The organism is Bradyrhizobium sp. S3.7.6 (assembly GCF_054061875.1).
The window spans coordinates 2,927,999-3,158,684 of the sequence record NZ_JBSSEQ010000001.1 but is presented as its reverse complement, the minus strand read 5'-3'; the positions used below and the strand labels follow the sequence as shown (position 1 = coordinate 3,158,684).

Below are 230,686 nucleotides of genomic sequence, written 5' to 3'. Positions count from 1 at the left end.
ATCGCCGTCGCCAAGATCCGTGAGGACGCGCCGTTCGACAAGAGCTGCTACATCGGCTGCGGCGTCACCACCGGCGTCGGCGCCGTCGTCAACACCGCGAAGGTCACGCCGGGCTCCAACGTGGTCGTGTTCGGCCTCGGCGGCATCGGCCTCAACGTGATCCAGGGCGCCAAGATGGCCGGCGCCGACAAGATCATCGGCGTCGACATCAACGACTCCAAGGAGGATTGGGGCCGCCGGTTCGGCATGACCGAGTTCGTCAACCCCAAGAAGATCACCGGCGACATCGTCGCGCATCTGGTCAACCTGACCGACGGTGGCGCCGACTACACCTTCGATTGCACCGGCAACACCACCGTGATGCGCCAGGCGCTGGAAGCCTGCCATCGCGGCTGGGGCACCTCGATCATCATCGGCGTTGCCGAGTCCGGCAAGGAGATCGCCACCCGCCCGTTCCAGCTCGTCACCGGGCGCAACTGGCGCGGCACGGCCTTCGGCGGCGCGCGCGGCCGCACCGACGTGCCCAAGATCGTCGACTGGTACATGAACGGAAAGATCCAGATCGATCCGATGATCACCCACGTGCTCAAGCTCGAGGAGATCAACAAGGGTTTTGACCTCATGCACGAGGGCAAATCCATCCGTTCAGTCGTCGTGTTCTAGCTCGAAAGCGTCACACCCAAGGAGGATCGACCCATGACTGTTGCACTCCATCCCTCGATCGATAACGGCGTCAAACAGGGCAGCGGCAGCTTTGCCGGCGGCACACTGGTCTGCAAATGCACGGACCACCCGGTCAAGGTCGCCGTGAAGGGCGACGTCGCCCACAACCACGCCTGCGGCTGCACCAAGTGCTGGAAGCCGCAAGGCGCGAACTTCTCGGTGGTCGCCGTGGTGCCACGCCAGAACGTCAGCGTGACCGAGAACGGCGACAAGCTCCAGATCGTCGATCCCTCGGCGGTGATCCAGCGCCACGCCTGCAAGGCCTGCGGCACGCACATGTACGGCCGCATCGAGAACAAGGGCCATCCGTTCTACGGCCTCGACTTCATCCATCCCGAGCTGTTCCAGGAGCAGGGCTCGCAGGCGCCGCAATTCGCCGCCTTCGTCTCCTCCGTGATCGAATCCGGCGTGAAGCCGGAACAGATGGCAGGCATCCGCTCGCGGCTGAAGGAAATCGGGCTCGAGCCCTATGACTGCCTATCGCCGGCGCTGATGGACGCGATCGCGACCCACGTGGCGAAAGCCAAGGCCGCCTAAACAAGGCTGCCTGACAAGGCCGCCTGAACAAGGCCGTCAGACCTTCGCCGTGCCCGTCCGCTCGCTGGCCCCGACCATCGCCAGCGAGCCGGACGGTCCGGCCCTCGACCAAATCGCTGCGATGCCGCCGCATCGCACGAGGCAGACGCGAGCGCCATGAGCTCCTCAGATGAGCTCCTCAGTCCTGGTCTCTGAATGACTGCGCAGTGCCGCCCACTTCCCCCTCGAAGTCCGCGCCGCTGCGTTCTCCCTCCCTCGACTGAGGCATCCTGCTTCGTCCGCGCAGTCTCTGCCGGACGAAGCTTTTTTCGTCGTGCACATTTCGCAGGCGCAGGGGTGTGATGCCGCGCCCTGCTTTTGACAAACCTTCGTTGCAACTTTTCCCTTCAACAACACCCGGCTGTGAACGCCGGGCCGGCGCGGTCTCTGCTACGATCGCGTCGTCACGATGCCGCGCGAATTCAATCAATCAAGAATAAGACGGGAGGTATCGAGCACATCCGGACATCACGATTCGCATTCCTGCTTGCTGCCGGGATCTGCCCGCGCAGGAGAACAGGCCGGGATGCGACGACACGACGAAACGGGCAGTGCGCCGACCTGTGTCGGCAATGTTCAATCGACAAGCTTATGAAGAGCGAGGGACCATCATGATCAAGGTGAAGATCAACGGCCAGGAACAGAGCTGGGACGGCGACCCGGATCTCCCGCTACTCTGGTTCCTGCGTGACGAGGCCGGCCTGACCGGCACCAAGTTCGGCTGCGGCCAGGCCCTGTGCGGCGCCTGCACCGTCATCGTCGACAAGGAGGCCGTGCGCGCCTGCATTACGTCGATCAACGACGTCGCCGGGCGCGAGGTGACCACCATCGAAGGGCTGCATCCGAACGGCGACCACCCCGTCCAGAAGGCCTGGCGCCAGGTCAACGTGCCCCAATGCGGCTTCTGCCAGGCTGGCCAGATCATGCAGGCCGCAGCGCTGCTGATGGAGAATCCCAAGCCGTCACACGACCAGATCCGCGAAGCGATGGCCGGCAACATCTGCCGCTGCGGCTGCTACCAGCGCATCGAGAACGCAGTCCATCTCGCATCGACGGGAGTGTGACATGAATTTCATCGACAAACCCGGGAAGCTTCGTGGCTTCGAGAAGAACATTCGGGTCGAGAAGGTCTCGCGCCGAAGCATCCTGAAGGGGCTCGGCGTCACCGGCGGCTTCGTGCTCGCCGCCCCCGTGATGTCGCGCCAGGCGTTTGCCTATGAGACCGGCGCCGGCAAGATGCCGCACGGCGTCGTGGTCGATCCGCGCGTCTTCGTTGCCGTTGCTCCCGACGGCACCGTCACCATCCTCGCCCATCGTGCCGAAATGGGCACCGGCGTGCGCACCAGCCTTCCGCTGATCGTCGCCGAGGAGATGGAGGCTGACTGGTCCAGGGTCAAAGTGCAGCAGGCCCATGGCGACGAGGTCAAGTTCGGCAACCAGGACACCGATGGCTCCCGCAGCACGCGGCATTATCTGATCCCGATGCGCCAGATCGGTGCCTCCGCCCGCACCATGCTGGAGCAGGCCGCGGCCAAGCGCTGGGGCGTGCCGGCGACCGAGGTCAAGGCCGTCAACCACGAGGTCGTCCACAGCGCCAGCGGCCGCAAGCTCGGCTTCGGCGAACTCGCCGCGGACGCAGCCAAAGAATCGGTGCCGAGCATCGAAGGCCTCAAGCTGAAGGACCCCAAGGACTTCCGTTATCTCGGCAAGGGCCAGATCAGCATCGTCGATCTCCACGACATCACCACCGGCAAGGCGCGCTACGGCGCCGACGTACGCCTGCCAGGCATGAAATATGCGGTCATCGCACGCCCGCCGGTGACCGGCGGCAAGCTGGTCTCGTTCGATCCGGACGCGGCGCTGAAGGTCCCCGGCGTCGAGAAGGTGATGCAGGTGCGCGGCTGGCCGTGGCCGTCGAAATTCCAGCCGCTCGGCGGCGTCGCGGTGATCGCGCGCAACACCGGCGCGGCGATCAAGGGCCGCGACGCGCTGAAGCTGACCTGGGACGACGGCGCCAACGGCAAATACGACTCGGTCGCCTATCGCAAGGAGCTCGAGGAAGCCTCGCGCAAACCGGGCCTCGTCGTACGCCAGGAGGGTGACGCAGACGCTGCGCTGAAGAGCGCCGACAAGGTCGTCGTCGGCGAATACTATCTGCCGCACCTCGCCCATGTCAGCATGGAGCCGCCGGTGGCGGTCGCCGACGTCAAGGGTGACAAAGCGGAGATCTGGGCGCCGGTGCAGAGTCCCGGCGGCACCCGCGAGGACGTCGCCAAGACTCTCGGCATTCCCGAGGACAACGTCACGGTGAATGTCACGCTGCTCGGCGGCGGTTTCGGCCGCAAGTCGAAATGCGACTTCGCGCTCGAGGCCGCGCTGCTGTCGAAGGAGCTCGGCGCGCCGGTGAAGGTGCAATGGACGCGCGAGGACGACGTCCGTCACGACTTCCTGCACACCGTCTCGGTCGAGCGGATCGAGGCAGGGCTCGACAAGAACGGCAAGGTGATCGCCTGGCGCCACCGCAGCGTGGCCCCGAGCATCGCCTCGACCTTCGCCGCGGGTGCAAACCACCAGGCACCCTTCGAGCTCGGCATGGGCCTCGTCGACATGCCGTTCGAGATCGCCAACATCTCCTGCGAGAACCCGGAAGCCGCGGCGTTCACCCGCATCGGCTGGTTCCGTTCGGTCTCGAACATCCCGCGGGCCTTTGCGGTGCAGTCGATGGTCGGCGAGATCGCGCAGGCGACCGGGCGCGACCAGAAGGAGACGTTGCTCGCGCTGATCGGCAGTCCCCGCATCGTCAAGCCGGCGGTGAAGGACATGTGGAACTACGGCGAGCCCTATGACAGCTACCCGATCGACACCGCGCGTCTCCGCAAGGTGGTCGAGCTGGTCGCCGAGAAGGGCGAATGGGGCCGTCAGGTGCCGAAAGGCCACGGCCTCGGCATTGCCGTGCACCGCAGCTTCGTCAGCTACATCGCGACCATCGTCGAGGTGGCCGTCGACGAGAAGGGCACGCTGACGGTGCCGCGGGTCGACACCGCGATCGACTGCGGCACCTATGTCAACCCCGAGCGCATCGCCTCGCAGATGGAGGGCGCGGCGATCATGGGGCTGAGCGTCGCCAAATACGGCGCGATCACCTTCAAGGACGGCAAGGTGGAGCAGAAGAACTTCGACGACTTCCAGGTCCTCAGGATGGATGAATCTCCTCTTGTCACCAACGTCTACATCGTCCCGCCCGGACCCGACACGCCGCCGAGCGGCGTCGGCGAGCCCGGTGTTCCGCCGTTCGCGCCCGCGCTGATGAACGCGATCTTCGCCGCGACCGGAAAGCGTATCCGCAGCCTTCCGCTCGGCAAGCAATTGGAGGCTTAAGACGGAACATTGAGCGGCCTCGCGCTGTTTCCATCGATCTGACAGGAGCAGATCGATGACCAACATCTCAAAGGCGCTCGCAGTCTCGTTGCTGTCGGGCGCCTTTTTCATGACGACCACGGCTGCGTTCGCTCAAAGCAACACCACCCCGCCGACCACCGCCACGCGCCCCACCGCGCCGGAGCAGAACTCGCTTCCCAACGTCGGCGCCCCGCCGCCTTCGACCACGCAGACCACCGGGCAGACCAGCTCCGATCCGAAGGTTCAGGAGATGAACCAGAAGGAAAAGGACAAGGTTGATCGGCAGGGGAAGTAACTTGGCGCTCGCAGACGTTTTCCCATCGTCATGGCGGGGCTTGCTCCGGCCATGACGAGTTTGTGGCGCGGGTAACCATCCCATCTCATGGCAAAATGCGGCGGATGTTGGCATCCGCCGCATTGCCCCCTCACCGCTCCGCTTCTTGCGATCCGCCCGCGGAGCTTATTTCTTCAGCGCGAACACCCAGATGACGCCGCCCTGCGGCACATTGGCTTCGATGCCGATATTGTTGGTCGCGAGCGCATCCTGGATGCGTTGCGCGTCCACGCCCCACCCCGACTGGATCGAGATGTATTGCGTGCCGTCGATCTCATAGGACACCGGCATGCCCATGATGCCGGAGTTGGTCTTCTGCTCCCACAAGAGTTCGCCGGTCTTGGCGTGGAAGGCGCGGAAGTTGCGGTCGTTGGTGCCGCCGACGAAGACGAGATCGCCTGCCGTCGCCGTCACCGAGCCGAACAACTGCGACTTCGGGAAATTGTGCTGCCACACCTTCTTGCCAGTGACGGGATCCCAGGCCTGGAGCTCGCCGAAATGATCGGCGCCGGGCTTCGTCGTCAGGCCGATGTCCTCCGGCTTGGTGCCGAGCCAGAGTTCGCCCGCCTTGAGCGGAACCTTCTCTCCGGTGAAGCCGCCGCAGAAATTCTCGTTGGCGGGCACGTAGACGAGGCCGGTCCTCTGGCTGTAGGCCGCCGACGGCCAGTCCTTGCCACCCCACAGCGACGGACAGAACTCGACCCGCTTGCCGATGACCGGCTTGTGCGCAGGATCGACGATCGGCTTGCCGCTCTCGGCATCGATGCCCTTCCAGACATCGGTCGCGACGAAGGGCCAGCCTGCGACGTAGTTGATCTTGGTCGGGGTGCGCTCGAGCACCCAGAAGATCGCGTCGCGGCCCGGATGGATCAGGCTCTTGATGGTGCGACCGTCGCGTTGCAGGTCGACCAGGATCGGTGCTTCGACCTCGTCCCAATCCCAGGAATCGTTCTGGTGGTACTGGTGGTAGGTCTTGATCTTCCCATTGCTGGGATCGAGCGCGAGCACCGAGGAGGTGTAGAGATTGTCGCCGGGATGCGTCTCGCCAGGCCATGGCGCGGCGTTACCGACGCCCCAGTAGATCGTCTTGGTGTCCTTGTCGTAATTGCCGGTCATCCAGGCGGAGCCACCGCCGGTCTTCCAGTCGTCGCCCTGCCAGGTATCGTGACCGGGCTCGCCCTCGCCGGGGATGGTGAAGGTGCGCCACAACTCCTTGCCGTCCTTGGCATCGTATGCGGCGACGTAACCGCGCACGCCGAGTTCACCGCCGGAGCCTCCGACGATGACCTTGCCCTCGACGACCAGCGGCATCAGGGTCATGTACTGGCCCTTCTTGTAGTCCTGCACCTTGGTGTCCCACACCACCTTGCCGGTCTTGGCGTCGAGCGCGACAACATGGTCGTCGGTGGTGGCGAGATAAAGCTTGTCCTCCCAGAGACCGACGCCGCGGTTGGTCGGATGCAGCTGAAAGAGGTCGTCGGGAAGCTGCCGCTTGTAGCGCCAATATTCGTCGCCGGTCTTCGCGTTCAGCGCGATCACCTGCCCCATCGGGGTCGTTACGAACATCACGCCATTGTTGACGATCGGCGGCGCCTCGTGGCCTTCGACCACGCCGGTGGCAAAGGTCCAGACCGGTGTGAGATTCTTGACGTTCGAGGTGTTGATCTGGTCGAGCGGGCTGTAGCCCTGTCCGTCATAGGTGCGCCGATAGAGCATCCAGTTGCCGGGTTCCGGATTTTCCAGCCGCTGCTGGGTGACCGGCGCGTAGTTCTCGATCGGACCGGCGACGGCGACGGTCGAGACAAGGCACGTGAAGGCGACGAAGCCGGACAGTAACCATTGCTTCCTGGTCATGAACGTTCCCCTTTTTCATCCGTTTGAATTCTTGTTTTGAATTCTTGTCGTTCGTCCCGTCGTCCGCCCATCGGCGGATGCGGCCTCTCGTGACGCGGGCACAACCCGCACCGTCCGTCATCCTGGCTGCACGCCACCTACCTTTCCGATGAAGTTGCCGGCAACGCTGAGCGAACCGTCAGCGAGCGCGAGCGGCAGCGCGGCAAGCCGCCGCGGCGCCGGTCCGAACACGACCTGCGCGCCCTCGCGGGGATCGTATTCGGAGTTGTGACACATGCACTTGAACACGTCCTTGTCGCCGACATCGCTCTTGACCCAGGCGGTGACGGGACAGCCGACATGCGAGCAGATCGCCGAATAGGCCAGGATGCCGTCGACGGCACGTGCGCGGGTCTTCTCGTCAAGCTCGGCGGGATCGAGCCGGATGATCAGGATTTCGTTGAGGCGCGAGGCGCTGCGCACCACCGATGTGTTGGGATCCTTCGGCCAAGCGTGAACCGGCGGTCCACCGGCCGGGAGATCGGCCGCGGTGATGAGCTTTCCCTCCTGTTCGCCTTCGGAGAAGACGAGCAGATCACCCTTCTGCGGACGTTCGTCGGAGCCTGGCGGATCCTCGCCCGCGCGCGCCTGCGTGGAACAACCAAGGCAGGCGGTCGTGGCGAGCGCGCCAAGCAGCAGCGTTCGCCGCGTCTGTTCTGTACCCGCGTCGACTTCAGACTCCGCGGTGCTCTCGTACGATGAGGGAGTGGTGTTGAATGATGCGCGCGACATGCACGCTAGCAGGCGCTGGAACTCTGCCGAAAAAAAGGCGGAGAGTTGGCGCCGCAGCGCATCAATATGTCTTTGCTCGCTTTGGTTGAACGCAAATGAATGCGTTCCAGCGCATATTTGCAATTGCAACGTCGCGTCGCGCGATCGGCATGATGATTTTGCAGATCAGACCGATGATGCGGGAATTGGTGCAACGCGTTATTGGCCGCGCAGCACAACCTCAGAGCGACACAACTGCACGTTTTGCAGGCAGATTTGCTGTCGTCAGGACCGGAGCACGTGACGCGGCGCAGCGATCCGGCCGGCGATGGTCGCCGACGCCATCTCAAAACTGTCGGCGATACGTCGCGCCTTGTCGATGAAGAGCGCGGCCGCCGGCGGCGGACAGACCTCGCGCGCGGTCTGCTCGAACAGATCGAGCCAGCGGTCGAAATGATTGCCGACCAGGCTGAGTGGCACATGCGCCCGCATCGGCGAACCATGATAGCGGCCGCTCATCAGCACGACCGACGACCAGAAATCCTTGAGTTTGGCGAGATGCTCGTCCCAATTCTGCACGATCGCAAAGACCGGCCCCAGCAGCGCATCCTCGCGCACGCGTCCGTAGAAGCGGGTGACGAGCTCCCCGATCATCTCCTCGGTGATCCCGGTGCGCTCGATCGCATCCTGGGTCAGCAGGTTCCGCCGCGCGGCCGCCGCCTCGCGCTCGGCCTTCAGTCGATCCGACATGTCCTTCGTTATCCGTTCATTTGTTCCCGCAGGCCGCCCGTTCGACATTGTCGGGCCAATTGCACGCGGCGTCTTTGTCGCAGCGCAAATTGCGGGGATCGGGCGGCGGATGCAGAGCACCCGCCGCCCGCGCCATCAGGCGCTATAGGTGTAGAAGCCTTGCCCGGTCTTGCGGCCGAGATGGCCGGCATCGACCATTTCCTTGAGCAAGGGGGCCGGACGGTATTTGGGGTCGTTGAAGCCCTTATAGAAGACCTCCATCACCGAGAGCATGGTGTCGAGCCCGACGAGATCGGCGAGCGCCAGCGGCCCGATCGGATGGTTGCAGCCGAGCTTCATGCCGGCGTCGATCTCCTCGGCGGTCGCGATCCCTTCCTGGAGCGCAAAGATCGCCTCGTTGATCATCGGGCACAGGATGCGATTGACGGCGAAGCCGGGGCTGTTCTTGGCCGTGATCGCCACCTTGCCGACCCGCTTGGCGAAATCCAGCGCCTTGGCGTGGGTGTCGTCGGAGGTCTGCAGGCCGCGGATGAGTTCCAGCAGCGCCATCACCGGCACCGGGTTGAAGAAGTGCATGCCGATGAAGCGATCGGGGCGATCGGTTGCGGCGGCAAGCTTCGTGATCGAGATCGAGGAGGTGTTGGTCGCGAGCAGCGTGCGCGGCGACAGCGTGGCGCAGAGGTCCTTCAGGATCTTGACCTTGAGCTCCTCGTTCTCGGTCGCGGCCTCGATGACGAGGTCGCAATCGGCGAGCTTCGCGCGGTCGGTGGTGCCGGTGATGCGCTTGAGAGCCGCCTCGCGATCGGCCGCCGACATCTTCTCCTTCTTGACCAGGCGCTCGAGGCTGCCGCCGACGGTCGACAGCCCGCGGTTCACCGCCGCATCGGAGATGTCGACCATCACGACCGAGAGCCCGGCCGCGGCACAAATCTGCGCGATGCCGTTCCCCATGGTCCCTGCCCCGATGATGCCAACCGTGTTGATCATTGCCTCTTATCCTTCATCCTTGCGAGTGTGCCAGTAGCGGCCCGGCCCCATTGTTCCTGCATCAGGGTCTAGCACCGCCAACAGGCGGGTGCGACCCGATCCTGCCCCTTCCTTAAAGCATCCCAGGCGGGAATAAAGCCGCCATTCGGTCGCGAAATGGCATGATTTGGCGGTCTGACAGGCGATTTTCCCGAAATTTGCGCGTGCTCTACCCCCGGCGCTTTTCCGCGGGACGGCTGAGCCCGGCCCGCTTGGACCACCTTGATCTACATCAATCGGACGATGCGGTGGTCGCTAACGGTGTGGTGTAATTGATGCGCAATGGCCAGCGCGAATGCCTCGCGACGCTATTGTGACATAGCCCACATCAGCCTCGTGCCCTACCTGTTAGCGTCGCGCACATGAAAAAACATATTGCACTTCCCGTCATCCTCGCCGCTCTGCTCGTCGCCACGCAAAGCCTGGCGGCCGAGACCAAGGGCGCCGGCTCAACCTTCGTTTCGCCCGTGATGGCGAAATGGATCGACGCATACAAGACGAAGACCGGCAACACTGTCAGCTATCAGGCGGTCGGCTCGAGCATCGGCGTCGGCCTGATCAAGAAAGAGGCCGTCGACTTCGGCGCAAGCGACATGCCGCTTGATCCCAAGGAGCTGGACAGGCTCGGCATGATGCAATTCCCGATCGTGATCGGGGGCGTCGTGCCGGTGGTCAATATCGATGGAGTCAAACCCGGCCAGATCCGCTTCACCGGCCAGATGCTCGCCGACATCTATCTCGGCAAGCTGAAATCATGGAACGATCCGGCCATTCGCGCGATCAACCCCGACATCAGGCTGCCGAACACCGCGATCACGGTGGTTCATCGCATCGACGGATCCGGCACGACGTTCAACTGGTCGAACTACCTCTCGAAGGTCAGCACGCAGTGGAAGGCGAGCGTGGGCGAAGGCACCTCGGTCGAGTGGCCACTTGGTCTCGGCGGCAAGGGCAATGACGGCGTCGCCTCGCTCGTCAGCCTCGTGCCCGGTTCGATCGGCTATCTCGAATACACTTACGCGCTGCAACGGCTAGACAGAATCTCATTTGGCGTCGTGCAGAACAGCGCCGGCAATTTCGTCGTCCCGGACGCCGCATCGTTCCAGGCAGCGGCCTCGAGTGCGGACTGGAAGGCGGAGAAGGATTTCCACCTCGTGCTCACCAACGCGCCCGGCGAAGACGCCTACCCGATCACGGCCACGACGTTCGTGCTGATGCCGAAGGCGCCGAAATCCGAGGAACGATCGGCAGCGGCCATCGACTTCATCCGCTGGTCGCTGGAGAACGGAAAGGCGCAGGCCGAGACGCTCAATTACGTGCCGCTTCCGCCTGCCCTGGTCGACCAGATCGAACGCTATTGGCAGCAGAGCATCGAGACAAACCCCACGGTCTCGGCCTCGGCTAACGTCAAGCGCTGAAGCCTGGAAACGAGCGGCCGTCATGCCCGGGCTTGCCCCGGGCATCCACGTTCCCAGTGCCAGCCACGCGACCGCGATCCTTCTGGAAATCTCGCCGTGAATCGTGATTTAGTCCTGCGAAAGGCCTGTTGCCGGCTCGCAGCGGCGAGAACGCGCGAAGGTCCAGGCCCGGGGGCTTTCGAATGGACGTGATCATCTACCACAATCCCGATTGCGGCACGTCGCGCAGCGCGCTCGCCACAATCAGGAGTGCCGGCATCGAGCCGCACGCGGTCGAATATTTGAAGACGCCATCTTCGCGAACCTTGTTGCAGCAGCTCATCGCGCGCATGGGGATTTCGGTGCGCGAGGCGGTCCGCGAAAAGGCGGCGCCCGATACGGAGCTCGGGCTCGACAACCCCGCACTGACGGATGACCAGCGGCTCGAAGCGATGATGGTACATCCGATCCTGATCAACTGGCCGATCGTGGTGACCCCGAACGGCGTCAGGCTTTGCCGCCCTTCGGATCTGGTGCTTGATCTCCTGCCGGCGCAACAGCGTCCGGCCGGATGAACGACTTCGCGCGATCCATCGGCGCCGCGCTCACGCTGATCGGCGAGGCCGACGCCGAGCTGCTCGGCATCGTCGCGCTGTCGGTTCGTGTCAGCCTGACCGCCGGCATCGTCGCGCTGCTGATCGGCGCGCCCTTCGGGGCCCTGCTCGCGATCACCCGATTCCGTGGGCGGCAGGTCGTCATCGTGCTGACCAATGCGCTGCTCGGCCTGCCGCCGGTTGTGGTCGGGCTTGCGCTCTATCTTCTGCTGTCGCGGTCCGGCCCGCTCGGGGCAGCCGGACTGTTGTTCACGCCGACCGCCATGGTGATCGCGCAGACCCTGCTCGCGACCCCTATCGTGGTCGCGCTGGTGCACCGGCCGGCGAGCCTGCTTTGGGCCGAGTATGGCGACCTCGCGCGGATCGACGGACTATCGACGCTGCGCAGCATCGGCTTGCTGTTCGCGCTCGGCCGAACGTCGCTGCTGACGGCCTTTCTCGCGGCGTTCGGACGCGCGATCGCCGAGGTCGGCGCCATCATCATCGTCGGTGGCAACATCCGCGGCTTCACGCGCACGATGACGACGGCGATCGCACTGGAGACCAGCAAGGGCGACCTGCCGCTGGCACTCGGGCTCGGGCTGATCCTGCTCGCGCTCAGCGTGGCGGTGTCGACCGTCGCCTTCCTGCTAGTGGGACGCGTTGGGGAAAAATAGCTGCTCGCCGCCGACCTTGTAGCCGGCGATCGCATCCTGCCCCTTCGGCGAAACCAGCCAGTCGATGAAGGCCTGTCCGTCCTTCGCCTTCACATTCGCATGCGTCGCCGGATTCACCAGCATGACGCCATACTGGTTGAACAGCCGCTTGTCGCCCTCGGTCAGGACGGCAAGCTCGCCCCGGTTCTTGAACGACAGCCAGGTGCCGCGGTCCGACAGAAGATAGGCGTTCGACGACGAGGCCATGTTCAGCGCCGGACCCATGCCCTGCCCGATCTCGCGATACCAGCTGTCCTTGCCGGCGCCGATATCGACGCCCGCCTCCTTCCACAATCTCAGCTCGGCCGCATGCGTGCCGGATTTGTCGCCGCGCGAGATGAAGGTTGCCTTCGCCGCCGCGATCTTGCGGAGCGCATCAGTGACGTCCTTGCCGCCGGCGATCTTTGCGGGATCGCTCTTCGGACCGACAATGATGAAGTCATTGTACATCACATCGAAGCGCTTCACGCCCTGCCCCTCGGACATGAACTTGTCCTCGGCCGGCCTGTCATGCACGAACACCACGTCGGCGTCGCCGCGCCGCCCGATGTCGAGCGCCTGGCCGGTGCCGACGGCAACGACCTTCACCTCGATGCCCTCCGCCTTCGAGAACAGCGGCAGCAGGTAACCAAACAGGCCCGACTGTTCCGTCGACGTCGTCGAGGCCACGGTGATGGTGCGATCCTGCGCGTAAGCGCATGTCGACCAGACCAGAACCGCTGCGATGGCGGCAAGCTTTCTCATTGCGCTGTCCTCACTCCCCAGACGTCTGAACTTAGGCGGGAAGGATGACGCAGGGAAGTCCGACGTTCGGCGCAGGATCAGCGGCCGGGTATGTCTTGCGGATCACGTCTTTTCTCCTTCGCTGTCGAAGGAAGCGTATCGGGGATCGGCGCGGCAACTCCGTGGACGCGGTCACATTGGCCGCCTGCCGCGCCGGAGCTTCAGGACGACCGCAGCTTTTCGATGATGGCCGTCACCTCGTTCAGCTGGGCTTTGGCCGTGGCCAGCAGATCGAGCAGATCGCGCGCGGACTGGGCTGATCCGCCAGCGGCGGCCTGATCGATCACGCTCAAGCCGTCGGTGAGACGCGAGATGATTTGCACGAGTTCATCGCGGCGCGCCTCGAGGTCGGCAAGCGTTGCGTCAAAGCGCGCGTCGAGCCGGGCGCCTTGCAACGAGCGGATCGGAACGATCCTGTCGTCGGGAGGATCGGACATGCGCGTGCTTTGCGTTGCTGTCCCGCCCATCCTAGGCGCGACCGCTCGCAACCCGGCGGTGGTGCATTGTCGCATCCGACACGGCGGTCGCGTTGCCCTTTCCCGCGCGGTGGACGCTCGGATGTTCTGCAATTGGTCCCACCTACATTGACATCGATGTGACGGCCGGGGCAGTTTTTTGCATTGCTGGCGAATCAGCGATTGCTTCACGCCGAGTACCTCTTGGACAACTCCCTGTGCTTTCGAGACTGATATCGTTGCTGCGCCGCATTCCCGCGGTGAAATGGGCGTTCACCCGGCTTAGGCCCTTGCCTCACGGCGGCAGCATCGATGTCGCGCCGATCGCAGCAAGCGATTCGCCCGCAACCGTTGCCGACATCGCAGAAGCTGTTGCGGCTCCCGACAGCATCAGCACCAACCCGCTGCCCAGTGACACCGAGATCGCCGTTGCGGCTCCGGTCGCCGAAGATGGCGCCGCTATCTCTGTCATCCCGGAGAGCTCGTCCGCGGCGCCAACTGATGTCGGCGTCGCCGATGATTCATCCTTGGAAGCGCCGACAGAGGTCGAGGCGGTCGTCGTCGAAGAGGTTTCGGTCTCATCAGTCGAGGTGGAGAGCGAGGCCGTTGAGCTCGTCAGCAGCGATCCGCCCGCGGAGCTTGAGACCAGCGTCGCACCCGTTGTCGTAGAAGAGACACCGGTCCCGGTTGTCGAGATCGAGAGTGAGCCGGTCGGTGCACCCGAGCTCGTCATCAGCGACCCACCTGTGGAACTTCCGGAGATCGTTGAACCCGTCATCGTTGAAGAGGCGCGGCTGTCGCCTGTCGAGGCCGAGAGCCAGCAAGCCAACGTTTCCGAGCCCGTCATCGGCAGCGATCCATCTCCCGACCTCTCGGCCGAGGTGGAGCTCGTCGTCGTCGAGGAGGCGCTGGTCTCGTCTATCGACATCGAGATCGCTCCGGTTGATGCCCCCGTTCTCGCCGTCAACGACGATACCTCCTCTGACGTCGCTGATGTGGAGCCGCCTGTCGTAGAGGACACGTGCGTCGCGCTTGCGGACAGCGACGTCTCGGCGGGAGAGGTCTCCGGGAACAGCATCGACAGCGTTGCCATCTCTGTCGTCGCAATGGAGATCGAGCCGGTCCCGGCCAACGATCCCGCCCCGATCGCAACGGAGGGTCCCTCCGCCGACACAGCGAGCGCCGTCACGCATGTCGCGCCGGAGCCGGTCCTCGAGTCTCCCGATCCGGTGATCCCCAGCGCTCCGAAGACGCGCGCAAAGGTCGTGGAACCCGTCGACCGCGCCACGTTGATCCGGCAGCGCTGGACGGAGACCGGGATCAGGATGTGGAATCCGCGGCTTCACGGCGCCGGCGACGCCACGCTGAACATCCAGGGCCGCGTCGAGCTGCTGCCGCCCGCGCCCGGCGAGACCATGCCACGCTACGACAAGCTCGAATTCAGGATGCTGGACGGGCAGATCGTCTGCGAGGGCGTCGTCGTCGAGGCGCCCGCGTCGGCGGGTCAGCGCAGCTTTACCCGGCTCGCCGAGCCGCGTAACCCCGACCGGCCCCGCGAACCGGTACGGGAGCGCCGGGCCGCTCTCGCCTGACCCTTGTCCTCTGCGACCATGCCCGCCATATGCTAGGCTGACGGCTTGGACATGGGAGGCCGCATGCCCGCAAGATCATTGCGCCTGGTCGTAATCGCCGCCCTCTGCATCTCGCAAGGGGCCTTTGCGGCGTCCGGCAAACGCCCGCACCATGCGCCCGCCACCGATCGGGCCGCGCCCTACAAGGCCGACCGGCTCTCGACCTCGCGCGGCGATACGATCCTCAACACGCCCGGCCAGACCACCGTGCTGACACGTCAGATCCTTGACGACATGAACGCGACGACCCTCCGGGACGCCATGCGCTCGACCGCCGGCGTGACGATAGGGATTGGCCGCTAGATTTCGCGCGACTTCGCGTTCAGGGGATCGGATAGCCCTTCCAGACCCACTCCAGCGCCGACGGCAGCGTTTGCGCAATCGTCGGCCGGTCGACGTGCTTGGCGTTGCGCACGAACAGGAACTGGTAGTGGTAGCCCTTCTCCGCCAGCACCTTCGCCATCAGCGCGTTCGACAGGGTCCAGTCGTGCATGCCGTCGGGAATGGTGGGGTTCGGATAGAACAGGTCCTGGTCGCCGCCGAAGAACCAGAAGCGGATCGGCTTCGCCGGCGCGGCGACGATCAGCGGCACGCCGGGCGGCTCGGCCGGCGTCAGCACGCCCGCCTTGGAGATGAGGTTGGGCGTGGCCGGCCCGGTCCAAGCGCTGTGATATTCCCACGCACCACCACGCAGCGACGGATCGTGCGGCCATTGCTGGTTGACCATCGTCGGCGAGAAGGCCAGCACGCGGTGATAGAGATCGGGATAGAACCACGCCATGGTGAAGGCCGCAACACCGCTCGAGCTCAGGCCCATGGTCGCGCGCCCGTCGGGGTTTTTGGTCAACTTGACGTCGGCGTTCTTCTCGACCAGCGGCAACACCTCGCGCTCGACGAACTGCGCATAGTCGCCTGACACCGCATCGTATTCGCGGCCGCGCTGGCTGCCCTGCGCGTCCTGCCCGCCATTGCCGATCTGGATCGCGATCATCGGCGGAACGCGGCGCTGCGCGATCAGATTATCGAGCGTCGTGGCGAGGTCCTTGTAGGCGTTGGAGCCGCCGTCGCCGACCACGATGAACGGCGCCTCGGTGCCGCGTACATATTGCGCCGGCACGTAGACGTCGATCGTGCGCGACCAGCTTCCAGGATGGCTGGTGGTGACGATCATGTGCGACTTGTCGTCCGGCGCGGTGACGGTCGTCATGATCGAGGAATTGGTGCAGCCGGCGACATCGTCGCGGATCAGGCCGGGATTGTAGATCGTGCTCTCCTTCGACGTCAGCGTGAAGGATTTTGTCGTGCCGCGTGGTACGCCTTCCTTCGCAATCGTCTCCGGCGCGGGATTGTGGGTGGGCCCGATGATGAAATTGCCCTCGGCGCCGGACGGCGGCAGCGTTCCGTCGGGTAGCTCGGTCGCGCGCGGATAGTTGGGGTTCGAGGGATCGCGCGTCGGCGGCGCCGTCTTGAAATCGAGGCCCGCCGTGTCAATGAAGAACGGTGCCGCCTTGTCGGTGGTGTTGGCCCCGGGCGGCACAGCCATGTTCTGGGTGACGCAGGCCGGCTGCGACAGTGCAATTGAAGTGAAGGAGACGAAGGAAATCAGCGTCCCTGCGAGGACGGAGAATGATTTGGTCATTTCAGCTCCCGGTGCCGACAAGTCTTTCTGGCTCGCCTTGACGCGAAGTATGGCGGGCCGCGTGCGCGCGGTCAAACAGCAAGCGGCCGCATTCCAGCGATAGCCGCCATGCTCAAACCGAACGGCGACCGTTATTCCGTGCATGCTCATGAACTATCGCGGACACGAGGCCGTTGCTGCTGCACCTCGCACGACGTAGCTTGCGCAAGCACGTGCGTCGGCTGACCGCGCGGCCATGCGCCGTCGCCGATTTGAAAGCCAAGGTCTCGCATGGTTAGCGGATCGTAGCTGCGGGTGGCTGCGGGCAAGGTGTGCCTGAGACACGCGCCTCGGCCGCCGGATATCCTTAACACGGCCTCACCAATACACGCGGCTGGAAAATCCCGCGGCCGCGCGCAACCTGCGCTGGCTTTTCGTGCAGCCCCACCTAACGCGACCTTTACCCCCGTCGTGCAAGATCGCCGCCGTTTTGAAGGGATCCGGGGCGCGTATTGCAATGCCTGTCGTCAATTTGAAGTCTCAGCTCGCCGCCGCGATGCGGCTGTTTCGCGTGCCGGCCGACAACCCGGACCTGACGCGCGCGCAGTTCGACGCCTTCTCGAAGCAGATCCCGCTGCTCTATTTCATCCTGATGAGCAACACGATCGCCGTCGCCTATACCTATGTCAACGTGGCGCCGGACTGGCTGACGTTGATCGTGCCGAGCGTGCTCACCGTGCTCGCCGCGCTGCGGACCTTCTGGTGGCTGCGCCAGCGTCATCTCGTGCGCAGCGATGCCGATATCCTGCGCAATCTGCGCGCCACCAACTGGATGACATTACCGATCGGCGCCGGCTTCACCGCATGGTCCTTTGCGCTGTACCCTTACGGCGACGCCTTCGCCAAGAGCCAGGTCGCCTTCTACATGGCGGTAACCGTGATCGGCTGCATCTTTTCGCTGATGCATCTGCGTTCCGCGGCGCTGATCGTGACGCTCGTCGTCGACGTTCCCTATGTGCTGTTCTTCTGGGCGACCGGCGAACCGACGCTGAAGGCGATCGCGGTCAACAACCTTCTCGTCTCCGGCGCGATGGTGACGGTGCTGTTCATCTACTACCGCGACTTCGCCGATCTCGTCTCCAGCCGCAAATCGCTGCTGGCGCAGCAGGCGGCAACGCAAGCGCTCTCGGACGAGAATTTCCGCCTCGCCAATCTCGATTCCCTCACCGAGCTGCCGAACCGCCGCCGCTTCTTCGCCGAGCTGTCGAGCGCCTTCAGCGACGCCGAGCGCAGGCGCGTTCGCGTCGCGGTGGGGATCATCGACCTCGACGGCTTCAAGCCGATCAACGACAATTACGGCCACTCGGTCGGCGATCGCGTCCTGATCGAAGCCGGGCGCCGCATCCGCGAAGTTTGCGAGGGCTTCGGCCCGCAGCGGGTGGAATTTGCCCGGCTCGGCGGCGACGAGTTCGGCCTCGTGGTGTGCGGCGATCCCGAAGATGACGATTTGATGCGGCTCGGCCAGCGCATCGGCGAACAGGTCAAGTTGCCCTACCAGCTCGACACCGCCCATACCGGGCTGTCCTGCTCGATCGGCTTCGCGCTTTTCCCAAGCTCGGCGACCAGCGCCGAAGCGCTCTATGAATGCGCCGACTACTCGCTCTATCACGCCAAGCGCCATCTGCGCGGCCGCACCGTGATCTTCTCGAGCGAGCTCGAGGCCGAGATCCGCAGCCGCGGCGTCATCGAGAACTTGCTCCGCACCGCCGATTTCAGCACCGAGATGGACCTGGTGTTCCAGCCGATCGTGGACGCCATGAGCGAGCACACCGCCGGCTTCGAAGTCCTGGCGCGCTGGCACAGCTCCCGCCTGGGCCTGGTCTCACCGGCCGACTTCATTCCGGCCGCAGAGCGCATCGGCCTGATCCGGCCGCTGACGCAGGCGCTGCTGGTCCGCGCGCTCGCGACGGCAAGGACCTGGCCCGACCACATCCGCCTGTCGTTCAACCTGTCCGCTCACGATGTCTGCGCAGCCGAGGGCATTTTGCCGCTGATCTCGATCATCGAGAGAAGCGGGTTGCCGCCGAACCGGATCGACTTCGAGATCACCGAGACCGCCGTCACCTTCGACTTCGTGCGCGCGCAGCAATCGATCGCGACGCTCAAGGCCATGGGCTGTGGCATTTCACTGGACGATTTCGGCACCGGCTATTCCTCGCTGAGCCACGTGCATCGGCTGCCGCTCGACAAGATCAAGATCGACCGCAGCTTCGTCGCCGACATCAACGAAAATCCGGTGAGTCACAAGATCATCAAGTCTCTCGCCGGCCTGTGCGACGACATGGAGATCGCTTGCGTCGCCGAGGGCGTCGAGACCCGCGCCCAGCTCGACAGCCTGCGCCGCCTGGGATGCGACTTCATCCAGGGCTACTACTTCGCAAAGCCGATGTCGGGCGATGCGATTGGCGATCATCTCGCAAAGGAACACCAGCGTCTCGGCGACGCCGGTGCCAAGGTCGTAGCCTGAGAGGCCAGATCTCAATCCGCACGCGCAGCGCTGATAAATTAAATTGCTGCCTGTCAATCGTCCGCTTCACATGCGTCGAAACGCCCCCGACATGTCGGGATGCCGTGTCGGTGCTTGTCAGCGACGTCAAAACGCGCGATACTCAATTTCAAGGGGAAAGATATTAAATATACAACTTTTTGATCTTGGTGGCCTTCAACTGGGCGCGGCGGCAAACACGGTTGTGAGTTGGCAATCGGGAGGCAGGCATGTCGTCCAATGCGTCATTTTCGGCAGGGCGCCACGCCCCGCCGCATTCCCACCTCACCGCTTCGCATGCATCACCGCCGCCCGCCGAGCCGGACGCCGGCGGCCTCATACCCATCAGGCTCTTCATCCTCAGCGACGTGCGCCTGCTCTGCGAAGGCCTCAGTTCCTGCCTGGCCCGGCAGGAATGCTTACGCATCGCCGGGCACGGCGATCTTGCGACCCCGCCTGAGCAAGTCGTCGACAGCGGCGCGCAGGTGCTGCTGGTCGACATAGCGACGCCGCAAGGCTTGCAACAATCGGCGGCCTGCCGCGCGCTGGCGCCGGCGTTGAAGGTCGTCGCCATCGCTGTCGCCGAAGCCGAGCAGGACATCCTGGCCTGCGCAGAGGCCGGCGTGTCCGGCTTCGTGCTGCGCGAGGGTTCGATCAGCGACGTCGTCGCCGCCGTCCATAATGCGATGCGCGACGAGCTCGTGTGCTCGCCCAAGGTCGCCGCCGCCCTGTTCGGCCGCCTCGCGCTACTCTCCGCGCGGACCGTCACGCGAGCGCCGGCCGCCGGCGTCGACACGCTGACACCACGCGAGCACGAGATCATTCGCTTCGTCGGCGAAGGGCTGTCGAACAAAGAGATCGCACGAGCCTTGCGGATCCGCAATTCGACGGTGAAGAACCACATGCACAACGTGCTCAGCAAATTGCAGATTCGCCGGCGCGGCGAGATCAGCAAGCATCTGCACGCGAACGGCGCGGCCGCGTCTGCATCATCGCGGATCCAGACCCGCTAGACCTTTCGGCCTAGATCCTTCAGGCCGGCATCGCGCGCGAAGCCGCCATGTCGCGGTGAATTACGCGCCGTTTGCATCATCGCGGTCTCACCGCCGCGGGCATGGTCCGGACCATCAACTCCATCCTCGCTAGACCTTTTGGCTCAATCGCGCCGTCGCGCCTTGTGCAAGGCTCACCGCAAAGGTGGCCATTGCGACAGAGACGCATCCTCATTGCGGGATTTCCGAGACTGATGACCGATCTTCTCGAGCATGTCGTCGCGAAAGATCCGGCGTTGTCCGTAGTCGGGACGAGTGACGACGCCAATCTGGCAACGGAGGCACGCCGCACCCGGGCCGACGTCCTCGTGGTGGCACAGAAGGCCCCGGACGAGCGCGACAGCCTCGCGAGCCTTCTGCACAGCCGGCCGCGGATGAAGGTCGTCACCATCGTCGCAAGCGGCGAAAGCGGCGCGCTCTACGAGCTGCGGCCGCACCGCACGGCCATCACCGAGATCACGACGCAATCCCTGTCGGAAGCCATTCGGGATCCGCCCGGCCCGAGGCGCCGGCCGCGCCAGCGGCGCGCCCGCCGGCCAGGCAAGACCATCGCCGCGGTCTGACCAAGCGAGACGGACCGCCAAATCACAGGAGCCGACATGCCCTCAGCCCTTCTGCAACCCGGCGTCTATATCGAGGAAATCTCCAGCGGCGTGCGCTCGATCTCGGGCGTGGCGACGTCGATCGCGCTGTTCATCGGCTGGGCGCCGCGCGGTCCCGTTGACCGTGCCGTGCGCATCTCCAGCTTTGCCGACTATGAGCGCGCCTATGGCGGGCTCGACCGCCGCGCCAATCTCGGCTACGCCGTGCGCCAATTCTTCGACAACGGCGGCAGCGACGCCTACGTCGTGCGGATCGCGCTGTTCAATTCGGGAACGCCCGCCAGCGACGCGAAGACCGCGACCTGCGCCATCAACGATCTCGGTATCGAGGCGAGTTCGCCGGGCCTGTGGGCCAACTCCTTCAGCGTCCGGCTGACGCTGCGTGCGGACGACAGCACCCGCTTCCGGCTCGATGTCATCGGCCCGTCGCCGAGCACTGACATCGTGGAGACGTTCCAGGACCTGTCGATGAACAAGGCGGATCCGCGCTACGCGCCGAGCGTCGTCAACGGCCGCTCCGCCTTCATGGACAAGCTGACCACGGCGTCAACGACGGTCCCGACCCCGGCCACGAAGCCATTTGCGGGCGGCGCCGATGGCACGGTCCTCTCCGCCAATGACGGCCCGTTCGTCAGCGCGATCGATCCGCTGTTCGCGACCGGCGGGATCGTCGATCGTATCGACATCTTCAACCTGGTCTGCGTGCCCGGCCTCACCAATGTCAATTCAACGACCCAGGGCGCACTCGCCAAGCTACAGCAACGCTGCCACGTCCGCCGTGCGTTCCTGATCATCGACAGCCTCCAGAACGAGACGGTCGCCAACATGAGCGGCGCCAACGGCGAGGCCGGCCTGACCGGCTCGGACGGCAATTTCTCCGCGCTGTACTACCCGTGGGTGATGCAGGCAGATCCGCTGCAATCCGGCGTCGTGCGCGACTTTCCACCTTGCGGCTTCGTCGCCGGCGTCTACGCCCGGACCGACGCCACGCGCGGGGTCTGGAAGGCGCCGGCCGGCACCGATGCCAGCGTCAACGGCGGCGTCGGCTTCGCGTTGAGCTTGAGCGACGCCGAGAACGGCCAGCTCAATCCGATCGGCGTCAATTGCCTTCGCACGCTGCCGGTCTACGGCAACGTGGTCTGGGGCGCGCGCACGCTGCACGGCCAGAACGACCGCGGCTCGGAATGGAAATACGTTCCGGTACGGCGCATGGCGCTGTTCCTGGAGGAGAGCCTCTACCGCGGCACGCAATGGGTGGTGTTCGAGCCCAATGACGAACCGCTGTGGGCGCAGATCAGGCTCAACATCGGCGCCTTCTTGCAGGGCCTGTTCCGGCAGGGCGCGTTCCAGGGCCGCTCGCCGCGCGAGGCCTATTTCGTCAAATGCGACCGCGAGAGCACGACGCAGGCCGACATCAATCTCGGCATCGTCAACATCATCGTCGGCTTCGCGCCGCTGAAGCCCGCCGAGTTCGTCGTCATCAAGATCCAGCAGATCGCCGGCGACATCCCAACCTGAGGCAAAGACACCTGAGGCAAGCAAATGGCACAGTTCTCGGTCAATCCGCAGCGCTTCGATCCCTACAAGAACTTCAAGTTCCGCGTGAAATGGGACGGCCGCTACGTCGCCGGCATCAGCAAGGTGTCGGCGCTGAAACGCACCACCGAAGTGGTCGAACACCGCGAGGGCGGCGATCCCTCGACGGGACGCAAGTCGCCCGGCCGCAGCAAGTTCGAGGCGATCACGCTCGATCGCGGTGTCACCCACGACACCGAGTTCGAGAAATGGGCCAACAAGGTCTGGCATTTCGGCGCAGGACTTGGCGCCGAGGTCTCGCTGAAGGATTTCCGCAAGGACATCATCCTCGAGGTCTACAACGAGGCCGGGCAGCTCGCGCTGGCCTACAAGCTATTCCGCTGCTGGGTCTCCGAATACCAGTCGCTGCCAGATCTCGACGCCAACGCCAATGCGGTGGCGATCCAGCACATCAAGCTGGAGAACGAGGGATGGGAGCGCGATCAGGCGGTCGCCGAGCCGTCCGAGCCCACTTTCACCGATCCAGCCTGAGACCGCTCATGCTCTCCGCCACCGCACAACGCGAGCAGGACATCCTGGCGCTGTGGGACCGGGCCGCCGGCCGCGCGCAGCGCCAGCGCGACGATGCCTTGTTCGCGGCGGCGGGCGCAGCGCCGACGGACTCGATCGGCACAGGCAATGCCGCGCTGCTGGCCTTGCGCGCGCGATTGTTCGGCGCGCCGTGGCGGCTGCGCGCCGCCTGCCCCACCTGTCACACCGACTGCGAGTTCACGGCGGACAGCGCAGTGCTCGCGGTCGGACTTGCACCACCGGCTGACGCCGTGCCGCGCATCACGAACGGGGGCAGCGAGCTGCCGCTGCGGCTGCCGACGCTGTCCGATCTTGCAAGCCTCGCCGCGACCGGCGATTCCGCCGCCGCGGCAAACCTGCTGCTCGCGCGCTGCCTCGGTGAGGCGCCACCGGCTGCGCAGGACATCCTGCACAGGGTCGAGGCCGAGCTCGAACGTTGCGATCCCGGAGCGGTGCTCAGTTTCGCGCTCGACTGCCCCGATTGCGGCCACGCCTGGCAGGCCCTGATCGACATCGCGCCGGCGTTCTGGATCGAGGTGCAGGCGGCGGCCGAGCGTACCCTGCTCGAAGTCGACGCGCTCGCGCGCGAATATGGCTGGAGCGAGGCCGAGGTGCTGGCATTGCCGCACACCCGCCGCGCCGCCTACCTGCAACTTGCGGGCGCGTCATGACGGGCCTCCTGCAAAATCTCGCGCGCATCGGCCGCGGCGAACCGATTCCCGGCGCAGCACGCGTTGCCCTGCCGCCACGTTTTGCCGCCCCGCCCCGGAACGACGATGCTCCGATGCACGAGACGACACAGGATGAAAGGCAGACACCGGCATCCTCGCTGGCGGCGTTGCCGAACATGACCGGCGCAGACGATCCTGCCGTTGGCGTGCAGGCGCCGCAGCGCGGACAGATGGAGCCGGACAACGAAGGCGCACCGTTGCGTCTCGAAGCCAAGGTCGCAGCTACCACGCAGTCGCTTCAATCGACCGACGCGCCGTCAAGATCGCCTGTCGATGCCCCTCTGCCTGCCGCCCCGCGCGATCCGCTACGCGGCACACAGCCTCGTGACACGGTCTTGCGCGACACGCCCCGCCCCCGAAACGAGGCTGCAACACCGCCGGCGCTTCCGCTCGGCCAGACCGTGCTCGCCGGCCAGGCGCAGCGCCGGCGCGAGACACCGCCGGTGATCAAGGTGACGATCGACCGCATCGACATCCGCTCGCCGGAGCCCCCACGCACGGCACGCGCCGTCAAGCCCGCACCAAAGCCGTCGGTGTCGCTGTCCGACTATCTGCGCCGCCCTGGACCCGGAGGCCGCGCATGAGCTCGCCGCTCGCAATCGGCGCGGTCAGCGCAGTCCTGCGCAACCTGCTCGACAACGGGCTGATCGAGGCCGGGCCCGCGGTCGGCGGCACGGTCAATGTCAGTGCGGTTGCGCCCGACACGATCGACCTCAGCAGCGCAGAAGAGCAGCCGCGACTCAACCTGTTCCTGCATCAGGTGACGCCGAACCCCGGCTGGCGCAACCGCTCCCTGCCGTCGCGGTCCTCGAGCAGCGGTGAGCGCCTGACCAATGCGCCGCTTGCCCTCGACCTGCACTATCTGCTGACGGCCTACGCGCGGGTCGACTGCCAGGCCGAAATCCTGCTCGGCTATGGCATGCATCTGTTGCACGAGCGCCCGGTGCTTGATCGCGCCGCCGTGCAGCGCGCGCTCAATCCCAATCCGCTCGACGTCGCGATGCTGCCGCCGGCGTTCCAGGCGCTCGCTGCCGCCGACCTCGCCGATCAGGCCGAGTTGATCAAGATCACGCCGGCCGTGATGGGGCCGGAGGAGATGTCACGACTATGGGCGGCCATCCAGTCGCATTATCGGCCGACGGCCGCCTATGTGGTGTCGGTGGTGCTGATCGAAGCCACGAAGCCCGCAGTCTCGCCGCTGCCGGTGCTGTCGCGCGGGATCATCGATCCCGCCACCAAGCGCGACCGCGGCGTCGTCGTCAATCCCGACACGTTGCCTCCGCTGCCGACGCTGTTTGCGGCGACGCCGCAGAACAAGCAGGCCGGCGCGCGGCTCGGCGAGCCCGTGGTGCTCTCCGGCATTCGCCTCAGCGGCAGCAATTTTCATGTGCGATTGGCGCACCCGCTATTTCCAGCTCCTTTTGAACTGGTGCCGGGCGCACCCAACGACGACGGCACCGAGCTCACCGTGACGCTGCCGAACGATGCCGCCGCGCAGGCCGCGCTCGCGCCGGGGCAATGGAGCCTCACGCTGCGCCTGCTGCCGGCCGGCGAAGCCAATGAGCGCGAGACCAACGCGGTGGCCCTGGTCATCGCCCCAGCACTGGTCATTGCAGCGGATGCCGGACTTTCGCTGCCCGCGGCGACCGTGCTGCGCAAGACTGCGCCGCTGCGCGTCACAGCCACCCTGTTCTCGCGGCCGCAGGTGCAGCCGCGGCAGCGCGCGAGCCTCGTCCTCGGCACGGCGGAAGCCACCGCCAAACCGCGCAGCGCGTCTACCGATCCGCTGGTGTTCGACTTCCCCGCGACGCTTCCCGCTGGAGCCTATCCGGCGCGGTTGCGCATCGACGGCGTCGACAGCCTCCTGCTCGATCTCAGCGGCGATGCGCCCGCTTTCGATGCCTCGCAAACCCTGAGCGTGCCGCCATGAACATGCACGACAGACCGCAAGCGCAGCCGGGGCTCGATTGGGCCAGCCGCAACCAGCAATGGCTGGCGGCGCAGTTCGCTGCGCTGCGCGGGCGCCTCGCACGGCAGTTGCGCGATACATCGGCCGACGCCGAGCCGCCTCCGCCAGAATGCGGCGATGATTTCGAGCCCGCGCTCGACGCGCTGACAAAGCTGTTCGGCCTGTCAGCGTTCGAGCGCGACGTCGTGCTGCTCGCGGCCGGCGTCGAGCTCGACAGCGCGCTACGTCGCCTCGTCGGCGTGGCGATGACGCAAGCGCCCGAAGCCATCGCGAGCACGCAGCCGACGTTCAATTTCGCCATGCAGATGCTCACTGAGCCACATTGGGATGCGCTCTCGCCGCTCCGGCCCTTGCGGCGCTGGTGCCTGATCGCGTGCGAGGGCCACGAGGCGCCGCCGCGCCGTCCGATCCAGATCGACGAGCGCGTGCTGCACTACCTGACCGGCGTGGCCGCGATGGATGCCCGCCTGATAGGGCTCGTTCGCTGCGAGCCGGTCGGCTCTATCCAGCCCGATACACCACAGGCGAACACGATCGCGCACGCGCTCGGCACGGGGGCGGCCGCCCTCGCCGCCCTGGGTCACGCTCGCAGCGAGATCGAGCCGCAGCGAGACCTCGCGCGCGCGGCGCTCGCCTGCCTCGGTGCGAACGGCCTTTGGTTGCACGCCCGCGACCTGCCGCACGATCCGCGCGAGCTTGCCGAGATCGCCCGCCTGCTCGACCGCGAGGCCGCCCTCTCGGATGCTATCATCGCGCTCGAGCTCGACCGCCCGATCGAGGCGGCGGATGCCGAGGCGCATGCGATCGCGCTGCTCGCCCATCTGATGGGACCCGCGATCGTGCTCAACGCGCCGGAACCGACCCGCTTGTCGCGACTGCGGCAGCGCCGTATCCTGCGGCTCGAGGCCGCCGATGCCCCGGCCGCCGCGCGGCAGGTCGCAGCCTTGCGCGGGCTTTCGCGCGAGCAGGCCGCCGCGCTCGCAGCCGCGCTGCGTCCGGCGCTGCGGCAGTTCAACGTCCCCGCCGCCGACCTGCGCCTCGTGGTCACCGAAGCCCTCGCCGAGACACAGGCCGATCCCGCTCTGCTCGGGCCGGCGGTATGGCGGCTTTGCCGCGCCGCGGTGCGCGGCGGGCTTGACGCGTTGGCGCAGCGGATCGACAGCCGCGTTGTCTTCGACGACCTGGTCGCGCCCCCGGTGGTAACCGCGCAGCTCCGCGCCATCGCGAATGAATTGCAGCACCGGCCGCGCGTCCATGGCGACTGGGGCTTTGCCGCGCATAACGGCCGCGGGCTCGGAACCGCCGCGCTGTTCGTCGGCGAATCCGGCACCGGCAAGACCTACGCGGCCGAAGCGATCGCGAGCGCGGCCGCACTTGATCTCTACCGCATCGATCTTGCCGGCGTGGTCAGCAAATATATCGGCGAGACCGAGAAGAATCTGAGCCGGCTGTTCGAGGCCGCGGAGACCAGCGGCGCCATCCTGCTGTTCGACGAGGCCGATGCGCTGTTCGGCAAGCGCAGCGAGGTGCGCGACAGCCATGACCGCTTCGCTAATATCGAGATCGCCTACCTCTTGCAGCGGATCGAGACCTATCGCGGGCTCGTGATCCTCACCACCAACATGAAGAGCGCGCTCGATCGCGCCTTCCTGCGCCGCATCCGCTACGTGGTCCAGTTCCCCTACCCTGACGCCGCCGCGCGCGAAACACTGTGGCGCATGCAGTTCCCCGCCGATGCACCGCTCGGCGAGGTCGATTTCGCAGGCCTCGCCAGGCTGCAACTGACCGGCGGCAACATCCGCGCCATCGCGCTTAACGCCGCCTTCCTGGCCGCTGCCGCCAGCGGCGGACGGATCGAGCAGGACGCGATCAACGCCGCGGTGCGTGCGGAGTTCTCCAAGCTCGAGCGGCCTTGGCCGGGAGTCGGACCATGAAACATTCCGGCATCGATATCCGGATTAGACATCTCGTCGTCGATGCGTCGCGACACTCCGAAGCTGCGGGACTTGCCGACGCAATCGGACAGGCCTTGCAACAGCGGCTCACGGGGTCCGCCAACGAGGCGAGCGCCGCCCATGCCGAGGCGCCGCGCGCGGTCGCCGATCGGATCGCGGCACGATTGACCACCACATCCGGCGCCGACGCTCCGCGAGGCAAGCCATGACCGTGCACGCCGCACCAAAGGCAGTGCCGAAGCCATCCTCGCCGGCCCATGCGCCTTCGCTCGAGCTTCGTCCGGCCCGCGACCGCTTCGAGAGCGAAGCCGAGCATGCGGCCAAAAACGCCCTGCGGCCATCGCAGCCGGCTGGCCCGGCGCCGGCGCTATCGCCGCTTCCACGCTCCACTGGCACGACGGGACCGGCCGCGCCGGCCGCGGTATCAGAGGTGGTCGGATCGACAGGCTCGCCACTCGGCGCTCCGACGCGCGAGACGATGGAACGTCAATTCCGGTCCGACTTCAGCCATGTGCGGATCCACACCGACGCGCAGGCCGCAGCCTCGGCCCGTGCGATCCGCGCAACCGCCTACACCGCGGGCGCCCACATCGTGTTCGGCGACGGCGCATACAATCCGCAAAGCCCACGTGGCCGGCACATTCTGGCGCACGAGCTCGCCCATGTCGTGCAGCAGCGCGGCGCGACCGTGCCGCCGGCGGCGGTGCAGCGGCTCGCCTGGTACGAATCGATCGCCGTGTTTTTCGGCGCCGAGGGCAATTTCGGCGACAAGGAGCTGCTCGCCTATCTCGACAAGATCACCAAGTCCGCAGCGATCGAAGGTAGCTTCGACAGCGACAACAAGGCGCGTGCGATCGTCCGTCGGTGGAAAGCCGGCCAGGCCGAGTTCAAGCTCGATCCACGGCAAAAGGCGCTGTTGATCCTGGAGATGCAGGACGGCCCCACACTCGATGACGACGAGAACGCCATCCTCGACCTGCTCGAGCTGAGCGATATCGCCGCACTGAGGATCATGTTCGGTTCAGGCAAACTCAGCGTCACCGAGCTCGAATCCGACATCGACGGCGCCGAGTACAAGAGGTTGAAGCGCTTCTTCGCAACCCGCTTTCGCGGCGGACGCGACGCGCTCGCCAAGGGCGACGTCGAACCGCAGGGCGAACCGGGCAAGGGCGCGCCGACCTTCGCCTACGATGCCATGGCCATCAAGATCCGGATTGCGACGGCAGCGGGCCACGACGAGGTCGCCACCATCGCCGCGGAGGTGTTCGCGCTCGCGCCGGCCGAGCGGACGAAGGCTACGGAGGAACTCGGTCGCGAGCGCGCCGACATCGCCCGCCGGTTCGATCTCCTCAGCGACCAGGCCGAGGACGAAAGCGATCCGGCGAAAAAAGCAACGCTCAAACAGCAGGCTGACGCGACGGAAAGGATCCTCGATAAATACGACGTCATGCTTCAGGGCGTGTTCCGCGACGTCACGCTGACCACCAGCGCCGGCGATCTGTCGACGACGGTCGAACCCGATGCCGCGAAGAAGGCAGACATCGCGGTGGCGCTGAGGCCCGACCCCAGCAGCCCGCTGCCATTCGACAACTCCCCGGCGGGCAAGAAGAAGTACGACGACGCCTTGCGCCTGCTGATGCCCGGCATGATCCAGGACTACTGGGATGAAATGGTCAAGGACAAGGGGACCGCGGAGCACGGCGATCCGAACAAGGTGCACCAGCTTGCGGAGTTCGAGCGGATCGGCAAGGCCAGCAAGGACGAAACCGACAAGGTGTTCGGCGAGTACTACGACCAGTCGAAGCATCCCGAGCTGAAAGCCGATACGCTCGGCGCGCGCGGCAACATCCACGACCTGTTCGCCGAGACCGAGGCTGAGCTCGCGGGCATGGACAGCACCGAGAAGCGCGACAAGGCGAAGGCGCTGATGCGGTATTTCTTTCAGGCCAACGACCGCGTGCGCGCCATCAATCGCAAGCTCAATGCCTCACCGCATTTCGATGCCAGCAACAATCCCGTGGGCGACGAGGCGATCATCCTCGACCAGATCGCCGACGACTTCACCAGCACGGCCGCGCAGGTCGACAAGCTGAACGAAATCGACCGCGGCTGGGATGCCTCCGCCAATCTCGGCGACATCAACATCCAGATCTTCAAGAAGGCCGACTCGGACAAAGATCGCGATTTCCTGTGGGACATGTTCCAGACGCTGATCCACGAATATATCCACACGCTGCGGACCACGGAATACGACAATTTCGCCAATACTTTCGGCGATGGCTCCAACGAGAACAATACGCTGATCGAAGGCGTCGATTCGCTCTTCGACGAGATCGCCTGGGAGAATGTCGCACCGCGGGTCAACGATCCCAAGCTGCGCGAGGCGGTTGAGGGCCCCGCATATGCAAAGCTCAAACCGATCACCGTGCAGCCGGCATCACGCCGACGCTATTCCTCGTATGCGGAGGCGGTGAAGCTCGTCAACGTCGTCGGCATCCGCAACCTCTACGCCGCCTATTTCCAGGGCGACGTCAAGAAGATCGGAGGCTGAGCGATGCAAGCCGCGCGCCCGTCGGATCTCGCTCTGTCACCACTGCGGCTGCTCGCCGGCCGCGACCTGCGTTCGTTCGCAGGCCTCGCGCACCCGACCTCCCTCGACGACGTCGCAGCCGTATTCGATCTCGACCGCTCCTGGCATGGTCAGGGCGCGCTCGGCAGCGCCAGGCACCGGACCGACTGGTTCAACGCCGCGGCCGCAGGCTTCGCGCGCGGCGCACGGGTATGGGCAAACGACGGCACGGTGGTGCTGATCGATGCGACCGACGTCGTCCTCGTCGAGCCGCTGCCGTCGTTGCTCGACGCACTCGGCGAGCCGGAAACAAGGCTCAATTCGTTCCAGGGGACGTTCGAGGTCGAGGCCAATGAATACGTCTACGCGCGGCGGGGCCTGACGCTGTACGTCAATCGCGCCGTCGATACGACGCTCCGGATCGCCGCGTTCGCACCGAGCAGTCTTGAACGCTATCAGCGCGACTTGCGGCTCGACCTTCAGATGAAACGACTGCCACCGTCGCGCGGCCCATCGGGGGATCGCCTGCCATGACCGGCCTCACCTCGTCCCCAAAACTGATCAAGGGCGGCCTCGTGGTGTTGGCGCCGGGCGGCGGCACGGTGCGACGGCAGATCGCGCTCCAGTACAATCCGGACACGCTGAGCCGCAGCTACCAGGTGCAGGGTACCGGCGGCGACGGCGCGGCCGGCGGGCGGGCGCAACCGTTCCGGCTGAAAGGGCCCGCGATCGAGACCATCAAGCTCGACGCCGAGATCGACGCGACCGACCAGCTCGCCGATCCCGACGCGCATGCCAATGCGATCGCCTTCGGCATCGCGCCGCAGCTCGCGGTGCTCGAGGCCCTCGTCAATCCGAGCGTCGACGATCTGCTCGGCATCGCAAGCCAGGCCGATCGCGGCACGCTCGAGATCCTGCCGCCGGAGGCGCCGCTCACCTTGTTCGTCTGGAGCAAGAACCGGGTCGCGCCGGTGCGCGTCGCCGAGTTCTCGATCGTCGAGGAAGCGTTCGATCCCGCGCTCAATCCGATCCGCGCAAAGGTCTCGCTCGGGCTGCATGTGATGAGCACCGACGATCTCGGCTTCTCGCATCGTGGCGGCACCATCTTCCTCAATTACCTGCGCAATCGCGAGACGCTTGCCGGCCTGACCGGCGGCGCCTCACTGGCCTCGCTTGGTCTTTCCAGTCTGCCCTGACGGAGCACATGATGTCCTCGGATCCCGTCCAGATGCTGATCGATGCCGGAGCGTTCCCGGACAACAGTTTTCCGCCGAACAGCCGCTATCACGGCGCCGCGATCGGGCGGCTCAAGCGCAGCGCGGACGATCCCGGTGTCGCCTATGTGCTGCGCCGCTTCATCCCCCAGGCGCGCGACATCGGCATCGCCGGCGAACACATCGTCAATGCCGGCGAACGGCCCGACACGCTCGCCTCCGCGACGCTCGGCGACCCCGAACTGTATTGGCGGATCGCCGACGCCAATGTCGTGACCGATCCGCTCGAACTCACCGACACGCCCGGTGAGCGCGTGCAGATCCCGCGCCCGAACGGGCTTTAGGGAGACGATTTCCGATGATGCAAGGCGGCGTCCAGCTATCTCTCCAGATCGGTCCGGCGCCGGTGCCGGCGCCGCGCGAGGTGCTGGAGACGCTGACCCATGCCAAGATCGAGATCGGATCGGGCGATGCACAGAGCGGATTCGAGCTCACGTTCGACCTGCCGGTGCGCTCGCCGCTGCGCACCATCTTCCTGCTTGCCGGCGGCGGCGCGCTGCCGCCGCTGCTGCGCGTGGTGCTGATCGTCACCATCAACGGTACGGCCGAGTCCGTCATCGACGGCATGGTCACCAATGTCGAGACCCAGCCCGGCAGCGGCGGCGTCGGCAAGCTGGTGATCAAGGGCAAGGACATGTCGGCGCTGATGGACATCATCGAGCTGCCCGGCCTGCCCTTCCCGGCGATGCCGCCGTCGGTGCGGGTGCTCGCGATCCTCGCCAAATACGCAGCCCTCGGCGTAATCCCGATGGTGATCCCGAGCGTGCTCGACATCCCGCCGATCCCGGTTCAGCAGATCCCGCAGCAGAAGGGCAGCGACTACGCCTACGTCAAGAAGCTCGCGGGCGAAGCCGGCTACGTCTTCTATCTCGAGGCCGGTCCCGCGCCCGGCGCCTCGAAGGCCTATTGGGGCCCGGAAATCCGCTTCGGCGCGCCGCAGCCGGCACTCACCACCAACATGGATGCGCTCACCAATGTCGAGGACATCTCGTTCAACTTCGACAAGGAACGCAAGGTCATGCCGATCGTGTTCTTCCAGGAGGCCAACAGCAAGGCACCGATCCCGGTGCCGATCCCTGACATCACCCCGATGAGCCCGCCGCTCGGCGCGGTGCCGCCGCTGCCGCCGAAGATCGAGAAGCTCTCCAACACCGCGCATCTATCCGCGCCGCAGGCGCTGATGGCAGGCCTTGCCTATGCCAGCCAGCACAGCGACAGCGTGTTCGGCTGCGGCAAGCTCGACGTCGCCAGATATGGCCGCGTCCTGAAGTCGCGGCAACTGGTTGGCGTGCGCGGCGCAGGCCTGCCGTTCGACGGGCTCTATTACGTCAAAAACGTCACCCACGAGATCGAGCGCGGCTCCTACAAGCAATCGTTCTCGCTCGCACGCAACGCGCTGATCTCGACCGTCCCGCAGGTGCCGACATGAGCGATGCGCCACTTTTCGGAAAGTATCGCGCGGTGGTGATCAACAATATCGATCCGCTGCAGATCGGCCGGATCCAGGTGATGGTGCCCGACGTCGGCGCCGCGATACCGACGAGCTGGGCGATGCCTTGCCTGCCGACCGCAGGCATCAATGCCGGCTTCTTCACGGTGCCGATCATCGGCGCCGGGGTCTGGGTCGAGTTCGAGCGCGGCGACCCCGACTATCCGATCTGGGTCGGGTGCTACTGGGGCAGTGCCGCGGAGGTGCCGGTACTGGCGCACGCAGTGCCACCCGGCGTCCCCGGCATCACCCTGCAAACCCCCTTGAAGAACGGTCTCACCATCAGCGACGTGCCGGGCCCGACCGGCGGCATCCTGATGCAGACCACGACGGGCGCGATGATCTCGGTCAGCGACGTCGGCATCACCATTTCCAACGGCAAAGGCGCGGTCATCACCATGACCGGACCGACCGTCGACGTGAATCTCGGCGCGCTCACCGTGATCTAGGAGACGCACATGCCCGCTCCCGTCTTGCATCTCGGCGCCACGGTATTGTGCAGCCATGCCGGACAGGCAACGCCGGTCGCGCCGTTCCCGCGTGTGATGCTGTCGGGCCAGCCCGCGGTCAATCTCACCAGCCCCTATGCGATCGTGGCCTGCTCGCTCACCGGCTCGGCACCGCCTTGCGTCACGGCGCAGATGGTGATGGGCGCGGCGCGGGTGATGATCGGCGGCGCACCGGCCGCGACCATGATGGGGCAATCCGTCTGCACGCCGACGGGCACGCCGATGCTGCCCGTCGTGGCGCAGACGCGCGTACTGGCAACCTGAGGGGAGGACGGCGTGAGCAGCGAACTCGACTTCCCCTATCATTTCGACGACCAGGGCCGCACGGCCACGACCGGCCGCCCCGATCACATCCGCGACCTAATCGAGCAGGTGCTGTTCACGATGCAGGGCGAGCGGGTGATGCGGCCGGATTTCGGCGCAGGACTCCTGGCGCTGGTGTTCGAGCCCAACTCGGTGACGCTCGCCGCGACGACGCAGATGCTGGCCCAGGCCGCGCTGCATCAGCACCTGTCGCATCTGATCGCCGTCACCTCGGTCGAGGTGATCAATGACGACGCCGTGCTGCGGGTCGAGATCCGCTACGTGGTGCTGGCCGACCGCACCAGCCACGTCGCGAGCTTTGCGGTTCCAGGAGGCGCGGCATGAAGCAACATTGCTGCGATCCGCGCCGGCTCGAGGTGCTCGAGGCCAAGGGCAGCGCCAACGCCATCGCATTCATCGAGGTGCTCGACCTCGCTTCTCCGCCCGGCGCGCCGCGGCAACAGACCCTGCTGGTGCGGCTGCTGCATTCCGGCTTCACGCTCTCGCCGGACAATCTGCGCATCACCGGTGGCGAGCGGATCGCGACCGTCGGCGTGGTCTGGTGCGCACCGGCCGACGCGCTGCCGGTGCAGGCTGAGCCCGGTCTGGTCGACACTGTCGACGATCTCGCCCGCACGCTGGTCGTCCGGACCGACAGCAGCGGGGATTATTCGATCTACAATTTCGGCATCTTCGCCAATTCCGGCTCGGCCCTGCCGCCGGCCGGGTTCGATCCGAAGCTGTCGGCGATCGACTTCACCTGCAAGGTCGAATGCCCCTCGGACTATGACTGCGCGGACACCGCGCCGTGCCCGCCCGCGCCGCGTTTGAGGCCGGAGATCGACTATCTCGCGCGCGACTATCAGGGTTTTCGCCGGCTGATGCTTGACAGGCTGAGCCTGCTCGTGCCCGGCTGGCAGGAGCGTTCGGCGGCCGATCTCGGCGTGACCCTGGTCGAGCTGCTCGCCTATGCCGCCGACAACCTCGCCTATCGCCAGGATGCAGTCGCCAACGAAGCCTATCTCGCCACCGCGCGGCAGCGCATCTCGGTGCGGCGCCATGCGAGGCTGGTCGACTATCACCTGCACGAGGGCTGCAACGCCCGCGCCTTCGTCCATTTCGACGTGAATGGGCAGAAGATCGCACTGCCCAAGGGGACGCAGCTGCTCACCCGCGTGCCCGGGTTGGACGTGGTGCTGACGCCGGGCTCGCGCGCGCTCGGTGATGCGATAGAAGGCGGCGCCGAGATGTTCGAGACGGTCGCGCCCGCCGAGCTGGATCAGCAGCAAAATAGCCTCGCGTTCTATGCCTGGGGCAACAACGGATGCTGCCTGCCGCGCGGCACCACACGCGCGACGCTGCGCGGCCACATTGATACGCTCGCCATCGGCGACATCCTGATCTTCGAGGAGGTCATCAGCCCAACGACGTTGTCTACCGCCGATGCCGATCCCGGCCATCGCTGCGCGGTGCGGCTGACCGAGAGGACGCTTGCGAGCGATCCGTCCGGCGGGCTGTTCGACGAGCCCCCGGTCGACGGCCCGGTCGACGTCACCGAGATCGCCTGGAGCGAGGCCGACGCACTGCCCTTCCCGCTTTGCCTGACGGTGGAGGATCGCCCCGAGCTCGCGATCAGTGTTGCGCGCGGCAACATCGTGCTCGTCGATCACGGCCGCACGCTGCCGCCCGAACAGCTCGGCGTGATGCCGCGCGCGACATTGAAGCAGGCATCATCTGCGCCGGGGGATTGCTGCACGTCGGCCCCGGACGTCATGCTGCCGCCGCGCTTCCGCCCGGTGCTGGCAAACAGCCCGTTGACGCAATCCTTCGATCTCGGCGCGCTGCTCGCCGTTCCCGTCAGCAAGGACAAGCCGTGGTGGGCGGCGAGTGCGTTCAGCCTCTTGTCGCCGCGCGACGCCACGCCTGCGATCGTCGATCTCACCGGACAAGTTGCCGGCATCACCGAACACTGGCTGCCGCGGCGCGATCTCATCGACAGCGCCGGAAATGCACCCCATGTCGTCGTCGAGATCGACCATCACAGCCGCGCCTTGCTGCGTTTCGGCGACGGCCTACTCGGGAAGCGTCCGGCCGAGGATACCGCGTTCATGGCGACCTACCGGATCGGCAACGGCACGGCAGGCAATGTCGGTGCGGATGCCATAGCGCACATCGTCAGCGCGACGAATGGCGTGTTCACCGCCGTGCGCAATCCGCTTCCCGCATCCGGCGGCGTCGAGCCCGAGGACATCGAAGCCGCGCGCCGCGATGCCCCACAGGCGTTCCGCACCCAGGAGCGCGCGGTGACGGCGGCCGACTACGCCGCCGCCAGTGAGCGACGCGCCGACGTGCAGCGCGCGGCCGCAACATTCCGCTGGACCGGAAGCTGGCACACCGTGTTCGTGACGCCCGACCGCTTCGGCGGCGGCGCGGTCGACGCGCCCTTCGCCACCCAGCTGCGCAACCATCTCGAGCGGTTCAGGATGGCCGGCTACGACCTCGACGTACGACCGCCGCGCTATGTGCCGCTCGACGTCACACTGCATGTCTGCGTCAAGCCGGACTATTTCCGCGCCGATGTCGCGCAGGCCGTGCGGACGGTGCTGTCGAGCGCGGTGCTGCCCGACGGCACGCTCGGCCTGTTCCATCCCGACAATTTCACCTTCGGCGATCCCGTCTATCTCAGCCGCATCATCGCGGCCGCACAAGCGGTCGAGGGCGTCGAGGCGGTGCAGGCGGAAAAATTCCAGCGGCTGATCTCGCCGCTCGCGACCTCGCTGGATGACGAGGTGATCCCGATCGGAAGCCTCGAGATCGCGCAGCTCGCTAATAATCCGAGTTTCCGCGAGCGCGGCCGGCTCATCATCGAGGCGGGAGGCGGCAAATGACGCTACCGGTTCCAACCATCAAGCCTCATGCCCTGCCTGCCGGCAGCGAGAGCTGCGGCTGCTGCGCCGGTGTCGAAGCCGAGACGCCGCAAGGCATCTCGAACCGCTACGGCCTCTCCGCCATCGCCTACCGCGTCGGTGACTACGCCCAGTTCCGCGACAGCCTGCACGCCGCGCTGTCCTCTGCCGCGTTCGCACCGCTCGGCAAGCTGCAAAGCCGCGCCGATGACGATTTCACCATCGGCCTGATCGATGCGTTCGCCTGCGCTGCCGACGTGCTCACTTTCTACCAGGAGCGCATCGCCAACGAATCCTATCTCCGCACTGCGCTGGAGCGCGTCTCGCTCCAGGAGATGGGCCGGCTGATCGGCTACCGCCTGCGGCCCGGCGTCGCCGCCGAGACATGGCTCGCCTTCACGCTGGAAACGCCGCCCGCGCCGCCACCAAAACTGTCGCCCGAGCCGGGCAGCTTCGTCACCGGCGTGCCCGCGCAAGTGTCGATCGAGATCGGCACGAAGGTGCAGAGCGTGCCGGGACCGGACGAGAAGCCGCAGACCTTCGAAACGGTCGAGCGACTGGACGCCGCACGGCCGGCCTGGAATGCGATCCGGCCGTGGCTGGCGGAGACACGCCGGCCGGACAAAGGCGACACGGTCATGTACCTTGCCGGCCAGCGCAACAATCTGAAGCCGGGTGATGCGTTGTTGATCGTCGGTGACGCCTTCAATCCCGGTACGAATGACAGCAACTGCGATTTCCGCTTCATCGACAGTGTCGAGCTGCAATCGGATTTCGATCGTACCAAGATCACCTGGCAAGCCGGTCTTTCCGGGGTCACGGCCGCCCAGAACTCGAAGGTCTATGCGCTGCGCAAGCGGGCAGCACCCTTCGGCCACAACGCGCCGATGTGGAAGTCGATGTCGACGGACTTTCGCAACAACTATCCGAGCGGGAGTGACGCGCCGGAGTGGCCCGACTACACGATCTCGCCGATGGGCTCGGCCCAGGGCGGCGGTTTCATTGATCTCGATACGGTCTATTCCGAGGTCCGCGCCGGCGGTTACGTCGTGCTTTCGATGGCAGCCAGGGGCTCCATCCAGGTCATCATCAAGGCCTTCGGCAAGTCGGATGTCATCCTCGATCTCGGCCCGCATCTCGACGTCTACCAGATCGCCGATGCGGAAGAGACGTCGCGCGCGGAGTTCGCGCTGGCCGGCAAGGTCACCCGGCTGCAACTGCGCGGCTCCCATTACGACCGCTATCAGGACCAAGTTCGTCGCATCACGGCCTTCGTGCAGTCCGAGCAGCTCGCGCTTGCGCCCTACGCCGTCGATGATGCCGCGACCGGCAGCAGCATCCCTGCAGCCGTCAGTGCCGATGGCCTCATTGCAGGGCGACGACTGATCGTACGTGGCAATCGCGTCTCCGACGGCAAGGCTGTTGTCGTGCAGGCCAATCTCGTATCCGCCCAGGCTGTCGATGCCGGCCGCTGCATGCTTCAGATAGATCCGCCGCTCGCCGGCAGCCTCGAGCGCGGCAGCGTCGTCGTTCATGGCAATGTGGTGCCGGCCTCGCATGGCGAGACGGTGACTCAGATCCTCGGCTCGGGCGATGCGGCCCAGCCGTTCCAGCAATTCGAGCTGAAGCAGGTACCGCTGACCTATCGCGCCGCCGCCAATGAGAGCGGTGCCGCGAGCGAATTGACGCTGCGGGTCGGCGAGATCGCATGGCACGAGCGCGCGACGCTGTTCGGCACAGTCGCCACCGATCGCGTCTTTGCGCTCGATATTGACGAGCAAGGGCGCAATCTCGTGAAGTTCGGCGATGGCGTCAGCGGCGCGCGGCTGCCGAGCGGGCTCAACAACATCCGCGCCACCTACCGCAAGGGCATCGGTGTCGCCGGCAATGTTCGCGCCGAGACGCTGGGCCAACTGCTGTCGCGCCCGCTCGGCCTCAAGGGCGTGAGCAACCCGTTCGCGGCCGAAGGCGGCAACGATCCGGAGCCGGCGGATGCGGCGCGACGCAGCATGCCGCTCGGCGCACGCACGCTCGGCCGCGTCGTGTCCGTCCTTGACTATGAGGATTTTGCCCGCGCCTTCACCGGCATTGCCAAGGCGCAGGCGCAGGTGTTGCAACTGCCGCGCGGAAAGACCATCGCCATCACGATCGCGGGGCCGCTCGGCGCTCCCGTCAATTCGACAAGCCCGGTGTGGACCAATTTGCTCGCTGCGCTGAAGGCCGGCGGCGATCCGCATGTCGCCGTCGTGCTGCTGCCCTACCGGCCCGGCACCTTCCGGATCGGATTGAAGGTCAAGCGCGATCCCGATTTCGACGCCAAGGCCGTGCTCACCGCGGTCGAGGCGGCGCTACGCGCGCACTTCGCCTTCGACGCGCGTGAGCTCGGCCAACCGGTGCAGCAATCCGACGTGATCGCGGCGGCACAATCGGTGCCCGGCGTCGTCGCTGTCGATCTCGTCCAGCTCTATGGCGGCACGGCGCCCTTCGCGCAGACCATTCCCTCGCGCCAGGTCCGCCTGCTCGCCTCGCGGATGCATGTCGACCAGGGCGTGGCGAAGCCGAGCGAGCTACTGACATTGAACCCGGCGCCGTTCGACCTCCTGGAGGAGATGGCATGAACAGCCTCACCCCCGAACGGCTCTACAGCCTGCTGCCGACGCTGCACCGATTGCGCGACGCCGCGCTTGCGGGCGATCCGGCAAAGGCCGGTCCGCTCCAGGCTCTGTTGGCGGCAATTGCGCGCGAGTTCGCCACGCTGGAAGAGTCCGTCGACCAGCTCTACGACGACCAGTTCATCGAAACCTGCGCCGAGTGGGTGACGCCCTATATCGGCGATCTCATCGGCTACCGGCCGCTGCGCGGGCTCGGCACCGAGCTGACCTCGCCGCGTGCCGAAGTCGCCGACACCATCGCCTTCCGCCGCCGCAAGGGCACCGCGCTGATGCTGGAAGAGCTCGCGCAGGACGTCACCGGCTGGCCGGCACATGCGGTCGAATTTTTCGAGCAGCTCGCCACCACGCAATACATGAAGCACATCCGACTGCATGCGCCCGCGACCTGCAATCTGCGCGACACGGCGGCGCTGTTCCGGCGTGACGGCGCCTTCAACAGCATCGCGCACACCGCCGAGATGCGGCGGCCGGAAACCGGCGCCGGCCGCTACAACATTCCCAACATCGGCATCTTCCTGTGGCGGCTGTTGTCGCTGTCGCTCACGGCGGTGCCGCTGACGCCTGACGCCGGCGACGCGACCGGCCGGAAATTCCGTCTCAACCCGCTCGGCGCGGACATGCGGCTGTTTCGATTCGCGCAGGCCGAGTCCGACATCTCCCATCTCGCCGAGCCGGTCAACGCGCCGGAGCCGCTGTCGGTGCGGCTGATGGCTATGGGGGTGCGCGCCGCACAGGCAACCGCACAGCCGGACGCACAGCGCGAGGGCGATTATGGCGACGGCGAGAGCCTGGTGTTTTTCACGCCGGGCACCCCGCCCATCCCGATGCCGACGGCCAAGGTGCGGGTCTGCGATCTCCGCGACATTCTCGATGGCGGCGGCAATGTCATCGGCTGGGCCCATGAGGCGCAGGTGACGGCGGGCACGATCGGCTTCGATCCCGAGCGTGGCCGTGTGCTGCTCGGCAATCCCGCCGACGGACCGCTGCTTGCGACATTCCACTACGGCACTGCGCGGCAGATCGGCGGCGGCGAGTATCCGCGCGTGCCCGCCGCGGGCGATATCGGCAACGAGCAGGCAGTCGATGCCGGAGGCGCGTGGCAGGCCAAGCTCAATCTGATCAGGACCGGTGGCCGCCTCATCATCGGCGACAGCCTGACCTACAAGGAGACGCCGACCTTTGTCGTCGACGACGTGACCGGCGATGCCACGCCGCACCATGTTGTGGTCGCCGCCCATGACCAGACCCGCCCGCTGCTGGCGGCGGGCGGCGAGATCACGCTCGACATCGGCGCGCGTGGTCGCCTCACGCTCGACGGGCTCGTGATATCGGGCGGCGCGTTGCGGCTGGCGGCTTTTGCCGATGTCGAGCCGCGGGAGCTGCTGCTGCGCGATTGCACGCTGGTGCCCGGACTGACCCTGAATGGGGACGGCAGTCCGACCTCGCCGGGCGAGCCGAGCCTGATCATCGAGCATCCCTTCGCCAAAGTGACATTGGAGCACTGCGTCGTCGGCCCTATCCGCGCCGTCACTGATGCCGAGGTAACGCTGACCGACTGCATGATCGATGCCGGCGCGCCGGCGAACGTCGCCTTTGCCGCCGATGCCGCGGGCAGCCCCGGCGCCGAACTGACGGTCGCCCAATGCACCGTCATCGGCAAGGTTCACACGAAACTGTTGAAGCTCGCCTCCAACACCATCTTGTTCGCAGAGCTTGGTCCAAAGCCCGCGGAAACGTGGATCGCGCCGCTCTTGGTCCAGCGTCGCCAGGAAGGTTGCGTCCGCTTCTGTTACGTGCCCGCGGGTTCGATCACGCCGCGGCGCTTCCATTGCGTGCCGAATGACACGGCGCCCACGGCGCTGCCGCTGTTCACCTCGCTGCGTTATGGCGATCCCGGTTACGGGCAGCTGCGCCGCGCCACGAGCCTCACGATCCGCGCCGGCGGCGACAATGACAGCGAGATCGGCGTTCTCAACGCATTATTCCAGCCGCAGCGCGAGGCCAATCTCAGGCTGCGGCTCGATGAATATCTACGTTTCGGGCTGCACGCGGGCCTGTTCTTCGCGAGTTGACCGAGTGCATCGGAGGCTATCATGGGTGCCGACTTCTCACGCGTTCGTCTCGACCCGCTGCTCGACTTCGCCGGCGTGGAGCTGAAACAGGGCGCGGTGCTGCTGGACGGCGATGCCAACGAGTTGATGGCGATCCTCGATCGCAGGCTGCGGGCGCTCGCCAGCGACATTCTCGGCCGCGATACGGTGTCCTCGACGACCCCGGATGCATTCAAGCTCGGCGTTGCCGGCAATACGCTCGAAATCGGCAAGGGGCGGCTCTATGTCGACGGTTTGCTCGCGGAGAACCACGGCCTTGCCGATCCCGACAAGCGCCTGTTCGACGATCTCATGGCCGAGACTGTTTTCACCGACAAGCTGACCTATGAGACCCAGCCCTATCTGCCGGATGCGGTGCGGCCGCCGCTGCCGACGGCCGGTCGCCATCTCGTCTATCTCGACGTCTGGGAGCGCGAGCTGACCTGGCTCGAGCGGCCGGAACTGGTCGAGATCGCCGTCGGCGTCGAGACCAGCTCGCGGCTCCAGACGGCGTGGCAGGTGCGTGTGCTCGACACCGATGCCGGCGCCAACACGAGCTGCGCGACGCCCGATGAGGACATGCCGGGTTGGAGCACAGTGATCGCGCCATCGACCGGCGTGCTCACGACAGGCACGTTTGATGCAGCTCCGGTGACCGACCCCTGCGAGCTGCCGCCGACCGGCGGCTTCCGCGGCCTCGAGAACCAGCTCTACCGGATCGAGATCCACGACCCCGGCCAGCCCGGCGGCACTGCGACCTTCAAATGGTCGCGCGAAAATGCCAGCGTCGGCTCGCGCGTCGCCAGCATGATCTCAGCCACCGAACTCGAGCTCGACAGCCTCGGGCGCGACGACGTGCTGCGTTTCAACACCGGCGACTGGGTCGAGATCATCGACGACCCCAGGGAGTTCTCGCAGAAGGCCGGCGAGATGCGCCGCATCACCGTCACCGAGGCGACCCGCCGCATCAGCTTCACGCCGGCACTGCCGGCCCTGATGCTGCCGCCGGGATTCCCCAACAGCGATTGGCCGAAGCAGACCAATTTGCGAGTGCGCCGCTGGGATCAGAAGGGAAAGGTGTTCCGGACCGATGCCAGCGGCACGCCGGTGCAGATCGGCGATCTCGATGCCGCCGGATCGACCGGCGTGATCAAGGTGCCGGCCGCGGGCACGACCGTCCTGCTCGAGGACGGCGTCACCGTGAGCTTCGATTCGACCGGGGCTGCGGGCTGTCGTGCCGGCGACTGGTGGGCCTTCGCCGCGCGCACGGGGGATGCCAGCGTCGAGTTGCTCGACCGCACCCCGCCGCGCGGGATCCATCACCATTATGCACGGCTCGGCATCTGGGATGTCGATGCCAAGAGCGTCACCGACTGCCGCCACCCTTGGCCGCCGAAAGGCGAAGGCCACGACTGTGCCTGCACGGCCTGTGTCACCGTCGAGCAGCACGAGAGCGGCAGCTTCACCATCCAGGACGCCGTCAACAAGGTGCGCGAGACCGGCGGCACCATCTGCCTCGGCCCAGGCCGCTACGTGCTCAAAGAGGCCGTGGCGATCAACCAGGCGAAATCGGTCCGCATCACCGGCAAGGGCCCGGCGACGCTGCTGGTGGCGCCGACCGGCGCCTTCGTCATCCAGGACTCTTTTGCGATCGCAATCGAGGACCTCGCGATCCTTTCGCTCGCACGCGATCCCACCATCGACGTCTCGACCTGCATCGGCCTCGGCCTGACCCGTCTCGCCATCGCGGCACTCGGCACCGAGAATGCACAGCTCCCGGCGGTGGTGCTGCGCGGCGTGGTTGGCGCTGTAAAGCTCGCCGAGAACGCAATCTTCGCGCCGGTTGGGATTGCGGGCGGCGCGCTCAAGGGCGTGGAGAACGGTGCCGGCTTCCTGCTGACGGCCGCGGTGACCATCGAGGAGAACGTCCTGCTGTGCCAGCGCGGCGCGATCGCCTTCGCCGACGAGGTGCTGCATCTGCTCGCCACGCGAATCGCGCATAACGAGATCATCGGCTGCACCGACACCGCCATCGCCGCGCAGGGCCTTGCGCTTCCCGGCGCCTCGCTGGCGATCGACGGCAACAGTTGCAACGTCACGGCCAACGGTATCGCATGCGCCGCGGCGGGGCTGTGGATCGACCGCAACCAGCTGCGCAACTGGTCGCCCGGCGATCACGTCGGCATCGGGCTGATCCCCGGGCTCGACCGCCGCAGCACCGCCACCGCGCATATCCTCGCCAACCAGATCCACGGCTTCGGCACGGCCGGAATCAAGGTGATTGCCGGAGCACAGGACCTGATCATCAAGCTCAACGCGATCGACGCCTGCGGCGCCGGGATCATGCTCGGCGGCGCGACCGACGCCGCAGCCGTCTCGATCGAGAACAACCACATCCGCAACATCGAGCCGGTCACCGAGAGCGAGAACGGCACCGTGGTCGGCATCGAGGTGATCCGCGCCGACAGCGCGACGATTGCGGGCAATCTGGTTCGCGCGATCGGCCTGACGGCGGTCAAGTCGGCACTGCGCGCCGGCGTCGTCACCTTCGGCGTCAACCGCCCGCGCGTGAGCGGCAACGAGATCGTCGAGGTCGCGCCCGCCAAGGGGTTTGTCGGCACCAGCGCCGGCATCATGCTGCGCGCGCCGCAGACCCAGATCGAGGTCAATCACAACAGCGTGCAGCGCGACCTCACGCCGGGCGTGGACAATTCGGACGGCAACTGGTTCGCGCTCACCACGGCGGAGGTCAATCCGAAGGTGCCGTTCGGACAGGCCGGCGACAAGGTCGCGATCCGGCTCGGCGACGGGCGGATCCTCGCGCTTGGCGCCGACTGTGCGTTCGTCAGGGCAAGCCTTGCCGCCAACGACACCGAGGGCGCGCGCGCCGGCATCATCGGCAACATGCTGTCCGCGCGCGGGCCAGCCCCCGCCGTTCTGGTCGTGGCCGGCCAGGAATGCCTGTTCAACGACAACCGGGTGGAATCCGGCAGCAAAAGCGTCGCCGTTTCGCTGGAGAGCGCGGTCGCCATCATAAGCACGAACCGGGTGCGCGGCGGCGAAAGCTCGATCCGCCTCACCGGCGCGCGGGCAGTGACCGTGATCGGCAACATTACAACCAGCACCATCATCATCCCAGGCGGCATTGCCAACACGCCGTGGGCGCCACTCAACGTGATCGGCTAATTCGCGGAGATTTCGATGCGCACCTTCATCGTTGGAGACGAGACGAAACTCAAGGCTGTCAGCGAGAAGCTGCTGCATGCCAATCTGAGCCAGGTTCGCGGCGAGGCTGCGCTGAAAGCCTTGCAGGAGGCCAATCCGCATGCCGATCTGAACAGGCTCGCGCGCGGCACCGTGCTGTTCGTGCCGGATACGCCGGGCTTCAAGGTCAGCACCACAAGCTCCGCCACCGAGGGTCCGCTCGCAGCCTTGCACGAACTCCTGGATGAGGCGCTCGGCCTCGCGCTCAAGGAGACCGAGGCCGGCAGCAACGCGCGGCTCGAGGATCAGGAGCAGACCGTCAAGGCCTTCGACGACGGTGCGGTGAAGAAAGCGATCGGCGACCCCAATGTGGGCGGCCAGATCCGCGAAAGCGTCAATGCCGCCAGGAAAGGCTTCGAGGCCGATCGCGAGCTCGCCGCGCGCGCGGAAAAGAACATCACCGAGGTCGGCAAGGCCGCGATCGCAAAGCTCAACGAGCTCGGCAAGCTGCTCGGATGACCTGCTGGCGTGCGGCCCTCCGCGGCCGTCACACCGCGCAATAACGCTCCTGGATGTCCTTGTCCGCCAGCAGCGCCGCGGCGCTGCTTTGATGCACGACCTCGCCCTGGTCGATGATCACCGCGCGGTCGGCCAGCCGCAGGGCCCATTCGACGTTCTGCTCGACCAGCAGCAGTGTCTTGCCCTCGTCGCGCAGGCGGCGGAACAGCACGCCCATCTCCTCGACCAGGACGGGCATGATGCCTTCCGAGGGCTCGTCGAGCAGGATCATCTTGGGCTTTGCGATCAGCGCGCGGGCGATCGCGAGCATCTGCTGCTCGCCGCCCGAAAGCGTGACGCCCTCCTGATCGAGGCGTTCCTTCAGGCGCGGAAAGGTTTCGGCGATCTCGTCGATCGCGGCGCGCTCCTCGATCTCGCTTCCGGCCGCGACCAGGCCGAGGCGGAGATTTTCGCGCACGGAGAGCCCGGGAACGATGCGGCGCTCCTCCGGCACATAGGCCAAACCGAGATGGAAGCGCTGATGAGCGCGGAGCGGCAGCAGCTCCCTGCCCGCAAAGCGCACGCGGCCGGTCGCCTTCGGCATCAGACCCATCATCGCCCGCAGCGTCGTGGTCTTGCCGGCGCCGTTGCGGCCGACGAGAGCTACCACCTCGCCCTCCTTCACGTGCAGGGAGATGCCGTGCAGGATATGGCTTGCGCCATACCAGGCGTGGAGGTCATCGATTTCGAGCAGCGCGGTCTCAGCCATAGCCTTCACTCTGTCCGAGGTAAACCCGCCGGACTTCCGGGTTGCTCCTGATCTCGTCGGGCGCGCCGTCCGCCAGCAGACGGCCGTGATGCAGCACCACGACACGCTTGGACAGGCCGAGCACCATCTTCATCTTGTGCTCGACCAGCAGCACCGTGCGCTTCTCCGCGAGCCGTTCGAGCAGCGCGACCATGTCCTTGGTCTCTTCCGGCCCCATGCCGGCGGTGGGCTCGTCGAGCAGGAGCAGCTCGGGCTCGGAGACCAGCGCGATCGCGATCTCCAGCGCGCGCTGCTGGCCGTGCGAGAGGAATTTTGCTAAGTCGGCGCGCTTGCCGAGCAGTCCCGACCGCCTCAAGCGCCGCGTCGGCGCGCGCGTTCAGCTCCGTCAGCCGGGCGCGGTTGCGCCAGATGTCGTAGCTCACGGTCAGCGCCTGGGCCGCTACGCGCACATTCTCGTGCACGGACAAGTCCGGAAAGATGTTCGTGATCTGGTAGGAGCGCGAGATGCCCTGATGCACGAAGCGGTGCTGCGGCAGGCCGTTCAGTTCGCGTCCCCTGAAGTGCAGCGTGCCCGACGTCGGGGCCAGCGCGCCGGAGAGGATGTTGAAGAAGGTGCTCTTGCCAGCGCCGTTCGGCCCGATGATCGAGGTGAGCTGTCCCGCCGCAAAGGACACGGTAATGTCTTCGAGCGCGACGAAGCCGCCAAAACGCTTGCCGACCCCCTCGACGCGAAGCAGTTCGCCGCTCATGGCCGCGCCTTTCCGATGCCGAGCGTGTCGAGCAGCGTTCCCCAGATCCCCTTGGGCAGGAACAGCACGAACAGCACGAAGATCGCGCCGACAAAAATCTGCCAATGCGGCGTCCAAAGCGAGATGACATCCTCCAGGATCAGGAAGCTCGCAGCCCCGACGAAGGGCCCGAAGAAGCTGCGCGCGCCGCCGAGCAGCACCATCATCACGATCATGCCCGATGTCTGGTAGTGCAAAAGGTCGAGCGGTACGATCGACAGGTGCAGCGCCAGCATGCAGCCGCCAAGCGAGGAGATCGCACCCGACAGCATGAACACGATCAGCTTGCTCCGCTCGACGTCATAGCCGCACGCCCGCGCCCGCTGCTCGTTTTCGCGGATGGCCTCGATGACGGCGCCGAACGGTGAGTTCAGGATCCGCGACTGGAACCACATCGCGAGCGCCGCGAAGGCCATCAGCACGTAATATTTGTTGACGGGGTCGAGGAAATTGACGGGGAAGCCGAACAGGCTGATGCGGTCGACGGTGAAGCCGCGCAGGCCGTTCTCGCCGCCCGTGAAGGACGAGGCTTGCAGCGCGACGTAGTAGACGAGCTGGGCCAGCGCCAGCGTCACCATGGAAAAATAGATGCCGCGGGTGCGCGTCGAGACGATGCCGATTGCGGCGGCAAGGCCGGTGCTGAGAAGCACAGCGATCGGCACCGCGGCGAACCAGGGCACGCCGTAGCGGCCGATCGCAATACCCGTGAAGTAGGCGCCCGCGCCGAAGAACGCCGCCTGCCCGAACGACAGCAGCCCGGTGTAGCCGAACAGCAGATTGTAGCCCATCACCACGACGCCGTAGATCAGGACGTTGACGGCCAGCGCCTGCGACGGCAGCAGCCATGGCAGCACGGCCAGCACCGCGATGGAGAGCAGGACGCGCTGCTCGAGAATCCAGCCGAGCCCGCGGGACGAGGGCTTGGCGACCGCTTCGCCGTTCGATGGTGACCTCACGCGGTCCTCCCTCTCACGCCGAACAGGCCTTGCGGGCGGATCAGCAGCACAATCGCCATCAGCGCGAACATCACGATGGTCGCCATTTCAGGTGCGAACAGCGCCACCAGGCTGATGGAGATGCCAACCATGAGGCCGGCGACGACTGCGCCGACGATCGAGCCGAGCCCGCCGATCACGGTCACGACGAAGGCCTCCGCCAGTACCAGCGAGCCCATCTCCGGATTGACGCTGCGCATGGGACCCGCGAGCACACCACCGAGCGCGGCAAGTCCGACGCCAAGGCCAAAAATCGCGAGCCAGACCCGGCCGATATCGACGCCGAGCACCTGCATGATGGTGGGATCGCGGGCGCCCGCGCGCACAATGAGGCCGATGCGGGTCTTCTCCAGCGTCAGCCAGAGCACCAGCAGCACCACCGCCACCAGCGCGATGACGAACAGGCGATAGCGCGGGAAGAAGCCGATGCCGAGATCGAGCACGCCGACGAGCTGCGGCGGGGTCGGAAACGGAATGCCGTCGCTGCCGAACACGATCCGCACGCCCTCGACCAGGATGTAGCTGAGGCCGAAAGTGAGCAGCAGTGGATCGTCGATCGAGCGTCCATAAAGTCTTCGGATCAGGACGAACTCGATCAGCATGCCGAACGCGCCGATCAGGATGGGAGCGAGCAGCAATCCCCACCAGAAACTGCCGGTGAGCGACGCCAGATACAGCCCCGCATAGGCTCCGATCATAAACAGCGCGCCATGGGCGAAATTGACCACCCCGAGCATGCCGAACACGATGGTCAGTCCAAGCGCAGTGATCACCAGGACCGCCCCAAGGGCGATCCCGGAAAGAAGCTGCATGATGATCAGCGACAGGTCCATCGGTTGAGGCTTCAGGTCGCGTGGCCGAGCTCGCTGCAGCTGCGCAGCATATCATCGGAGCCGGTGTCGTTGGCGAGAATCGCAAACAGGTCGTTGTCGTTCGCCATCGCGGACTTCTTCTTGGACTCCAGCACCAGCACCGACTGCACCGACTGGTGGTCGCATTTGCGGTAATGCTGCGGGCCCTTGGTCAAGTCATATTGCAGCTTCTCGAGGGCATCGACGACCTTGTCGGTGTCGGTGCCGCCGGCGGCCTGCATGGCTGCCAGCAGCGATCCGACGCCGGAATAGCCGTAGGCGCCGTAATCGGTCGGGATCGCACCGCCATTGGCGGCCTTGAACGCCGCGTTGAAAGCGGCCGCCGATTTGCTCTGCGGCTCCAGGCCCCAATAGTAATTGGCACCGCCGACCACGCCCTCGAACACGTCAGGGCCGACCGCGAGCCGCTGGTTGTGCAGGATGACGGGCACGACGATCTTCATCTGCTGCTTGACGCCGAAATCCACCGCCTGCTTGATCGCGTTAGCCTGGTCGCGGCCGAAATTGGAAATGCAGAGCACGTCCGGCCGCATCGACATCAGGCGCGGCATGAAGGTGGAATAGTCGGCCGCGCCGAACGGATGAAGAATTTCGCCGACGGTATCGGCGCCGATCGCCGTCTGCGCGCGCTTGAAGCCACGCAGCATCTCGTGACCATAGGCGTAGTCCGCAACGAGATGGGCGACCTTCATGCCCTTCTTCAGCGTCTGCCGCGCCACCGCAGCGGTCGTCATGTGCGGGTTCAGCGCCTCGTGGAACGTATACTTACTGAAATCCTTGGCCTCGTTGATGGTGTCGGACTGGCTGATCGACACGTAGATCACGCCGCGGGCACGGGTGACTTCATTGACGGCGAGCTGCACCGCGCTGGAAAGCGCGCCCACCACGGCGTGGACCTTGTCCTTCTCGATCAGCTCCAGCGTCCGGGTCGCGGCCTCGCCGGCATTGAGCTTGTCGTCACGCACCAAGAGCTCGACCTTGCGGCCGCCGATGCCGCCCTTGTCGTTGACGAGCTTGACGGCGAGCTCGGCGCATTTGACCTGATCGCGCGCCTCAGCGGCGAACGGTCCGGTCAGCGGCGTCGGGAAGCCAATGCGAATCGTCTCGTCCGCGGCGCGGCCGAGCCGCGGCATGGCGAGCAGGGCGGCGCCGGCGGAGAGGCCGGCGAGCGCAGTGCGGCGGGATATTGTCGAGGTCGAACCGGATTTGGGCATGATTTCCTCCAACTGACTTTTTTTAGAAGCGTTTCAGGGCTTTCAGGACTTTTATGGGCGTGATCGGGATCGAATTGATCGTCGCGCCGAACGGCGTGAGCGCGTCGTTGACGGCGTTGAGAACGCAGGCGGATGCCGCCGCCGTGCCGGCCTCGCCAACCCCCTTGGCGCCGAGTTCGGTGTCGGCGGTCGGCGTCTCGACATGGCCGATGACGATGTCGGGCATTTCCATCGGCATCGGAACGAGGTAGTCGGCGAGCGAGCCGTTCATGAGCTGACCTGTCTCGCTGTAGCGGCATTCCTCAAACAGCGCCGCGCCGAGCCCCTGCACGATGCCGCCGCGAAGCTGCTCGTCCACCAGCATCGGATTGATGACGCGGCCGCAATCCTCGACGATGAAGTGCTTCAGCACCTTGATGAAGCCGGTCTCGACATCGACCTCCAGCGAACAGCCCTGGATGCCGTTGGTGAAGGCGAAGGGATAGCCCTGCGGAGCGAAATGATGACTGACGGTGAGCTGCGCCTGTGTGCCGGGCGGCAAGGTGTCGGAGCGGAAATAGGCGATCCGCGCGATCTCGGAGATCGGCAACCGCTGGTTCCGGGTCACGGCGTCGACGACCTCGCCATCGATGATGTCGAGTGCCGACGGCTGCTCCTGAAGAATGAGCGCGGCAATCTCCAGAATATTGCGCTTGAGCACGCGCGTGGCCTGCAGCGCGGTCTCACCGCCGATGCCGGCGCCACGGCAGGCCCAGGTCGCGCCGCCATGCGGCGTCACCTCGGTATCTCCCGTGATGACCTTGACGTGTTCCTGCGCAAGGCCGAGCTGATCGGCCACGATCTGGCTGATGATCGCCTCGGTACCCTGCCCCTGCTCGGTGACCGAGATCAGGCAGCGGACCTCGCCCGACGGCGTCAGGCTGAGGATCGCGCCGTCCTGCGACGAGATGCGCGCGCCGCCGACGCCGTAGAAGGCCGGGCTGGGATTGGTGATCTCGACGAAGGCCGCAATGCCGATGCCGCGATAGATGCCGCGCTTGCGCAAATCGGCCTGCTCGGCGCGCAACGCCTCATAACCCATCATCTCGTGCAGGCGCTTCAGGCAGGCCTGATGCGACAGCGCCTCGAAGCGATAGCCGGTCGGCGAGGTCTGCGGATAGGCATCGTCAGCGATAACGTTCTGCGCGCGGATGACGAAGGGATCGAGGCCGACCTTGGCCGCCGCCATGTCCACCAGCCGCTCGGTGACGGCGCAGGCGATGGGATGGCCGACGGCGCGGTACTGGCTGGTCTGCACCTTGTTCTGGAAGATCACCTCCAGTGTGGCGCGATAGTTCTTGAAACGATAGGGCGCGCCGATCAGGCGGATCACCTGGTTGCCCTCGACCACGCTGGTGCGCGGATAGGTCGAGAACGCCCCGATCGCGGTCAGGTCCAGCACGTCCATCGCCAGAATCTCGCCCTTGGCATCGAGCGCCATGCGGGCGCGGACGCGATGGTCGCGGGCGTGGATGTCGGAGACGAAGGACTCGATGCGGTCGGCGACGTATTTGACGGGACGGCCGAGCAGGATCGACAGGCCGACCACCGCCATGTCCTCGTGATAGACATGCAGCTTCATCCCGAAGGAGCCGCCGATGTCGGTCGCGATCACGCGAACGCGGGCCTCGGGGATACCGTAGTGGCGCGAATAGAGATCCTGGAACTGGTAGGGCGTTTGCGTCGCGTGATGCACGGTCAGCGCACCGGCGGCGGGATCGTAGTCGGCGACGATGGCGCGAGGCTCCAGCGTCACCGCAGTGTGGCGGCCGAAGGAGAACTCCTCTTCCACCACATGCGCGGCCTGCGCAAACGCGTCGTCAACGGCGCCATTGTCGAGCTGGGCCCGGAAACAGGTGTTATTGACACTGCCCGGATTGATCAGCGGGCCACCAACCTCTCGTGCACTGTCGATATCGACCACGACAGGGAGGTCCTCATAGTCGATCTCGATCAGCTCCAGCGCATCTTCCGCAAGCGCCCGGCTCTCGGCCACGACGGCCACCACAGCCTGCCCGGCCCAGACCACGCGGTCGAGCGGCAATGGCAATTGCGGAGCCGACGTCATGCCCTTGAAGTGGTCGAGCGTGCCGGTCCAGGGCGTGCAGATCTTTGCGAGGTCCTCGCCGGTGGCAATGAGATGCACGCCTTCGAGTGCGCGCGCTTGCTCGGTATTGATGGCGACGATCTTCGCGTGCGCATGCGGACTGCGCAGGAAGGCGGCATGGAGCATACGCGGCAAGCGAAGGTCGCTGACATAGCGTCCGCGGCCGGCGAGCAGCCGCTTGGCGTTCGGGCGCGGCACGGAACGGCCGATATAGGAATTAGGGCGGTCGAGCGAGGTCAGTGGCGCGCTCATGTCGCGCCTCCATTTTCATTGCGCGCTTTGGCCACCGCGTCGATGGCGTCGACGATCGCCTCATAGCCGGTGCAGCGGCAATAATTGCCCGACAGCGCGTCGCGGATCTCGTCGCGGCTGGGCAGAGCGATCTGCGAGAGCAACTCGTGCGCATTGACCAGCATGCCCGGCGTGCAGAAGCCACATTGCAGCGCGTTGCGGCGATGGAATTCGGCCTGGAGATCGGCGATCACGCCGCTCTCGGTAAGACCTTCGATGGTATTGATCTTGGCGCCATCGGCCTGCACTGCAAAGATCAGGCAGGAGTGCACAGCGCGGCCGTCGAGCTGCACCAGGCAGGCGCCGCAGGCCCCCATCTCGCAGCCCGCATGCGTGCCGGTCAGTTCGAGCGCGTTGCGCAGGCAATCGACCAGCGTCTCGCGCGGCGCCACCTCGCAGGCGACCTTGCGGCCATTGACGACGAAGCGGACCCGCACGGTCTCGTCGGGGTCGTCCAAAAGGGTTTCGTCAAAACCGCTCATGCGCCCTCACCCAGACGTCCGAGCAGGCGGCCGAGCAGCACGCGGGCAAGATGCAGCCGCATCGCCGGCGGCACCTCGTCGCTGTCCGGCGGGGCGAGATCGCCTTCGAGCGCAGCTTGTGCGGCGGCGATACGCTCAGGATCCAGGTTCGAGCCGATCAGGGTTGCCTCAGCGCCCTTCACCCGCGTCGGTGTATTGCCGACCGAGAAGAAGGAAATGCGGATGTCGTCGATGCGTTCGGCTGTGAAAGTCGCAAGCATGCCGCACCCGACCAGAGCATAGTCCCCGCGCCGGCGCGCCAGCTCGTCGAACGCAAAACGCTGATCAGCTTTGAACAGCGGAACATAGATCGCGGTGATCAGCTCACCGGGCTGCAATGCGGTCTCGAACAGCTCGACGAAGAAGTCGTCGGCTTTCACACGCCGGCTGCCGGAAGGGCCGGCGATTTCGATCTCGGCATCGAGCGCCAGGGTCATCGCCGGGAATTCGGAGGCAGGATCGGCGAGCGCGACGCTGCCGCCAATGGTGCCGCGGTTGCGGATCGCGGGATGGGCGACAAAAGGCGCAGCAGCATGCAGCAGCGGCGCGAATTCGGCGATCAGCGGCTCGCTCAGCATCTCGCAGTGCCGCGTCAGCGCGCCGATACGCAAGTAACCGCCTTCACGCCTGACGCCGCGCAGCTCGTCAATATAGGTGATGTCGATCAGCAAGCGCGGTGCTTGCAGCCGCAGCGACAGTGCCGGTACGAGGCTCTGGCCGCCGGCGATGAAACGCGCGTCGTCGCCGGCGCGGGCATGAGCATCCAGCGCCTGGTCGATCGTCGCAGCACGAAAATAGCTGAAAGCCCTCGCCTTCACCGCCGTTTCCTCGAGATCCGTCGGCTCATCAGCCGGGATGCCAGATTTGTAACCATCTGGTCTCAAAATCCTGACACGCCGCCGGGAGGCGGTCAACAGGAAATGACCATTTGGTCACAAATGCACCTTTAGGCTAAGAAGGCAGCCTGAGATTGCTAAACAGCGACGAAATGGCCCGAAAAGCGCAGAAACCAGCGAAGCGACCGGTCCGGAAGCGGACGGACACAGGCAGCAAGTCCGCGCCAAAGCGCCGCAACATGCGTGCGGCCGACCGCGAGCGCGCGATCGTGGACGAGGCGATCCGCTTCTTCGCCGAGCATGGCTTCGAGGGCCAAACCCGCGAACTCGCCAAACGCATGGGCATCACGCATTCGGCGATCTATCGCCACTTCCCGAGCAAGGAGGCGCTGATCGAGCGGGTCTACCAGGAGGTCTATCTCAGCCGCTGGTCGCCCGACTGGGGGCCGATGATCCGCGACCGAACCTTGCCGCTCGAGGCACGGTTGACGCGCTTCTATCTCGACTATGTCGAACGCGTGTTCGAGTACAATTGGGTGCGGATCTTCGTCTTCTCCGGCATGAAGTCGTTCGGCATCACCGGCCGTTATCTCGACATTGTCCGCCGCGAGATCATCGAGCCCGCGGCGGCCGAGCTGCGCCACGATTTGAAGCTGCCCGATGCAAAAGCCCATCCGCTCAGCGAACGCGAGACCGAGCTGTTCTGGGGCCTGCACGGCCGCATCTTCTATCTCGCCATCCGCAAGTTCATCTACGAGACGCCGATCCCGCCCGATCTCGACGCGATCGTCCGCGACGCCGTCCAGACCTTCATGGACGGCGCGAAGATGACGATGCCGAAGCTGCTGGTGAGCGACTGAAGCGTAGCTATTTCGCCAAGCTCGGCAGATCGAGCCCCTTGTCGCGGGCGCAGTCGATCGCGGTCTCATAGCCTGCATCGGCGTGGCGCATGACGCCGGTCGCGGGATCGTTCCAGAGCACGCGCTCGATCCGCTTGGCCGCTTCCGGCGTACCGTCGGCGACGATCACCATGCCGGCATGCTGCGAGTAGCCGATGCCGACGCCGCCGCCATGGTGCAGCGAGACCCAGGTCGCGCCGCTGGCGCAATTGAGCAGCGCGTTGAGCAAAGGCCAGTCGGACACCGCATCCGATCCGTCCTTCATCGCCTCGGTCTCGCGGTTGGGGCTCGCCACCGAGCCGCTGTCGAGATGATCGCGGCCGATCACGATCGGCGCCTTCAATTCGCCACGTGCCACCATCTCGTTGAAGGCAAGGCCCAGGCGATCTCGGTCGCCAAGGCCGACCCAGCAGATCCGCGCCGGCAGGCCCTGGAACTTGATGCGTTCCTTGGCCATATCGAGCCAGTTGTGCAGATGCTTGTCGTCAGGCATCAGCTCCTTGACCTTGGCGTCGGTCTTGAAGATGTCCTCGGGATCGCCCGACAGCGCAGCCCAGCGGAATGGCCCGACGCCGCGGCAGAACAGAGGGCGGATATAGGCGGGCACGAAGCCCGGGAAATCGAAGGCGTTCTTCAGGCCCATGTCCTGCGCCATCTGGCGAATGTTGTTGCCGTAGTCAAGCGTCGGAATGCCCTGCGCATGGAAATCCAGCATGGCCTGGACGTGCTCAACCATCGACGTCTTCGACGCACGCTCGACGGCTTTCGGATCGGAAGCGCGCTTGGCTTCCCAATCGGCGAGCGTCCAGCCCTTTGGCAAGTAGCCGTTGATCGGATCATGCGCGCTGGTCTGGTCGGTGACGATGTCGGGCTTGACGCCGCGGCGCACCAGTTCGGGGAAAATCTCCGCGGCATTGCCGAGCAGGCCGACCGAAACCGCCTTCTTCGTTTTCGCGGCCTCTTCCATGATCGCCAGCGCCTCGCCGAGCGTTGTAGCCTGTCGATCGAGATAGCCGGTACGCAGTCGCATCTCGATGCGGCTCGGCTGGCATTCGACCGCGAGCATCGAGGCGCCCGCCATGGTCGCGGCCAGCGGTTGCGCGCCGCCCATGCCGCCGAGACCGGCGGTGAGAATCCATCTTCCCGCGAGGCTGCCGCCATAGTGGCGCCGGCCGACCTCGACGAAGGTCTCGTAGGTGCCCTGCACGATGCCCTGGCTGCCGATATAGATCCAGGAACCTGCGGTCATCTGGCCGTACATCATCAGGCCCTTGCGATCGAGCTCGTTGAAATGATCGAGCGTCGCCCAATGCGGCACGATGTTGGAGTTCGCAATCAGGACGCGCGGGGCATCGGCATGGGTACGGAACACGCCGACCGGCTTGCCGGACTGGACCAGCAGCGTCTCGTCATTCTCGAGCTTGCGCAAGGCCGCCGTGATGCGGTCAAAGCTCTCCCAGTCGCGCGCGGCGCGGCCAATGCCGCCATAGACGACGAGCTCGCTCGGACGCTCCGCGACATCAGGATCGAGATTGTTCATCAGCATGCGCAGGGGCGCTTCCGTCAACCAGCTCTTGGCGCTGATGTCGCTGCCGCGGGGGGCGCGGATGGTGCGGTCATTGTCCAGTCGGCGGTTCATGCGGAGCACCTCTTTAGTCAAGTCTCGGGAACGGATCGGTTGGAAGCGCCGCGATCGCCACGGCCGGTAGCGCATCGGCTTCGATCAGCGCAGCCGCCTTGGCGAGATCGCCGGCCATGTAGCGGTCGGCGCCGAGCGCGGGCACATGCTCGCGAAGCGCAGCGATGACGGCTGCGAGTGGCGCGCTGGTCGCGTGCGGCGCGCGCAGCGTGATGCCTTGTGCGGCCACCAGAAGCTCGATGCCGAGGATGGCGGCGAGGTTATCGGCCATATCCGAGAGGCGACGCGCGGCGTGCGCGGCCATCGAGACATGGTCTTCCTGGTTGGCGCTGGTCGGAGTGGAGTCGATCGAGCAGGCCGCCGCACGCTGCTTGTTCTCGGCGTAGAGCGCGGCGGCCGTGACCTCGGCGATCATGAAGCCGGAATTGATGCCGGGATCGGGCGTCAGGAACGGCGGCAGACCAAAATTGAGCGCGGGATCGACCAGCGTCGCGATGCGCCGCTCGCTGATCGCGCCGATCTCCGACAGCGCGAGCGCGATGGCGTCCGCCGCAAAGGCCACCGGTTCGGCGTGGAAATTACCGCCGGAGACGATCTCGCCGGTCTCGACCAGGACGAGCGGATTGTCGGTGACGGCATTGGCTTCGACGATCAGCGTGCGGGCGGCCTGCGTGATCAGGTCGAGCGCAGCGCCCGCGACCTGCGGCTGGCACCGCAGGCAATAGGGATCCTGCACGCGCTCGTCACCTTCGAGATGCGACAACCTGATATCGCTGCCGTCGAGCAACGTGGTCAGCGTCGCGGCGGCAGCGATCTGTCCGGCGTGACCGCGCAACGCCTGAATCTCGGGGCGGAACGGCGCCGTCGAGGCCATTGCGGCATCGACTGACAGCGCGCCGGTGACAAGCGCGGCGCGAGCCAGGCGAAACGCGCGCAGCACGCCGGAGATAGCGTAGGCGGTCGAGAACTGCGTGCCGTTGATCAGCGCGAGTCCCTCCTTGGGACCCAGCGTCAGCGGCGCGAGACCGGCGACGGCGAGTGCCTCACGGCCGGAGACAGTCTTGCCATCGACGATCGCCTGCCCCTCGCCGATCATCACCGCCGTCATGTGTGCGAGCGGCGCAAGATCGCCGGAGGCGCCGACCGAGCCTTGCTGCGGCACCAGCGGATAGACGTCCTGCGCCAGCATGGCCTGCAACTGCTCGATCACCTCGCGACGCACGCCGGAGGCACCGCGGCCGAGCGAGACGATCTTCAGCGCCATCATCAACCGTACGATCGGCTCCGGCGTGGCCGGGCCGACGCCGCAGCAATGCGAGACGATGAGATTGCGCTGGAGCAGCGCGGTCTGGTCGGGCGGAATGCGCTTCGAGGCCAGTTTTCCAAAACCGGTATTGATGCCGTAGACCGGCGCGGCGGCGTGTGCTGCCTTTGCGACGATCTCCGCCGCCGCCTCGACGCGCGGCCAGAATGACGGGTCGAGTACGACGGATTGTCCCTTGAGCACGCGCGCGAGATCGTCGAGGCTGACCGTTCCCGGCTTGACGACGATCGCTGCGCCCTGTTCCGTCACTGTCCCCTCCACACCCGGCGATGCAGCGGATTGAAGCCGATGCGGTAGACGAGCTCGGCGGGCCGCTCGATGTCCCAGATCGCGAGATCGCACCACTTCCCTGCTTCCAGCGTGCCGGTCTCATTGAGCACGCCGAGCGCACGCGCGCCTTCACGGGTGACACCAGCGAGGCATTCGGCCACCGTCATCCGGAACAGCGTCGCGCCCATGTTCATCGTGAGCAGCAGCGATGTCAGCGGCGAGCTGCCGGGATTGCAGTCGGTCGCGAGCGCCATGTGGACGCCGTGCCTGCGGAACGCTTCGATCGGCGGTTTCTGCGTCTCGCGGATGAAATAGAAGGCGCCGGGCAGCAGCACGGCGACAGTTCCGGCCTTCGCCATTGCGGCGGCGCCGGCCTCGTCGGTGTGCTCGAGATGATCGGCGGAGAGCGCCGAGAATTTTGCGGCAAGTGCTGCGCCGCCGAGGTTCGACAGCTGGTCGGCATGGAGCTTGACCGGCAGCCCAAGCCCCCTCGCCGTCTCGAACACCCGCGCGGTCTGCTCGGCCGAGAACGCGATACCTTCCATGAAGGCATCGACGGCATCGGCAAGACCGGCCTTTGCGACCGCCGGCAGCATCTCATGACACACGAGATCGATATAGCGATCCTTGTCACCGCCGGCCTCCACGGGCAGCGCATGCGCCCCGAGCAAGGATGTGCGGATCGCAACCGGCCGCTGACGGCCGAGGATGCGCGCCGCTGAGAGCTGTCGCATCTCGGTATCGATATCGAGGCCGTAACCGGACTTGATCTCGATGGTGGTGACGCCCTCGCCGATCAGCGCATCGAGCCGCGGCATCGCGCTCGCAACGAGCTCGGCCTCGCTCGCCTTGCGTGTCGCGGCGACTGTCGAGACAATGCCGCCGCCGGCGCGCGCGATTTCCTCGTAGCTTGCGCCTTTCAGGCGCAGCTCGAATTCATGCGCGCGGTTGCCGCCGTAGACGAGATGGGTATGGCAGTCGACGAGGCCGGGCGTGATCCAACGCCCCTCGCAATCGATCCGCTTGATCGCGTCGGCGTCAACAGGAAAATCCGCCGCTGCACCCGCATAGACGATATGGCCGCCGCGCGCGGCGATCACGCCATGCTCGATCTCGCCGAGATCGGGACGGTCGGCCCGCATCGTGGCGAGCCGGGCGTTGTGCCAGATCCGGTCGAAGCGCTCTGCCATGCAATGGTCCCTTCGTGGGATGCTTGACTTATATGTCTAGACATATAATCGTGGGGCGGTTCTGTCCAGCCGGCGTGTAATCATGACCCGACTGCATTTCGCCTCCGCGCTCCTGCCTTCGGGCTGGGCCAATGACGTGCAGATGGTGATCACCGCCGGCGCGATCGCCGAGGTGACGCCGGGCGTGGCGCCGGCCGCCGGCGACGAGCGTCATGGAATTGCGCTTCCGGGGTTGGCGAGCCTGCACAGCCACGCATTCCAGCGCGGCATGGCGGGGCTGGCCGAGCTGCGCGGCGATAGAACCGATACGTTCTGGACCTGGCGCGACACGATGTATCGCTTCGCGCTGGCGATGACGCCGGAAGATGTCGCCGCCGTTGCGACGCTGTTGTATGTCGAGATGCTCGAACAGGGCTTTACCCGCGTCGGCGAATTCCACTACCTCCACCACGATCGCGACGGCTCTCCTTATGCCGACCTCGCGGAAATGGCTGCCCGCATTGCACAGGCCGCCGAAGCTTCCGGCATTGCGCTGACGCTGCTGCCGAGTTTTTATGCGCATGGCTCATTCGGCGGCGCCGCACCGCATGCCGGACAACGCCGCTTCATCTGCTCGGTCGATCAGTTCGCCGCGCTGATGGCAGGATCGCGCAAGGCGATCAGCAGATTGCCGGACGCCGATATCGGCATCGCGCCGCACAGCCTGCGCGCGGTGACGCCGGACGAACTCGCGGCGATCATTCCGCTCGCGGATGGCGGGCCGGTGCATATCCATGCCGCCGAGCAGGTGAAGGAAGTCGACGATTGCCTGGCCTGGTCGGGACGACGGCCGGTGCAATGGCTGCTGGAGCACGCGCCGGTCGATCAACGCTGGTGTCTCATCCACGCGACCCACACGACGGATGCGGAAGTGACCGCATTCGCCAGGACTGGCGCGGTGGCGGGTCTCTGCCCCATCACCGAGGCCAGTCTCGGCGACGGCATCTTTCCGGCGCGCGAATTCGTCGATGCCGGCGGTGCGTTCGGTGTGGGCACCGACTCCAACGTGCTGGTCGGCGCAGCCGACGAACTGCGCCAGCTCGAATATGGCCAGCGTCTCAAGCATCGCGAGCGCAACGTGCTCTCCGGCGGTGCAGGCCGCTCGACGGGACGTACGCTGTTCGATCATGCGCTCGCGGGCGGTGCGCGCGCGCTGGCACAAGCGACGGTTGGCCTCGGGCCCGGCGCACGCGCCGACATCGTCACGCTCGACACCGCACATCCATCGCTCGCGGGACGTTTGCGCGACGCCGCCATCGACGGTTGGATTTTTGCCGGAGGGACCGGCGCGATCGATTGCGTCTGGGCCGGCGGCCACAAGGTCGTCGAAGGCGGACGACACAGACTGCGACAGACCGCGCGCGAACGCTTCAACGCGGCAGTGCGGAGGCTCGTCGCATGAGCCTGGCCACCGATGCCGCCGACCAGCCGACGCTCTACAAGCGCATCCGCGCCGATATCGAGAAGCGCATCCTGACCGGCGAGTGGCCGCCCGGGCATCGTATCCCGTTCGAGCACGAATTGGTCGCACGTTACGGCTGCTCGCGCATGACGGTGAACAAGGCGCTGTCGGAGCTCGCGCAAGCAGATCTGATCGAACGGCGGCGGCGCGCCGGCTCCTTCGTACGCCGGCCACAGCATCTGTCCGCGGTGCTGAAAATCGCAGACATTCGCGCCGAGATCACCGCGCTTGGCCGCGGCTACGGCTACGAGCTGATCGGGCGCAAGCTGCGCGCGGCGACCGCCGCCGACCGCGAGCGTCTTGGCGTCAAGAAGGCCGGAAAAGTGGTTGCGATCACCTGCCGGCACAGCGCCGACAAGGTGCCGTTTGCCGTCGAGGACCGACTGATCGATCTGTCCTCCGTACCGGATGCAGCGACCGCGGATTTCTCGCGCGAGCCGCCCGGCTCGTGGCTGCTTCATCATGTCCCATGGACGGAAGCCGAGCATACGATCAGCGCCATCGTTGCGGACGATCGCACGGCGGAGGCGCTCGACATCGCCGTCGGCGCGCCTTGCCTCGTGATCGACCGCTATACCTGGCGCAGCGCGCGCACCATCACCGCAGTGCGCCTGCTCTATCCCGGTGACTCTCACCGCCTTGTCGCCCGATTCAAGGGAGGCTGAGAGAACGATGTCGGCACAAATCGTGCAACGCTTCGGGCAACGGTCCATCAGGACCGAATGATCAACAGGGACGTCAATCCATCGATCGGCAAGAGGACGACAATCATGCGTAGTTCGACAATTTTTGCGACAATCATTGCCCTCGCGGCCACCACTCCCGTGCTCGCCGACGACGTCAAGGTCGGCATTGGCATCTCCGGATGGACCGGCTTCGCGCCGCTCACGCTGGCGAAGGAGGCTGGGATCTTCAAGAAAAATGGTCTTGACGTGACGATCAAGAAGATCCCGCAGAAGGACCGCCACCTCGCGATCGCCTCCGGCGACGTCCAGTGCGCGGCCACGACCGTCGAGACCTGGATCTCGTGGAACGCCAATGGCGTTGCGACCAAGCAGATCTTCCAGCTCGACAAGAGCTACGGCGCCGACGGCATGGCCGTGCGCAACGATCTCGCATCGATCAAGGACCTCAAGGGCAAGACCGTCGCGGCTTCCGCGCCCGGCACCTCGCCCTATTTCGCGCTGGCCTGGATGCTGAAGAAGAACGGGCTCTCGGTGAAGGACGTCACCGTCGTGAACCTCGAGCCGGCTGCGGCCGCGCAGGCCTTCGTCGCCGGCCAGAACGACGCCGCAATGACCTACGAGCCGTATCTGTCGACGGTTCGGGCCGCGCCCGACAAGGGCAAGATCATCGCGACCACGCTCGACTATCCGATGGTCATGGACACCTTTGGCTGCACGCCGAAGTTCCTCACCGAGAACCCGAAGGCTGCCAAGGCGCTCGCCGACAGCTATTTCGAGGCGCTCGACATGATCGCCAAGGACCAGGCCAAGGCCTATGAGATCATGGGTGCCGACGTGAAGCAGACCGGCGAGGCGTTCGGCAATTCGGCAAAATATCTGCGCTGGCAGGACAAGGCCGCGAACCAGAAGTTCTTTGCCGGCGATTTCCTGACCTTCAACAAGGACGCCGCCGACCTCCTGCTCGAGATCGGCATCATCAAGGCCGCGCCGAAGGTCGAGGACCTCTTCGACGCGAGCTACATCAAGTAAACCCTTGAGGAGCTGCCGGCCCCGTCTCGCGGCGGGGCCGGAAACTCGTTCACCGCCCGGATAGATCGTTGATGCGTCCCCTGGATCCCGTGACATCGAAGCAGCGCGTGGCTTACGGCCTCGCGTTCTTCGTGCTGTTCGTCGCCCTCTGGTCGTGGGCAACGCTCGGCGGCCATGTGTCGAAGACCTTTCTCGCCAACCCGCTGACCATGATGCAGGAAGGCTATGACCTGCTCGCCAAGCAAGGCTTCCTGTTCGACATCGGCATGACGATCTGGCGCGTCGTCGGCGGCTTCGCGCTCGCTGCGATCATCGCGGTTCCGCTCGGCGTGCTGATGGGCGCCTACAAGCCGGTTGAAGCGTTCCTCGAACCGTTCGTCTCCTTTGCTCGCTATTTGCCTGCCTCGGCCTTTATCCCGCTGTTGATCCTGTGGGCCGGCATCGGCGAATTGCAAAAGCTGCTCGTCATCTTCATCGGCTCGGTGTTCCAGATCATCCTGATGATCGCCGTAACCGTGGGCACCACGCGGCGCGATCTGGTCGAGGCGGCCTATACGCTGGGGGCCAGCGACCGCGGCATCATCCGGCGCGTGCTGCTGCCCTCCTCCGCGCCCGAGATCGCGGAAATCCTGCGGCTGGTGCTGGGCTGGGCCTGGACCTACGTCATCGTCGCCGAGCTGATCGGTTCGTCCTCGGGCATCGGCCACATGATCACCGACAGCCAGGCGCTGCTCAACACCGGCCAGATCATCTTCGGCATCATCGTGATCGGACTGATCGGTCTCCTCTCGGACTTCATGTTCAAGGCGTTCAACGCCTGGCTGTTTCCGTGGAGGCTCGCATGACCACGCTGAAGATCGAACAGGTCTCCCGAACCTTCCCCGCGCGCCACGGCAATGCGCCGACCAGGGCGCTGGAGCCGACTGACCTCACGATCGGCAACAACGACTTCGTCACCATCCTCGGCCCCTCCGGCTGCGGCAAGTCCACGCTGCTTCGCATCGTCGCCGGTCTCGACCGGCCGACCAGCGGGCGCGTCACGCTCGACGGGCGCGAGGTGACCGGCCCCGGCGCCGATCGCGGCATGGTGTTCCAGTCCTACACGCTGTTTCCCTGGCTGAGCGTGCGCGAGAACATCGCCTTCGGCCTGCGCGAGCGCGGCGTGCCCGAGGCGGAGCGCAACAAGATCGCCGATGCCTTCATCCGCCAGGTCGGGCTGTCCGGCTTCGAGAACCACTGGCCGAAGCAGCTCTCCGGCGGCATGCAGCAGCGCACCGCGATCGCCCGCGCGCTCGCCAACGATCCAAAGATCCTGCTGCTCGACGAGCCCTTCGGCGCGCTCGACAACCAGACCCGCGCCTTGATGCAGGAAATGCTGCTCGGGATCTGGGAGCGCGACCAGAAGACCGTGCTGTTCGTCACCCACGACATCGAGGAAGCCATCTTCCTCGGCAGCCGCGTCATCGTGATGAGCGCGCGCCCCGGCCGCATCAAGGCCGAGATCAATGTGGACCTGCCGCATCCGCGCTCCTACAAGATCAAGACCACGCCCGAATTCGTCCAGCTGAAGGAACGGCTGGTCGAGGAGATCCGCACCGAGGCGCTGAAGGTTGCCGAACATGCCTGACACCAAGCCGCGTGCCGATGGGCAACGCGTTCTCGCCGATCTCAATGCGCTCCGTGCCATCGGCGTCTACAAGACCGGCGTGCACAAGCCGACCTTCTCCGAGCCGCACAAGAAGTCGCTCGACTGGCTGGTGCAGAAGCTGCCCGACGCCGGCCTTACCGCCGCGATCGACGGCATCGGCAATGTGTTCGGCAGCAGCGCGAAGCAGGGGCCGAAGCTGCTGGCGGGCTCGCACCTGGAGAGCCAGAACTACGCCGGCTGGCTCGATGGCCCTCTCGGCGTCGTCTATGCGCTCGAAGCGGCCCGCGTGCTCAATGCCGACCCGTCCGTGAAGGGTGCGGTCGAAGTTGCCGCCTGGTGCGACGAGGAAGGACACTTTGGGCATTTCCTCGGCTCCCGCTCCTATGTCGGACAGGTGACCGAGGCCGACATCGATGCCGCCCGCGACCGCACCAGCGGCCGCACCATGCGCGACGCACTCGCCGACATGGGGCTCTCGGGCCGCGCACGCGTCGCTGCCGAGCCGGGACGCCACGTCGGATATCTGGAGGCGCATATCGAGCAGGGCGACACGCTCGAAAGCGGCAAGCTTTCGATCGGCGTGGTGACCTCCATCGTCGGCATCTGGCAGTACCAGATCAATTTCGTCGGCGAGCAGAACCATGCCGGCACCACCCGCATGGCGGCGCGGAAAGACGCCGGCCTCGCGCTGGCCAAGTTCTGCGTCGCGATCGACGAGCGGTTCCCGGGCGCCTGTGGCCCGCGCACGGTCTGGACCACCGGCCGCATGACGCTCGATCCCGGCGCGCCGAGCATCATTCCGGGCAAGGCCGAATTGCTGTTCCAGATCCGCGACGACGATCCGGCTGTGATCTCGCGGCTGGAGCAATTGCTGCGGACCATGGCTGACGAGGCCAGCGCGAAGGGCCCTTGCGCCGTCACCGTGGAGAAGCTGCGCACCGGTGCTCCCGCCATGATGAATCCCGGCATTCAGGACGCAATCGAGGCCGCGAGCAAGGCCCTGGCCGGTGGACGGTCCGTCCGCATGCCCAGCGGCGCCGGCCACGACGCGCAGTTGCTTGCGACCGTCATGCCCGCAGGCATGCTGTTCGTGCCGTCGATCGGCGGCATCAGCCACCACTGGACCGAGAACACCGCCGACGCCGACATCGTCACGGGCGCGCAGGTCTTCGTCGACGCCTGCCGGCGGCTCCTCGGTGGTTAGAACGACGTGCCGCCGCATCTGAACTCCTGGACGATGTCGTACTTGCCCTTCGTGATCGGCACGGCATAGCCGAAGCGCAGCGTTCAACCACACCCGCCTCTGGAATGCTGGGGTCGTCCGCCTTCGCGGGCGATGACAGCGCGTGTTGCAGACACACCTTCGCGCTCTCGCGGCGCATCTCGCCCGAGCTTTGCTTGATCTCTCCACCCTCGAAGCCAAGAGGGCGCAGGGAAGGCCGGGTGCTGACCTCGCACCCGCGGTCCGCTGCGCGAAAGGTAGCGCAAGGAAACCGCACAGCAGCATACAGGTGGTGCCAATCACTCGGCCTTCCCTGCGCAGTGGTTGGACGGCTTATGCCGTGCTCTCCCGGGAGCCGAATTCCTTCTGGCCTCCCTCGTCCTCGCGAAAGTCACCAGCACCGCGCCGGTTGACGCGACTGCCGCATCCGCAAAGGCTTGACCGTAGCGACGACGGCCAGGACCACACGTCTATACTTTGGCATTCGGTGAAACACGCCGAAACTAACCCTTTAAAATTAGGCTTTTTCAACTAGCCTGATGCGGGCTGTTTCAGCGGGCTTCACCAAAATAAGGGCCCGGCCCTAAGCCTTTCAGCGTCCGCACGACAAACTGAAAGCCCCAATGCCGAGCCCTTTGGTCTCAAGCCTTAGGAGCCGAAACCACATGGATAGTAGCATTGCCCCCTCCCCCGCCGGCAAGCGGGGCCGCAACAGCAGCGTCATTCTGACCGACCGCATGTGCGAGAAACGCGTTGCCAAACGGACCAAGCTCTACGACCGTAAGTGCCCTGGTCTGTACGTAAGCATCACCACGACCGGGGTGGCAACCTTCTCGTTCAAGTTCACCGACCGGGAGACCGGCAAGCAACGCACCGGCTGGCTTGGCGTCTACAATGCTGAGACCTTCACGGTCGAGGACGCCCGTAGCAAGGTCTACGGCCTCAGGGCCAGGGGTGGCGAGGCGCTTGCCGAGACCTTCCGCGACCAGAAAGCTGCGAAGGCGAAGCGCGGCAAGACCGTCGCCGAGATCATCGACGAGCGCATCGCGTGGATGAAGACGTTGGTCAAGAAGCCCGATGGCGAGATGCGCCCCCGGCTCGAAAGCTGGCAAAACACCGCGAGCCACCTCGACCGCCTCATCCGCCCACGCCTCGGCAAGAAGCTGGCCATGGAGGTCACCAAGCACGACATCGCCACACTCTCGAACGACATCGTCGCGGCAAGTTCGGCAAGCCCTCGGTCAGCAACGCGCGCCATATGCGCAAGGCGGCCTCGGGCCTGTTCACCTGGGCGGCGGAGGCAGGCCGCGACTATGTGACCGCCAGCCCCTGCGTCAACCTGCCAAAACTCGATCCCGAACATCCCCGCACCCGGGTCCTCTCCGAAGACGAGATCAAGACGTTCTGGCACGGACTGGACCGCAACGACCTTCCCTATGACCGCCGGACCCGGCTCGCACTCAAGTTCGAACTGGTCACCATGCTGCGCTCGCGCGAACTGCTCGGCGCGCATCGGGATGAGCTGTTTGACCTCGACGGCGAGCATCCGCGCTTCGACGTGCCGCTCAAGCGGGTCAAGAAGCGGCGGGTGATCCAGCAGCCGTTATCCGATCTGGCGGTCGAGATCATCAAGGAGGCGCTCGCCTCGGATGGTCAGCAGTTTGTCTTCGAGAGTCCCATGTACAAGGGCCAGCCGATCCACCGGAAAGTGATGGCCGACGCCCTGCGCGGCACCAAGCACGAGACGAACAAGGACAAAACCAAAACCGCTGGCCTCTGCGAGCTGCTCGGTCTCAAGCCGTTCACGCCCCATGACCTGCGCCGGACGGCAGCGACCCTGGCCGGCGACCTCGGCTTCGACGACGCATGGATTGCGAAGTGCCTCGACCACGCCGCGAGCAAGAAGGCCGAGCAGATCGTGCCGACGGTCACCGGCAAAGTGTACAATCACTCCAAGCGGATGAAGGAAAAGCGCGCGGTGCTGGACGGCGTCGCGGCCGAGCTGCGGCGGATCGTCGGCGGGCGGACATCGAGAAAGGACGCCAATATCGACGTTGCGGCCTGATCTATCGCCCCGCCTGAGCTTCGATCAGGCGGGCTTCAATCAGTAGTTCTGCGGGAGTGCGTTCAAGCAGCATTCATCACAGTCCATCTAAGTCCCGCGCCGGGAGCGGCGCGACTGATGATGGAACCTCCATGCCTATTTCGAGGGATGACTTTGACCCCGTTGCCACAGTTGTAGACTGGCTCGACGCCTGCCGGCGTGGAGACGTCAACGCGCTGCTCGATCTGTATGATGAGCGAGCGGTGCTTGAATGCGCCTGCGAAGGCGTCAGCCTGACTGGGCGAGAAGCAATCGCTGCCTACCGGTCACCTAAGCTCGAAACGAAGCGAGTACTCTCATTTTCGCTGGACGACGTGAGCCTGACGGGCCACGGCGTTCAAATCGACTATCAAAATTACGAAGGCAAGCCGGCTCGCGTTTATTTTCGGTTCGGTGTCTCAAACAAGATCATCTACACAAGCTGCGCACCCATGGCTCGGGCGGCCGCCCGAAGCTCCGTCAACTGAGATAACGGTCCGCGCGGCCGCAGAGTTGCGGCGATTGTAGCTCTATCGAGCAGTCATCAGCCCTTCGGCAGACACTCCGCTGCTTCACTTCACCTTCGCTGCTTCATCGAGACACTTGTAACCTGAGCCGCCGCGCGCCATGCACTGGTCGAAGTGTTTTGTCTGCCGCGCTGCCGTTGGTCCAGCAGGCTGCAGCTTTCCGTTCTTATCGACGCATTCGTACAGCAAGCCGGGTGTGCGCAGCGAGCAGGGCATGCACGACTGCTGGGCTTGCACCGCGCCCACTCCGACCAGCAGCAGCATCATCACAAAACAGCTTTGCTATCACATCAAAGGAGGCCGAATCGATTCGCACGGAGTCAAGACGCTGTGAATAGGTCGAATAACTGCGGGGTGTTTCCCCCGGACTCCGCGTGGCGCGCGAATCTCTTGTAGGGTGAGTAGGTCAGGCGAACTTGATTCGTCTGATGTCCGAGGCAGCTGGCGGCCGACCGGCGTGCGATGAAACGGTTCACGTCATGGCCGCCCGGCTGACGATGCGGTCGGATGCCCTTCCTTTGGATCAGACGGTTGCCCCGCGTTGCCCTCTCCGAGCACGCTGTCGAGCGATCGGACGGCGCGTTCATAAACGGGCCTCGTTGAGGTCGGCTTCGCGGCCAGGCAGCAGGGTTAAGGGAGCGATCACAGCGATACCAAGCTCCGTCCATGCAGACCAAGCCGGTAGACCCAAAGCAGAACACGACTGGTACCCGATCGTCGCGGTGCGCCGACGAAGCAGTGACGATGTCCATCGTGCTCATGTCCGAGACGTCGACTGTCCCGAATCCTGCACGGCTCAAAAGGCGAAGGCGTGCCGTCGGCGAGGATTGATCTAGATCAAGCGTCGCCGGGTTTCACGATTCAGATTCGGCGCAAATGGCTGGAGGGCATGCGCCATGGATACCGTCAGGTGGATGATCTCCACCGCTCCGGAAATCTTCCTGCTGCTTTCCATCGCCATCGGCACGGTGCTGGGCCGAGCCAAGATTCGTGGTTTCTCAATCGGAACGACAGCCTGCATACTGGTGGTGGCCGTTCTTATCGGTCAGCTCGGAACCTTTACATTCCCGTCGCTGCTGCGCGTGCTTCTGTTCAGCCTGTTCGTGTTCACGATCGGCTACCGGTCCGGCCCCGAATTCTTCGCCTCCTTGAGCATCCGCACCCTGGCGCAGGTCGCCATGGCGCTCGTGCTCGGCGGCACGGGTCTCATCCTCGTTTTGATATTTGCATTCGCGTTCAAGCTCGATCCGGGCACGGCCTCGGGACTTGCCGCCGGTGGGCTGACGCAATCTTCCATCATCGGCACGGCGTCCGGAGCGCTCGCGCAAGTCGGCTTGTCCGGTGATGCTTTGAAGCAGCAAGAAGCAAACATCGCAGCTGGATACGCCGTCACCTATGTCCTCGGCTATATTCTCACGCTCCTTTACGTGCCGTTTGTCGCACCGAAACTGATGCGGATCGATTTGAAGGCGGAGGCGGCGAAGCTGGAGGCGGAGCTTGCCGGCGGCAACCCGCCACAGAGTGAAAATCTGCACTATCGCAAATTCCAGGCGCGCGCCTACCGGGTATCGGCCGCCGCGGGACGCACGGTCAAGGACGTCGAAGAGGAAATCGGCAGCCGCACTGTCGTCGAGCGAATCGTGCGGCAGGGAGCCGATATCGAGCCGCGCCTCGACAGCATCCTCGAACCCGGCGACGACATCGTCGTCGCCGGGCGAACCGCTGCCCTCGTCGCGGCAAAGCCGATCATCGGCAAGGAAATCGATGCCGACGAAATCCTGAAGGCAATTCCGGGCAATGTGATCGACGTCCTCGTCGACAGCCGCCATCTCCATGGCCGATCGATCAAGGAGATCGCTGAACGCGTCGGCAACGACGCACGCGGCGTCTATCTCCGCACGCTGACCCGGATGGGCCGCGAGGTCCCGTTGGGCCCGGACACCCGCGTCTATGTCGGGGACGTCATGACGCTCGTCGGCAGCACTCGCAACATCGAGCGTGCCGCCACGAAGGTCGGGCAGATCCTGCGCTCCGGCGACCGCGCCGACATCGCCTTTCTCGCAACCGGCATCGCCGCGGGCCTCCTCGCGGGTCTCGTCAGCCTCAGGGTCGGCGGCATCCCGCTGACCTTGGGCGGCGGCGGCGGCGCGCTGATCGCTGGCCTCGTCTGCGGCTGGATGCGGTCGCGCCGGCCGACCATCGGAGCGTTACCACGCGCGGCACAGCAGACACTGAGCGATCTCGGGCTCGGTGGCTTCATCGCAGCCATCGGGCTCGGCAACGGAGCCGCGGCCTGGGCTGCGATACAGGCGCACGGGGCGTTGCTGGTGGGCATGGGCCTGGTCGTCACGCTGGTGCCGCTGATCGTCGCGACACTGTTTGCGCGCTATGTGTTGCACATGAATCCGGTCATCACCTGCGGGGCGCTGGCCGGCGCCATGACCGTCGTGCTGCGGTGACCGGAGCCTGCGAAGTCGCCGAGAGTCAGACCCCAGTACTCGGCGTCGCAGTGCCCTACGCCATCGGCAACGTCGTCCTGACTGTGCTCGGCCCGATCATCGTGGCGCTCACTTATACCGGCTGACGGAGGCGACGATGCGTACGCAGTTGGCCGCAATCTTCCGACCGCTCTTGACGGCTTTGGTTCTCCTTGCCGCCTTCGGCTTGCCGGCCCTCGCCGAAGACAATGTCCGTCTCCAGCGATCATCACCTTTGCAGCAGGTCGCGGCGGTCGCGTCGACGGCAAGCCCAACAACAACTGCGCGCCGGACAGACTGGTCGAAGCGACCGCGGATTTCGGCCCTACCTCGCGGGTGCCATGCTGTGGTTCTATATCGAGACGTTCTTTGGCCCGGCGTTGTTGAAGCGCATGCATGAGGCTTTCACTGCGGCCGGCGGCAGGGCCGATATCATCTGATGCCGCCCTTCGGCAATGAGGGGCATTTCTTCGTCGGCTCGACCGACACAATTCCGATGTGGTCACCGCTCGTCGAAAAATCCCTCAACGCGCATAAATAGTTACGGAGGGTGGCGCCTGGAGACGCAACCATGATCAACGCCCCTTCAACGCCATGGCCCGGGCACGCTCGCACCTTCCTGTTGATTTTGTTCGCAGCGGCCATTGCCGGACCAGCTTCGGTCCAGAACGCCGCGGCGCAAAAGCAGGCCTCTGAGGCGAAGCCCGCCGAGATCGCCCCTCGCGGGCAGCGCGGAGCCAAAGACATCACCTTCGGAGACTGGCAGAAGCTCTATGTTGATCACTGTTGATCACGCTGATGACGGTGCCGAGGAACTGGACTGCCATCGCGTGCTCCCATGGCGGACTCGGCCATGCTCCTGGTTTCGTCGGTCAGCGATTGTTATCCGGCGAAGGGGATGATGAGACGCCTTGATGCAGATCAAGAGAGCGCGGCGGCCCATAGCCAACATCTCCCCGCTGCGGAGCGCGTTCGGTACGGATCCAGGCAACCGTCAGCTCCCAAGCCACCGACAGAATGATCGGTCCGATGAAGAGGCCGATGATGCCGTGGACGAGGGTTCCCCCGATCACCCCGATCAGGATGACGAGCGCGGGTGTGGTCAGGCCTCGCCCCATGACGAGCGGCTTTAGGATGTTGTCGAGCACAGATACGATCGCGAGAAACACCGTCAGCAGAAGCGCGATCGGGAATTCCTTGTCAGTCCAGATCCAGATAATGACCGGCAGGATGACGATCGTTCCGCCGATCTGCACGATCGACAGCAATAGCACCACGAACGCCAGTAGTCCCGCGCTGGCGATACCGGCCAGCTTGAACCCAATGCCGGCGAGCAAGGATTGGACGATCGCGACGCCGATCACACCCTGCGCGACCGCACGGATGGTGGTACCCGCGAGGTCCAGAAAGTGCTCGCTCTGGTCGGGCACGATCTGTGACAGAAAGTCACGACCCGCGGCCACGAGTTGCGGGCCATATGGAAACACGACGCCAGCCACGACCACGGACAGCAGGAACTTCACGGTCCCCACACCGGCATTGCCGGCAAATCCGAGCAAGGTCGTCGCGAAGGGCTTGAGATACGGCACCACTTCGCGCAGAAGCGAACGCAGATTGGTCGAGGCCTGATCCCAGAGATCGAAGAGCCGAGGCCCGACGAGTGGCCAATCCTTGATCGATTGAGGTGGCGACGGAACCAACACCTCGCCGGCGGTCATTTGGCCGGCAAGATCCCTGATCCCGTCGACTGCGCCCATGCCGAGCCACGTCGCGGGCCCAATAACAACGGCGAGACTGATAAGGGTTAGGATCGCTGCCGCAAGTTTCGGCCGGTCGCCGAGGATTTTGGCAAGGCGCTGAAACACCGGATTAAGCGCGACGGCGAGCACGACACTCCAGGCCAGGATTGGCACGAACGGACGGATCAGGAGCAGTGTCCAGACGATCAGGACCGCGAGCAACCCCAGCCGGATCACAAGCTGGATGACCTCGTCTCCGAAGATGATCTGGCGGAGTGTTCTCACGGACGCGCCTTCAGCCTTGGCCACGCATGTTGCGGGTGAGTGAGCTAGTTCCCCCTCTCGCGCGGAGGTCTTGATCCAGATCAAGCGACCACGACCGGCCGGGAGGCCCTTGGGCGGGATCGGGCAAGTGCGTCGCCCGGCCTCTCGACACCGGAGTCCGCATGTCGGTCACCAGTGCACGAGAGCACTTGCGCGACGGCAGTCCGGTCGAAGTTCGCGCGCTTCGGCCGGAGGACGAGGCCGACATGCTCGCCGCACTAGACCAAGCGAGCCCGCAGTCGTTGCAGCGCCGATTTTTTGCGATGAAGCGCCATTTCTCCGACAAGGAGCGCGCCTTCTTCATGGACGTCGATTTTAAGAATCAAATCGCCTTGGTTGCGCGCGCGGAGGAAGCAGGCCGGAAGGCTGTGGTTGGCGGCCGCCGATATATTGTCTCCGAGCCCGGCCGGGCCGAGATGGCTTTCATGGTGGTCGATGCATGGCAGGGGCGCGGCGTTGGCTCGATGCTAATGCGGCACCTCGTCGACATCGCGAGGGAAACGGGACTGAAGGAATTGACGGCGGAAGTCCTGCCCGAGAACACATCAATGTTGAAGTTCTTCGGCAGGTTCGGGTTCAGGTCGGCTGCGCGGCGAGATCCACAGACCGTCCTGGTAGCATGCTTTCCATGGGATTTTGCCCTCCCCCGAGGCCGCACCAAGTTTCCGTTGCAGGGACGCGCGCGCAACCGATCACTCCGCAAGCGCGCGATAAACTGACGCGTGGCCTATCTTGAGGGCCTTTGCAATGGCAGACGGGCCAGCGCCGCTGGCCTTCATTTGCCACTGTGTTCGCCGTATTGGTTGGCGGCTGGATGTTCCGCTACGAGCCAATCGGGCAAGGCTTCGAACACAGAAACCGCTTCACGGGCGCGACCAGTAGAGTTTCCTTGGAATGCTGGACAGATAAAGATTAGGCCGCCACTTGGACATTGCTCCTCCGCGGCCGCCTCAGTTGGCGGCCTTTTCGGTTAGGCGAGACTGGCCGAGCAGTGCGGCCCCGTGTGTATGCCGCCATCGCGATACACGTTACGCGACGCGCTCATCCCGTCCGGCTCGTTGATACGCCATCACGCAAGCTCGGATGGCACCTCGAGTTTGGCCCGCCATTTCCCGGGGTCTACCGGTCGGCAACCAATTGCACCGTTTGACGTCCACCGTTTAGCGCTCTGAGTTTGTTTATGTATTCTTCAGGCTTCAACAAATGGAATGGAGCCTTCAAACCCATAAAACTCGCTATGCGACCGATGAAATTGGTGCAGTTGGTTGTTCCCGCGTTCCACACCGGCGAGGTCGCCTGAAGACGTTTGATGTAAGCAAATACCTTTTTGGCGTCAGCCTCATTCAAGTAGACTCGATAGCTGGCTGTCAAATATTGCTCATCGAGGTCGCCGTAGCTCGCGCCCGTTTCAGAAGGCACAAACATGAGATGTCCCAATACGTACGGCAGTGTGTCGCCTGCTGGATGCAGGCCGGCAACTTCGACCGCCCTTTGGCTCGTCTTGCCGTACCAGACAAATGCGTGTCCGTAGGATGCAGCAGTGCGGGCACGAAAATCAACGTAGTAGGGTCCTTTAACTGAAGATACCCGGGCCGGCTTTGCATCCGACGTGGCTGGCGGGCTGCCTGGCGCAGCTGCGGCCGTTTTCGTAGCGGAGTTGATTGAGGTCTTGGGGGAAGTGTCCGGTCGCTGCTGAACATCAGCACGCGCCGCGAGTTGCTGTGCACTAGCGCTTCCCACGGAAGCCGCAAAGATTGCGACTCCGACAATAAATCGCAGATCGCGGTATTCCCAGATCACCCTTGCCACGTTCAACCCTTCTTGGGCCCAACACAGCCCAAGCTAAACATTACTGGAGGTGAACGCCTCCGGCCCCGACGGGCCGAAGGCGCTTCAATCTTCGGGATTAGCCCTTGGTGACTAACGGAGCTGGCGCCGGAGCCTTGCCGATCGGGTATTTGCCGACTGGAGTTTTGCCGACGGGATATTTACCAACCGGCGCGGTCTGGACGACGGGCTGCGGACGAGGCAGATCCGCGGCAACTGCCGCTCCCACCAAAGCCAAAGACGCAGCACCCGCAATTACGAATTTCAGCATCAATCTCCCCTGAAGTTGCCCACTACCCCTTACCGAATCTGACCCTAGCCGGACGCTCTACCCACACAACAAATAGATGCCGGTGCGGACAGTCGCGCGATCCCTTTTTTGGCGAATGTTGCAGAAGGGGCACTCTACGTGAAGGGCGGCGCCGCCGTGACGCGCAAATCGATTCGATATATTCAACAACATCACCGGGGTCGGCCTGGCATCGGCAGGCCACACACGCTGGGGCGGCGCCCTCGGTGTCGGCTGGGAGTACGGCTTCACGCCCAACTGGTCGCTCGGTATCGAATACGACCATCTCTGGATGGGGCGTCATAATGCCAGCTTCGCAGGCGTGGTTACTCCCGGAGGGTTCATCCTCACCGGCAGCGGGGTCAGCCAAGATGTTGACATGGTCACGCTTCGGTTGAATTATCGCTTCGGTTGAATTATCGCTTCGGTGGATACGGCGCACCGGTCGCGGCCAGATACTGATCTCACCCACCTTCGCAAACCAAAGCCCAGGCTCGCCGGGGCTTTTTTGTAGTTATGAATTTTCTGGCCTTTGCTACCTTGCGGTGGCCGCGTGCCGTTCTCTTCCAGTCTACCCCTGTGAACGGACATAGTCAGACCGCCCCGGCATGTCTCACACGGGTTTCTTGGAGTGTTCTTGCCACGCAACTCCGCGGATGAGAGAAAGCAGGCCGAAGCCGCTATGGTCTGGAGTTGGCCCCGACCGTTCACGACTAAGCCAGTGGCTGGAAAACTGGTGCGGCTTGCCGGTGTCCGGTAGCCCGGCGCTGGCGGCGCGCTGTAGGGCCTTCTAATGGCCTCACCCTTGACGCCTGTTCTGTGTCGTCGTGGCGACGGATGCCTAGCACAGCGAAATGACGCGACGTGCCAACTCTACGAACCCACAGACCAAGAAAAAGGACGTGGTGTGGCTCGCGCTCAACAGTCGCGCGCCATCCGCTTCAACGAACACCTGACCGGCGGCGGCCCGACGATCTTCAAGCACTTCTGCCAGATGGGGCTGGAAGGGATCGTGTCGAAGCGGACGGCGGACTATCGAAGACGTGGCTCAAGTCGAAGAACTCGGCGAGCGAGGCGGTGCGCCGGGAGCGCGTGGAGGATGGCGTTAGTCTCGGCGCACCCCGGCCTTCATAATTCTGCCCAAATGGAAAACCCGACGAAGGCGAGTACAGCCACGCTGAGAACGATAATCGCAATCGCCCCCACTTCGATAATGGAAAGCCGTCTTGCCATGCGCCAATTTTTTCGGCAGTCGAGCGACAGCGTTGATCTGGATCATGTGCGGCGACCATCACACCCAGCAGCCGCTCCATCAGCGGCTTCGGGCAACCTTGATTGCAGAATGCCGCTAGTGACAGTTTCGGGTCGTCTCAGCCTTCGTGGTTGCACCGCTTAAGCCATCGGCGCGCTAGCAAGTCATTCCGGTCGCACATCTGCGGACGGCTCGACGGGTATGGCGGACGGTGGTTCTTGCGACGCACACACCGTTAACTCGTGTCCTACCCGCGCCGCAGGCAGCAGCGACTTCAGTGATCATGCCGTTGGGCGGAGGAGTAATCGGCGCAGGTGTCATGGCTTGCGCCGATACTGCGACCGATAAGGCGAAGCCGGCAATAGCAATCAACCTGATCATTCTGCACCTCCCTTAACCGTCCAAACATCCCGACCTCTCACGGCAGGGGATGGGTCCGGCTCTCGTGTGAAAGCATGCGAGCTTCCGGCGCTGGCCGTTGGAAGGCTTGAGATAGATCAAGGTCTTTCTCCGTTTAAAATGGCGCATATTACCGCGGTGATAGGTAAACTCCGGGTAGGCGTATGGGGCGCTATATCGACGAAATCCTACAGCCTGGCGAAAGGGTGCTGTATTCGACCAACGAACACTGGGTGTACTTTCTGCCTGCAATCGGGGCGTGGATCGCGGCGGTCGCATTTCTGGTGCTGTGGCGCTTGGTCGCCGTCGACGCGCTGACGTTGGTTTACTTGGTATTGGCGGCGGTCGCTGGGCTTGCGGCCTTGTACTGGACGGCGACGGCTTGGTTCCACCGCTGGACCACCGAGACCGACGTTACCAACATGCGGGTCGTCCACAAGGCCGGTTTCATTAAGAGGCGGACCTTTGAGATGCGCCTCGACAAGGTTGAGAGCGTCGATGTCAATCAAAGCGTTCTTGGCCGCCTTTTGAACTATGGCGACCTCACCATTCAGGGCGTCGGCGAGGGTACGCAAACCATTTCCACCGTTAGTTCGCCTCTCGCGTTTCGCAGCGCCATCACGACAAGACCGGTTGGCACGTAAATCGCGGCATGGTTTGACAGCCGCCGCCCCAACAACGCCCCCGGAGCCCCCCCGCGCTGGCGATTTTGCGGCGGCGCTCGCGGGGGATCCGGTGGCGCTGCGGCTCTGGCTTGACCGGATTACCCTGCCCCAAAGATCAACTCGTGGCGTTCGCGCTGCCGCCCATCAATCATCGTCAGCTTTCCGCGCGGAAACCCATCTTCGCCCCTCATTTGGCGAGCAAGCCCGAGGTGGCGCCCGCTGCAGCGTTGAACCACCACAGCCGTAGCCCCAGCCACTCGCGCGAATGTGAATTGATCTGAAGCAATGGGCTTTGTCTGGCTTCGATACGCTGATGCGATGGAGTCGATCCGTAAGGAAATTCTGATGCGCATTCCAACTTTGGCGATTTGGGCAACGATCTCGGTTTTGGCGGCCGCGCCAACTCAGGCCCAAACATATGGCGGGAATGCTCCGATCTGCCTACAACGTTGGTACTGGGGCGGAGGCGAAACTTTCTACTGCGGCTATAGCTCGATGGCGCAGTGCCACGCCAATGCATCGGGCCTCTCCGCCATGTGCGTTACCAATCCATATTTTGCAAACGCACAAGTGCCACGGGAACCAGCCTATCGGCAGCCTCGTCGCGCCTACTAGATCGGACAGGGGCGCGACGACTCGGGTTGAGATGGCTGACGCCTCTGGAGAGCCCGCCCCTCGATCCGATCTCGCACGAGCCGCATACGCTGGCGCTGAAGCGAAAATCCGCTGATTGGAGGCCTGCGGCGCTGTAGGTGCATCGATCTGCGACAACCAAACGACTGCACGGGTATGAAATCCGGACAATTCTTGATCTTCAGTGTGACCGCGGCCGTAAAGAGGCCAAACGGACCCAGCGTCCTTTGGCAGTCATCTCACTGTTGTCAGCGTCGGCTACACGACCGACATGAGCTACGATCCATCCACGATAGCCACATTGCGCCGCGCGTTGGACGAGGTGCTGCTTGACGCCCGTTTCCATCAGCGGAAGTCGGCTTCGGCGCTTGAAATTGCTGAACATCTTCTGGCGCGTGCGGCGGACGGAGAACGGGACCTAGAGCGCCTGAAATGCTCGGCTTTCAAGAAATTAATCGGCGATGCCGCGCGCTTGCCGAGCTGGACTGCGTAGCGATCTCAAGACTCTTGCGGGCAGCTCTTGGGGATCGGTAAGGTCGATCGACGGCAACTTTCACTTGACGGCCTTAGTTCTCCTTCGGCGCCACGCGCCACGATCCTCAGCGCGTCATCCGGCAGCGGACGTTGCTCGGAGAAGCTGTTAGCCGGGACAAGGCGGCGGTTCTCCGGCTTCAGGCAGCCTGGCCAGTGCGGTGACGGCATTGCGGATGTTGGTGACCGGTGGCCCGCCGAACTTTGGTGGCGGCGGCATGCCCCAGCGCATCATGGCCAGCTCGCGGCCGGTGTCAGTGTTGCCGGGTAACCCGGAAACACGACCGGCATCGGTGCGAGGTTGCCGGCATAGCGGTTGACGACGCGAAACAGCGCGATGATCGCGGCTTGGTTGGTTGTGATGCTGTAGAGGTTTCACGTGCGCTTTGCGGACTACCGCTTCTTAAAGTCCGTTAGCTTGCGCATGTAGTAACCCTGTCTCTGAACGGCGAGCTTAATGTCCTCGCTGACGCTCGCTACTTCTAGCGCAATGCCCACCCGGCGGTGAGGCAGAATTCTTTCAGCATGGGGCAAGCCAGTAATGGAGCAAATTCATGAAAAAGATGCATCTAACAAAACTTGCAATTGCGGGCTCAACTGTCGCATGCGCGGCACTGTTCTCGTTTAGCTGGTCTGAACAACGCGGTGTCTCTATGTCAGTCGAGAGTGCCCAAGCACGGGTCGGTCGACCACTGACCCCAATGAGCGTTGCAGGTGTTGCTCGCCTGCAAGACCGACGGGCTGCGTACCGGTATGGAGCCGAGGTAGTCGGCGCTGGCGTCGCCGGCGCGGCCGCCGTCGGCGGCGCTGCTGCTGTGGCGGCTACATCGCCCAACTGGGGATGGGGAGGCGGCCCTTACTACACAGGCGGAGCTCGGGCAGCCAACGCCTACTATGCGGCGTCCACGGCCAGCTCCAGCAATGGCTGGTACATAACTCCTACCGGCATGGCCTGCACATCGGGGACTTTGGTCGCAGGCACCAACGGTTTGCCGTTCCGCTGCCCGTAAAACACACGCGAAAGCCGGTGAAGCGGGCATCGACTTCGGCGCGTCAGCATACCAGCGACGTTATGGCACCCTGATCTGCTGCAGACTAGCGGAATTGATCGCACGCCCGGCACACCGAGTCAGCAAGGAGACGACTAGGAGGCGGTCCAAACGGCTGCCTCCTGATCAAACTCTTTCTGATTCTGCACGCGGATTGATCTTTCCTTTCAAAGGGCACCAACGGAGGGTGACGGTGATCAGGTTATTGGCTGTCCATCGCGATATCGATGCAGGTGATGCCACGTGCGGCGATTCAACCAGACGGCTTCATCACGCATTGGAAAATAGATGACAGCAATTTGGTGGCCTGCTCCTGAAGCCGAGAAGTCCCTCGAAACGAAGACGCTCCATGGCCGAAAAGTTGTGTTGAATGCTACCGCGGGCCACGATGTTGGTTTATGCACCAAGGCTAGGGGCCCGCCGGCAAATCCTCTATCGACGCACTCCGACGCGATTAACGCCGCCATTGGCATTACCGCCGACGTTATGACGGACTGCAGCGCGCGCAACGGGCCGTGGCCGGAGGGCAACGCCAGCCCGGGCAACGCAACCCACCGGATAGTCGACGTACTGGCAATACACGATCGCGCGGGCCGGTGATGGAGCAAGCGTGGCCCCTGCAAGTCCCAGAAGTGCGCTGGCAGCGATTCCTGTAACCGTCACTGACTTGATCGAAAGTCGCATCTTAGCCTTCATGATGTCCTCCTAAGGGTAGCAGAAGCCGCATTCCTACGGCTTACGATAGCGTGTGCCCGGACACATGAGCGACATTGACGTACATCAAGGGTGAACTGGGCTGTGCGTTAACTCCGTCGAACATCCTCCTTGTTCCCTACCGCCCGTCGCCTGGTTTACTGACAGCACCAACCGCGATCTTGATTCAGATCAACCAGCTTCATGATACCCGCACCAAAACAAGAGACCGACTGGGCTAGGGCAGTTAGTTGGTGCGTGCGATGACGCCGACTTGGTATGTCACCTTCGAGGTTCGTAAACGCGGCACGCTGCCGAAGCAGCGGAGCCCTCGGGAAACAAGGACCTTCGCTACGGAAGCAGAGGCCAAGGCATTCGTTCGTGCAAAGCTCGACGAAGGTCTCGTTGTATTTGCGGGCACGATCAATCCGCACGTCCCCAGGCAACTCATTCCGTCGCCCCGCATCCAAGCTTGGCTTGTCGATGAACAATGGAACGCTGAGCGAGATCCAGGTCCCGACGCGGAATAAGCACGTTCCCGTGCACATACACCGCTCTCAAGTGTTGCCATTTTATTACGGGCTTAGGTCTCATCGCTTTAGACTTGTGGACGTCGGGCACTTCATAAGAGCTCGCGTTCTCTGAACGAAAGAGCTCTGAGCATGGGGATATGGACGATGAAAAGGCTTTCGATGACTCCGCTCAGTCTCGCAGCGCTGAGCATGACGGCGCCTGCCATGGCCGCCGATATGGCCGTCAAGGCGGCGCCGCTGGCACCGGTGGTGGCGATCTACAACTGGAGCGGATTCTACATTGGCGCCAACGGAGGCTGGGGGCAGAGCCATGGTTGCGTGGATTTCCTGACGCCCGCCGGGACAGTCGCAGGTGGTTGCGCTGATCGTTCGGGCGGCCTTGTTGGCGGGCAGATCGGGTACCGCTGGCAAACGAACCAGTCTGTGCTCGGCTTGGAGGCGCAGGGCGACTGGGCCGAGATCAAGAACACACGCGTCAGCTTGATCGATCCATTGATCTCAACCACAGGCAAGATTGATGGCATTGGGCTGTTCACGGCTCAATTCGGATGGGCATGGAAAGCGTCGCTGTTCTATGTGAAGGGTGGCGCTGCGGTGACGCGCAATCGCTTTGATGTCTTCAACAACCTCACCGGAGTCGGCCTGACTCCGCAGGTCACACGCGCTGGGGCGGTGCCCTCGGTGTCGGCTGGGAATACGGTTTCTCGCCGAATTGGTCGTTCGGCATCGAATACGACCATCTCTGGATGGGGCGTGACAACACGTCCTTCGCGGGCGTGGTCACGCCAGGGGGCATCACCCTTCTCGGCAACGGGGTCAGTCAGGATGTGGACATGGTCACACTTCGGTTGAACTATCGTTTCGGCGGTTATTCGGCACCGGTCACCGCTCGCTATTGAACCGTACTTCCGCGCAGATTAGAGGTCCCGGCATGGCACCGGGGCCGCTCAATTAGGAACGGCAAAGGGTCTTCGCTTCGACCCGGCTGTCAATTCTGACGATCGAAGCCGGCGAGTTGCTGCCGGTCCAACAGTACGATCTGGCGGTGGGTGGCACCGATGAAGCCGAGGATGCCAAGCTTGCGCAGATGCGATAACGCCCGCGAAACGGTTTCCAGCTTGAGTCCAAGGTAGTCCGCGATATCACGCCGTGACATTGGCAGTGCCAAAATGCCGGCGTCGGTGAGCCGCTCGTCCATCTCAAGGATGATGGCCGCGACGCGCTCGATCGAAGTTTTGCGTCCAAGGAGCAGCATATGGTCTTCCGCATGCTTCAGATTGCTGGTGGTCATGCGGAGCAGATGCTTGGCCAGCGCGCCATCACTGCCGGAAATTACATCGAGATTCTGTCGCCGAATGAGGCGAACCGTCGTGTCCACGACGGCTTCTGCCGTAGAACGGTGCAGGCTTCCATTCTCCAGTCCGAAGATATCGCCGGAAACGTAAAAGGCGCCGATTTGCCGGCGGCCATCACGAAGCAGCTTGTAGCTTCGTACCGCGCCTGACTTGACCTGATAGACATAATCGGCGGGTTCCTTTTCGCCGTAGATCTTGTTGCACTTCCGATAGGTAAGTTGGCTCAGGCTGACGATCGGATTGGTTTCGGTCGGTATCCCCAGTTCGCAAAGGGAGTGCGGATGAGGCACCGACACTGAGGTGATATGCATCAGCATTGGACCCATTCCTTAATCTTGTGATGATGGGCCTGGTAACCGTGCAATTCCGGTGCCGGGTTAGGGGCGTGCATGGTGACAAGATTTTCAGGGATAGTGCATTCTCGGTATTGTCCTAAAGTTCATTGCACCAAAGAACAACAATGCCCGAATTTGGATCTGTTTGGTTGCGGCGCTGCGGCGCAGAAATCTGCCATCGGTCTGCAGCTTAAGACCGGCGCTACGGTGATTGTTGGTGGACGTGTTCAATTTGCTCCCCGACGCTTCCCCAATCCGAGAGCCTGAACACGCCGGTCGCGGCCGCCTGCGGAGTGGGCAGAACGCGGATCAACGGCGTCTGCGTTGCAAGGACGACGATCCGCCAAACCCGGCGTGCAGTGCGCAGGTGTCTCCGTTGGCAGGGAAATGTCTGTGCGATGTACGAATAGGAGCCGCGAGACTCGGCGTTTGGATCTTATCCGGACGCCGATCACCAGGTTCTGAAGCCGAACCAGCCGAACTGTCCTTGTCGTGCCGCCAGAAGCATCTGCGGCTGGACGTTTCGCCTCGGTCGAGCCGCAACATGCAACATCTTGCGTTGTCGCTTGCGATCGACGGTTTCAGGCGGGCGTGTATCCTGTTTCGGCAGCATCGCGAAAGAATTCGCCACCGCCGGGCTCAGTGGGACGGTAACGGGCGGTTCGGCCACATCCGATGAAGTTGCGACCTCGGTCGCCTCGGCCACGGGCGCAGCGGCGACGATCACCGGCGACTGGGTATCGAAGACAATACGCTCGGGCCATTTGCGATCTGAGTGGATAAGTATGGCCGGCCGGTCCGTAGCCGCCTGATCGACGGTCGGGGCCCTCGGCAGCCAATAATCTGCAACAAAGAGCAGTGCGAGCAACACTGCTCCGACCTTCCAGAAATATGCCGCCAGTGGCATGCCGGTCGCTCCGGTGCGCCCCGAAACATTGACCTGGGCTCTACGTCGTCTGTTACCTGCAGCAAGATGGCCACGAGCTGCTTGATATAGATCAAGCGCGTTCGATCGCTCGCGAACGCGCTCTAACTGCAGCCGGTAATGCGCGCAACTGCCTTCATGTACTTGAGATCAAGTGCGGCGTCACCTCCGTCTGACCGATAGTTGCGAGCGGTCAGGCGATCCGAATTCAAGCAGGTCTCAAGATCGAACCTGATATGCGAGCACCATCCCAGGGCGCTCTTCTCTGCCTCTTCCTTGGAGGGGCCAAACCCCACAAAGGTCTGAACGTGCCCGGCCTCGCCGTCGGCCCTCGATACGAGATTGATTTCTGAGATGTAAAAGGACGAACACTGGGCGGCGCTGGTTCCCTGATTTAGATCAACGTAACCGCGCAGTGCGTCACCATTGTGGAGTGGGGCAACTCGCCTAGGAGATGGCCGATGTTGAAAATAGTAGTTGCCGGAACAACCGCACTCTTCCTTGCTGCATCCCCGATTGCCAACGCGCAAACCTCGCAAACCTCTTCTGCGACTCCGGAACGGTTAAATGCAGCCGACCGGAATACGCTGACGGACATGAGGATTGATCTGGTAAAGGCCGCGTTGCAGCTGACACCTGACCAGGAGAAATACTGGCCCGCTGTAGAGAGCGCCATTCGTGCCAGGGCGGAGGACCGGAAAGCCCGCCTTGCAAAAATCGGAGAAACAGTGGGTAGACGGGCCGACGAAAACCGTGTCGAAGCCCTGCGCAATCGTGACCCTATCACCTTCTTGCAGCGGCGCTCGGAAGCATTGGCTCAACGATCAGCCGATTTGGATAAACTCGCCGAGGCGTGGCAGCCACTCTACAAAACGCTTAATCCCGAACAGAGGCAGCGCATGGCGGCCATCGCGATTCTGGTACTCCACGATATGAGTGATGCCGTAGACCGGCGCCGTGCGCTGTCCGAGGACGAGGACTGAGCCAAAGCAGTTCAATTCGAACCTAATGCATAATGGTCGGAGCATACGCAGCTAACTGACTGTATGCCTAGACGATGTTTGCTAAGGGTCTTGGCTGTAGAAGCACACTTTTGTAGATTAGCCGATAGCAAGCCAAGACCGGCTCGGCCTCAGGCCGCGATCACATAGATCAGCGGCTTGATCCCGACGATGTTGATGACCCGTGTCAGGCCAGAACCGAGAGTGCCATCTCGGCGGCTACTTTTGGGAGCGTTCTAGTGAGGAAGTGGGTCCCTCCCATGCGTGCATTCATCGTGCCGAACGGATGCTCGACTGTCTCGCGACGTTGGCGCATAGCGAGCGGGTTCAGGCATTCAGGCAATAGTGTCCATTGCCCACGATCCGCCTGCTCAACGAAGCGCCTCTCTGCTTCCCCCGCAGAATCACGAGAGAATCATGGCAAAGCAGCAGCGTTTCCACACAGCCAGGGTCACGAGCCGCAATACTTGCGGTGAGCAAAATCAAGTCGGCTCTGCCGCCAACAGCAGACCTCAGCAAGACCTCCCACACTTGTCGCGATGACCCAGGAAAAGACCTCGCTCCGGCAAAGAAAACCGAATATCTCCAGCGCAAGCAACTCTTGGTCGAGCCGAGACTGCGTCATCGCCGTAATACAAATATCCCCCGCTGTTACCATTCTGTCACGGATTTCGACGCTGCTTGTGCCCTAGTATTGAATGCCGTCTAACTTGGGGCCCCGCGGTTCGCGGAGCGCTTTGCAGTAGCCGCCACTGGTTGCAAATGCCGCCCAGAGGTTTGCAATGAGATCAAACAAACCGGGAAGCCGCGTCATCAACTATGCGGCAGCGGTTGCTGCTCTCGTGCTTTGCGCTGATGTTTCGCATGCCGACCAGGGCGGTAGCTCGTTCTGGTTTCCGGGTCAGTTTGCGAGCCTCGTGGCCATGCAGCAGACACCGGGCTGGGCGCTCAGTGTCATCGATTACCATTCCGGCGTCGCCGCAACCGGGGGCGCTGCTGCGGCCAAAGAGATCCTGGCCGGCAAAATCCCCGCGAACGTCAACGTTAATCTAAATCTGAGTCTGAGCGGGCGGGCCGACCTGATCGCCCTTGCGCCATCGTATACTTTCACGACGGCGGTGCTTGGCGGGCAGTTGGTCGTAGGCATGTCCGGCCAGTACGGCAGAGCCGCCACCAGTATCGCCGGAACACTGACAGCGATAGCCGGACCGATTGTGATGACGCGCACCGGAATGCTCGAAGGCTCACTTACCTCCTACGGCGACCTCGCGCCATTCGCGCAACTGCTATGGAGCCATGGCGTCGACAATTACATGGCTTACGTCACGGGCAATATTCCCGTCGGCGACTATGATCCGACGCGGATTCCCAACATCGGGCTCGGGCACGGCGCGATCGACATTGGAGGCGCCTATACCTATTTCGACCCGGCGGCAGGAAACGAAATCTCGGGCGTCGCCGGCCTTACCTACAATTTCAGGAATCCTGATACCCTGTACCGGAGCGGCATCGATTTCCACTTCGACTGGGGCGCATCGCACTACCTCACCAAGCAGCTTTTCCTCGGCATTGTCGGATATGCCTACCAGCAAATCACCGACGATTCCGGCCAGAACCCGATCCTCGGTGGCTTCAGGTCACGCGTTTTCGGTGTCGGTCCGCAAATCGGGTACGGCTTCCCGGTCGCAGACATGCAGGGCTCCCTTAGCCTGAGGGGATACGGCGAATTCGGTGCAGCCAACCGTCCGTCAGGATGGAATACCTGGCTGACGTTCACCATTTCCCCGTCCGCGCCTGCCGCCATAGCGCGCACGAAGCATCTGGTTGTGAAATAAACCTCGTGCCAACCGGACGTCGGCTGCGATCGGCCGATGTCTCAAATGGGTCAAAATGCGAAGGACTCAACGTAAGCACGTCGGCCTCGTTGAACGGACCTCAATGAGGCGTGTCACCACTTCGCTGATGGGCCAGACCTGGACTCATCGCCGCAGCAAACGACATGCACGAACCGCAGTGATTTACTCAATCAATCGTCGGCGCGGGCGAGTGATCGAGCACTTTGATCACCGTCTCGTACCTTGTCGGCGCGCATCGCGCTCCGTTAGTAGACACCACGCCGCACGGCACGACGCGTATGGCGGTAATCGCGACGGTCGACACGACGCGCAGTCACGCGGGCGCGCCGATACGTGTAGGCCTGCGCTTGATCAACGCTTAACTCCACGACGCCACGCGATGTAACCTGCGGCGAGACTGGAATCGTCGCCAACACCACTGCCGCAAACAGCAGCCCGACAATTGAGTAAGCCCTCATTGCACCTACTCCTATTATCTACCATGGCCGTCAATGTCGGCCACTGTCACCAGATGTCAATGAATATGTGCAGCGCATCGAGCGACATAGTTTTCGCCAAAGCTTTGCACATGACTGCTCCAGATACTCAGGCCAGCAGGAAAAGGCGTCGAGGGGAATGGTGCACTGCGTTCATGCGCGCTGCACAAATCATGGAATGCTCATGTCTCAATTGGGTCAAAAGCAGCGGTGGACGCCAAGTTGGATCGGCGTCCGGTTTGCCCCTGACAGCCGACATGACACGCGCTCAATCGACCTTCGGCTAAGGGGCCAACAAACCGCCGCTGCCGCAAATTCTAAGACGCAAATTCCTTCGTTGATTGGTCAATAGCGCTTACTCAACTAGAGCGCGCGCACATTTCCAAATTTTCCCGACTGTTGCCGCTTAGGCACATCGAATGCTAGTCGGCTCAGCTAGGTTCGAGCTGGAACGCCGGACATCCAAAAAAGAACCGGCATCGTTCGGGTGAAACGTGGATGGAGCGAGAATAATGAGGAAGATTTTGTTAAGTGGCGTGGCCTTGCTGGCAGTGAGCATGGCGGCCCCCGCGTCGGCGGCTGATATGGCGGCACGCCCCTACACCAAGGCGCCGCCGCCGGTGGTCGCTCCGATCTATGACTGGACCGGTTTCTACATCGGCGCCAACGGCGGATGGGGCCAAAGCCACAATTGCGTGGATTTCGTCACGCTCGCAGGCACAGTTGCAAGCGGTTGCCGGGATCGGTCGGGTGGCGTTGTCGGCGGGCAGGTCGGGTATCGCTGGCAATCCAATCAATTTGTGTTCGGATTGGAAGCGCAGGGCGATTGGGCCGACCTCAGCAACACACGCGTCAGCCTGTTCAACCCGACGCTTTCAACCACAGTTAAGACCGACGCCATCGGTCTCTTCACGGGCCAACTCGGTTGGGCGTGGAACGCGTCACTGCTCTACGTGAAGGGCGGCGCGGCCGTAACCAGCAATCGCCTGACAATATTCGACAACACCACCGGGATCGGTCTGGTCTCGGCAGATAACACGCGCTGGGGCGGCGCGCTGGGTGTCGGCTGGGAGTATGGCTTCGCACAAAACTGGTCGGTCGGTGTTGAATACGATCATCTGTGGATGGGACATGCGAACAACTCCTTCTCCGTGGCCGATCCGCGGCTTGCGGCCGTACTCAACGACCGGATCAGCCAAGACGTGGATATGGTCACTGTGCGCTTCAACTATCGCTTCGGCGGGTATGGAAAAGCTCCTGTCGCGGCGAGATACTGATCGCTCCAGTCTGCGCAAACCAAAGCCCCGGCTCGCCGGGGCTTTTTTGCGGGCTATGTATGGCTAGCGGTTGCTGCATCTTTGCAATGTCTGAGGTGGGTGAGAGCGCCGGTTTACAGATGTTGCGGCTGCTTTCGGTCAGCCCAATAAGCCGACGATAGTTGAGCGGCCTCGAACTTCTCAGGCCGGAGTTGCTGCGAGACCGACGCATCCTCACTCTCTCGCCGGTAGGGGCGCTCGCGAGAAAGCTAACTTTGAGCGGCTCGCCCAGGAAATCGATCCCTTTGTCGCGGCGAATGGAGAGCTGGCCGGCCTAATGATATTCGCAAAGGCCTTTCCGGGCTGGGACAGCTCAAGCTCGTCGGAGGCTATCATCGACAGGTGAAGCGCGTGGTCGTCGTGACTGACAGCGAGCTCTTCAAGGCCATACCGCGGATGGCGAAGCACTTTGTCTCGGCGCAAGTTCGTCGATTTTCGTCCGATCAAAAAGCGGAGACGCTGGCGTGGCTGGAAGCGCAATGATCCATATCGGCGTGATCCGCCCATAGTGCGCCCGCCAGGACAAGCCCCGGCTCATAGGATGGAAGTATCGGGCTTCTGTTTGATCCAGATCAACCTCCCTTTGTTAAGCAGCGCTGCACTAACACGGCCTGTGGCAAGCACCGACGCAGGCGAGACGTGCCCCTCTTATCGACGATGGCCTTGAGGGCGCAGGCTTTCACTGCCGTCGCGTCACAGATGGAGCCTTCCGATGTGGGTCCTGATGTACGTCTTCTCGTATTCAGTTAGTCCGGCCGCCACAAATGACAGAGCGGAATGGAGGGTCCTTCCGACCGTGGTATTCCAGGAATTTTCCAGTGAAGAGCGCTGCCTGGCAGCGAAGTCCAAACTGGAGGAGCGCTTGAAGGAGGCGGGAGCCAGGATGAGAAGCGGTTTGGAAGACTTGAAGAGCCTGGGTCAGGCTGACCCAGCGCAGATCATCATTGCCTTCAACGTCGAATGCGTACCGAAGTAGAGGCAGTGAACCACGACCGCGCCGCGCGCCAGACGGGAAGTCCTTGTCGAAAGCAACAATCGTTCGCAGGCTAGTTCTTCGACAAGTTTGGACGGGGGAAGGGAATCGAACCCTCGTATTCAGCTTGGAAGTCAGACGCGGCCGCCGGGTACGGCAAACTGTCAGAAACCATTCGGCGGTCGCAAGAAATGTAAGCGCATAGCCGTCCGATAACTGCGGGTGTCCCACGATCGCCTCAGATTGCCGCTCCAAACCTACGAAGGGTTCATTCCGGAGGCAGGCTGCCGAGTCCTGCTACCCGCTACCCGAACGCCCAGTGACGTCGTTCCTGCCGCAACACATTCGAACGTAGTACCGGGGTAAATGCAATGTTGAGAGGCACAAACATGAAATTCCTGACGGCATTGCTCGCTACAGCATTTTCACTGGGATACGCGGGCCCAAGCGATGCCGTGGTGAGGATTACCAACGATCGGGGTGGGTTGATCCAACGTTACTTCGATCGGTACGAAAACTTGAAGAACACGGGCCAGACTGTGATCATCGATGGCCTCTGCGCCTCGGCCTGTACGATCGTCCTAGCTAAGATCCCTTCGGAAAGAATCTGCGTAACTGAAAGGGCAAATCTTGCCTTCCACGCAGCCTGGGACCTGGGGGCTGGCGGACGCCAAATTACAAATCCAGAAGCCACACGAATAATGTATTCAATGTACCCGGCTCCGGTTCGGAATTGGATCGCAACGCGTGGTGGTTTGTCTCGTCACACAATCTTCCTGCGCGGCGCGAGGCTTAAGGCGATATTTCCTCCTTGCTATCTAGACGCTGCGGTTTTCCTGCGCTCGTAGTTTATCAGATGCTGGTCTAACCCAGCCGTTCCGCGCGAGGCGTTAACATATTGGCGACGAACCACTGTGCACCCTGAATGGGTATTGTGCCGCCGGCAGCGAACTTCATTCGATCATGCAATGAGGAGGACAAGGATTCAGGCGAGGGTCTGCGGGGCAGAGACTTCCTCAATTCGAGCGACCTCGTAACTTCCCAACGTCGGCATATTGCTGCGCGAACCGCCGGGCCTCCTCTGCGCATGGCTTAGGCTCAGGTACGTTTTTGCCTGGGTCGTCGTGAGAGTTGTCCGTAAATCTCACGGTATAAGGTGGTAATGGTTCAAGCCTATCCGGCCCACTGCGGATTCAACTAGGCCCTTGAGGTCAAAAACCGCCCAGTAGCCCTGAAAGGCGTGAATGAAACGCCAGCGATGAGTCCGTCGACCAGGCTACCGCAAACGCCCACACGAGCACTCCGAGCAAGTACGATACTCTGATCGCAGCGCCCGCTCGATCGATCCCGTTCAGACCGTCGTGGTGCACCCCTGCGACGAGACCTCCCTGCGCTGCGGCGTCCTCGACAGCGCCAGCGCGGGCATCATCCGACCGATCCTGGTGGGTCCGGAGGGAAAGATCAGAGACACGGCCGACACTCACGGGCTCGACATCGCGAGAATCGAAATCGTCGATGCGCCGCACAGCGAGGCGGCCGCCGCTAAGGCCGTCGAACTGATCCACGCTGCCCACGGCGAGATGCTGATGAAAGGCAGTCTGCACACCGACGAGCTGATGTGTAGCATCACGGCCAAGGCCGGCGGTCTACGCATGGACCGGGCCACAACCAGACATCGGCATCTGATCGATCACCTCGTTAGCGCGCAGTAGGAATGTAAGCGCTGTTTCGGTCCCACCTTCCATTGAAGGCGTCGAGCGAGGAATGATCGATCTCTGATTGGAGATCGGCTTGTGTCTAAGCTTGAACATATGCTTGAGCCCAGGACCTCGGTTCGTCTGGTCGAGGTCATCACGGAGAGCGGCCGACGCCGGCAGTTCTCGGCCGACGACAAGGCGCGGTTCGTCGAGGAGACGCTGGCCCCGGGAGCCGTGGTATCGGAGGTCGCGCGGCGGCACGGATTGTCGCCGCAACAGCTGTTTACGTGGCGCCGGCAAATGCGACAGCCGGTTGCGATCCCTGTGGCTCCCGAGCCGCAGACGTTCGTGCCCGCTGTCGTTACCCCATCGTCCACGCCGCCGGAGCGCTCACCGCGGCAGCGCCGACGCCTCCGGAAGGCGCTCGAGGGCGCCGAGAACAGCAGCATCATCGAGCTCGAGATCAACGGCGTCGCGGTCCGGGTCGGCCGCGGCGCGGATGCCGCGACGATTGCGGCCGTGATCCATGCGCTGAAGACCTGCACGTGATCGGTCCGACGGGCGCGGTGCGGGTGATGGTGGCGACCAGGCCGGTCGACTTCCGCAAGGGTGCCGAAGGGCTCGCGGCCCTGGTGCGTGAGAGCATCCAGGCCGATCCGTTCTCCGGCGCCGTGTATGTGTTCCGCGCCAAGCGCGCCGACCGGGTAAAGCTGATCTATTGGGACGGCACGGGTGTGTGCCTGTTCGCCAAGCGGCTTGAGACCGGTTCGTTCTGCTGGCCCAACGTGCAGGACGGCGTCATTCGCCTGACCGCGGCGCAGCTGTCAGCCTTGCTCGAAGGACTAGACTGGAAGCGCGTCCACGCCGCGCGCGAGACACCGTCGCCGATCCAAGCGAGTTGAACTGCGGCACAGTGAATCAGTATGCATGTCGCGCTCGCGGGATGCCGCGACGCATGGTGTAATCGCATCATGGCGACGACGGCCGACACGCTTCCGGACGATCCCGGCACGCTCAAGGCGATGCTGCTGGCCGAACGGGCGCGCGCCGCGCGGCTCGAGCAGATCATCAAGGAGTTGCAGCGTCATCGCTTCGGCCGCCGGGCCGAGACGCTGCCGGAGGACCAGTTGCTGCTCGGCCTGGAGGAGGTCGAGCAGGTCGAGGCGAGCAGTGATGCGGCGACCGATGCAGCCAATGCTGCCGAGCGATCGAGCCGAGCCGCACGGCGCCGCAGGAACAGAGGAGCGTTGCCGGCGCATCTGCCGCGGGTCGAGATGCTGGTCGACCTCGACGATCACGCCTGCCCGTGCTGTCAGCAGGCGCTGCACCGGATCGGCGAGGATGTGAGCGAACGACTGGATATCGTCCCGGCCCAGTTCCGGGTCCTAGTCGTAAGGCGGCCGAAGTATGCCTGCCGGGCCTGCGAGACCATGGTACAGGCACCGGCGCCAGCGCGGCTGATCGAGGGCGGGCTACCGACCGAAGCCACCGTGGCGCAGGTACTCGTCGCCAAATATGCCGACCATCTGCCGCTGTATCGGCAGGCTCAAATTTACGCCCGCCAGGGCCTCGAGCTGGATCGCTCGACCCTGGCCGATTGGGTCGGGCGGGCAGCCTTCCTGTTGCGGCCGGTGCATGAGCGACTGCTCGCGAGGCTGAAGCAGTCGCCAAAACTGTTTGCCGACGAGACCACCGCCCCGGTGCTCGATCCCGGACGCGGCCGCACCAAGACCGGCCAGCTCTGGGCCTATGCCCGCGACGACCGGCCCTGGGGCGGCACGGACCCGCCCGCCGTCGCCTATGTCTACGCTCCCGATCGCAAGGCCGAACGGCCGATCGTCCACCTCGCGGGTTTTGCCGGCATCCTCCAGGTCGACGGCTATGCCGGCTATCGGGTCCTGGCCGAGCGCGGTGACGTAGAACTGGCGTTCTGCTGGTCCCATGTGCGCCGGCGCTTCTACGAACTCGCCGCGGCCGGTCCCGCACCGATCGCCAGCGAGGCACTCGAACGTATCGCCGGGCTCTACGTCATCGAAGCCGAGATCCGCGGCCGCACCGCCGACGAGCGTCGCGCCGTCCGCCAAGAGAAGAGCCGGCCGATCGCCGACGAGTTCGAACCCTGGCTGCGCGCCAAGCTTGGTCTGATTAGCCAGAAGACCAAACTCGCGGAGGCCGTCCGATATGCGCTGTCGCGTTGGGACGGGCTGACGCGCTTCATTGCCGACGGCCGCGTCGAGATCGATTCCAACGTCGTCGAGCGCGCTATCCGCCCAATCGCGCTCAACCGCAAGAACGCCCTGTTCGCTGGCTCGGACGGCGGCGGCGAACACTGGGCCGTCATCGCCTCACTGATCGAAACCTGCAAGCTCATCGGCGTCGAACCCCACGCCTATCTCGCCGACGTCATCACCCGCATCGTCAACGACCACCCGAACAGCCAGATCGACGAACTGCTACCCTGGGCCTATCTCGCTACCCAAGAACGCTGGCGCGTGGCCTGAGAACATCGCTTACGTAGGAATGGTCCGAGCGAGTCGTTGAAAACGTAAAGCGCGTCCTGCGCGACCACTGAGCGACACCACGTCTCGCGGCGGCGGTGAGGCCCCCGCTCGGCCCGCGCGTGCGGCAACTCCTACCAACCACTCAACGGAAATCTACTGGTTCGCCCGTTCGGCGTCGGCGGTAGCCATGTATTTCGATTGGAAATGCGCAACCCGCTCGCGCCACATTCCGACGAACGCCCCCGATGTCAGCTTATCCACCGATTTCCACTCGGCTTTGACGGCCGGAAGGGTATTCCGCCAGATCGCGCGTTTGCACCATTTTTCGCGTTTCTCCCTCCCTTCGCTGGTGGCACACATGGATTTCCAAGCGATGCGATCGGGTTGGCTGATGTGCTCGGCGGCGCCTTCCCAGCCTTGTTGATGGATCAAGTAAAGATCACTCAAGGTCGGCTTCTTCTGCGTCACCCACTCGAACAGAATGCCTTCGGTAATGACCTTGTAGGCTGCCGCAATGGCATTGTCGCGGGGATCAAGAATCTGCCCGGAGCCGAATTTGTTGAACTCGTACTTGCTCAGTTGAAACAGGCCGATATACGACCCCGTGCGCTGCTTGGGGTCGAAACCGGACTCGATCTTGGCAACCGCTTTCATGAAATGGAAGTCCAGACCGAAAGCGTCGGAAGCGCGCTTGATCTCCTCGACCGGCGTTCCGACCGGGATGTCCTTGAGTGACTTTAAGACGATCTCCGCCGGTTTCTCGGCAGGAGGCAGTTCGGACCAGACGTAATAGATGAGATAGCGAAAATCCTGCGTCACCGGCGCCGAGTTGGAGGCATTGCGCGTTGTCGGCCCCGGTTGGGCGACATCATGGTGGCCCAAGTCCACCGATTCCTGCACGGGCGGTAAATCGGCCGACAGCATCTGCGACGGATCGGGCAACGCAGCCACGACGATCGATTCCGGCTTATCCGAAGCCGCCGTCGTGTCGGTGGCCGTCCCCGCCGCGGGTTCGGCGGCCGTCGCCACTTCGGCGCCAGCCACAGCAGCGTTCGCGACAACGGTGTTAGCGACAACGGCGTTGTCCATTGCGATTGCCTGCGGTTCATCCGCGAGCCTGGCGTTGGCGGCGAGCGATGCTGCGCGATCCTCGATTGGCACTGCGCCGATGTTCTCGGTGCCGGCCGAACCGAAGCCAGCCAGCCAGCCAACGATCCCCCCCGCGAGAACGACCGTTCCGCAAAACGTCGGCACCACTGCCGTAAATCGCCGCGGGTTCATCATCCCGTCGCTTCCAAAGGCCCCACCCGAGCAATGCTGCACAGCCAAGCACGCGACGGGTGAATTTTCGGGTCGAGACATGGCCGCGCAATGGCGCAAACCGCGGTTCATCATCTTTTCCACGAAGTGTTGCCCGCATGCAACGCGCCGGCGGCAAGCAATTGTTCTGCGACGTAAGCGTGTTGGGAAGTTTCGGACCCATGCGACGCATGCGGCTAGTTCGCGGCGAGCCGGTCATGGTGAATGTCGGACCAACAGGTGCGCTTGAGTGGCCGTAGTCGGGGATGCCGTCCCTTCGAGCGGTCTGTCGTTGACGATTTATGGGATCATCTGAGCGAACCGAACCCATTGCCCAAGATCAAAGCGTCCGTCGCAACGGCCCTCACACCGTACATTGATCGGCCCGGCGATCAGCGCGACGGCTATTGCCGATTGTCTTCTTCCGGCAGATTGGCCTCGTCATTGGAATTGGTCCAATTTTCGACCCACTGCGACCAGATTTGAAGACGAGGCTATGGTCGGTAACGCCACGCTTCTTGCGTTGGACCTCGCATGCAACTTCACTGCATGAGGCACTGAATGAGGAGGCAGACTCCAATAATAGCTTTCGCCGCTTTCATGCTCTCTACAGGGATCGCACACGCTCAGTTTCCGTTTTGGCCGCAGGACAGGTTCTGGCCAGGCCACTACGCTCCGTTCAAACACAAGCACTATCACCGGCAGACAAACTCTGGATCTGCGAAGAACGCTCGGCCTGAGGCCCCTCCGAAGGGCCCGCTCCAGATCATCATCTCGATCGCTGACCAACGGGTCTCGCTTTTTGACAACGGGGCACTGATCGCACGCTCGACGGTGTCCACGGGAACTCAGGGGCATCCTACACCCCTGGGCGTATTCAGCGTGATCAGCAAACAACGATGGCACCGCTCAAATATTTATAGCTCTGCCCCCATGCCCTACATGCAGCGCATCACCTGGTCAGGGATTGCGTTGCATGCCGGTGTCGTGCCTGGGCATCCGGCGTCACACGGCTGCATCCGTTTGAAAAATGACTTTGCCATTCGACTCTGGCATCTCACGAAGCGCGGCACGCGCGTGATCATTGCGCACCACGATGTCCAGCCGGTCGAGATAACCAGTCCGCACCTCTTTAAGCCGAAAGCAGTGTCCGGTTCGCCGGAATTTCAGGCTGCCACAGTCGTGGGTAAGAGCGTTAGCACAGCCGCGGCAACGCATGGATCACCGGTGTCCAAGACCGAGACTCCAGAAGCCACTAGTCTCCAGGTTCCAAACTCGGCTGCCGCTGAAGGCACACCCAGAAAGATGGCCCCGATCTCCGTCTTCGTGAGTCGTAAGTTGAGCAAGCTCTTCGTGCGTCAGGGCTTCTCGCCGTTGTTTGATGTTGCGGTCAAGATCGAAAATCCGGAGGAGCCCCTTGGAACGCACGTGTTTACTGCAATGGAATTCCAGAGCGAGGGAGCGGCTATTCGCTGGACCGTCGTGTCGATTCCGGACGAATTTCCTCGCATCGAGGATGCCACAAAAGAACGCGAAGCGCCCGTGAAGCAAACCGCCCTATCGGTACCGTCTCCCGATAAAGCCAACGCTGTCCTCAACCGCATCGAAATACCGCGGGATACCGTTGAGAGGATCTCTAAACTTCTGACGCCGGCCTCTTCATTGATTATTTCCGACGACGGATTTAGCCACGAGACGGGAAAAGACACGGATTTCATCGTTGTAACGCATTGATGCGGCGGCGCAACCCACCGACATACGATGCCGCTGCGCAACCCGCTGGAATTGTTCGACCGCAAATCTGGTGCAAGATTCTTGACCTCCGCTGTCATTCGGCCTGCAATATTTACAGGCCGATTGACAACCATTGCCCGCGCCGCACGTCGCCCCCTTCGTCGCGACGGCATTGGCGCAAGTCGAGGGAGCGCTATCGATCGGCGAAGCCCGCCTGATGGTGGGGCATCGCGATCCGCATGATGGCGTGCGCGCCGAAGTCCCGCGCGGGCTACCACTTCGCTGCCGCCATCGGCTTCGATCCTTGCTTGAGGACTACGCGCCGACGATCCCGACCGGGCCAACGATCAACACACACTCGCCGGGAGAAGCTGGGCCGCGGTCTCGAACACTTCCGCAAGGAAGGCGCGAGGTTGATCCCGCCACCGACCGCGACGATCCTTACGAGGACGAAGCCTACCGGCTGTGGGCGATCAAGCAGCAGAGCAAGTGTCCGAGAGGCCCGCGTCATTTTCGTCTGCGCCGTATCCGTTTGCTGCTGAGCCGTTTGGCGTTTGCCGCCACCTTTCTTCGATACTGCTCAACAATCTTGTTTCCAGATGCGCCAGCCATCAGGCTTGTACCGGCCTTCGCCGCCGCCAAGACCTTTTCACTCACCATGCGCTGGGCTTCTCGTTGAGCCGCTTTGCCGCCGCGCATCAGCTTCGCGATCCGAAGTCCGATCACGCGATTGCTTTCTAGCCCTAGCATCATCCAGTTCCACATGGTGCGATATTCCCAGTCGTTCGAACGGCGTACCATCAGGGATGCCATCAACGGCCACGGTGTGCGCGATGTTCAATCAAACCTGCGTGGCTGGTCAACGGGCGCAATCTGCTCGCTCATTCCCTCCTGAGCCCGCCTCGGCAACACACGTCACCAACGGACTAGCAAGAGTTCCTTCACCTTCACTCACGGATACATCCGAATGGGCGATAGCCGAAGATCACTTGATGCTGAAGAGTGAGACCGCTGCTGCTGGGGGCCAAACGGGGATGTCCGATGGGTGCGGCAGGCTCGCGCTTTGCGCACATGAAGAGAAGTCTCCGCGTTCGGGCGGTCGTTGTCGGCGTTCTGGAGGAGTTGCCGTTTATCTGCCCGGTGGCGGTCGCGATCGGCTCGCTGATCATGATCGGCATCACGCTCTATATGGATTGGTCCCAGTGAGCGGGAAGTGACGAGCGATCTTACCATGGCGGCTTCTGCAACTGACCGATCTCGAATTGCGTCGGTATTCAAATGCAGGTCAGCATTGGTGGCTTGAGCCTCAGTCCGGAAGCTGGGGATATGTCCCCTTGGGTTCTACCAGAACGAGCGAGTAGCTCATTCGAGAGACGACCAGAACACTCACGCCACCACCGCGCCCCTCAAGGAGGCCCCCGACACAAGGCAGCTCAAACTCTTCAAGTAGCAGACGATCAGAGCCAGACTGTGCCACGGGCGGAGCGGCCATCCCGCTTTCGCTTTTGTGACGCTTTAGCCACGCTTACCGGTGAGGACCTGATCTTGAAACGTAGGAGAGTACGTCATGCCGCCGACCGATCAGTCGCGAAATCATGTTGGCGAACTGAACGAGAGAAAGAATTGCGAGAAATTCCAAAATCATTTCGAAAAGCCTCCGGGTTCGAAAATTCGCTGTTGTAAAACACGCCCCAGCCCGGAGACCGCAAATCTAGAACTGTTTGTTGCGGCGTAAACGCAAAATGGAACAGTTCAACGAAGAACAATAAATCAGTTGCCTTTCGGCAACAGCATGAGGAGATTGCAGCGTTCTCGAAAACACGCTTTCATTGCCGCGACGTGCGCAGCATCGGCTTCACTGCGCGACGATTGCCGCCGCTCCCGCCGCAGGTATCGCAAGTAAGCCACGCGGCTCTGATCTAGCGGGAAGCCGTCACCTTGCCGCCTTGCCGATGTAGGCCCGGCTGCAATCGAGGTGCAGCGTCATTGGCCCGACGCGCTGACGGTCGTAGCCCTTTGGCGATGAGGGCAATCAACGGTGACGGTCTCGGACATCAGCCATTCCTGTTGCGCCGCGCCGCTTTTGAAGGATCGTCGATCTTAGCGTCGCCCTCATTGTGCCGTCTATCGCTTGAGGAAATGACGGCGTCTCAAGACCAGAATTGGTCCTCCCGCTGCTCATCGCCTTGATACTCGCGGAAGTCGGTCGCCTTTCCGTTCTTCATCTGCCAGACGTGGATCTCCGGAAACGACGCGGACAGCCCGTTTCGTTCTGCGTTCACGGTAACCAAGGCGACAACGAGATCGTCTTCAGCCAGCACATTGTGCACATCCATGCTGAACGCGCCTCCCGAAAGCTCCATCGTGCGTTGAAAGAAGCCTCCGACCTGATCGTGACCGGTATAGTCGCCTGATAGGGGACTATGACCGGGAACGTGCCATGTGATGCCGGCGTCGAAAACCGCGAAAACCGAGGGGATGCTTCCTATCGCAAAGTCTTCGTAGGCCTTGCGGATAATCACCGAATTCAAATCGCCCATTGTTGTCTCCCCTAAAAGGGTTAGCACTCCTACGGGACTAATCGTAGTCACGGTGAAGTACAAAGCCCGAATATAGCAACCAATCGGTCGCCTCGAAATGTCTCCTCTTGGGCCCAGCGTCATTTTCATACGGAGCGAAAGTTCGTCGCTGTCAGACCAAGGCGGACGTTCGCCTTCGCCTGCAACTGCAACAACGGTTTTTCTCGCAGCAAATATCCAGACCTCCCGGCGTCGCGCGGTCCCCGCGTTTTCTACACGCCTCACAGGACCCGGACGACCTCGCGCAACTCCGTTCAATCCGAACGTGGCAGGCGCAAAGAGCGGCGACGGCGGAGCGGCGATGAGGCACACGATGGGCTGTAAGCTTGGCGCGCGCGCCGAGATCTTCGCAAGGCGCTCGGGCGCGGCCTCGATCACTTCCGCAGCGAAGGCGCGAAGCTGATCCCGCCGCCGACAGAGCGGGACGCCTACGAGGCCGAAGCCTATCGGCTGTGGGCGATCAAGCAGCAGGGCAAGTGACCGCGACCTAGTGCAACGATATGTCCGGTGTTGGATGGAAACCGGAAGTAGTCAGCGCAGGGTCAAAACGACGCGAATGACCCCAAGCGGACTTCTGTTGATTTAGATCAACATGAGCGGCGCGAGACTTCGTTTTCTTGCGTCCTTGTAGTGGCAGCCCTCTCCAGATCCCTGTAGATCAGCATCAAGGACAACCTCGATGAGATGTAGATTGATCAGTCTGACGTTTGCTGTCTCTTTAATTCCAATCGTTGCGAATGCGCAGGTAACCATTGATATGGGCAAGATCATATGTAGCCAATATCTTGCTATGCCGCAGTCACAGTCAGATAAGTTTTCTGCCTGGATGAGCGGTTGGTTCAGTTATCAGAACAACAGGACCTTTGTGGACCTTGCTTTGCATCAACAAAATATCGCCAACGTAAAGGCATGGTGCCAATACCATCCGGCGGAAAGCGTTATGTATGGCTTGCAACAATCGGTAGGCAAAAATTGACGGCTCGGGACTTTGGAGGATCGCTATGAAATGCAGGGCTCTTGTCGTTTCTGTGATTTTGATAGGCGCGGCATCAGCGCCAGCCGCGGCTCAGATCAAGCTGGACATGAACAAGATCACTTGCGGAAATTGGCTAGGATACGGTTCAGCAGACCGAGATTTCGTAAGGTATTTCATGAGCGGCTACTATAACGCGGCTGCAAATAATAATGTTTTGGACTACGACCGCCTGCAAAAGAATTCCGAAAAAGTTGTCGCCTATTGCAAAAAGCACAAATCCGAAACGCTGCCAACCGCCATTCAAAAAAGCGCCAGCTAGGTTGTGGGCCCCGACGGCGGCGTCGCGGCCGGAGTCTTGGCCGGCCACATTGCCACTCCTCGACCGAGAGTTGAACGGGCCACTGGAACTGCGCAACCGCCTCATTGTTGCGCGCATAACCGCGCGTGCTTCAGTACGTCTCCTTTTGTTGGCCCCTTTCGGACTCGACAGACTTGGCTGATAATGTCCGCTCACGCGGCTGAAGCGGGCATTAAACATTCGCAGTTTGCGGCCTGCTTATGGCCAATCGGCGCACACGGAATTTGTGTACCAATTCGCACAAATAAAGCCGGGATTGCGCGATTGCAAATACGCTTGCGCGGGGCCGTCGCGCGGTCCCCGCAGGAACTCGCGCCCTCCACAGGACCCTGACGACCGATTGGTCATGGCCCCGGTCCTCTTTGACTGAGCGGGCCCGGAACAGACTTGCTCGAAGAGTGTTGGTCCTGCATCACCGCCCGGTCATAGGCTCTTATCGGTGATGTGAACGCCGGTTGCGCTTCCCGCCTTCCTCTTGAAGAAAGGAGCGCGCCATGAAACGGCGTCGTTTCAAGCAACAAGTGCCGCTGCAAGATCGTCTTGCGTCATTCGCCAAGACGGCGCGCGAAGTTGCGGCGCTTCTTCCCCCCGGGGCAGAAAAAGACAAACTGCTCCGCAAGGCGTCCGGGGCCGATACGGCGGACTGGCTGAACGAAAGCTTAGGGTCAACCGCCCAGCGGCCGCCCAAAGCAACTCCATGAGGGATTATCAAGCGGCTCTTGAAAAGCTTCGGAAGGATGCTGCTGAGGCCGCGCTACTCCGCGATCTTGCCACTGTCCCGACCAAGCGGGAAATGTTCGATATGTTGGCCCTGCATCTGACCAGCCTTGCCGATCATGTTGAGCTTGCGATGATCGAAGCTTCCAAGACGGCGAAGCGGGCGTAACGCCCTCAGTGCCTTGGTTCACACGGGCAGCGGCTCGCACCGGCAGCGCCACCGCGTCACCATCGCCAGCCGCCGCGCAACGCAAGCGCAGTTCTGTTCTTGGGACAAAAGCGCAAAATCTGCAACTTGATCGAAGCCGCGCGCTCGACCGCGCCAGCATCACGGCGCGGACAGGCGACCGACAGCGGACGGCAACCAACGGAGCATGGATGATGATGGATAAAATCCAACGCGCCATTTTAGAAAATCAAGTCATCCTTGCCGAAGCCCTGTGGATGCTCCTGCATTCGCAAGGTATCAGTTCGGACGCAACGCTTCAGAACGTCTCCGCCCGCATCAGGGCTACCCGGAAGCTGCTCGAAGAACACAGCGAGGAGAACCCTTAGCGCGGCGTCGCCTCATCACCCGTCGAGCGCGGCAGCACGTCACCGCAACGGCGACAGGCGGCCTACGGCACCGCCAAGGCCCGGCAGAAGGCCGTACAGCGCGCCGCCAGCGCCGGGCCATAGGGCGGACACCGGGAGGGGCAACAGCGCACAGACCCTCCGTTGATCTAGGTCAACGTCAGCGATCCTTTAGCGCTCATGCCATGTTCAGCCGCACCTGAGGCGGCTCCCGTCACCTTTCAGTGACGCAAGCGCGAAGAGGGAGGTCCAACATGCATCCGGAGAAGCGTCTTTCGATCAAGTCAGCGACTGTTGCCGGGATTGCTGCTAGCGCCCTGTTGGGGCTTGCAGGTGTCACGCTCAATCCAGCGCCAGCCCAGGCGGTCGTGTACTGCCAGTACGTTGAATATCCAGTGGGTTGCGTTGCCCGGGCAGGCGTCGTGCTGAGGCCTCGTCCGGTGGCGCGCGCTGCGGTCCGTCATAACGCCGGTGGCAATGCAAATGGCGGCGTCAATCGCGTTGGGGCGGGGCGGTAAAGACTTGTTTCGCGGTCACGAGCGAGAAAGAAGCCGTCACCGCTTCGTCCCGGTGGCGGCTTTTTTATCGCCCCCGGCGCGGGCGCAGGCGACCGATGCGGCATCACGGCATGAAACACACTTGGTACGTCACTTTTGAAGTGCCGCCGGATGGCACGCTGTTAAGACGGCGACATCCGCGCTTAACCAAGACGTTTGAAACCGAAGCAGAAGCGAAGGATTTTGCGCGAACCAAATTCAACGAGGGATTGGTCGTCACCGCGGGGACCATGATCCCCCACCTGCCGAGAACGTCAATCCCGTCGCCGGAAATTCCAGCGTGGCTTGAAGCTGACCAAGTAAATGAGAGCAGCGGGCCGACCAAAAAGTAATCTTAGACGACGTTGGCACGCTGCCGGGTGCAACTGCGCCTATTTGATCTAGATCAAGCGCCGGCTCTCGACCTCAGGTGCCATGCTCTGGGGCAACAGCAACCGGGAGCCTGACGATGAGTGAACGTTCGGAGCCGAAACAGGTCTGTCGTCGCAACGCACTCACTTTCCTTGGATACGCGGCCGTGTTTGGGCTTATGGCCTCGCCCGCAATTTTGGCGGTGTCAGAGGCGGAAGCTCAGACCACCACGGCGCCCGCCACGCCCACGACGCCGCCCGCAGACGCGCCGATGTCTGGGACAGAGCGCCGTCAGGAGCGGCGAAGCGGGCGAACAGAAAGGCGCCAGGAACGCCGGACCGGACGCACAGAACGGCGTCAAGACCGGCGCACAGGACGCGACGAGCGACGGGACGCGCGCGACGGCACCCCGACCACTACAACCACCACCGAGCAGAAAAAGTAGTCCGTTCATTAGGGCCAACCACGGCAACCGGGCCGCAGCGCAGGCCCGGGAAGGCCGTACAGCGCGCGCGGATCGCAGGGCCACCGCATGGGGCGCGCCGCGATCCTCAGGCCGTTCGAGCGGCTTAAGCTTCCCGAACTCCAACTCGCGCCCAACGGCAGGATGTGAAACTAGGGCCTAATAGGGCCCGGCAGGTTCGGGCGGGCCTTTCGTTAGTGCGACTAAAACCGAAATATACCTTTAGTTTCAGGTACTTTCACCGCTTTTAACCGGCCGAAAACAGCGCTTGCGGAAAGGACCACACGGTTTTGCCGTACGCACGGCCCGCCATGTCGCCGCAGTTTTTCCAGCCCTGTCGACGGAGCCGGAAACTTACAGACGAGACGAACCTGACAGCGCCGCTCATCCAGCACGAAGTTTTGGGCTCACGGAGAGCAATCCGCCCCGCCCTTAACCTCTCGCGCCCGACGCTGTCGCGTCCACCGCAAGCCCGGCTCGCGACAGTGACGACACAAGATCGCCCCTCTTGGTGAGCCGGGATGGACGACACATACGCCATTTCCGAATTTCGGTAAAGTGGAATATTCTTGCAAGCGCGGCTTGACACCGGCGCAGCTCGGAATGACCCGGTGTTTTGCCCTACGGCCGCGGCCGGCGGCGTGATTACGAATATCGTCCCGAACGCAACACGCTTCGGAACCCAGGTTGACGTCGCGCCGTTCTTGAGCACTATCTGCGACAATTCGAGCACGCCTCGGACATAAAGGCGCGGCAATCTCAGGGCTTGTCGATCCGCCCCGCCCTGCTTCCCCGGAGTTCCCATGCATTCTGCCGACCGGCCGGCAACGCGCCTCGCGACGCGGCTCGCCTTTCTCGTCGCGGGCTTCGGCATCGCGTGCTGGGCGCCGCTGGTGCCGTTCGCAAAGACGCGGCTCGGCGTCGATGACGGCGTTCTTGGATTGCTCCTGCTCAGCCTCGGCATCGGCTCGGTCGTCGCGATGCTTCTGACCGGAGTCATGAGCGCGCGCTACGGCAGCAAGCCGATCATCATTGCGGGCGGGCTCGGTCTGGCGCTGGTGCTGCCCCTGCTGGCGATCGCAAGCTCGCCGGCAACGCTGGCGCTGGCCCTGTTCGCCTTCGGCGCCGCGCTCGGCTCCATCGACGTCGCCATGAACATTCATGCGGTCGAGGTGGAGCGCGACGCGGGCCGCCCGCTGATGTCCGGCTTCCACGCGCTGTTCAGCATCGGCGGCTTCGCGGGATCCGCCTTGATGACTGCGCTGCTCTCGTTGCAACTCGGCGCGCTCGCCTGCACGCTGATCTGCTCCGTGCTGATGCTGGTCGCGATGCTGGCGGCCTGGCCGCGCCTGCTTCGTTCGGTGCAGGTGCAGGACGGACCGCTCTTCGTGCTGCCGCATGGCTCCGTGCTCCTGCTGGCGCTGCTCGCCGCCATCACTTTCCTCGTCGAGGGCGCGATGCTCGATTGGGGCGCGCTGCTCGTCATCGGCGCCGGCCTCGTCTCGGAGACGCAAGGCGGGATCGGCTACATCGTGTTCTCGATCGCGATGACCGCGGGGCGGCTCGGCGGCGACGCCGTCGTCGCACGCATCGGGGATCGCGCGACATTGTTCTGGGGCAGCATCATTTCGATCGCGGGCTTCGTAGTCCTGCTCAGGGCGCCCGTAGCGGCGGTCGCCATCGGCGGCTTCCTGCTGATCGGCCTCGGTGCATCGAACCTCGTGCCGGTGCTGTTCCGCCGGGCGGCCAGGCAGACCGTGATGCCCACGGGGCTCGCCGTCGCCGCCATCACGACCGCAGGCTACGCGGGCATCCTCATCGGTCCCGCCGGTGTCGGCTTCGTCGCACGGCTTGGCGGATTGCCGACAGCGTTCTGGCTGCTGGCCGCGCTGATGTGTCTCGTCGCGCTGTCGGCGCGCATGGTCACGGCGGAGGGCCGGCAGACGTCGCGCGTGGAGGCCTGAGCGGCCTCACAAATTGCTCAGCCCGATCGACTTGATCACGGGCGCCAGGCTTGCCGTTGTCACGTCGATGATGCGCTGGAATTTGTCGGGACTCGAATCGATGTCGGGCTCGATGCCCTGGGCACGGTAGTTTGCCTGCATCGCCGGATCGGCCATCGCGACCAGCGTCGCCTGTGCGATCCGGTCGATGATCGCATCGTCGGTGTGCCTGGGTGCGAAGATGCCGAACCAGCCCTCATAGCGGAGATCCGGCATGCCGGATTCGACCGCGGTCGGAATCTCCGGCGCGCCGCTCAACCGCTTTTCGCTGCTGACCGCCAGCAGCCTGACCTTCCCGGCCTCGCCCAGTTGCTTCAACTGGTCGGACATGACGCCGATGACGAGCGATATCTGGCCACCGGCGAGGTCGTTGGTCGCCTGCGAAATGCCCCGATACGGCACGTGGACGATGTCCAGCGCGCCGGCCTGCTGCTTGAAGGATTCGCCGACCAGATGGTTGCCAGTGCCGATGCCTGGTGTCCCGTAGGACAGTTTTCCCGGATTATCCCTAGCGTAGGCAATCAGCTCACGCAGATCCGCGGCAGGCACCGACGGATGGACCGCGAAAACCAGCGCGGTGCTGATCAAGCGATAGATGGCGCGAAAATCGTCGACCGAATAGCCGGGATTTTTCGAGGTCAGGGGAATGATGACCTGCGTGCTGCCATTGCCGAGCAGCAGCGAATAGCCGTCGGGCTCCTCGCGCGCGACCGTCGCAGCCCCGATCGCGCCGCCCGCACCGCCGATATATTCCACGAAGGTCGGCCCAAGCAGCGATGACATCTTGTCCACCCAGGGACGCCCGATCTGGTCCCCCGCTCCGCCGGCTCCATACGGAAGCACGAGGCGAATGGGACGAGACGGATAATCAGCGGTTTGTCCGCTGCGCGGGATCGCCGCCAGCGCCGCTGCGCCCGATAGCGCATGGACGAATCGTCGCCGCGAGAAGGAAGCCATGTTCGAATTCCGGAAGTCGGTGGTCACTGTCGAGGCGGGACCGGCTCCCGAACCATCCAGTCTCAGCAATCTGCTACCGCCGTCAATTCGCCATCCGGGTGAGAGCACCGGTGTCATCGCCCTGTCATGTCACCATAACCCTTTACTTCTTAAGGGTTATTTCGGCGGACCGACCGATCGAAGCCATGCGCGCAGGGCTACCAGCTCTGCCCACTGCTTTCGGCCAGTTTACTGTACGCCTCGTTCTGATAGACCAAAAAGTAATACATTTTGACTCCCGTTGCGGGGGCAATGGCGCGTGCCAGATCGTACCGAAGACTCGGCCATTTCTTTTGGGCCATTTCGACTATTTCCGAAGTCGCGGCTCTTGGAGAAGGAGGGCTCGCCGCTTCACGTCGGCGGCCGCGCGCTCGATATTCTGATCTTCCTCGCCGAGCGCCCCGGCGAAGTCATCGACAAGAGAGAGCTGGTCAAGCGCATCTGGGCCGACGTCAATGTCGACGAGGGCAGCCTGCGCTTCCACGTCGCGGCACTGCGCAAGGCGCTGGGCGATACCGGCAAGTCGGCCCGTTATGTCGTCAATGTGCCCGGCCGCGGCTACTGCTTTGTCGCCTCGCTCGCTCACGCGGCCCCGCCGGCCGCTCAGCCCGCCGTGAATATCGCACCTCCCCGTTCCCTTCCCTCGCCGCTCTCGAAAATGGTCGGACGGGAGGAGATCGTCGAGAAGATATCGAACGGGCTTTCGTTGCATCGCTTCATGACGGTGGTCGGCCCCGGCGGCATCGGCAAGACCGCCGTCGCCGTCACCGTCGGGCATCGCAGATCGGCGGATTTCGGCGGGCGCGTATTCTTCGTCGACTTCGGTCCACTGAGGGATGCCAGCCACATCGCGACCACCATCGCCTCCGCACTGGGACTGACCATCAGCGCGGAGGATCCGACGCCGGCCCTGCTGACATTCCTGAAGACCGGCCCAGCCCTGCTGATCTTCGACAGCTGCGAGCATGTGCTGGATGCGTTGGCGCCGCTCGTCGAGCGCATCGTTCGCGACGCACCGCAGCTTCGCGTTCTCGCAACCAGCCGCGAGTCGTTCCGGAGCGACGGCGAAAGGATTTTCCGCCTGTTCCCGCTGGATTGCCCGCCGGAGCGCGAGGACCTGGGTGTCGCCGAGGTCCTCGCTTACCCCGCGGCCCAGCTCTTCGTCGAGCGCATTGCGCAGAGCTCGGGTCCGTTCCAGCTCAGTGCGGAAGAAGCGCCGCTCGTCGCGAGCATTTGCCGGCGCCTCGATGGCATTGCGCTCGCAATCGAGCTCGCGGCCGGCCGTGTCAATGCGTACGGCATTGCCGGCACGGCGTCGCTGCTCGACAGCCGCTTCTCGTTGCAGTGGCGGGGTCGGCGCACCGCCGTGCCACGACACCAGACGCTCGCCGCGGCGCTCGACTGGAGCTACGATCTGCTACCTCCCGCCGAGAGTGCCACGCTGCGACGCCTGTCGGTCTTTGCCGGGGCCTTCGCGCCGGAGGCGGCTGCCGCTGTGGCCGCCGGCGACGGCCTCGGCGCGTCCGAAACGCTGGAGGCGATCGACAGCCTCGTCACCAAATCGCTGATCTCGCCATCCGGCTCGCGAACGCTGCGCTATCGCCTGCTCGACACCACACGCACCTATGCGCATGGAAAGCTGAACGAGCTCGGCGAGACCAGTCAGTTCGCGCGCCGTCATGGAGAGCATTTTCGCGACTTCTTCGAGCGCGCGGAGGCCGATACATCGACGCCGCTGCCGGAATGGCTGAGCATCTATGGCGCGGAGCTGGACAATGTGCGCGCCGCATTGAACTGGGCCTTCGGGCCCGACGGCGACGCCGCACTCGGGATCGCGCTGACGGCGGCTGCCGTCACGCTGTGGGTCCGCCTGTCCCTGTTCGCCGAATGCCGCGAGCGCGCCAAGACGGCGCTCACCGCGCTCGGCGACAGCGGCGGCGATGATCGCATTCGCATGCAACTCCTGTCGGCGCTCGGCTGGTCGCTGATGTATGGCGAGGGCCGCGCCCGCGAGGCGCGTCCGATCCTCGAGACGACCCTGGAGCTGGCTGACAGGCTCGACGACAAAGACTTCCGGCTGCGCGCGCTCTGGGGCTTGTGCATCGACCAGTTCAACAACGGACAGTTCGGCAAGGCCCGTGCGCTCGCCGACCGGTTTGCGAATGCAGCGGCGAACTCGTCGGACAGGACCGATCTCATGCTGGGCGACCGGCTAATGGCGGTGGCGCTGCACTATCTCGGCGATCAGAACGACGCACGGCTCCGCATCGAGCGCGTGAACGCGTCGCTGCACGTGCTGGCGGAGAAGCCGAAGATCTTCCCGCTCGACCTCAGGATATCGACGCAATATTTCCGGGCCCGCATCCTGTGGCTTCAGGGCCTCGCCGATCAGGCCCAGGCGCTCGCCGCCCGAAACATCGAGGAAGGTCGCGCCAACGGCCACGCGCTGACTTTCTGCAGCGTGCTGGGGCAAGCCGCCTGCCCGATCGCCTTCTGGTCCGGCGATTTCGAGGCCGCGGAGCGCCACGGCGCCGAGCTGCTCGAACACACCGAGCGCCACGCCATCCGGCTGTGGGGCCTGTGGGCACGGGCCTTCAACGCGGCGGTCGTCGTAAGGCGTGGCGACGTCGCGACCGGCCTGCCGCTGCTGCGCGAAGAGCTCAATCGCGCCGGCGATGCGCGTTTCCTGCCGCGCTTTCTTCCGCTGCTCGGCGAACTCGCCGCATGTTCCGGCGAGGCCCACCAGGTCGACCGTGGCCTCGACGTGATCGAGGACGTCCTGACCCGCTGCAACGACCGGCAGGAGCTGTGGTATCTGCCGGAACTGATCCGCATCAAGGGCGAGTTGTTGCTCAAGAGCCCGCGGCATGCGGGGGACGCCGAGGCGCGCTTTCGCGAGGCCATGGACATTGCCAACCAGCAGGGCGCGCGATTCTGGGAGCTGCGCGGCGCGATCAGCCTTGCGCGGTTCATGATCGGAGCCGGCCAGAGTGCAGAGGCCCTGGCAATTCTCGAACGTGCATGCGGGGCGTTCAGCGAGGGCGCCGGCATCGCCGATATCCGCAGCGCACGCGATTTGATCGCGCAACTCCGGATTTGACGAGGCCGGCCGAAGGCCTTCGGTCTTCGTACCACACCGCTCGCTTCATCCTGCCCGCGGAATGAATCCGGGCACGCCGGTCTCGACCACTGTGTTGAAGCGGACATTCGTCGTGATGTGGTCCCGCATCTCCCGCATGGCGTCTTCAGGCAGCGTCGAAATATCGAAGTTTTCCTCGATCCGCCGAGGATTGGTTGAGGTCATCAGGAAAGCCGTGCCGCGCTGGACGGCCCAGGCCAGGGCGACTTGAGCCGGCGTCTTGTGCAGGCGCTCCGCGATGGCGGTGATCACGGGGTCAGCGAGGAGGTTCGGCTTCATGGCGTGTCCCAGCGCGGCAAACGCCTGCAGCACAATTCCATGCTCCCGACAGAAGTCGAGCAGGTCCCATTCGGGCAGGTACGGATGCGATTCGACCTGCACCATGGCAGGCCTGATCCGCGCGACCTCGACGATCTCGCGCAGCTTCTCCAAGGTGATGTCCGACAGCCCGATCGACTTGCAGTGCCCCTCGTCGACGAGGCGCTCTAGCGCCCCCCATGTCTCCGCCAACGTCACGCCTGAATCATAGATCACATGGCCACTCGCGTCCCTCGGGTCCTGCTCGTCACCGGGTTGAAAGGCGAAGGGGGTATGGATGATGTAGCAATCGATCTCGTCGAGTTGCAGCCGCCGGCGACTGGCGTCGAAGGCGGGCCTGACCCGCTCCGGCCGATGATTGGTGTTCCACAGCTTCGTCGTAACGAACAGGTCCTGGCGCTGAAGCGCGCCCGCCCTGAACGCATCCTGTAGCGCATCGCCGACGGCCGCTTCGTTGCGATAGCGCTCGGCACAATCGAGATGTCGAAATCCGGCCTCCAATGCAGCCCTGGTGGCCTGCCTCGTCACGAGCGGATCCGGAATGAGCGTGCCAAATCCGACTGCGGGAATCGTCACGGCCTCATGCGTGGGAATTCTCGTGTAACGAAGTGAATCCGAGGTCGTCATGGTGATACTCCTTGTTGACTGCTGGCCGCGCGATGCGGAGGAAGCGATCGAGATTGCCGACACATTTCACGACTCTCCGGCGTTAGCCGGCGGGACGCGGCTTACGAAGAAAGAACACCAGCGGGATCACGACGAGCATGGCGAACATCAGGATCTCAAACTGATCGATGACCGCAACCGTGGCCGCCTGGCGCGTGACCATGCCGTTGAGGGCGGCGAGACCTGACTTCCCGATCGGGCCCGTGACATTCGCCGCGACACGATAAGGCATGAGATGCTTGGCGAGCGCGATATGCACGGCCTGGGTGTTGGCATAGAAGAAGAGCTGGACCACCGCGATGCCGATGGTGCTGCCATAAAGGCGCGACAGGTTGATCAGCGCACTGCCTTCAGGGCGAAGCTTCGGATCGAGCGTTCCGAAAGCGGCCCTCACCAGCGCCGGCAACAACATGCCGAGACCTGCGCCCTGGAGGAAACCTGCTTCGACGACCGGCCGCCAATCCATCGCCGGCGAATAGCCGAGCATCAGCCAGTTGGCATAGACCACCAGCGCCATGCCCCCCATGAGGAACGGCCGGTAGTCGACCTGTCCCGGAACCAGGCTCGTCAGCACCAGCGCTCCCACCAGCGCCACGCCGCGTGGAATGCTCATGTAGCCGGTGGTGTCGACAGGGTAGTTGAGCAACTCCTCCAGCATCGGGGACGTCAACGCCAATGTCGGCAGCAGGACGAAGCCGAGCGCAAAGGAGATCACCGTCGAGAGGACGAGATTGCGATCCCTGAACAGCGCCGTGCGGAGAAAATGTTCCTTCTTCGTCAGAACGTGCACGATGAAGAGATAGAACCCCAGGACCGAGGCGATCGCTTCGACCCAGATCTCCGTCGAGGCGAACCATTCGAGGCGCTCGCCGCGATCCAGCAGCATCTGCAGCCCGATCATGCCGGCGGAGAAGGTCGTCAGGCCGAAGACGTCGAAGGGCTGGCTCCGCTCTGCCCGCTTCTCGCCCAGGAACAGGGCCATCGTCAGGGCGATGAAGGCCGTCATGGGCAGGCTGACATAGAAGATCGACGGCCAGCCGTAATATTCGCTGAGCCAGCCACCAAGAGCGGGACCGGTGCTGATGCCGAGCAGCGAGCAGACCGTCAATGCCAGGCCCATGCGCGCTTGCCGCGCCGCCGGCGTCGCCTCGAGCAGAATCGCCAATGAGAGCGGCGCAAGTGGTCCGCTCGCCGCGCCCTGGAGAATCCGCGCCAGCACGAACTGGATCGACGTCGTCGCCAGCGTGTCGAGGACAAGACCAAGCGTGAAGACGGCAAGGGCTGCCTGATAGACCGCCTTGCGGCCGTAGCGTCCCGCGAGCCATTGCGCGATCGACATGGTCACGGCGCTTGCAGCGATATACGAGGAGAACACCCAGCCGACCTCGTCATTGGCCATCGAGAGCGTGGCCTGGATGTGCGGCAGCGCGGCGTTCGGTATTGAAATGTTGACGGCCTGCATATAGGTCGCCATCAGGGCGGCCGCCGAGATTGCATGATGACCGCCGGTCGCGGTCGATGGGAGGGGCGTACTCATTTGACCTCCGTCGCAAGCGCAGGCTGGAGCAGATGCAACCAGTTGCGACGATGGCCGGTGTCGACCCGCGCCGTCACGCTGATGCCGGAGAACAGTGGCCGGGTCGGATCGGGATCGTCGAGCTCGAGGCGCACCGGCAGCCGCTGCACGACCTTGACCCAGTTCCCGGTCGCATTCTCCGGTGGCAGGATCGAGAAGTCCGACCCGGTTCCGGGGCTCATGCTGACGATACGCGCCTTGAATTTTCGATCCGGATAGGCGTCGACGTCGATCGTCGCCTCCTGGCCCGGCCGCATGTGGGTCAGGCCCGTCTCACGAAAATTCGCCTCGATCCAGACGTCCCGGCTCGACATCAGTGAGAACGTGGGCGCGCCTGCGTTGACGAAACCGCCGATTTGCAGATCGTCGACCTTGGTCACGATACCGTCGTCGGGCGCCTTCACCGTGGCGTAGGAGAGATCGAGCCGCGCGCGATCGAGCTGCGCCCTGGCCGCGCGGACTGTCGGATGGCGGTCGACATCGATGTCGGGGTCACCGTTGAGCGCGACGACCGTATTGGCGATCTGCTGTTCGATCGATGCCATCCGATGGCGCGCGACCTTGAGATCGGTCTCGGCCCGCTCGTAGACCGCACGCGGCGTGAAGTCGGAGGCGACCAGCATCCTTTTGCGGTCGAACTCGCGCTCGTCGAAAGAGGCCGAGTCCTTCGCCGATTGCAGCTCCGCCTGCTGCTGGCGGTAGGTCGCCTTGAGGGAGTCGATCTGGAGCCGCGCGCTGCCGAGCCGGGCCTCGGCCTGATCGACGGCGATCTGGTAGGGCTCCGGGTCAATTCGAAACAGGACCTGGCCCTGCCGGACACGCTCATTGTCGCGCACGGCGATCTCGACCGCCTGGCCCGGCACCCGCGCGTTGATGGTGACTTTCGCGGCGCGCACGAACGCATCGTCGGTCGAGACATATTGTTCCTGCGCCAGATACATGAAGGCGCCGAACACGGCAGCCGCGGCGGGCACCACGAGCATCAGGGGCCGGCGCAGCCGCCTGGCAAGATCCGCTCCGAACAACGGCGCCGCCGCCTCGCTCCCGCGGAAGCTGCGATCGCCCAGCCAGCCGGCGATTGGCGCAAAGTTCAAACCCATCGTCCTCGTCCTTATCTCATTTACTAACGTTCGTTACAAATATTGTACCCCGATGCGGCGATCAAGCCGCGCGGCCATTGATTTTTATAACGATCCATACAAATATACGTGTGGAGCATGGCAACCAGGTTCGGACGACATGGCACGGAAAAAGAGCGAGACGGGACCGGCGCGCCGGGGACGGCCACCCGCCTACGACACTGAGACGGCCCTCAAGCGGGCAACGGAAACGTTCTGGAGGACGGGCTATTCCGGCACGTCCCTGGACAAGGTCGCGGCCGCGACCGGCATGAGTCCACCGAGCCTCTACGCGGTGTTCGGCAACAAGCACGCGCTCTATCTCGAGGCGTTGGCGCGCTATTGGGAGATCAGCCTCGCGGCAACGCGCGAGGCTCTCGCAGGGGACCATCCCTTGGACGAAGCGCTGATGCTGGCCTATGACGCGGCGCTGTCGATCTACTTTTCCGGCAAGGGATCAGCGCGTGGCTGCTTCGTGGTCGGTACCGCGGTGACCGAAGTCGCCGAGGATGCGGCGATCCGGAGCAGCGTTGCGACGGGACTGCGGGCGATCGATGCCGATTTCGAGGCCCGCTTCCGCCTGGCGCAGGACAAGGGCGAGCTGGATCGCGAGGCCGATCCGGCTGCACTCGCGATCCTTGCCGCCGCCACGATGCAGACCATCGCCATCCGCGCCCGCGCCGGCGCACGCCGCGCCGATCTGAGGGAGATTGCCCGCAAGGCGGTGGCTGTGATCTGCCGACGCCGACCGGAGACGCGTTGAGCCGCGAGGCATTCTCGTGATCGTACGATGAGGGGAGTTCGCACATTTGCACTCCTCGTCAAAAGGCCCTCGGCGGCCGTGCGCGACAATCCGGCTAGCCTCCCACGGCGGCCGCGCGCCTTGGCAGCTTCCAGTCGGGCCGGATGAAGTGGCAGGTGTAGCCATCGGGATAGCGCTCGAGATAATCCTGATGCTCGGGCTCGGCTTCCCAGAACTCCGCTGCGGGCGCAACCTCGGTCACCACCTTGCCGGGCCAAAGACCTGACGCCTCGACATCGGCGATGGTGTCTTCCGCGACTCTCTTCTGCTCGTCACTCGTATAGAAGATTGCCGAGCGGTAGCTCGTGCCCAGATCATTGCCCTGGCGGTTGAGCGTGGTGGGATCGTGGATCTGGAAGAAGAACTCCAGCATGGTCCGGAAGCTCGTCTTGGCGGGATTGAAGATGATCTCGATCGCCTCGGCGTGGCCCTCGTGATTGCGGTAGGTGGCGTTCTTCACATGCCCGCCAGTGTAACCAACACGGGTGGAGATCACCCCCGGTTGCCTGCGGACCAGATCCTGCATGCCCCAGAAACAGCCTCCGGCCAAAACTGCGCGCTCTGTCGTCATCTGATGCTCCATTGATTTCGTCGAGATAGTCAGCACTTGTCCGCTGCCGGATGCAAGCGCGGGTCATCGTGGTCATCGTGATATTCGAGGCCCAGCGGCCCGATGGCGGAGACCTGTGTGACGTATTCGCCGGACTTCGCCCAGTGAAAATGCCAGGTCTCGCCGGGCAGCACGATGACGCTGCCCGGCGGATAGGCTTTCACCTGGTTGCCATCAAAACGTTCGCCGAGGCCGATGTAGAACACACCCGACATGACCGTGTAGATGCGATCTTCCGGATGCTTGTGCGGCATCAGTTTCGTGCCCCCGGGCACCTTCACCCGGACCACGTAAGGTCCGGGTTCATTGGGATGGCCGACCATCACCGCCAGCCGCGCGCCCGGCGGGAACGCAGGGAACGGTTGCCAAGCGATGTCCTCGGGCAAGATCGCCCGGAACCTGTCTTCATCCGGCTGATGCTGGCGAGGCAGATCTTGACGAGGCATGGCACCGCTCCCTGTGTTGGATCAGGTCAATTTGGCGTCGAGCGTGATCGCGGCGTTGAGCACCTTCGACACCGGACAGTTTTTCTCGGCCTCGCCGGCGATCTTGGCGAAACCTGCGTCGTCAAGGTTCGGCACCTTGGCGCGGAGGGTCAGTGCCGACTTGCTGATCTTGAAGCCTTTGCCTTCCGGCTCGAGCGTGATGGCGGCTTCCGTCGACAGCTCGTCCGGCGTGAAGCCGGCGAGTTGAAGGCCGAAGGCCAGTGCCATGGTAAAGCAACCGGCATGGGCTGCGGCGATCAACTCCTCGGGATTGGTGCCCTTCTCGTTCTCGAAGCGGGTCTTGAACGAATAGGGTGTGCCGGCGAGCACGCCGGATTCGCTCGAGAGATTGCCGGTGCCGTCGCGACCGGTGCCCTTCCAGACTGCTGTTGCCTTGCGGATCATCTCAATTCTCCTTGCTGGTTTTTAGGTTGGTTTTAGCACCGGCGCTCGGTAGCGGAGGAAAGCGACATTGGCACGACCGCCTGTCACCCCTCCAACCGGCCGAACGCCACAGCGGTTCCGTTAGCCGCTGATTTGACCCACATGGAAGCCCAGCCGGTTCTCGACGTCGCCGGTGCGGTGGAAACCGCGCGCCATCAGCGCCTTGATGCGGGTCTGGCTGGCGGGACGGCCGAGCGCGGCCAGGAACGCGTCCCACTCCGGCTTGATCTCGTCATCCGGCGGCAGGCTCGCAACATCGACGAGACGCTTGGTCTCTGCGATCGCCTCCTTGTCGAACGACGCAATGCGCATGGCGAGCGCCTCGACGAAGCCGTCGAGCTCGGCATCCGGCAGCGAACGGTTCACGTAGCCGTAACGCTCGGCGAGATCGCCGTGGATGTCATCGGCGCCGAGCAACACTTCGAGCGCACGGCCTCGGCCCATCAGCCGCGGCAACCGGGCCATCGGCCCGCCGCCGGGCACGAGTCCCGCGCCGACCTCCCATTGCGACAGGATCGCCTTCTCGCGGCTGGCAAAGCGCATGTCGCTCGCCAGCGCGAGCTCGCTGCCGACCCCGGTCGCACGGCCCCGGATCGAGGCAATGGAGACGACCGGCGCGCGGCTGAGGCGCACCAGCATGTCGGGCAGCGCCTGCAGGCCGGTCGGACCCGGAGGAACACCGAGAGAGTCCTCCAGCGGCGCCAGGAAGTCGTAATGCGTGATGAAGAAGCGTTCGACGGCGCTGTCGAATACGACGACCTTCACGTCCGGATCGGTCTCAATCGCGGTGATGATGTCGTTGAGCAGCGGAAGGTGCTTTGGGCCGAAGATGTTCACCGGCGGCATGTCGAAGGTGACGCGCCAGTATGTCGGCAGGCGGCGCTCCAGGCGAATGTCTTCGGTGGTGAAGATCTGTACGGGGCGGTTCATTGTTGGCACTCCTGATATGTGTGTTCGGAAAAGGGACGCACGGCAGCGCGCGTCCGCTGCTCGGTTCAGATCGACTGGCGCAGCGGACGGAAGGCGGTGCGCATTTCCGCAGAGAACAGCGCGGGCTGCTCCCAGGCTGCGAAGTGGCCGCCCTTGTCGAGGCGGTTGTAGTGCATCAGCTTCGGATAGGCCTTATCGGCCCAGCTGCGCGGCGCGGCATAGATCTCGTCAGGGAACACGCTGACGGCGACCGGGATCTTGATGTGCTTGGGCGCGAAGAACACCAGCTTGTTCTCCCAGTAGAGCCGCGCCGACGAGACCGCGGTGTTGGTGAGCCAGTAGAGCGTGATGTTGTCGATCACGTCGTCCCGCGACAGGCCTTCGGTCTTGCCGTCGAACACCCGCGCGATCATCGCAGCACTGCGTCCGTCGTGATCGAGCATCCAGGATGCAAGACCGGCCGGCGAGTCGACGAGGCCATAGAGCGTCTGCGGCCGGTTCGACATCTCGATGGCGTAGCCGAGGCCATGCTTGTAGAAATCATCGAGCTGGTCGTAGGCAATGCGCTCGTCGGCCGAGAGGTTCGGTGGCCGCGTCCCGCCGGGCTGAAGCGCCTTGGCGATGTCGTCGGGAACGGTGGCGGGCATGTTGGTGTGAATGCCGAGCAGCTCCGGCGGCGCGATCACCGCCATCTGCTCCGTGACGGCATTGCCCCAATCGCCGCCCTGCGCCACGTAGCGGTTGTAGCCGAGGCGCTTCATCAGCACGATCCAGGCGCGCGCGATGCGCTGGGGATCCCAGCCGAGCTCCGTCGGCTTGCCGGAGAAACCGTGGCCCGGAAGCGAGGGGATCACCAGGTCGAATGCATCCGCGGCCTTCGCGCCATGCGCGGTGGGGTCGGTGAGCGGGCCGACGATCTTCATCTGCTCGATGATCGAGCCCGGCCAGCCATGCGTGACGACCATCGGCAGCGCGTTCTCGTGGCGGGAGCGGATGTGAATGAAGTGGATGTCGACGCCGTCGATCTCGGTGACGAATTGCGGCAAGGCGTTCAGCCGCGCTTCCATCTTCCGCCAGTCGTAGTCGTTCTGCCAGTACCGCACGAGCTGCTGAAGCGTCGTGAGCTGCACGCCCTGCGATTGGTCGGCGACGATCTCGCGATCGGGCCAGCGTGTCGCTGCGAGGCGGCGGCGGAGGTCAAGCAGATCTTCCTCGGGCACGCTGACGCGGAACGGGCGGATCGCGCCGCTTGCAGCGGCCTTTGCCGGATGCAGCGGCAGCAGGCTCGCCACGCTGGCGGCGACCGCGGTCATTGCGGCCTGGCTCAGCAACTGACGACGGTCGGGATTGAGAATGTCGGCTCGTGCTTGCGTTGTCATGGCAGATCTCCCTTGCTTTGGTCGGTGACGCCAACCGAATTTCGAAATCGACGCGTCGGTTCGTCCTGAAGAGAGATTGGCGCAGGTCCTGGCAATTAGCTCGTTATCGGTTGTTAGGCCGCGTTAGCCGTTGCGAGTCCGCGGGATGCAGGAGAGCGAGCGACGATGACGATGCGCGCGATGCAGAAGCGGCACGGCGCGCGACGAGTTCAATCGGCGCGCGCCCTGTCTGTGAATTCAGGCGATATGTTCATTACAACTCAGGAGGGCAGCGGTTGACCGGCCTGCTCGCGGACGATGTAGTCGGCGTACCAATCCGCCCAGTTCTCGTCGTGTCCGCCGATGCGCTTCTCGTGCTCACCATGCGCGACAGCGGCACGTCGCAGGGTTGCGGCCAGATCGGCCGTTGAGGCAAATGTCGTGCCGTCACCCGCGATGCGTCCAGGCAGTCGCGTCGTGACCTCCTGGAACAGCCAGCCATTACCGTCGGGATCGCTGAACGAGGCAAACGAGCTGTAGCTGCCGCGCTTCGGGTCAGCACCGCTGACCCGGACGCTGCCGAACAGATACGGCTCGTCCGGACCGGCGTGAACGTCGCCCGCACCATGGAATGGTGCGCTCACCGCGATGCCACGGTCGAGCAGATCCTGTCGCGCCGCCGCCAGATCGGAGACGATCAGGTACAGCCCGCGCGCCGAACCGGGCGCTGCCGGTGTGACGTTCTTGCCGAAGATCACCGAACAGGCCGAACCCGGCGGCGTGAACTGGATCACGCGCCATTCGTCACCTGAGGCAAAATCGGCGTCCAATCGCCAGCCGAGGCGCGTGTAGAACGCCTTGGCGCGGTCGACATCCGACACGGGAATGACGACGATCTCGAGCTTCAGATCAACGCCACGCGGTGTCGAAGATGTGTTCGGAGACCCGGCCGCGGCGTCGCGGTCGATTTCGGTGCCGGCCATGTCGAACTCCCTGAGTTGAAATTGAAGCGAGCTTCAAGCGGCAGTGGGCATCACGATCGTCACGCGTGTGCCGCCCTGGCTCGCCTCGCCCTGCAACCGCGCGTCGATACTGCGTGCGAGCCCTTCAAGGATGCGGCTGCCGGTGCCCTGAAGCGGACCGGTCGCGCCGATGCCGTTGTCAGCCACCGTGCAGAGCCAGGCGCCGTCGCGGTTGGCCATTTCGATCCGGATCAGCGCATCGTTCCTGTTCGGGAAGGCATGTTTGGCGGCATTCGTGACCAGCTCCGTCAGCATCAACGCCAGCCGATGACACTGCGATGCCGGCAGCGCCCCGCTCTCGATCGCGGCCTCGCAGCGGATGCTGGCCGGTTCCAGCACTGCCTCGGAGAGCGCCTCGCACAGGTTTTCGAAGAAGGTCTCGACGGAGACGGCGGACAGACTGTCGATGTCGGACAAGAGCTGATAGAGCCTGCCGAACGCGACGATGCGCTGCTCGAACCGGTCCACCGCGCCCGACATGTCCCTGGTGCCCGGCCGCGAGAAGTCGCGGCGGACTGACGCACCCAGCAGCGTCAGCGTGTTCTTCATCCGATGGTGGGATTCCCGCAGCACGAGTTCCCAATCACGCGACTGATCATCAAGGCTGGCAATGTGCTGAGATCGAGCGAAATGGTCGCTCGTCTCCAAGCCGATAGCGGACATGATAGCCTCCCCATTGGACCTAGGACCTAACTCGAAGCCTATACTGGATGCACCGCGCGCGTTTTGCTCGTTAGACGTTGCAAGATTTTGTTATGATCGGCGGCACAAGTTGGCGGCCAGACCGTCCTCTCGACGGTCAAGCACGCTGACGGGTCGTCCCGATCGCTTCCCAAGCCGCTCGCGTTTAAGCGAAATTTGTCACGCATCATCCCGGTGCGGCCGAATGACTTGCCGCGCGATTTCGCCACTTTCGACCAGTTTACTCATAACCTCGTTCTGCTAGATCAGGATGCGGACAACAGCCCCTTCACTGGATTCATTGGCGCGTGGTGGACACTAACGACCAGGATGCGGCGATTTCCTTCGGGCCATTCCGGCTGTACGCAAGGTCGCGCCTGCTCGAGAAGGACGGCGCTCCGCTTCACCTCGGCGGCCGCGCACTCGACATCCTCATTTTTCTCGTCGAGCGCGCCGGCGAGGTCATCGACAAGCGTGAGTTGATCAAGCGCGTCTGGGCCGACGTGACGGTCGATGAAGGCAGCCTGCGCTTCCACATCACGACGCTACGCAAGGCCTTGGGGGATGCCGGCGAAGGCTCCCGCTATGTCGTCAACGTGCCCGGCCGTGGCTATTGCTTCGCGAGCCCGCTGGTCCGGTCCGAATCGTCGGAGACGCGGACAGGCCCGGCCGTCCCGTCGCCTCACATACTCCCGCCGCCGCTTGCCAGGATGATCGGACGAGACGACGCGGTCGAGCGGATTTCCACCGAGCTTGCGCAGCATCGCTTCGTGACAATTGTCGGTCCCGGCGGGATTGGCAAGACTTCCGTCGCGCTCGCCGTCGCGCATCGCGAGCTCGAGGCCTTCGACGGTCAGGTCAACTTCGTTGATTTCGGCGCGCTGACGGATGCCAGGCTCGTTCCAAGCACCATCGCCGCCACGCTCGGCCTGACCGTCAATTCCGAGGACCCGATGCCGGGCCTGCTGACGGTGCTGCGCAACCGTCGGATGCTGCTGATCTTCGACAGCTGTGAGCACATCATCGACGAACTCGCGCCCCTGGCCGAGCACATCGTCCAGGAAGCGCCCGAGCTGCATATTCTCGCCACCAGCCGCGAATCCTTTCGTACCGAAGGCGAACGCGTCCACCGGTTGTTTCCGCTGGACTGCCCGCCCCAGCGCGACGGGCTCGGCATCTCCGACATCCTTGCCTATCCCGCAAGCCAGCTCTTCGTGGAACGCATTGCCGAGAGCCTGGGCGAATTCGAACTGAGCGAGGAGGATGCACCGCTTGTCGCCGAGATCTGCCGGCGACTGGACGGCATCGCGCTCGCGATCGAGCTCGCCGCCGGACGCGTGAACGCCTATGGCATTGCCGGAACCGCCTCGCTGCTCGACAGCCGCTTCGCGCTGCTGTGGCGGGGACGCCGTACCGCGATCCCGCGGCACCAGACCCTGAGCGCGGCGCTCGCCTGGAGCTATGATCTGTTGCCGGCAGCCGAAAGCGCGACGCTGCGCGGTTTGTCGGTGTTCGTCGGGCCATTCACGATGGAGGCCGCGCTCGCCGTTGCCTTCAGCCAAGGCATCAGCGAGCCCGAGGCGGTCGAGGCGATCTCGAACCTGCTCTCCAAATCGCTGATCGCAACCTCACCCGCGGAGCGGCGGCTGCGCTATCGTCTGCTCGACACCACCCGCGCCTTCGTCGGCGCGAAGCTCGTCGAGAACGGCGAAGCGCCCCGTGTCGCGCGCGCTCACGCCGAATATTTCCGCGACTTCCTGCGCGACATCGCGCTCAAATCCACGGGCATGCAGACCGCGGGCGGCTTCCTTCCCTATGCCGACCATTTGCCCAATGTCAGGGCCGCGCTGACCTGGAGCTTTTCGGATAGCGCCAACCGAACGATCGGCGTGGATCTGGCGGCTTCGGCGGCCCAGTTTTTCCTCGAACTGACATTGCTGACAGAGTGCTATCGCTGGACGAAGCAGGCGCTGGTCTCTCTCGATACGAATTCGGTCGACCACCGCCAGGAGATGACGTTGCAGGCCGCGCTCGGCGTCTCCGTGATGTTCACGCAGGGCAATACCGAAGCGGTCCGGTCGGCGTTCACGCGCAGTCTTCAGCTTGCGCGGGATCTCGAGGATCTGCACTGGCAGCTCTGGCTGCTGCGCGGATTGCACATCTACCTGACCAGGGTCGGGGATTTTCACGGCGCGCTCGGCACCGGCGAGCAGGGCGAGAGCGTTGCGCGCAAGCTGAATGATCCTGCCGCCGCGCTGAATGTGGAATGGATGCTGGGCGTCGCGCACCATCTGATCGGCAATCAGGACAAGGCCGTGCAGTTCTGCGAGAGCGCGATGGTGCACAATCCCGGCTCGCAGCGGCTGAACATCGGGCATCTCGGTTATGATGACCGCATCGTCGCGCTGGTCGCGCTGGCGCGCGGGCTCTGGCTCACCGGCCGGCCCGATCGCGCGATCGAGGCGGCGAGATACACCGTTCGCGAGGCCGAACTGCTCGAACAACCCCTCACCCTCGGCATCTCCCTGATCTGGACGATCTACGTGTTCCTCTGGGTCGGCGACTGGGCCAATGCCGAAATCCTGATCGAGCGGCTGATCGACCATTCGGCGCGGCACTTCCTCGGTCCCTATCACGCCGTCGGCATCGGCCAGAAGGGCGAGCTCATGCTTCGCCGCGGCGACACCGCCGGCGGGATCGAGCATCTTCGCCGCAGCCAGGCCACGCTGTACGCGACGCGGCACCGGATCATGACGACGGTGTTTGCGACGGCGCTGGCGGAGGGCCTCGTGGCGGAGAACCAGCCGGACGAGGCCCTGCGCACGATCAATGAGGCCATTGCGCAGATTCCAGATCATGGCGAATCCTTCGACATGCCGGAGATGCTCCGGGTCAAGGGCGACATCCTTGTCCGGTCGGGAAACACCGCGGAGGCCGAGCGCTGCTTCCGAAAATCGCTCGATCTGTCGCGCCGGCAGTGCGCGCTCGGCTGGGAGCTGCGGGGGGCGATCAGCCTCGGCCGGATCTGGCGCCAGACCGGACAAGCGGGCGAAGCACGCGCTCTGCTCGCCCCGCTCGTCGCGCGATACCAAGAAGGCCTCCAGACCCGCGATCTCGTGGCCGCCAGGGAGCTCCTGAGCGCGCTGAATTGACAGTATCTTCAACGGGATACCGTCCAAGCACCTGCTCGCAAGTCCTAACAACTTCTAACACGCCAAGCCGCATCCGCCCCGCCATGGTGGTGGCACTTCACGGTGGATATGGCGGGATATGGCGCTTCTTGACGATGTAATTGATGCCAGCGGCGGTATGGCCCGCTGGAATAGCTTGACCCGATTCACGCTCCACCTTTCCGTCGGCGGCTCGTTGTTCTCCAGCGCCGGACATGCCAGCGAATTCAAGGACGTGACGGCGGAGGGCTCGACCCGCGCCCAGTCGGTCCGCTTCACCGGCATCACCGGGGGTGAACACTCCGGCTGCTTTCAACCCGACGCGATCACGATCGAGAGCCTCGAGGGTGAGGTCCTGCGCACCTGGGATAACCCGAGCCCTACATTTCCCGAGACCGGCTCTCCTGCGCTCGCGGACGAATTGCACCTCGTCTTCTTCTGCGGCGTTGCGATCTGGAATTATCTGACCACCCCATTTCTGCTCGCCCATCCCGACGTCGTCACGGAGGAGCTTCCGCCGTGGCGCGAAAACGCTGACACGTGGCGTCGGCTGCGCGCGCAGTTCCCGCCGAACCTGATCACGCTCGCGCCCGAGCAGATCTTCTACTTCGACGAGAACGCGCTGCAACGGCGGACGGATCACGATCTGTTCGGAAACAAGGTCGCACATTATTCCTGGGCCCATGACAGCTTCGGCGGCATCGTCGTGCCGACATTGCGGCGTGTGCAGACGCTGCGGCCTGATGGAAGCGTGGTCGCCAAGCCCGTGCTGATGGACGTCGAGATCTTCGACGCCGTGTTCGAGTAGCGGTGGCGACGCGCGAGAGCTGGAACCGTTCACTGCTCTCAACGCCTAACAATACATAACGAGCTAACACGCGGCCTTGGGTGCAACATTGGGCTCACGAGCAACGAACAAGTGTCGTGCTCGACGAGACCGAGGCCGGCGCACCTCCACCACGAGGGAATGCGTCATTGCAGCGAACGCATTCAAGGAGATCGTCATGAAGATTCTTATGGTTATCACCTCCCACGACCAGCTCGGCAACACCGGACGCAAGACCGGGTTCTGGCTCGAGGAGCTCGCCGCCCCCTACTACGTGTTCAAGGATTCCGGCGCGGAGATCACGCTGGCTTCGCCCAAGGGCGGCCGGCCGCCACTCGATCCCAAGAGCAACGAGCCCGAGTTCCGCACCGACCTGACGCTGCGCTTCGAGGCGGACGCCGCCGCTGAAGCCCAGCTCGACAAGACCGTGCGCCTCGACAGCGTCAAGCAAGAAGACTTCGACACGCTGTTCTATCCCGGCGGTCACGGCCCGATGTGGGACCTCGCCGAAGACAAGGACTCGGTCAAGCTGATCGAATCGTTCCTCGCCGCAGGCAAGACCATCGCGGTGGTGTGTCACTCGACCGGTGCGCTGCGCCACGTCAAGACGCCCGATGGCAAGCCTTTGGTCGAGGGCAAGGAAGTGACCGGCTTCACCAACGGCGAGGAAGAGGACGTGGGCCTGACCCATGTCGTTCCGTTCCTCGTCGAGGACGAGATGTTGAAGCTCGGCGCGGTCTTCTCGAAAACGGCGAACTGGGGCGTACACGTCGTCAGCGCGGGCCAGCTCATCACGGGACAGAATCCGCACTCCTCCGGCCCGGCCGCGCAGACGCTGCTCGCCGCCCTGGCCAAGAAGGCGAAGTCGGCCGCGTAAGTCAGGCTCGCATCGGAGCGGTGCTCATCAATGAGCACCGCCCTGGCACTGACCGGACACATCGAGGACGATGACGAAAGCTTTACGCCGGAGCTTACGAATGTGATCCGGCGAGCGGAAGCTGCTGCGCACAACAGCGATCACGGTGGCAGCGTGCCGGTCAATCCCGTCAGAGCGGTTGCCGGCGCATGACGCGCCGGCACCTCTCGACGCGACACGCCCACATCGGAGCGATGACATGAACATTCCAGCCACCCTCGCCCTCTCGGCCGCCCTCGCCTGCACCACCGTGCAGGCCTCGGCACAGGATCTGCGGTCGAGCCGACGCTCGATCAGCTATCACACCATCGATATCGGGGGTCTCAATATCTTCTACCGCGAGGCCGGGCCCGCCGACGCGCCGACCGTGCTGCTGCTGCACGGCTTTCCCTCCTCGTCGCGGATGTGGGAACCCCTGCTGCCGCTGCTCGCCGACAAATATCACCTGATCGCGCCTGATTATCCCGGCTTCGGCAACAGCAGCGCGCCGTCGCCGTCCGACTTCACCTACACTTTTGACAACATCGCCGGCGTGATGGGCGAGCTGACGAACAAGCTCGGCCTGACCAACTACGTGCTGTTCATGCAGGACTATGGCGGTCCGGTCGGTTTCCGCATGGCGCTGGCGCATCCCGAGCGCGTCCGCGCCATCATGATCCAGAATGCCGTTTCGCATGAGCAAGGCTTGAGCCCGCTCTGGGAAGCTCGTCGCAGATATTGGGCCGATCCGGCGCATGAGCTCGAGGCGCTCAAGGCCAACTTCACATCCTTGGCCGCGACGCGCCAGCGGCACCTCGGCTCCAGCCCGCACCCCGAGCGTTACGACCCCGATAGCTGGACCGACGAATACGCGTTCCTGACGCGTCCCGGCGAGGCCGAGATCCAGACCACGCTGTTCCTGGATTACCGGACCAACGTCGCCTCCTATCCGAAGTGGCAGGCGTGGCTGCGCAAGACGCGGCCGCCGACGCTGGTGGTCTGGGGCAAGTACGATCCGTCCTTCGCCGTCGCCGGCGCTTCGGCCTATCGCGACGATGTGCCGGATGCGGAGGTCCACATCCTCGAAGCCGGCCATTTCGCGCTCGACGAGGCGACCGACGAGATCGCCACGCTGGTCCGCGACTTCCTTGCGCGTCTGGACGGGCACAAGGGCTGACGGCGACTTGCACAATGCACTGACCACAGGAGGCACGCATGACCGACAACATCAGCCACGAACGACGTCGTTTCGTCGGCAGGGCTGCCATGGCGCTCGCCGCGACCCAGCTTGCGCTGAGCACGACGGCTACGGCGAAGCCGGCGAAGTCCGCCACCGTCGTCAAGCCCGGCGCCAACACCGCGTTCGCGTCCCTGAAACAGATCGACGCCGGCCTCCTCAATGTCGGCTATGCCGAGGCGGGTCCCGCGGATGGCCCGCCCGTGATCCTGCTGCATGGCTGGCCCTATGACATCTACGCCTTCGTCGACGTCGCACCGCTGCTCGCTGCAGCCGGGCGTCGCGTGATCGTGCCTTACCTGCGCGGCTACGGCAGCACGCGCTTCCTCTCCGACGCGACGATGCGGAACGGGCAGCCGGCGGCGATCGCGGCCGACATCGTCGCCCTGATGGACGCGCTCGGAATCGACAAGGCGACGATTGCTGGCTTCGACTGGGGTGCGCGCACCGCCAACATCATCGCTGCGCTCTGGCCGGAGCGGGTCAAGGCGATGGCCTCGGTGAGCGGTTACCTGATCGGCAGCCAGCAGGCCGGCAAGATGCCGCTGCCGCCGAAGGCCGAGCTGCAATGGTGGTACCAGTTCTATTTCGCCACCGAGCGCGGCCGCGAGGGCTACGACAAGTACCGCCACGATTTCTCGAAACTGATCTGGCAGCTCGCTTCGCCCCAATGGCATTTCGACGATTCCACCTTCGATCGCAGCGCGAAGGCGTTCGACAATCCGGACCATGTGGCGATCGTGATCCACAATTATCGCTGGCGGCTGGGCCTCGCCGAAGGCGAAGCGAAATACGCCGACGACGAGGCGAAATTGGCGCAGGCGCCCGTGATCGCAGTGCCTACGATCACCATGGAGGGTGACGCCAACGGGGCACCGCATCCGGAACCGTCCGCTTACGCGAAGAAATTCTCCGGGCGCTATTCGCACCGGGACCATCAAGGGCGGTATCGGCCACAATCTGCCGCAAGAAGCGCCGAAGGCCTTTGCTGACGCGGTGCTGGGCGTCATGGCCGAAGCCTAGGCGCCGGACCTGCCAACGGCACTTAACAACGCTTAACGGGCGATCGTCTACGCACGGGGGTATCTCTATTGGGGCGACACCACCGATGCGAGAGGAAACGGCCGGATGATTCCGCTGCTGGCGAATGCGATCGAGGCCCATGGCGGGCTCGATCGATGGAATGCCCACGAGCGACTCACCGCCACGATCGTGACGGGCGGCGACCTCTGGATATTGAAGGGCGTCGATCAGGACCAGGCGCCGCGCACGATGCGGATCGAGCTGCATCGTGAGCGGGCTTCCGTGGAGCCGTTCGGCAAGCCCGGCCAGCGCACCGACTTCAGCCCGGAGCGGATTGCCATCGTGGCCGCGGACGGCCGCATCGTCGCGGAGCGCAACAATCCGCGCGGCTCGTTCGCGCGGCACGATATGCGCACGCATTGGGATCCGCTGCATCGCGCCTATTTCAACGGCTATGCGCTCTGGACCTACATGACTGCGCCGTTCCTGCTGGCGGCGGACGGGTTCGACGTCCGGGAGATCGCACCCTGGCGCGAGGGCGCAGAGGTCTGGCGCGGATTGCGGGCGACGTTCCCAACCGTGATCGCAAGCCACAGCGCCGAGCAGGATTTCTATTTTGGCCCCGACATGCTGATCCGCCGGCATGATTACCGGGTCGAGATCGCCGGCAACTTTCCGGCAGCTCAGTACGTATCCGATCCCGTCACCGTTGACGGCTTCAAGCTCCCGACCCGCCGGCGCATCTATCTGCGCGGCGACGATCTGATGCCGCTGCGTGAGGAGCTGATGGTGTCGATCGATCTCGCGGATTTCCGGTTCGACTGAGCCTTGTCAGGCTGATGCCTCGTCCAGCACGAGCCGTGCGGCCTTCAAATCGGCCGTCTCGAATCCTTCCGAGAACCGGGCATAGGTCGCGGCGAGATCGTCGAGCGGATTCTTGATGCCCTGCCGAAGCCGAAGCGCCGCAAGCGACATCTCCGTCCGCAATAGCCAGGACAGCGCGCCCTGCTGCTCGGCCAGCGCGAGCGATGCGGCGAAGCTCGCTTCGGCGGCACCGAGATCACCGGTGCGCGCCTCGAGGTCGCCACGCCGGCGCAGGAGCTCGGGCATGTCGAAACCTCCGCCGCCCAGCTCGACGCGAGCGATCGTCTCATGCAGGACTTGCAGCCCTTCCGTCAACCGTCCCAGCGCAGCCAGTCCTTGCGACAGATCCGCGGCGAACGCGGATGCGTAGAGCTCGTAGCGATCCGCATGCAGGCGCGGCAGCGCGCTCCGCAGCAGATCGACACCGCCGGCCAGCTCGCCGCGGGCGATCATGGTCTGCGCGCGAAAGCCGGTCGCGACGGCTTCGTACGGCGCGAGTCCGTGCAAATTCGCATGGGTCGCGAGGCGCCCCGTCATCGTCTCGACGGCGGCCCAGTCGCCGACCCAGCCGAACACCGAGGATGACCAGCACAGCGCAATGCAATGCATCACCACGTCGCGCGGCGCGGCGGCGCCGACGAGCGGGCGGACGCAATCGAGTGCGCGGTCGGGGAAGCCGCGCAACCACAGCACCCGCGCGAGCGGAATCTGCGGCGTGCGCGAATAGGCGAAATGCCCGGGCTCCGTCCCGCGCAGCGCGGCGTCGTCGCGCACGCCTTCGTCGAGATGGGCCAGCGCCTCAGCCTGGTCGCCGGCGAGATGATAGGACACGCCGAGAAGCGCCTTGCTGCCTGCGATCCCCGCGGTATCGCCGATCTGGCGGGCGATGCGCTCGGCCTGGCGTGCGGTCGGCACGAGGTGCCTGTAGTCGCCGGTGCGGCGATAGAACATGTTCAACCGCGACAGCAGCCTGAACGCATTGGCGTGATCGTCGAGCGCTTCGGCGATCTCCAGCCCGCGCCGGAGTGCGGCCTCGGCCTGCTCGCTGTTGCGCTCCGTGAACATGAAGGCGTGGCCAAGCGTCGACTGCAGCTCGAGCTCCCATTTGCCGCCCTGGTTGGCATCGTCGAGCATCGCGAGCGCGCGGCCCGACCAGATGCGCGCCTCGTTCAGCAGGTTGAGCTCGACGAACAGCCTTGCGGCGCTGCCGGCGAGCGGCACGCGCAGGGCGGCACCGTCGTGGTTGGCAAAACTCCATTCCAACGCCGCACGGGCATCTGCGAGCAGGCTCGCGCGCGCCTGCAGGCGCGAAGCCGGGTCGTCGCCGCCCTGCTCCGCCATGCCGGCTTCGAGCGTGCGCTGAACATAGGCCGTGTGACGGCGCGCGATCGCTGCCGCTTCGCCTGCGTCGACCAGCTTCTGCATGGCATAGGCGCGCGTGGCATCCAGCAGGCGATAGCGTCGCGATGCACCATCGGGCTGCGCCGACACCAGCGACTTGGCCACGAGCTGCTCCAGCGCATCGACGACACGATCACCCGGCGTTCCCTCCTCCGCGGCGACTGCGATCGCCCCCTTGAGCGTGAAGGGGCCTGCGAAGATGGCGAGCCGCTGAAGCACGGTCCGCTCGCTCTCGCCGATCAGGCCAAAACTCCAGTCGAGCGTCGCGCCGAGCGTCTGCTGCCGTGGCGGCGCCGTTCGCCGTCCGCGCCATTCGAGCTTGAGCCTGGAGTCGAGCAGCGCGGCCATCTCCCGCAATCCGTAGACGCCGACGCGCACGGCGGCGAGCTCGATCGCGAGCGCGATGCCGTCGAGCTTGCCGCAGATCTCGGCCAGGACGTCGGCATCCTCGTCCGTGATATCGCCGCGATGGCCTGCGGCCGCGGCACGATCGATGAACAGCTGCGCGGCCGGATAATCCAGCACTTCGCCGGCGCTGAGGCGCGCCCCTTGCGGCGGGCCGGCCAGCGGAACGAGCTCGAAGATCTGCTCGCCTTCCACCAGCAGCGACTCGCGGCTGGTGGCGAGAATCGCGATGTCCGGCGCCTCGCGATAGATGTTTTCGGCCAAACGAGCGACCTCGTCGATGACGTGCTCGCAGCTGTCGAGGATGAGAAGCAGCCGCCGTCCGCGCAGAAAATTGACGATGCTGCCTGAGGGATCATCGTGATGCACGACGAGGCCCAGAGCGGCGGCTACCGTGCTCGCGACCAGCGTGGCGTCCTTCAGTGGGCCGAATTCGAGGAAATGAACGTGGCCCTCGAATGCCTGCCACATGTCATGCGCGAGCGCGGTCGCAACCGTGGTCTTGCCGATGCCGCCCGGTCCTCGCAGCGTGACGAAGCGGTCGCTCAGCAGACGCGCCGACAACTCGGGCAGCACGTCGTCCCGACCGATCATCCGGTCCAGCCGGTGTGGCAAGGCCGCCGGCGCCGCCGTTCTTTCAGGTGCACGCGGCGCGAGTGCCGGAGCGGCGTTGCGCTCGCCACGTTGCACAGGCGCGACGAAGCAATAGCCGCGGCTCGGGACGTTGGTGATGTAGCGGGCCCCGTCCTTGCCGTCGCCAAGCACCTTGCGCAGCTCCGCGACATGGACGCGCAGGCTGATCTCCTCGACCGCGAGGCCGGACCACGCGTAGCTCAGAATCTCGTTCTTCGGCACCACTTCGCCGGCACGGCTGAGGAGCAGGCGCAGAATGTCCATCGCGCGGCTGCCGAGCTTGACCGGCGCTCCGTCCCTCTCGAGCAACCGCGACCGCAGCGAAAACGGTCCGAACGAGACTGCGTCGAAATCAAGGCTCGCCCCGGCGCCATTGCCGGGCGAGCCATGTCCTGCCGGGGGTTCGGTCACTTCTGACTCATCTTGACGGCCATTTCATTCAAATGCGCGGCGACTATACTCGCCGTCGATGCGCGGTCCAGCAAGGCACCGTGCCGGCCTCATACCGGCACATCGATCGCCACGCGATGTTCTGCAATGTCCTCACACCGCACCGATCTGCGCAAATAATTGAAATGCTGGACAAAATCAAACGTCCTGCGGCGGGCTGTCACACTTCATGCGCTCGCACAAAATCTAACACCTCCTAATCATCACTAACGGGCTTCTTGCCTGGCTCACGCCTATCCTCTGATCGTGGAAAGCACTGAGAGTTGGCCGATCGCTGCAAGCGGCGACGAGGCCAGGAGAGGACGAGCGATGTTCAATGACTTGCAAGCAGCGCATGCCTGGATCGAATTTCCCGCCAGCCGGTGTGATCGCGAGGCTTCGCACGGGATGCGAGCAATCGCGCAGGAAAACGGATGGCGCAACATCGACCGCGGCCTGAACGCGGATATCACGATTTCGCGATGGGAGGATTCTCGGGCCATCTCGTCGCACGAAGCGACGACGCCGGCGGACCGCTATTTCGTCGCCATCGCGCTGAAGACCGCTCGGGTAAAGCTGACGCGGGACCGTCAGATCATCTTCGACGGCACCATGCCCGCGGGCACGCTGTACGTCAGTGCGCCATCGAAGCTTCTCGGCGTGCAATTCCAGTCGCCCTGCGCTTTCCTGCACTTCCACATCTCCACCGATCATTTTTCGGCGGCGCGGCCGGCGACCGAGGGCCTCAACGACCTCGTCCTGCTGCGCGACCCGCTCGCAGCCGAGCTCGCCAAGGCACTGACCGAGCATGGCGATACCGCGGACCAGCAGTTCGCGCGCTGCATCGGCGAGACCCTTGCGATGCATCTGACCCGGCTCGAGCTGCCACGCTCAAAAGTCAATGCCTTGCCGAAATGGCGGCTACGCCGCGTCGAGCAATATATCGCCGATCACTTTGATCGCTGCATCAGCCTGTCAGAGCTCGCCAATGTCGCAGGCCTCTCGAGGATGCATTTCGCGGCACAGTTCCGCGCCGCGACCGGCTACCGTCCGCGCGAATATCTGCTCAATCATCGCGTCGAGCATGCGAAGACCTTGCTCACGACGACCGAGCGGCCGCTGGCGGAGATCGCGCTTGCCGTCGGCTTCAGCACCCAGGCGCATTTTTCGACCGTGTTCAAGCGCATCAGCGGCGAGTCACCGGCACGCTGGCGTCTGGCCAGCAGGGCCGTGCTGCCTGCTACGGAGGCGCTTTCGCGGCGGCGCCCTGCCGCGGACATGGACTGGATGGTCGGCGCAGCCGCGTAGTTCGTGCGGCGGCAGGCGAATTGGGATCGAGGGAACTGGAATCGAGGGACTTGGAATCAAGCGACTTGAGATCAAGGCACTTGGCATCACGCCATCTGCACTTCGACCGGTTTGCGATTTCTTTGGCGTGAGTGCCCTGCCACTCGCGCCGGCTCGAGCCCTTTTCCTCCCGGGTCTGCGAGCCACTCGGGGCCGTCCCTGCGCCCACACAGGGCGGCCCCCTTTCTTTTGTGTCTCTCGTGTCCTGGACGCGCTACGGCACGGGCACGAGAGCGCAGTATGACTCACACTCCCTCCACGTCGTCGTTGCGAGTGCATTTCGCGTAGACCGGATGGAGCGCAGCGTAATCCGGCGCCTTCGCACTACGGCGCAGCAGTCCCGGCGACGCGCCTACACCGGATCGAACGCGCGGATCGGCGGCAGATTGCCGGTGAACTTCTCCACCTCGACCGTCGTGAGCTGGCCGGTGCAGCCCTGCGCGAAGGACGAGGTGCCGATGTCGCGGGTGAGCACGTTGGGATTGCCGTGAACGCAGAGCGGCGCTTCGTCCTCGGGGTCCATCGGGTCGTACCACGCGCCGGTCGGCAATTGCACCACGCCGGCTGCGATGCCGTCGGTGACATGGACGGCGGCAAGACACGCGCCGCGCTCGTTGAACAGGCGGATGATGTCGCCGTCCTTGATTCCGCGTGCATCGGCATCGCGTGGATTCATGCGCGCGACCTCGCGGCCGCGATGCTTCGCGCCCAGCGAATGGCCGCCGAAGTCGAGCTGGCTGTGCAGGCGCGTCACCGGCTGGTTGGCGACGAGGAAGCACGGCGCGCCGGGTTTCGGCATGTCGGTCTTGTCGAGCCAGACCGGATGGCCGGGGCAATCGGCATCGCCGTGCGCAGCGATCTTGGCTGAATAGATCTCGATGCGCCCGCTCGGCGTCGGCAGCGGATGATTGGCCGGATCCTCGCGAAAGCTGCGCAGCCGGCCGCCGTCGTCGGGCTGTTGCGGCACGACCAGGCTGCCGCGCCGCCAGAATTTGTCGAAATCAGGCGCCTCGAGGCCACGCGCTTGAAGCGAGGCGCGAGTCGGCTCGTACAGATGTTCGAGCCACTGCCGCGACGTGCGCCCTTCGGTGAAAGGTTCGCGCGCACCCAGGCGCTCGGCGAGATCGGCAAAGATGTCGTAATCGTCACGCGCAAGGCCGAAGGGCTCGGCGATCTGGTGCATCGCGACCATCAGGGGATCGTTGGTCGAATAGCCGATGTCCTCGCGCTCCAGCGTCATGGTCGAGGGCAGCACGATGTCCGCGTGCCGCGCCGTCGCGGTCCAGGCGAGCTCGTGCACGACGAACGTATCGAGCTGCGCAAAAGCCTTGCGCAAGCGGTTGATGTCCTGATGGTGATGGAAGGGATTGCCGCCGGCCCAGTAGACGAGGCGGATGTCCGGATAGGTACGCGTCTCGCCATTGTAGCGATAGGTCGTGCCGGGATTGAGCAACATGTCGGCGATGCGCGCGACCGGAATGAAATCGCGCACGCCGTTGCGGCCCTGCCCCAGCGTCGGTCCCGGCACGTCGTTGACGCGGCGGCCGTAATAGCCGATCGCGCCGAGCGAATAAGCATAGCCGCCACCAGGCAGGCCGATCTGGCCGAGTGCTGCTGCGAGCACCATGCCCATCCATACCGGCTGCTCGCCATGCTCGGCGCGCTGGAGCGAATGCGAAACGGTGATCAGCGCACGCTTTCCGGCGGCGCGGCGCGCGAGCTCTCGGATCGCGTCCGCATCGACGCCGCAAATTGCGGCGGCCCATTCGGCATGCTTGGCCTGCCCGTCGCTCTCGCCATTGAGATAGCGCAGGAACACGGGCCAGCCTTCGGTGTAGCGATCGAGGAAGGCCTGGTCGTGCAGGCCTTCGCTCACAAGTGTGTGGACGATGCCGAGCATCAGGGCGGTGTCGGTGCCGGGCAGGCACGTCATCCATTCGGCGCCGGCCTCGACGGGAAGATCGTCGCGCAGCGGGCTGACTAGGATGAACGCGCAGCCGCGCCGGCGCGCGGCTTCCATGGCGCCGCGCTCGACATGCTTGCTGATCGAGCCGCCGGCCACCATGGAGTTCTTCAGCGCCATGCCGCCGAACGCCAGCACGATGTCGGTGTTCTCAGCAATCTGCTCCCAGGTGACGTTGCGCTTGGTGATGTCCTCGTAGCCCGCAAGGATCTGCGGCAGCAGCACCGAGGACGCGCCCGAGGAATAGGTATTCACCGAGCGCACATAGCCGCCCATCGCGATGTTGAGGAAGCGATGCACCTGGCTCTGGGCATGATGGAAGCGGCCCGCGCTCGACCAGCCGTAGGAGCCGCCGAACACAGCGCCCGGCCCGCGCGTGTCGCGGATGCGGCCGAGCTCGTCGCCGAGCAGATCGAGCGCCATCTCCCAGCTGACGGAGACGAACTCATCGCGGCCGCGGCGATCGTCCGGGCCGGGTCCGCGCTCGAGCCAGCCGCGGCGGATCGCCGGCTGGGCGATGCGCGCCTGATGACGCAGCGCACCGGGAAAATTGCCGATGATGCCGTTCGGATCGGGGTCGCCCGCATAGGCCCTGACCTCGAGTCCGGCTTCGCTTTGACGCGCGGAAAACACGCCCCAATGCGAGGTGTGGGGCTTGAAGCCGTCAGACAGGTCGAGGCCAGGGTCGGGAAAGCCAATCGTATCGTCCATCGTCTGATCCTTGTTCCGCGCGGCACGGGCCCAGCCGCTGCCGCGTCGATTCCGGTGGCAGTATACCGATCCGCATCCCGATGTCGTCGGGATCAGGGCCGTCGGAAACGCCGGGCTCCCGCGCGCAAGTACAGCTTGATGACCGTCCGACCGCGCGGCCAGCGGCGATTCTTCAGACAATTTATTCTTTATTTTCAATATCTTGTTGGATGACCTTCGGGACACCCCGGTCGCGAAATCTCTTCAAACGACATCGACATGGAAATGTGCGATATGCCGCCCATCCCCACAGCAGCATCGGTCTCATCATGATCCAGCGCGTCTTGCCCTACGAAGGACTCCTCCACGAGGTGGTCGAGCATAATGGCGTGCTCTACATCGGCGGGATCGTCCCCGAGGACACCAGCCTCGATATGTCGGGCCAGGCCAACGACGTCCTCGGGCAACTGGCGCGCCTGTTGAAGACGCTCGGCTCCGATCTCGCCAACGTCTTGCAGGTGACCATCTTCATGACCAACCTGAAGGAGAAGGCGGAGTTCAATGCGGCCTGGAAGGCGCACTTTGCGGAAGCTCACCTGCCGGCGCGCGCTGCGATCGGCGTGGCCGATCTCGGTCCAGGCGTCAAACTCGAGATGACGGCCATCGCGGCCCGGTAACCCCAGGCTCGAGGCGCTCACTTCCAGGCGATCGTGATCGCGCTGATGTTGGAGGCGAGCTCAAGTCCGGCCTTCGGGCCTTGCAATACGATCGTCACGCCCTTTTCGTTGCGCAGATGGGCGCCGTTGACGCCGCCGACGAGTGCGAAGCCGCCGCCGACGGAGCTATAGGTGCCGACGAAGTCGCCGACATCGCGGATGCCTGATGCCCGGCCATCAAATCTGCCGACGGTCGCACCGGCCGTGATGCCGACGCTCAAGCCGGAGACCTTGAAGGGATAGTTCCGACCGCGGTAGTTCAGCACGCCACTGCCGGTGCCGCCTCCGACCAGCAGGCCAGCCTTGACGAACCTCACCTGGACATGGCCGCTCGCTTGCGCGAACGACGGCGTGGCCGGCATCGCGAGCAGGAGGAGCGCGAGCGCGGCAAGGCCGATTGCGGTCGCGCGCCGCATGCGTTCCGGTTTATGGCTTCGCGGCATCGACCTTCTTCCAGGTCTGGTCGGGATCGAACAGCGTGGTGCGCTCGGCGATGACCGCCGTGCGGTTGCCGAGATCCTTCTGGTAGACGGTGCCGGCATGATTGACGAGAAACGTCATCACGCCGGAATTGCCGTATTCGGCGGGCCAAGCGATCAGTCCGAAGCCCCCGATCATCTTGCCCTTGACGACGTAGTTGAGCGCGCCACCGGCCGCGTCGGAACCCTGGCCTTTCAGTATTCGGAAGTAGTAGCCGTGATAAGGCGCCGGTCCCTCGCCTGTGCCTTGCTTGTAGCCTTCGGCCGAGGCCTCCGCGACCAGCGCGCCGAGCGGGCTCGGATCACTGTCGTCACGCCAGAACAGGCCGTCCTTCTTGCCGGGCGTGGAAAGGAAGCGTTGCGCGTAGACACCCGCGCCCTCGCCGCGATCCTTGTCGGCATATTCATTCTGGGCATCGACATAGGCGAGCGCGGTCTGGATCGCGTCGAGCTCGTTGCGGCCGATGCGGCGACGAAGCACCTCGATCCGCCCCTCGTCGGTGTCGAACGCCCAGCCTGTCTTGGTGTTGACCAGCGGAATCGGGAACGGGAAATCGTCCGGCCCCAGTATCAAGGTCGCGGTCTTGTTGCCCTCCGCCTTGATGCCGTGCTTGGCGTCGTACATCGACGTGAAGCGTTGACGGATGTCGTTGTCGGCGACCTCGTCACCGGACGAGACGATATCCTCGGCGGCCCTGCCGAGCACCTTCAGAATGTCGCCCGGCGCGCTTTTGACTGCGGCCGCGAGTGCGGCGGCCGCATCCTCCGGTGTCTTGTAGGATTGCTGTGCCTGTGCCGCCGAGCCAAGCATGGCGAGCGCCACCACGCCCGCCAGGATCGCCCGATGGAGCGATTTCAGGCCGATCATGGCGTCACCTCCGCAGGGATCTTCGCGCCGTCGGCTAGCCAATCGCGGTAGGTGCGGAATGTCAGGCCAAGCTTGTCATAATAGACGCGCAGATAACCATCGCTGCCGCGCGTCACGGCGTCAGGCATCACCTGCTCCACCTCCTGCGCCATCACGCCGACATAGGCCTTGTCGCTGCCGATGTAGCTGAAGCGATAATAGCCGAGGCCGTTAGAGAGATGGCCGAGCAGCGTGATGTCGTGCTTCAGCGCGATGTCGGAGCGCCGGCCACCGCCGCCACCGCCGCGGCCTCCTCCTCCGCCTCCACCACGGAAGCCGCCACCACCACCACCATGCATGGCCATTCCGCCACCGCCGCCGCGCCCGGCATAGCCCCCGCCGCCACCACCGCGCGGCATGCTCGCCATGCTGGAGCGTCCGCGCGCCGATGCTGCGGCCGCCGCCCGACCGGAGGAGACGTTCATCGCGCCGCCGCGATTGCCGTCACCGCCACGATTGGCGGCAGCGCCGCCGCCGGCACGGTTGGCAGCCTTTGCACGATCGCCGCCGCCCTTACCCGCATTCTTGCCTGCATTCTTGGCGCGATCTCCACCACCCTTGGCACGATCTCCCGCGCCAGCGCGATCGCCGCCGCCGGGCCGGTCGCCGCGATTGCCGGCACGATCGCCGCGATCACCGGCACGATCTCCTGCACGGTCACCCGGACCGCCACGATCACCGGCACGGTCGCCGGCGCGATCTCCCGCTCGATCTCCCGCACCCTGGCTCGGACGCAGCACCTGGTTGCCGTCACGGCCGCGGAAATCCATCCGATCCGACGCGCCCGCCCTCACATTGTTGTTGCCGAAGCGTTGCTGGGCGTTGGTGTTGTTGTAGCGCACGCCGCCGCGATGCGCCGGATTGTGCTGCCAGCCGTTGGCGATGTTGGTGGTGCGATGATTGACGTAGACGTTGCGGTTGCCCCAGTTGCAGCCGCCGCCCCAGTAATTGCCCCAGCGCCCGATCGCCCAGGCCGTGCCGAAGGCGATACCGGCTGCGACCACGCCGGCGCCGATATAGGACGGATAGCCCCAATAATAGGGCGGATACTCCGCGTAGGGCCAGGCGCCGTAGACCGTCGCCGGATCGTAATAGGGTACGTACATCTCGGCGGGATCGGCCTGCTGGATGACGACCACCTGCTTGCCTTCCTGGCTCTGAACGCTGACCTTCTGCTGTTTGGTCGTGACCAGCTTCTTGTTGTCATAGGCCTTGTTGCGCAGGCGCTGGATCGCATCCATCACATCGGGCTGCTGGGCGAGAAAAGCGTCGCCCAGCTTCTGGGTCCATTCGAGCTTGTCGCTCATCATCGACAACACATCGGCGGTGCTCGCCAGCGCCTTGACGCTGTCGTCCCAGGCCTGCTTGTCGACCTCGGCCTTCAGCGCATCGCCCTTCAGCGTCTTGCGCTCCTTCAGCCAGCGATCGGCTTGCACGACTTCCAGCGGATAGGTCGATGCCGCCAGCACATTGGCCAGCAGCTCGTCGGGATAGAGCGCGATTGGCGCCACCAGCGCCTCGAGCTGCTCGGGTTTCAGGAGTTCGGCGCTCGGCGGAGGCGGACTTGCGGGCTGTGCCTGCGTGCTTGGCGCCGCCGGCTTGTCAGCTGTCTGCGCGGTTGCGGTGATCGGCATCGTCAGCATCAACGCAAGCGCCATCAGAATCTTGCCGCAACGAAACATACCTTCCTCCATCGAACTTTCCGGCCATCAAGATCGGGCCGCGGCATGGGCGTTTATTGATCAAGATCAACGAAGGGCTGCTTCGCCGCCGTGTTGCGGCGCGAGAGCAATGCCGCGCTGCCCGAGCACAAAACGTCTGCGCTAGTGGATGATCGGGAGCCTGATCGTGAACAGCGCGCCGCCCGACGGCTGGTTCTCGGCGGCTATGGTGCCGTGATGGGCCTCGACGATGGTCTTGACGATTGCAAGCCCCATACCCATGCCCTGAGGCTTCGTCGTGAAGAATGGAGTGAAGATGTTCGCGAGGTCGCCGACCGCAATGCCCGAACCGGTATCGGCGATCCGGATCTCGGCGTAGCTTCCGGCGCGCCCGGTCGATACGCTGACCTCGCGCTTCTTCATGTCCGCCTCGGAGACCGCATCCAACGCATTGATGATCAGGTTGAGAACGACCTGCTGCAGCTGTACGGGATCGCCCTTGACGTGCAGCTCCGCGGCGGCTGGCGCGTAAGCCAGCGTGATCCGGCGCCCGTCGGCGAGCGCCGTCACCAGGCCAATTGCTTCCCGTACCGTGTCGTTCAGTTCGGTGTCCTTGATTTCAAACGGCCGCTTCTTCAGGACGCTGCGAAGCCTGCGGATGACCTCGGACGCCCGCTGATCGTCGCGCCTGATGTCAGCTAGAATCTGGCGGATCTCGTTGATGTCGGGTGAAGTGGCTTTGAGCATGAGCTCCGCCGTCTCGGCATTGGTCAGAATGGAGCCGAGCGGCTGGTTCAGCTCGTGGGCAATCGACGTCGTCAACTCGCCGACGGCCGAGTACCGGTTGGCGTGGGCGAGTTCGGCCAGGCGCTGTCGCGACTCGATCTCGGCCAATTGACGGCGATGGCGCTCGTTCAGAAGCCCGCCGATGAAGCCGGCCTGTATCAAAATCACGGCCGTGATCAGCAGCATCTGCCAGCGATAGCGATCCCAGACGGTCGACTCACGAAACAGGATTTCGCTCCCCGGCGGCAGACTGGTCTCGCTGATCCCCCAGCGCTGCAACTCCCGCCAATCATATTTCGGCGGCCCGAATCCGATCGGCTCGTATTTGATGCGGGTCGGCTTCTCGCCACCGAGGACGAGGATCGCGGCACTGACGGTCTTCGAACTGGTTTCGGCGACGGAGTGCATGGGACCGCCGACGCTGGCGTCGCCGAAGAAAGGCTCCTGATACGAGAAGATCGGCGCGTTCGCGACAGCATGCAGCCTGTGCAGGGCGATATCACCCTCGTGGACATTGCCGGCGGCATCGACCAACATCAGCCCCCAGAACAGCGCGGAATGAGGCGGAAGCGCCGATGCGCGCTTCAGGATCTCCTCAAACGGCAGGTCGGAGTACCAGACGAGGTCGAGCCGGCCTTCCAGCGGTTTCAACTCCCGCTTCACCTCGTCCATCCAGAATTTCTCGAGGGGCGAGGCACCGACCACAATGGCAACCGTTTTGGTATCGGGCAAGAGCTTGAGAATGTTCTCGAAGGCCGCCACGAAATCATTGCGGACGGACACGACCACGTCATTCTCGGTGAGATCCGGGCGGTTCACCAGCCGTTGTTCGACCACGGTCAGCACCGTCGGCGCTTCCGGAAAGAGCTTCGCACGGTATCTCTGCACGAACCGCGCCGCGGGTGCGCCGATGCTCAGCACGATGTCGGGCGGCTTGCCCTGGTAGAGCGAACTGAGATATTCGACGAAGGGCGCTTCCGGGCCCGGATTGTTGAAGCGCGCGCTGAGCAGCGTGTGCTCCTGGACGTCGAGCGGCCAGGGCGATTGCCGCCCGAGTTCGGCCTTGATGCTCCGCGCATATTCACTCCAGGGGCGAAACTCGCGCCCGAAGGAATGCAGGATCAGCACGCGCTTTGGCTCGCTGCGCGCAGCCGAGCCGGGCTCAGCGGCTCGCGCGGGCCCAGACAGCATGCACGCGGCGAGCAACAGGCCGAGACCCAACAGCGTGGTCGCAACCAGCCACTGCTTGACCGACGCCCTGGTCATGCGCCCGCTCCCCTCCGCCTCGGCCGCGCTCCGGCGCCTCCGGACCACAATTCTAGCGAGAACTGGGCCGCTTCGACAGTGCCGAGGACGCGGTCAAGCTGCACGCAGGACGGTCCGTTCGCGAAACAATTCGACCTGGGACCTCAGTGCCCGCTCAGCACCAGCGTCTTGATCGGCAGCAGCAGCGCCTGGATGCGCAGCAGCATCGCATGCACCAGCCCGACGCCGTCGACGACATGCAAGGCAATGGCGCGGCCGGTGCTGGTCTCCTTCGCCGAGATCTCCTCGTGATTGCTGGTATAGGCGTTGACGATGCAGCTGCTGCCCGGCGTCACGCCTTCAAGTCCACCTTTATAGAGTGGCTCCATGAAAGCCAGGATCGTGCCAGGTTGCGCGACATTCTGCGCCTCGATGAGCAGCTCTCCGCTTCGGAACTGTCCGGCCGCGATGTAGTCCTGCACACTGGTGATAACCATCGGAATGATGACCCACGGCTTCGATATGCAGGTCGCTTCCGCCACCATGCCGACTTGCAAAACCTGAGCCTCGATCTGACCAAAGCCCGCCTGTAGACCCCGCCGGCCGGCGCCCTCCGGCACGAGCACGCCCGCCGGTCGCATCAACTGATTGACCACGTCGCCGACGCGGACCAGGAATTGCTCCACGCGACCGTCAACACCGGCTCGGACAAAAGTCTTGTCCAGATCCACCTGCGCCTCGGCTAGCGCCGCTTCGGCACTGGCCTTCTCGGCCGGCAGGAGCGTCGACACGCGCAAGGCCGCCGACTGCCTGGAAGCCGTGGCCGCGTCGACCCCCGCCTGCCGCTGATTGACGAGCACCTGCAGCTTTTCGATGTCGCGCTGCGGCACGATGCCGGGATTGCGACGCTGCAACTCGGACTTGACGTCGAGTTCATCCTTGGCCTGCTGAAGGTTGGCCTTGGCTTCCTCGATCTGCGCGTCGGCCTTGACCACGTCGGATTCCGCGGTCGTCAGGGACGCATCAACCTCGGCGACCTTCCGCCTGGCGGTTTCCAGAGCCGCGCGTTGCTTCAAGCCGTCCAGCCTGAACAGCACGTCGCCCTTCTTCACCGCCTCGCTGTAGCCGATATTGACTTCCGCGACCCGGCCAGAGCCCTCGGGCAGGATCGGCACGGTACGGTAATAGAGCGTCGCCGAGGTCGTTGACGGGTGAAAGTAGAAGATCATGGTGATGAGCGACACCGTGAGCATCAGGCAGCCGGTGATGCCCCATCGCAGCTCGTACCAGATGGAAAAGAACGTGATCTCCTTGCCGAAGCGCTTGCCCTGCGCATAGCGGCGGTAGAGATAGTCGGGCAGGATGGTCAGAAGGGAGCAGAACATGAGCTCAAACATGGCTGCGCTCCTTCTCCTTGGGGACTGACTTCTCTGCCGGTGGGGGGCTCGGTTGCTCGGGTTCGCGCCCGTCGCCCGGAGCGGCGTCAGCGATCCTCTCGACGGAGCCGGCAATGCTGCGCAGCGGCGTGCCGAAATCGGGCAGGTCGATCATCGCGAGCAGCAGGCCTGCCACCCAGAAAATGTGCAAGTGCGTAAAGAGCGAGATGATGCCCAGCACCGCCACGATCTCGAATTGCAGCTTCTGCGACTTGTGCGCCATGCGCTCGGGCAGGCTGTGCAGCTTCCAATAGAGCGTGCCCACCCAGAGCACGGTGCCGATCAGGAAGATCCCCATCACCACCATCAGCGGGTCCACCCCGCTTCCCGGCGCGAGATAGAACGGCAGATGATGCGGGGCCATCGGATGAAGTTGCTCGCTCAACGTTCTCTCCTCGACAGGCGCGTTTCCACTTGAATGCGTCGAATGCAGTGTCGGTATCGGGTGGCGCAATTGCTTGATTTGGATCAACGGGCCTGGAACGGCCCCACCTAGCCTCGCCTGAAAGTTGACGTGCAACAACAGGAGCCGCCTGCCATGCCCGGCATCGATGATCTCATCCCCAGCGCCACGCAGATCCGCAAGGAAGCAGCCCTCAAGGAGGCAGCGAAGGCCGACGAATATGCGCGCCTTGCCGCCGCCGCCGAAGCCGAGAAACACGCCCTCATTGAACGCCTCAGCAAGCCTTCTGGCAAGACCGAGGACGAGAAGATCAAGCTCGCCTCGACGATCATCCAGCGTGCGGTGCGGAACGGCTTGACCGAGGTTCAGGTCTATCGCTTCCCCAACACGCTGTGCACCGACAAGGGCCGCGCTATCAATCAGATGGAAGCGGGCTGGGAGAACACCCTGACCGGAATTCCGAAGGAAATCTTCCAGCTCTGGAGCGATTACCTGAAACCGCGCGGCTATCGCATCGCGTATCAGATCATCGATTTTCCAGGCGGTGTTCCCGGCGACATCGGCGTGACCATTTCCTGGGGTGATTGAGCATGGCCAAGGACGCGCCCGTGGAGCGGATGAAGCGGAAGGACTATGAGAAGGAGCTCGAAAAACTCCAGGTCGAGTTGTGTCACCTTCAGGAATGGGTCAGAGCCCAGAAACTGAAGGTGATCATCATCTTCGAGGGGCGCGACGCGGCCGGCAAGGGCGGGACCATCAAGGCGCTGACCGAAAAGGTGAGTCCGCGCGTGTTCCGTGTCTGCGCCCTGCCCGCGCCCTCCGACCGGCAGAAATCCCAGCTGTTCCTGCAGCGCTATATCGAGCAATTCCCGGCCGGCGGTGAGATCGTGATTTTCGACCGCAGCTGGTACAACCGCGCCGGCGTTGAATACGTCATGGGCTTCTGCTCGCCGACCGAACACAAGCGCTTCCTGGAATTGTGTCCGCTGGTCGAGAAATTCGCCGTGGACGCCGGCATCGTCCTGATCAAGCTCTGGCTCGAGGTCGGGATGGAGGAGCAGGAGCTCCGCTTCAAGGCGCGTATCGAGGATCCGCTGCGGCAGTGGAAGCTGAGCCCGATGGACACCGAGTCGTTCGGGCGCTGGTACGATTACTCGCGCGCGCGTGACATGATGTTCGAGGCGACCGACACGAAGCATGCACCGTGGCGACTGATCCGCTCCGACGACAAGCGGCGAGCGCGGCTCAACGTTATCTCGCACATCCTGAGAACTATCCCTTACAAGGAAGTCAAGCGGGAGAAGGTCAAGCTTCCGCCACGGTCCCACAAGGGACGTTACAACGACCAGGCAAGCCTGCGCGGCCTGAAGTTCGTCGAGGAACGCTACTGAAACGCGAAACGGGCTGCGATGACGCAGCCCGTTTAGCTTGAGCGCCCTCCCGGGCCTATTTCAGCCGGATCGTGACGCCGCCAACCGCAGCCGATACTTCCGCGCCGACCTTCGGCCCGCTGAGCTGGAGGATGACGCCATTGCCGTTCTGCAACTGAACGGCTCCGGCGCCCGCGGCAACCGCGCCGCCCGCGCCGCCCGCCGCGTAGGAGCCTTCGATCGACTCCGGCCCCCTCAGATTGAGTGCGCGCCCGACGAGCTTGGTGGTCGAGGCGCCGATCGTGAAGCCGACGCTCATGCCTGAGACGGTGAAGGGATATTTCTTGCCCCGGTACAGCAGAACGCCCTCGCCGCCACCGACGCCGACGATGAACCCGCCCTTGGTGAAGACCACGGCAACCTGGCCGGTGTCGGCACGCGATGACGTACTGAAACCGGCGACGCCCGCGAGCGAGACGGCCAAGGCGGCATAGATGGCGACTTTTCTCATGTCTCACGTTCTCCTCTTGTTATGACGTCGAGCTATTAGGCCAGGATCATCGCAAAGTAACCGAACACGGTGAGCAGGATGCCCGACACCGCGTAGCCGACCGGAAATCCGATCCAGGGCACGGAGCTCTGGATCTCCACCGCGGCCTCGCGGCACGGGCCGGAGTGCGACCGCGCACCGGCAACGCCGCCCATCAGCACGGCCGGGTTGATCTTGAAGACGTGATAGCCGATCGCCCAGACGATGAACGGCGGGATCGTGCAGGCGATGAAGCCGGCGACGAAGATCTTCAAGGCAACGGCACCGGTAAGCTGCGCCAGCAATCCGGCACCGGCATTGACACCGACGATGGCGACGAAGACCACGAGACCGAGGTCCTCCAGCACGTTGCGCGCCGCGTTCGGCGTATTGCCGAAGAAGCGCAGCCGCGAGACCAGCGACGACACGATCACGCCCGACAGCAACAGACCGCCGGCATTGCCGAGACCGATCTTGGCACCGAAGGCCGGAAATTCGATCATGCCAATCAAGAAACCGAGGATCATGCCCGCGGCCAGCGTCAGCAGGTCGGTCGACGTATTGGTCCGCGCGATGCGTCCCCACATCTCGCCGAGTTCGTTGACGGCCGACTTGAGGCCGACTACCGAGACGATGTCCATCCGCTGCAGCTCGGTCTTGAGACCGGCGGCAAGTGGTACACCACCACGCTCGACCTTGGTGACCTGCAACTGGCCGGCGATCGCCGTGTCGCGGAAGGATTCAAAGGTGCGTCCGACCATCTCCTTGTTGGTGACGAGGATGTCGGCCTGATCCATGGGAATGCCCAGCGCCGTGGTGTCGGCAACCTCGGGGCCGATCAGGCCCATCTTGTCGGTGAGATGCTCCGTCGAGCCGCCGAGCGCGACGACGTCGCCCTTCTGCAGCACGAACGCAGGATCGGCTCCCTGCGGCTCGCCGCCGCGCGCCACGTTGACGATCCGGTACTCCGGATGGATCGAGCGGAATTTGGCGATGCTCATGCCGACCTGCGTCGGATTTTCCAGCCGATAGGCACGCAGACCGAACTGCCGATAACCGGTCAGGCCGCCGCCCTCGAGATCCTTGACGCCAAACTCCTTCTCGTACTGCCTGGCCGCCGCCTTGGCATCGACGCCCCACCACCGCGGCAGGTACTTGCAGATCAGGATGATGCCGACGGTACCCCAGATGTAGGTGATGCCGTAGGACAGCGCGATCATGCCCGACGCATCCTCGGGCTTCATGCCTTCAGGAAGCTTGACGACGCCCGAGGTGATCGCCTGCTCGGCCGAGCCGATTGCGGCCGACATGGTCTGCGACCCCGCCAGCATGCCGCCAGCCGCGCCGATCGGAAGCGCGAAGAGTCTTGAACAGATGACGACGAGCGCCAGACCAAGGACGCTGGACACCAGCGCCAAGATGCAGAACTTGAGGCCATCGCCCTTCAGGCTGTTGATGAAGGACGGCCCCACGCGCAGGCCGACGCCGTACATGAAGAGGTAATAGAACAAGCTCTTTGCAAAGTTGTTGAGCTCGAGCTTCACGCCGTAGGTCGAGGCCCACACCGCCAGCCCGGCGCCGACCACGATGGCGCCGGCGACCATGCCGAGGCCGTAGCCCTTGATGCTGGCCCGGCCGATCCAGACGGCAAGGCCAACGACGAAGAACAGCAGCAGAAACGGGTTCTGCTGCAAGAACGTGAAAAAGCCTTGCATGACCGTCCCCTGTTATGATGCGGCCTTCAGCTTCGGCGTGGCGCCCGGCTTGGGCCGGCCGATCTTCGCCAAGGCTTCGGTGCGTACGAGCTTCAAGCCTTCCTTGGCGTCGTAGCCGTGGATTTCCTTCACATCGAGCTTGCGCATGAAGTCGATGGTTTCCTGGGTGATGACCTGGCCCGGCACCATGATCGGGAAGCCCGGCGGATACGGGATCACGAAACTGGCCGAGACGAGATCGGGGCCGGCCTTCAGGCGGCGGTCGATCTCGGGATCGCCGAGCCGGATATATTCGCATCCGGCTGCGTCATAGGCCGAGTAGAAGCCGCTGCGGATATCGCCCTCGTTGGTCTTGGTGCCGGCATCGCCGCGGAAACTATCGTGGAAATGCGAGAAGTTCGGCAGGTCGGGCACGTCGGTCATCAGGCTCTTGACCCGCGCCTCGAATGTCTTCTTCGCATTGGCGCCACCCTGGACAAGTCCGCGGTCGACCTCGCCCGCGATCTCGGCCAGCACCCTCACCAGATGCGCGACGTCGCTGCGGGTGTTGTTGATGTTGGACTGGAACAACACCGAGTTGCGCGAGGTCTTGTTGATCTGGATGTTGTACTCGTTCGCCAGGATGCCCTTGAACTGCGTGCCGTCGTAACCGGCGGTGCCGCACACCAGCGTCATCCGGGTCGGATCGAGGCAGAACTCGTCGTCGTCCAGACTCTTCAGGATGTTCGCCCAGTTCGTGCCGGCCGCGAGATAGTCGGTGAAGCCGCTCTGGCGGTATTGCGCGGGTACCATCGCGTCCGCACCAAGGATGCGGAAATATTTCGAGATCAGGGGATTGTTGTTGACCGCATTACGGATAGCGAACGCGATCTCCATCGCATTGGCCACGAGACCATAGCCCTCGAGCTCCATCTGGCGCCGCGACACGTCGAGGCTCGCGATGAGCTGCTGGTTCGGGCTGGTCGATGCGTGCGTGAACACCGCCTCCTTGAACTGCTGCTCGACCGTATGGAATTCGACGTCCTTGACCGACAGCATCGAGCCCTGCCGGATCGCCGACATCGACTTGTGGGTCGAGTTGGTCTGGTAGACGCGCAGGCGGATCTGACGCGGATCGGGAATCAGCCGGGTCTTGAGCAGCACCTCGTTCGACGGGTTCTTGCCGAGCTCGGCCTGCTGCTTCTCGTAGGCCGTGACCGATTTCGGGTCGTGCATCCAGGCCTCGATCTCATTGGCGGCACCCATCGCGGTCCGCCGCCGCAGGTATGGCGAGAAGCGTGCAAAGCCGAACCAGGCTTCATCCCAGAGGAAGATCAGGTCGGGCTTGATCGCGAGGCATTCCTCCATCACCCGGCGGGTGTTGTAGATGTGACCGTCGAAAGTGCAGTTGGTCAGGTCGAGCATCTTGACGCGGTCGAGCCGGCCATCCGCCTTCGCATTCAGCAGGGCCTGCTTGACCGTCTTCAGCGGCACCGCGCCATACATCGAATATGCCGTCATCGGGAACGCTTCGACATAGATCGGCTGGGCGCCGGCCAGCACCATGCCGTAATGGTGCGACTTGTGGCAGTTGCGATCGACGATCGCGATGTCGCCGGGCGCGAGCAGCGCCTGCACCGCCATCTTGTTCGAGGTCGAGGTACCGTTGGTGACGAAGAACACGCGATCCGCGCCGAGCGCACGCGCCGCCTTGTCCTGCGCCTTCTTGATGTTGCCGGTCGGCTCCAGCAGGCTGTCGAGGCCGCCGGTGGTCGCGCTGCTCTCGGCCAGGAACAGGTTCAAGCCGTAGAACTCGCCCATATCGCGGATCCAGTCCGACTTGAAAACCGATTTGCCGCGCGCGATCGGCAGCGCATGGAACGTCCCGATCGGACGCTGCGCATACTTCTTGAGATTGTCGAAGAACGGTGTGTCGAAGCGGTCCTGGATGCCTTCGAGGATAGACAGATGGAGCTCCAGGAGTTCCTCGATCGAATAGAATATCCGCCGGACCACACTGGCTTCGGGGTCCCCCGCCATCGCCTCGACGTCGCGATTGGACATCAGATAGAGGTCAAGCTCGGGACGCACCCGCTTGATGATATGCGCGAGCCGCAGTGCGGACGCATCCGATTCGTCATTAAGGCCCGCGGTGGCGGTCATGGTGCGCAAGATCGGCGCGTCGTGTCGCGATCGCAGAGTGAAGCCTTCGTTGATGACGACGGCTGCGATGTTGGGGTTGAGCATCGTGGCGCAGAATGCGTCTTCGAGGCTGCCGACGATGACCGGCTCATAGACGAAGGAATCGACCGGACGCCGCAGCTTGCGCCATTCATTGACGAGCGCGGGCCATTTGCCGGACGAGAGGCCGGTGACAATCAGGGTTTCGAAGTAGGGGCGATGTGCGGTGTGCTGCCCGAACACCTGCGGCACCAGATCGGAGGCGTCACCATTATCCTCGTCATTCACATTCCAGTCGCCGGCATGCTGGCGGAAGGACCTCGTCGTCAGGGCCTGCGTCAGCCGTGTCGCAAGGGCGAGCGACGTTGCCGCATCGCCAGTGGCGGCCGCTTCCCGCAGAGCCCCCATCAGTTGCAGCCCGGGATAGCCGTGAAACTCTTCCGTCACGGAGAGATCGGCCAGCGCGGCATCGTATTTCGCACGATCGCCGCCGCGCGCCCAAACCTTTGCGGCTTCCACGAGATCGCGCCAGTCGTCCGCCCGTCCACCGGGGCCAGACAGGAACTGATCGATGCGCTTCTGCGCGGGCTTGGCGTCTTTGGACATGTTTCACTCCCGATCCATATCAAGCCGTAGGGCATGAGTGATGCCGGATCGTGAGTGCAGCGCCGCTTGCTCCATTGATCCAAGTCAACGGTCGCGCGATATGCCGGGGCCGGGAGCATGGCCGGCGACGCCTCTTTGCAACGCAATAGGCCATCGCTGACCGATTGGAGGGCAGCTGAGAGATCAGACCGTTCCTCGGGCATCGTTGGGCTGAGCATCGCCAAGAACGCTGTCCAGCGACCGCAGCCAGTCGCCGCTGTCGGTCTTCTCCGCCAGCCCCTCCGCCCGCAACAGATCGCGCAGCTGCGCATGCGCACCGACGATGCAGAAGGCGATATGCCGGGAGGCGAGCTCGTCGTAAAGGTCGCGTAACATGCCCGCGCCGGCCAGATCGATGTAGGGCGATGCGGAGAGGTCGCAGATTACCAGCTTGATATCGACCGATCTGAGCAAGGCGTCCAAAACTGCCTCCCTGATCGTTTCGGCATTGATGTAGAGCAGCGAGGCTTCGGGCCGGAACGCGATGACGCCGACGAGCGGCTCGACACCCTCATGCCGCGCATTGTCGGAATAGCGGCCGCTACCCGGGAGCCGGCCGAGGAACGCCACATTCGGACGTGAGGCGCGCGCCAGCAGCAGCACGATCGACGCGATGGCCGCCAGCAGGACGCCTTGCAGGATTCCCAGGAGCAGGACGGACACCAGGGCAATCGCCGCAGCATAGAAATCGATCCGGCTGACATGCCACATCCGCAGCAGCGCACGGACGTCGACCAGCCTGTAGACCGCGGCAAAGACGATGGCCGCCAGCACCGCCTTGGGCAGATTCGTCAGCAGCCCCGTGAAGAACAGCAGGCACAGTGCGAGCGTCGCCGAGCAGATCACCAGCGCCAACGGCGTGCGCGCGCCCGCATTGTCGTTGACGGCGGATTGCGACAGGCCGCCGGCGACGGGATAGCCGTGGCCGAAGGCGGCGACCAGGTTCGCCGCCCCCAGCCCCAAAAACTCCTGCCGGACATCCAGAGCATAGCCGTGCTTGGCGGCAAAGCTGCGAGCCGCAGAGACACCCTCTATATAGGCCAGCAGAACGCATCCCGCGGCCAACGGGAAAAGTTCGTCGGGCTCGAGCAGACCAAACCTGGGTATTCCAATCGCCGGCAACCCTTCGGGGATCGTCCCGGTGACCGGCACCCCGAGGGACGCAAGGCCAAGCAGCGTCGCAAACACGATCGACAGCGCCATGATCGTGAGTCCGACCGGCTTTCCCGGCAGACGCCGTTCTCCGAGCAGCAGGAGCAGCAGCGCGATCGCCCCGATCGCCAGAACGAGCGGCTTCGTGTCGCCGAGCTGACCACTGAGCTTGATGGCGCGATCGAAGAAATTGTGACCGCCTCCGGCGACGCCGAACAAGCTCGGCAACTGGCTCATGATGATGGTGAGCCCGGCGCCGGCCTTGAAACCGACCAATATGCTGTCGCTGACCAGGCGAACGAGAACGCTGAGCTTGAACAGCCAGGAGATCAGGCACAACAGCGCCACCGCGCAGGCGGCAAGGCTCGCGATCTCGCCATATTTCGCCGCGTCTCCGCCGGCCAGCGCCCCGACCGTGGCCGCAATCATCAGCGAGATCGCAGAGGTCGGACCGACCGCAAGCTGGCGCGACGACCCGAGCAGCGCGTAGCCGATCCCGCCAAGCATATAGCCATAGATGCCGATCTGCGGCGGCAATCCGGCCAGCGTCGCGTAGGCGAGCGACACCGGAATGGCGTAGGCCGCGAGCGTGATGCCGGCGATGGCATCCGGACGCAGCCAGGCGCTGCGATAGTCCGCGAGCCAGGTCGCCGGCGGAAAGAACCGCGATATCCGCCCGAACGCGTTCATATGCGGGCCTCGGCGCGGCGGGCTTCACAGCCCAGGAGCACGGTCAGGAGAGCGATCACGGGGACACCAAGCGCCAGATTTGGAATCTGCTTGGTCGCGAAGGCACCGACGGCGGCCCCGAGGCCGAAAGTGCCGCATAGTGCGGCAAAAATACCAGAGCGCCGAAACGAACCGCCTCCGGATACCGCGGCGAATACGCCTTCAATTGCCTGCCGCATGTTTCCGGTGATCATCACCGAGCTGTAGGCCACACCTTCGACCCTGGTGAAGACCGCGGTCTGCATGGCGGCGACGAACGAGATGCCCAGCGTGCCGGCGAGGTCCGGCAGGCGATTGTGCAAGATGCCGATGGCAATCAGCAGCAGGATTTCGATCAACGTGCTGATGGGGCTGGCACGGTCTCCGGTCGCGCGGCGAAGCCACGCTGCGACCACGATACCGACCGCAAAAGCGAGGATCGGTGGGACAAAATGCAGCGCTTCCGGCCAGATGCCGATCGAACCATAGACCCAAAGCAGAACCAGATTGGCCGTCTGCGCGTTGGCCATCACGCCGTGGATGATCCAGGTGTAGGCATCGAGATAGCCGCCGGCGAAGGCGAGCAACAACGCAATTTGCACCGTCTCGTCGCGGCGTATCGACGAAGCAGCGGCGATATCCATCGTGCTCATGTCCGAAACATCGGCTCTCCCAACTCCTGCATGGGTCCATAGGCGACAGCTTGCCTTGGGGGAGGATTGATCTGGATCAAGCGTCGCCTGGTTCCATGAACCAGATTCGGCGGAAATTGCTGGAGGGCATGCGCCATGGGCACCGTTAGGTGGATCATCTCCACGGCTCCGGAGATCTTCCTGTTGCTCGCCATTGCGATTGGTACGGTGCTTGGTCGCGTCAAGGTTCGCGGCTTCTCGATCGGAACGACGGCCTGCATCCTGGTCGTCGCCGTGCTCATCGGCCAGCTCGGGACCTTTACGTTCCCCTCGCTGCTGCGCGTGATTCTGTTCAGTCTGTTCGTGTTCACGATCGGCTACCGGTCCGGCCCAGAGTTCTTCGCGTCCCTCAGCATCCGCACTCTGGCGCAGGTCGTCATGGCGCTCGTGCTCGGCGGCACGGGTCTGATCCTCGTCCTGATATTCGCCTTCACGTTCAAGCTCGATCCGGGCACGGCCTCGGGACTTGCCGCCGGTGGGCTGACACAATCCTCCATCATCGGCACCGCCTCTGGCGCGCTGGCGCAACTCGGCCTGCCCAACGACGCCTTTAAGCAGCAGGAGGCGAACATCGCCGCCGGCTACGCCGTCACTTACGTCCTCGGCTACATCCTCACACTCCTGTACGTGCCGTTTGTCGCGCCGAAGCTGATGGGGGTCGATTTGAAGGAGGAGGCGGCGAAGCTGGAGGCGGAGCTTTCCGGCGGCAATCCGCCACAGAACGAAAATCTCCATTATCGGAAGTTCCAAGCGCGCGCCTATCGGGTCTCGACCGCCGCGGGACGCACGGTCAAGGATATCGAAGAGGAAATCGGCAGCCGCACTGTCGTCGAGCGAATCGTGCGGGATGGAGCCGACGTTGAGCCGCGCCTCGACACCATTCTCGAATCGGGCGACGACATCGTCATTGCCGGGCGAACGGCGTCCCTCGTCGCTGCAAAGCCGGTCATCGGCAAGGAGATCGATGCCGACGAGATTCTGAAGGCTATTCCGGGCAACGTGATCAACGTCCTCGTCGACAGCCGCGATCTCCATGGCCGGTCGATCAAGGAGATCGCCGAACGCGTCGGCAACGACGCACGCGGCGTCTATCTCCGCACGCTGACCCGGATGAGCCGCGAGGTCCCCCTGGGCCCGGATACCCGCGTCTATGTGGGCGACGTCATGACGCTCGTCGGCAGCACCCGCAACATCGAGCGCGCCGCCACGAAAGTCGGACAGATCTTGCGCTCCGGCGACCGCGCCGACATCGCTTTTCTCGCAACCGGTATCGCGGCGGGCCTGCTCGCAGGCCTCATCAGCTTCAAGGTCGGCGGTATTCCGCTGACCCTGGGCGGCGGCGGCGGCGCGCTGATCGCGGGCCTCGTCTGCGGCTGGCTGCGGTCGCGCCGGCCGACTATCGGCGCTTTGCCGCCCGCCGCGCAGCAGACGCTGAGCGATCTCGGGCTCGGCGGCTTCATCGCCGCCATCGGTCTCGGCAACGGAGCCGCGGCCTGGACTGCGATCCAGGCCCACGGGGTGTTGCTGGTCGGAATGGGCCTGGTCGTCACGCTGGTGCCGCTAGTCGTCGCGACGCTGTTTGCGCGCTATGTGGTGCACATGAATCCGGTCATCACCTGCGGTGCGCTGGCGGGCGCCATGACCGTCGATGCTGCGGTGACCGGAGCCTGCGACGTCGCCGAGAGCCAGACGCCGGTGCTCGGCGTCGCTGTGCCCTACGCCGTCGGCAATGTCGTCCTGACCGTACTCGGCCCGATTATCGTGGCCCTCACCTACACCGGCTGACGGAGGCGACGATGCGCAGGCAATTGGCCGCAATCATCCGACCGTTCGTGATGGCTCTACTTACCCTCGCCGCCTTCGTCCTGCCGGTGCGCGCCGAGGACAATGTCCGCATCCAGGAGGAGATCTGGGCGCTGCCGCTGCCGCTTCCGATGTTCGCCTATGTGGTGCGGCCCGTCGGCGACGGCCCCTTCCCGCTCGCGATCATGAACCACGGCGTGTCGCTCAAGCCGGTCGATCGCGGCTTCTTTCCGCTGGTGGAATTCCGCGATGCAGCGAAGTGGTTCGCCAAACGCGGCTATTTCGTCGTGGCGCCGGTCGGCACCGGATATGGCGCAGCCGCCATCGACATTCCCGAGCACGGTCTCTACGGGCCGTTCTTCGCCAAGGTCGGCAAATGCACCAACCCGAACTTCCGTGACGCCGGACGTGCGTTGGCGCTGGCCGATCTCTGGATCATCGACTACATGATCGCCGAGAAACGCGTTCTGCCAGAGGACGTCGTCGTCATCGGACAGTCCGCCGGCGGCTGGGCTTCCATTGCGCTCTCGAGCGTGAACCCGCCGCAGGTCAAGGCGATCATCACCTTTGCGGCAGGTCGCGGCGGACGCGTCGACGGCAAGCCCAACAACAACTGCGCGCCGGACAGACTGGTCGAAGCGACCGCGGATTTTGGCCGGACCTCGCGGGTGCCGATGCTGTGGTTCTATATCGAAAACGATACGTTCTTCGGCCCGGCCCTGTCGAAGCGCATGCATGCAGCATTCACGGCGGCTGGCGGCCGCGCCGAATATCATCTGATGCCGCCCTTCGGCAACGAGGGCCATTTCTTCATCGGCTCTCCGGACGCGATCCCGCTGTGGTCGCCGCTGGTGGCGAAGTTCCTCGACGCGCAGAAATAGAGTTCAGGTTCGGAGGCACATCATGCCAAGTCCCCGCAATTGTCTCTCTGGCCTGCTGGTCGTCGCGGTCGCCGGAAGCGCGACATGTGCCGGCATCGCCGCGCCGAAATCCGCGCAGGCCGATAAACCCGCCGAGGTCGCGACGCGCGGCCAGCGCGAGGCAAAGGACATCGTCTACGGAGACTGGCAGAAGCTCTGCTTCAAGGCAGGCGGTGCGCCGACGCTGTGCCGGACGTCAATCACCGGCAAGTTTCCAACCGGCCAGACGGCCGTGCGCGTGGACCTCATCGAGCGCGAGGGCACTCCTTCGGCAAGGCTGCAGCTCTTCGTGCCCGTCGGCATGTACCTGCAACAGCCGGCGAAGCTGACCGTCGACCAGGGCAGCCCCCTCCGCATCCCCTACAGCTGGTGCCTGACCAACGCCTGCATTGCGGCCGACGTCGCGCCTCCCGCGATCATCAAGGAGATGATGTCAGGGAAGACACTTGTCCTCGAGGTCGTCGATTCAAACCTGCTGGCATTGACGACCTCGGTGCCGCTGGCGCAGTTCGCGTCCGTCCACAAGGGCGCACCGGCCAGGACGTTGGAGCAATATGTCGACGAATGAGCGGCCGTGCTGCGTTACGCAGCCGACGCACGCGCCACCGACTCGATCAGGGACTCCGCCGTGAACGGCTTGACCAGATAGGCAATGCATCCGGACGCGACCGCGGCGGCGCGGTTCGCCGAGCTGTCATTTCCGGTGATGTAGATCACCGGTGCTGTGACACCCTCCTCGGCCAGTTGCCGGCGCAGGTCGATGCCGGACCTTCCGTTCAGGTCGATATCGAGAACGATGCAAATCGCCTTGTCGAAGCTGCCGTGATGGAGCAAGGCTCCAGCAGAGTCGAAGAGCGTCGCGGCAAAGCCATGCTCGCGGAGCAGCCTGTTCACGCTGGTCCGGATGGAGGGATCGTCATCGACGACAAAAACAGAGTCACGCTCTGGCAAGGAAGTGCCCCTTCGAGACGAATGACTGATCACGGCGGCGCCGGCGCCATATTCGCCTGGTCTAATTGCGTGTCGGGCAAACCGCCGCATTCGCCGCCCTACATGGCAGCACCACACCAACGAATTTCATATTGTCTCTTGGGGAAGTCACACCGCGGGAACTGTGCCGTGACGACAAATCAGCTAATCGTCGCTCGTATCGAGCATTCCAAGCCGCTCCGCGATCGAAACGAGCTCCGCCAGCGAACGAACCTGCATCTTCTCCATCACCTGGTGACGGTGCGCCTTCACGGTGCGCTCGGTGGTTCCAAGCTCATGCGCGATCTGCTTGTTGATCCTGCCGCGGACGATGAGATCGAACACCTGACGCTCGCGATGCGTCAATGCGGCGAGGTGAATGCGGAAGGTCTCGAGCCTTCCGCGATGCGCCTGCGCGGTGTGCTGGCGCACCAGCGCGCGCTCAATCGCAGCGATCAACTGCTCGGAGGATACCGGCTTGGTCAGGAAATCCTCCGCGCCGGCCTTGATGGCCTGCACCGTGGTTGGCGTGTCGGCGTGTCCGGTCAGGAATATGATTGGCAGCGTCGAGCCCGACGCGACCAAGCGGGTCTGCAAGTCGGGGCCGCTCAGCCCCGGTATCCACACGTCGAGCAGGATGCATCCCGGCTGCGCGTCATCAGGCGCCGCATCCAGTAAATCCTGCGCCGATGCGTAGGTCGCAACGTCGTAGCCAGCGAGCTTCAACCGGCGCGCGATCGCCGTCCGGAAGGAATCGTCGTCGTCCACCACGTGAACAAGGCCGGGCACGCATCACCTCTTGCTGAATTCCGACAGCTTCTCAATCCGCGCAACAACCTCCCAACAGGCGTCCACGCTGTCCCTTGGTACAATGAACCTTGGGACAATGGATGAGAATGCCGCCTTAGTCGTAAATCAACTTCGACGGGAGTGGGACGGCGCGGCGCATTCCCAGCGGCGAGACTTTTCGTCTGACAGACCAATTCGGCGATGAGCTGAGGAGTTGGCCTATGTTCGTTCGCATTACAGCGGATTCGACGCCGCGTCCCAACTCCCTTCGTGACCTCGGCATGACCAGCGATTCAAATGCGCTCGTCAGTTTAAGCCAATTTACCTATAAAAAAGGCAGCGAAATCTACGGGGAGAGAGAGCCCGCCGAATATGTCTATCAGGTGACGTCCGGTGCGGTGCGAAGCTACAAGCTGCTGTCGGACGGCCGCAGGCAGATTGGCGCCTTTCACCTCGCCGGCGACATTTTTGGCCTGGAGAACGGCAACGAGCACCGCTTCACCACGGAAGCGATCGTCGACACAACGGTGCGCCTGGTCAGACGGCAAAGCCTCGAAATGGTGGCCGAAAGCGATGCGATGGTCGCCAGAAACCTCCTCAGCATGACCACGAACAACCTCCAGCATGCGGAGGACCACATGCTGCTGCTGGGACGCAAGACCTCGCTGGAGCGGGTCGCGGCGTTCCTGCTCGAGATGGACGGGCGGTTGACGGCGTCCGGCGTCATGGCGCTGCCGATGTCGCGGCGCGATATCGCCGATTACCTCGGCCTGACGCTGGAGACGGTATCCCGCGCGCTGTCACGGCTCCATGAGCTCGGCGCCCTCGGCTTCGTCGGCAACACCCAGCGTCAGATCGTGCTGCTGGATCGGCACCAGCTTGCAAGCCTCGACCTGCAGCCTTGAGCGGGCCGACACCGGCGAATGGCACAAACTGCACATCACACCGGTACCGTCCGATGCTAGCCTCTTCCGATGTGGAACGAGACCGCATTCGGATCGCAGTCGTTTTGTTCGGGACGCTGCCGGTGGCGTTCACGGCCATGATCCTTTTCATGGGGTGAGTTCGGCTCCGACCGAAGCCTCCATCGGTATCAGGATCATTTAAGGCCAGGCGCCTGGGTTACACCGAGGTGCTCGAGAGTCTTGCGCAAGACCTCGAACAGGATGGCGGCCGACCAGCCGAAAAGCAGGACACCATTCATAGCCGTCAACGGGCCGATGAGGCGCCATTCGCGCACCGGCGTGATATCGCCGTAGCCAAGCGTGGTGTAGTTGACGAAGGCGAAATAGAGCGCATCACTGCCCGGTGCGGCGGCCTGAACGACTTCATACATCAGAGCCCACACCAGAACCTCCAGCGTATGCGCGACCTGCAACACCACGGCTGTCGCGACCATGACACCCATCAGGTGCGCTCTTGGTCTCCTGGTTTGCCGCAAGCCCGCGCCGCGGGCGATCCCGACGGCGACGATGGTCACCAGCGCATGGATTCCGATATTGATCACGCTGACCAGCGTACCGACGAGGAATTGAAGAAGCATCGAGCGCCGCCAATCCTTTTCAGCTTTCCGGGAAGCTGCCTCAACGTGGCGACGGCCCGTTCAACAAGAGCGCCAACGTGTGCCGCGCGATGGTCAATTCATCGTCGGACGGGAGCACGTAGAGAGGGATACGACTATCGCGGCGCGAGATCAGCCGTGCGTTATGGGCGTTGGCCTTCGCACCCAGTATGGCACCGAGCCAGCTCAGCCTTTCGGCGATGCGCGCGCGGATCGCGGTCGAGCCTTGGCCGATCGCGCCGGTGAAAACAAAGGCGTCAAGCCCCTCCTGCGCGGCCGCGAGCAGGCCGGCGTTGAGGCCGGCGCAGTAGGCGAGGTGCTCGACGGCCTGTTCTGCTCGCAGAAAACGAGCCGCCGCACCGTCGTCACCCGGATTGGTGAACAGAAATGCGTCGCCGGGATCGATTTCACCTGCGGAATAGTCCGACGGCGATGCGCCAAAAGCATAGAATCCATTCGTGCTTTCGACGCTGCAGCCTTCCTTCAGCGCGCACATCGAGCTGGTGTCGTCGAGGCACGCAACGATCACGCGGCGCGCGGCAATCTCGGGGGCCTCAAGCGCCAGAGTTCGTGCGATCGACTCGTAGCAAAGACCGTGAGCCCCGTATCGCCTTGCGTCACCTGCGCAGAGTTGATGCGCAATAGGATAGCTGCCGTTCTCCACGACCTTGCCAAGATGGAACGCAGTATCGAAGCAGGCGACTTGCGGTAGCGCCGGATGATTGGCCTGCATGATACGGATTGGCGCAAGATTATACGGTTGAAGCAGCGGCGCGAGTGCAATCAGCCGTTCCAGACGCGCCATCACGGCGTCATCGATCAGGGCCGGCCGGGCGTCATCCGGTCCTCCCTGAGCGACGCGATGTCCCACGGCCAACGGCTGGATTCCCAATTCGTCCCGCAGCCAGCTATCGACAACCGCGCATGCCGCCAGGATGTCATCGACGTCGTCGTTCTGATAGGTGCGGTGCGCCAACGGATCGCCGTTCGCTCTGCTCGCTCTGAGGCGCGGATGGCGGCCGAGCCCGTCAAGCCGTCCCTTGATTTGCCGTTCCAGCCTCCCCTCGCCTCGCACGGAGAAGAGCTGGAAGTTCACGCCTCCTGCCTTCGCATCGATGGCAAGGATCGCATCCATGGCGATCAGTCGACGGCCGTCATCGCCGGCGACGTTTGCCCGAATGTGCAATCCCGCTGCGACGTTTGATGGGCCATCGACATGCCTGAGGTCAGATCTGCCTACGCCCAATCAAGGCGCACCGGGAGTCGAGAGGATTGACTTAGGTCAAAGGTGATGCGCGCGAAGATTCAGGTCTCTTCCGGCCTTTTCGGCGCAGCGGCGCGGTCGTTCCGGATCCAAGCCGCCGAGAGTTCCCAGGCGACCGACAGGATGATCGGCCCGATGAAGAGGCCGATGATTCCGTGCGCGAGCGTTCCGCCGATCACCCCGATCAGGATCACGATCGTCGGCGTGGTCAGGCCGCGCCCCATGACGATGGGTTTCAGGATGTTGTCGAGGATGCCGACGGCGCCGAGGAAGACGGTCAGGAGCACCGCCGTGGTCACGTCCTTGTCCATCCAGATCCAGACGACCACGGGGAAGAGAACGAGAAAGGGGCCGATCTGCACGATCGACAGCAACAGGACGAGGAATGCCAGCAGGCCGGCACTCGGGGCGCCTGCGAGCTTGAAGCCGATTCCGGCCAGTAGCGACTGCACGATTGCGACACCGATGATGCCCTGCGACACCGCGCGGATGGTCGCGCCGGCGAGCTCCAGAAAATGCTCGCTCTGCTCCGGTACGACCCGGAACAGGAAGCCGCGCACCGCGTCGACGAGCTGCGGACCGTAGGGAAAGAGGAAGCCGGCGACGAATACCGACAGCAGGAACTGGAGCGTGCCGACACCGGCATCACCGGCGAGCGACAGCATCATCCCGGCAAGCGGTTTCAGATACGGCATCACCTCGCTCAGCGCCGCGCGAATATTGCTGTTGGCCTGGGTCCAGAGATCGTAGAGCTGGGTGCCGATCAGCGGCCAGCTCTTGATCTGTTCGGGCGCCTCCGTAAGCGTGAGATCGCCGCTGCTGATCTGGCCCGCGAGATCCTTGATCCCGTCGACTGCGCTCATGCCGAGCCAGGCCGCAGGACCAATGACGATGCCCAGCGTAACCAGCGTGAGAATGGACGCGGCGGTGCGCGGGCGGCCCCCGAGGCGCTTGGCAAGCCAGCCGAAGACTGGATAGAACGCCACCGCGAGCACCGCACTCCAGGCCAGGATTGGCACGAAGGGGCGGATGATGAGGAAAGTCCACAGGATCAGCAGCGCCAGCAATCCGAGCCGGATCACGAGCTGGATGACTCCGTCGATAGACCGATGCTGGCGAAGAGTGTTCAAGGCCTGTGTCCGGGCAGCGCTCCTGCTGGAAGCCTAGCGGCCCCTATCCCACGGCGGGCTTGATACAGATCAATGGCGCGCCAAATGCTCGCGCCAATACACGCTAGTCTACGACGGGCACGTCATCGACCTGTGTCATCGGATCTGCGCGCTGCAGCGCTCGGACAAGACAGGCTTTGCTCTGCCGCCTGAAATCAAACAGCCCTAGGCCACGCCGCGGAGTCTTCAGCGGAACAGGCTCGTCTTCCATCTAGTGCCTGGGATTGAGGGCATCATTCAGGCCGTCACCCATCAGGTTGAAGCCGATGACGAGCGCAATGATCGCGAGCCCGGGCCAGAAGGCCATCCATGGCGCCTCGCCGAGAAATTGCCTGGCAACGTCAAGCATGGCGCCCCATGAGGGGGCCGGAGGAAGCTGGCCAAGCCCCAGAAAGGCCAGGCTCGCCTCGGCGAGAACTGCGATCGCCATGGTCAGCGTCGCCTGCACAATCGTCGGCGCAAGCACGTTCGGCAGCACCTGTCCGGTCAGGATGGCGAGATGGCCGAGGCCCTGGGACCGGGCCGCGGCGATGTAATCCTCGGTGCAAACAACCAGCGTCTCGGCACGCGCAACACGAACGAAAACCGGTACCGCGGAAATGCCGATGGCAATCATCGCATTTTGCAGGCTGGGGCCCAGGAACGCGGCGAGCGCAATCGCCAGCACCAGAAAGGGGCAAGCGAGCAGCGCATCGGCGAAGCGCGAGATCACCATGTCGGTGAGGCCGCCGAAATAGCCGGCCATGAGACCAAACGGAAGGCCGATCAGCACCGCGACCGTCACGGAGACGATGCCGGCGGCAAGCGAGGCTTGCGTGCCGAAGATCACGCGCGACAGCACGTCCCGACCGAGATCGTCGGTGCCGAACCAATGTGCCGCACCGGGTGCCGCGCGAATCGCCATCCAGTCCGGCGAGTTTGGATCGTACGGCGCAATCCACGAGGCAAACACCGCCAGCACGACGAAGAACAGGATGATCGTGGCCCCGATGACGGCGGATGGTTCGCGCAACAGGCGACGAATTTCCGAAGGAGCGGCGGCGCGTGCCTGACTTGCGACCGGCACCGTCTCAATCGAGCTCATGACCTGAGCCTCGGATTGAGCAGCACATACGCCACGTCGGCAATCAGGCTCATCAGGAGGAATACGGCTGCTGTGCAGAGCACGACCGCCTGAACCACGGCATAATCGCGGCTGAACACGCCGTCGACGACCATCTTGCCGAACCCCGGGATGGAAAAGACCTGCTCCGTCAACACCGCGCCGGCCAGCAGTTCGCCAAATTGCAGTGTGCCCAGCGTGACCACGGGAATCAGCGCGTTCGGCAGCGCATGACGCAGCACGATGGTGCTTTCGCGGACGCCCTTCGCGCGGGCGGTGCGCACGTAGTCCTGCTTCATCGCCTCGATCATCGCGCCGCGGACATGGCGCATCATGATCGCAGCGGTGCCCGTGCCGAGCACCAAAGCGGGCATCAGCATCGAAAGCAGGTTGCCTCCCACGCTCTCGGACGGCGGAACGAAACCTCCGGCCGGAAGCCAGCCGAGATTCACCGAGAACAGAAGGATCAGCATGATCCCCAGCCAGAAATGCGGGATCGACAGTCCGGCAAGCCCGAACAGACTGGCGCCGTAGTCGAAGGGCGTCCCGCGCCCCAGCGCCGCGAAGATCCCGATCGGCAACCCGACGAGCAGCGCGACCAGCATCGACAGCATCGCGAGCTCAGCGGTCACCGGCAATTTTTCCGCCAGCATGGTGCCGATCGGCAATCGGGTGCGTACCGACGTGCCGAAGTCACCGTGCACCAGGGCTTTCAGCCAGACGGCGTATTGCACCGGGATCGGATCATTGAAGCGATACTTCTGCCGAAGATACTCAACGACTTCGGGATTACGCTCTTCTCCGGCGAGCGCCAGCGCAGGATCGCCGGGCAGCAGTTTCTGCAGACCGAACACCATCATCGACACCAACAACAGGGTCGGCAGCAGGACGGCAAGCCGGCGCAGAAGCAAACTCTTCATCGGGCCAGACTGGTCCTCACCAGGGCGAGCGCATCGGCGGGCGCGAGGCGTTGCGCATCAATTCACGGGCCTGACACCGACCAGACGCAACAGACCGTCCGGCACCATGACGATGCCGCCGACCGATTTGCGGGCCGCAAAGAACCAGTTCGGGTGATGGAGCGGAATCGACGAGAGCGCCGTCAGGTAAATGTCCGTCGCTTTGGCGTAGAGTGCCTTGCGCTTGGCTTCGTCAGCCTCGCCCCGGGCCTGGTTCAGGATCGCATCGAGATCCTTGTTGCAGTACTTGTTGACGTTCTGGGAGCCCGCGCAACTGAAAAAGGCGACCAGTGTCGGGTCCGGGTCAGCGCGGCCGCTCCAGTTGCCGATATAGGCTTCGAAATTGCCGTTCATGTAGCGCTCGATGGCCGTGGTCGTTTCCATGGGCAGCAGCTTGACGTCGAAACCGGCCTCGCCCGCCATCGACTGTATGATCTGTGCGACCCGGGAATCGCCGGCCGTATTCTCGTACTGGATCTCGACCGGCACGCGAGTCATTCCGGCGGCGGCAATCATTGCCTTGGCCTTGGCAACATCGCGAGCCGGCGCCTTGCGCGCGCTATCGTAGAACGGAGATGACGGCGGGATCATCTGGTTATCCGCCAGGAACTCGCCGTTGAAGGCGACGCGGTTGATGACATTGCGATCGATCGCCAGCTCAAAGGCCTGACGCAGCGTCGAGTTCTTGCCGAGTGGCGTATCGGCCTTCGCGCCCGCGCCGACATTGAACATCAGATGCGAGACGGCAAGTCCCTGGCCGGAATGCAGGGCGAGGTTGGGATCGTCGCGCACGGTCTTGAGATCGGTCGGCGCGATACGCTCCGCGAGATCGAGATCGCCCGCCCGGACACGCGACAACCGCACGGTCGAGTCGGGAACGTAGTAGTAGACGACCTCGTCATAGCCGACCCGTGCAGCGTCCCAGTAGCCGGGATATTTCTTGACCCGAATGAGGTCGCGCGACTTGCGCTCGGCAAATTGATACGGACCGGCACAGACCGGCGCGGCTGCAAATTCCCCGGCTTTCTCCGTGGCGGCCTTGGGCGAGACCATCATGCCGGCACGATCGCTGAGATTAGCAAGCAGCGGCACGAACGGCTCCGACAGGTTGAACTTCACCTTGTCCGCGGCAAGCGCTTCGACGCTCGCGACCGGCGCCAGCTCCGCCTTGCGCTTGGAATCCGGCATCGACTTCATGCGCTCGATATTGAACTTGACTGCCGCTGCATCGAACGCGGTGCCATCGTGGAACGTGACATTCTTGCGCAGCGTAAACGTGATCGACTTGCCGTCCGCGGACCACTCCCAAGCCTCCGCCAGCTGCGGCACGATCTTGAGGTCGGGGGAGATATCGACAAGCTTGTCGCACAGCGCCGCAAACACGAAGCGGCCGGAGTATGTGCCGCTGAGTGCCGGGTCGAGCGCATCGGGATCGTCCTGGATGCCAACCCGCAATGTCGCGGCACTCGCCGAAACAAGGCCCGATGCGATCATCAGAATTGCCGCCAACGCCGTGCCCGTCCGCTTCATACGGAATTCCTTTCGTCGCACGCCTATCCCAAAGCTTCCAAGGCTCTGCTGTTGAAGGTCAAGACAAGCACGACTGAACCTATTTGTAAACATCTCGAACAAATCACCCTAGGATATGGAACTAAATTACAACACATCGCTCTTGGAGGCGAAAAATCCTTACACCACGCCCCTTGACGGCAGATCAGGCGAGGTATTAGTTCGGCATATTGACTAATTGGATTGAGGCCCATGCCAGACGCCCCCTCATCGCCCGTTGCGCGACAGCAATCCGTGCGCCTTGTGGTTGAGCGCCTGCTGCGTGATCGCTCGGTATCGCGCGCCGAAATCGCCCGCAGCACGGGCCTGTCCAAGCAGACCATCTCCGAAGTGATGCGTGATCTCGAGCGCGACGGCTGGGTCCATGAGGACGGTCAAATCCAGGGCAGCGTGGGGAGAAGCGCCGTCACCTATGCGCTCCGGCCGGACGCCGCCTTCGTGTTGGGTATCGACCTTGGCGGCACAAAACTGCACGTCGCACTTGCCGATCTGCACGGTGAGATCGTCGCCGAGAGCATCGAACCGACATCCTGCGACGGCGGCGCTGCCGTGGTCGCACAGATCGATCGCATGAAGGATGCCCTGCTTCAGCGTGCGTCCGTATCGGCGCAACGCTTGCGCGGCGGCGTGATGGGAAGTCCGGGGATGGTCGACCCCGCGTCGGGCAGCATCGCCATCGCGCCCAATATCCCCGGACTGGATAGCCTGGACGTGAGGGCCGCGCTGCGCGAACGGCTCGGAATCGACGTCGCCATCGAAAATGACGTCAATCTCGCCGCAATCGGGGAGCATTGGCGCGGCAACAGCCGCAAGGCGCGCAGTTTCGCCTTCATCGCAGTCGGCACCGGCATTGGCATGGGCATCTTTTCGGACGGTTATCTCGTGCGTGGTGCACGCGGGGCGGCCGGCGAGATTGCCTACCTGCCGCTTGGGGGCGATCCCTACGATGCGCGTGGCCTTCGGTTCGGCACCCTGGAAACCGCGATCGGCAGCGCCGGCATTGTCGAACGCTACATCGGGCTCGGCGGCGCGCCCGGCAGTACCGTGCGCGATGTCTTCGATCGGCTCGCGGTCGAGGAGGCGGCACGAGTGACGATCGACGAAGTCAGCCGGATCCTCACGACCGCGATCCTGGCGGTGCACAGCATCCTCGATTCGGAAATCATCATCATGGGCGGCAGTATCGGCGCGCGGCCCGAGTTGAAGGTCCGGATCGATGAACATCTGGGACGCTGCATGCGCGAGCCTGTTCGTATCGAGCTCAGCGCGCTCGGCAATCGCGCCACGCTGATCGGCGCGATCGGCAGCGCGATCGACCTCGTGCATCGCTCGCTGTTTGGCATCGGCAAGGATGCGGGCCCACTGGCTCTTCCTTTCACGGCAGCAGATGTCGCGGCATGAGAGAGCAGGCGCCGAGAATCGAGATTGTCGGCAATGCCGCCGCCGTCGCGGAACGAGCAGCCGCGCTTGTCATCGCGCGGCTGCACGATCGACGGCCGGTTACCCTCGGTCTTGCGACCGGAGCGACAATGGCGCCGCTCTATGCCCGCCTTGTCGCCGCGACCCGCGCCGGCCTCATCTCATTCCGAACGGTGTCGAGTTTCAACCTCGATGAATATGTGGGCGTCGCCCCCCAATCGGCCGGAAGCTTCCATGCCTACATGCAGCAGCATTTGTTCGGGCATGTGGATATGGAAGCCGGTCGGGCAAAGATCCCCGATGGCACGGCCGACGACGTCGCCGCCGAGGCCGCGCGCTATGAGGCGCAGATTGCGGCTGCCGGGGGCATCGACCTCCTGCTCCTCGGCATCGGCGCCAACGGCCATATCGGCTTCAATGAGCCAGGTTCGGATTTCGCTTCACGTACCCACGAGGTCAGACTCGATGAAGCAACCCGCATCGCGAATGCCATTAATTTTCCCGATCCGGCGTCGGTTCCCGAACGTGCGATCACAATGGGCATAGCAACAATCCTGGAGGCTCGGAGCATCCTCCTGATCGCCAAGGGGCCGGAGAAAGCAGCCGCACTCGCAGCCGCGATCGAGGGTCCGATCACAGCAGCTTGTCCTGCCTCGGCACTCCGCCTGCACGGCAACGTCGATATCCTTTGCGATGAACCGGCTGCCGGAGCCCTCGCCACGCGGCCCCACAACAACAATCGGAGAAGGGCATGAGCTGGGGACAGCGCGATTTCATGGTGCCGGGGCGCTCACTGGCGGTGGGCGACCGGGGCATGGCCGCGACCTCTCATCCGGCCGTCACGCTCGCTGCGGTCGAGATCCTGCGCAGTGGCGGCAATGCGGTCGATGCCGCCATTGCCGCGATCGCCCTCCAGGGTGTCATTGATCCGCATATGACCGGCATCGGCGGCGACTGTTTTGCGATCTATGCTCCCGCCTCCGGCAAGCCCGTCGCTGTCAACGGCTCGGGCCGAGCGCCGGCGAAGGCCGAACTCGGCTGGTTTCGGCAACGCGGGCTGGCGTCGATCCCGGACGATTCACCCCATGCAGTCACAGTTCCGGGTGCGGTCGATGCCTGGTGCCGCCTCTCTGGCGACTATGGTTCAAAAGGCCTGGACGAGGTTCTGGCGCCGGCGATCCGCGCGGCCGAGACCGGCTTTGTGGTGACGCCCCGCGCCGCGCTGGATTGGGCACGCTACGCCGATCGCATCGAACGACATCGGACTGGCGTACCGGTCTATCTGCCCGGTGGCGCTGCGCCCGCCGTCGGTAGCAAGCTCAATCATCCCGCACTCGGCGCGACGCTGCGCCGGATCGCACGCGAGGGGCGCGCCGCGTTTTACGAAGGTGCCGTCGCCGAAGAAATCGTCGCGACATTGAAGGCGCTGGGCGGAATGATGCAGCTTGAAGATCTCGCAAGTGCCCGATCGGAGTACGTCGAGCCGATCAGCGCCGACTACCGCGATCATCAAATCCTGCAATGTCCGCCTAACGGACAGGGCGTCGCGGCGCTGCTGATCGCCCGCATCCTTGCCGGCTTCGACATGGCCAATCCGGCGCTCGGCGAGGCGGATCGCATTCACCTCCTTGCCGAGGCAACCAAGGCGGCCTACCGGCAGCGCGACGCGCTGGTAGCCGATCCGGAATTCCGTCCGCTCGATGTCGACTCGCTGCTCTCGGAGTCGTCAGTCGCGGCATTGCGCTCCTCCATCGACCGGAAGCGTGCCGGCGCATCAGCAGATTTTGACATGCCTGTTCATCGTGACACGGCTTACGTTGCGGTCGCCGACCGCGACGGCAACATGGTATCTTTCATCAATTCGCTTTTCTTCGCGTTCGGCAGCGGCATCTACGCTCCGCGCGCTGGCGTGCTATTACAGAACAGGGGTTCGGGATTCTCCCTTCTCGAAGGACATCCCAATGCGATTGCGCCGCGAAAACGTCCCTTTCACACCATCATTCCGGGTCTGCTGGCGAAGCATGGCAAGCCGATCATGGCCTTTGGCGTGATGGGTGGACAATACCAGGCGGCGGGACATGTGCAGATCCTGAGCGGCGTGCTCGACCGTGGGCTCGACATTCAGCAGTCCTCGGATGCGCCGCGCAGCTTTGCGTTTGATGGTACGCTGAGCCTCGAACCCACGATTCCCGGCTCCGTCGCCGACGAATTGATTGCGCGCGGTCACCGCGTGATCAGGGCGGACGAACCGCTCGGAGGCTGTCAGGCCGTGCACGTCGATCTTTCCAGGGGCGTCATTCTCGGCGCGTCGGACCATCGCAAGGACGGCATTGCACTGGCGGCGTGACCAGGATGAGAAAGACGTGATGTCGGATCGGGCAGCATGAGCGAGACAACGGAGGCGATCCTGTCGATCGAGCGGCTGACGCTGGCGCTGCCCGCCGGCGGAGATCGCGCCTCTGCCGTCGAGGACGTTTCGCTTGCCCTGTATCCGCGGCAAATCCTCTGCGTCGTCGGTGAATCCGGCTCCGGTAAATCGGTCTGCGCCTCTGCCGTAATGGGCCTGCTGCCCAGGGCTATTCGCCCGGTTGCAGGGGCCATACACTTTGAGGGACGCGATTTGCTGAACCTCCCCGCAGCAGAATGGCGGACGTTGCGCGGGCGACGCATTGCGATGATCTTCCAGGAACCGATGACAGCGCTCAATCCTGTGATCAGGATCGGCGACCAGATCATGGAAGCGTTCGAGGCGCACGGACAATTCACGCCAACTGAGCGGCAAACCCACTTGCGCGCCCTCCTCGAAGAGGTAGGCATGCGCGACCTCGAGCGGATCATCCATAGCTACCCGCATCAGTTGTCGGGTGGCCAGCGTCAGCGTGCCATGATCGCAATGGCCCTTGCGCTCGAACCATCGATCCTGGTCGCGGACGAACCAACCACGGCACTCGACGTCACGACACAGGCACAGATCCTTCGATTGATCCGGGACATTCAGCAGCGGCGCGGCATGGCGGTGCTGTTCATCACCCATGATTTCGGCGTCGTCGCCGACATCGCGGACCGCGTCGCGGTCATGGAGAAGGGTCGCGTCGTCGAACAGGGATCCGTGGAGGACGTGCTCGAACGCCCGCAGCATCCCTATACGCGCCGGCTGCTCGCCGCGGTGCCCGGCGGGACCCCGCCGGTCCGGGCCCGGGTCCAGGACGAACCGATCGCCTGCGCCGCGACCGGACTTGCGAAGATCTATCGTGGCAGCGACTGGTTCAGCTCGCAGACCGAGGTCGCAGCCGTAAAGAATGTGACCTTCGAAATCCGGCGCGGCGAGACGCTCGGCCTCGTCGGAGAGTCCGGCTCGGGCAAGAGCACGATCGGTCGGCTGGTGATGCGTCTCACCGACGCCGATGCGGGCGTGGTCCGTATCGGCGAACTCGATTTCTCCAAGGCTCGCGGTGCCCGCCTGCGGGCCGCCCGCAAGCATGTCCAAATGGTGTTCCAGGATCCCTTCGCCTCGCTCAATCCACGCCGCCGCGTCGGGCGAATTATCGCCGACGGGCCGATCGCGCACGGCGTCCCGCCGGCGCAGGCCTTCGCGCGTGCCGAGGAACTGCTGGCGCTCGTGGGTCTCGACCCGAGCGCCGCGCGACGCTTTCCGCATGAATTCTCCGGAGGGCAACGCCAGCGGATCGGAATTGCGCGCGCGCTGGCGCTCGACCCGGAGGTGCTGGTGGCCGACGAACCGGTGTCAGCGCTCGACGTCTCTGTCCAGGCGCAGGTGCTCACCTTGCTCGAGACATTGAAGGCGCGGCTGCGGCTGGCAGTGCTGTTCATCACCCACGATCTCAACGTCGCGGCCCAGGTCTGCGATAGGATCGCAGTGATGCGCCTCGGAGAAATCGTCGAGATCAGGCCGACGGTAGATCTGCTGGAACGGCCGGAGCATCCCTACACGCAGGCACTGCTGGCCGCGATCCCGGGCAGGCAACGCAGAACGTCCACGTCGGTCTGAACCACCACATTTTCATTGAAGGAGGTCTCTGACATGCAGAAGCTCACGGAACTTCCAATGCTGCGCATCGGCCTTGTCGGCAGCGGCTTCATTGCCGCGTTCCATCTGCAGTCCATGCTCGGCGTGCGCAACGTCAGCGTCGGCGGCGTCTACAGCCGTTCCGCCGAACGGCGGACGCGCATTGCCGACAAGGCGCGCAATCTTGGCCTTGGGCCGGCGCATGTGTTTGACAGCATCGAGGCGATGGCAATGTCCGGCGAGGTCGATGCGCTTTGGCTGCTGACGCCGAACGACAGCCGTCTCGACATCATGCGCGAGATCCACCGCGTGACCAAGGCCGGGGCTCCCCTGCGCGCCATTGCTTGCGAAAAGCCGCTCGCCCGCACGCTTGCCGAAGCACGGGAAATGCGCAGGCTCGTCGAAGATGCAGGCCTGCTTCACGGTTATCTGGAGAACCAGCTTTTCTCGACCGCGGTGATGCGCGGCAAGGACATCATCTGGCGCCGAGCCGTACCCGGAAGTGGACGCCCCTATCTCGCGCGTGCCGCCGAGGAGCATTCAGGACCGCACGAGCCATGGTTCTGGCAAGGCGACAAGCAAGGAGGGGGCGTGCTCTCCGACATGATGTGCCATTCAGTCGAGGTCGCACGCTTCATGCTGACCGCGCCCGGCGCAAAGCGCGACTCCTTACGGCTGGTCAGCGCCAGCGCCACGACGGCCAATCTCAAATGGACGCGCCCCCACTACGCTGCCGACCTCAAGAGGCGAATGGGTGTCGATTTCACCAAACGTCCGGTCGAAGATTTTGCGCGCGGGATACTTACGATGGAAGATACCGACGGGCATCAATTGATGATCGAGGCGACAACCTCATGGGCATATGTCGGTGCCGGCTTGCGCATCCAGCTTGAATTGCTTGGTCCCGAATATTCGATGGAGTTCTCCTCGCTCTCGACTGGCCTCAAGGTCTTCCTCTCCCGCGCGATCAGCGGATCAGAGGGCGAGGATCTCGTCGAGAAGCAGAATTCCGAGCAAGGTCTGATGCCGGTGGTCGAGGACGAAGCCGGCATCTACGGCTACACCGACGAGAACCGCCATATGGTGGAGGCATTCAGGCGAGGCATGAGTCCGGCAGAAACCTTCGATGACGGGGTCGGCGTCATGGAAATGCTTATGGGGCTCTATCGCTCCGCGGAGCTTGGCCGGACGATCCATTTCCCCGATCCCGAACTCGAACACTATGTTCCTCTCGTGGCTCGCTGACGGCATGAAGCCTTGTCCTTCAGGCCGAGGAGTCGAGATCACCGACGAGAAGCTCGGCTTCAACATCGTGTCTTCCCGAGGATGGCGCGCTGCTATTTCGCCAAGCGGAACTTCCCACCCTCGACCTTGATCAAAAAGGCTGAGCGTTCATCATAGCCGTTGTGGTCGGTCTTGCTCATGTTCGATAGCCCGTTGTTGAGATAGACGTTCTCCCCGCGCTCGAGTTCGTCCCGCAGAGCTGCACGAAACTCGGGCGTGCCCGGCTTCGTCGTCTTCAGCGCGTTCGGAGCAGCTTTCCCGATCAGCGCGACGACATCCCAGAGGTGAGCCGCGAACATATTGGGCTTCTGACCGTTCACCGCCTCATAGGCGGTCACGAACTGCTCCGTGGCGTGACGGAACGGATCTCCTGCCGGAAGATCGGCCGCAATGGTAAAGGCCTCACCGGCGAAAATAGCGCCTTCGACGGTCGCGCCTCCGAGCTTGATGAACTCCTCGCTGGCCACGCCATGCGTCTGAAAGATCTTTCCGGTGTATCCGCGCTCACGGAGCGCCTGTTGCGGCAGGACCGCCGGGGTACCAGCAGAAGCAATGAAGACGGCGTCAGGATTCGTCGACATCACCTTCAACGCCTGGCCGGTGACGCTGGTATCCGCACGCGCGTAGACTTCATGTGTGGTCACCGTCAGACCCAAGGTCGGCGCAAGGCGGCTCACCTCCTTATAGTAACCTTCGCCATACCCATCCGAAACACCGATAAATCCAAGCGCCTTCGCGCCGGATTTCGCGATGTATTTCAGAATGGCGCTCGCCATCAGGTCATCGTTGGGGACGACCTTGAAGGCCCAGGCCCGTTTGTCGTCCAGCGGCTGAACGATGGCGGTGGCGGCCGCAAGCGATAGCAGCGGCGTCTTCGACTCCAGCGCGACGTCGAGCATCGGCATGGTCACCGGCGTCAGAGAAGACCCGACCAGCACGTCGACCTTGTCCTGGATCACGAGCCGGCGCGCGTTCTGGATCCCTTTGGTGGAATCAGACTCGTCGTCCAGGATGATGTAGGTCACCTTCTCTCCGCCGATCTCTTTTGGCAGAGCTGCGACAGTCTTGAGCTGGGGTTGCCCCAACGCAGATCCCGGGCCGGTGGCCGAAATCACAATTCCGACTTTAATTTCCGCATGCGCCGCGTATCCATAAAGTACGCAGGCCACAACAAGACAAACTCGCGTAAAACCGATAGTCATGTAGCTCCTCCCTGTCCGCCCCGGTGCTTCGGCCAGTTGCATCGGACCCGCGGGGCAGCATCAAGGACCCGGAGGAGATCGTCCGATGTTCGAGCCCTGTCCCGGGGTTACGAGCAACCAGGCGAGCGACCCTAAGCGGATCGCAGGGCTGTGTCTGTCCCTATGCCTAGGGACAAGGACCCGCGTATCAAGCCAGGCGCTGGCCCAAGCCGCAGGAGTACGGTTCATTGCGTATGTTTTGCTTCGGACTATTGGCCTAACAGCTTCCTGATACCTGCCAAACCGGCACGCAGGAACGGATCTGAGTGGATGTAGAAATATTTGACGCCGCGCTCAAGCCAGCTCGGCGCGATGCGAGCGCGGCGCGCCTCGATCAGGCAGAATGGGGATGCGACCTTACCAATAGTCCATGCCTGCGGCCGCCGGATGCGGTCAAGCTATCGGCCCGATCGTGCGATCGGGCTACTCAGCCGAGGCGATCATCGATGTAGCGCCTGAGCGCGGACGCGGCATTCAGCATATGCGCACGCATTCGGCCCGGGCTGCGGTCTCTCCGTCACCTTCCGCGATCGCCTGCATGATGGCGTCATGCTCGTCGCGGGACTTGCGAATGCGATCGCCCTGCCGCAATTGGGTGCGGCGGAAGGCGCTGAGCCGCGAACGCACGTCCTGCGCCTGCTCGGCGAGAAATGAGTTGTGCGTTGCGCGGTAGATGCATTCGTGGAATTCGCGGTTGAACGCGTCATAGGCATCGACATCGTTGGCCTCGACCATCTTGAGCGAGGCGTCATGAAGCTCGATCAGATGGCTGCGCTCGAGCGGCGTCATGCGGTAGGTCGCGAGCCTGACGCACATGGCTTCCACCTCGGCGCTGGTCTCGAACATGTCCATGATGCGCTCCGGCGTCATGCGCGCAACGACGAGGCCGCGGCGGCCGCGCACCTCGACGAGGCCGCTGACCACGAGCTGGCGAAGCGCCTCCCGCACCGGCGTGCGGGAAGCTCCAAAACGATCGGCAAGCTGCTGCTCTTCCAGGGCCGAACCGGCGACGAGCGCACCTGAGGCAATCTCGTCCGTAAGCGCATTCCGGATGCGATCGGAGAGCAGCCCGCCATCGTCCTCCGCGTCGACCGCGACCTTCAATACTTCTGCCATTCAGCCTCCCGTGATCGCGCGCACCGCGAAGTAAAGGATCGAGGGCGCGACCAGGCATCCGAGCCCGGTGTGGAATGTCGCCGTCAGCGCACCGTAGGGCACCAGACGTCGGTCCGTCGCCGCCAACCCTCCAGACACGCCGCTGACCGTTCCCATCAAGCCGCCAAACACCATCGCGCTACGCGGATTGTTCAGGCCGATCATCTTCGCCACAAAGGGCGTGCCGATCATGACGATCACTGCCTTGAATACACCGGTCGCAATCGAGAGCGCAATAACCGGTGAGGATGCGCCGATCGCCGCACCCGTGACCGGGCCCACGATGTAGGTGACCGCACCGGCGCCGATCGTCGTCAACGATTCCGCGTCAGTGTAGCCAAACGCCGCGGCGACGAACACGCCGAGAATGAACGGCACCACCGTTCCCAGTCCGAGTGCGACCGCACCGATCACCCCGGCCTTGCGCGCATGGACGACATCGACCTCGAAGGCGGTGGCGACGATGGCGAAATCGCGCAGCATCGCTCCGCCCATCAGGCCGATCCCGGCCAGGGCCGGCAGGTCGGCCACGCCCTTCTCGCCGCCGGTGGAGATGCCTCCCCAAAAGGCCAGCGCAAGGCCCAGCATGATCGCAATCGCCGAGGCGTGAATGCGCCCGAAGGTGAGATATTTCGAGATCGCTCCGGAGATCCACATCAGGATTCCGACGACCGCGAACGCAGTGATCAGCGCATTGGCGGCGAGAATGTGAGACATCATGATCATCCGATCCTCCCGGACTTGAAGTGGGGCACAGGTGCAGCGAGCGCCTCGGCCTCTCGCGCCTCGATCTCGTCCATGGTCTCGACACGACCGCTGAACCGGCCGATCAGGGCCACCATCGCGAAACACACCGCGACCGCGCCGATCCCCGCAATGACGACGATCGGACCGCCTTTTGCCGCGGCGACCACATTCTGCTGCGCGGCCATGGCGACCACGATCGGAATGTAGAAGCTGCCCCAGAACTCGACGCCGGTCTTGAGCCCGTGGCTGAGTATGCCGTGCCGCACCAGCCAGAGCCGGGCCGCGATCAAGAACATCATGGCGATGCCCACGCCGCCGACATTGGCCTTCACGCCGAGGGCGACGCCGAGCAGGTCCCCCAGCAGGCCCCCTAAGAGGGTGCAGATCGCGAGCAGCGCTACGCCGGAAATGGTCACGGGCGCCTCCCCTCGGCGAGCAAGGCACGATCCCCACGACATGGACTATCTGCATGCATTCGTATCGCAAATTCCCTCCTGTGTATGCGAATATCCATCACTTATGGGTTAATGTATACATTAATTGACAAAGGTAGGCAATACGCATACATTGGGGCAATCGAAAGCCAACCCCGCATGCCAAGGAGCCGAAATGAGCGATTGGGGTATTCAAAAGGCCGCCCTGGCGGAGCGCCTGGCGGCCGGCGGCCAGCACGCGAAGGGCAAGATGGTGCCCATTGCCAACCTGCCTGCATTCCTGAGGGCGGTGATCCGGTCAGGGGACCGGGTGTGCCTGGAGGGCGATAATCAGAAGCAGGCCGACATCCTCGCCTCGGCGCTCGCGAACCTCGACCCCCAGGATGTCCATGACCTGCACATGGTGCAGTCGGGGGTGGTCCTGCCCGCCCACCTCGACATCTTCGACAAGGGAATCGCGCGGCGCCTCGACTTCTCCTATTCGGGCCCGCAATCGGCCCGCATCGCGCGCATGCTGTTCGGCCGCAGGATCGAGCTCGGGGCCGTGCACACATACCTCGAGCTGTTCGCCCGGTATTTCATCGATCTCACGCCGAACGTCGCACTCATCGCGGCGGTGAGCGCCGACAAGGACGGCAATCTCTATACGGGGCCGAACACCGAAGACACGCCGACGGTGGTCGAGGCGACGAGCTACAAGAACGGTCTCGTCGTGGCGCAGGTCACCGAAATCGTCGACAAGGTGCCGCGCGTCGATATTCCCGGCGACCTCGTGCATTTCGTGGTCGAGGCCGGCCGCCCCTTCTATGTCGAGCCGCTCTTCACCCGCGACCCGGCTGCGATCACCGAGACCCAGATCCTGACCGCAATGCTCGCGATCAAGGGCATCTACGCACCCTACGGCGTGCGCCGGCTCAACCATGGCATCGGCTTCAACACCGCCGCGATCGAGCTGCTGCTGCCGACTTATGGCGAGAGGCTCGGCCTCAAGGGCAAGATCTGCACCCATTTCGCGCTCAATCCGCATCCCACGATCATTCCGGCGATCGAATCCGGCTGGGTCGACCAGATCCACTGTTTCGGCTCGGAAGTCGGCATGGAGGATTACGTCGCGGCGCGTTCCGACGTCTTCTTCACCGGGCCCGACGGCTCGCTGCGATCGAACCGCGCCTTCTGCCAGACGGCGGGCCTCTATGCCTGCGACATGTTCATCGGATCGACGCTCCAGATCGACCTCGAGGGCCACAGCTCGACGGTGACGACCAGCCGCATCGCCGGCTTCGGCGGCGCGCCCAACATGGGCTCCGATCCGCGCGGCCGGCGCCACCCGAGCGAACCCTGGCTCAAGGCCGGCGCCGAAGCCGATCCCGACTCCAACGCGGCGCTGCGCCGCGGCCGCAAGCTGGTGGTGCAGATCGGCGAGACCTTCGGCGAGCGCAATGCGCCGCTGTTCGTCGAGCGGCTCGATGCGCTCGATCTGGCACGCGAGCTCAAGCTCGATCTCGCGCCGGTCATGGTCTACTCGGACGACGTCACCCACATCGTCACCGAGGAAGGCATCGCCAACCTCTTGATGTGCCGTAGCAAGGACGAGCGCGAGCAGGCGATCCGCGGCGTTGCCGGCTACACCGACATCGGACGCGCGCGTGATGCGAAGCTGGTCGAACAGCTCAGGCAGCGCGGCGTGATCCAGCGCCCCGAGGATCTCGGCATCGATCCGCTCGACGCCGACCGGCGCCTGCTGGCGGCCCGCTCGATCAAGGACCTCATGCTGGCCTCCGGCGGTCTCTACCGCCCGCCCAGCCGCTTCCGCAATTGGTGAGGAGTTTTGCATGGAAAAGCTCAGCTTCAGACTGACGGCCCCGAGATGCGCCGGCGGCACCCGCACCCAGGCGATCGTCGGCGTCGTCGCCTCCGGCAATCTCGAAGTCCTACTGGAACGCGTCTCGCCGGCAGATGTCTGCACCATCGACATCGCAACGGCCGCTCATGGCTTCGGCATGGTCTGGGACGCCGTGGTCCGCGACTTCGTCGCGCGCCGCTCTGCCGGGGGCTTACGCATCTCCATCAATGACGGCGGCGCGAGGCCTGACACAGTGGCGCTGCGCCTTGCGCAAGGCGTCCGCAAGATCGAGGAGCCGGAACGATGACAGCGACCACAGCCGACAATGCCTCGCTGAGCTGGTACGAGGCCAGCGCCCGCCAGCGCATCGACACGCTCGTCGACGCCGGCAGCTTTGCCGAACTCATTGGCCCCGAGCTGCGCGAGATGAGCCCGCATCTGGCAATCTTCGACCTGCCGGAACAGTTCGACGACGGCATCGTCGTCGGGCGCGGCCGCCTGGACGGCGCGCCCGTGCTCGTCGCGGCGCAGGAGGGACGCTTCATGGGCGGTGCCTTCGGCGAGGTCCATGGCGCCAAGCTCACGGGCCTCTTGGGCGCCGCGCGTGCGCTTCATCACGACGTACTGATCCTGTTCGACACCGGCGGCGTGCGGCTTCAGGAAGCCAATGCGGGCGAGCTCGCCATCGCCGAGATCATGCGCGAGATCATCGAGGCACGGCGCGCCGGCGTCAACGTCGTCGGGCTGATCGGCGGACGCGCCGGATGCTACGGCGGCGGTAGCCTGATCGCCGGCACCTGCTCGCGCCTGATCGTATCCGAACAGGGGCGGATCAGCGTCAGCGGCCCCGAAGTGATCGAGACCAACAAGGGTATCGAGGAATTCGACTCGCGCGATCGCGCGCTGGTGTGGCGCACGATGGGTGGCAAGCATCGCTACCTCATCGGCGGCGCTGATGCGTTCGTCGACGACGAGGCGCAGGCGTTTCGTCAGGCGGCGGTCGACGCGCTCAAAGCCAACAGGCGATGCGACGTGGCGGTGCTCGAAGCCGAGCAGACGCGCCTCGAGCGGCGATTGCAGCGTTTCGGCGAGGCCGAGGACGCCGTCGAGATCTGGCAGACGCTTAGCATCGACCAGCCGACCCAGATCCCCGCACTTCCGACCGGCGCATTTCTTCGCGCGGCAAGCAACAGGGAGAACGCCGATGACGCTCGATGACATCCTGGCCAGTCTCTTTCCAAACGGCAGCAAGATCGCAACCACGGGCGCGATGATCGCGGGACAGGCGATTCTGCCCGATGGAGGTCCCATCCACGTGCTCGGCATCACGCAGGGTCAGCCGCTCGGCGTCGACGAGGCGATCGTGCTCGCAGGGCGCGTGATCGAGATCGTCAAATCCGGCGATCGCGCGCCGATCCTGGTCCTGGTGGATTCCGCCAGCCAGCGCATGAGCAAGCGCGACGAGCTGCTGGGGCTCAGCGAGTACCTGTCGCATCTTGCCAAGGCCCTGCTGCTGGCGGAAGCCGAAGGACATCGTACCGTCGGCCTGCTCTATGGCGGCAGCGCGGCCGGTGCGTTCATCGCCACCGCGCTCGCCACCGCTACGCTGGTGGCGCTGCCCGGTGCGCATCCCGCGGTGATGGACCTGCCGTCGATGGCGCGGGTCACCAAGCTGCCGATCGATGTGCTGAAGGCCAAGGCGGAAGCGACGCCGGTGTTCGCGCCCGGCCTCGACAACATGGTGCAGACCGGCGGCATTCACGCCGTCTGGGATGAAAATGCGCCTTTGGCGCCGCAGCTTGCGGCCGTGCTGCAACGGCCGCAGGGAGAGGACGATCGCGCGCGGCTCGGCGCCGAGCGTGGCGGCCGGCGGAAGGCGGCCGAGATCGCCGACCGGGTTGTCACACTCGCGGCAGCCGCGCATCAGGAGGCGCCACATGGCTGAAGCCCTCCAGCGCCATACGATGGTGACGGCCTCGGCCACCGGCTGGGCCGCCGCGATGAGCCGAAATCCCGCGCTCGCCAGCGAGCCGATTATCAAGGGCTGGGCGCGCGCCGGCCGCCCGCTCGTGGTTCGCAGGCCGGCCTGCAACGATCCCGCAGGCATGATTCCGCTCGGAATGCCGCTGCCGCCGAGCCACGGCAAGCGGCGTATCGCCGTCGCGCTCGCCCCCGGCGAACTCATCACGCATGCTCCGCCGCCATTGCTGGCGGATGCGGCAACATCGGCGCCCGCGTCGTGGCGCCAGACCATCGACCTGCTCGTCCGCCTTCTGCCGGAGACGCGCACATTCGGCAGTCTGGCCTGGCAGCATCTCACCGGCCTGCCCTATCTGTCCGATGGATCGGACCTCGACCTGCTCTGGCCGCTGTCGTCGGCGAGGCACGCGAACACCCTACCGTCCGACATCGCGCGGATCGCAGAGACGGCGCCGATGCGGCTCGACGGCGAGATCGTCTATCACGCCGGCGGCGTGCAATGGCGCGAGCTGACCGGCGCTAACGAGGACGAAGTCCTCGTCAAGGGCGCGGCCGGCGTTCATGTCACCACGCGTGCGGCGTTTCTCGCGGGTGGCGCGTCATGAATGTCGCGCTGAGATGGCAAGCGCCGCCGCAACGCGCGCTCCGCGCGGAGCAGCTCGGTCATCTCGCATCGCTGTGCCTGAAGCTCGAAGTAGAGACCTATCCGAAGCCGGGGCTCGTCAGCCACGTCGACAACGGCGCGCATCGCGATATGGACGCCGGGCTCCTGTGCCGAAGTGCCGACACGCTGGCTCCGTTCTTCCACGACCTCGCAGCCGCGGGCGCCGAGGGCGCCGGCATGGACCGGTTGCGCGCGATCGGGGTTGCGGCGGAGCGCGCGATGTTGGCGGCGACCTCAGGTGTGAACACGCATCGCGGCGCGATCTTCGGACTGGGTCTGCTCTGCGCCGCGGCCGGGTATCGCGGCGCTCTCGGCATTCGCAAGCCGCTCGGCGAATTGGTGTCGCAACGTTGGGGCGACGCCATCTACGCAGGCCCGATATCCCTGCGCAGCCACGGCGCCGTGGCGTCACGTCGCTACGGCGCCGGCGGCGCCAGGGCGGAAGCGGCTTGTGGCTTCCCCTCCGTCTATGACATCGCCCTTCCCGCGCTGCATGCGGCGCGGACGATCGCGCCTCGGGATGAGGAGGCGGTTCGGGTTCAGACCTGCATGGCGCTGATCGCAGATGTTGCCGACACCAATCTGTTGCACAGGGGCGGAGTTGACGGATTGCGCTTCGCGCAGGCCAGCGCATCCGCGTTCCTTGCCGCGGGCGGAATCGGTTGCCCAGGCTGGCGCAAACACGCCGACGGCATTCACCAGGCGTTCGTCGCGCGCAATCTCAGTCCGGGCGGATCGGCAGATCTGCTCGCCATGGCTCTGTTTGTGGACGCTCTCTTCGTTGATCGGCTGGCCCCCTGATGCTTGCACTGCTCTGCGGCGGACAAGGCACCCTGTCGGACAATATCTTCGATCTCGTCGCCGATCGGCCTGCTGCGGAATCGGTCTTCGCCGCTGCGACCGCTTGTCTCGGCGAAGATCCGCGGAAGTTCATAAGGACGCGCCGCGCGGACGAGCTGTCCGCCAACCATGTCAGCCAGATCCTAACCGTCACATCGGCGCTCGCGATCCACGCCTGTATCGCGGACTTGCTGACTGAGGGCACCGCTGTCACGGGCTACAGCGTCGGCGAGATGGCGGCCTGGAGCGTTGCGGGAATATGGACCGCCGCCGAAGCGTTGCGACTGACCGATATCCGCGCCCGATTGATGGACGGCGTGGCGGGGCCGGATGGGCGGCTCGGCTATGTCCGCGGGCTCGAACGAGCCACGCTCGAACACCTGCTCGAGACGCACCGCTGCGAGATCGCAATCAGGAATCCCGGCCTTCTTGTCGTGGTTGGAGGCGCGGAGTGCGATGTCATCGCCCTCTGTCAGGAGGCGACGACACAGGGCGCCGCCCGCGCCGGTCTTCTCGCCGTCAAAATCGCCTCGCATACGACGCGTCTCGAACCGGCCTGCACGCCCTTGCAGCAAGCGCTTGCGACCAGCAGACGCGCTCCTGTCGCAGACCATCGAACCCTCCTCGCAGGGGATGGCGGCGAGCGCATCTTCTCCGTGACCGATGCGACAGCAAAGCTCGCATGCCAGATCGCGCGCCCGATCGACTGGGCGGCGACGCTGGAGGCTCTCGTAGAGCTCGGGGTCGATCAAGTCCTGGACCTCGGTCCAGGACACGCGCTTGCCGAGATGACGCAAGGCTTCCATCGATCGATCCGCTGCTACGCCGCCGACGGATTTCGCACGATCGATGGTCTGCGAAACTGGGTTGTTTCCGAATAGGCAGGGCGCCCGGCGGCTCGCGATTGAGCGAACGCATGAAATTTCTCGAGAGAACTCGCCCTCGACAAGAGAAGCCTCCAGATACTCACCGCGATCGGTGCTGAAAGCTGTGGTGTTGAGCGACGCCAGGCATTGCCCCATAAGCCCTGTTGGGCCCAAACCAGGGAGCCGCGCCGCCAGGGAGCTCGAGGCCCATTCTGCCTGCTGGCGTCAACTCGCCGCTGGCAAGCGAATAATAGCTGGGGCAGCAGCGCGGCCCACCGAATGGTTAGACTCGCGCTCAAGACGGAGACAAGCCCCAAAGCCATCAGCAGCATGCCAAGCCAGGTCCAAACCCGTCCGTCATCGCCCGCCTCTGCGGCGGAAAAGGCGAGCGGCGCCGCCGAGGCGGCAACCACGTCACTGGCGGCTGGCGCCGCCGCAAGGAGTGCCTCCACGTCGACCTGGCGCGGCGTGAACTCGTCGGCCGTGAGCGGGTCGCGTTTGGAAAGGGGGGCCGGCGACGCGCGGGTTGCGATCCCGGTGGCGAGGACGGGATTGGCATCAACCACCTGCGCGGGCACGGACGGGCTCGGCCGGGACGTATCCGCAGGTGCGGAGCGCGGCAGCTCCGCGCGCGCATCCACCACCGTCTTCCGCTTGCGCGCCGCGGTCTGGTTCTCTTCGGCCGCGGCGACACGATGTTTGGTGGCGCGTTGCTGAACCGGCTTCTTCGCCCTCTCAGTTCCTTCGGCGATCTGGAACCAGCATCTGCGCTGGCCTTCCACCCGATAGACCCAGTGCTGGCCATCGGCGGTCGACTTGCCGGGCCGCGTCAAGCACTCTGCTTCCGCGGAAGCGGGCGCAGGGGCTGTGGCGGGACCGGCATTGAAGAGTTCGGAAAGAGGCGTCGAAAACGCGGATGATGTCGAGAGACCTGCAATAAGCGTAAAAGCGGCGCAATAAACTCGCAAATGACCGGACATGGAAAACCCCGGTGTTGCGCCCCTGCCCGGACGGGAGCGTTGGCCGTGACCTAGGTCGCAATGCGACTTAAATCCGGCAACGCCGTGGATTCATTTTGGCCGCAGGCGATCTGGCCGTCAGCTCGATTGTCCATTTTCGCCATCCTCTCAAGGTCGCACTTTCAAGCATCGGCCCACGCAAAGTTGCAAAGGCTGTTTACCCGAACGGATGTAGCCGATGTTACGGGTGCCAGACGAAGCGCTATATCCGAACTGACGACTGGGCATTCGACCTTCCCGGGATGACAGTCTGTCCGGAGTGCAGAACCCGTCCGATCGCGCGGAGCGATTGCGATGAGGGAGGCTACGATGGATTTTTCGCGGATGTCGGATGGAATCCGGCTGCATCACGCCTCCCATCGCCACGATGGGTACGATGGTGACGACGAAGCGGGTCCGGCACCGAGCGCACCGTTCCTGACTGACGCGGTTGGCGGTGGCGCCCTGGTCCATGGTCCCCGCCCGTTTGCAGGTCAATTTGCAGATTCTGGAGCGCACCCCGCGAGCGCGAACACCCAGCACAATGACTCCGACCCGATTCAATCCAAACATCCCACGTCGGTGGGCGACACGGGCGGCCACGTCGGCAACCACGCTGCGGCGGGCCTGGATGTTTCGTCCAACACGCCCGCTTCCGGCGCATCACATCCCGGGATGGGCATTGCTGCGGTCGAGAGCGGAGCCAACACGGCCGGAAACGGCGGAGATGGCTACTTCTACGGAAGCATCATTCACGCGTCCCTGTTGATCTATCAACCGATCAACATCTCGGTGAGCTTGGGATACGGCTCGGTCGCCCTGGCCAACCAGTCCAACAATTTGAATGTCGATCAATCCGCTTTTCAGATGGCCGGCGTCGGCCGCCATGGCGGCAATGACAACATTGCATCAGGCGGCAGCGTCAGTACGTCCTTAGGCGCCGGCCTGATCGCGAGCGGCGACAACGGCGCCGGAAACGGCGGCAGCGGCTATTTCTCGGGTGCGATCGTGGACGCTCCCGTGGTGATCTATCATCCGATCAATATTGCGGTGGCAGCCTCGAGCGGCACTGCGCATGCAAGTCAATCGAACACGGTGGACATCGATCAATCGGCTATTCAGATCGCGGGCGTCGGCGGAAGTGGCGGACATGGCAACGTAGCCGTCGGCGGCAGCGTCATGACGCTCGACCCCGGCTGGGGATCAAGCAACGGAGGCGGCGTCTTTGGCGTTCAAACGGGCGGAAGCCAGGCCGGCAATGGCGGCGACGGCGTGTTCTACGGTGAACTCGTCCATACCTCGTTTGTAGTGTACAACCCGATCAACATCGCAATCGCGGGCTATGGCTCCAGCACTTACGCGGTCCAGATAAATGATGTCTCCGTGGATCAATCCGCGGTTCAGATCGCTGGCATTGGCGGGCACGGCGGCAACGACAACGCCGCAGCGGGCGGCCATGCAAGCCTTCTCTCCCATAATCTGTGGGGCGGCTCCGATACGATCGCGACCGGTTCGAACAGCGCAGGCAATGGCGGCAACGGCTATTTTGCCGGCAGTCTGATCGACGTCAGCGTCGCGATCTATGCACCCATCAACATCGCAATCGCAGGTCCCCATTCGACGGCCGTAGCCGATCAGGTCAACAACGTGCACATCGACCAGAGTGCGGTCCAGATCGCCGGCGTTGGCGGGGACGGCGGCCACGGCAATCTCGCACTGGGTGGCGATGCCGCGCATCTCTTGTCGGATCTTCACCTGGTGGCATAGCGAAACGTCGCATCGCTCGCATAGCCGATCGCATCGCGGCACGCGCCGTCGCCACTCTTCGCATGCAAAGCCCGCGCAGAGGCGCCTCTCCTGACGAAATGTCGTACTTTCGTACGTAGGCCCACCAAACCGGATGGTGTCCGATTTGACATCTATCGCCATCGCGCGTGGGCGGACCAGACTTGCCGCGCGCGTCCGCCTGATCGGGATGGATGTTGCACGACAGCCAACAAACCGACGGAGGCCTCAAATGATGCCAAAGGCAATCAACATCTCGGATACGATCAAAGTCAAATCGATCGACACCGGTGGTCAAAGTGCCGGAAATGGCGGCGACGGTACTTTCAAGGGAGCCATCATCAGCAAGCCGACTGTCAACTACGATCCGACCAACAAGGCGGAAGGTGCCGACGTGCACGTGAACACCGGCGATCACGTCAAACAGACGGCGGATTGGGATGCCGGCGGCGCAAACGCCAAGGCCTCGTATTTTTCGAAGGCCCATGGCGGAGACGCCGAGTCGAATGGAAGCCAAAAATCCTACAGCGGCTACGATACCTCCAAGGTCTACGCCAATACGGATGCCACCCAGATCAACAAGGTCATGGTGGACCAGCACCAGGAAGTTGTGGCCGGCATCGGCGGCGATGGCGGAGACGGCAACTTCGCATGGGGTGGCGGAGTGACCTTCCATCTCGATACGCTCTAACCAGCCGCTCGTCCGACTGGCAGGACCGGCGGCCGCGGCCGCCGGTCCTGGATTTCACGCCAATGATCTACCGATGCCGTTGCCGGATTGCGTTGGCCATCGGTCAAGCGCGCCGGACCTCGATTTCAGGCGGTGACGATCATGCTGATGCCGCCCATTCGGTTGCCTATCCTGCCGCAGATCGGGACGCCACTGCACGCGGCACTCCGGTCCTGCGCGGGACCGCTCGGTCTCGTATTCGCGTATAGCTGCAGCTACAACCTGCTCCTGTTTGCGCCCTCCATCTATCTTCTTCAGATCTACGACCGGGTGTTGTCGAGCCGGAGTGGCGACACCTTGCTCCTGCTCACGCTCATTGTCGCGATCACTGTGGTCGTCGGCGGCGTGTTCGATGCATTGCGGCGCGCCGTCCTGGGACGCCTTGGCGCCTGGCTCGACGATCGCCTTCGTCCTTGCGTGCTTTCGGCCGGCCTCGAATCGGCGCTTCGCAGCGATTGGACGCAAGCGTCGGGCGCGTATCGGGATCTCACGGTGCTGCGCCAGTTCGTCGAGTCCGGCGCATGTCCGATGCTGTTCGACGCGCTCTGGGCGCCCCTGTTCCTCCTTGTCCTCTTTCTGATCCATCCCCTGCTCGGCGTGGTGGGCGCCTGTTGCGTCGCCTTCCTGTTCGCGCTCACGGTTGCCGGAGAGCTGGTCACCGAAGACGTTCTGCTCAGATCCGGCGCCGCGCTGTCCAGAAGCTGCGGCCGCCTCCAGACTGCAGCGAGCAACATCCACATGATCCGCGCCATGGGAATGTTCGATAGCGCTGCGCGCATGATCCACCGTGACGCGCAGCACGCCCGCAGAGAGCACGATGTGGCACTCCGGCGAGGCGAGATCGTCTCGCTGGCCACCAAGCCGGTTCGCGCGCTGTCGCAGGTCTTGATCATGGGGGCTGCCGCATGGCTTGTCCTCGATCACGGGAAGAGTCCGGCCATCATCTTTGCTGCCACGCTGATGTTCAGCCGGGCGCTCGCGCCGGTCGAAAGTGCGGTCGCAGGCTGGAAATCACTCGTGACGGCCGTGAGCGCCTGTCAGCGGCTCGGCGCACTTCTCGCCGCATTCCCCGCCGCCCGGCAGCAGAGCGCGGAGGTTTCTCCGCTGCAGGCGCCAAGCGGCCTCGTCGTCGACAATGTCGGCGTGAGGCTTGCGGGGACCAGCCATCTTCTGCTGAACGGTGTCTCGTTCAGCCTCATGCCCGGAGAATGCCTTGGCATCATCGGTCCGTCCGGATCAGGCAAGTCCTTGCTCGGCCAGGTGATCGCCGGGCTGTCGATGCCAACGCATGGCCGTATCCTCCTCGACAATACCGACGTCTCGCTGCTTCGCGAGGGCCGAAGCGGCGACCGCCTCGGATATCTCCCCCAGGACATCAACCTGCTCGGCGACACGATCAACGACATCATCGCACGCCTTGAAGATGCCGACCGGCGGAAGGTCATCGAAGCGGCCAAGCTCGTCGGTATCCATGGGGCGATCATGGGCCTGCCGCTGGGGTACGACACGGTGGTTCAGAGCGAAGCAACCTTCTCGCGCGGGTATCGGCAGCGCCTCGGTCTCGCCCGCGCCTTTTTCGGCAGTCCACGCCTCGTCGTTCTCGACGAACCCAACGCCAGCCTCGACTATGGGGGCGAGCGAATGCTCCTGGATGCCATCGAGCGCATGAAGCTCGCAGGCGTCATCCTTGTCGTCGTCACCCACAGGATGGGTCTCCTCGCCGCCACGGACAAGATTGCCATCATGGAGGGCGGTGCGGTCGCCGCGTTCGGCGACAGCGAGGACATCTTTGAACGGCACCTGAGCCGACCCCAGGTTACTTCGCAGATAGCGCCATGATCTGGAACTCTCTCACCGTCTGGAAGCTTCCCGCCGTCTCGAGACTTCCCATGGTCTGGGACCAGCTCATGCGAGCGCCGGCGAGCCCGCTGCCCGCCCGGCGATCTGGCGTCGTGGTGACCGCAATCGACGATTTCGAGCCTCTGGAATTTCCATGGTGCTCGACGCCCACGCCGACCTCTCCGCGTGGAAGGCTTCGCGGTATCACCGTCGCGGGCAATCTGCTGGTGCTCTGCTTCATGCTGGGGCTTGGGACATGGGCGAGCCTCGCGCCGCTCGAGAGCGCCGCGATCGCGTCCGGCGTCGTGGAATCGGAATCGAGCCGCAAGACGATCCAGCATCTGGAAGGCGGTATCATCAGGAAGATCCTGGTTTCGGATGGCGATATCGTGCGCAGCGGCCAAACGCTGATCGAGCTGGACGACACCCGGGCCGGCTCGGAGATGCAAAGCCTCCAAGGCCAATTCTGGGATGCCGCTGCTCGTGCCGCACGGCTTCAAGCCGAGCAGCAGAGATTCGAGAGGATCGCAATCCCGGACGCGCTGGAACAGGACAGCAGGCAGAGCGAGGTGGCGGCCGCCGCGGTGTCGGCGCAGCAATTCATTTTTCAGGCACGCCTCCAGGTTCACGAGTCGCAGCTTGCGGTCATTCGCGAACGAAGGCGTCAAGTCGAGAAGGAGATCGAAGGTCTCAAGGCTCAGGAAACCGCCACCGGGCAACGGGTCGACATCGTTCGGGAGGAACTGGATATGGTCGCGACCCTCGTCAACAAGGGACTCGAACGGCGGCCACGGCTGCTGAACCTGCAGCGGGAGCTGGCCGACGTTGAGGGCCGCCGCGGCGAGATCGCCGCGCAGATTGCCCGCGCCGGGCAGGTCATCAGCGAACAGCAGGCCACCTTGTTCAAGCTCGAGAGCGAGAGGCAGAACGAGATCGCACAGTCGCTTCGTGAAGCACAGAACCAGATATTCCAACTCCGCGAGCGGTTGCTTGCGGCCAGAGATCAGCTATCGCGAACGGAGATCAAGGCGCCCGAGGACGGCGTGATAACCGATCTGCGGGTTCATACGGCCGGCGGCGTCATCGGAGCGGGCGCTCCGCTCATGGACCTGGTGCCCCGGCAAGACCGTCTCATCGTGACCGCGCGCCTGAGGCCCGAGGACATCGATGTGGTTCATCCCGGCCTCAATGCCGAGGTTCAACTCGTACCGTACAATCAGCGTCGCGTGCCTCGCCTGAAGGGAACCGTCGTGCACGTATCCGCAGACCGGCTGCTCGACAAGCGTACCGACCAGCCATACTACGCGACCAGGATCCGGATCGACGACGGACAGATCGTCGCGAACGACATCCAGATCGTCCCCGGCATGCCGGTTCAGGTGTTCATCACGACGGGGCGCGGCACCGTGGCTCTCTACGCGCTCAGGCCCCTGCTCGACAGCTTCCGTGGTGCATTCAGAGAGGACTGAAGCGCGATGAGATTGGGGTGAATCGTCATCGCGCCTTCCGGGTCCGGATCATGCATTAGGTCTCCGGCATGAGAGCCACGCCGGGGACGTGATCGCGACTCGGCGCGGGCAACCGGCCGCGCCAGCGGAGCACGGCCTCCGTGCGATTGTGCGCGGCACATTTCCTCATGATATGCTGAATGTGCATTTTGACCGTGCTTTCCGACAGGCCCAATTTGGCGGCGATCAGCTTGTTGGGCAGGCCGAGCTCCAGTTCCGCCAGAACCTGTTGCTCACGAGGCGTGAGATCGGTCACGCTCCTGTCGATAGCCACTCTGGCTCCCTCGTTCATCAGATATGCGGGCGCGAGCCCGCGCGCATCCGGCGGCTCGAAATCCGGTATCCTGTTCATCCCGGCCACAGGCAACGGCCTGTAGGCGCCGCCGACGAGAACAAGGCGCAGGCCGGCTATGGCGATCTCGATCGGTAGCGAGGTGGAAATAAAGCCGCGCACGCCCCGCTGCATCGCGGCCTGCACGGTCGGCTCGTCCTCGTGGTTTGACAGGACCACAGTGGCGGCGTTGGGACAACACTCCGCAACGAAGGCGAGATCATCCTCAACCGAGGGATCGCCGATGGGCTTGTCCGCGATACTCAGCATCACCAGACGAACATCGCGGGCTGACGTGCAGTCCAGGCCTTGGACCGATGCCATGTCAAGGATCTCAAGTTCGTCCAGCTCCCGCCTGAGGACGTGCAGAATGCATGTACGAGGCAACAGGAGCGGCTCGATGATCACCAGAACCGGCAAGTGAAGCGATTCATTGAGCCGTTTTGAAGCGTTGGTTATGTCGTGCATGATGTCCTCGAGATGAAAAGAACCTCCGCGATATTCCCATTCCGTATTGCGTCTCCCCTGCTCCTGCATTCAACCTGAATGCAGCATCACGAGAGCGGCGCAGTGCCGCCGCTAGTGCCAAATCCACTGCGGGGTCACCTGGCGCCTGGGTGGAAATTCTTTCCGCTCAAATCATTTCGACGCGCACCACGCCGTGGCGCAGTCGACGCATTCCCTCAATTGCAGATGTTTCGATACGCGGTTGACGCCGCCGACCCTGATTTGCCGTCGACGACATATGCTTCATCCTCCTTCACGAGATACAGGAACGGCCTCTCGCCAGTCTCGCCGCCTGACGCGCTTCTTCCTTTCACGCGGCCGCAAATCGTATCCACGGGGCGTCCAAACATGTTCTTTCGCATTGCGCGCTTCACGTCGCTGAGTTCGACCGTTTCCGGCCCCCTCATCTGCGTCGCGATCGCAACCTTCGCCTTGTCCAGAGCAGGGTCCGGCATTTCCGCGGGCCGTTCGGATGCCGGGACGCTGATGCTCGTCCGCGGGGACGCCGCTTTGGCAAGGTCGGTCGATCCGCGTTTCTTCGGAGATTTCGGAGATGATGTCTTGCCGGGCCTTGCCGGCGTTGCGGAACTCGATCTGACAGCCGCAGGCTCTTGCGCCAACGCCGTCGGCATTGGCTGCGCGGGTTGGGCGACAGCGAAACAGGGTCGTGACGCGCATCCGAGGAAGTACCCTCGGGAAGGCGCAAACCAGCCAAAGCCGATCAGGACTCCCGCCAGCACTCCGACAAAAAGCAGTCCCATCCGATTCCCCTCCTCCGGGAGCTCGGCTCGCACTCGTAACTAGGACTAATTCCGCGCTGGTGATCTATCTGTTGCGCAAAAGCATTAAGCGCCCATTAAGCGCGCGCCGTTGTCCGGCCCATGCCTGGATGGGCGGATTAGATCGGGCTCCAGACCCGTGCCGAAATGACCGCGCCGATTGCCACAATGTAGTCGTTTTTCTGAATTCGGCGGAGATCGCCACGCGAGGAGGACGTTCCCCCGCTTCGGACACGCGATCTGCAGGACGACGGCGACTTCGGCGGTCGGCCGACGACTTATCCGCCAAATCGCTTGATCAGCTTTGAGCCCTTGGCTGCATCGATCTGCTGGCCAGTCAAGTCGGAGCCGGCGCTCAATCCTTTCGTCATGAGGTTCTTGACGCGTTGCGCCGCCTGCTTCTCATTGGAATAGTCGATCTCGACATGATCGAGGCTCATCAGATGGCCAAGCTCGTGAGCCCAGGCGCGTCCATTGGCGTGGTCATTGCCATACCACTGGACGAAGCTTGCCGGCTCGGGTTCGCTATTGGGGTATGAACTTCCGCCGGCGGATAGATTTTCAATCGAATTGACGATGTAGATGTGGATGGCATTGTCCGGATCGTGCCGAGAGGCAAGAACACCCAGCAATCGCTGATCATTGCTGCGCGCGCTCTTTGCCATGTCGAGCGGCTTCTCCATCAAGCAATCGCTGATCACGAACGCGATCTTGGCCTTTGACCAGATCGTATTGACCACGTCGAGCGCCTTCTTGGCCGTGTCGCTGCTCCATTGCCCGGGCTCAACGACCCCCCTGTCGGCAAATGGCGTGATGTAAATCCTCAACGGAATGGGCATCAGCTTCTCCGAAGTCCGAAATTCCAATCGTGAGCGGTTTGTTTGACCCTTGTTAGCCACAACGGCGACTATGACTGAACGTGAATCGGGTCAGACGAGCATGTGCCCCTGGTGCGTGGGTCGGCCAATCCAGCTGGAAAATGTGTCGCGAAGAACCCGGAAGTCTCCGCAAGGAAAGACTGGGGCCGGGCTTACGTTCAGAATGGCCGATGCAGACTCGAACGGCATGCTTGAACACGGCGCTACACGATATCGGCTGAAATCTTCAAGGCAGGAAGAACATGAATGGCATTCCGCCGCCTTCCGGCTTGTTGCTTGCGCTGGCCTCGGGTCTTGCGGGTCTTGCAGGAGCAGCCTCCCTCTCCCTTCGTTCAAGTCTTGCGGACGGGGCCTGACGGACCTTGCGCTTCTCGCATTCATCGTCGCCATTCAGAAAGTAACCCGCAGCGCAGGCAATCTTGACACAACGATCGCCGTCGCGCTTTAGGCCGGATCCGCAAATCAAAGGACAAACCCGCGCCGCCTTGAGCTTGATCGCATCGAGCGCATCGGCGCTCGCGGTCTTGGTATCGAACTTGGTGCCGGCGCTTTGATTGAACAGCTCAAGCGAGCGCCGCGACGCCGCATCCCACTCCCCACTGGCCGATCCCGTGAGGCAGCCGACCCGGCGCAATTCGCTTTGCACCGATTTTGCCAGCTCAGCTGGCGAAGGTGGCGGCACGGGAGCCTGTGGATTGGGGAGCGCTGCCACTTTTGTGTCCGTGTTTGCCTTCGCCTCTTGCGGCTGCCCTGTTGCTGATGGTGCGGCGTTCTTCGCGGCAGGTGCCGTTTCAGCCGCGACACGCCTTTGTTCGGCTTGAGCAGCCTGATGCTGCGCGGTTTCCTTGGCGGCCTCGGCGGCGGCCCGAGCTTCCTGCGCTGCCTTCAGATCCGACGCCGCCTTGGCAAGTTGCATCTGTTGTGCGCCCTCGTTGACGAGCCGCGCCTGCTCCTGCTCGGCCTGACGCGCCTTTTCGGCCGCAGCAACACGCTTCTCCTCCGCATCGATTTTGGCGAGCTGAAGCTTTGCGAGACTTGCGTAGTAACCATCCGGATACTGGACGATGAAGAAGTTCAGTGCATCCTTGTTGCCAACCTGCAGCGCGAGCTCGTAGTCGCGCCGTATTTCGGATCGCAGCGTTGGCGATGGAGCAGCTTCCTTCGCGGCCTCCTTGGCTGGTTCTCCGGCTGGTTCCCTGGTTGGCCCCTTGGCTGTTTCCTTGGCGGGCACCAGCGGCACGTCGTCGCCGCCAAGCGTGCCGTAAACATAGGGCTCCTGCCGATTGCCCGTTGCTTTCATGACGTCATCGCGAACGAAACCGAACACCCTGCGCAAATCCAGACCCGGAGTCCCGATATATTTGACCAATGCGGCAGCGTAGGGACTGTTCTTGCTGTTGCCGTCCGACGCTGTCGAGCCAGCCTTGGCGGCGAAGGCAACCAGAGTATTCGCCGTCGCCGGCTCAATTCGGGCAAGGCCCCGGCTGATGGACCGCGAGCCGACCGTCCGTTTCATCTTTTCGGAGAAAGGATTGTTGCGGCAAGCGTCGAGGATCACAAGTCGCAGCTGCCTTGCAGGTTCAATGGCCAGCATGACGCGATCGAGCGAAAACGCCTCATCGTACACATCCGTATCGCGCTCAAGGGTGGCGTCGACCGGGATCAGGTAGTTCGTACCTTCGATCTCCATACCATGACCGGCGTAGTAGATGACGGCCACATCTGCGTCGCGAGCCTGATCGGCAAAATCGCGCAGCGTGCGCCGCATCTCGATCGCCTGAAGATCCTGGCGGGTTTGCACAACGTCAAAACCTGCGTTCTTTAGTGTCGCCTCGACAATCGCAGCGTCATTGACGGGATTCGAAAGTGGCGCCGCGTTTTTGTAGGCAGAATTGCCAATGACAAGTGCGACGCGATTCCCCGCCCATGCCGGCTGACAGAAGAAGAGCAGCAGCACAGGAAGAAGGAACAAGATTCGGCGCAAATTCACGAATCCGTGCAAACCCATGGCAGTACTACTGTTTAATTATGCGCTTTATCATTCGTGTCGCCACGACAGGTTCGGTTCAATGACAACTCGACGATCCGGAAGGTCCGCGGAATGTGGAACCGCATGGGACTGGCTGGTGTGGCCGCGCCCGGAGATGTGGCCAGCCAATTGACCTCTCCAGAGGCCTGGCGTCTAGTGAGGCAGATTTTGAGCGAGCGAGATCACTGCTGTGACTGACGCGAAGGTCGGCCAGGAGGGGACAGCCAGGAACCGGATCGCCGGCGGCGTCAATCCCTGGCTGGACTGGACCTCCAGGGTGGCCATCGTGATCGTCTATGGCGGGTCTGCTCTCATTGGCGCCGCCAGCATCCATCGCCTTCCGTTGGGCAGCGTGGACAACTTGCTCATGATCGCAGCCAGTATTGCCAACGTCCTGTTCCTCGGACTCGTTGCACTGACAACCATCACCCGGCTGGTCCCGACAATGAAGTCGAAGGGCGTTGAGATGCGGGTCTCGGCCCTGCTGGGCGCATTTCCGACCGTCGCACTCGCTTTTCTTCCGAAGGCAGAGCTCGGCCCGATCTGGTCGGCTCTGTCGACGACGTTGATCCTGGTGGGGATCTCGCTTTCTATCGTGGTACTCCGCTGGTTGAACAAATCCTTCAGCATTCTACCGGAGGCGAGGCGCCTTGTGACGGAAGGGCCTTATCGAGTCGTCCGGCATCCCCTCTACCTATGTGAGGGGATTGCGTTGGTCGGTGTCACACTTCAGGTCCTTTCACCACTTGCCGTGCTCATCGCCATCGTGGTTGCGATGATTCAGTGCCGACGAATGATCAACGAAGAGCGGATTCTAAGACTGGCCTTCCCTGAATATGACGTCTATGCCGCGGCAACGCCTTTTCTGATCCCTGCAGGTCTGATCCCCGCGAGACTCGGGCGGCGAGCTCATCAGGCCGGACCGGAGCTCTCGACCAAGGCGATCGATCCGCACGCCTGACACCGCTCTTCACGTCTCCTCGATGTGCGGCTCAGCGGAACTCGAGTTCGAACCAAGCCGGAGGCCTTGTGCCGCGCTGCCACGAGCAGCCCCCAGAAAAATAACCGTTTTATATCAATATCTTATTTTGTGATCGCGCCCTCAGCAGAGCACTGGCGGGCGCCTATCATCCACATGAATCGGCGGACAGCGCCCGGCGCAATATCTTCCATGCCTTTTGAACGCGTCCGCATTTCGCAACAACACATAGGAATGGATCGGGCTCGAGTTTGGTACTGTATGCAGATAGGCAGCCGCCGGTAGCGTACGAATTCCAAAAGTCATTTCTTATGCGGCCATCTTCGCGACGTCACCATTCTACGGGCATAGGTTGGGTGTTCGCCATGAGAGTGTACAGGCACCTTCGAGTTTTGCTTCTTCTCGCCGCTTCGCTGTTCCTGGCCTGTCAGCCAGCCTGGGCGACAAAGCGCGTGGCTTTGGTGGTCGGCAATGCCAACTATCAAAACGCCCCTCTGCTCCCAAACCCGGCCAACGACGCTGCGGCCATCACCGCAACCTTGAAGGGGGCAGGTTTCGATGTGGTTGACTCAAGACTTAACCTCGCCGCGACCGATATGCGGCGGGCCTTGAGAGAATTCGCCGATCAGGCCCGCAATGCCGACATAGCCCTGGTGTACTACGCTGGCCACGGTATCGAGATCGACGGGACAAACTATCTGATCCCGACCGACGCCAGACTCGAACGTGACACGGACATCTATGACGAAGCATTCTCGCTCGACCGCGTCCTGCTGGCGATTGAGCCTGCGAGGCAACTACGCGTGGTGATCGTCGACGCGTGCCGCAACAATCCGTTTGCCGACTCGATGAAACGTACAGTTGCCTCGCGATCGATCAGCCGCGGACTGGCCAGGGTCGAGCCCACCGTCTCCAACACGCTGATCGCGTTTGCCGCGAAAGCGGGACTGACCGCACTCGATGGCAACAGCCAGAATAGTCCGTACGCGACGGCTCTCGTGAAGTACATCGCAAAGCCGGGGCTCGACTTGCGAAGGGCTTTCGGCTTCGTCCGCGACGATGTCTTGCAAGCCACGGGCAACCGACAGGAGCCCTATGTCTACGGCTCGCTCGGCGGCGAAGACGTTGCGCTTGTTCCGGCTACCAAGGCCGAGGAGCCGGTACAGGCGGCCAACCCCCAGTCGGAAATTCGACGTGATTACGAATTGGCCTTGCAGCTCCGCAACAAGCCTGCTCTGAACGCGTTCCTGACCCAACATCCGGACGGATACTACTCAAATCTGGCCAAGCTGCAGCTCAATCAGCTCGACGCCGAGGACGCACGTGTCGCGGCCACGGCGAAAGCGCAGGAGGCCGAGCAGCAGCGAGCTCGCCTGATGTCCCAGGGCGCCCAGCGTGCCGACCAGGAGAAGGCGGCCGCGGAGCTGAAGGCTGCGGAAGAGGCCCGGATTGCGGCCGAGAAGACGAAGCAAGCGGCGCAGGAGCAAGCCGCCGAGGCGGAACGGAAACGTATTGCGTCCGAATCTACAATCGTCGCTGCACTCTCCGGGAATAAGCCGGCTGTTGAGAGTACCGTCGCGGATAACCCAGCGGCCGCTACGCCCGCTGAGGACAGCAAGACGCCCAAGCTTGCCGCGCTGAGCGACGAGCCGCGCCAGACCGATATCGCAAAGGCCGATCTCTCCAAGTCCGTAGATATCGCCAAGTCTGTACAAGGCGAATTGAGCCGCGTCGGCTGCTTCACCGGCGCCGTCAATGGCCAATGGAATGCGGCCTCACAGCGCTCGTTGGCTCTCTTCAACCAGCACGCGGGAACCAAATTCGACGCCAAGCTCGCAAGTCTCGACGCGCTTGACGCAATCAAGCTCAAGCCGTCCCGGGTCTGTCCCCTGATCTGTGATCATGGCTACAAGGCCGACGGTGACCAGTGCAGCAGGATCACCTGTGCCGAGGGTTCGTTCCTCAACGACGACAATGAATGCGAGAAGCGACGCGGGAAGAAACCGGTCGCAAAGCGCAACACGGACGAGCGTCCGTCACGTGCGGATCGTTCGGCCCGCGAGAGGCCGGCGCCGGCAGCCGACGTTCCGCGGCGACAAGCAACTGCGAGGTCCGGCGGCGGCGGTGGTCAGGTCGTTTGCGATCAATCTCTGTGCCGTCAGGTCCGTAGTGGCTGCCACCTCGAATACCGTGGCGGCGGCGGCCCCGGGGGCAACGTGGGTAATGTCGAGTCCTGCAACTAGCAACGCGCAAGGCTGCCACGGCGTCATGGAAGGCCAGGAGGCCGCGCGGATCTTGGTGTCGAGAAGGTGTGACGGGCGGCAGAGCTTAACACTGGGTCATCCAGGTCCGTGCCTGGATTGGCCGAAGCGGAGCGACCTGCGTGGTTGCGTGTGAGCTTGAGCAAAAGGACGCCAACGCCTTTCCCGGGGTGACGCTCTTCACGAAGCGGCAGGCCCCCGGCATGAAGCCGACGGCGGTTTATCTTCCGCCAAAGCACCCAACAGCTGCCACCAAGTTCGATGTCGTGATCTGGCTTCACGGCTTCTATGTCAAAAACCATGAATTCCTCTTCCACAGCGATCCAGCGCGGCTGCGCGAACAGGTCCGGGATTCCGGCAAGGACGTAGTGCTTATCGCGCCGTTCCTGGGCTACGAATATGCCGTTGGCGACACCTTTGCCGGAAACTACAGCGTGTCTGACCTGGCAACCGCGAACTGGGGCGAACGCTATCTCGAGGAGATCCTTGGAGCTCTTGCCAGGTTCCTGGGTCTCTCCTCGACGTCCATTCCTCAGCTCCAGATCGGCAAGCTCATCATCGCATGCCACTCCGGCGGTGGTAACGGCATGCGCAACCTCGTCGGGAGCCTTGGAAAGTATCAGGGCAAGCTGACGGCCTGTTGGGGATTTGACTGCCTCTACGGTGCCAATGCGCGGCCCGATGATGCGACCTTCTGGTACCAATGGTTGTCCGGACAGAGCGGCCGGGCGCTCGAGATCGTGTATGGTCCATCAACTCTGCCGCAATCGGTGAAGCTGGACCTGATCGGGCGTGGGCTGGCGACGACCGATGGCAATCAAACTCAGCCTCAGCGCCCTGCCCTCAAGAACCTCAGCGTAAGCTTGGGTCATTACGATCTATTCCCGGCATTTGGCCAGATGGTCAGGGTCAACGATCTTGACCCGGCTTTCGTGGATCGCTTCATGATACCGCAGGTCGCGGACCAGCCGCGGCATAAGCCAGCGCCGCAGCGCGGGGAATTCCTCCAGCACGCAATTTCCAACGTTCGCAGCGCTTTTCCCTTTCCAAAGGACATTCATTACATGATCGCCCGGGGTGGCTTCTTCAGCCGACTGAGCAAGCTATAACCCAAGCTTCACAGGGCTCACTTGATGGAATAGGATTTGACGTCGAACGACCAATTGTTCGTCACCAGCTTTCCGCTGCTGTTGTCCGGCACGCGCAACTCGCTGGTCCAGGCCGATAGATAGCTCAATGCGTCGGCCTGACCTTCCAGCTTGCGGGGCATGTCCGGCAAATCGAGCAACTGCACGCGTCGCTCGCTCAGGATGGCGATCATCACTGCGGACCCTGTTGGCGGTGCGACGACGTATTCAAAACCACGCTGTCGCGCCGCCGGGGCAGGAACAACAAATTCGACACCCGGCTTGACGAGATTGATGTCGCGTTCGTTCGACTGCGCCAATAGCTCGGGGGTCGGAAAGATCTGGGACATCCGCCCTTCCGCGTCGACGTCGACCAAAATGAGATATCCAGTCTTCCTGGCTGTAACGCCGAACGAGACCTTGCCGCCGACGTTGACGGTCTGGCTCGGCAGGATCTGAAGGGACACACTCGCGGTATTGGTCTGCCCGCGCACCGCTTGTACCGGCCAAAGCCAACGTGCGTACGTCGTGCCGACATGCAACGACGCCGTCGGCAATGGTGCTGCGGGCGCAGCTCCGCTACCCGCCAGTAGCAGCAGGAATGCGAGCCATGGTCGCGCCTGGCGGATCGGCCGAGATGACGGCATGGCCTGCTCCCCTAAGAGTCAGGGGGCACTGAAGAAGCCGATCGAGGCGATTCGCGCGTCTGCGGGCAAGTAACGCTCGAGACTCTTGATCACTTGCCCCGAGGCGCGACGCCGGTTGAACTGCATTAGGGCTGTCTCAAGATCTACCATGCGTTGCTGCGAGGTCACCGCAACGATCTGTTCCGCACCGAACGGCTCGCCGACCCTGAGCGGTAAGCGCAAACTCGCCGATCGGGCCAGCGCCGCATCAGAACCCACCGGATACAACAATTGGATGGTGCCATCGCCAGACACATTGAACAGCAGCACCGCCCTTGACGCCACATCAGACAGGTCAACTTCGACAGTCTGGCCAGCACGCTGTTGGCGATCGTCTGGCCAGATGCGCATGATCTGCGGCGACCGGGTCGCAATGCGTTTCAGTTCACGAATTGCCGCTGTCCGATCGACTACCGTCGGCAAGTTCGCAACGTCGATCCCGTAGGCGACCACGTCGCCCCACGCGATCACGTCGTGCGACACGGGATCCCAGATCAGGTCGGGATTGTCCGTCGGTTGAACCGCCTGCACGGGAACATCCTTTGGCTTCACGCTTGCAAAATAGCTTGTCTTGCCGTCGAGCGCCGCCAGCCGGATTGGTGCAGCGAGGCGGAGAGGCCCCGGCGCGTCGCCGGTCGGAAGTTCCTTGGTCGCCGCCGCGGCAAGGGTCGGAGTGGTTGGTGCCTTGGCCGTGACAGCCGGTGGCGCGGGCGCCTGTCCCTCGACGGCCCCCCCGGATCCGGCCGGACCAGAGGCAGCTCTCGCGGCCGGCCCCTGAATCAGCACGACACCGCGCGTCAATTCGAAGGCGACGTCGGTATCCGGCGTCTGAGGCGGCGATGATATGGTCACGATGTTCTGGCGCTGGTCCGAGAGCTGATAGACCACCTGTCGAACATTGCTGAAGAGCTCCTTGAGCGTCACCTTCCCATCGTGATTGATGTCTGCGCTCCCCTCCACCGCCCGCGCGACCGCATAGCTGAGAGCCCCGCGCAAGCCATCGATGCCAGGGATGCGGACTTCCGGCGCCTTGGTGTAGCGGTCCACCGCAGCCAGGAACGCCGTGTGGTCAAGATCGAGTTCTGACTTCGGATCGTTGCTGTCCGACACCGGCTTCAGTTCGTCGACCAGCAACGTGTAACGCGGGACCTGCCGGAAGCTCATCTCAGCGGCACGCGGATCGATATCGCGCACCATACCGCCACCGTGGCAGGTATCAGCCACGAAGATCACCCTCGCCCCGCGCAGCTCGAACTGCCGGATGAAATGGTTGAACTCACTGCCCAGAACACGTTCAACCGACCCGGTTGGCGTGGTTTCAAAGCCTGGCAGCAAGAACACGTTTTCCATTCCGTCCGGCTCCGAGCCCTTGACGCGCTCCGGCTCCTGGGTGCCATGACCGGCGATCGACAGAAAGATGAGGTCGTTGTTCTTGGTCCGCTCCACCAGTGCACTGATCTCGCGCAGGACGCTTGCCCTGTCGGCCTGGGCGTTCGTCAGTACGACGACGTCGCCAACCCCCATGTTTTTCAAGCTGGTCACGATGTCAGTGGCGTCAGCGACCGCGCCCTTCAATTTCCGCACGTGCTGATAGTCATCGATCCCGATCACGAGCGCGCGCACCGCCGCCCCGTCCGGATTGCTGATCGACAGTCCTCCTGCCGCATATGCGTGAGGGGTTATCAGCCCGATCAACGCAGCGAGCCCGATGGTGGCGCATAGCTGCCTGATCACGCAATAAAATCCTCTGGGCATCCGCATCGTGATCCACCTCGACATCATGCCTACCCATTTTGTAGCTCTGGCGACACACCGGGTTCAGCGCCTTTTGCTTGCCGTTTTGCGGCCCGCCGGCGATTGTTCGGTCTCCTGATAGGCGCTCGCTGAAACTGCCGTCTGATCGTCCGCGAAGGCTCGAAAGCGGACCGGAACGTAGCCGCGCGAAAGCAGGCTCGCCAACGGGTAGACGTTGCGGCAGACGCGGCCGTTGCAGCCGCCGGTCGAGGATTCCATCACCTCGGCCTTGCGATCGGGCGTGAACCGCAGGAACAACATCACGTGCGAGCCCGGCTTGTTCAGCGCATCGCCCGGCCTCAGGTCCCAGGGATTTGCCACGGGGGCTGCGATCGCGGGGATAGCGGCAGTCGTGTAGTGGACGGACAGCCCCCACGCGGCGCTGACGAAGGCCGAACAGTCGACGCCAGCCACATCCGGCCGTGGCGCATTGCGAGTGCACACATTGCCAGCCAGCGTTCCGCTCTCGATCCGCTGCCGGAAGTTCGCGAGCGAACCGTGGCAGCCCCAGCAATAGGGTACGCCGCGGACCTCCTGATTCACCTTTCCCTGCAGATACCACGGCCGACGAACACGGCTGAAGCCGCTGCATTGGCTGTCGGGATCGTTGCCGTAATTCGCCTGCGTCAGCTTCCACTGGATGCCCTCGAACGCAAACGCTGTCTCGATCGCCTGCTGGCGATTGGACGGTCTCACGGCGGCCGACGCGTCAAATTTGACGCCGGATTGCGGTGCCGGCGCGGCTGCCGTTCGCGACGGCCGCACGTCGATAATCGAAGCGTTGGTCAGAGGCCTGAAGCCCACGCCGACCACTTCAATACCGTCCGGTTTGGTCCGCAGGAAATAGACATCGCCATCGCCCGAAACCGTTACGAATCGCCGGGTCAGCGGCGTGTTTTCCAAAGGAAGCTCATAGATTCCTTCGAGACGGCCGTTCGCGGCATAGCGTGCGACGAACGTAGAGGCATTCTTTCCCGATGGCGGGACGTCCTCCGCCAACACATAGAAGCGGTCACTGTTGTCAATCTCGAGAAACTCTACCGTGCCGAGCTGGTTGCGCACCCGCAGGCCGAGCTGGCCGATCGTCTCGTTGGTGACCATGGTCTGGATTTCGACCCGTACGCTGGCATTGCCCTTGTCCGGAATGATGTCGGCGATCACCGAGCCCTTGCTTCGAGTAGCAACATATTGCCGGTCGGGCTGCCGCGTCGTCTTGATGATGGCCGCGCGGGTGTTCTGGTCGAGCAGGTCGGTCGCGCTGCCTGGCGCCTGTGATCCCATCTGGGCAAAAGCGGAGACGGCGACCTGGTCGTCCGTGCCGCGGCTCGAGACCTCTTCAAGCTGGATCACATCACCACCGAGGCCGCGCGTGGATTGCCCCGGCGCCGCCTTCAGCGTCCGTACGCCGCCGTCCCAAACCATGATGTCGTCGTTGTGGACGACGAGATCCGTCGGCTGGACGTCTTTCGGCATATTGAGGACGTCAGGATCCGAGCTCGGCTGTTTCGGATCAAATTGGAGGATGCGACCGTTGATCTGATCGAGCACAAACAGGTTGCCCTGCCCATCGGCGCTGAGTGCTTGCGGTCCCGCGAGTTCCACGTCCTCGCTGGCCGGGACGATGCCGACCATGGAAGCAGCCGAACCGCCGGCAAAGCTGCGTACAACGGTATCGTCGGCGTACGCCTTGGTTCCAAGAATGCCAGCGCCAACAATGAAGACCCAGATCCAATGATTTGGACGAAGCATGTTCGCCTCAATGTACCCCGAACCGATCGCCGCGTCGGATCGACTAATCCGAGATGCCGTTGATGCGGCGCGTCAATTAGTGGTGAGCAATCTCAATCACGTTCAATCTATCACTGGACGGTGATAGTCCGAATGTCTTCAGCTTGCGGTGCAAAACATGGCCCGGAATAGATTTGAGCAGGTGAGCGAAGTCCAGCCCGACGCGATCACGCTTGTCCTGAAACGCGACAATGACGGCATCTCCGGATCGATCGTGCTGCCGGCCGCCGCGAGCGGGGGACGGCTGACCACCGACCAGGTCAGCGCGCAGTTGCCGGCTCAGGATGCTTTTCGCGGCGCGATCCGGCTGGCAAACGACGTAAAGCTCGCGCTCGTAGTGTGCGATCCAGACGGGGTCTGGAAGTCCGAGTGGGGCGATCTTTATCAGCCGATCGATTGACCCGCATCGGATGGAACCAGCATATGCTGCGACGCCGCATCGAGACTAGCTTGTCGAACGGACCCTCCCCCCGACCATCGTTCCGGATACGGGCCTTGATGGTCGCGCTGCTGGTTGCGACGGGCTGGCCGGCACGCGCCAACGACTCGGCTGCGGAATTGTCGATCGGCGGGCTCCAGTTCGTGCGCACCAATGACGTGGCCATGGAGAGCGAGAACCTTCGTATCGCGCTCGACAGGATTAGCGTTCGCTACCAATTCGCCAACGTCACCGCCAGGCCGGTCACGCTTACCGTTGCCTTTCCGCTGCCCGACATCGACCTGTCGGAGGCTGAGAACATCGCACTGCCGTCAAATGATCCGATCAACTTCGTCGACTTCGAGACCAAGGTCGATGGCAGCCCGGCGCCGCTGACCGTCGATCAGCGCGCCATGGTCGGCAACAGGGATGTCGGTGCCCTGCTCCGCGAACTCAAGTTGCCGCTGCTGCCGATTGGTAGCCGCGAGATCCGGGTGAACGACCTGCCCGAGGCGACCCGGGCCCGGCTCGTGGACGACGGACTTCTGATACCTGCGGGAAAGAGCGACAACGGCCGGCAGCAATATGCGCCGGGTTGGGTTATCAAGACCTCGGCCGTGCGCCAGCAGGTGTTTCCGCCCATGCGCACCGTCTTGGTCGAACACCAGTACCGGCCGAGCGTCGGCTCCAGTCCCGACACCATCCTGCGCTCGAGCCTCCGCCGCAGCGGCGCACTCGCTCAGGAAGTCGCCCGTTACCGGAAAGAGTACTGCGTCCAGGATACGTTCCTCGCCGAACTCGACAAGCGCGCGGGCAGTAACCAAACCAACAGCGCGAAGCTGCAGGAGCGGCGCATTTCGTATGTGCTCAAGACCGGCGCGAATTGGGCCGGGCCGATCCGCTCGTTCAAACTGACTATCGACCCAGGCGGCAGCGACCGCTTGGTGAGCTTCTGTCCCGGGCGGCTAAAGGCATCGTCTGCTACTGGAAACATGCTTGAATATACAGCAAGCGACTTCAAGCCGGATGCCGACCTGAAAATCCTGGTGATCGGAACATTCTGAGCGTGCCGGTCAATTGGTGAGCAGCACGTAGCGCGCGGCCGCGATGACGGTCACCTTGTTGCGCTGAGCCTCGCTTAGCGCCTGCAGAAAGAACGTGTCGGCAGCCATCGGTCGCGGCTGGCGCAATGAGTCCAGAACCTGCGGAACCGCCACGACCAACAGCAATTGCGGACCGCTCGCGCGCGCTGTCGGGAGCGTAAACGAAAGTGAGTCGATGCCCGGCTTCAGAAGGTAGGAGAGGCTCTGGACTTCGCCGCGATCTGACACCATGAGCAGCTCGACCACGCGGTTGGCAAAGTTCTCAATGGTCCCATTGAGGGTTTCGCCGCCCTTCAGCTCTGTCGCTGACAGGGTGATGCGTGGCATTCGCGCCTGATCGCTCCCGACCTGACTCAAGAACTTGACGGCAGGGCATTGCGCCTGGGTCACTTGCCTGACGCCGACCGAAGCTTCGAAACCCTGCTCACGCCGAAACGCTTTGTCGAAGGTGTCGAATGGGGCGGTCGAGGCACCGAACCCTTCGATGACAGCCGCATTTGGGCTCACAGCAATCGGCAAGACAAAGAAGCAGTCACCGCCAGAATATTGGGCCACGTATTTGCGGATGCGCTCAGCTCGCCCCGGCCCATCGAGCGCCGGAGACGGCGTTGCCGTCGGCTGCGCGGACAACTTCTCTGTCTCTTGGCGTCCGGGCTGTGGTCCAGCGGGCTCGACCTTCGGCGGCACCATTGTTCCAGCGAGTTTCGGAGGTGGCGGCAAAACCGCTGTGCCGGGCGCTGACCAGACCAGCTTGTAGAAGGCATATCCGCCACCGCCGACCAGCAGCAACAATGCCGCCACGCCCGCCCCCAGCCAGAGGCCGCGCGCGCTCCGCGCGGTCGACGGCATCCTGTCCTGCGACGCCGGCGCCGCGCTTTCCGGCCGCCGTAGCGGATCGAAGCCATATAACGGCGCGGCCGGTGTCTGGGCCGAACCGGTTGGCGTCCAGTTGGCGACCTCCCCCATGGTCGGGCGCAATGCCGGATCAGGCTGCAGCATCCGCTCCAGCAAAGGCCGGATTCGCATATCCACCGCACCGAGATCGGGCATACGCCGTCGCTTCTCCACCAGTTGAAACTGGCTGCCGCCCATGTCGAGTTTCTGCCCGGTCAGCGCATGGAACAGCACAAGACCGAAGCTGTAGACATCGGATTTCGCAGTCACGTCATTGCCGTACAACCCAACCTGTTCCGGCGATGCGTAATTGTCCTTGCCGGCGAAGCCCGAGCCGATGATGGTCTTGTCACCCATCTGGGTCGACCGCGCGATGCCGAAGTCGATGATCTTGGCCCGCCTGACGTCGTCGAGCGGAACGATGATGTTGTCCGGAGAAACGTCACGATGGATGATGCCGTGCTCATGGGCGGCCTCCAGTCCCGATGCGACGCGCTGCATCAGCCTGATCAGCGCCTCGAAGGCCAACGGCCCATCATCGAGCATGTTAGAGAGCGAGCGGCCATTCACGAATTCCATCGCGAGATAAGGTCGCTGCAGCACCGGCTCCACGGTAAACAGGAAGTAGCGAACGATCGCGTCATGCGGAAGATTGTGGAGTGCCGCGGCCTCTCGACGGAACAGCGCGAGCGCCGCCTCGTTGTCAACCATGTCGGGCAGCAGCATTTTCACCGCAACAGGCGATCCAGTCTGGATCTCACGGCATTTGTACACCTCACCCATGCCGCCCGCGCCGATCACCGCTTCGATCTCGTAAATGCCGTTGAGACGCGTGCCGGGCGGCACGCCGTGATAGGACGATCGGAACGGATCGTTCGGGGTCATGGTTGCGGCTCCCGATTGAGCGGAGATCTTGTCGCCTCCTGAGATCGTGGCGTCAGCAGTCGCACGATCACAATCGTCACGTTGTCGAGCCCGCCACGATCAAGAGCCAGCGCGAGCATGTCATGGCAAGCCGCCTGGGCGCGTCGCGTAGCCGCGTGCTGCAGGATCTCGTCGTCCTGCACGTGCCTGGTCAGGCCATCGCTGCAGATCACGAAGATATCCTCCGGCTCGGCCGGGCCTGTCACCACCTCAAATTCCGGATCATCGGCGACACCGACGGCACGAGTAATGGCATTGCTCGGCCAATCATTCACGTCTTCGCGCGAAAGCGCACCTTCGGCGATCAGTTCCTCCAGTTCGCTGTGATCATGCGACACTTGGCTAATTGCGCCACGACTGATCAGGTAGACCCGGCTGTCACCCGCCCATATGCAGGCATAGTAGCTATCGCGAACGAGCAGAACCGCCGCTGTGGTCCCGACGGTGGCCCCCTGTCGTTCATGACTTAGCGCCAGTATCTGCTGGTTTGCGCTGAACAGCCGTTCCTCGCATTCCGCCAGCAGGTCTGCGGCTGATTCTGGCGTGCCGATCGCGTCAAGCGACTGCACGACAATGCGACTGGCGAGATCGCCGGCCTCGTGACCACCCATACCGTCGGCGACCGCCCAAAGGCCGACGTCGGTTCGTACCAAACATGAATCCTCGTTCCGCTCCCGCACCCGTCCGGCATGGGTGACGCTACCAACATCGAACAAGGATGGAATATGCACCATCGCGTGTCATCCATTCCCGGATGCCGCGTGGCCGAGATCACCGGTCAGCAGCGTGATGTAGTGAAACGGATCTGGTAATCCGCGGCAACTCAGCGCCATTGGCGGAAAGCCTTCCCCTCCGGCGGTCCACCAGAAGCTGGCCGCGGCGTAGACCTGTGGGTTGGCGGCGCAAAGTGCTGCAAACGACCCCGCGAAGGCGTCGACCGCCGAAGCCCTTCCCATTGTCGCACTACCAAGCGACGTGATCGCCGGACCGCCGGCGATGGTCTCCTGCAGTCGTGGCACCGCAAGCTGATCCAATGCATCGGAGATCTGCTCGAAGGTTGCCGCCCGATCCAGGGTCGAAAGCATGAACGCCTCCACTTGCCCGAACCATTCGTCCTGCGGATCAATGCTCGGCGGCGGCAGCGAGACGGCCTCGCCGGTCACCGCATGCAGGGTCAAGGGATAGTATCGCCCCACCCCGTCGAGCGAGGGCATGATCGCACCCGCCACTGTCGTGCCGCAGATCGCGGCGCCGAGCCAAAACCGCCAGACCGGAGCGGTCAGAAAGGCCTGCTGCCATCCTGGGCCAAGCTGGTGGCGACTTGCTGACAGCGCGGCCTGTACCCACGGCTCCCAGGCTTCCAGGAAGCTGCGCGGGGTCGCGATCGCGATGAAATCGCGCTTGGCGCCGATCTTGCCGAATAGCCCGCAACGCATGGTCATATCCCGGTCGGGCAACGAAACTCGCGCAGCACTGACAGATTCAGCGGGTTGCGCAACGACCCAGTCGAAATTTGATAGTTGAGCTCGCGCCCCGCGACGATGAAAGTCGCGCTGGCCGTTTCCGCTTTCACAACCAATGAGCCCGCCTCTAGCATCCGAAATAACGACCAGGGACCAATGCGCTCGAGCACGGATGGCGCGCCGGTGTCGTTACTAACTGAAATTGCCGTTCGCGGCGCTGGGCCCGGCCATAGGACGGTCGTTGGCGAGTTGCTCTGAGGCGGTGGTGGTGGCGGTGGCGTCGGTTGCGGACCGCCGAACAAGGACGACGTGGCCGGTCCGGGAATGGTTGGGCTCGCAATCGTGGTGCCGCCGATCTCGGTCTTAACGGTCACGCCTGGCCCCGGTGCCCCAGGAGGCCGGATCGCGAAAGAAACGGCGGGCACACCGCCGCCCGTCTGGAAGAACGCATCCCGGATATAAGCCGCATTCTGGAATTGTTTGAGCGTGTCGGGCGAGAACGACCGACCAACGGGGCTCTCCTTGCGCCAAGCCCAGTCCGACCGCGACGTGTCGGCATAAGGTGCCAGGTACTGGGTGAAGAACTTGTCCATAACGCCGTTCGGACTGAACAATTTGGCAAAATCCGCCAGCGGGACTTCCTGGCCGCTGCTGCGGACAAACGGGTAGCGGTTGGTCACGGTCTGTTGGCAGACCGGCGTGACCTGATCGCGCAACGTTTGCAGGATTTGCCCAGCGGTTGAAGCCGCGATGCTGCCTTCGAACTCCGCGGCTGCAGCGCGCAGCATGTCGGAGAATGGCGGCGGCATGCGCGAGGCATTGTTGCGGAGCGCTGCGACCTGGGTCTGAAGCGCAGCCGTGGCCTGTGCTGTCAGTTGGGGATTCTCGATGATCAACGTCAGGTTCTGCGCGATGTCGTTCAGGTTCGCGACGGTCGAGTCGATCGGCCGGCGGGTGCTCTCGCCTTCGAGCGCCGCGTGGTAAGGTTTGAACTGTGCCTCGATCGTCGCGCCAGGCGGTCCATCCTGGGCATTCGTGAAGAGTGCCGGCGCCGGTGCGGCAGCTGGCGCCGAAGCGTTCGCCGGCTTCGCCCGTTCCTTGGTCAGCACCGTCTCATCGCGCACCGATTCCAGAATTTGCCGCATCGGCGAGGTCGGCGCCGAAAGCGCCCGCAGCACCTCGTATTTCGGCTTGTCGGCGAGCAGCTTCTTCAGGCGCAGGCTCCCGAGCGCCGTTCGCCAGGTCGTCACGAAATCGTTGGAATAGATGTTGAGCAGATCGCCGGCCAGATTGTCGTACTGCTGGTCGATGGCCGACTGCTGGCCTGCATCACCCAAAACCCATCGCTCCCGCTTCATCCGCTCAGACAATCCGGACAGCCGGGCGACGAACTTCTGATGGAAGCCGTTATACGTGAAGAACTCAGGTACCCGCACCGCGTCCAAAGGCTGCCCCGTCGTGGTTTCGAACACGACACCCATGTCGGGTCCGCCATGGCGGCTAGCGATCCAGTCGCCAGCGGTCGATGCGCGAGCCTCCGATTTCAGAAACTCGTAGGCACGTTGCGACACGCTCAGGCGCGCCAAGGAGCTCTGGGCCTGCTTGATCAACCGGCCGTCGAGTTCGACCAGCGGCTGCTGCTCGGTCTCGAGGTCGAACATTGCCACGAGGTTCTCGTCGAGCAGACGCCGCCCTTCCGCGTTGGTGGCGCCAGGATAGAGGTTGTCCGCCCAGTCACGTTGCATCCAGGAGCGGATCAGCTCGCGGTCCGGCGACTGCAGGCCGCCGACCATCAGATAGACCTTGAGCGCCTCGTAGACGAAGGCAGGTTCGTTGATGCGCGCATTGAGCTGCTCCTCGAGGCGATACAGCAGGCGCGGCCGGAACATGCGCTCAAGCGCCGTATGATAGGCCGCCTTCGAGGGCGACAGCAGCCGGGCGCGCTGACTGAGCCCGTAGCGAGCCGACAGAGGCACCGACTCGCCGCGCGATCCGTAGCCTGCCGGGGCGTTGCGCAGCCGGTAGAGCAGCGGCAGCACCTTGTCGAGATCATGATCGGCAATCAGCGTCTGCTTGATAAGTGGTGCGCCGGCGGCCGCATACTCGCTATCCGCCTGCAGGCTTTGCTCGATCAAATCGGAGTTCCGCTTGTAGCTCATCAGCCAGGCTGCGATCAGTCCGATCGAGACCAGGCCGATCAATGACAGGGCCGCGGTTTTCAGGATCAGCGCGCGGCGCACCGCGGCACGGTCGGTCGAGACCCAGTCGGCCTCGCCGATGATGACCTTGGAAATCAGATCGGCGAGGAAGAAGCTCTTGCCCGTGCCCGAATAGGATCCGGAACCGACCTCCTCAGCGCCGAACGTACGTGCCAGCGACCCGATCAATTGGTCGATCGGCGTGCCCTGCTGCGTACCCGAGGTGAAGTAGAAACCGCGCAGGTTCGCGTTCACGTGATAGCGCGTCGGCTCGAAGATCTGGTTGAGGAAGTCGTGGATCTGGGGCTTGAGCCGCGCCATCTGTGCCGGAAAGCCGAACAATTGCACGCGGTGCTGGGGCGTCGGCTCGTCCTGCAGACGGTCGAGCGTCTCCTCGCTCAGGCGCTCCAGCAGACGGTCGAACTCGACCGGGATCTGCCCCACCAGATTCTGGGTCTTGTCTGCGGTCTGGAACGTGGCACCCCAGACCTGGCGGCGGCCGGCCTCGCCGAGATAGGCGAAATACTCGGTGAAGCCGGCAACGAGATCGGCTTTGGTAAATAGCGCGTAGACCGGGAAGCTGACCTTGAGCCTCTGATGCAACTCGAGCAGGCGCATCCTAATGGCATCGGCGTGAAGTGCGAGTTCCTGCTTCGGCAGCGTCAGGATGTCTTCGATACTGATGGCGACAAGGACGCCGTTGATCGGCTGGCGCGACCGGCTTTTCTTCAGGATGTCCAGGAACGCCAGCCAGCTATCCTTGTCGGCCTTGCTGTTGGAGTCCTGGGTCGTGTAGCGGCCGGCGGTATCGATCAGCACCGCCTCCTCGGTGAACCACCAATCGCAGTAGCGCGTACCGCCGACCCCCGCGATCGCTGCGGGCGTCGCCCCGCGCGCGAGCGGAAATTTGAGCCCGGAATTGACCAGCGCCGTGGTCTTGCCGGCTCCGGGCGGGACCGATGATGACGTACCACGGCAGATCGTAGAGATAGCCCGACTTGTTGCCGCTGGCGGTCTTCAGCGTCGCGAGCGCATCCTTCATGCGCTCCTTGAGCACCGGTTCATCGCTGACGGGCTGGTCCGCACCAGCGATGCCATCGGCAATCTCCTTGGCACTCTTGCGCCGCTTGAACAGATTGAGGCCAACAATGCCTGCCACGACCGTGGTGAGCAGCAGAATAGCGATCTGCCGGACGATATGGTTCTCCAGCGGCCGCCAGTCGCCGAACGCGATGAAGGGACCGGCGAGATAGATCACCGCTCCGAGCGAGCTGAGCCCTACTCCGTAGAGAACGATGCGAAGAATGTCCTTGGCAAGCATCTAACCGTACCTGTCGCAAACCACCTGACCCGGCGGTATCTGCCTATTCGCTGCGTTCGATAAAGATCTCGACGCGCCGGTTCTTGGCGCGTCCCTCGGGTGTCGTGTTGCTACCGATTGGCGCATCTGCTCCTTTGCCCTCGACGTCGACGCGCGAACCATCGGTCAAGCCAGGCTTCAGTGCCGCGGCAACCGCCTTGGCGCGCTCGACCGACAACTCGAAATTTGTCGGGAAGCGGACTGTGCGGATCGGCGAACTGTCGGTATGGCCAACGACCCGGATCCGTCCCGGCTCCTTGTCGAGGGTTGCCGCGACGCGGAGTGCGATCGGCTTGAAGCCGTCGAGGATGGTCGCCTGGCCCGACGCGAACAACGCCAGGTCGCAGACCCTGATCACGATGAAGCTCGGGGTCTGGTCCGCCGTCATGGCACAGGCGGTGTTCTCCTTCGCGAGCGCGTTGCGGATGCGTTGCAACTGGGTGATGCGATCCGGTGGCGGCGGAGGTGGCGGCGGCGGCGGCGGTGCAACGATCTGGCGCTTGAGCTCGATCGGGCCGGCCGGATGGAGCGCGAGCGCCACCTCGGCAGCATTCTCTGCCCGGCCAGCGAGGAGCGTCCGCAGGACGAAGTAGGACCCGGTCAGCAGCGCGGCCACGACAGCCGCGACGAGCCAGACCGGAACGCGCAGACGCTGCCGGCGCCCCGCCAGCGCTTGCCCGCGCCAGTTGGGCGACAGGTCGCTCATCGTCTTCGGCCGGACCCGGCGCAGCAATTCATAGAGGTTACGCTGGATCAGCTGCAGGTTCGCAAGTCCGCCCCCTGACGTCCGGTGAATGCCCTGAAAACCAAGCGCAAGGCAGGCGTGCTGAAGTTCGAGGACCGGATAGTTGACCAGTGGATCAACCTTCAAATGGTCGAGAATCTCAAAGAAACGGACGCCGCCGACACGCTCGCCGAAGAACCGGCTCAGCATCGAATATTGCGTCCAGACGTGGCGCTCCTCGGTCGGGATGTGCTGCACGATATCGTCGGCAGTGGCACACAGGATGTATTTCGCTGTGTTGGCCTGGTGCTCGGATATGCCCGCGGAACGGATGTCCTTCTCGAAGAACTTGATCGCGTCTGCAACCTGCTCCATCAAACTCGCGAATGACGCGCGCATGAGCGCCACCCGCAACCGACCAAGCAGCTGCAGCAACGGGCCCGCAGCGCGCATCACTGGATTGGCATTTGGCGCGACGAGATCGTCGACGCGCAACGGCGGTCCCGGCGGTAGCATGGGCTGCTGCGCCTGGGCTGGCGCGGGTGTCGATATCCATTCCTCAGCGGGATGGCTGGCCGGCGCGGAGGCGTAGTTCGAGCCCTGCGGGACAGGAGAAAATGATGACGGTGGCGCCGGCGCGCCGGGAGAGGGTACCGGTGATGGCGAATAGCCTGGACGTGCCGCAGGGCCCTCGCCCGGCGGAGGCTGAGAGGTCGGCGCCGGCGGCAACTTCCCGCCGGGGTTGGGACGGATGATCGTCCGTTCGCCCCGACCGAAAGGATTGACCGGCTTGTCCCTGTCGCTCATGGCCTGTCTTCCAGGATGGCCCAAAGATACAGCTCAAGCTCCGGCCAGTCGCCGGAGAAATGCATTCCGATCGAGGCCGCCGTGCTGAACTCGGGCCACAGCGGCGACTTGCGGTCGAGATAGAAATAGACGTGATCCGTGATGGCCCGGATGTGCGGCGGCGGCGTCGGCAAATGCGCCAAGGTCAGGCCCGGCAGGTTTGCGTGCACGATCTCGTTCATCTTGGTGTTCGGCCCGACCTTGAACAGGTGCGGGAAATCGTTCTGGATCTCCACGAGCGGCCGCCGTGCGGCAACCTCCAGCACCAGGGTCGCGTTTCGGAATAGCGCGCGATCGCGGATCGGCGACACGAACGCATTCTGTGCGCGCTCGATGATCTCCAGGCGGATTGCCCGCCGGCCCAATCGCGCGCTCAAGAAGTCCTGGATGTCGCTCACCAAGGGTGTGAAGACGTTCTCGAGATCGTCGTGATCGTAAGCCGGATAGTTGCGCGCCCGCCGTTCCGCCGTAGAAAATGTCGCAAGTTCGCCCGCGAATCTCAGCAATTCCTCGTACAGGCGCTCGGGGTGCACGCTGCCGGAGCGCTGGAAATGAGTCAGGACGGGAATGGTACGGTTCAGCACTTGCAGGACCAGATAGTCGACACTCTGCAACCCACCGCCGGATGACGGATCGACCGCGTAACGCGCCAGCTCGTCGAGTTTCGTCTCAACCCAGCCGATGATGCGGTTGAGCCAGCCATCGATGATCGGATGCGCGGCGCAGATCAGCATCGGCGGCACGAATTTATCGTCGAACAGGATGTTCTTGTCGCGCACCTCGAGAATGCGCGCGATGCCGAGGCCCATGTATCCGGGCTTGCTGCTCTTGCGCAGTTCGAACGACAAGCGCGGATAAGCGATGTCGATCTCTTCCTCGATGCGTAGCGCAGAGGTCGAGTCAATGAAGGTTTCCGAACTACGAACATAACGACTGGCGCTGTCGGTGCGATCCTCGTCGACCTCGCGGGTGTTTGGCGCCGCGACCGGCATCATCAGCCAGACGACCTGGCCTGCCGCCGTCTCCGGCACATCGATCGCTTCGGGAATTTGGCTGTCCGCAGGGATATCGAACGGCGTACCGTCCGGCATGACGCCGGACGCATTGCGCACCGCGAACTTGCTCTGTTCGGTAAGATCCTTGTCGATCTCCAGCTGGGCAAAGCCCCACGGGTATGGTGTCGTGTAGCGAACGCGCTTTTCCAGCAAGTGTTCGATGTAGCGGTCGTTCTGCTGCAGATGATGCGGCCGCAGAAACAGACCTTCCGACCAGAAAACTTTGCTGTACCAAGACATTCCTACATCCACTTAGAAATTGTCGGCAGCCGCGTGGTCGCCGATAGTTTACTTTGAACCGGGCTTGTCACCGCGGTCGTAATAGTTCGAGAAATGCAACATAAAGGTTTCGATCGGCGCGCTGTTGTCGCGGCCGAGATGCGCCTTCCACCGCGTCAAGAACTCGTCCCAGAGTTTGCCCTTGTTCGTGCCGAGCCAGGAGCTTGCGCCACGCTGAAGCTCGAGCTCGCGGGCCATCAGCGTCGGATCTATGCCCGCAATCAGTTCATGGACAGCGTGCTGCATCGCCATATAGGTCTTCAACTGATGTGACTTGAGATCACTGAAGCCCTGCGCAAAGGCGCGCTGTGTGTCGAGGTAGCTGCGCGTCGGCGGCCCAAAGAGAATGCGCATCGCTTCTTCCGAGGTCGGCGAGAACTTCAGCGGATTATTTTCGAGGGCTTGGACGGTGGTTTGGCTAGTGCTACGGGTCAGCTGCTTGGCTTGGGTCCGCGCCTGCAGCAGCGCCATCAGATTATCCACGGTCATACGCAAGATGACGCCAAGCTGTTCGGCGAGTTCGGCATCGGACTTGCTGGCAAAGAAATTGTCCGGCAATCCTGCAGCGCGCGCCACCAGTCGCGCGAACTCGGGACCGCCGACTGGCTTGGCCGTGACAGGTCCCTCGTCTGCCGCTTGCGCCGGGCGCGATGGCGATGCTGGCGGCTGGGCAGCGGCTGGTTCATCATCAATCCATACCGACGGCCGGCGTGGGGTCGGCATGATGGGCGGGCGCTCGACTTGCGGTTTCGGCGCGTTGGCTGGACCGGCTGCCCAGTTCATGTCGTCGTCCTGCTCGGACGGTTGGTACGGAGACGCCGGCTGTGACCGTCGGAATGGGTCTACACCAGGTGCCGGGACGCTCGCCGCCCAATCCAGGAACCCCGGATTGACGGGCCGCGCAGCCTCGCGTGGCTTCTTCAGCAGTTGCGGATCGATCGGCGGCGGAATGTCACGATCGGCTGTCCAAAGCTCTCCGTAGTCGGCATGCTGCTGGACCGAGGGTTCGCGCAGTTGCGCCTCGTGGTTTGGGCTGCCCCCGCCAGCCTCATTCTCCAGCGAAACTCCGATGATGTAGTGGCCGATCGTGAGTCGGTCACCGTCGCGCAAGCGGTGCGGCCCCCGCATGCGCTGGTCGGCACCATTGAGAAAGGTGCCGTTGGTCGAAACGTCGTGCAGCCAATAGCCACCGTCGCGAAAGTGCACCTCGCAATGCTTTCCGGAAATCGTCCGCGCCGGATCCGGCAGCGTCCAGTCGAGGTGACGGTCCCGGCCAATATCGACTGAACGCCTGCCGGTGACCGTAAACGACACAGGTCCGCCATCCGGAAGGTTCGGTTCGTTCTCGATATTAAAGCGAAGCACCATCACATCGTCTCGTTAGCGCGGAGGGCGCGGTTCGCCGCGTGCCAATTGAATACCATCCTCTAGGCATGACGTCATTATCCGGTCCCGGGCGTCACGGGGGAGCCGGCAGAGGCCGATCAGCAGTGCTGCACGCACCGCCCGCGCGGCCTGATCTGGCTTAGCTTCCACGGGCGCAAATTCCGGGGGAACCACGCTTCCGCCGGACCAGCCGGCCGCCAGCGCCAGCCATGTCGCCGGCTGCTCGGGATCATTGGCATTGCCGACAGCCAGCGCCTTGTTCCGGGACTGCTCGTCCGGTTGCCGGACCCAGGTCTCCACAATATTGAGCGACCTGGTATCGCTGGCGTCGAAATGGTCGAACATCAGTCGCAGAGAGCGACATCCCCAGGCAACTGCTACGCGCCTGGGAAGCAGATAGGCACAGTAAGACACGGCCGGGTGCCAATTCCGCGCATCGGCGGCCTCCTGAAGGAAGTCCAGCGAAGGCTTGTCAGCGTCGGCTTTGCCGACATCATAACGCGCCAAGGGATAGGCCTGAAACAGATCCTGAACCGTACCGAACCGAACTTGTCCCATGACCGTCAACCAACAAGGGTTGGAGTACCGTGGGCGACCAGCGGACCACCGGCAGCAAGCGCCATGCCGGCCTGCGCCGTCATGGCGATCGTCGGCGCGTTGATGACGATGCCCGCCGGGGTCAGGATGATCTGACTAGGACCCACCTGTAGGGTGATGTTCGCATTGGCCATGAGCGTGATGCTGAGGCCTGCATTGACAGACTGGTCCATGGCCAAAGTGATGTGCTGACCACCCAACTGGATATCGAGCTTATCATTGCCGTTCTTGAGCGTGGTGTTGCGCGTGTCGCCGCCAAATGCAGCTTCGCCGATGGTACGTGTCTCGGTGTCGCGGACCGTTACGTCGTGGTCCTTCTCGGCATGCACCGTGATCTTCTCGGATCCCTTCTTGTCCTCGAAGCTCCACTCGTTGAAGCCGCCGCCACCTTTGGTGGAGTCCGACTTCAATCCCCCGATCGTCTTCTTCGACGGCAGATCGTAGGGCAGCTTGTATTCGTCGTTGTACACGGTGCCGATCACCAGGGGCCGGTCCGGATCCCCCTCCAGGAATTCGATAACGACTTCCTGTCCGACGCGCGGGATGATCTGACCGCCCCAGCGCTTGCCAGACCAAACCTGAGCCACGCGCAACCGGCACGACCGCTTCTTCTTCCGATCCCAGAAAAAGCGGACATAGATTTCGCCCAGGGACTCGACGTCGATTTCCTCGCTCGAATTATCGTCTTTGGTCACCACCTTGGCCGTCTGGATGCCGTTGATTCTTGGCTTCGGCGTCATCATCAGCGCTCGAAACGGCCGATCGCTAGGCAAGAACTCGTAGCTGCCGAAATAGACGTGTTGCCCTGCGTCGCTCGGACCGCCGGTGCGATAGGATTCGATCGAGAACGAGTGCACAGCTCGCACCACGAGGTATTCGACGTTCTGCGAGTCCTTGGAGTGCTTTTCGAGCTTCGTCAGCCCGCCAGGGAACAGGTTGACGGCGTCGCCATTGCCGCGGCGACGCCGATCCATCGCTTGCTCTGCCTGGAGCTGGATCTTCGCGTAGCGCTCCCCGTCGGATTTCTCCTTGAACTTCCCGGGATAGTCGTAAAACTCCATCTCCGACCGAGTGTAATGCTCGGAGCCCTTGGCGTCGCTGATCATCTGAGCGTTGGGCTTCTGATAGTTGTAATCGTTGAGTTCGATCTTGCCGGTACGAAATCGCCGCTCCGATACCCATTCATAGATGTGCTGCTCGCCTCGCGCGGTCGGCACCCGCCAGCGGGATGTAGGGAATCGTAGCAAGACCATTGATCGGACTGTGCGACGATTTGGAGTCCGCCAACACCAGCGTGTGCTTGCCGCCCTCATGCTTGAAGAAGTAGTAGATGCCGTGCTGCTCCATCAGCCGGCACACGAAGTTCATGTCGGTCTCGCGGTACTGAACGCAATATTCGAGCTTCGGACAAGAACCCTCTTCGGTGAGTTTGGATTCATAGTCGGTGAAGCCGCGTTCGTTGAAGACCTCTTTGATGATGTCGGGCGCCTTCTTGTCCTGAAAGATCCGGCAATCGGTGGTTCGCGACAACAGCCATAACCAGGGCCTCAGCACGATCCGGTAGCTGAAATAGTCGTTCTTCACCCCGAGCCACTGGGCCTCCGTCAGAATGCCGCTGAACTCGCGCTCCTTTTCATGCAGCTTTATGGTCAGCGTGCACTGCTGGCCGATAGCGCGGTCGAAGTCGAGGTCGGCATCCTCACTGAGACACTCGATGCGATACTCGAACAGTTCGCTGAGACCTTCCGAGCCTTCGAATCCGGCAAAAACCAAAACGTCCTTGCCAAGAGGCGTCTTGAGTTCGCAGAGGCGGGTATCCTGAGTAAGCTGGCCCATGTGGGCTTAAACTCCCTCCTTCGATCGAATGACCCGCTGCAAAAAAGCTGATCAGACGTTATGCAAGAACGACGGAAATCCTGCGTGCCGCCGGCTGTGCCGGCAAGCCCGCCCCAGGGCTGGGCTTCCTGACGTTCCACAACGGCCGCCAAAGATCTACCCCGGGCCATCAAGTAGTCGGCTCCAAGAGCTTGCCGGTTCACGCGAAAATGGCATGATCTTCGGGAATGAACCAAGGTCGGCAGGCATCTGACCCATAGGTATAGATTCCGGATCATGCGCCCCCGCGCGATCCCCTAGTCGCCACGGGCTCGGCAGCGGGGCCGTGATCGAGCAGATGGACGGTCCGCATATGCTTGACGTCGCCTCCCTGACGCAGCCCATTGCCGCTGACGATCCCTGCGGACCGGATCTCGACGCCATCGGAGACGTCCAATATCTGAACTTCTTCGCAGGTGCGGAATCGCTGCTACCGATGTCGTTCTTCGAGGTCGTCAATGCCAACGGAGAGCGTGGACGCTTCGATCCAAAAGCGGTCGATTTTGCCGGCCAGTTTGCCGCCGCGCAGCCCATTCTGGCGCGTACCCGCGATCTGCGTCTGAACCTGCTGCTGGCCAAATTTTCAATCCTCAACCGCGATCTCGACGGCTTTCTCTGCTGCCTGAAGGCGACCAACCTGCTGCTGCGCGAGCAGTGGGAAGCGGTGCATCCGAAGGGCGAGGACGGCGACTACGCACTTCGCGCCGTCACAGTCGAGGCAATCGACGTGTTCCCGACCGTGATCAACCCGCTCCAGTTCCTTCCCCTGATCGAGAACCGCAGACACGGCAACCTCAACTACCGTGCCTATCAGATCGCTCACGGCGAAATTCCCGCCGGCGACGCCGACGCCGACGGGCCTGATCTGGCGGCCATCGAGCGCATCGTCAGCGAGACAGATCTCGACACTCTCAAGGCAGCCAGCGGGCGGTGCTCTGCGGTCGCTGCTGAAATCGCGGCCATCAAGCAGACCTGGCACGAGAAGTTGAACGCGGGGCAACCGATCAGCCTCGACAGGCTCTCTGGCTTGGTTAACGGCATGGCTGCCTGGCTTGCGGGTCTTGTCGCGTCGCGCGATCCGGCCGCGATCGCCGCAACCGCGGAAGATGTCGGTCCTGTCGATGCACAGGCGCCGTCAGACACGACCGGTGTGGTGACTTCATCCGCACAGGCATCTGCAGCGCTTGCAGCAGTGGCAGACTATTTTGCCCGAATGGAACCGTCCAACCCGGCACTGTTGCTGGTGCGTCAAGCGCAGGAGATGGTCGGCAAGTCATTTATTGAAGTCATGCGGATGCTGGTGCCTGCGCACGTGGGGAGCGCTGCGATCAACATCGGACGCGACAAGGTCTTCGACCTGCCGATCGAACGGATGGCGGAACTCGCCACGTCATTCTCATCGACGGCCGAGAACAACACCCAAGACATTGTATTTTCAGTGGAAAGCAGAACGCAAGCCTTGGGCCTGCTGGCGAAGGTGGCGTCGTTTTTCCGAACCGCAGAGCCGTCCAGCCCCATCCCCTTTTTGGCAGATCGCGCGCGCGACCTCGCGCAACGAGACTTTCTCAGCCTTTTGAATGATGTTCTTCCTGAGGGAGCGCTTAAAACAATCGACAGATCGCATTGAACCCAGCTTTCGCTCGAGGGCACTAAATGGACACAAGGATGTTTGCCGACCGCAGCAACTTGAAGTCCCCTAGCCGATCTGCGTCGCGCAAATTCGACGTCTAAAGCGATTTCGTAGTGAGGGAACCATGGCTACAGATAGCGGTCAAAAATTCATTCGTCGAAATCGCGCACCACGCGTGCACATCACATACGAAGATCCTTACGACGCCGAGCGGCTGATCGAACTGCCGTTCGTCATGGGCGTCCTCTCCGACCTTTCCGGCAATAACCCCGGCGTCGAGAAGACGAAGGTCGAGGAGCGCAAATTCCTCGAGTTCGATATGGACAATTTCGACAGCCGCATGGCGGCAATCCAGCCCGGCGTGACGGCGCGCGTCGCCAATCGTCTCAGCGACGGATCAGACGAAAAACTTTCGGTCAATCTGCGCTTCAACAAGATGGCCGACTTCACTCCCGTGGCCGTCGCCCGCCAGGTGCCGGCTACAGCCAAGCTGCTCGAGGCGCGCGAACAACTTGCCAACCTGCTGCGCTACATGGATGGCAAGGTAGCCGCCGAGGATCAGCTGAAAAAACTTCTGGCCGATCCTCAACTGATGGCAGCGCTTCGGGAACGCGCGATCAGCCAGTCGATCGAACCTGGCACCGAGAGCTAAGGAAGGAACGGGGACCATGGCAAAAGAAGCTGTTCACAAAGAGAGCACCACCCAGGTCAAGACCGTCGAAGCTGACGAGTTTGCCACTCTGCTGAAGCAAAGCTTCAAACCGCGCACCGAACGCGCAGCGACCGAGGTCGACAACGCGGTATCCACGCTCGTTCAAGAGGCATTGAAAGACTCGAGCGTCATCAAGTCGGACGTGCTCGACACGATCGAGGAGATGATCGCGCGGATCGACCAGAAGCTGACCGCGCAGATGAACGAGATCATTCACGCACCCGAATTCCAGGCGATCGAAAGTACTTGGCGGGGCCTCCACTACCTCGTCTTCAACTCGGAGACCGACGCCAACCTCAAGATCCGGGTCATGAACGTCTCGAAGACCGAGCTGTATCGTAATCTGCGGCTTTACCCCGATGCGCGCTGGGACCAGAGCCCATTGTTCAAGCAGATCTACGAATACGAGTTCGGCCAGTTGGGCGGCGAGCCGTTCGGCTGCCTTATCGGCGACTACTATTTCAGCCACCTCCCCACCGACGTGCAGTTGCTGCGCGATCTCAGCAAGATCGCCGGCGCCGCACACGCCCCCTTCTTCAGCGGCGCCGAGCCGACGCTGATGGGAATGGACTCGTGGACCGAATTGTCCAACCCTCGCGATATCGGCAAGGTGTTCGACACGCCGGAATATGCCGCATGGAAGGGACTGCGCGACCAGGACGACTCGCGTTATCTCGGCCTGTGCATGCCGCGCGCGCTGGGTCGCCTCCCCTACGGCGCGAAATCGGAGCCTGTGGAAGAGTTCGCCTTCGAGGAGGAGACAGACGGGCACACCGGCGACAAATACGGCTGGATCAACGCGGCCTATGCGATGGCGGTCAACATCAACCGCGCCTTCAAGGAGTTCGGCTGGTGCACGCGCATCCGCGGTGTGCAATCCGGCGGAGAGGTCATCAATCTGCCGACGCACACATTCCCGACCGACGACGGTGGCGTCGATCTGAAATGCCCGACCGAGATCGCCATCAGCGATCGCCGCGAGCACGAACTTGCAAAGGCGGGTCTCATCCCGCTGATCCATCGCAAGAACACCGACAAGGCCGCCTTCATCGGCGCCCAGTCGCTTTACAAGCCGAAGAAGTATTTCGGCGAGAAGGGCGTGGATGCAACCGCGTCCGACAACCTGTCGTCACGTCTGCCCTACATGTTCGCAGTGTCTCGCTTTGCGCACTATCTGAAGTGCATGGTTCGCGACAAGATCGGATCCATGAAGGAGAAGGATGAGCTGACGGTCTGGCTGCAAACCTGGATCAACGAGTACGTTGATGCCAACCCAGCCCTATCGTCAGAAGCTCAGAAAGCGCGCAAGCCGCTGGCCGCTGCGAAGGTAGAGGTCATAGCAAACGAGGAGAACCCGGGATATTACAACGCGCGCTTCTTTCTTCGTCCGCACTTTCAATTGGAAGCGATGGATGTCGGCCTCAGTCTGGTTTCACGCCTGCCAGGTCCCAGCTCCTGACGCTGCAGCATCGCAACCGTACACACAGAAATTTGAGAGGACCATGCTATGGCTGTCGACATCTTCCTGAAACTCGATCCGATCAAGGGCGAGTCGCTGGACGACAAGCACAAAGACGAAATCGATATTTTGAGTTGGTCGTTTGGCGAGAGCCAGACCGGTACCTTCCACAGCGGATCGGGCGGCGGCGCCGGCAAGGTCAGCGTGCAGGATCTTCACTTCACGCACTTCGTTGACAAGGCCACGCCGGAACTTTTCAAGGTCTGCGCAAACGGCAAGCATATCGACAGCGCGATCCTGACGGTCCGCAAGGCCGGCGAAAACCCGCTGGAATATCTCAAGATCGAGATGAAGCAGGTTCTCGTGACGAGCGTATCGACAGGCGGATCGCACGGCGAAGATCGCCTTACCGAAAACGTGAGTCTGAACTTCGCGAAGGTCAAGATGATCTACAAGACCCAGACGGAGAAGGGTGGCGCCGGAGCTTCGCCGACGTTTGGCTGGGATGTTCCTGCCAACAAGGAATGGGCCTGATTGTCGGCCCCTCGCCTGGCGCCGGTTGCGATTGGCGAACCGGCGCCAAGCGGTGCGATTTTGATCGCACCTCTCGTCAGGCCCGGTTGCGGGCCCGAAAGCCTGCTGGGCGACGCCAAGTCGGACACCAACGCGCGCCCCCCGGGATTGCATGCGAGTTGGGCGTCATGGGGACCGTGAATGACCATTGCACGAAAGAAGGATCGGCTCTCTCCCCCACTGATGCTGGCATTTCGCTCAGCCCATGAAGCGCGCGACGCACGCAAGAAGCTCAATCTACGCGATGAGTCTGGCGAGCGGGTCATTGCAGGGCGGCGGAGCGCGGGCCGATTTCCAATCTCGGAAACGTTGCTCCGGCGCGAGGTCTCCCATGACCTCGAAACGCTCCTCAATACCATTGCCCTGGAATCGACCCTGGATCTGAACGGCCACGATTGCGTCCGAACCTCAATCCTGAACTTTGGCTTCCCTGATATTGCCCACCGTTCGATCGACGAGGTCGCCGACGACGAGCTCACCGACGCGTTGCGCGAGACGCTCACGACTTATGAACCGAGGCTCGATCGCAACACCATCCGGGTCCGACGCGACGGCTCGGTCGGCCCCGAGCAACTCAAGCTGCGCTTCATCGTTCACGCCGACCTGAAGGCCGAGCCGCTCAACGTCCCCGTGGAGTTCGTCGCCGACGTCGACCTCGACAGCGGCGATATCCAGATCAACCGACTTTAGCATGAACCGCGAATTCCTGGATTTTTACAATCGTGAACTGTCACTGCTCTACGAGCAGGCCGGGGATTTCGCCGAAGAGTATCCCGGCATCGCAGAACGCCTCGGTGGGCTGATCCGGGATCGCTCTGATCCCATGATCACGGGATTGCTGGAAGGTGCCGCATTTCTCGCCGCTCGCGTTCAGCTCAAGCTCAAGCACGAATTCCCGGAATTCACTGCAAACCTGCTCGAGCAACTGGTTCCGAATTACCTTGCCCCGACTCCGTCGGCCATGCTGGTCACGGCACGCCCCCCCTATGCCGACCCAGCGCTACGCGATGGCAAGAAGATCGCGCGCGGCGCCTATTTCGACGCCACCTATCGCGAGAGAGAACGAAGTCTCTCCTGCCGATTTCGACTTTGCCGCGATATCGCTCTTTGGCCATTCGACGTCACCGGCGCCGAATACTTCTCGACGGCAGGCGCGCTGCAGGCGCTCGGGATTCCCGTCGGCGGCGACGTCATCGCCGGGCTCAGGCTGTCGTTGACCCACCGTACCGCGGCCCGGCTCGATGAGGAGCTGCCGGACGCGGAGGCCAGGGCCAAGCCGGAAACCTGGTTTGCAGGCTGCCGCACGAGCGAACTTCCGATCTACCTTTCAGGCGCGGAATCCGACGCCATTGCGCTTTACGAGCAATTGATCTCGAACTGCAAGGGCGTCTACTTCCGGCATCTCGATGATTTCGGCGATCCGGTGGTGACTCGTGCGCCCCATGACTGCGTGCAGCAGATTGGTTTCGACGAGGACGAGTCGCTGTTTCCCAACGACAACCGGGTCTTTCGCGGCTCGGAGCTGCTGCGGGAATATTTCATGTTTCCACGCAAGTTCCTCGGCTTCAACCTGACGGGACTTCGCAGCGTGATGCCACGGCTGCGCAGCAAATCGATCGATATCGTCTTCGCTTTCGATGAACACAATTCACGGCTTGCCGCCGCGGTGCGGCCCGATACCTTCAGGCTCTATAGCGCGCCGGCAATCAACCTGTTCGAGAAGACGAGCGATCGCATCCCCGTCAAGTCGAATACGCACGAGTACCATGTGGTGCCCGATCGCAGCCGCTATCTGGAATACGAACCGCACCAGGTACTCGAAGTCTACGCGCACTTTCCGGCCGACAAGGACAAGCGGCCGGTGCGCCCGCTGTATTCGGCCGCCGTCGACCGGACCAGCGGATCGGTCGAGGGGCTTTATTTCACCGTTCGACGGTTGCCCCGGCGCCGCACAGTGGGAGAAAAGACGTACGGCGCATCATCGGACTACACCGGGACGGACATGTTCCTGTCTCTGCTGGAGCCCGGTGAACTTAGCGGCGAAGGTGCGGTCGCCGAACTCAGCGTCCGGGCGCTGTGCTCCAACCGGCATCTCACCGAACACTTGCCGGTCGGCCAGGGCGGCGCCGACTTCCGCCTGTTGGACGATACTTCCCTTGATCTGATGTGCGTCGCCGGTCCCACCCGACCACGCGAACCGATCGTGGCCCAATTGCGCAGCCGCAGCGAGATCGCGAACAGCGGAATCGTCAGCTGGCGGCTGATCAACATGCTGAGCCTGAACTATCTTGGCCTCGTCGAGCGCGGTGGCGGCAAGAACGCCGGAGCCCTGCGCGAAATGCTGTCCTTGTTCGCCGATCAGTTCGACGACGCCACGGAACGCAAGATCCGCGGCGTGCGCAGCATAGAAAGCCGGCCGGTCGTACGGCGGGTGCGCGAGCGCACCGGCAGCGGCGCAGCGCGCGGCCTGGAGATTACCATCACGCTCGACGAGAAGGCATTCGAGGGCAGCGGCGTGTTCTTGCTCGGAGCCGTGCTGGAGCGCTTCTTCGCCGACTATTCGGGCTTCAATACCTTCACACAGACGGTCGTCTCGACGCCGGAGCGCGGCGAGATCATGCGTTGGCCGCCGCGCATGGGCACGCGGAGACCTCTATGACGCTGATCGACCAGATGAAGGCGGAGCCCTGGCGGTTCGATTTCTTTAATGCGTTGCGCCAGCTCGAGCGCGCCAACTCGGATCGACCGCGGATCGGTGACAGCGCTGCACGCCGCGAGGAGTATATCGACCTCGGCCAAGTGCCTTATCTGGAGTTCCCCGCCTCCAACCTTGCGGCCGTCGACGACGTGGGTGGCCGGCTCAGGATACTCGTCAAATTTCTCGGTCTCCTGGGGCCGCAGGGCGCGCTGCCGCTTGCCACCACCGACGAGAGCCTCAGTTGGTGGCTGATGCGGGATGACGCCTTCCCGCGCTTTCTCGATCTGCTCAACGGACGCTTTCTGCAACTCTTCTTTCGCGCCTGGGCCGATCCGCGGCCGATCGCTCAGCACGACCGTCCGGCGGATGATCGCTTCATCGCCTATGTCGGCTCCTTCGCCGGCCTCGGCTCCGACGTTTTCGCTGATCGAGACACCGTACCGGACATGGCGAAGCTCAGCTTTGCCGGACTGATCTCCCCCAGAGCGAAGTGTGCGTCACGGTTGACGCGGTTCCTGCAGGGGCTGTTCGACGTCAAGGTCGAGATCGACGAATTTGTCGGCACCTGGCTGTCATTCGACCCAAGTCATTGCAGCCGGCTCGGCGGAACCCATGCCAGGCTCGGCCGGGACGCTCTTCTGGGCTCACGCGTGTTCAGCGTCGAGGACAAGATCAGGGTGCGGGTCTTTGTCAAGAATTTTACCCAGTACGAACAGTTCTTGCCGACCGAAGCGCGCAACTTGTCGGAGCCTCTGGCGGACGCCGTGTTCTTCTATATCGGCGACGAATTGGAATGGGAGGTGGAGCTCGCCATTCCAGCGGGAGAGGTCGTCCCGGTCAGGCTCGGACAGAGCGGACGACTTGGATGGACCACCTGGGTCTCGCCGAACTGGACTTCCACGGAAGAATATCGCCGCGATGCCCGCTTTCAGCTCAGCGAGCGCTTGAGCGCCCGTCGGGCCGCCGCAGCCGATGCCTCGGCGATTTGAACCTATCCGTAGCGCCGATTGCCTAAAGCTATGGGATTCGATGAAATTTCCGCTTGATGCCAGGCATCCGCGGATGGATTAAGCAGGAGGATCCGCCGTGACCGACATCAGCATTGAGGCTGTAACGGGCAAGCTGAACCGGGCCGGCTATGATGCCTTCATACAGGCCCTGCGCCACGCAAAGAGCGCCGGCAATCGCAACGTCGAGCTAGCGCACTGGCTGTTTCATATCCTGCAGCAGGAACGCAACGATCTCAGCCTCTCGGTCGATCATTACAAGCTCGACCGGGCACGCTTGTTGTCGGACCTTGCCGGCGTGATCAATGGCTTTCGTAAGAACGAAACCGACATGCCGGGCGTCGCCAATCCGGTCATCGATCTGCTCGATCGGGGCTGGCATTATGCCACGCTCTTCTTTGGCGAGACCCAGATCCGCACCGGTCATCTGCTCGTGGCGGGCCTGAAATCGAATGATATTCGTCGCACGCTGAACAACCTCTCGCAGGAATTCGCCAAGGTCAACGTCGACGCACTCGCCGCGGAGCGCCGCAATGTCTGGGCCGGCTCCGACGAGGAAACCATGCGGCCGATGGACGGTTCGGGCCTGGTCGGCGCAGGCACGGAAGGCGCGGCCCAAGCGGGTCCCAAGGGGACGACGCCGCTCGACCGGTTCTCCCAGGATCTCACCGCCAAGGCCAAATCAGGTGAGATGGATCCGATCCTTGGCCGGGACGAAGAAATCCGCCAACTGATCGACGTGCTGATGCGACGGCGGCAGAACAATCCAATTCTTACCGGCGAGGCTGGCGTCGGCAAGACCGCAGTTGTCGAGGGATTCGCCCAGCGAATCGCCGCCGGCGACGTGCCGCCACCGCTCCGCGGTGTAAGGCTTTGTGCGCTCGACATCGGCCTGATGCAGGCCGGTGCTTCCATGAAGGGTGAGTTTGAGCAGCGCTTGCGCTCGGTGATCGACGAGGTCCAGAGCTCACCCACCCCGATCATACTGTTCATCGATGAAGCCCATACATTGATCGGCGCCGGCGGCGCGGCCGGCACCGGTGATGCGGCCAATCTCCTGAAACCTCCTCTCGCCCGTGGCACGCTGCGCACGATCGCCGCCACCACATGGGCAGAATATCGCCAGTATATCGAGAAAGACCCCGCGCTCACGCGACGCTTCCAGCCGATCCAGATCGATGAACCGGAAGTGGAGACCTGCTGCATCATGCTGCGCGGACTTCTCGGTCCGATGGAAAAGCACCACGGCGTTCGCATCTCCGATGCTGCGATCGTCGCAGCGGTCAACCTGTCCCACCGCTACATTCCTTCACGGCAGTTGCCGGACAAGGCGGTCAGCCTGCTTGATACCGCCTCGGCGCGCGTGGCCATCAGCCAGAGCGCGACGCCAGCCCTGATCGAGGATGCACGCGTTGCGATTACCGCTCGTGAAGCCGAGAAATCGGCACTCGTCAGCGACAGCGATCTTGGGCTTAAGGACAGCGACCGCATCACGGCGATCGACAACGACATTGCGGCACTGAAGGACAAGCTGACGAACCTTGAAGCCGATTGGGCCGCAGAGCAGGAACTCGTCAAGGACATCCGGAGCATCCGGGAGATTCTGTCCCAGCCCAAAGAAGGCGAAGATCCGGCTGCCAGGCGCGCGGAGTTGCGCGGCAAGTTCGACACACTTGAGAGCATCCATCCGGAGAAGCGGATGGTCTATGCCCATGTAGACCAGCAATCGGTGGCGTCCGTTGTCTCTGACTGGACCGGCATCCCGGTCGGCCGGATGATGCGCGACGAGATCGAAACCGTGCTGAAGCTACCGGAGATCCTCAACCGCCGCGTCGTCGGCCAGTCTCATGGGCTGACGATGATCGCCAAGCGAATCGAGACCAGCCGCGCCAAGCTTGACAACCCTTCCAAGCCGATCGGCGTGTTCATGCTGGCTGGTCCATCCGGCGTGGGCAAGACTGAAACCGCCCTGGCGCTTGCCGAGACCCTTTACGGCGGTGAGCAGAACATGATCACGATCAACATGTCGGAGTTCCAGGAAGCGCACACCGTCTCGACCTTGAAGGGTGCACCTCCCGGCTATGTCGGCTATGGCGAAGGTGGACGCCTCACCGAGGCTGTCCGGCGCAAGCCCTACAGTGTCATCCTGCTCGACGAGGTGGAGAAAGCTCATCCCGACGTCCACGAGATCTTCTTCCAGGTGTTTGACAAGGGAACCATGGAGGACGGCAACGGGCGGCGGATCGACTTCAAGAACACCTTGATCATCCTTACCACCAACGTCGGCACCGATCTGATCATGGGCCTCTCGCGCGATCCAAAGTATCGCAACGAGCCGGAAGAGCTCGCCAAGATGCTGAGGCCGGAACTGCTGAAGGTGTTTCCCGCAGCGCTGCTCGGACGCATCGTCTCGATACCGTACTTCCCGCTATCCGACGAGATGCTCGCCGGGATCGTTCGGTTACAGCTCGACCGGATCGGACGACGCCTCCGCGACAATCATAACGCGTCCTTCGACTACGATGACGCGGTCGTGGAGCACATTGTGTCACGTTGCAACGACCCGGATTCCGGCGGGCGAATGATTGACAACATCATCACCAACACCCTGCTCCCGGAGCTGTCGCGCGAGTTCCTTAGCAAGTCGCTTGCCAAGGAAGAAATCAAGCAAGCGCGGGTCTCGATCGAGAACGACAAGTTCGCATATTCGTGGAACTGAGGACGATGAACATTCAAACCGAGCATCGCCACCCGAACGCCGGTCCCACGCCATACGACGAGGTCTACTACCCCGGCCACGTCTACGGGCTCACTCATCCGAACCATCTTGCTACCATTGCTGCCGTTTACGGCATGCAGTCAGCGCCGGTCGAGCGTTGCCGGGTGCTGGAGCTTGGCTGCGGCGTTGGCGGCAACCTGTTGCCGATGGCCTTTCAATATCCAATCAGCGAATTCGTCGGTGTCGACCTGAGCGGCGTGACGATCGAGCGCGGCCAGCGAAACATCGCCACATTGGGCCTGAGCAACATCAAGCTTCTCCATTGCGACATCATGAATGTCGACGCAGGCTTCGGGGAGTTCGACTACATCATCGCACACGGCGTGTATTCCTGGGTGCCGCCGGCGGTGCGCGAGAAGATGATGATGATCTTCAAGCAGAACCTGGCTCCCCGCGGGGTCTGCTACGTCAGCTACAATGCGCACCCGTTCTCGCATCTTCGCGACATGGTCCGCGACATGATGCGGTATCACACCCGCCGTCTCACCGGCATGAAGGAGAAGGTCGGACAGGCCCGCGCGATCCTGAAGTTCCTGAGCGACGGCTCGAAGGCCAACTCGGTGCACGGCGCAGTTATGCGCGACCAGTACAACCGCGTCCTCAAGTCCCCCGACGAGCTTCTGTTTCACGACGATCTCGATGATGGTGCCGAGGCGTTCTTGCTGCATGAGGTCGCCGAGGACGCAAGCCGCCATGGCCTGCAATATCTGGGCGATGCTGATTTTTCACGACGCTATCTTGCCGGCTATTCCGAGGAGGTTCGCGCGACGCTGCAGCGCTTCCCGGAAAGCGAGTTCATGGCGCGCGATCAATATCAGGACTTCATCGACGGCAACGGCTTTCGGCGCACCTTGCTCTGCCACGACAGCATTTCGCTGTCCCGCCAGGTCGACCTCGATTTCGTCACCCGGTTCCATTTGCTGAGCACGACCAACCCGGTCGACCCCGACGCCTGCGTGACCGACGATTCCGCGATGGAATTCGAGAACCAGGACGGCAGCAGGGTCACGGTAACCAATCCGCTCTTGAAGGCCGCGCATCTATGTCTGGGCCGGGCCTGGCCGCGAGCATTATCATTCGACGAGCTGCTCGATGGGGCCCGCGCGCTGCTGGGCGACCGGCGGGCGGATGATGACCAAAAGGTGTTGACGGAGGCGATGTTCATCCTGGCTTGCAGCGGCGAGGTTTCGTTCCTGCTGTCGCGTCCCTTTTTGTTGAAGGAAGCTACCGAGCATCCGCAGGCGAGCCTGCTCGCGCGAAGACAAGCGCAAACAGGTCCGCTCGTCACCAACCTCCTCCACCAAACGGTGCAGTTGGAGGACGACCGGACCAGGGATTTCCTGCAATTGCTCGACGGAGCGCGGACCATCGACCAGATCACGGCCGAAATGACGGAAAAATTCGGCCCGACCATCCGGATAGACCAGAAGGATAATGCCGGGCAGCCTGCCGAGCCGTTATTGCTGTCAACGCGAGAAAGCGTTCAGCGCTCGCTTGCGATGGTCGGCAAGCTGGGCCTGCTGGTCGCGTGATGCGCTCAAGTGCGTCGGCTCCGTTGGCGATGAACGGCAGGAGTTGGAAGCTCGTGCCATTTCCTGCAGCGGATGCGGCCCGGCACTCTAGCCGTCGTGGGTATATTGCTGGCCGAGGAGCCATCCCGTGAGAATACCGCCGGGTCCGCTGGCATAGACCGGATCAAGGCCAACACCTGCGCGCAGCATCTTCCATTCATGCTCGCCGACCCAGGGAATCCCGGGATCGCCCTTCTGATACTGGGACAGCAGCGTTCGGGCGACCTCTGCGGCATTGGCGTAGATCGGCCCGTTGGCCCAGCGAGGGCGGGGCAGGCCTGTCATGCGGCAATAGAGCGCCGTGCAGACGTAGGCAGACGCCTCTTCGGCATTGGCATCAAGGCCTGTACGCAACAGATCGTATGCCGCATGCAGGCTCTCGTGGACGATATAGGCCTCGTCCATCCGCCCCGCTGCCGACACGACCTCCAGCGTGTTTGCCGCAACCGCCGTGCCGTCCGCCCTGGTTCTCGCGACATCGTTGTATTGTGCAGCAACGCCTGCCGCGAGATCCGTCGGAGGTCTGACGGTGACCTGCCCCAACCGGATCGCGCGGGCGACGTGATGGAACGTTTGCGGCGCAATCGTCACATGGCTGCCGCGGATCGGAAACCGGAAGCGCATGCGTGCGACCGCCGGGCCATGGAGTACGTCCAATACCCTGCTCCGCAGTGACATTTGATCGTCCTCGTTGTTCGCACTACCCCACGGTTGGTGGTCGCCGTTTCCGATCAGCAGGTTCAAACAGTCATTGCACCGGCGCGATAGGAATTCGAATAACCTGGGCCGGGCGGCAGCTTGGTCGAACGAGCCGGCATTGAACCCGAGGGCGAGACCAATTTGGGGCGAGGATTGCCTCGGAGTGCGCCCCATGACGACGACCGATCCGACGACGACCGACACTTACCGGAAGATCGCGGCACGACTGACCATGCTGCGGCCGCAGATCGATTTGAAGAATTATTTTGCCGGCCCCAACCCGGATGTGCGCCTTTATGACGAGAAGCCCTACATCCGGCACCAGCTCGAGAAGTATGGTGTCGCTGCCGCGACGACCACGCTCGACGGCGTCACCTTCCTGCCCAAGGACTGGGAAGAGCTGATCAAGAAGCTGCGCATTGCCAAGACGACGGACGGATTCGACGCCTTCGCCGAAGGGCAAAGCCGGGAGAAAGCGTCGCATTGGGCCCTCGATCTGTCGATGGCGGCAACGATCGGCAAGGGGTTCCGGGAGATCTGGCGCCCAAAGCTGTCGGACAGGCCGCTCTCAACGCGGGATCTCCCGGGCCGCCATGGCTTCGGGCTCGGGCGCGACCGCGGACAATGGAGCGACGCCTACAGCTCGCAATTCGGCAAGGACCCGCAGCCCCAGGACATCACCTCGTTGCATTTCGCCGTAGCACCTGATCGGGTGAACGTGCACATCGACGAAACAGGCTTCGTATTCGAAGGCGTGGACGGCGCCCTTACGGTCGGACCGAACTTCGTGCATCACGCCGGCAATGAGCTGTTCTGGAAGAGCAACAAGCATATACCGCAATGGGCCGCGGAGCACATCGATCTGATCCTGCCGAACAGCGCGAACGACTTTTCGCGCGTGGGCATTTCGGTCGACATGTACCAGCGCAAAGACTTGCGCGTTACGGTCACGGGCTCCTGCGGACTTTTCGGCGGTTTCGAGTGCTCCGGAACCGTGAGCATCAGCGGCACGCATGATCTGCTCGGCTCGAAGCCAAAAGGCCGGCGCTAAAGCGGATATCGCTCGTTCGACATTGCTTCGTGTCTACGCCTCCAATCTACGAATGAGGCTCTTCGATTTGCCACTGCCAGTTGGTGGCCCAAATGAATGGAACCATCGAACCGCCTCGAGGTAGCGGCGACCAATAAGTATTGGTGGCGAGAACGCGTAGTTCCGCAGGAATCGGCGGGGGAGGTCTTACATTGCCGAACCAGGAAAGGCCGTTGAAGCCCGTCGTCGAAAGCTATGTACCGCCCGCGGGAATCCGGCATGCGGTGACGGCAGGCGAGACCTGGATATCCCTTGCCAAGCGGATCGGCATCGCCCCCTGGGACCTCATCGAGTTCAATTTTCCGGGCGTCAAGCTCGTCAAGCAGCGCGATTTCCAACAAGCCACACGCCAGGTGAACTGGTACCTGGCCGAGTATGTCGGCTGCCGCGCGATGTCGCCCGATCGCCAAAATTTTGCGTTTTCCTCCGGTACGACGGGCGGGAGAGGTGGATGGCGAGGGGGATTCATCTATCTGCCGCCAGGTACGCCGCCTCCCCCGCCGATTGCGCCCACTCCACCGGTTGCGCCCACCCCAGCGGCTCCGACCCCGCCGGAATGTGAAGGAAGCCGACCCGACTTCGCGCGCGTGCTGGACGTGAGCGAACGGGATTTCGCGCGCAACGTTTTTGGCCCGACGCTGCCGCCGTGGGAGACAATTGCGATTACCAATGGCCTGGGAGCAGGCGGAAGACCGTGGACGAACGATGGACCGTTCTTCAGGGGAGGCAATCCCATGGTGCCGAGCATGCGGTATGCCATCAATCTTGGCAGTGTCGCGTTCAGTAACCTGGCATCGCCTAGCCCCACCTTCGGTCTCTTGTGCGACGACTTCGGTCGCATTTGCGACCTCTTCGTGCACGAAATGACCCATGTGTGGCAGGCGTTCAACGATTCAAACTGGACGATGGCGCGCTCGTTCTGGACGCAGACAATCGGTTCCGGCTACGAGTACACGCCGGGCGATTCCTGGGACTCATACAACGTCGAGCAACAGGCACACATCGTTGAAGATTGGCACAAATACAAAATCAGTTCTCCGATGCTTGCCGAGGAGCGCTATCCGTACGTCCGGCTCGTGATCCGCTCTGGACGCCTCACTTTTCCTCGCGGGCTGGATCTTGTGGCATTGAAAAAGGACCTTCAAGATCTGCGCGCAAGGCACCTGGACTAGAACCCGCTGCAGGGGAGTGGTCGGGAGTCTACTTAACTGAAGCACCGACACGCCGAGCATTCGACGCGGTGCGGTCGCGCATTCTTCCTCTCAAAAGTATTTTTCCGACTTGCGTGCTGGTCAGCTTCGCAGCGCAAGCACACGGAGAAGAATTGCGCGGCCGCCATGCGACAGGCGATCGTGAAACAGTTCGGAGAGCCGGTCTCCACGCTTCCGCACCGAAAACCTCTTCCGGAGCTCATGGGCGCGAGACAGCGAGCAATAGAGAAAATCACGACGTAGCCGGCGCAGGCGGCTGCCATAGCCTCTAACATCGGCGCTCGCGTAGGCCTCCATCAGGGTGCGCATCAAATAGTCATCGCTCGGATCAACATAAGTTTCGTGGGAAACGCTCGATGATCGCATCGACACGGGTTCATCGCTCGACAGAAATAGGTTCCTGCGGGTCAGCCCATCCGATACGCCCGTCGCTTCTTTTGTGAAATCTCCATAGTTCACAAAAGGCAGCGCTGCGAGTTGCCGGCGCAGATTTTCGAGCGTCGCCGACGGGATCCGGACGCCGTTGCCCGCGCTGGTGTCGAGCTTATTGGCGCGCACCGTGGCGTAGAGGTCGCCCCAGAATTTGTCCCAGGGGGCGGTGCCGTTGCGGTTAGACGACGGATTCTTGCGAACGCTATATGTGGTTTGAGTGAGGTAGGCCGCCAGTTCGCCCATGTGGCGCGTAACAGCGCCGTCAGGATCATAGACGTCGATCATGGCGTGGACGCACTCATGCAGGAGCAGCGCCCGATCGCTATCATTTGCGGGCGGCGACTTCTTCTGCGTCAACAGAACATCCGTAACCTGATCGTAGAAGGCGAGATCCTGAGTGCCGCCCTTCACCAATATATTGCCGGCGCGAATGTGATCGCGAACTGTCGTCAAGTATTCGCCCTTGATATGGATCTTGTCGACGTAGAACTCGATACCAAGCGCGACCGAGTCACTGAGTGTGTCCAGGACGTCGCCTTCGGTCAGTGGCATGACCTACCTCCCTTGCGTGGTCGAGCAATAGTGGTCCGGCCAGGCTCCGCAAGCGCTGAAACGCTGTACTGCACCAATAGGAGCCGCCCGCCCCTCCGTTCGCGTTGTGGAAGGTGGCTAGATCGTCCCGCCGCCGCCGCCGAAGATTTCGACGACCACAGCGCGATTGGCGGCCCTGTTCATCACGGTCGTGTTGTCCTTCAGATACTCGTAGTGTGAGGCGGGCTTGACGGAGAAGACGCGCGAGCGGGCGCTTGGGCCGAACAGGTGAAAGACGTTCTTGGCCCGGCCCGTGCGCAGGAAGCTGTTGTTCCGTTCGCCGCCGGTGCTGTCGCTGTATCCGACGATCTGGAACTGCAACGACTTGTCGGTCTCAAATCGGATGAGCTGCGCTGCCAACAGCGGATCGCGCTTGGCGATGTTCTTGAGATGCCGCCAGTCGACGCCGAAATCCCAGATGATGAGATATTGGCAGATGCCGGCCGGCGGGACCAGACTGACGTCCACACCGAGATGGCCGACCTCGGTGCGGGACGTCGCGACTTCATTGGCCACGTAGGGAAAGACGGCGGCGCTGTGAACCTTGGCAAGCGGCGAGCACTGCGGTTGCGTCGCCATATTCGGCATCTGTTCCACCGGGCCCGGCGGCGTGTATTGCGGCAGTGGCTGCGGCGCGCGTCCCATGGCAATTTCTCCCATTGCTGGCGTGGCCTGCCCAAAGCTGAGCACTGGAGGGAGCGTCGGCTCCCACCACGGCTATGACTAGTAGTGACGTGAGCGGTCGGGGAAGTTCAAAGGCGAGGTGCGGGCGCCCTCAACAGGGCCATTAGCGGACATTGATTGGCCTTCCGCGCTCTCCGGAAAGCGGGGTAGGCTACGCCTATTGCCGTCCGTGCCAAATTGTTGCGGA

Annotated in this window: 195 protein-coding genes and 12 pseudogenes (1 of these 207 only partly in view); 123 read left to right on the top strand and 84 right to left on the bottom strand. The window is 63.5% G+C overall.

All coding sequences use genetic code 11. The annotated features are described in order from the left end of the window. From ACVJ5M_RS14880 to ACVJ5M_RS14860, 5 genes are all read left to right on the top strand, one after another. Nucleotides 1–663: the 3' portion of an S-(hydroxymethyl)glutathione dehydrogenase/class III alcohol dehydrogenase gene (locus ACVJ5M_RS14880; RefSeq protein ID WP_014493614.1), read on the top strand. Its footprint begins 447 nt before the window's first position; the window shows 663 of its 1,110 coding nt (coding positions 448–1,110); its start codon lies beyond the left edge, outside the window; the stop codon is at nt 661–663. A gap of 33 nt (nt 664–696) precedes the next feature. Next, nucleotides 697–1,260 (top strand): S-(hydroxymethyl)glutathione synthase, encoded by a 564-nt coding sequence (gene gfa, locus ACVJ5M_RS14875; RefSeq protein ID WP_063981977.1) that lies wholly within the window; start codon nt 697–699, stop codon nt 1,258–1,260. Between the two features lie 650 nt (nt 1,261–1,910). After that, a complete protein-coding gene (locus ACVJ5M_RS14870) occupies nt 1,911–2,363 on the top strand; it encodes a (2Fe-2S)-binding protein (protein WP_085405661.1) in 453 nt (150 codons plus the stop codon). A 1-nt stretch (nt 2,364) separates the two neighbouring features. Beyond that, nucleotides 2,365–4,677, top strand: coding sequence for a xanthine dehydrogenase family protein molybdopterin-binding subunit (locus ACVJ5M_RS14865; RefSeq protein WP_085405660.1), 2,313 nt, complete (start codon nt 2,365–2,367; stop codon nt 4,675–4,677). A gap of 55 nt (nt 4,678–4,732) precedes the next feature. After that, nucleotides 4,733–4,993, top strand: coding sequence for a hypothetical protein (locus ACVJ5M_RS14860; RefSeq protein WP_085405658.1), 261 nt, complete (start codon nt 4,733–4,735; stop codon nt 4,991–4,993). A gap of 165 nt (nt 4,994–5,158) precedes the next feature. On the opposite strand, the gene ACVJ5M_RS14855 is transcribed toward ACVJ5M_RS14860, so the two are convergent. From ACVJ5M_RS14855 to ACVJ5M_RS14840, 4 genes are all read right to left on the bottom strand, one after another. Further along, on the bottom strand, nt 5,159–6,886 hold the full coding sequence (locus tag ACVJ5M_RS14855; RefSeq protein WP_085405657.1) for a methanol/ethanol family PQQ-dependent dehydrogenase: 1,728 nt from the start codon (nt 6,884–6,886) through the stop codon (nt 5,159–5,161). A 117-nt stretch (nt 6,887–7,003) separates the two neighbouring features. Next, on the bottom strand, nt 7,004–7,657 hold the full coding sequence (locus ACVJ5M_RS14850) for a QcrA and Rieske domain-containing protein (protein ID WP_354100006.1): 654 nt from the start codon (nt 7,655–7,657) through the stop codon (nt 7,004–7,006). A gap of 264 nt (nt 7,658–7,921) precedes the next feature. After that, nucleotides 7,922–8,386, bottom strand: a complete 465-nt coding sequence (locus ACVJ5M_RS14845) for a group III truncated hemoglobin (protein WP_085405656.1) — start codon at nt 8,384–8,386, stop codon at nt 7,922–7,924. Between the two features lie 135 nt (nt 8,387–8,521). Next, nucleotides 8,522–9,373 carry a 3-hydroxybutyryl-CoA dehydrogenase gene (locus ACVJ5M_RS14840; RefSeq protein ID WP_085405655.1) on the bottom strand — a complete coding sequence of 284 codons (852 nt, stop codon included), beginning with the start codon at nt 9,371–9,373 and terminating at the stop codon, nt 8,522–8,524. 401 nt (nt 9,374–9,774) lie between these two features. On the opposite strand from ACVJ5M_RS14840, the gene pstS reads away from it, so the two are divergent. The 3 genes from pstS to ACVJ5M_RS14825 all read left to right on the top strand — a co-directional run bounded on the left by pstS (nt 9,775) and on the right by ACVJ5M_RS14825 (nt 12,079). Continuing rightward, nucleotides 9,775–10,830, top strand: coding sequence for a phosphate ABC transporter substrate-binding protein PstS (pstS, locus tag ACVJ5M_RS14835; RefSeq protein ID WP_085405654.1), 1,056 nt, complete (start codon nt 9,775–9,777; stop codon nt 10,828–10,830). Between the two features lie 182 nt (nt 10,831–11,012). After that, entirely contained in the window at nt 11,013–11,384 is a 372-nt protein-coding gene (gene arsC, locus ACVJ5M_RS14830) for an arsenate reductase (glutaredoxin) (protein ID WP_456679345.1), read from the top strand. Continuing rightward, complete coding sequence (locus ACVJ5M_RS14825; protein WP_085405650.1) at nt 11,381–12,079, top strand: ABC transporter permease; 699 nt, start codon at nt 11,381–11,383, stop codon at nt 12,077–12,079. Before arsC ends, ACVJ5M_RS14825 begins: the two co-directional genes overlap by 4 nt. On the opposite strand, the gene ACVJ5M_RS14820 is transcribed toward ACVJ5M_RS14825, so the two are convergent. After that, nucleotides 12,053–12,862, bottom strand: coding sequence for an extracellular solute-binding protein (locus ACVJ5M_RS14820; RefSeq protein ID WP_085405648.1), 810 nt, complete (start codon nt 12,860–12,862; stop codon nt 12,053–12,055). The two genes, ACVJ5M_RS14825 and ACVJ5M_RS14820, sit on opposite strands and share 27 nt — an antisense overlap. Nucleotides 12,863–13,062: 200 nt before the next feature. Continuing rightward, nucleotides 13,063–13,296, bottom strand: a complete 234-nt coding sequence (locus ACVJ5M_RS14815) for a hypothetical protein (RefSeq protein WP_144030882.1) — start codon at nt 13,294–13,296, stop codon at nt 13,063–13,065. Between the two features lie 134 nt (nt 13,297–13,430). On the opposite strand from ACVJ5M_RS14815, the gene ACVJ5M_RS14810 reads away from it, so the two are divergent. Then, nucleotides 13,431–14,948, top strand: coding sequence for a hypothetical protein (locus tag ACVJ5M_RS14810; RefSeq protein WP_354098256.1), 1,518 nt, complete (start codon nt 13,431–13,433; stop codon nt 14,946–14,948). Between the two features lie 63 nt (nt 14,949–15,011). Next, entirely contained in the window at nt 15,012–15,290 is a 279-nt protein-coding gene (locus ACVJ5M_RS14805; protein ID WP_201266280.1) for a Plug domain-containing protein, read from the top strand. 19 nt (nt 15,291–15,309) lie between these two features. Here the strand turns inward: ACVJ5M_RS14805 and ACVJ5M_RS14800 are convergent, their stop codons facing one another. After that, entirely contained in the window at nt 15,310–16,626 is a 1,317-nt protein-coding gene (locus tag ACVJ5M_RS14800) for an alpha/beta hydrolase (RefSeq protein ID WP_085405641.1), read from the bottom strand. A gap of 496 nt (nt 16,627–17,122) precedes the next feature. On the opposite strand from ACVJ5M_RS14800, the gene ACVJ5M_RS14795 reads away from it, so the two are divergent. From ACVJ5M_RS14795 to ACVJ5M_RS14685, 23 genes are all read left to right on the top strand, one after another. Further along, nucleotides 17,123–19,132, top strand: a complete 2,010-nt coding sequence (locus tag ACVJ5M_RS14795; protein ID WP_085405639.1) for a putative bifunctional diguanylate cyclase/phosphodiesterase — start codon at nt 17,123–17,125, stop codon at nt 19,130–19,132. A 248-nt stretch (nt 19,133–19,380) separates the two neighbouring features. Continuing rightward, nucleotides 19,381–20,163: a LuxR C-terminal-related transcriptional regulator gene (locus ACVJ5M_RS14790; RefSeq protein WP_085405638.1), complete on the top strand. Its 783-nt coding sequence runs from the start codon at nt 19,381–19,383 to the stop codon at nt 20,161–20,163. A gap of 233 nt (nt 20,164–20,396) precedes the next feature. Beyond that, nucleotides 20,397–20,765 carry a hypothetical protein gene (locus ACVJ5M_RS14785; RefSeq protein WP_085405637.1) on the top strand — a complete coding sequence of 123 codons (369 nt, stop codon included), beginning with the start codon at nt 20,397–20,399 and terminating at the stop codon, nt 20,763–20,765. A 36-nt stretch (nt 20,766–20,801) separates the two neighbouring features. After that, a complete protein-coding gene (locus ACVJ5M_RS14780) occupies nt 20,802–22,322 on the top strand; it encodes a phage tail sheath family protein (protein WP_085405636.1) in 1,521 nt (506 codons plus the stop codon). Nucleotides 22,323–22,346: 24 nt separating this feature from the next. Next, the gene (locus tag ACVJ5M_RS14775; protein WP_071911630.1) at nt 22,347–22,871 is read left to right on the top strand and encodes a phage tail protein; all 525 of its coding nucleotides are present in this window, start codon (nt 22,347–22,349) and stop codon (nt 22,869–22,871) included. A gap of 8 nt (nt 22,872–22,879) precedes the next feature. Next, nucleotides 22,880–23,581 carry a hypothetical protein gene (locus ACVJ5M_RS14770; RefSeq protein WP_201266279.1) on the top strand — a complete coding sequence of 234 codons (702 nt, stop codon included), beginning with the start codon at nt 22,880–22,882 and terminating at the stop codon, nt 23,579–23,581. Next, entirely contained in the window at nt 23,578–24,225 is a 648-nt protein-coding gene (locus tag ACVJ5M_RS14765; protein WP_085405635.1) for a hypothetical protein, read from the top strand. Before ACVJ5M_RS14770 ends, ACVJ5M_RS14765 begins: the two co-directional genes overlap by 4 nt. Then, entirely contained in the window at nt 24,222–25,571 is a 1,350-nt protein-coding gene (locus ACVJ5M_RS14760) for a DUF4255 domain-containing protein (protein ID WP_354098255.1), read from the top strand. Before ACVJ5M_RS14765 ends, ACVJ5M_RS14760 begins: the two co-directional genes overlap by 4 nt. Further along, nucleotides 25,568–27,544, top strand: coding sequence for an ATP-binding protein (locus tag ACVJ5M_RS14755; RefSeq protein ID WP_085405633.1), 1,977 nt, complete (start codon nt 25,568–25,570; stop codon nt 27,542–27,544). The genes ACVJ5M_RS14760 and ACVJ5M_RS14755 overlap by 4 nt, the downstream gene beginning before the upstream one ends. After that, complete coding sequence (locus tag ACVJ5M_RS14750; RefSeq protein ID WP_085405632.1) at nt 27,541–27,774, top strand: hypothetical protein; 234 nt, start codon at nt 27,541–27,543, stop codon at nt 27,772–27,774. Before ACVJ5M_RS14755 ends, ACVJ5M_RS14750 begins: the two co-directional genes overlap by 4 nt. Continuing rightward, nucleotides 27,771–30,116 carry an eCIS core domain-containing protein gene (locus ACVJ5M_RS14745; protein WP_354098254.1) on the top strand — a complete coding sequence of 782 codons (2,346 nt, stop codon included), beginning with the start codon at nt 27,771–27,773 and terminating at the stop codon, nt 30,114–30,116. The genes ACVJ5M_RS14750 and ACVJ5M_RS14745 overlap by 4 nt, the downstream gene beginning before the upstream one ends. Nucleotides 30,117–30,119: 3 nt before the next feature. Beyond that, nucleotides 30,120–30,668, top strand: a complete 549-nt coding sequence (locus tag ACVJ5M_RS14740; protein WP_085405630.1) for a hypothetical protein — start codon at nt 30,120–30,122, stop codon at nt 30,666–30,668. Continuing rightward, nucleotides 30,665–31,330 carry a hypothetical protein gene (locus ACVJ5M_RS14735; protein ID WP_085405629.1) on the top strand — a complete coding sequence of 222 codons (666 nt, stop codon included), beginning with the start codon at nt 30,665–30,667 and terminating at the stop codon, nt 31,328–31,330. The genes ACVJ5M_RS14740 and ACVJ5M_RS14735 overlap by 4 nt, the downstream gene beginning before the upstream one ends. A gap of 11 nt (nt 31,331–31,341) precedes the next feature. After that, nucleotides 31,342–31,692, top strand: a complete 351-nt coding sequence (locus tag ACVJ5M_RS14730; RefSeq protein WP_039157624.1) for a base plate wedge protein 53 — start codon at nt 31,342–31,344, stop codon at nt 31,690–31,692. Nucleotides 31,693–31,706: 14 nt separating this feature from the next. Further along, nucleotides 31,707–32,837: a hypothetical protein gene (locus tag ACVJ5M_RS14725; protein ID WP_085405628.1), complete on the top strand. Its 1,131-nt coding sequence runs from the start codon at nt 31,707–31,709 to the stop codon at nt 32,835–32,837. Further along, nucleotides 32,834–33,346, top strand: a complete 513-nt coding sequence (locus ACVJ5M_RS14720; RefSeq protein ID WP_085405627.1) for a phage baseplate assembly protein V — start codon at nt 32,834–32,836, stop codon at nt 33,344–33,346. Before ACVJ5M_RS14725 ends, ACVJ5M_RS14720 begins: the two co-directional genes overlap by 4 nt. Before the next feature lie 9 nt (nt 33,347–33,355). Continuing rightward, entirely contained in the window at nt 33,356–33,670 is a 315-nt protein-coding gene (locus tag ACVJ5M_RS14715) for a hypothetical protein (protein ID WP_085405626.1), read from the top strand. 12 nt (nt 33,671–33,682) lie between these two features. Continuing rightward, entirely contained in the window at nt 33,683–34,054 is a 372-nt protein-coding gene (locus ACVJ5M_RS14710) for a GPW/gp25 family protein (protein ID WP_063981950.1), read from the top strand. Beyond that, a complete protein-coding gene (locus ACVJ5M_RS14705; RefSeq protein ID WP_085405625.1) occupies nt 34,051–36,597 on the top strand; it encodes a putative baseplate assembly protein in 2,547 nt (848 codons plus the stop codon). Before ACVJ5M_RS14710 ends, ACVJ5M_RS14705 begins: the two co-directional genes overlap by 4 nt. Continuing rightward, a complete protein-coding gene (locus tag ACVJ5M_RS14700) occupies nt 36,594–39,233 on the top strand; it encodes a putative baseplate assembly protein (RefSeq protein WP_283017242.1) in 2,640 nt (879 codons plus the stop codon). Before ACVJ5M_RS14705 ends, ACVJ5M_RS14700 begins: the two co-directional genes overlap by 4 nt. Then, complete coding sequence (locus ACVJ5M_RS14695; RefSeq protein ID WP_085405623.1) at nt 39,230–41,359, top strand: hypothetical protein; 2,130 nt, start codon at nt 39,230–39,232, stop codon at nt 41,357–41,359. The genes ACVJ5M_RS14700 and ACVJ5M_RS14695 overlap by 4 nt, the downstream gene beginning before the upstream one ends. Nucleotides 41,360–41,380: 21 nt before the next feature. Then, nucleotides 41,381–44,563 carry a DUF6519 domain-containing protein gene (locus ACVJ5M_RS14690; protein ID WP_354098252.1) on the top strand — a complete coding sequence of 1,061 codons (3,183 nt, stop codon included), beginning with the start codon at nt 41,381–41,383 and terminating at the stop codon, nt 44,561–44,563. A gap of 15 nt (nt 44,564–44,578) precedes the next feature. Further along, nucleotides 44,579–45,100 (top strand): hypothetical protein, encoded by a 522-nt coding sequence (locus tag ACVJ5M_RS14685; protein WP_283017244.1) that lies wholly within the window; start codon nt 44,579–44,581, stop codon nt 45,098–45,100. 28 nt (nt 45,101–45,128) lie between these two features. Here the strand turns inward: ACVJ5M_RS14685 and ACVJ5M_RS14680 are convergent, their stop codons facing one another. From ACVJ5M_RS14680 to ACVJ5M_RS14645, 8 genes and pseudogenes are all read right to left on the bottom strand, one after another. Further along, nucleotides 45,129–45,848, bottom strand: coding sequence for an ABC transporter ATP-binding protein (locus ACVJ5M_RS14680; protein WP_283017245.1), 720 nt, complete (start codon nt 45,846–45,848; stop codon nt 45,129–45,131). Further along, a pseudogene (locus ACVJ5M_RS14675) lies at nt 45,841–46,597 on the bottom strand (ABC transporter ATP-binding protein). Before ACVJ5M_RS14675 ends, ACVJ5M_RS14680 begins: the two are co-directional and overlap by 8 nt. Next, nucleotides 46,594–47,592 (bottom strand): branched-chain amino acid ABC transporter permease, encoded by a 999-nt coding sequence (locus ACVJ5M_RS14670; RefSeq protein WP_354098250.1) that lies wholly within the window; start codon nt 47,590–47,592, stop codon nt 46,594–46,596. The pseudogene ACVJ5M_RS14675 and the gene ACVJ5M_RS14670 overlap by 4 nt, the downstream one beginning before the upstream one ends. Further along, complete coding sequence (locus ACVJ5M_RS14665) at nt 47,589–48,464, bottom strand: branched-chain amino acid ABC transporter permease (protein ID WP_071911591.1); 876 nt, start codon at nt 48,462–48,464, stop codon at nt 47,589–47,591. Before ACVJ5M_RS14665 ends, ACVJ5M_RS14670 begins: the two co-directional genes overlap by 4 nt. 11 nt (nt 48,465–48,475) lie before the next feature. After that, the gene (locus ACVJ5M_RS14660) at nt 48,476–49,717 is read right to left on the bottom strand and encodes an ABC transporter substrate-binding protein (protein ID WP_283017248.1); all 1,242 of its coding nucleotides are present in this window, start codon (nt 49,715–49,717) and stop codon (nt 48,476–48,478) included. A 22-nt stretch (nt 49,718–49,739) separates the two neighbouring features. After that, entirely contained in the window at nt 49,740–52,115 is a 2,376-nt protein-coding gene (locus ACVJ5M_RS14655; protein WP_283017249.1) for a xanthine dehydrogenase family protein molybdopterin-binding subunit, read from the bottom strand. Then, nucleotides 52,112–52,636 carry a (2Fe-2S)-binding protein gene (locus ACVJ5M_RS14650; protein ID WP_283017250.1) on the bottom strand — a complete coding sequence of 175 codons (525 nt, stop codon included), beginning with the start codon at nt 52,634–52,636 and terminating at the stop codon, nt 52,112–52,114. Before ACVJ5M_RS14650 ends, ACVJ5M_RS14655 begins: the two co-directional genes overlap by 4 nt. Beyond that, complete coding sequence (locus ACVJ5M_RS14645) at nt 52,633–53,493, bottom strand: FAD binding domain-containing protein (protein WP_354098249.1); 861 nt, start codon at nt 53,491–53,493, stop codon at nt 52,633–52,635. Before ACVJ5M_RS14645 ends, ACVJ5M_RS14650 begins: the two co-directional genes overlap by 4 nt. 257 nt (nt 53,494–53,750) lie before the next feature. Here ACVJ5M_RS14645 and ACVJ5M_RS14640 point away from each other — a divergent pair, with 257 nt between their 5' ends. Further along, on the top strand, nt 53,751–54,371 hold the full coding sequence (locus ACVJ5M_RS14640) for a TetR/AcrR family transcriptional regulator (protein ID WP_354098248.1): 621 nt from the start codon (nt 53,751–53,753) through the stop codon (nt 54,369–54,371). Nucleotides 54,372–54,378: 7 nt separating this feature from the next. On the opposite strand, the gene hutU is transcribed toward ACVJ5M_RS14640, so the two are convergent. The 3 genes from hutU to hutI are packed head-to-tail and all read right to left on the bottom strand — an operon-like array spanning nt 54,379 to nt 58,833. Further along, on the bottom strand, nt 54,379–56,049 hold the full coding sequence (gene hutU, locus ACVJ5M_RS14635) for a urocanate hydratase (RefSeq protein WP_354098247.1): 1,671 nt from the start codon (nt 56,047–56,049) through the stop codon (nt 54,379–54,381). A 13-nt stretch (nt 56,050–56,062) separates the two neighbouring features. Next, the gene (hutH, locus tag ACVJ5M_RS14630; RefSeq protein WP_354098246.1) at nt 56,063–57,622 is read right to left on the bottom strand and encodes a histidine ammonia-lyase; all 1,560 of its coding nucleotides are present in this window, start codon (nt 57,620–57,622) and stop codon (nt 56,063–56,065) included. Then, nucleotides 57,619–58,833 (bottom strand): imidazolonepropionase, encoded by a 1,215-nt coding sequence (gene hutI, locus ACVJ5M_RS14625; RefSeq protein ID WP_135216086.1) that lies wholly within the window; start codon nt 58,831–58,833, stop codon nt 57,619–57,621. The genes hutH and hutI overlap by 4 nt, the downstream gene beginning before the upstream one ends. 82 nt (nt 58,834–58,915) lie before the next feature. Here hutI and ACVJ5M_RS14620 point away from each other — a divergent pair, with 82 nt between their 5' ends. The 9 genes from ACVJ5M_RS14620 to ACVJ5M_RS14580 all read left to right on the top strand — a co-directional run bounded on the left by ACVJ5M_RS14620 (nt 58,916) and on the right by ACVJ5M_RS14580 (nt 67,490). After that, nucleotides 58,916–60,274 (top strand): formimidoylglutamate deiminase, encoded by a 1,359-nt coding sequence (locus tag ACVJ5M_RS14620; protein WP_354098245.1) that lies wholly within the window; start codon nt 58,916–58,918, stop codon nt 60,272–60,274. Further along, entirely contained in the window at nt 60,271–60,999 is a 729-nt protein-coding gene (gene hutC, locus ACVJ5M_RS14615; protein ID WP_014493578.1) for a histidine utilization repressor, read from the top strand. The genes ACVJ5M_RS14620 and hutC overlap by 4 nt, the downstream gene beginning before the upstream one ends. Before the next feature lie 105 nt (nt 61,000–61,104). Beyond that, entirely contained in the window at nt 61,105–62,049 is a 945-nt protein-coding gene (locus ACVJ5M_RS14610; protein ID WP_135216088.1) for an ABC transporter substrate-binding protein, read from the top strand. A 71-nt stretch (nt 62,050–62,120) separates the two neighbouring features. Then, a complete protein-coding gene (locus tag ACVJ5M_RS14605; protein ID WP_028156759.1) occupies nt 62,121–62,894 on the top strand; it encodes an ABC transporter permease in 774 nt (257 codons plus the stop codon). Then, a complete protein-coding gene (locus ACVJ5M_RS14600; RefSeq protein WP_063981932.1) occupies nt 62,891–63,676 on the top strand; it encodes an ABC transporter ATP-binding protein in 786 nt (261 codons plus the stop codon). The genes ACVJ5M_RS14605 and ACVJ5M_RS14600 overlap by 4 nt, the downstream gene beginning before the upstream one ends. After that, nucleotides 63,669–64,901, top strand: coding sequence for a Zn-dependent hydrolase (locus tag ACVJ5M_RS14595; RefSeq protein ID WP_063981931.1), 1,233 nt, complete (start codon nt 63,669–63,671; stop codon nt 64,899–64,901). The genes ACVJ5M_RS14600 and ACVJ5M_RS14595 overlap by 8 nt, the downstream gene beginning before the upstream one ends. A gap of 683 nt (nt 64,902–65,584) precedes the next feature. After that, on the top strand, nt 65,585–66,238 hold the full coding sequence (locus ACVJ5M_RS14590; RefSeq protein WP_354098243.1) for an Arm DNA-binding domain-containing protein: 654 nt from the start codon (nt 65,585–65,587) through the stop codon (nt 66,236–66,238). Further along, entirely contained in the window at nt 66,178–66,984 is an 807-nt protein-coding gene (locus ACVJ5M_RS14585) for a site-specific integrase (RefSeq protein WP_354098242.1), read from the top strand. The genes ACVJ5M_RS14590 and ACVJ5M_RS14585 overlap by 61 nt, the downstream gene beginning before the upstream one ends. Nucleotides 66,985–67,115: 131 nt before the next feature. Beyond that, the gene (locus tag ACVJ5M_RS14580) at nt 67,116–67,490 is read left to right on the top strand and encodes a nuclear transport factor 2 family protein (RefSeq protein WP_063981897.1); all 375 of its coding nucleotides are present in this window, start codon (nt 67,116–67,118) and stop codon (nt 67,488–67,490) included. A gap of 84 nt (nt 67,491–67,574) precedes the next feature. Here ACVJ5M_RS14580 and ACVJ5M_RS14575 read toward each other — a convergent pair whose 3' ends face one another. After that, entirely contained in the window at nt 67,575–67,796 is a 222-nt protein-coding gene (locus ACVJ5M_RS14575; RefSeq protein ID WP_085405589.1) for a hypothetical protein, read from the bottom strand. A 629-nt stretch (nt 67,797–68,425) separates the two neighbouring features. On the opposite strand from ACVJ5M_RS14575, the pseudogene ACVJ5M_RS14570 reads away from it, so the two are divergent. The 3 genes and pseudogenes from ACVJ5M_RS14570 (at nt 68,426) to ACVJ5M_RS14560 (ending at nt 70,796) form a co-directional block, all read left to right on the top strand. Then, nucleotides 68,426–70,113 (top strand): annotated as a pseudogene (locus ACVJ5M_RS14570) (aspartate:alanine exchanger family transporter). A gap of 115 nt (nt 70,114–70,228) precedes the next feature. Further along, a pseudogene (locus ACVJ5M_RS14565) lies at nt 70,229–70,547 on the top strand (dienelactone hydrolase); the annotation flags it as partial. A 30-nt stretch (nt 70,548–70,577) separates the two neighbouring features. After that, nucleotides 70,578–70,796 carry a hypothetical protein gene (locus tag ACVJ5M_RS14560; RefSeq protein WP_187387978.1) on the top strand — a complete coding sequence of 73 codons (219 nt, stop codon included), beginning with the start codon at nt 70,578–70,580 and terminating at the stop codon, nt 70,794–70,796. A gap of 82 nt (nt 70,797–70,878) precedes the next feature. Here the strand turns inward: ACVJ5M_RS14560 and ACVJ5M_RS14555 are convergent, their stop codons facing one another. Further along, entirely contained in the window at nt 70,879–72,030 is a 1,152-nt protein-coding gene (locus ACVJ5M_RS14555; protein ID WP_084795347.1) for an AI-2E family transporter, read from the bottom strand. A gap of 188 nt (nt 72,031–72,218) precedes the next feature. On the opposite strand from ACVJ5M_RS14555, the gene ACVJ5M_RS14550 reads away from it, so the two are divergent. Continuing rightward, on the top strand, nt 72,219–72,788 hold the full coding sequence (locus tag ACVJ5M_RS14550; RefSeq protein ID WP_456679344.1) for an N-acetyltransferase family protein: 570 nt from the start codon (nt 72,219–72,221) through the stop codon (nt 72,786–72,788). A gap of 400 nt (nt 72,789–73,188) precedes the next feature. Here the strand turns inward: ACVJ5M_RS14550 and ACVJ5M_RS14545 are convergent, their stop codons facing one another. Both ACVJ5M_RS14545 and ACVJ5M_RS14540 read right to left on the bottom strand, forming a co-directional pair. Then, complete coding sequence (locus tag ACVJ5M_RS14545; protein ID WP_371498122.1) at nt 73,189–73,809, bottom strand: hypothetical protein; 621 nt, start codon at nt 73,807–73,809, stop codon at nt 73,189–73,191. Nucleotides 73,810–73,975: 166 nt separating this feature from the next. Then, nucleotides 73,976–74,167 (bottom strand): hypothetical protein, encoded by a 192-nt coding sequence (locus ACVJ5M_RS14540; RefSeq protein ID WP_080586686.1) that lies wholly within the window; start codon nt 74,165–74,167, stop codon nt 73,976–73,978. A gap of 135 nt (nt 74,168–74,302) precedes the next feature. On the opposite strand from ACVJ5M_RS14540, the pseudogene ACVJ5M_RS14535 reads away from it, so the two are divergent. The 4 genes and pseudogenes from ACVJ5M_RS14535 to ACVJ5M_RS14520 all read left to right on the top strand — a co-directional run. Continuing rightward, nucleotides 74,303–74,647: pseudogene (locus tag ACVJ5M_RS14535) on the top strand (outer membrane protein); the annotation flags it as partial. Between the two features lie 1,353 nt (nt 74,648–76,000). Further along, entirely contained in the window at nt 76,001–76,480 is a 480-nt protein-coding gene (locus ACVJ5M_RS14530; RefSeq protein ID WP_231142771.1) for a PH domain-containing protein, read from the top strand. 306 nt (nt 76,481–76,786) lie between these two features. Further along, entirely contained in the window at nt 76,787–77,116 is a 330-nt protein-coding gene (locus tag ACVJ5M_RS14525) for a DUF3551 domain-containing protein (RefSeq protein ID WP_346283407.1), read from the top strand. Between the two features lie 289 nt (nt 77,117–77,405). Continuing rightward, nucleotides 77,406–77,627, top strand: coding sequence for a hypothetical protein (locus tag ACVJ5M_RS14520; RefSeq protein ID WP_038946060.1), 222 nt, complete (start codon nt 77,406–77,408; stop codon nt 77,625–77,627). Between the two features lie 116 nt (nt 77,628–77,743). Here ACVJ5M_RS14520 and ACVJ5M_RS14515 read toward each other — a convergent pair. Next, nucleotides 77,744–77,956: pseudogene (locus ACVJ5M_RS14515) on the bottom strand (SOS response-associated peptidase); the annotation flags it as partial. A 263-nt stretch (nt 77,957–78,219) separates the two neighbouring features. Between ACVJ5M_RS14515 and ACVJ5M_RS14510 the strand changes: the two are divergent. Continuing rightward, a pseudogene (locus ACVJ5M_RS14510) lies at nt 78,220–78,406 on the top strand (hypothetical protein); the annotation flags it as partial. Nucleotides 78,407–79,146: 740 nt separating this feature from the next. Here ACVJ5M_RS14510 and ACVJ5M_RS14505 read toward each other — a convergent pair. After that, nucleotides 79,147–79,410 (bottom strand): hypothetical protein, encoded by a 264-nt coding sequence (locus ACVJ5M_RS14505; protein ID WP_085398219.1) that lies wholly within the window; start codon nt 79,408–79,410, stop codon nt 79,147–79,149. Nucleotides 79,411–79,670: 260 nt separating this feature from the next. On the opposite strand from ACVJ5M_RS14505, the gene ACVJ5M_RS14500 reads away from it, so the two are divergent. Together ACVJ5M_RS14500 and ACVJ5M_RS14495 are read left to right on the top strand one after the other, a co-directional pair. Beyond that, nucleotides 79,671–79,937 (top strand): hypothetical protein, encoded by a 267-nt coding sequence (locus ACVJ5M_RS14500; protein ID WP_135217305.1) that lies wholly within the window; start codon nt 79,671–79,673, stop codon nt 79,935–79,937. Nucleotides 79,938–80,084: 147 nt separating this feature from the next. Beyond that, nucleotides 80,085–80,839: pseudogene (locus ACVJ5M_RS14495) on the top strand (outer membrane protein). Nucleotides 80,840–80,928: 89 nt separating this feature from the next. On the opposite strand, the gene ACVJ5M_RS14490 reads toward ACVJ5M_RS14495, so the two are convergent. Both ACVJ5M_RS14490 and ACVJ5M_RS14485 read right to left on the bottom strand, forming a co-directional pair. Then, nucleotides 80,929–81,612: a helix-turn-helix domain-containing protein gene (locus ACVJ5M_RS14490; RefSeq protein WP_456679343.1), complete on the bottom strand. Its 684-nt coding sequence runs from the start codon at nt 81,610–81,612 to the stop codon at nt 80,929–80,931. A gap of 469 nt (nt 81,613–82,081) precedes the next feature. Continuing rightward, nucleotides 82,082–82,537 carry a hypothetical protein gene (locus tag ACVJ5M_RS14485; protein WP_354076807.1) on the bottom strand — a complete coding sequence of 152 codons (456 nt, stop codon included), beginning with the start codon at nt 82,535–82,537 and terminating at the stop codon, nt 82,082–82,084. A gap of 479 nt (nt 82,538–83,016) precedes the next feature. Here ACVJ5M_RS14485 and ACVJ5M_RS14480 point away from each other — a divergent pair, with 479 nt between their 5' ends. The 10 genes and pseudogenes from ACVJ5M_RS14480 to tnpC all read left to right on the top strand — a co-directional run bounded on the left by ACVJ5M_RS14480 (nt 83,017) and on the right by tnpC (nt 92,375). Further along, nucleotides 83,017–83,538, top strand: coding sequence for a Spy/CpxP family protein refolding chaperone (locus ACVJ5M_RS14480; RefSeq protein WP_038945733.1), 522 nt, complete (start codon nt 83,017–83,019; stop codon nt 83,536–83,538). Between the two features lie 800 nt (nt 83,539–84,338). Then, nucleotides 84,339–85,391, top strand: a complete 1,053-nt coding sequence (locus tag ACVJ5M_RS14475) for a SphA family protein (protein ID WP_166086967.1) — start codon at nt 84,339–84,341, stop codon at nt 85,389–85,391. 1,009 nt (nt 85,392–86,400) lie between these two features. Beyond that, the gene (locus tag ACVJ5M_RS14470; protein ID WP_038953383.1) at nt 86,401–87,165 is read left to right on the top strand and encodes an outer membrane protein; all 765 of its coding nucleotides are present in this window, start codon (nt 86,401–86,403) and stop codon (nt 87,163–87,165) included. A gap of 321 nt (nt 87,166–87,486) precedes the next feature. Beyond that, nucleotides 87,487–87,687: a SpoIIAA family protein gene (locus ACVJ5M_RS14465; RefSeq protein WP_085398422.1), complete on the top strand. Its 201-nt coding sequence runs from the start codon at nt 87,487–87,489 to the stop codon at nt 87,685–87,687. 229 nt (nt 87,688–87,916) lie between these two features. Next, nucleotides 87,917–88,180, top strand: a complete 264-nt coding sequence (locus tag ACVJ5M_RS14460) for a hypothetical protein (protein WP_135217226.1) — start codon at nt 87,917–87,919, stop codon at nt 88,178–88,180. 386 nt (nt 88,181–88,566) lie between these two features. Then, complete coding sequence (locus ACVJ5M_RS14455; protein WP_135217227.1) at nt 88,567–89,025, top strand: hypothetical protein; 459 nt, start codon at nt 88,567–88,569, stop codon at nt 89,023–89,025. Between the two features lie 472 nt (nt 89,026–89,497). Continuing rightward, nucleotides 89,498–89,838: pseudogene (locus ACVJ5M_RS14450) on the top strand (phosphate acetyltransferase); the annotation flags it as partial. Between the two features lie 132 nt (nt 89,839–89,970). Then, nucleotides 89,971–90,423 (top strand): IS66-like element accessory protein TnpA, encoded by a 453-nt coding sequence (gene tnpA, locus ACVJ5M_RS14445; RefSeq protein ID WP_144030647.1) that lies wholly within the window; start codon nt 89,971–89,973, stop codon nt 90,421–90,423. Next, entirely contained in the window at nt 90,420–90,776 is a 357-nt protein-coding gene (tnpB, locus tag ACVJ5M_RS14440) for an IS66 family insertion sequence element accessory protein TnpB (RefSeq protein ID WP_007606730.1), read from the top strand. Before tnpA ends, tnpB begins: the two co-directional genes overlap by 4 nt. Before the next feature lie 69 nt (nt 90,777–90,845). Further along, entirely contained in the window at nt 90,846–92,375 is a 1,530-nt protein-coding gene (tnpC, locus tag ACVJ5M_RS14435) for an IS66 family transposase (protein ID WP_283018506.1), read from the top strand. A 153-nt stretch (nt 92,376–92,528) separates the two neighbouring features. Here the strand turns inward: tnpC and ACVJ5M_RS14430 are convergent, their stop codons facing one another. Beyond that, on the bottom strand, nt 92,529–93,770 hold the full coding sequence (locus ACVJ5M_RS14430; RefSeq protein ID WP_245328642.1) for a transglycosylase: 1,242 nt from the start codon (nt 93,768–93,770) through the stop codon (nt 92,529–92,531). A 465-nt stretch (nt 93,771–94,235) separates the two neighbouring features. Between ACVJ5M_RS14430 and ACVJ5M_RS14425 the strand changes: the two genes are divergently transcribed. Further along, the gene (locus tag ACVJ5M_RS14425) at nt 94,236–95,408 is read left to right on the top strand and encodes a L,D-transpeptidase (RefSeq protein WP_135217228.1); all 1,173 of its coding nucleotides are present in this window, start codon (nt 94,236–94,238) and stop codon (nt 95,406–95,408) included. A 507-nt stretch (nt 95,409–95,915) separates the two neighbouring features. Here the strand turns inward: ACVJ5M_RS14425 and ACVJ5M_RS14420 are convergent. Then, nucleotides 95,916–96,173, bottom strand: coding sequence for a hypothetical protein (locus ACVJ5M_RS14420; protein WP_028154361.1), 258 nt, complete (start codon nt 96,171–96,173; stop codon nt 95,916–95,918). Nucleotides 96,174–96,479: 306 nt separating this feature from the next. On the opposite strand from ACVJ5M_RS14420, the gene ACVJ5M_RS14415 reads away from it, so the two are divergent. Beyond that, nucleotides 96,480–96,614 carry a hypothetical protein gene (locus ACVJ5M_RS14415; protein WP_256376473.1) on the top strand — a complete coding sequence of 45 codons (135 nt, stop codon included), beginning with the start codon at nt 96,480–96,482 and terminating at the stop codon, nt 96,612–96,614. A 944-nt stretch (nt 96,615–97,558) separates the two neighbouring features. Here ACVJ5M_RS14415 and ACVJ5M_RS14410 read toward each other — a convergent pair. Then, nucleotides 97,559–97,948 carry a nuclear transport factor 2 family protein gene (locus ACVJ5M_RS14410; protein WP_157790253.1) on the bottom strand — a complete coding sequence of 130 codons (390 nt, stop codon included), beginning with the start codon at nt 97,946–97,948 and terminating at the stop codon, nt 97,559–97,561. 730 nt (nt 97,949–98,678) lie between these two features. Between ACVJ5M_RS14410 and ACVJ5M_RS14405 the strand changes: the two genes are divergently transcribed. From ACVJ5M_RS14405 to ACVJ5M_RS14370, 8 genes are all read left to right on the top strand, one after another. Further along, nucleotides 98,679–98,963 carry an HdeA/HdeB family chaperone gene (locus ACVJ5M_RS14405; protein ID WP_223153946.1) on the top strand — a complete coding sequence of 95 codons (285 nt, stop codon included), beginning with the start codon at nt 98,679–98,681 and terminating at the stop codon, nt 98,961–98,963. A gap of 25 nt (nt 98,964–98,988) precedes the next feature. After that, nucleotides 98,989–99,282 (top strand): HdeA/HdeB family chaperone, encoded by a 294-nt coding sequence (locus tag ACVJ5M_RS14400; RefSeq protein ID WP_084795025.1) that lies wholly within the window; start codon nt 98,989–98,991, stop codon nt 99,280–99,282. Nucleotides 99,283–99,815: 533 nt separating this feature from the next. Then, on the top strand, nt 99,816–100,022 hold the full coding sequence (locus ACVJ5M_RS14395) for a hypothetical protein (RefSeq protein ID WP_084795024.1): 207 nt from the start codon (nt 99,816–99,818) through the stop codon (nt 100,020–100,022). After that, nucleotides 100,019–100,207, top strand: a complete 189-nt coding sequence (locus tag ACVJ5M_RS14390; protein ID WP_283018500.1) for a hypothetical protein — start codon at nt 100,019–100,021, stop codon at nt 100,205–100,207. The genes ACVJ5M_RS14395 and ACVJ5M_RS14390 overlap by 4 nt, the downstream gene beginning before the upstream one ends. 8 nt (nt 100,208–100,215) lie before the next feature. Beyond that, complete coding sequence (locus ACVJ5M_RS14385) at nt 100,216–100,593, top strand: hypothetical protein (protein WP_155258276.1); 378 nt, start codon at nt 100,216–100,218, stop codon at nt 100,591–100,593. A gap of 272 nt (nt 100,594–100,865) precedes the next feature. Then, a complete protein-coding gene (locus ACVJ5M_RS14380) occupies nt 100,866–101,129 on the top strand; it encodes a hypothetical protein (protein WP_080586857.1) in 264 nt (87 codons plus the stop codon). Nucleotides 101,130–101,239: 110 nt separating this feature from the next. After that, a complete protein-coding gene (locus ACVJ5M_RS14375) occupies nt 101,240–101,500 on the top strand; it encodes a hypothetical protein (RefSeq protein WP_080586859.1) in 261 nt (86 codons plus the stop codon). Nucleotides 101,501–102,785: 1,285 nt separating this feature from the next. Next, nucleotides 102,786–103,946: an MFS transporter gene (locus tag ACVJ5M_RS14370; RefSeq protein ID WP_283017267.1), complete on the top strand. Its 1,161-nt coding sequence runs from the start codon at nt 102,786–102,788 to the stop codon at nt 103,944–103,946. A gap of 6 nt (nt 103,947–103,952) precedes the next feature. On the opposite strand, the gene ACVJ5M_RS14365 is transcribed toward ACVJ5M_RS14370, so the two are convergent. Then, the gene (locus tag ACVJ5M_RS14365; RefSeq protein ID WP_283017268.1) at nt 103,953–104,942 is read right to left on the bottom strand and encodes a Bug family tripartite tricarboxylate transporter substrate binding protein; all 990 of its coding nucleotides are present in this window, start codon (nt 104,940–104,942) and stop codon (nt 103,953–103,955) included. 298 nt (nt 104,943–105,240) lie between these two features. On the opposite strand from ACVJ5M_RS14365, the gene ACVJ5M_RS14360 reads away from it, so the two are divergent. Then, nucleotides 105,241–108,081: an ATP-binding protein gene (locus tag ACVJ5M_RS14360; protein WP_283017269.1), complete on the top strand. Its 2,841-nt coding sequence runs from the start codon at nt 105,241–105,243 to the stop codon at nt 108,079–108,081. A 45-nt stretch (nt 108,082–108,126) separates the two neighbouring features. Here the strand turns inward: ACVJ5M_RS14360 and ACVJ5M_RS14355 are convergent, their stop codons facing one another. From ACVJ5M_RS14355 to ACVJ5M_RS14345, 3 genes are all read right to left on the bottom strand, one after another. After that, complete coding sequence (locus ACVJ5M_RS14355) at nt 108,127–109,065, bottom strand: aldo/keto reductase (protein ID WP_283017270.1); 939 nt, start codon at nt 109,063–109,065, stop codon at nt 108,127–108,129. Between the two features lie 82 nt (nt 109,066–109,147). Next, entirely contained in the window at nt 109,148–110,641 is a 1,494-nt protein-coding gene (locus ACVJ5M_RS14350) for an MDR family MFS transporter (RefSeq protein ID WP_283017271.1), read from the bottom strand. Further along, nucleotides 110,638–111,780, bottom strand: a complete 1,143-nt coding sequence (locus tag ACVJ5M_RS14345; RefSeq protein WP_283017272.1) for an HlyD family secretion protein — start codon at nt 111,778–111,780, stop codon at nt 110,638–110,640. The genes ACVJ5M_RS14350 and ACVJ5M_RS14345 overlap by 4 nt, the downstream gene beginning before the upstream one ends. A gap of 139 nt (nt 111,781–111,919) precedes the next feature. On the opposite strand from ACVJ5M_RS14345, the gene ACVJ5M_RS14340 reads away from it, so the two are divergent. Next, complete coding sequence (locus ACVJ5M_RS14340) at nt 111,920–112,561, top strand: TetR/AcrR family transcriptional regulator (protein ID WP_283017273.1); 642 nt, start codon at nt 111,920–111,922, stop codon at nt 112,559–112,561. 94 nt (nt 112,562–112,655) lie between these two features. On the opposite strand, the gene msrA is transcribed toward ACVJ5M_RS14340, so the two are convergent. From msrA to ACVJ5M_RS14305, 7 genes are all read right to left on the bottom strand, one after another. After that, entirely contained in the window at nt 112,656–113,171 is a 516-nt protein-coding gene (gene msrA, locus ACVJ5M_RS14335) for a peptide-methionine (S)-S-oxide reductase MsrA (RefSeq protein WP_283017274.1), read from the bottom strand. A gap of 29 nt (nt 113,172–113,200) precedes the next feature. Further along, a complete protein-coding gene (locus tag ACVJ5M_RS14330; RefSeq protein WP_354098177.1) occupies nt 113,201–113,596 on the bottom strand; it encodes a cupin domain-containing protein in 396 nt (131 codons plus the stop codon). An 81-nt stretch (nt 113,597–113,677) separates the two neighbouring features. Then, on the bottom strand, nt 113,678–114,100 hold the full coding sequence (locus tag ACVJ5M_RS14325) for an OsmC family protein (RefSeq protein WP_166343305.1): 423 nt from the start codon (nt 114,098–114,100) through the stop codon (nt 113,678–113,680). A 120-nt stretch (nt 114,101–114,220) separates the two neighbouring features. Then, nucleotides 114,221–115,069: an enoyl-CoA hydratase/isomerase family protein gene (locus ACVJ5M_RS14320; RefSeq protein WP_283017276.1), complete on the bottom strand. Its 849-nt coding sequence runs from the start codon at nt 115,067–115,069 to the stop codon at nt 114,221–114,223. Nucleotides 115,070–115,134: 65 nt separating this feature from the next. Continuing rightward, the gene (locus tag ACVJ5M_RS14315) at nt 115,135–116,448 is read right to left on the bottom strand and encodes an epoxide hydrolase family protein (protein ID WP_283017277.1); all 1,314 of its coding nucleotides are present in this window, start codon (nt 116,446–116,448) and stop codon (nt 115,135–115,137) included. A gap of 260 nt (nt 116,449–116,708) precedes the next feature. Then, a complete protein-coding gene (locus ACVJ5M_RS14310; RefSeq protein WP_283017278.1) occupies nt 116,709–117,410 on the bottom strand; it encodes a VOC family protein in 702 nt (233 codons plus the stop codon). Nucleotides 117,411–117,443: 33 nt separating this feature from the next. Continuing rightward, on the bottom strand, nt 117,444–118,112 hold the full coding sequence (locus ACVJ5M_RS14305; protein ID WP_283017279.1) for a sensor histidine kinase: 669 nt from the start codon (nt 118,110–118,112) through the stop codon (nt 117,444–117,446). A 326-nt stretch (nt 118,113–118,438) separates the two neighbouring features. Between ACVJ5M_RS14305 and ACVJ5M_RS14300 the strand changes: the two genes are divergently transcribed. The 7 genes and pseudogenes from ACVJ5M_RS14300 to ACVJ5M_RS14270 all read left to right on the top strand — a co-directional run bounded on the left by ACVJ5M_RS14300 (nt 118,439) and on the right by ACVJ5M_RS14270 (nt 126,106). Continuing rightward, nucleotides 118,439–121,282 carry an ATP-binding protein gene (locus ACVJ5M_RS14300; RefSeq protein ID WP_354098178.1) on the top strand — a complete coding sequence of 948 codons (2,844 nt, stop codon included), beginning with the start codon at nt 118,439–118,441 and terminating at the stop codon, nt 121,280–121,282. A 118-nt stretch (nt 121,283–121,400) separates the two neighbouring features. After that, nucleotides 121,401–122,108: a hypothetical protein gene (locus ACVJ5M_RS14295; protein ID WP_283017281.1), complete on the top strand. Its 708-nt coding sequence runs from the start codon at nt 121,401–121,403 to the stop codon at nt 122,106–122,108. Nucleotides 122,109–122,304: 196 nt separating this feature from the next. Continuing rightward, on the top strand, nt 122,305–123,003 hold the full coding sequence (locus tag ACVJ5M_RS14290; protein ID WP_283017282.1) for a type 1 glutamine amidotransferase domain-containing protein: 699 nt from the start codon (nt 122,305–122,307) through the stop codon (nt 123,001–123,003). A 30-nt stretch (nt 123,004–123,033) separates the two neighbouring features. Next, nucleotides 123,034–123,195 carry a hypothetical protein gene (locus ACVJ5M_RS14285; protein WP_283017283.1) on the top strand — a complete coding sequence of 54 codons (162 nt, stop codon included), beginning with the start codon at nt 123,034–123,036 and terminating at the stop codon, nt 123,193–123,195. Nucleotides 123,196–123,241: 46 nt separating this feature from the next. After that, entirely contained in the window at nt 123,242–124,198 is a 957-nt protein-coding gene (locus ACVJ5M_RS14280; RefSeq protein ID WP_283017284.1) for an alpha/beta fold hydrolase, read from the top strand. Nucleotides 124,199–124,236: 38 nt separating this feature from the next. After that, a pseudogene (locus ACVJ5M_RS14275) lies at nt 124,237–125,281 on the top strand (alpha/beta fold hydrolase). Between the two features lie 105 nt (nt 125,282–125,386). Then, nucleotides 125,387–126,106 carry a hypothetical protein gene (locus tag ACVJ5M_RS14270; protein ID WP_283017286.1) on the top strand — a complete coding sequence of 240 codons (720 nt, stop codon included), beginning with the start codon at nt 125,387–125,389 and terminating at the stop codon, nt 126,104–126,106. Nucleotides 126,107–126,112: 6 nt separating this feature from the next. Here the strand turns inward: ACVJ5M_RS14270 and ACVJ5M_RS14265 are convergent, their stop codons facing one another. Next, nucleotides 126,113–128,995, bottom strand: coding sequence for an ATP-binding protein (locus tag ACVJ5M_RS14265; RefSeq protein ID WP_283017287.1), 2,883 nt, complete (start codon nt 128,993–128,995; stop codon nt 126,113–126,115). A gap of 348 nt (nt 128,996–129,343) precedes the next feature. On the opposite strand from ACVJ5M_RS14265, the gene ACVJ5M_RS14260 reads away from it, so the two are divergent. Beyond that, entirely contained in the window at nt 129,344–130,321 is a 978-nt protein-coding gene (locus ACVJ5M_RS14260; RefSeq protein ID WP_283017288.1) for a helix-turn-helix domain-containing protein, read from the top strand. 391 nt (nt 130,322–130,712) lie between these two features. On the opposite strand, the gene ACVJ5M_RS14255 is transcribed toward ACVJ5M_RS14260, so the two are convergent. Continuing rightward, nucleotides 130,713–133,034: a molybdopterin guanine dinucleotide-containing S/N-oxide reductase gene (locus tag ACVJ5M_RS14255; protein WP_354100177.1), complete on the bottom strand. Its 2,322-nt coding sequence runs from the start codon at nt 133,032–133,034 to the stop codon at nt 130,713–130,715. A gap of 308 nt (nt 133,035–133,342) precedes the next feature. Between ACVJ5M_RS14255 and ACVJ5M_RS14250 the strand changes: the two genes are divergently transcribed. Continuing rightward, nucleotides 133,343–133,690 carry a RidA family protein gene (locus ACVJ5M_RS14250; RefSeq protein ID WP_039157651.1) on the top strand — a complete coding sequence of 116 codons (348 nt, stop codon included), beginning with the start codon at nt 133,343–133,345 and terminating at the stop codon, nt 133,688–133,690. 17 nt (nt 133,691–133,707) lie between these two features. On the opposite strand, the gene ACVJ5M_RS14245 is transcribed toward ACVJ5M_RS14250, so the two are convergent. The 6 genes from ACVJ5M_RS14245 to ACVJ5M_RS14220 all read right to left on the bottom strand — a co-directional run bounded on the left by ACVJ5M_RS14245 (nt 133,708) and on the right by ACVJ5M_RS14220 (nt 140,607). Next, on the bottom strand, nt 133,708–134,172 hold the full coding sequence (locus ACVJ5M_RS14245; protein ID WP_063981868.1) for a lipid-binding SYLF domain-containing protein: 465 nt from the start codon (nt 134,170–134,172) through the stop codon (nt 133,708–133,710). After that, nucleotides 134,156–135,076: a DUF2950 domain-containing protein gene (locus ACVJ5M_RS14240; RefSeq protein WP_283017290.1), complete on the bottom strand. Its 921-nt coding sequence runs from the start codon at nt 135,074–135,076 to the stop codon at nt 134,156–134,158. Before ACVJ5M_RS14240 ends, ACVJ5M_RS14245 begins: the two co-directional genes overlap by 17 nt. Further along, nucleotides 135,073–136,797 carry a DUF3300 domain-containing protein gene (locus ACVJ5M_RS14235; RefSeq protein ID WP_283018917.1) on the bottom strand — a complete coding sequence of 575 codons (1,725 nt, stop codon included), beginning with the start codon at nt 136,795–136,797 and terminating at the stop codon, nt 135,073–135,075. Before ACVJ5M_RS14235 ends, ACVJ5M_RS14240 begins: the two co-directional genes overlap by 4 nt. A gap of 141 nt (nt 136,798–136,938) precedes the next feature. Next, nucleotides 136,939–138,828, bottom strand: a complete 1,890-nt coding sequence (locus ACVJ5M_RS14230; RefSeq protein WP_283017291.1) for a sensor histidine kinase — start codon at nt 138,826–138,828, stop codon at nt 136,939–136,941. A gap of 143 nt (nt 138,829–138,971) precedes the next feature. Continuing rightward, entirely contained in the window at nt 138,972–140,204 is a 1,233-nt protein-coding gene (locus ACVJ5M_RS14225; RefSeq protein WP_283017292.1) for an HlyD family secretion protein, read from the bottom strand. After that, on the bottom strand, nt 140,197–140,607 hold the full coding sequence (locus tag ACVJ5M_RS14220; RefSeq protein ID WP_063981864.1) for a hypothetical protein: 411 nt from the start codon (nt 140,605–140,607) through the stop codon (nt 140,197–140,199). The genes ACVJ5M_RS14225 and ACVJ5M_RS14220 overlap by 8 nt, the downstream gene beginning before the upstream one ends. A 174-nt stretch (nt 140,608–140,781) precedes the next feature. On the opposite strand from ACVJ5M_RS14220, the gene ACVJ5M_RS14215 reads away from it, so the two are divergent. After that, nucleotides 140,782–141,234: a hypothetical protein gene (locus tag ACVJ5M_RS14215; RefSeq protein ID WP_028149181.1), complete on the top strand. Its 453-nt coding sequence runs from the start codon at nt 140,782–140,784 to the stop codon at nt 141,232–141,234. 2 nt (nt 141,235–141,236) lie between these two features. Continuing rightward, nucleotides 141,237–142,037, top strand: a complete 801-nt coding sequence (gene ppk2, locus ACVJ5M_RS14210; protein WP_231142794.1) for a polyphosphate kinase 2 — start codon at nt 141,237–141,239, stop codon at nt 142,035–142,037. Between the two features lie 55 nt (nt 142,038–142,092). Here ppk2 and ACVJ5M_RS14205 read toward each other — a convergent pair whose 3' ends face one another. The 5 genes from ACVJ5M_RS14205 to ACVJ5M_RS14185 form a co-directional block, all read right to left on the bottom strand. Further along, nucleotides 142,093–142,527, bottom strand: a complete 435-nt coding sequence (locus tag ACVJ5M_RS14205) for a hypothetical protein (protein ID WP_063981862.1) — start codon at nt 142,525–142,527, stop codon at nt 142,093–142,095. A 35-nt stretch (nt 142,528–142,562) separates the two neighbouring features. Further along, nucleotides 142,563–144,260, bottom strand: a complete 1,698-nt coding sequence (locus ACVJ5M_RS14200; RefSeq protein WP_063981861.1) for an aspartate:alanine exchanger family transporter — start codon at nt 144,258–144,260, stop codon at nt 142,563–142,565. Between the two features lie 12 nt (nt 144,261–144,272). Beyond that, nucleotides 144,273–147,026: a decarboxylase gene (locus ACVJ5M_RS14195; protein WP_283017293.1), complete on the bottom strand. Its 2,754-nt coding sequence runs from the start codon at nt 147,024–147,026 to the stop codon at nt 144,273–144,275. 183 nt (nt 147,027–147,209) lie between these two features. Beyond that, nucleotides 147,210–148,907 carry a SulP family inorganic anion transporter gene (locus tag ACVJ5M_RS14190; RefSeq protein ID WP_231142797.1) on the bottom strand — a complete coding sequence of 566 codons (1,698 nt, stop codon included), beginning with the start codon at nt 148,905–148,907 and terminating at the stop codon, nt 147,210–147,212. Further along, a complete protein-coding gene (locus ACVJ5M_RS14185; RefSeq protein WP_231142798.1) occupies nt 148,904–149,578 on the bottom strand; it encodes a YoaK family protein in 675 nt (224 codons plus the stop codon). Before ACVJ5M_RS14185 ends, ACVJ5M_RS14190 begins: the two co-directional genes overlap by 4 nt. Before the next feature lie 135 nt (nt 149,579–149,713). Between ACVJ5M_RS14185 and ACVJ5M_RS14180 the strand changes: the two genes are divergently transcribed. From ACVJ5M_RS14180 to ACVJ5M_RS14170, 3 genes are read left to right on the top strand one after another with little or no spacing between them, the layout of a single operon-like run. Continuing rightward, a complete protein-coding gene (locus tag ACVJ5M_RS14180; RefSeq protein WP_354100178.1) occupies nt 149,714–151,402 on the top strand; it encodes an aspartate:alanine exchanger family transporter in 1,689 nt (562 codons plus the stop codon). Between the two features lie 11 nt (nt 151,403–151,413). After that, nucleotides 151,414–152,301 carry an alpha/beta hydrolase family protein gene (locus tag ACVJ5M_RS14175; protein WP_428841237.1) on the top strand — a complete coding sequence of 296 codons (888 nt, stop codon included), beginning with the start codon at nt 151,414–151,416 and terminating at the stop codon, nt 152,299–152,301. 22 nt (nt 152,302–152,323) lie between these two features. Further along, the gene (locus tag ACVJ5M_RS14170; protein WP_231142801.1) at nt 152,324–152,908 is read left to right on the top strand and encodes an invasion associated locus B family protein; all 585 of its coding nucleotides are present in this window, start codon (nt 152,324–152,326) and stop codon (nt 152,906–152,908) included. Nucleotides 152,909–152,922: 14 nt separating this feature from the next. On the opposite strand, the gene ACVJ5M_RS14165 is transcribed toward ACVJ5M_RS14170, so the two are convergent. Both ACVJ5M_RS14165 and ACVJ5M_RS14160 read right to left on the bottom strand, forming a co-directional pair. After that, complete coding sequence (locus tag ACVJ5M_RS14165; RefSeq protein WP_283017294.1) at nt 152,923–153,324, bottom strand: response regulator transcription factor; 402 nt, start codon at nt 153,322–153,324, stop codon at nt 152,923–152,925. Between the two features lie 150 nt (nt 153,325–153,474). Further along, a complete protein-coding gene (locus tag ACVJ5M_RS14160; RefSeq protein WP_135216474.1) occupies nt 153,475–154,098 on the bottom strand; it encodes a response regulator transcription factor in 624 nt (207 codons plus the stop codon). A 221-nt stretch (nt 154,099–154,319) separates the two neighbouring features. Here ACVJ5M_RS14160 and ACVJ5M_RS14155 point away from each other — a divergent pair, with 221 nt between their 5' ends. Continuing rightward, nucleotides 154,320–155,003, top strand: a complete 684-nt coding sequence (locus tag ACVJ5M_RS14155) for a helix-turn-helix domain-containing protein (RefSeq protein ID WP_166100662.1) — start codon at nt 154,320–154,322, stop codon at nt 155,001–155,003. Between the two features lie 194 nt (nt 155,004–155,197). Here the strand turns inward: ACVJ5M_RS14155 and ACVJ5M_RS14150 are convergent, their stop codons facing one another. The 6 genes from ACVJ5M_RS14150 to ACVJ5M_RS14125 all read right to left on the bottom strand — a co-directional run bounded on the left by ACVJ5M_RS14150 (nt 155,198) and on the right by ACVJ5M_RS14125 (nt 161,683). Beyond that, nucleotides 155,198–155,641, bottom strand: coding sequence for a potassium channel family protein (locus tag ACVJ5M_RS14150; RefSeq protein ID WP_063981851.1), 444 nt, complete (start codon nt 155,639–155,641; stop codon nt 155,198–155,200). 40 nt (nt 155,642–155,681) lie between these two features. Then, entirely contained in the window at nt 155,682–156,794 is a 1,113-nt protein-coding gene (locus ACVJ5M_RS14145; protein WP_354100179.1) for an acetate kinase, read from the bottom strand. A gap of 170 nt (nt 156,795–156,964) precedes the next feature. Continuing rightward, a complete protein-coding gene (locus tag ACVJ5M_RS14140; protein WP_283017295.1) occupies nt 156,965–158,053 on the bottom strand; it encodes an AI-2E family transporter in 1,089 nt (362 codons plus the stop codon). Between the two features lie 250 nt (nt 158,054–158,303). Then, nucleotides 158,304–159,176 (bottom strand): ABC transporter permease, encoded by an 873-nt coding sequence (locus tag ACVJ5M_RS14135; protein WP_028149198.1) that lies wholly within the window; start codon nt 159,174–159,176, stop codon nt 158,304–158,306. Further along, nucleotides 159,173–160,114, bottom strand: coding sequence for an ABC transporter permease (locus ACVJ5M_RS14130; RefSeq protein ID WP_028149199.1), 942 nt, complete (start codon nt 160,112–160,114; stop codon nt 159,173–159,175). Before ACVJ5M_RS14130 ends, ACVJ5M_RS14135 begins: the two co-directional genes overlap by 4 nt. A gap of 57 nt (nt 160,115–160,171) precedes the next feature. Then, nucleotides 160,172–161,683, bottom strand: a complete 1,512-nt coding sequence (locus tag ACVJ5M_RS14125) for an ABC transporter substrate-binding protein (protein ID WP_283017296.1) — start codon at nt 161,681–161,683, stop codon at nt 160,172–160,174. Between the two features lie 282 nt (nt 161,684–161,965). Between ACVJ5M_RS14125 and ACVJ5M_RS14120 the strand changes: the two genes are divergently transcribed. From ACVJ5M_RS14120 to ACVJ5M_RS14100, 5 genes are read left to right on the top strand one after another with little or no spacing between them, the layout of a single operon-like run. Continuing rightward, nucleotides 161,966–163,123: an ROK family protein gene (locus ACVJ5M_RS14120; protein ID WP_231142808.1), complete on the top strand. Its 1,158-nt coding sequence runs from the start codon at nt 161,966–161,968 to the stop codon at nt 163,121–163,123. Then, nucleotides 163,120–163,896, top strand: a complete 777-nt coding sequence (gene nagB, locus ACVJ5M_RS14115) for a glucosamine-6-phosphate deaminase (RefSeq protein ID WP_354100180.1) — start codon at nt 163,120–163,122, stop codon at nt 163,894–163,896. Before ACVJ5M_RS14120 ends, nagB begins: the two co-directional genes overlap by 4 nt. Further along, the gene (gene ggt, locus ACVJ5M_RS14110; protein ID WP_283017297.1) at nt 163,893–165,488 is read left to right on the top strand and encodes a gamma-glutamyltransferase; all 1,596 of its coding nucleotides are present in this window, start codon (nt 163,893–163,895) and stop codon (nt 165,486–165,488) included. Before nagB ends, ggt begins: the two co-directional genes overlap by 4 nt. A 36-nt stretch (nt 165,489–165,524) precedes the next feature. Beyond that, nucleotides 165,525–167,150 carry a dipeptide ABC transporter ATP-binding protein gene (locus ACVJ5M_RS14105; RefSeq protein ID WP_231142813.1) on the top strand — a complete coding sequence of 542 codons (1,626 nt, stop codon included), beginning with the start codon at nt 165,525–165,527 and terminating at the stop codon, nt 167,148–167,150. Nucleotides 167,151–167,183: 33 nt separating this feature from the next. Continuing rightward, nucleotides 167,184–168,413 carry a Gfo/Idh/MocA family protein gene (locus ACVJ5M_RS14100; protein ID WP_028149204.1) on the top strand — a complete coding sequence of 410 codons (1,230 nt, stop codon included), beginning with the start codon at nt 167,184–167,186 and terminating at the stop codon, nt 168,411–168,413. Nucleotides 168,414–168,505: 92 nt separating this feature from the next. On the opposite strand, the gene ACVJ5M_RS14095 is transcribed toward ACVJ5M_RS14100, so the two are convergent. The 4 genes and pseudogenes from ACVJ5M_RS14095 to madL all read right to left on the bottom strand — a co-directional run bounded on the left by ACVJ5M_RS14095 (nt 168,506) and on the right by madL (nt 172,011). Beyond that, nucleotides 168,506–169,654, bottom strand: coding sequence for an ABC transporter substrate-binding protein (locus tag ACVJ5M_RS14095; RefSeq protein ID WP_283017298.1), 1,149 nt, complete (start codon nt 169,652–169,654; stop codon nt 168,506–168,508). 466 nt (nt 169,655–170,120) lie between these two features. Continuing rightward, nucleotides 170,121–170,809, bottom strand: a pseudogene (locus tag ACVJ5M_RS14090) (GntR family transcriptional regulator). Continuing rightward, a complete protein-coding gene (gene madM / locus ACVJ5M_RS14085) occupies nt 170,810–171,574 on the bottom strand; it encodes a malonate transporter subunit MadM (protein ID WP_063981840.1) in 765 nt (254 codons plus the stop codon). It abuts the pseudogene before it with no gap. Continuing rightward, nucleotides 171,571–172,011, bottom strand: a complete 441-nt coding sequence (madL, locus tag ACVJ5M_RS14080) for a malonate transporter subunit MadL (protein WP_028149209.1) — start codon at nt 172,009–172,011, stop codon at nt 171,571–171,573. Before madL ends, madM begins: the two co-directional genes overlap by 4 nt. 193 nt (nt 172,012–172,204) lie before the next feature. Here madL and mdcA point away from each other — a divergent pair, with 193 nt between their 5' ends. Genes mdcA through ACVJ5M_RS14045 form a run of 7 tightly spaced genes read left to right on the top strand, consistent with a single transcriptional unit; the run spans nt 172,205 to nt 178,237 of the window. Further along, entirely contained in the window at nt 172,205–173,851 is a 1,647-nt protein-coding gene (gene mdcA, locus ACVJ5M_RS14075; RefSeq protein ID WP_283017299.1) for a malonate decarboxylase subunit alpha, read from the top strand. 10 nt (nt 173,852–173,861) lie between these two features. Further along, the gene (gene mdcC / locus ACVJ5M_RS14070) at nt 173,862–174,179 is read left to right on the top strand and encodes a malonate decarboxylase acyl carrier protein (protein WP_071911406.1); all 318 of its coding nucleotides are present in this window, start codon (nt 173,862–173,864) and stop codon (nt 174,177–174,179) included. Next, a complete protein-coding gene (locus ACVJ5M_RS14065) occupies nt 174,176–175,090 on the top strand; it encodes a biotin-independent malonate decarboxylase subunit beta (protein WP_283017300.1) in 915 nt (304 codons plus the stop codon). The genes mdcC and ACVJ5M_RS14065 overlap by 4 nt, the downstream gene beginning before the upstream one ends. Beyond that, complete coding sequence (gene mdcE / locus ACVJ5M_RS14060; protein WP_283017301.1) at nt 175,077–175,817, top strand: biotin-independent malonate decarboxylase subunit gamma; 741 nt, start codon at nt 175,077–175,079, stop codon at nt 175,815–175,817. The genes ACVJ5M_RS14065 and mdcE overlap by 14 nt, the downstream gene beginning before the upstream one ends. Then, nucleotides 175,810–176,457: a malonate decarboxylase holo-[acyl-carrier-protein] synthase gene (gene mdcG / locus ACVJ5M_RS14055; protein ID WP_283017302.1), complete on the top strand. Its 648-nt coding sequence runs from the start codon at nt 175,810–175,812 to the stop codon at nt 176,455–176,457. The genes mdcE and mdcG overlap by 8 nt, the downstream gene beginning before the upstream one ends. Then, on the top strand, nt 176,454–177,317 hold the full coding sequence (gene mdcB, locus ACVJ5M_RS14050; RefSeq protein WP_283017303.1) for a triphosphoribosyl-dephospho-CoA synthase MdcB: 864 nt from the start codon (nt 176,454–176,456) through the stop codon (nt 177,315–177,317). Before mdcG ends, mdcB begins: the two co-directional genes overlap by 4 nt. Beyond that, the gene (locus ACVJ5M_RS14045; protein ID WP_354098183.1) at nt 177,317–178,237 is read left to right on the top strand and encodes an acyltransferase domain-containing protein; all 921 of its coding nucleotides are present in this window, start codon (nt 177,317–177,319) and stop codon (nt 178,235–178,237) included. Before mdcB ends, ACVJ5M_RS14045 begins: the two co-directional genes overlap by 1 nt. Here the strand turns inward: ACVJ5M_RS14045 and ACVJ5M_RS14040 are convergent. After that, entirely contained in the window at nt 178,177–179,202 is a 1,026-nt protein-coding gene (locus ACVJ5M_RS14040; RefSeq protein ID WP_283017305.1) for a hypothetical protein, read from the bottom strand. The two genes, ACVJ5M_RS14045 and ACVJ5M_RS14040, sit on opposite strands and share 61 nt — an antisense overlap. 348 nt (nt 179,203–179,550) lie before the next feature. Between ACVJ5M_RS14040 and ACVJ5M_RS14035 the strand changes: the two genes are divergently transcribed. From ACVJ5M_RS14035 to ACVJ5M_RS14020, 4 genes are all read left to right on the top strand, one after another. Beyond that, nucleotides 179,551–180,987: a hypothetical protein gene (locus tag ACVJ5M_RS14035; protein WP_354100181.1), complete on the top strand. Its 1,437-nt coding sequence runs from the start codon at nt 179,551–179,553 to the stop codon at nt 180,985–180,987. Nucleotides 180,988–181,120: 133 nt separating this feature from the next. After that, nucleotides 181,121–181,696, top strand: coding sequence for a hypothetical protein (locus ACVJ5M_RS14030; protein ID WP_224517418.1), 576 nt, complete (start codon nt 181,121–181,123; stop codon nt 181,694–181,696). A gap of 141 nt (nt 181,697–181,837) precedes the next feature. Further along, nucleotides 181,838–183,574: a type I secretion system permease/ATPase gene (locus ACVJ5M_RS14025; protein WP_283017307.1), complete on the top strand. Its 1,737-nt coding sequence runs from the start codon at nt 181,838–181,840 to the stop codon at nt 183,572–183,574. Further along, nucleotides 183,571–185,043 carry an HlyD family type I secretion periplasmic adaptor subunit gene (locus tag ACVJ5M_RS14020; RefSeq protein ID WP_063981831.1) on the top strand — a complete coding sequence of 491 codons (1,473 nt, stop codon included), beginning with the start codon at nt 183,571–183,573 and terminating at the stop codon, nt 185,041–185,043. Before ACVJ5M_RS14025 ends, ACVJ5M_RS14020 begins: the two co-directional genes overlap by 4 nt. A 55-nt stretch (nt 185,044–185,098) precedes the next feature. Here the strand turns inward: ACVJ5M_RS14020 and ACVJ5M_RS14015 are convergent, their stop codons facing one another. The 3 genes from ACVJ5M_RS14015 to ACVJ5M_RS14005 form a co-directional block, all read right to left on the bottom strand. Beyond that, on the bottom strand, nt 185,099–185,881 hold the full coding sequence (locus ACVJ5M_RS14015; protein ID WP_063986186.1) for a helix-turn-helix transcriptional regulator: 783 nt from the start codon (nt 185,879–185,881) through the stop codon (nt 185,099–185,101). 1,096 nt (nt 185,882–186,977) lie between these two features. After that, nucleotides 186,978–187,538 (bottom strand): hypothetical protein, encoded by a 561-nt coding sequence (locus ACVJ5M_RS14010; protein WP_063981830.1) that lies wholly within the window; start codon nt 187,536–187,538, stop codon nt 186,978–186,980. Nucleotides 187,539–187,803: 265 nt separating this feature from the next. Further along, nucleotides 187,804–189,585, bottom strand: a complete 1,782-nt coding sequence (locus ACVJ5M_RS14005; RefSeq protein WP_085402427.1) for a caspase family protein — start codon at nt 189,583–189,585, stop codon at nt 187,804–187,806. Between the two features lie 211 nt (nt 189,586–189,796). On the opposite strand from ACVJ5M_RS14005, the gene ACVJ5M_RS14000 reads away from it, so the two are divergent. The 3 genes from ACVJ5M_RS14000 (at nt 189,797) to ACVJ5M_RS13990 (ending at nt 193,955) form a co-directional block, all read left to right on the top strand. Continuing rightward, nucleotides 189,797–190,567 (top strand): methyltransferase family protein, encoded by a 771-nt coding sequence (locus tag ACVJ5M_RS14000; RefSeq protein ID WP_085402426.1) that lies wholly within the window; start codon nt 189,797–189,799, stop codon nt 190,565–190,567. A 383-nt stretch (nt 190,568–190,950) separates the two neighbouring features. Next, entirely contained in the window at nt 190,951–192,828 is a 1,878-nt protein-coding gene (locus tag ACVJ5M_RS13995; protein ID WP_231142830.1) for a caspase family protein, read from the top strand. 140 nt (nt 192,829–192,968) lie between these two features. Next, nucleotides 192,969–193,955, top strand: coding sequence for an alpha/beta hydrolase family protein (locus tag ACVJ5M_RS13990; protein ID WP_063981828.1), 987 nt, complete (start codon nt 192,969–192,971; stop codon nt 193,953–193,955). 17 nt (nt 193,956–193,972) lie between these two features. Here ACVJ5M_RS13990 and ACVJ5M_RS13985 read toward each other — a convergent pair whose 3' ends face one another. The 3 genes from ACVJ5M_RS13985 to ACVJ5M_RS13975 are packed head-to-tail and all read right to left on the bottom strand — an operon-like array spanning nt 193,973 to nt 198,202. Further along, complete coding sequence (locus ACVJ5M_RS13985; RefSeq protein WP_063981827.1) at nt 193,973–194,620, bottom strand: DUF4384 domain-containing protein; 648 nt, start codon at nt 194,618–194,620, stop codon at nt 193,973–193,975. An 18-nt stretch (nt 194,621–194,638) separates the two neighbouring features. Next, the gene (locus ACVJ5M_RS13980; RefSeq protein WP_456679342.1) at nt 194,639–196,441 is read right to left on the bottom strand and encodes a caspase family protein; all 1,803 of its coding nucleotides are present in this window, start codon (nt 196,439–196,441) and stop codon (nt 194,639–194,641) included. Between the two features lie 36 nt (nt 196,442–196,477). Then, nucleotides 196,478–198,202: an NHL repeat-containing protein gene (locus ACVJ5M_RS13975; protein WP_063981825.1), complete on the bottom strand. Its 1,725-nt coding sequence runs from the start codon at nt 198,200–198,202 to the stop codon at nt 196,478–196,480. Nucleotides 198,203–198,359: 157 nt separating this feature from the next. Between ACVJ5M_RS13975 and ACVJ5M_RS13970 the strand changes: the two genes are divergently transcribed. After that, nucleotides 198,360–198,641, top strand: a complete 282-nt coding sequence (locus ACVJ5M_RS13970; protein WP_028156828.1) for a hypothetical protein — start codon at nt 198,360–198,362, stop codon at nt 198,639–198,641. Between the two features lie 98 nt (nt 198,642–198,739). Then, nucleotides 198,740–199,723, top strand: a complete 984-nt coding sequence (locus tag ACVJ5M_RS13965) for a DUF4424 domain-containing protein (RefSeq protein WP_063981824.1) — start codon at nt 198,740–198,742, stop codon at nt 199,721–199,723. Between the two features lie 9 nt (nt 199,724–199,732). Here ACVJ5M_RS13965 and ACVJ5M_RS13960 read toward each other — a convergent pair whose 3' ends face one another. The 9 genes and pseudogenes from ACVJ5M_RS13960 to ACVJ5M_RS13920 form a co-directional block, all read right to left on the bottom strand. After that, nucleotides 199,733–201,541 (bottom strand): serine/threonine-protein kinase, encoded by a 1,809-nt coding sequence (locus tag ACVJ5M_RS13960; protein WP_063981823.1) that lies wholly within the window; start codon nt 201,539–201,541, stop codon nt 199,733–199,735. Further along, the gene (locus ACVJ5M_RS13955) at nt 201,538–202,314 is read right to left on the bottom strand and encodes a PP2C family protein-serine/threonine phosphatase (protein WP_085402425.1); all 777 of its coding nucleotides are present in this window, start codon (nt 202,312–202,314) and stop codon (nt 201,538–201,540) included. Before ACVJ5M_RS13955 ends, ACVJ5M_RS13960 begins: the two co-directional genes overlap by 4 nt. Before the next feature lie 6 nt (nt 202,315–202,320). After that, nucleotides 202,321–203,022 carry a type VI secretion system-associated protein TagF gene (gene tagF / locus ACVJ5M_RS13950; RefSeq protein ID WP_063981822.1) on the bottom strand — a complete coding sequence of 234 codons (702 nt, stop codon included), beginning with the start codon at nt 203,020–203,022 and terminating at the stop codon, nt 202,321–202,323. After that, nucleotides 203,019–206,562: pseudogene (gene tssM / locus ACVJ5M_RS13945) on the bottom strand (type VI secretion system membrane subunit TssM). The gene tagF and the pseudogene tssM overlap by 4 nt, the downstream one beginning before the upstream one ends. Before the next feature lie 43 nt (nt 206,563–206,605). Next, nucleotides 206,606–208,132 (bottom strand): type VI secretion system protein TssL, long form, encoded by a 1,527-nt coding sequence (gene tssL, locus ACVJ5M_RS13940; RefSeq protein WP_063981820.1) that lies wholly within the window; start codon nt 208,130–208,132, stop codon nt 206,606–206,608. Beyond that, a complete protein-coding gene (tssK, locus tag ACVJ5M_RS13935; RefSeq protein WP_014493496.1) occupies nt 208,129–209,466 on the bottom strand; it encodes a type VI secretion system baseplate subunit TssK in 1,338 nt (445 codons plus the stop codon). Before tssK ends, tssL begins: the two co-directional genes overlap by 4 nt. A 48-nt stretch (nt 209,467–209,514) precedes the next feature. Next, the gene (gene tagH / locus ACVJ5M_RS13930) at nt 209,515–210,873 is read right to left on the bottom strand and encodes a type VI secretion system-associated FHA domain protein TagH (RefSeq protein WP_063981819.1); all 1,359 of its coding nucleotides are present in this window, start codon (nt 210,871–210,873) and stop codon (nt 209,515–209,517) included. 12 nt (nt 210,874–210,885) lie between these two features. Then, entirely contained in the window at nt 210,886–211,449 is a 564-nt protein-coding gene (locus ACVJ5M_RS13925; RefSeq protein ID WP_063981818.1) for a DUF6931 family protein, read from the bottom strand. Nucleotides 211,450–211,454: 5 nt separating this feature from the next. After that, nucleotides 211,455–213,324 (bottom strand): annotated as a pseudogene (locus ACVJ5M_RS13920) (type VI secretion system Vgr family protein). A 352-nt stretch (nt 213,325–213,676) separates the two neighbouring features. On the opposite strand from ACVJ5M_RS13920, the gene ACVJ5M_RS13915 reads away from it, so the two are divergent. The 9 genes from ACVJ5M_RS13915 (at nt 213,677) to ACVJ5M_RS13875 (ending at nt 225,753) form a co-directional block, all read left to right on the top strand. After that, a complete protein-coding gene (locus ACVJ5M_RS13915) occupies nt 213,677–214,990 on the top strand; it encodes a type VI secretion system protein TssA (RefSeq protein ID WP_085402486.1) in 1,314 nt (437 codons plus the stop codon). Between the two features lie 127 nt (nt 214,991–215,117). Beyond that, nucleotides 215,118–215,645 (top strand): type VI secretion system contractile sheath small subunit, encoded by a 528-nt coding sequence (gene tssB / locus ACVJ5M_RS13910; protein WP_085402422.1) that lies wholly within the window; start codon nt 215,118–215,120, stop codon nt 215,643–215,645. Between the two features lie 16 nt (nt 215,646–215,661). Continuing rightward, nucleotides 215,662–217,164 carry a type VI secretion system contractile sheath large subunit gene (gene tssC / locus ACVJ5M_RS13905; RefSeq protein WP_071911365.1) on the top strand — a complete coding sequence of 501 codons (1,503 nt, stop codon included), beginning with the start codon at nt 215,662–215,664 and terminating at the stop codon, nt 217,162–217,164. 48 nt (nt 217,165–217,212) lie between these two features. Further along, complete coding sequence (locus ACVJ5M_RS13900) at nt 217,213–217,698, top strand: Hcp family type VI secretion system effector (protein WP_014493489.1); 486 nt, start codon at nt 217,213–217,215, stop codon at nt 217,696–217,698. 180 nt (nt 217,699–217,878) lie between these two features. Further along, on the top strand, nt 217,879–218,427 hold the full coding sequence (gene tssE / locus ACVJ5M_RS13895) for a type VI secretion system baseplate subunit TssE (RefSeq protein ID WP_094184183.1): 549 nt from the start codon (nt 217,879–217,881) through the stop codon (nt 218,425–218,427). 1 nt (nt 218,428) lies between these two features. After that, nucleotides 218,429–220,396, top strand: coding sequence for a type VI secretion system baseplate subunit TssF (tssF, locus tag ACVJ5M_RS13890; protein ID WP_085402421.1), 1,968 nt, complete (start codon nt 218,429–218,431; stop codon nt 220,394–220,396). Next, a complete protein-coding gene (tssG, locus tag ACVJ5M_RS13885) occupies nt 220,360–221,424 on the top strand; it encodes a type VI secretion system baseplate subunit TssG (protein ID WP_354100184.1) in 1,065 nt (354 codons plus the stop codon). The genes tssF and tssG overlap by 37 nt, the downstream gene beginning before the upstream one ends. 97 nt (nt 221,425–221,521) lie before the next feature. Beyond that, entirely contained in the window at nt 221,522–224,161 is a 2,640-nt protein-coding gene (gene tssH / locus ACVJ5M_RS13880; RefSeq protein WP_063981813.1) for a type VI secretion system ATPase TssH, read from the top strand. Nucleotides 224,162–224,166: 5 nt separating this feature from the next. Continuing rightward, nucleotides 224,167–225,753, top strand: coding sequence for a methyltransferase regulatory domain-containing protein (locus ACVJ5M_RS13875; protein WP_085402420.1), 1,587 nt, complete (start codon nt 224,167–224,169; stop codon nt 225,751–225,753). An 87-nt stretch (nt 225,754–225,840) separates the two neighbouring features. Here the strand turns inward: ACVJ5M_RS13875 and ACVJ5M_RS13870 are convergent, their stop codons facing one another. Beyond that, nucleotides 225,841–226,449 carry a hypothetical protein gene (locus tag ACVJ5M_RS13870; protein WP_231142835.1) on the bottom strand — a complete coding sequence of 203 codons (609 nt, stop codon included), beginning with the start codon at nt 226,447–226,449 and terminating at the stop codon, nt 225,841–225,843. A 214-nt stretch (nt 226,450–226,663) separates the two neighbouring features. Here ACVJ5M_RS13870 and ACVJ5M_RS13865 point away from each other — a divergent pair, with 214 nt between their 5' ends. Together ACVJ5M_RS13865 and ACVJ5M_RS13860 are read left to right on the top strand one after the other, a co-directional pair. Further along, nucleotides 226,664–227,542, top strand: a complete 879-nt coding sequence (locus ACVJ5M_RS13865; RefSeq protein ID WP_085402419.1) for a hypothetical protein — start codon at nt 226,664–226,666, stop codon at nt 227,540–227,542. Nucleotides 227,543–227,754: 212 nt separating this feature from the next. Next, entirely contained in the window at nt 227,755–228,753 is a 999-nt protein-coding gene (locus tag ACVJ5M_RS13860) for a hypothetical protein (RefSeq protein WP_245344163.1), read from the top strand. A 120-nt stretch (nt 228,754–228,873) separates the two neighbouring features. Here the strand turns inward: ACVJ5M_RS13860 and ACVJ5M_RS13855 are convergent, their stop codons facing one another. Together ACVJ5M_RS13855 and ACVJ5M_RS13850 are read right to left on the bottom strand one after the other, a co-directional pair. Continuing rightward, nucleotides 228,874–229,776, bottom strand: coding sequence for a hypothetical protein (locus ACVJ5M_RS13855; RefSeq protein WP_085402418.1), 903 nt, complete (start codon nt 229,774–229,776; stop codon nt 228,874–228,876). A gap of 117 nt (nt 229,777–229,893) precedes the next feature. Continuing rightward, nucleotides 229,894–230,460, bottom strand: a complete 567-nt coding sequence (locus tag ACVJ5M_RS13850; RefSeq protein WP_063981809.1) for an OmpA family protein — start codon at nt 230,458–230,460, stop codon at nt 229,894–229,896. Nucleotides 230,461–230,686 lie beyond the last annotated feature (226 nt).

Bases quoted from the DNA above. Each gene is read 5' to 3' on its own strand.
- gfa (WP_063981977.1), top strand. From the start codon at position 697: ATGACTGTTGCACTCCATCCCTCGATCGATAACGGCGTCAAACAGGGC.
- ACVJ5M_RS14870 (WP_085405661.1), top strand. From the start codon at position 1,911: ATGATCAAGGTGAAGATCAACGGCCAGGAACAGAGCTGGGACGGCGAC.
- ACVJ5M_RS14865 (WP_085405660.1), top strand. From the start codon at position 2,365: ATGAATTTCATCGACAAACCCGGGAAGCTTCGTGGCTTCGAGAAGAAC.
- ACVJ5M_RS14860 (WP_085405658.1), top strand. From the start codon at position 4,733: ATGACCAACATCTCAAAGGCGCTCGCAGTCTCGTTGCTGTCGGGCGCC.
- ACVJ5M_RS14855 (WP_085405657.1), bottom strand. From the start codon at position 6,886: ATGACCAGGAAGCAATGGTTACTGTCCGGCTTCGTCGCCTTCACGTGC.
- ACVJ5M_RS14850 (WP_354100006.1), bottom strand. From the start codon at position 7,657: ATGTCGCGCGCATCATTCAACACCACTCCCTCATCGTACGAGAGCACC.
- ACVJ5M_RS14845 (WP_085405656.1), bottom strand. From the start codon at position 8,386: ATGTCGGATCGACTGAAGGCCGAGCGCGAGGCGGCGGCCGCGCGGCGG.
- ACVJ5M_RS14840 (WP_085405655.1), bottom strand. From the start codon at position 9,373: ATGATCAACACGGTTGGCATCATCGGGGCAGGGACCATGGGGAACGGC.
- pstS (WP_085405654.1), top strand. From the start codon at position 9,775: ATGAAAAAACATATTGCACTTCCCGTCATCCTCGCCGCTCTGCTCGTC.
- arsC (WP_456679345.1), top strand. From the start codon at position 11,013: ATGGACGTGATCATCTACCACAATCCCGATTGCGGCACGTCGCGCAGC.
- ACVJ5M_RS14825 (WP_085405650.1), top strand. From the start codon at position 11,381: ATGAACGACTTCGCGCGATCCATCGGCGCCGCGCTCACGCTGATCGGC.
- ACVJ5M_RS14820 (WP_085405648.1), bottom strand. From the start codon at position 12,862: ATGAGAAAGCTTGCCGCCATCGCAGCGGTTCTGGTCTGGTCGACATGC.
- ACVJ5M_RS14805 (WP_201266280.1), top strand. From the start codon at position 15,012: ATGCCCGCAAGATCATTGCGCCTGGTCGTAATCGCCGCCCTCTGCATC.
- ACVJ5M_RS14800 (WP_085405641.1), bottom strand. From the start codon at position 16,626: ATGACCAAATCATTCTCCGTCCTCGCAGGGACGCTGATTTCCTTCGTC.
- ACVJ5M_RS14795 (WP_085405639.1), top strand. From the start codon at position 17,123: ATGCCTGTCGTCAATTTGAAGTCTCAGCTCGCCGCCGCGATGCGGCTG.
- ACVJ5M_RS14790 (WP_085405638.1), top strand. From the start codon at position 19,381: ATGTCGTCCAATGCGTCATTTTCGGCAGGGCGCCACGCCCCGCCGCAT.
- ACVJ5M_RS14785 (WP_085405637.1), top strand. From the start codon at position 20,397: ATGACCGATCTTCTCGAGCATGTCGTCGCGAAAGATCCGGCGTTGTCC.
- ACVJ5M_RS14780 (WP_085405636.1), top strand. From the start codon at position 20,802: ATGCCCTCAGCCCTTCTGCAACCCGGCGTCTATATCGAGGAAATCTCC.
- ACVJ5M_RS14775 (WP_071911630.1), top strand. From the start codon at position 22,347: ATGGCACAGTTCTCGGTCAATCCGCAGCGCTTCGATCCCTACAAGAAC.
- ACVJ5M_RS14770 (WP_201266279.1), top strand. From the start codon at position 22,880: ATGCTCTCCGCCACCGCACAACGCGAGCAGGACATCCTGGCGCTGTGG.
- ACVJ5M_RS14765 (WP_085405635.1), top strand. From the start codon at position 23,578: ATGACGGGCCTCCTGCAAAATCTCGCGCGCATCGGCCGCGGCGAACCG.
- ACVJ5M_RS14760 (WP_354098255.1), top strand. From the start codon at position 24,222: ATGAGCTCGCCGCTCGCAATCGGCGCGGTCAGCGCAGTCCTGCGCAAC.
- ACVJ5M_RS14755 (WP_085405633.1), top strand. From the start codon at position 25,568: ATGAACATGCACGACAGACCGCAAGCGCAGCCGGGGCTCGATTGGGCC.
- ACVJ5M_RS14750 (WP_085405632.1), top strand. From the start codon at position 27,541: ATGAAACATTCCGGCATCGATATCCGGATTAGACATCTCGTCGTCGAT.
- ACVJ5M_RS14745 (WP_354098254.1), top strand. From the start codon at position 27,771: ATGACCGTGCACGCCGCACCAAAGGCAGTGCCGAAGCCATCCTCGCCG.
- ACVJ5M_RS14740 (WP_085405630.1), top strand. From the start codon at position 30,120: ATGCAAGCCGCGCGCCCGTCGGATCTCGCTCTGTCACCACTGCGGCTG.
- ACVJ5M_RS14735 (WP_085405629.1), top strand. From the start codon at position 30,665: ATGACCGGCCTCACCTCGTCCCCAAAACTGATCAAGGGCGGCCTCGTG.
- ACVJ5M_RS14730 (WP_039157624.1), top strand. From the start codon at position 31,342: ATGTCCTCGGATCCCGTCCAGATGCTGATCGATGCCGGAGCGTTCCCG.
- ACVJ5M_RS14725 (WP_085405628.1), top strand. From the start codon at position 31,707: ATGATGCAAGGCGGCGTCCAGCTATCTCTCCAGATCGGTCCGGCGCCG.
- ACVJ5M_RS14720 (WP_085405627.1), top strand. From the start codon at position 32,834: ATGAGCGATGCGCCACTTTTCGGAAAGTATCGCGCGGTGGTGATCAAC.
- ACVJ5M_RS14715 (WP_085405626.1), top strand. From the start codon at position 33,356: ATGCCCGCTCCCGTCTTGCATCTCGGCGCCACGGTATTGTGCAGCCAT.
- ACVJ5M_RS14705 (WP_085405625.1), top strand. From the start codon at position 34,051: ATGAAGCAACATTGCTGCGATCCGCGCCGGCTCGAGGTGCTCGAGGCC.
- ACVJ5M_RS14700 (WP_283017242.1), top strand. From the start codon at position 36,594: ATGACGCTACCGGTTCCAACCATCAAGCCTCATGCCCTGCCTGCCGGC.
- ACVJ5M_RS14695 (WP_085405623.1), top strand. From the start codon at position 39,230: ATGAACAGCCTCACCCCCGAACGGCTCTACAGCCTGCTGCCGACGCTG.
- ACVJ5M_RS14690 (WP_354098252.1), top strand. From the start codon at position 41,381: ATGGGTGCCGACTTCTCACGCGTTCGTCTCGACCCGCTGCTCGACTTC.
- ACVJ5M_RS14685 (WP_283017244.1), top strand. From the start codon at position 44,579: ATGCGCACCTTCATCGTTGGAGACGAGACGAAACTCAAGGCTGTCAGC.
- ACVJ5M_RS14680 (WP_283017245.1), bottom strand. From the start codon at position 45,848: ATGGCTGAGACCGCGCTGCTCGAAATCGATGACCTCCACGCCTGGTAT.
- ACVJ5M_RS14665 (WP_071911591.1), bottom strand. From the start codon at position 48,464: ATGGACCTGTCGCTGATCATCATGCAGCTTCTTTCCGGGATCGCCCTT.
- ACVJ5M_RS14660 (WP_283017248.1), bottom strand. From the start codon at position 49,717: ATGCCCAAATCCGGTTCGACCTCGACAATATCCCGCCGCACTGCGCTC.
- ACVJ5M_RS14655 (WP_283017249.1), bottom strand. From the start codon at position 52,115: ATGAGCGCGCCACTGACCTCGCTCGACCGCCCTAATTCCTATATCGGC.
- ACVJ5M_RS14650 (WP_283017250.1), bottom strand. From the start codon at position 52,636: ATGAGCGGTTTTGACGAAACCCTTTTGGACGACCCCGACGAGACCGTG.
- ACVJ5M_RS14640 (WP_354098248.1), top strand. From the start codon at position 53,751: ATGCGTGCGGCCGACCGCGAGCGCGCGATCGTGGACGAGGCGATCCGC.
- hutU (WP_354098247.1), bottom strand. From the start codon at position 56,049: ATGAACCGCCGACTGGACAATGACCGCACCATCCGCGCCCCCCGCGGC.
- hutI (WP_135216086.1), bottom strand. From the start codon at position 58,833: ATGGCAGAGCGCTTCGACCGGATCTGGCACAACGCCCGGCTCGCCACG.
- ACVJ5M_RS14620 (WP_354098245.1), top strand. From the start codon at position 58,916: ATGACCCGACTGCATTTCGCCTCCGCGCTCCTGCCTTCGGGCTGGGCC.
- hutC (WP_014493578.1), top strand. From the start codon at position 60,271: ATGAGCCTGGCCACCGATGCCGCCGACCAGCCGACGCTCTACAAGCGC.
- ACVJ5M_RS14610 (WP_135216088.1), top strand. From the start codon at position 61,105: ATGCGTAGTTCGACAATTTTTGCGACAATCATTGCCCTCGCGGCCACC.
- ACVJ5M_RS14605 (WP_028156759.1), top strand. From the start codon at position 62,121: ATGCGTCCCCTGGATCCCGTGACATCGAAGCAGCGCGTGGCTTACGGC.
- ACVJ5M_RS14600 (WP_063981932.1), top strand. From the start codon at position 62,891: ATGACCACGCTGAAGATCGAACAGGTCTCCCGAACCTTCCCCGCGCGC.
- ACVJ5M_RS14595 (WP_063981931.1), top strand. From the start codon at position 63,669: ATGCCTGACACCAAGCCGCGTGCCGATGGGCAACGCGTTCTCGCCGAT.
- ACVJ5M_RS14590 (WP_354098243.1), top strand. From the start codon at position 65,585: ATGGATAGTAGCATTGCCCCCTCCCCCGCCGGCAAGCGGGGCCGCAAC.
- ACVJ5M_RS14585 (WP_354098242.1), top strand. From the start codon at position 66,178: ATGCGCAAGGCGGCCTCGGGCCTGTTCACCTGGGCGGCGGAGGCAGGC.
- ACVJ5M_RS14580 (WP_063981897.1), top strand. From the start codon at position 67,116: ATGCCTATTTCGAGGGATGACTTTGACCCCGTTGCCACAGTTGTAGAC.
- ACVJ5M_RS14575 (WP_085405589.1), bottom strand. From the start codon at position 67,796: ATGATGCTGCTGCTGGTCGGAGTGGGCGCGGTGCAAGCCCAGCAGTCG.
- ACVJ5M_RS14560 (WP_187387978.1), top strand. From the start codon at position 70,578: ATGATCAACGCCCCTTCAACGCCATGGCCCGGGCACGCTCGCACCTTC.
- ACVJ5M_RS14540 (WP_080586686.1), bottom strand. From the start codon at position 74,167: ATGCTGAAATTCGTAATTGCGGGTGCTGCGTCTTTGGCTTTGGTGGGA.
- ACVJ5M_RS14530 (WP_231142771.1), top strand. From the start codon at position 76,001: ATGGGGCGCTATATCGACGAAATCCTACAGCCTGGCGAAAGGGTGCTG.
- ACVJ5M_RS14525 (WP_346283407.1), top strand. From the start codon at position 76,787: ATGGGCTTTGTCTGGCTTCGATACGCTGATGCGATGGAGTCGATCCGT.
- ACVJ5M_RS14520 (WP_038946060.1), top strand. From the start codon at position 77,406: ATGAGCTACGATCCATCCACGATAGCCACATTGCGCCGCGCGTTGGAC.
- ACVJ5M_RS14505 (WP_085398219.1), bottom strand. From the start codon at position 79,410: ATGAAGGCTAAGATGCGACTTTCGATCAAGTCAGTGACGGTTACAGGA.
- ACVJ5M_RS14500 (WP_135217305.1), top strand. From the start codon at position 79,671: ATGACGCCGACTTGGTATGTCACCTTCGAGGTTCGTAAACGCGGCACG.
- ACVJ5M_RS14490 (WP_456679343.1), bottom strand. From the start codon at position 81,612: ATGCTGATGCATATCACCTCAGTGTCGGTGCCTCATCCGCACTCCCTT.
- ACVJ5M_RS14485 (WP_354076807.1), bottom strand. From the start codon at position 82,537: ATGCCACTGGCGGCATATTTCTGGAAGGTCGGAGCAGTGTTGCTCGCA.
- ACVJ5M_RS14480 (WP_038945733.1), top strand. From the start codon at position 83,017: ATGTTGAAAATAGTAGTTGCCGGAACAACCGCACTCTTCCTTGCTGCA.
- ACVJ5M_RS14475 (WP_166086967.1), top strand. From the start codon at position 84,339: ATGAGATCAAACAAACCGGGAAGCCGCGTCATCAACTATGCGGCAGCG.
- ACVJ5M_RS14470 (WP_038953383.1), top strand. From the start codon at position 86,401: ATGAGGAAGATTTTGTTAAGTGGCGTGGCCTTGCTGGCAGTGAGCATG.
- ACVJ5M_RS14460 (WP_135217226.1), top strand. From the start codon at position 87,917: ATGTGGGTCCTGATGTACGTCTTCTCGTATTCAGTTAGTCCGGCCGCC.
- ACVJ5M_RS14455 (WP_135217227.1), top strand. From the start codon at position 88,567: ATGAAATTCCTGACGGCATTGCTCGCTACAGCATTTTCACTGGGATAC.
- tnpC (WP_283018506.1), top strand. From the start codon at position 90,846: ATGGCGACGACGGCCGACACGCTTCCGGACGATCCCGGCACGCTCAAG.
- ACVJ5M_RS14430 (WP_245328642.1), bottom strand. From the start codon at position 93,770: ATGATGAACCGCGGTTTGCGCCATTGCGCGGCCATGTCTCGACCCGAA.
- ACVJ5M_RS14425 (WP_135217228.1), top strand. From the start codon at position 94,236: ATGAGGAGGCAGACTCCAATAATAGCTTTCGCCGCTTTCATGCTCTCT.
- ACVJ5M_RS14420 (WP_028154361.1), bottom strand. From the start codon at position 96,173: ATGTGGAACTGGATGATGCTAGGGCTAGAAAGCAATCGCGTGATCGGA.
- ACVJ5M_RS14415 (WP_256376473.1), top strand. From the start codon at position 96,480: ATGAAGAGAAGTCTCCGCGTTCGGGCGGTCGTTGTCGGCGTTCTGGAG.
- ACVJ5M_RS14410 (WP_157790253.1), bottom strand. From the start codon at position 97,948: ATGGGCGATTTGAATTCGGTGATTATCCGCAAGGCCTACGAAGACTTT.
- ACVJ5M_RS14400 (WP_084795025.1), top strand. From the start codon at position 98,989: ATGAAATGCAGGGCTCTTGTCGTTTCTGTGATTTTGATAGGCGCGGCA.
- ACVJ5M_RS14395 (WP_084795024.1), top strand. From the start codon at position 99,816: ATGAAACGGCGTCGTTTCAAGCAACAAGTGCCGCTGCAAGATCGTCTT.
- ACVJ5M_RS14390 (WP_283018500.1), top strand. From the start codon at position 100,019: ATGAGGGATTATCAAGCGGCTCTTGAAAAGCTTCGGAAGGATGCTGCT.
- ACVJ5M_RS14380 (WP_080586857.1), top strand. From the start codon at position 100,866: ATGCATCCGGAGAAGCGTCTTTCGATCAAGTCAGCGACTGTTGCCGGG.
- ACVJ5M_RS14375 (WP_080586859.1), top strand. From the start codon at position 101,240: ATGAAACACACTTGGTACGTCACTTTTGAAGTGCCGCCGGATGGCACG.
- ACVJ5M_RS14370 (WP_283017267.1), top strand. From the start codon at position 102,786: ATGCATTCTGCCGACCGGCCGGCAACGCGCCTCGCGACGCGGCTCGCC.
- ACVJ5M_RS14365 (WP_283017268.1), bottom strand. From the start codon at position 104,942: ATGGCTTCCTTCTCGCGGCGACGATTCGTCCATGCGCTATCGGGCGCA.
- ACVJ5M_RS14355 (WP_283017270.1), bottom strand. From the start codon at position 109,065: ATGACGACCTCGGATTCACTTCGTTACACGAGAATTCCCACGCATGAG.
- ACVJ5M_RS14350 (WP_283017271.1), bottom strand. From the start codon at position 110,641: ATGAGTACGCCCCTCCCATCGACCGCGACCGGCGGTCATCATGCAATC.
- ACVJ5M_RS14345 (WP_283017272.1), bottom strand. From the start codon at position 111,780: ATGGGTTTGAACTTTGCGCCAATCGCCGGCTGGCTGGGCGATCGCAGC.
- ACVJ5M_RS14340 (WP_283017273.1), top strand. From the start codon at position 111,920: ATGGCACGGAAAAAGAGCGAGACGGGACCGGCGCGCCGGGGACGGCCA.
- msrA (WP_283017274.1), bottom strand. From the start codon at position 113,171: ATGACGACAGAGCGCGCAGTTTTGGCCGGAGGCTGTTTCTGGGGCATG.
- ACVJ5M_RS14325 (WP_166343305.1), bottom strand. From the start codon at position 114,100: ATGATCCGCAAGGCAACAGCAGTCTGGAAGGGCACCGGTCGCGACGGC.
- ACVJ5M_RS14320 (WP_283017276.1), bottom strand. From the start codon at position 115,069: ATGAACCGCCCCGTACAGATCTTCACCACCGAAGACATTCGCCTGGAG.
- ACVJ5M_RS14315 (WP_283017277.1), bottom strand. From the start codon at position 116,448: ATGACAACGCAAGCACGAGCCGACATTCTCAATCCCGACCGTCGTCAG.
- ACVJ5M_RS14310 (WP_283017278.1), bottom strand. From the start codon at position 117,410: ATGGCCGGCACCGAAATCGACCGCGACGCCGCGGCCGGGTCTCCGAAC.
- ACVJ5M_RS14305 (WP_283017279.1), bottom strand. From the start codon at position 118,112: ATGTCCGCTATCGGCTTGGAGACGAGCGACCATTTCGCTCGATCTCAG.
- ACVJ5M_RS14295 (WP_283017281.1), top strand. From the start codon at position 121,401: ATGGCGCTTCTTGACGATGTAATTGATGCCAGCGGCGGTATGGCCCGC.
- ACVJ5M_RS14290 (WP_283017282.1), top strand. From the start codon at position 122,305: ATGAAGATTCTTATGGTTATCACCTCCCACGACCAGCTCGGCAACACC.
- ACVJ5M_RS14285 (WP_283017283.1), top strand. From the start codon at position 123,034: ATGAGCACCGCCCTGGCACTGACCGGACACATCGAGGACGATGACGAA.
- ACVJ5M_RS14280 (WP_283017284.1), top strand. From the start codon at position 123,242: ATGAACATTCCAGCCACCCTCGCCCTCTCGGCCGCCCTCGCCTGCACC.
- ACVJ5M_RS14270 (WP_283017286.1), top strand. From the start codon at position 125,387: ATGATTCCGCTGCTGGCGAATGCGATCGAGGCCCATGGCGGGCTCGAT.
- ACVJ5M_RS14260 (WP_283017288.1), top strand. From the start codon at position 129,344: ATGTTCAATGACTTGCAAGCAGCGCATGCCTGGATCGAATTTCCCGCC.
- ACVJ5M_RS14255 (WP_354100177.1), bottom strand. From the start codon at position 133,034: ATGGACGATACGATTGGCTTTCCCGACCCTGGCCTCGACCTGTCTGAC.
- ACVJ5M_RS14250 (WP_039157651.1), top strand. From the start codon at position 133,343: ATGATCCAGCGCGTCTTGCCCTACGAAGGACTCCTCCACGAGGTGGTC.
- ACVJ5M_RS14245 (WP_063981868.1), bottom strand. From the start codon at position 134,172: ATGCCGCGAAGCCATAAACCGGAACGCATGCGGCGCGCGACCGCAATC.
- ACVJ5M_RS14240 (WP_283017290.1), bottom strand. From the start codon at position 135,076: ATGATCGGCCTGAAATCGCTCCATCGGGCGATCCTGGCGGGCGTGGTG.
- ACVJ5M_RS14235 (WP_283018917.1), bottom strand. From the start codon at position 136,797: ATGTTTCGTTGCGGCAAGATTCTGATGGCGCTTGCGTTGATGCTGACG.
- ACVJ5M_RS14230 (WP_283017291.1), bottom strand. From the start codon at position 138,828: ATGACCAGGGCGTCGGTCAAGCAGTGGCTGGTTGCGACCACGCTGTTG.
- ACVJ5M_RS14225 (WP_283017292.1), bottom strand. From the start codon at position 140,204: ATGTTTGAGCTCATGTTCTGCTCCCTTCTGACCATCCTGCCCGACTAT.
- ACVJ5M_RS14220 (WP_063981864.1), bottom strand. From the start codon at position 140,607: ATGGCCCCGCATCATCTGCCGTTCTATCTCGCGCCGGGAAGCGGGGTG.
- ACVJ5M_RS14215 (WP_028149181.1), top strand. From the start codon at position 140,782: ATGCCCGGCATCGATGATCTCATCCCCAGCGCCACGCAGATCCGCAAG.
- ppk2 (WP_231142794.1), top strand. From the start codon at position 141,237: ATGGCCAAGGACGCGCCCGTGGAGCGGATGAAGCGGAAGGACTATGAG.
- ACVJ5M_RS14205 (WP_063981862.1), bottom strand. From the start codon at position 142,527: ATGAGAAAAGTCGCCATCTATGCCGCCTTGGCCGTCTCGCTCGCGGGC.
- ACVJ5M_RS14200 (WP_063981861.1), bottom strand. From the start codon at position 144,260: ATGCAAGGCTTTTTCACGTTCTTGCAGCAGAACCCGTTTCTGCTGCTG.
- ACVJ5M_RS14195 (WP_283017293.1), bottom strand. From the start codon at position 147,026: ATGTCCAAAGACGCCAAGCCCGCGCAGAAGCGCATCGATCAGTTCCTG.
- ACVJ5M_RS14190 (WP_231142797.1), bottom strand. From the start codon at position 148,907: ATGAACGCGTTCGGGCGGATATCGCGGTTCTTTCCGCCGGCGACCTGG.
- ACVJ5M_RS14185 (WP_231142798.1), bottom strand. From the start codon at position 149,578: ATGAGCACGATGGATATCGCCGCTGCTTCGTCGATACGCCGCGACGAG.
- ACVJ5M_RS14180 (WP_354100178.1), top strand. From the start codon at position 149,714: ATGGGCACCGTTAGGTGGATCATCTCCACGGCTCCGGAGATCTTCCTG.
- ACVJ5M_RS14175 (WP_428841237.1), top strand. From the start codon at position 151,414: ATGCGCAGGCAATTGGCCGCAATCATCCGACCGTTCGTGATGGCTCTA.
- ACVJ5M_RS14170 (WP_231142801.1), top strand. From the start codon at position 152,324: ATGCCAAGTCCCCGCAATTGTCTCTCTGGCCTGCTGGTCGTCGCGGTC.
- ACVJ5M_RS14155 (WP_166100662.1), top strand. From the start codon at position 154,320: ATGTTCGTTCGCATTACAGCGGATTCGACGCCGCGTCCCAACTCCCTT.
- ACVJ5M_RS14150 (WP_063981851.1), bottom strand. From the start codon at position 155,641: ATGCTTCTTCAATTCCTCGTCGGTACGCTGGTCAGCGTGATCAATATC.
- ACVJ5M_RS14145 (WP_354100179.1), bottom strand. From the start codon at position 156,794: ATGGATGCGATCCTTGCCATCGATGCGAAGGCAGGAGGCGTGAACTTC.
- ACVJ5M_RS14135 (WP_028149198.1), bottom strand. From the start codon at position 159,176: ATGAGCTCGATTGAGACGGTGCCGGTCGCAAGTCAGGCACGCGCCGCC.
- ACVJ5M_RS14130 (WP_028149199.1), bottom strand. From the start codon at position 160,114: ATGAAGAGTTTGCTTCTGCGCCGGCTTGCCGTCCTGCTGCCGACCCTG.
- ACVJ5M_RS14125 (WP_283017296.1), bottom strand. From the start codon at position 161,683: ATGAAGCGGACGGGCACGGCGTTGGCGGCAATTCTGATGATCGCATCG.
- nagB (WP_354100180.1), top strand. From the start codon at position 163,120: ATGAGAGAGCAGGCGCCGAGAATCGAGATTGTCGGCAATGCCGCCGCC.
- ggt (WP_283017297.1), top strand. From the start codon at position 163,893: ATGAGCTGGGGACAGCGCGATTTCATGGTGCCGGGGCGCTCACTGGCG.
- ACVJ5M_RS14105 (WP_231142813.1), top strand. From the start codon at position 165,525: ATGAGCGAGACAACGGAGGCGATCCTGTCGATCGAGCGGCTGACGCTG.
- ACVJ5M_RS14100 (WP_028149204.1), top strand. From the start codon at position 167,184: ATGCAGAAGCTCACGGAACTTCCAATGCTGCGCATCGGCCTTGTCGGC.
- ACVJ5M_RS14095 (WP_283017298.1), bottom strand. From the start codon at position 169,654: ATGACTATCGGTTTTACGCGAGTTTGTCTTGTTGTGGCCTGCGTACTT.
- madM (WP_063981840.1), bottom strand. From the start codon at position 171,574: ATGATCATGATGTCTCACATTCTCGCCGCCAATGCGCTGATCACTGCG.
- mdcA (WP_283017299.1), top strand. From the start codon at position 172,205: ATGAGCGATTGGGGTATTCAAAAGGCCGCCCTGGCGGAGCGCCTGGCG.
- mdcC (WP_071911406.1), top strand. From the start codon at position 173,862: ATGGAAAAGCTCAGCTTCAGACTGACGGCCCCGAGATGCGCCGGCGGC.
- ACVJ5M_RS14065 (WP_283017300.1), top strand. From the start codon at position 174,176: ATGACAGCGACCACAGCCGACAATGCCTCGCTGAGCTGGTACGAGGCC.
- mdcE (WP_283017301.1), top strand. From the start codon at position 175,077: ATGACGCTCGATGACATCCTGGCCAGTCTCTTTCCAAACGGCAGCAAG.
- mdcG (WP_283017302.1), top strand. From the start codon at position 175,810: ATGGCTGAAGCCCTCCAGCGCCATACGATGGTGACGGCCTCGGCCACC.
- mdcB (WP_283017303.1), top strand. From the start codon at position 176,454: ATGAATGTCGCGCTGAGATGGCAAGCGCCGCCGCAACGCGCGCTCCGC.
- ACVJ5M_RS14045 (WP_354098183.1), top strand. From the start codon at position 177,317: ATGCTTGCACTGCTCTGCGGCGGACAAGGCACCCTGTCGGACAATATC.
- ACVJ5M_RS14040 (WP_283017305.1), bottom strand. From the start codon at position 179,202: ATGTCCGGTCATTTGCGAGTTTATTGCGCCGCTTTTACGCTTATTGCA.
- ACVJ5M_RS14035 (WP_354100181.1), top strand. From the start codon at position 179,551: ATGGATTTTTCGCGGATGTCGGATGGAATCCGGCTGCATCACGCCTCC.
- ACVJ5M_RS14030 (WP_224517418.1), top strand. From the start codon at position 181,121: ATGGTGTCCGATTTGACATCTATCGCCATCGCGCGTGGGCGGACCAGA.
- ACVJ5M_RS14025 (WP_283017307.1), top strand. From the start codon at position 181,838: ATGCTGATGCCGCCCATTCGGTTGCCTATCCTGCCGCAGATCGGGACG.
- ACVJ5M_RS14020 (WP_063981831.1), top strand. From the start codon at position 183,571: ATGATCTGGAACTCTCTCACCGTCTGGAAGCTTCCCGCCGTCTCGAGA.
- ACVJ5M_RS14015 (WP_063986186.1), bottom strand. From the start codon at position 185,881: ATGCACGACATAACCAACGCTTCAAAACGGCTCAATGAATCGCTTCAC.
- ACVJ5M_RS14010 (WP_063981830.1), bottom strand. From the start codon at position 187,538: ATGCCCATTCCGTTGAGGATTTACATCACGCCATTTGCCGACAGGGGG.
- ACVJ5M_RS14005 (WP_085402427.1), bottom strand. From the start codon at position 189,585: ATGGGTTTGCACGGATTCGTGAATTTGCGCCGAATCTTGTTCCTTCTT.
- ACVJ5M_RS13995 (WP_231142830.1), top strand. From the start codon at position 190,951: ATGAGAGTGTACAGGCACCTTCGAGTTTTGCTTCTTCTCGCCGCTTCG.
- ACVJ5M_RS13985 (WP_063981827.1), bottom strand. From the start codon at position 194,620: ATGCCGTCATCTCGGCCGATCCGCCAGGCGCGACCATGGCTCGCATTC.
- ACVJ5M_RS13980 (WP_456679342.1), bottom strand. From the start codon at position 196,441: ATGATGTCGAGGTGGATCACGATGCGGATGCCCAGAGGATTTTATTGC.
- ACVJ5M_RS13975 (WP_063981825.1), bottom strand. From the start codon at position 198,202: ATGCTTCGTCCAAATCATTGGATCTGGGTCTTCATTGTTGGCGCTGGC.
- ACVJ5M_RS13970 (WP_028156828.1), top strand. From the start codon at position 198,360: ATGGCCCGGAATAGATTTGAGCAGGTGAGCGAAGTCCAGCCCGACGCG.
- ACVJ5M_RS13965 (WP_063981824.1), top strand. From the start codon at position 198,740: ATGGTCGCGCTGCTGGTTGCGACGGGCTGGCCGGCACGCGCCAACGAC.
- ACVJ5M_RS13960 (WP_063981823.1), bottom strand. From the start codon at position 201,541: ATGACCCCGAACGATCCGTTCCGATCGTCCTATCACGGCGTGCCGCCC.
- ACVJ5M_RS13955 (WP_085402425.1), bottom strand. From the start codon at position 202,314: ATGGTGCATATTCCATCCTTGTTCGATGTTGGTAGCGTCACCCATGCC.
- tagF (WP_063981822.1), bottom strand. From the start codon at position 203,022: ATGACCATGCGTTGCGGGCTATTCGGCAAGATCGGCGCCAAGCGCGAT.
- tssL (WP_063981820.1), bottom strand. From the start codon at position 208,132: ATGAGCGACAGGGACAAGCCGGTCAATCCTTTCGGTCGGGGCGAACGG.
- tssK (WP_014493496.1), bottom strand. From the start codon at position 209,466: ATGTCTTGGTACAGCAAAGTTTTCTGGTCGGAAGGTCTGTTTCTGCGG.
- tagH (WP_063981819.1), bottom strand. From the start codon at position 210,873: ATGGTGCTTCGCTTTAATATCGAGAACGAACCGAACCTTCCGGATGGC.
- ACVJ5M_RS13925 (WP_063981818.1), bottom strand. From the start codon at position 211,449: ATGGGACAAGTTCGGTTCGGTACGGTTCAGGATCTGTTTCAGGCCTAT.
- ACVJ5M_RS13915 (WP_085402486.1), top strand. From the start codon at position 213,677: ATGCTTGACGTCGCCTCCCTGACGCAGCCCATTGCCGCTGACGATCCC.
- tssB (WP_085402422.1), top strand. From the start codon at position 215,118: ATGGCTACAGATAGCGGTCAAAAATTCATTCGTCGAAATCGCGCACCA.
- tssC (WP_071911365.1), top strand. From the start codon at position 215,662: ATGGCAAAAGAAGCTGTTCACAAAGAGAGCACCACCCAGGTCAAGACC.
- ACVJ5M_RS13900 (WP_014493489.1), top strand. From the start codon at position 217,213: ATGGCTGTCGACATCTTCCTGAAACTCGATCCGATCAAGGGCGAGTCG.
- tssE (WP_094184183.1), top strand. From the start codon at position 217,879: ATGACCATTGCACGAAAGAAGGATCGGCTCTCTCCCCCACTGATGCTG.
- tssF (WP_085402421.1), top strand. From the start codon at position 218,429: ATGAACCGCGAATTCCTGGATTTTTACAATCGTGAACTGTCACTGCTC.
- ACVJ5M_RS13875 (WP_085402420.1), top strand. From the start codon at position 224,167: ATGAACATTCAAACCGAGCATCGCCACCCGAACGCCGGTCCCACGCCA.
- ACVJ5M_RS13865 (WP_085402419.1), top strand. From the start codon at position 226,664: ATGACGACGACCGATCCGACGACGACCGACACTTACCGGAAGATCGCG.
- ACVJ5M_RS13855 (WP_085402418.1), bottom strand. From the start codon at position 229,776: ATGCCACTGACCGAAGGCGACGTCCTGGACACACTCAGTGACTCGGTC.
- ACVJ5M_RS13850 (WP_063981809.1), bottom strand. From the start codon at position 230,460: ATGGGACGCGCGCCGCAGCCACTGCCGCAATACACGCCGCCGGGCCCG.